General features: G+C 53.2%; 195 protein-coding genes, 2 pseudogenes and 1 riboswitch (2 of these 198 cut by a window edge). Of the genes and pseudogenes, 103 read left to right on the top strand and 94 right to left on the bottom strand.

The features are described 5' to 3' along the window. A protein-coding gene (locus AAGR08_RS22410; protein WP_345830280.1) for a Cof-type HAD-IIB family hydrolase crosses the window boundary here: on the top strand, window positions 1-9 show its final stretch. 813 nt of this gene lie to the left of the window's left edge; the window shows 9 of its 822 coding nt (coding positions 814-822); its start codon lies off the left edge, out of view; its stop codon occupies window positions 7-9. Window positions 10-247: 238 nt separating this feature from the next. Here the strand turns inward: AAGR08_RS22410 and AAGR08_RS22405 are convergent, their stop codons facing one another. Then, on the bottom strand, window positions 248-1135 hold the full coding sequence (locus AAGR08_RS22405) for an SDR family oxidoreductase (protein ID WP_345830278.1): 888 nt from the start codon (window positions 1133-1135) through the stop codon (window positions 248-250). A 103-nt stretch (window positions 1136-1238) separates the two neighbouring features. Between AAGR08_RS22405 and AAGR08_RS22400 the strand changes: the two genes are divergently transcribed. Beyond that, the gene (locus AAGR08_RS22400; protein WP_345830277.1) at window positions 1239-2063 is read left to right on the top strand and encodes a helix-turn-helix transcriptional regulator; all 825 of its coding nucleotides are present in this window, start codon (window positions 1239-1241) and stop codon (window positions 2061-2063) included. Here the strand turns inward: AAGR08_RS22400 and AAGR08_RS22395 are convergent. Further along, window positions 2005-2436, bottom strand: coding sequence for a helix-turn-helix domain-containing protein (locus AAGR08_RS22395; RefSeq protein ID WP_097098246.1), 432 nt, complete (start codon window positions 2434-2436; stop codon window positions 2005-2007). The genes AAGR08_RS22400 and AAGR08_RS22395 overlap by 59 nt on opposite strands. A 111-nt stretch (window positions 2437-2547) precedes the next feature. Between AAGR08_RS22395 and AAGR08_RS22390 the strand changes: the two genes are divergently transcribed. Beyond that, a complete protein-coding gene (locus AAGR08_RS22390) occupies window positions 2548-3597 on the top strand; it encodes an NAD(P)-dependent alcohol dehydrogenase (RefSeq protein WP_345830274.1) in 1050 nt (349 codons plus the stop codon). Between the two features lie 207 nt (window positions 3598-3804). Here the strand turns inward: AAGR08_RS22390 and AAGR08_RS22385 are convergent, their stop codons facing one another. After that, on the bottom strand, window positions 3805-3948 hold the full coding sequence (locus tag AAGR08_RS22385; protein ID WP_345830272.1) for a hypothetical protein: 144 nt from the start codon (window positions 3946-3948) through the stop codon (window positions 3805-3807). Between the two features lie 46 nt (window positions 3949-3994). On the opposite strand from AAGR08_RS22385, the gene AAGR08_RS22380 reads away from it, so the two are divergent. The 4 genes from AAGR08_RS22380 to AAGR08_RS22365 all read left to right on the top strand — a co-directional run bounded on the left by AAGR08_RS22380 (window position 3995) and on the right by AAGR08_RS22365 (window position 8168). Beyond that, window positions 3995-4348, top strand: a complete 354-nt coding sequence (locus AAGR08_RS22380) for a hypothetical protein (RefSeq protein ID WP_345830270.1) — start codon at window positions 3995-3997, stop codon at window positions 4346-4348. 139 nt (window positions 4349-4487) lie between these two features. Then, entirely contained in the window at window positions 4488-6323 is a 1836-nt protein-coding gene (locus AAGR08_RS22375) for a methyl-accepting chemotaxis protein (RefSeq protein ID WP_345830269.1), read from the top strand. Between the two features lie 147 nt (window positions 6324-6470). After that, window positions 6471-7547 (top strand): diguanylate cyclase, encoded by a 1077-nt coding sequence (locus tag AAGR08_RS22370; RefSeq protein WP_345830267.1) that lies wholly within the window; start codon window positions 6471-6473, stop codon window positions 7545-7547. A 153-nt stretch (window positions 7548-7700) separates the two neighbouring features. After that, window positions 7701-8168, top strand: a complete 468-nt coding sequence (locus AAGR08_RS22365) for a GNAT family N-acetyltransferase (RefSeq protein WP_345830265.1) — start codon at window positions 7701-7703, stop codon at window positions 8166-8168. Between the two features lie 124 nt (window positions 8169-8292). Here AAGR08_RS22365 and AAGR08_RS22360 read toward each other — a convergent pair whose 3' ends face one another. Beyond that, window positions 8293-9300: an NAD(P)-dependent alcohol dehydrogenase gene (locus AAGR08_RS22360; protein ID WP_345830263.1), complete on the bottom strand. Its 1008-nt coding sequence runs from the start codon at window positions 9298-9300 to the stop codon at window positions 8293-8295. 95 nt (window positions 9301-9395) lie between these two features. Between AAGR08_RS22360 and AAGR08_RS22355 the strand changes: the two genes are divergently transcribed. Continuing rightward, a complete protein-coding gene (locus AAGR08_RS22355) occupies window positions 9396-10298 on the top strand; it encodes a LysR family transcriptional regulator (RefSeq protein WP_345830261.1) in 903 nt (300 codons plus the stop codon). Between the two features lie 69 nt (window positions 10299-10367). Here the strand turns inward: AAGR08_RS22355 and AAGR08_RS22350 are convergent. Beyond that, window positions 10368-11218 (bottom strand): annotated as a pseudogene (locus AAGR08_RS22350) (DMT family transporter). Window positions 11219-11371: 153 nt separating this feature from the next. On the opposite strand from AAGR08_RS22350, the gene AAGR08_RS22345 reads away from it, so the two are divergent. Beyond that, window positions 11372-12706, top strand: coding sequence for a PLP-dependent aminotransferase family protein (locus tag AAGR08_RS22345; protein ID WP_345830259.1), 1335 nt, complete (start codon window positions 11372-11374; stop codon window positions 12704-12706). Between the two features lie 51 nt (window positions 12707-12757). On the opposite strand, the gene AAGR08_RS22340 is transcribed toward AAGR08_RS22345, so the two are convergent. Continuing rightward, window positions 12758-13945: an MFS transporter gene (locus tag AAGR08_RS22340; RefSeq protein WP_345830257.1), complete on the bottom strand. Its 1188-nt coding sequence runs from the start codon at window positions 13943-13945 to the stop codon at window positions 12758-12760. Between the two features lie 227 nt (window positions 13946-14172). Here AAGR08_RS22340 and AAGR08_RS22335 point away from each other — a divergent pair, with 227 nt between their 5' ends. After that, window positions 14173-15054, top strand: a complete 882-nt coding sequence (locus tag AAGR08_RS22335; protein ID WP_345830255.1) for a LysR family transcriptional regulator — start codon at window positions 14173-14175, stop codon at window positions 15052-15054. Window positions 15055-15172: 118 nt separating this feature from the next. On the opposite strand, the gene cspA is transcribed toward AAGR08_RS22335, so the two are convergent. From cspA to AAGR08_RS22320, 3 genes are all read right to left on the bottom strand, one after another. Then, window positions 15173-15385, bottom strand: a complete 213-nt coding sequence (cspA, locus tag AAGR08_RS22330) for an RNA chaperone/antiterminator CspA (RefSeq protein ID WP_007885867.1) — start codon at window positions 15383-15385, stop codon at window positions 15173-15175. Between the two features lie 421 nt (window positions 15386-15806). Next, complete coding sequence (locus AAGR08_RS22325; protein ID WP_345830252.1) at window positions 15807-16559, bottom strand: SDR family NAD(P)-dependent oxidoreductase; 753 nt, start codon at window positions 16557-16559, stop codon at window positions 15807-15809. A gap of 1233 nt (window positions 16560-17792) precedes the next feature. Next, window positions 17793-18527 (bottom strand): SDR family oxidoreductase, encoded by a 735-nt coding sequence (locus tag AAGR08_RS22320; RefSeq protein WP_345830250.1) that lies wholly within the window; start codon window positions 18525-18527, stop codon window positions 17793-17795. Between the two features lie 108 nt (window positions 18528-18635). Here AAGR08_RS22320 and AAGR08_RS22315 point away from each other — a divergent pair, with 108 nt between their 5' ends. Beyond that, entirely contained in the window at window positions 18636-19454 is an 819-nt protein-coding gene (locus tag AAGR08_RS22315) for a LysR family transcriptional regulator (RefSeq protein ID WP_097098260.1), read from the top strand. 171 nt (window positions 19455-19625) lie between these two features. On the opposite strand, the gene AAGR08_RS22310 is transcribed toward AAGR08_RS22315, so the two are convergent. Continuing rightward, complete coding sequence (locus AAGR08_RS22310) at window positions 19626-20549, bottom strand: LysR family transcriptional regulator (RefSeq protein WP_345830247.1); 924 nt, start codon at window positions 20547-20549, stop codon at window positions 19626-19628. Window positions 20550-20663: 114 nt separating this feature from the next. Here AAGR08_RS22310 and AAGR08_RS22305 point away from each other — a divergent pair, with 114 nt between their 5' ends. From AAGR08_RS22305 to AAGR08_RS22290, 4 genes are all read left to right on the top strand, one after another. Further along, window positions 20664-21815: a M20 family metallopeptidase gene (locus AAGR08_RS22305; protein ID WP_345830245.1), complete on the top strand. Its 1152-nt coding sequence runs from the start codon at window positions 20664-20666 to the stop codon at window positions 21813-21815. Continuing rightward, window positions 21803-23200: a Na+/H+ antiporter NhaC family protein gene (locus AAGR08_RS22300; protein ID WP_345830244.1), complete on the top strand. Its 1398-nt coding sequence runs from the start codon at window positions 21803-21805 to the stop codon at window positions 23198-23200. Before AAGR08_RS22305 ends, AAGR08_RS22300 begins: the two co-directional genes overlap by 13 nt. Before the next feature lie 219 nt (window positions 23201-23419). Further along, the gene (gene pagP, locus AAGR08_RS22295; RefSeq protein ID WP_345830242.1) at window positions 23420-23977 is read left to right on the top strand and encodes a lipid IV(A) palmitoyltransferase PagP; all 558 of its coding nucleotides are present in this window, start codon (window positions 23420-23422) and stop codon (window positions 23975-23977) included. Continuing rightward, complete coding sequence (locus AAGR08_RS22290; RefSeq protein ID WP_345830240.1) at window positions 23967-25484, top strand: alpha/beta hydrolase; 1518 nt, start codon at window positions 23967-23969, stop codon at window positions 25482-25484. The genes pagP and AAGR08_RS22290 overlap by 11 nt, the downstream gene beginning before the upstream one ends. Here AAGR08_RS22290 and AAGR08_RS22285 read toward each other — a convergent pair. From AAGR08_RS22285 to AAGR08_RS22275, 3 genes are read right to left on the bottom strand one after another with little or no spacing between them, the layout of a single operon-like run. Beyond that, a complete protein-coding gene (locus AAGR08_RS22285; protein WP_097098266.1) occupies window positions 25471-26436 on the bottom strand; it encodes an acyltransferase family protein in 966 nt (321 codons plus the stop codon). The genes AAGR08_RS22290 and AAGR08_RS22285 overlap by 14 nt on opposite strands. Then, window positions 26433-29486: an efflux RND transporter permease subunit gene (locus tag AAGR08_RS22280; RefSeq protein WP_345830239.1), complete on the bottom strand. Its 3054-nt coding sequence runs from the start codon at window positions 29484-29486 to the stop codon at window positions 26433-26435. The genes AAGR08_RS22285 and AAGR08_RS22280 overlap by 4 nt, the downstream gene beginning before the upstream one ends. Continuing rightward, window positions 29486-30571 (bottom strand): efflux RND transporter periplasmic adaptor subunit, encoded by a 1086-nt coding sequence (locus AAGR08_RS22275; protein ID WP_345830238.1) that lies wholly within the window; start codon window positions 30569-30571, stop codon window positions 29486-29488. Before AAGR08_RS22275 ends, AAGR08_RS22280 begins: the two co-directional genes overlap by 1 nt. Before the next feature lie 756 nt (window positions 30572-31327). Here AAGR08_RS22275 and AAGR08_RS22270 point away from each other — a divergent pair. The 3 genes from AAGR08_RS22270 to AAGR08_RS22260 all read left to right on the top strand — a co-directional run bounded on the left by AAGR08_RS22270 (window position 31328) and on the right by AAGR08_RS22260 (window position 36572). Then, the gene (locus AAGR08_RS22270; protein WP_345830237.1) at window positions 31328-34015 is read left to right on the top strand and encodes a cation-transporting P-type ATPase; all 2688 of its coding nucleotides are present in this window, start codon (window positions 31328-31330) and stop codon (window positions 34013-34015) included. Window positions 34016-34164: 149 nt separating this feature from the next. Then, window positions 34165-35202, top strand: coding sequence for an AI-2E family transporter (locus tag AAGR08_RS22265; protein ID WP_345830236.1), 1038 nt, complete (start codon window positions 34165-34167; stop codon window positions 35200-35202). A gap of 158 nt (window positions 35203-35360) precedes the next feature. Further along, window positions 35361-36572, top strand: coding sequence for an MFS transporter (locus tag AAGR08_RS22260; protein ID WP_345830234.1), 1212 nt, complete (start codon window positions 35361-35363; stop codon window positions 36570-36572). 19 nt (window positions 36573-36591) lie between these two features. Here the strand turns inward: AAGR08_RS22260 and AAGR08_RS22255 are convergent, their stop codons facing one another. After that, window positions 36592-38094, bottom strand: coding sequence for an MFS transporter (locus AAGR08_RS22255; protein WP_345830233.1), 1503 nt, complete (start codon window positions 38092-38094; stop codon window positions 36592-36594). 117 nt (window positions 38095-38211) lie between these two features. Here AAGR08_RS22255 and AAGR08_RS22250 point away from each other — a divergent pair, with 117 nt between their 5' ends. The 3 genes from AAGR08_RS22250 (at window position 38212) to AAGR08_RS22240 (ending at window position 42261) form a co-directional block, all read left to right on the top strand. Beyond that, complete coding sequence (locus tag AAGR08_RS22250) at window positions 38212-39204, top strand: helix-turn-helix domain-containing protein (RefSeq protein ID WP_345830827.1); 993 nt, start codon at window positions 38212-38214, stop codon at window positions 39202-39204. A 143-nt stretch (window positions 39205-39347) separates the two neighbouring features. After that, the gene (locus AAGR08_RS22245; RefSeq protein WP_345830231.1) at window positions 39348-41141 is read left to right on the top strand and encodes an AAA family ATPase; all 1794 of its coding nucleotides are present in this window, start codon (window positions 39348-39350) and stop codon (window positions 41139-41141) included. Between the two features lies 1 nt (window position 41142). Beyond that, window positions 41143-42261 carry a hypothetical protein gene (locus AAGR08_RS22240; protein ID WP_345830229.1) on the top strand — a complete coding sequence of 373 codons (1119 nt, stop codon included), beginning with the start codon at window positions 41143-41145 and terminating at the stop codon, window positions 42259-42261. A gap of 47 nt (window positions 42262-42308) precedes the next feature. Here the strand turns inward: AAGR08_RS22240 and AAGR08_RS22235 are convergent, their stop codons facing one another. Beyond that, on the bottom strand, window positions 42309-42575 hold the full coding sequence (locus AAGR08_RS22235) for a DksA/TraR family C4-type zinc finger protein (RefSeq protein WP_097098273.1): 267 nt from the start codon (window positions 42573-42575) through the stop codon (window positions 42309-42311). Window positions 42576-42711: 136 nt separating this feature from the next. Next, window positions 42712-42838, top strand: a riboswitch (TPP riboswitch). A 99-nt stretch (window positions 42839-42937) separates the two neighbouring features. Between AAGR08_RS22235 and AAGR08_RS22230 the strand changes: the two genes are divergently transcribed. From AAGR08_RS22230 to AAGR08_RS22195, 8 genes are all read left to right on the top strand, one after another. After that, window positions 42938-44020: a long-chain fatty acid--CoA ligase gene (locus AAGR08_RS22230; protein WP_345830227.1), complete on the top strand. Its 1083-nt coding sequence runs from the start codon at window positions 42938-42940 to the stop codon at window positions 44018-44020. Next, window positions 44017-45465: an acyl-CoA reductase gene (locus AAGR08_RS22225; protein WP_345830226.1), complete on the top strand. Its 1449-nt coding sequence runs from the start codon at window positions 44017-44019 to the stop codon at window positions 45463-45465. Before AAGR08_RS22230 ends, AAGR08_RS22225 begins: the two co-directional genes overlap by 4 nt. Before the next feature lie 86 nt (window positions 45466-45551). Further along, entirely contained in the window at window positions 45552-46319 is a 768-nt protein-coding gene (locus AAGR08_RS22220; protein WP_097098276.1) for a 3-oxoacyl-ACP reductase, read from the top strand. 335 nt (window positions 46320-46654) lie between these two features. Beyond that, the gene (locus AAGR08_RS22215) at window positions 46655-47353 is read left to right on the top strand and encodes a hypothetical protein (protein WP_345830223.1); all 699 of its coding nucleotides are present in this window, start codon (window positions 46655-46657) and stop codon (window positions 47351-47353) included. Continuing rightward, window positions 47350-47541 (top strand): hypothetical protein, encoded by a 192-nt coding sequence (locus AAGR08_RS22210; RefSeq protein WP_345830221.1) that lies wholly within the window; start codon window positions 47350-47352, stop codon window positions 47539-47541. Before AAGR08_RS22215 ends, AAGR08_RS22210 begins: the two co-directional genes overlap by 4 nt. A 10-nt stretch (window positions 47542-47551) precedes the next feature. After that, window positions 47552-48031 carry a type VI secretion system tube protein TssD gene (gene tssD, locus AAGR08_RS22205; RefSeq protein ID WP_345830219.1) on the top strand — a complete coding sequence of 160 codons (480 nt, stop codon included), beginning with the start codon at window positions 47552-47554 and terminating at the stop codon, window positions 48029-48031. Between the two features lie 255 nt (window positions 48032-48286). After that, entirely contained in the window at window positions 48287-49285 is a 999-nt protein-coding gene (locus AAGR08_RS22200; protein WP_345830217.1) for a type IV toxin-antitoxin system AbiEi family antitoxin, read from the top strand. Then, the gene (locus tag AAGR08_RS22195) at window positions 49239-50054 is read left to right on the top strand and encodes a nucleotidyl transferase AbiEii/AbiGii toxin family protein (protein ID WP_345830215.1); all 816 of its coding nucleotides are present in this window, start codon (window positions 49239-49241) and stop codon (window positions 50052-50054) included. The genes AAGR08_RS22200 and AAGR08_RS22195 overlap by 47 nt, the downstream gene beginning before the upstream one ends. 402 nt (window positions 50055-50456) lie before the next feature. On the opposite strand, the gene malG is transcribed toward AAGR08_RS22195, so the two are convergent. Genes malG through malE form a run of 3 tightly spaced genes read right to left on the bottom strand, consistent with a single transcriptional unit; the run spans window position 50457 to window position 54128 of the window. Continuing rightward, window positions 50457-51347, bottom strand: a complete 891-nt coding sequence (malG, locus tag AAGR08_RS22190) for a maltose ABC transporter permease MalG (RefSeq protein WP_097098281.1) — start codon at window positions 51345-51347, stop codon at window positions 50457-50459. A gap of 9 nt (window positions 51348-51356) precedes the next feature. Beyond that, window positions 51357-52877: a maltose ABC transporter permease MalF gene (malF, locus tag AAGR08_RS22185; protein ID WP_345830214.1), complete on the bottom strand. Its 1521-nt coding sequence runs from the start codon at window positions 52875-52877 to the stop codon at window positions 51357-51359. A gap of 60 nt (window positions 52878-52937) precedes the next feature. Continuing rightward, on the bottom strand, window positions 52938-54128 hold the full coding sequence (gene malE / locus AAGR08_RS22180) for a maltose/maltodextrin ABC transporter substrate-binding protein MalE (protein ID WP_141400280.1): 1191 nt from the start codon (window positions 54126-54128) through the stop codon (window positions 52938-52940). Window positions 54129-54487: 359 nt separating this feature from the next. Here malE and malK point away from each other — a divergent pair, with 359 nt between their 5' ends. From malK to malM, 3 genes are all read left to right on the top strand, one after another. Further along, a complete protein-coding gene (malK, locus tag AAGR08_RS22175) occupies window positions 54488-55597 on the top strand; it encodes a maltose/maltodextrin ABC transporter ATP-binding protein MalK (RefSeq protein WP_345830211.1) in 1110 nt (369 codons plus the stop codon). Window positions 55598-55638: 41 nt separating this feature from the next. Next, on the top strand, window positions 55639-56940 hold the full coding sequence (locus AAGR08_RS22170; RefSeq protein WP_097098285.1) for a maltoporin: 1302 nt from the start codon (window positions 55639-55641) through the stop codon (window positions 56938-56940). A 97-nt stretch (window positions 56941-57037) separates the two neighbouring features. Next, on the top strand, window positions 57038-57961 hold the full coding sequence (malM, locus tag AAGR08_RS22165) for a maltose operon protein MalM (RefSeq protein ID WP_345830210.1): 924 nt from the start codon (window positions 57038-57040) through the stop codon (window positions 57959-57961). A 193-nt stretch (window positions 57962-58154) separates the two neighbouring features. Here malM and malQ read toward each other — a convergent pair whose 3' ends face one another. Continuing rightward, complete coding sequence (malQ, locus tag AAGR08_RS22160) at window positions 58155-60212, bottom strand: 4-alpha-glucanotransferase (protein ID WP_345830209.1); 2058 nt, start codon at window positions 60210-60212, stop codon at window positions 58155-58157. After that, window positions 60209-62602, bottom strand: coding sequence for a maltodextrin phosphorylase (gene malP / locus AAGR08_RS22155; protein WP_345830207.1), 2394 nt, complete (start codon window positions 62600-62602; stop codon window positions 60209-60211). Before malP ends, malQ begins: the two co-directional genes overlap by 4 nt. A gap of 274 nt (window positions 62603-62876) precedes the next feature. Here malP and malT point away from each other — a divergent pair, with 274 nt between their 5' ends. Next, window positions 62877-65579 (top strand): HTH-type transcriptional regulator MalT, encoded by a 2703-nt coding sequence (gene malT, locus AAGR08_RS22150; protein WP_345830206.1) that lies wholly within the window; start codon window positions 62877-62879, stop codon window positions 65577-65579. A gap of 103 nt (window positions 65580-65682) precedes the next feature. Here the strand turns inward: malT and AAGR08_RS22145 are convergent, their stop codons facing one another. Then, window positions 65683-65913, bottom strand: coding sequence for a YgdI/YgdR family lipoprotein (locus AAGR08_RS22145; RefSeq protein WP_345830204.1), 231 nt, complete (start codon window positions 65911-65913; stop codon window positions 65683-65685). A gap of 20 nt (window positions 65914-65933) precedes the next feature. Then, the gene (locus AAGR08_RS22140; protein ID WP_097098291.1) at window positions 65934-66167 is read right to left on the bottom strand and encodes a YgdI/YgdR family lipoprotein; all 234 of its coding nucleotides are present in this window, start codon (window positions 66165-66167) and stop codon (window positions 65934-65936) included. A 476-nt stretch (window positions 66168-66643) separates the two neighbouring features. Here AAGR08_RS22140 and AAGR08_RS22135 point away from each other — a divergent pair, with 476 nt between their 5' ends. Beyond that, window positions 66644-67087, top strand: a complete 444-nt coding sequence (locus AAGR08_RS22135) for a VOC family protein (RefSeq protein WP_345830202.1) — start codon at window positions 66644-66646, stop codon at window positions 67085-67087. 519 nt (window positions 67088-67606) lie between these two features. Here AAGR08_RS22135 and AAGR08_RS22130 read toward each other — a convergent pair. The 4 genes from AAGR08_RS22130 to uraH all read right to left on the bottom strand — a co-directional run bounded on the left by AAGR08_RS22130 (window position 67607) and on the right by uraH (window position 71656). Beyond that, entirely contained in the window at window positions 67607-68764 is a 1158-nt protein-coding gene (locus AAGR08_RS22130) for a hypothetical protein (protein ID WP_345830200.1), read from the bottom strand. 39 nt (window positions 68765-68803) lie between these two features. Beyond that, a complete protein-coding gene (locus tag AAGR08_RS22125) occupies window positions 68804-69727 on the bottom strand; it encodes a hypothetical protein (protein WP_345830198.1) in 924 nt (307 codons plus the stop codon). A gap of 524 nt (window positions 69728-70251) precedes the next feature. Continuing rightward, on the bottom strand, window positions 70252-70830 hold the full coding sequence (locus AAGR08_RS22120) for a hypothetical protein (RefSeq protein WP_345830197.1): 579 nt from the start codon (window positions 70828-70830) through the stop codon (window positions 70252-70254). A gap of 445 nt (window positions 70831-71275) precedes the next feature. After that, the gene (gene uraH, locus AAGR08_RS22115; protein WP_345830826.1) at window positions 71276-71656 is read right to left on the bottom strand and encodes a hydroxyisourate hydrolase; all 381 of its coding nucleotides are present in this window, start codon (window positions 71654-71656) and stop codon (window positions 71276-71278) included. Between the two features lie 808 nt (window positions 71657-72464). Here uraH and AAGR08_RS22110 point away from each other — a divergent pair. Genes AAGR08_RS22110 through AAGR08_RS22100 form a run of 3 tightly spaced genes read left to right on the top strand, consistent with a single transcriptional unit; the run spans window position 72465 to window position 85228 of the window. Further along, a complete protein-coding gene (locus AAGR08_RS22110) occupies window positions 72465-74129 on the top strand; it encodes a ShlB/FhaC/HecB family hemolysin secretion/activation protein (RefSeq protein ID WP_097098297.1) in 1665 nt (554 codons plus the stop codon). Window positions 74130-74141: 12 nt separating this feature from the next. After that, window positions 74142-84935, top strand: a complete 10794-nt coding sequence (locus tag AAGR08_RS22105) for a hemagglutinin repeat-containing protein (RefSeq protein WP_345830195.1) — start codon at window positions 74142-74144, stop codon at window positions 84933-84935. Further along, window positions 84932-85228 carry a hypothetical protein gene (locus AAGR08_RS22100; RefSeq protein WP_345830194.1) on the top strand — a complete coding sequence of 99 codons (297 nt, stop codon included), beginning with the start codon at window positions 84932-84934 and terminating at the stop codon, window positions 85226-85228. Before AAGR08_RS22105 ends, AAGR08_RS22100 begins: the two co-directional genes overlap by 4 nt. Before the next feature lie 50 nt (window positions 85229-85278). Here AAGR08_RS22100 and AAGR08_RS22095 read toward each other — a convergent pair. After that, window positions 85279-85457, bottom strand: a pseudogene (locus AAGR08_RS22095) (SymE family type I addiction module toxin). A 592-nt stretch (window positions 85458-86049) separates the two neighbouring features. Between AAGR08_RS22095 and AAGR08_RS22090 the strand changes: the two are divergent. Beyond that, on the top strand, window positions 86050-86391 hold the full coding sequence (locus AAGR08_RS22090; protein WP_345830192.1) for a hypothetical protein: 342 nt from the start codon (window positions 86050-86052) through the stop codon (window positions 86389-86391). A 38-nt stretch (window positions 86392-86429) separates the two neighbouring features. After that, window positions 86430-87002: a pyridoxamine 5'-phosphate oxidase family protein gene (locus AAGR08_RS22085; protein WP_345830190.1), complete on the top strand. Its 573-nt coding sequence runs from the start codon at window positions 86430-86432 to the stop codon at window positions 87000-87002. 127 nt (window positions 87003-87129) lie between these two features. On the opposite strand, the gene AAGR08_RS22080 is transcribed toward AAGR08_RS22085, so the two are convergent. Beyond that, the gene (locus tag AAGR08_RS22080; RefSeq protein ID WP_345830188.1) at window positions 87130-87936 is read right to left on the bottom strand and encodes an OBAP family protein; all 807 of its coding nucleotides are present in this window, start codon (window positions 87934-87936) and stop codon (window positions 87130-87132) included. A 335-nt stretch (window positions 87937-88271) separates the two neighbouring features. Here AAGR08_RS22080 and AAGR08_RS22075 point away from each other — a divergent pair, with 335 nt between their 5' ends. Beyond that, the gene (locus tag AAGR08_RS22075; protein ID WP_345830186.1) at window positions 88272-89357 is read left to right on the top strand and encodes an aldo/keto reductase; all 1086 of its coding nucleotides are present in this window, start codon (window positions 88272-88274) and stop codon (window positions 89355-89357) included. A gap of 317 nt (window positions 89358-89674) precedes the next feature. On the opposite strand, the gene AAGR08_RS22070 is transcribed toward AAGR08_RS22075, so the two are convergent. Next, on the bottom strand, window positions 89675-89878 hold the full coding sequence (locus AAGR08_RS22070) for a general stress protein (protein ID WP_064740224.1): 204 nt from the start codon (window positions 89876-89878) through the stop codon (window positions 89675-89677). A gap of 456 nt (window positions 89879-90334) precedes the next feature. On the opposite strand from AAGR08_RS22070, the gene AAGR08_RS22065 reads away from it, so the two are divergent. Together AAGR08_RS22065 and AAGR08_RS22060 are read left to right on the top strand one after the other, a co-directional pair. Continuing rightward, complete coding sequence (locus AAGR08_RS22065; protein WP_097098303.1) at window positions 90335-90841, top strand: DUF892 family protein; 507 nt, start codon at window positions 90335-90337, stop codon at window positions 90839-90841. 215 nt (window positions 90842-91056) lie between these two features. Beyond that, window positions 91057-91227 carry a hypothetical protein gene (locus tag AAGR08_RS22060; RefSeq protein WP_320204534.1) on the top strand — a complete coding sequence of 57 codons (171 nt, stop codon included), beginning with the start codon at window positions 91057-91059 and terminating at the stop codon, window positions 91225-91227. 6 nt (window positions 91228-91233) lie between these two features. Here the strand turns inward: AAGR08_RS22060 and map are convergent, their stop codons facing one another. Together map and AAGR08_RS22050 are read right to left on the bottom strand one after the other, a co-directional pair. Next, entirely contained in the window at window positions 91234-92016 is a 783-nt protein-coding gene (gene map / locus AAGR08_RS22055) for a type I methionyl aminopeptidase (protein ID WP_345830183.1), read from the bottom strand. After that, a complete protein-coding gene (locus tag AAGR08_RS22050) occupies window positions 92013-92258 on the bottom strand; it encodes a ParD-like family protein (RefSeq protein ID WP_097098305.1) in 246 nt (81 codons plus the stop codon). The genes map and AAGR08_RS22050 overlap by 4 nt, the downstream gene beginning before the upstream one ends. Window positions 92259-92491: 233 nt before the next feature. On the opposite strand from AAGR08_RS22050, the gene AAGR08_RS22045 reads away from it, so the two are divergent. The 4 genes from AAGR08_RS22045 (at window position 92492) to ascB (ending at window position 98212) form a co-directional block, all read left to right on the top strand. Next, window positions 92492-93946 carry a sugar porter family MFS transporter gene (locus AAGR08_RS22045; protein WP_097098306.1) on the top strand — a complete coding sequence of 485 codons (1455 nt, stop codon included), beginning with the start codon at window positions 92492-92494 and terminating at the stop codon, window positions 93944-93946. Between the two features lie 64 nt (window positions 93947-94010). Further along, the gene (locus AAGR08_RS22040) at window positions 94011-94733 is read left to right on the top strand and encodes a YoaK family protein (RefSeq protein WP_097098307.1); all 723 of its coding nucleotides are present in this window, start codon (window positions 94011-94013) and stop codon (window positions 94731-94733) included. A gap of 206 nt (window positions 94734-94939) precedes the next feature. Beyond that, window positions 94940-96802 (top strand): PTS beta-glucoside transporter subunit IIABC, encoded by a 1863-nt coding sequence (bglF, locus tag AAGR08_RS22035; protein WP_345830180.1) that lies wholly within the window; start codon window positions 94940-94942, stop codon window positions 96800-96802. A 15-nt stretch (window positions 96803-96817) separates the two neighbouring features. After that, on the top strand, window positions 96818-98212 hold the full coding sequence (gene ascB / locus AAGR08_RS22030; protein ID WP_345830178.1) for a 6-phospho-beta-glucosidase: 1395 nt from the start codon (window positions 96818-96820) through the stop codon (window positions 98210-98212). A 79-nt stretch (window positions 98213-98291) separates the two neighbouring features. Here the strand turns inward: ascB and AAGR08_RS22025 are convergent, their stop codons facing one another. Continuing rightward, window positions 98292-99155, bottom strand: a complete 864-nt coding sequence (locus AAGR08_RS22025; protein ID WP_345830177.1) for a PRD domain-containing protein — start codon at window positions 99153-99155, stop codon at window positions 98292-98294. A 294-nt stretch (window positions 99156-99449) separates the two neighbouring features. On the opposite strand from AAGR08_RS22025, the gene fliD reads away from it, so the two are divergent. Beyond that, complete coding sequence (fliD, locus tag AAGR08_RS22020) at window positions 99450-100862, top strand: flagellar filament capping protein FliD (protein WP_345830175.1); 1413 nt, start codon at window positions 99450-99452, stop codon at window positions 100860-100862. Between the two features lie 147 nt (window positions 100863-101009). Here the strand turns inward: fliD and AAGR08_RS22015 are convergent, their stop codons facing one another. The 5 genes from AAGR08_RS22015 to AAGR08_RS21995 all read right to left on the bottom strand — a co-directional run bounded on the left by AAGR08_RS22015 (window position 101010) and on the right by AAGR08_RS21995 (window position 105545). Next, window positions 101010-102191, bottom strand: a complete 1182-nt coding sequence (locus tag AAGR08_RS22015) for a hypothetical protein (RefSeq protein WP_141400281.1) — start codon at window positions 102189-102191, stop codon at window positions 101010-101012. Between the two features lie 130 nt (window positions 102192-102321). Next, on the bottom strand, window positions 102322-102597 hold the full coding sequence (locus AAGR08_RS22010; RefSeq protein ID WP_345830173.1) for an antibiotic biosynthesis monooxygenase: 276 nt from the start codon (window positions 102595-102597) through the stop codon (window positions 102322-102324). Between the two features lie 172 nt (window positions 102598-102769). Further along, the gene (locus AAGR08_RS22005) at window positions 102770-103801 is read right to left on the bottom strand and encodes a methionine synthase (protein ID WP_097098313.1); all 1032 of its coding nucleotides are present in this window, start codon (window positions 103799-103801) and stop codon (window positions 102770-102772) included. 25 nt (window positions 103802-103826) lie between these two features. Then, a complete protein-coding gene (locus tag AAGR08_RS22000) occupies window positions 103827-104810 on the bottom strand; it encodes a DUF1852 domain-containing protein (protein ID WP_345830172.1) in 984 nt (327 codons plus the stop codon). A 408-nt stretch (window positions 104811-105218) separates the two neighbouring features. Then, window positions 105219-105545, bottom strand: a complete 327-nt coding sequence (locus AAGR08_RS21995; RefSeq protein ID WP_097098315.1) for a gamma-glutamylcyclotransferase family protein — start codon at window positions 105543-105545, stop codon at window positions 105219-105221. 290 nt (window positions 105546-105835) lie between these two features. Here AAGR08_RS21995 and eptB point away from each other — a divergent pair, with 290 nt between their 5' ends. Beyond that, window positions 105836-107494 (top strand): kdo(2)-lipid A phosphoethanolamine 7''-transferase, encoded by a 1659-nt coding sequence (gene eptB / locus AAGR08_RS21990; RefSeq protein WP_345830171.1) that lies wholly within the window; start codon window positions 105836-105838, stop codon window positions 107492-107494. Between the two features lie 138 nt (window positions 107495-107632). Further along, complete coding sequence (locus AAGR08_RS21985) at window positions 107633-108172, top strand: DUF2058 domain-containing protein (RefSeq protein ID WP_097098317.1); 540 nt, start codon at window positions 107633-107635, stop codon at window positions 108170-108172. A 24-nt stretch (window positions 108173-108196) separates the two neighbouring features. On the opposite strand, the gene AAGR08_RS21980 is transcribed toward AAGR08_RS21985, so the two are convergent. Further along, a complete protein-coding gene (locus tag AAGR08_RS21980) occupies window positions 108197-108895 on the bottom strand; it encodes an RluA family pseudouridine synthase (RefSeq protein WP_345830169.1) in 699 nt (232 codons plus the stop codon). 192 nt (window positions 108896-109087) lie between these two features. Here AAGR08_RS21980 and AAGR08_RS21975 point away from each other — a divergent pair, with 192 nt between their 5' ends. Next, on the top strand, window positions 109088-109564 hold the full coding sequence (locus AAGR08_RS21975) for a cold shock domain-containing protein (protein ID WP_097098319.1): 477 nt from the start codon (window positions 109088-109090) through the stop codon (window positions 109562-109564). 70 nt (window positions 109565-109634) lie between these two features. Here the strand turns inward: AAGR08_RS21975 and AAGR08_RS21970 are convergent, their stop codons facing one another. The 6 genes from AAGR08_RS21970 to proP form a co-directional block, all read right to left on the bottom strand. Next, complete coding sequence (locus AAGR08_RS21970; protein ID WP_345830167.1) at window positions 109635-111278, bottom strand: methyl-accepting chemotaxis protein; 1644 nt, start codon at window positions 111276-111278, stop codon at window positions 109635-109637. A gap of 10 nt (window positions 111279-111288) precedes the next feature. Further along, window positions 111289-111504 carry a hypothetical protein gene (locus AAGR08_RS21965; RefSeq protein ID WP_345830165.1) on the bottom strand — a complete coding sequence of 72 codons (216 nt, stop codon included), beginning with the start codon at window positions 111502-111504 and terminating at the stop codon, window positions 111289-111291. A gap of 19 nt (window positions 111505-111523) precedes the next feature. Then, window positions 111524-113599: a glycogen debranching protein GlgX gene (gene glgX / locus AAGR08_RS21960; RefSeq protein WP_097098321.1), complete on the bottom strand. Its 2076-nt coding sequence runs from the start codon at window positions 113597-113599 to the stop codon at window positions 111524-111526. 35 nt (window positions 113600-113634) lie between these two features. Further along, window positions 113635-116121 carry a malto-oligosyltrehalose synthase gene (gene treY, locus AAGR08_RS21955; RefSeq protein WP_345830164.1) on the bottom strand — a complete coding sequence of 829 codons (2487 nt, stop codon included), beginning with the start codon at window positions 116119-116121 and terminating at the stop codon, window positions 113635-113637. Continuing rightward, window positions 116118-117902 carry a malto-oligosyltrehalose trehalohydrolase gene (treZ, locus tag AAGR08_RS21950; RefSeq protein WP_345830163.1) on the bottom strand — a complete coding sequence of 595 codons (1785 nt, stop codon included), beginning with the start codon at window positions 117900-117902 and terminating at the stop codon, window positions 116118-116120. Before treZ ends, treY begins: the two co-directional genes overlap by 4 nt. Window positions 117903-118161: 259 nt before the next feature. Next, a complete protein-coding gene (gene proP / locus AAGR08_RS21945; protein ID WP_099686960.1) occupies window positions 118162-119601 on the bottom strand; it encodes a glycine betaine/L-proline transporter ProP in 1440 nt (479 codons plus the stop codon). A 325-nt stretch (window positions 119602-119926) separates the two neighbouring features. Here proP and AAGR08_RS21940 point away from each other — a divergent pair, with 325 nt between their 5' ends. The 3 genes from AAGR08_RS21940 to AAGR08_RS21930 all read left to right on the top strand — a co-directional run bounded on the left by AAGR08_RS21940 (window position 119927) and on the right by AAGR08_RS21930 (window position 122761). Beyond that, on the top strand, window positions 119927-120628 hold the full coding sequence (locus tag AAGR08_RS21940) for a response regulator transcription factor (protein WP_345830162.1): 702 nt from the start codon (window positions 119927-119929) through the stop codon (window positions 120626-120628). Continuing rightward, a complete protein-coding gene (locus tag AAGR08_RS21935) occupies window positions 120625-121893 on the top strand; it encodes a HAMP domain-containing sensor histidine kinase (protein ID WP_345830161.1) in 1269 nt (422 codons plus the stop codon). Before AAGR08_RS21940 ends, AAGR08_RS21935 begins: the two co-directional genes overlap by 4 nt. 88 nt (window positions 121894-121981) lie before the next feature. Further along, window positions 121982-122761 carry a MipA/OmpV family protein gene (locus AAGR08_RS21930; RefSeq protein WP_345830159.1) on the top strand — a complete coding sequence of 260 codons (780 nt, stop codon included), beginning with the start codon at window positions 121982-121984 and terminating at the stop codon, window positions 122759-122761. Here the strand turns inward: AAGR08_RS21930 and AAGR08_RS21925 are convergent. The 6 genes from AAGR08_RS21925 to AAGR08_RS21900 form a co-directional block, all read right to left on the bottom strand. Next, window positions 122727-122876: a hypothetical protein gene (locus AAGR08_RS21925; protein WP_176519227.1), complete on the bottom strand. Its 150-nt coding sequence runs from the start codon at window positions 122874-122876 to the stop codon at window positions 122727-122729. The genes AAGR08_RS21930 and AAGR08_RS21925 overlap by 35 nt on opposite strands. 84 nt (window positions 122877-122960) lie before the next feature. Further along, window positions 122961-123851, bottom strand: coding sequence for an oxidoreductase (locus tag AAGR08_RS21920; protein ID WP_097097724.1), 891 nt, complete (start codon window positions 123849-123851; stop codon window positions 122961-122963). 178 nt (window positions 123852-124029) lie between these two features. Then, window positions 124030-124809, bottom strand: coding sequence for an SDR family oxidoreductase (locus tag AAGR08_RS21915; protein ID WP_345830156.1), 780 nt, complete (start codon window positions 124807-124809; stop codon window positions 124030-124032). A gap of 10 nt (window positions 124810-124819) precedes the next feature. After that, window positions 124820-125899, bottom strand: coding sequence for a M24 family metallopeptidase (locus AAGR08_RS21910; RefSeq protein ID WP_345830154.1), 1080 nt, complete (start codon window positions 125897-125899; stop codon window positions 124820-124822). Then, window positions 125892-127535, bottom strand: coding sequence for a GMC family oxidoreductase (locus tag AAGR08_RS21905; RefSeq protein ID WP_345830152.1), 1644 nt, complete (start codon window positions 127533-127535; stop codon window positions 125892-125894). Before AAGR08_RS21905 ends, AAGR08_RS21910 begins: the two co-directional genes overlap by 8 nt. A 10-nt stretch (window positions 127536-127545) precedes the next feature. Further along, on the bottom strand, window positions 127546-128865 hold the full coding sequence (locus AAGR08_RS21900; RefSeq protein ID WP_345830150.1) for an MFS transporter: 1320 nt from the start codon (window positions 128863-128865) through the stop codon (window positions 127546-127548). 153 nt (window positions 128866-129018) lie between these two features. On the opposite strand from AAGR08_RS21900, the gene AAGR08_RS21895 reads away from it, so the two are divergent. Next, entirely contained in the window at window positions 129019-130191 is a 1173-nt protein-coding gene (locus AAGR08_RS21895) for an ROK family protein (protein ID WP_345830149.1), read from the top strand. Between the two features lie 108 nt (window positions 130192-130299). Here the strand turns inward: AAGR08_RS21895 and AAGR08_RS21890 are convergent, their stop codons facing one another. Continuing rightward, window positions 130300-131046, bottom strand: a complete 747-nt coding sequence (locus AAGR08_RS21890) for an SDR family oxidoreductase (protein WP_345830148.1) — start codon at window positions 131044-131046, stop codon at window positions 130300-130302. Between the two features lie 146 nt (window positions 131047-131192). Between AAGR08_RS21890 and AAGR08_RS21885 the strand changes: the two genes are divergently transcribed. After that, complete coding sequence (locus AAGR08_RS21885; RefSeq protein ID WP_345830147.1) at window positions 131193-132113, top strand: LysR family transcriptional regulator; 921 nt, start codon at window positions 131193-131195, stop codon at window positions 132111-132113. Between the two features lie 46 nt (window positions 132114-132159). Here the strand turns inward: AAGR08_RS21885 and AAGR08_RS21880 are convergent, their stop codons facing one another. From AAGR08_RS21880 to AAGR08_RS21865, 4 genes are all read right to left on the bottom strand, one after another. Next, on the bottom strand, window positions 132160-133056 hold the full coding sequence (locus AAGR08_RS21880; RefSeq protein WP_097097732.1) for an SDR family oxidoreductase: 897 nt from the start codon (window positions 133054-133056) through the stop codon (window positions 132160-132162). A 250-nt stretch (window positions 133057-133306) separates the two neighbouring features. Next, window positions 133307-133459, bottom strand: coding sequence for a KGG domain-containing protein (locus AAGR08_RS21875; RefSeq protein ID WP_008110189.1), 153 nt, complete (start codon window positions 133457-133459; stop codon window positions 133307-133309). A gap of 117 nt (window positions 133460-133576) precedes the next feature. After that, window positions 133577-134662 (bottom strand): ABC transporter substrate-binding protein, encoded by a 1086-nt coding sequence (locus tag AAGR08_RS21870; protein WP_345830823.1) that lies wholly within the window; start codon window positions 134660-134662, stop codon window positions 133577-133579. A 58-nt stretch (window positions 134663-134720) separates the two neighbouring features. Next, window positions 134721-136850 carry a TonB-dependent siderophore receptor gene (locus AAGR08_RS21865; protein ID WP_345830145.1) on the bottom strand — a complete coding sequence of 710 codons (2130 nt, stop codon included), beginning with the start codon at window positions 136848-136850 and terminating at the stop codon, window positions 134721-134723. A 369-nt stretch (window positions 136851-137219) separates the two neighbouring features. Between AAGR08_RS21865 and AAGR08_RS21860 the strand changes: the two genes are divergently transcribed. Continuing rightward, window positions 137220-138110, top strand: a complete 891-nt coding sequence (locus AAGR08_RS21860) for a MurR/RpiR family transcriptional regulator (RefSeq protein ID WP_345830144.1) — start codon at window positions 137220-137222, stop codon at window positions 138108-138110. Here the strand turns inward: AAGR08_RS21860 and AAGR08_RS21855 are convergent, their stop codons facing one another. Further along, window positions 138111-139028 carry a DMT family transporter gene (locus AAGR08_RS21855; RefSeq protein ID WP_345830143.1) on the bottom strand — a complete coding sequence of 306 codons (918 nt, stop codon included), beginning with the start codon at window positions 139026-139028 and terminating at the stop codon, window positions 138111-138113. Between the two features lie 216 nt (window positions 139029-139244). On the opposite strand from AAGR08_RS21855, the gene AAGR08_RS21850 reads away from it, so the two are divergent. Next, window positions 139245-140159: an alpha/beta hydrolase gene (locus AAGR08_RS21850; RefSeq protein WP_345830142.1), complete on the top strand. Its 915-nt coding sequence runs from the start codon at window positions 139245-139247 to the stop codon at window positions 140157-140159. Window positions 140160-140296: 137 nt separating this feature from the next. Here the strand turns inward: AAGR08_RS21850 and AAGR08_RS21845 are convergent, their stop codons facing one another. After that, window positions 140297-142468, bottom strand: coding sequence for a TonB-dependent siderophore receptor (locus tag AAGR08_RS21845; RefSeq protein WP_345830822.1), 2172 nt, complete (start codon window positions 142466-142468; stop codon window positions 140297-140299). Window positions 142469-142969: 501 nt separating this feature from the next. Between AAGR08_RS21845 and AAGR08_RS21840 the strand changes: the two genes are divergently transcribed. The 6 genes from AAGR08_RS21840 to AAGR08_RS21815 all read left to right on the top strand — a co-directional run bounded on the left by AAGR08_RS21840 (window position 142970) and on the right by AAGR08_RS21815 (window position 148712). Further along, window positions 142970-143866: an ABC transporter substrate-binding protein gene (locus tag AAGR08_RS21840; protein WP_345830140.1), complete on the top strand. Its 897-nt coding sequence runs from the start codon at window positions 142970-142972 to the stop codon at window positions 143864-143866. Continuing rightward, window positions 143863-144786 (top strand): amino acid ABC transporter permease, encoded by a 924-nt coding sequence (locus tag AAGR08_RS21835; protein WP_097097740.1) that lies wholly within the window; start codon window positions 143863-143865, stop codon window positions 144784-144786. The genes AAGR08_RS21840 and AAGR08_RS21835 overlap by 4 nt, the downstream gene beginning before the upstream one ends. Then, window positions 144779-145540, top strand: a complete 762-nt coding sequence (locus tag AAGR08_RS21830; RefSeq protein WP_345830138.1) for an amino acid ABC transporter ATP-binding protein — start codon at window positions 144779-144781, stop codon at window positions 145538-145540. The genes AAGR08_RS21835 and AAGR08_RS21830 overlap by 8 nt, the downstream gene beginning before the upstream one ends. Before the next feature lie 161 nt (window positions 145541-145701). Further along, a complete protein-coding gene (locus AAGR08_RS21825) occupies window positions 145702-147987 on the top strand; it encodes a molybdopterin-dependent oxidoreductase (protein ID WP_345830136.1) in 2286 nt (761 codons plus the stop codon). A gap of 87 nt (window positions 147988-148074) precedes the next feature. Next, window positions 148075-148347, top strand: coding sequence for an AbrB/MazE/SpoVT family DNA-binding domain-containing protein (locus tag AAGR08_RS21820; RefSeq protein WP_345830134.1), 273 nt, complete (start codon window positions 148075-148077; stop codon window positions 148345-148347). Beyond that, window positions 148347-148712, top strand: coding sequence for a type II toxin-antitoxin system PemK/MazF family toxin (locus AAGR08_RS21815; RefSeq protein WP_345830132.1), 366 nt, complete (start codon window positions 148347-148349; stop codon window positions 148710-148712). Before AAGR08_RS21820 ends, AAGR08_RS21815 begins: the two co-directional genes overlap by 1 nt. Before the next feature lie 198 nt (window positions 148713-148910). Here the strand turns inward: AAGR08_RS21815 and AAGR08_RS21810 are convergent, their stop codons facing one another. Next, window positions 148911-152624: an FAD-dependent oxidoreductase gene (locus AAGR08_RS21810; RefSeq protein ID WP_345830130.1), complete on the bottom strand. Its 3714-nt coding sequence runs from the start codon at window positions 152622-152624 to the stop codon at window positions 148911-148913. Between the two features lie 457 nt (window positions 152625-153081). Between AAGR08_RS21810 and AAGR08_RS21805 the strand changes: the two genes are divergently transcribed. Continuing rightward, entirely contained in the window at window positions 153082-153204 is a 123-nt protein-coding gene (locus tag AAGR08_RS21805) for a hypothetical protein (RefSeq protein WP_255438391.1), read from the top strand. 113 nt (window positions 153205-153317) lie between these two features. Next, window positions 153318-153542 carry a hypothetical protein gene (locus AAGR08_RS21800; protein WP_345830126.1) on the top strand — a complete coding sequence of 75 codons (225 nt, stop codon included), beginning with the start codon at window positions 153318-153320 and terminating at the stop codon, window positions 153540-153542. Here AAGR08_RS21800 and AAGR08_RS21795 read toward each other — a convergent pair. The 3 genes from AAGR08_RS21795 to AAGR08_RS21785 are packed head-to-tail and all read right to left on the bottom strand — an operon-like array spanning window position 153539 to window position 156545. Further along, the gene (locus AAGR08_RS21795; protein ID WP_345830124.1) at window positions 153539-154852 is read right to left on the bottom strand and encodes an MmgE/PrpD family protein; all 1314 of its coding nucleotides are present in this window, start codon (window positions 154850-154852) and stop codon (window positions 153539-153541) included. The genes AAGR08_RS21800 and AAGR08_RS21795 overlap by 4 nt on opposite strands. Continuing rightward, entirely contained in the window at window positions 154852-156003 is a 1152-nt protein-coding gene (locus AAGR08_RS21790; protein WP_345830123.1) for an amidohydrolase, read from the bottom strand. The genes AAGR08_RS21795 and AAGR08_RS21790 overlap by 1 nt, the downstream gene beginning before the upstream one ends. Next, window positions 156000-156545, bottom strand: a complete 546-nt coding sequence (locus AAGR08_RS21785) for a GNAT family N-acetyltransferase (RefSeq protein ID WP_097097749.1) — start codon at window positions 156543-156545, stop codon at window positions 156000-156002. The genes AAGR08_RS21790 and AAGR08_RS21785 overlap by 4 nt, the downstream gene beginning before the upstream one ends. Before the next feature lie 476 nt (window positions 156546-157021). On the opposite strand from AAGR08_RS21785, the gene AAGR08_RS21780 reads away from it, so the two are divergent. The 3 genes from AAGR08_RS21780 to AAGR08_RS21770 are packed head-to-tail and all read left to right on the top strand — an operon-like array spanning window position 157022 to window position 160642. Next, window positions 157022-158092: an iron-containing alcohol dehydrogenase family protein gene (locus AAGR08_RS21780; protein WP_345830120.1), complete on the top strand. Its 1071-nt coding sequence runs from the start codon at window positions 157022-157024 to the stop codon at window positions 158090-158092. Window positions 158093-158123: 31 nt separating this feature from the next. Next, window positions 158124-159425, top strand: coding sequence for an LLM class flavin-dependent oxidoreductase (locus tag AAGR08_RS21775; RefSeq protein ID WP_345830118.1), 1302 nt, complete (start codon window positions 158124-158126; stop codon window positions 159423-159425). 17 nt (window positions 159426-159442) lie between these two features. After that, entirely contained in the window at window positions 159443-160642 is a 1200-nt protein-coding gene (locus AAGR08_RS21770; protein WP_345830116.1) for an aminotransferase class I/II-fold pyridoxal phosphate-dependent enzyme, read from the top strand. Between the two features lie 110 nt (window positions 160643-160752). Here AAGR08_RS21770 and AAGR08_RS21765 read toward each other — a convergent pair whose 3' ends face one another. Continuing rightward, the gene (locus tag AAGR08_RS21765; protein ID WP_097097753.1) at window positions 160753-161154 is read right to left on the bottom strand and encodes an H-NS family nucleoid-associated regulatory protein; all 402 of its coding nucleotides are present in this window, start codon (window positions 161152-161154) and stop codon (window positions 160753-160755) included. 591 nt (window positions 161155-161745) lie between these two features. Here AAGR08_RS21765 and fhuE point away from each other — a divergent pair. Beyond that, complete coding sequence (fhuE, locus tag AAGR08_RS21760) at window positions 161746-163950, top strand: ferric-rhodotorulic acid/ferric-coprogen receptor FhuE (RefSeq protein ID WP_345830114.1); 2205 nt, start codon at window positions 161746-161748, stop codon at window positions 163948-163950. Window positions 163951-164112: 162 nt separating this feature from the next. Here fhuE and AAGR08_RS21755 read toward each other — a convergent pair whose 3' ends face one another. The 6 genes from AAGR08_RS21755 to AAGR08_RS21730 all read right to left on the bottom strand — a co-directional run bounded on the left by AAGR08_RS21755 (window position 164113) and on the right by AAGR08_RS21730 (window position 170248). Beyond that, complete coding sequence (locus AAGR08_RS21755; protein ID WP_345830112.1) at window positions 164113-165231, bottom strand: M20 family metallopeptidase; 1119 nt, start codon at window positions 165229-165231, stop codon at window positions 164113-164115. Beyond that, complete coding sequence (locus AAGR08_RS21750; protein WP_097097756.1) at window positions 165231-165986, bottom strand: glutamine amidotransferase; 756 nt, start codon at window positions 165984-165986, stop codon at window positions 165231-165233. The genes AAGR08_RS21755 and AAGR08_RS21750 overlap by 1 nt, the downstream gene beginning before the upstream one ends. 14 nt (window positions 165987-166000) lie before the next feature. Continuing rightward, on the bottom strand, window positions 166001-167080 hold the full coding sequence (locus tag AAGR08_RS21745) for a phosphotriesterase-related protein (protein ID WP_097097757.1): 1080 nt from the start codon (window positions 167078-167080) through the stop codon (window positions 166001-166003). Between the two features lie 3 nt (window positions 167081-167083). Continuing rightward, complete coding sequence (locus AAGR08_RS21740) at window positions 167084-168085, bottom strand: ABC transporter permease (protein WP_345830110.1); 1002 nt, start codon at window positions 168083-168085, stop codon at window positions 167084-167086. 18 nt (window positions 168086-168103) lie between these two features. Then, window positions 168104-168850: an ATP-binding cassette domain-containing protein gene (locus AAGR08_RS21735; protein ID WP_176519248.1), complete on the bottom strand. Its 747-nt coding sequence runs from the start codon at window positions 168848-168850 to the stop codon at window positions 168104-168106. Window positions 168851-169219: 369 nt separating this feature from the next. Continuing rightward, entirely contained in the window at window positions 169220-170248 is a 1029-nt protein-coding gene (locus AAGR08_RS21730; RefSeq protein ID WP_097097760.1) for a LacI family DNA-binding transcriptional regulator, read from the bottom strand. A 452-nt stretch (window positions 170249-170700) separates the two neighbouring features. On the opposite strand from AAGR08_RS21730, the gene AAGR08_RS21725 reads away from it, so the two are divergent. Beyond that, a complete protein-coding gene (locus tag AAGR08_RS21725; protein WP_097097761.1) occupies window positions 170701-171651 on the top strand; it encodes a substrate-binding domain-containing protein in 951 nt (316 codons plus the stop codon). 4 nt (window positions 171652-171655) lie between these two features. On the opposite strand, the gene AAGR08_RS21720 is transcribed toward AAGR08_RS21725, so the two are convergent. Then, window positions 171656-172525, bottom strand: a complete 870-nt coding sequence (locus tag AAGR08_RS21720) for a PfkB family carbohydrate kinase (RefSeq protein WP_345830107.1) — start codon at window positions 172523-172525, stop codon at window positions 171656-171658. 28 nt (window positions 172526-172553) lie between these two features. On the opposite strand from AAGR08_RS21720, the gene AAGR08_RS21715 reads away from it, so the two are divergent. From AAGR08_RS21715 to AAGR08_RS21685, 7 genes are read left to right on the top strand one after another with little or no spacing between them, the layout of a single operon-like run. Continuing rightward, the gene (locus AAGR08_RS21715) at window positions 172554-173399 is read left to right on the top strand and encodes a BtpA/SgcQ family protein (protein WP_345830106.1); all 846 of its coding nucleotides are present in this window, start codon (window positions 172554-172556) and stop codon (window positions 173397-173399) included. Continuing rightward, complete coding sequence (locus AAGR08_RS21710; protein WP_345830104.1) at window positions 173399-174058, top strand: TenA family protein; 660 nt, start codon at window positions 173399-173401, stop codon at window positions 174056-174058. The genes AAGR08_RS21715 and AAGR08_RS21710 overlap by 1 nt, the downstream gene beginning before the upstream one ends. Continuing rightward, a complete protein-coding gene (locus AAGR08_RS21705) occupies window positions 174055-174822 on the top strand; it encodes an ATP-binding cassette domain-containing protein (RefSeq protein ID WP_097097765.1) in 768 nt (255 codons plus the stop codon). Before AAGR08_RS21710 ends, AAGR08_RS21705 begins: the two co-directional genes overlap by 4 nt. A 29-nt stretch (window positions 174823-174851) precedes the next feature. After that, window positions 174852-175823 carry an autoinducer 2 ABC transporter substrate-binding protein gene (locus AAGR08_RS21700; RefSeq protein WP_345830102.1) on the top strand — a complete coding sequence of 324 codons (972 nt, stop codon included), beginning with the start codon at window positions 174852-174854 and terminating at the stop codon, window positions 175821-175823. Window positions 175824-175834: 11 nt separating this feature from the next. Further along, window positions 175835-176776 (top strand): ABC transporter permease, encoded by a 942-nt coding sequence (locus tag AAGR08_RS21695; protein ID WP_345830101.1) that lies wholly within the window; start codon window positions 175835-175837, stop codon window positions 176774-176776. Continuing rightward, window positions 176773-177717, top strand: coding sequence for an ABC transporter permease (locus tag AAGR08_RS21690; protein WP_345830099.1), 945 nt, complete (start codon window positions 176773-176775; stop codon window positions 177715-177717). Before AAGR08_RS21695 ends, AAGR08_RS21690 begins: the two co-directional genes overlap by 4 nt. Window positions 177718-177720: 3 nt before the next feature. Continuing rightward, a complete protein-coding gene (locus tag AAGR08_RS21685) occupies window positions 177721-179043 on the top strand; it encodes an ArgE/DapE family deacylase (protein ID WP_345830097.1) in 1323 nt (440 codons plus the stop codon). A 147-nt stretch (window positions 179044-179190) separates the two neighbouring features. Here the strand turns inward: AAGR08_RS21685 and AAGR08_RS21680 are convergent, their stop codons facing one another. From AAGR08_RS21680 to AAGR08_RS21670, 3 genes are all read right to left on the bottom strand, one after another. Further along, the gene (locus tag AAGR08_RS21680; protein ID WP_345830095.1) at window positions 179191-180240 is read right to left on the bottom strand and encodes a pyridoxal-phosphate dependent enzyme; all 1050 of its coding nucleotides are present in this window, start codon (window positions 180238-180240) and stop codon (window positions 179191-179193) included. 110 nt (window positions 180241-180350) lie between these two features. After that, the gene (locus AAGR08_RS21675) at window positions 180351-181358 is read right to left on the bottom strand and encodes an ABC transporter permease subunit (RefSeq protein WP_097097771.1); all 1008 of its coding nucleotides are present in this window, start codon (window positions 181356-181358) and stop codon (window positions 180351-180353) included. Window positions 181359-181368: 10 nt separating this feature from the next. Beyond that, window positions 181369-182442: an ABC transporter substrate-binding protein gene (locus tag AAGR08_RS21670; RefSeq protein WP_345830093.1), complete on the bottom strand. Its 1074-nt coding sequence runs from the start codon at window positions 182440-182442 to the stop codon at window positions 181369-181371. 193 nt (window positions 182443-182635) lie between these two features. On the opposite strand from AAGR08_RS21670, the gene AAGR08_RS21665 reads away from it, so the two are divergent. Further along, window positions 182636-183412 carry an ABC transporter ATP-binding protein gene (locus tag AAGR08_RS21665; RefSeq protein WP_097097773.1) on the top strand — a complete coding sequence of 259 codons (777 nt, stop codon included), beginning with the start codon at window positions 182636-182638 and terminating at the stop codon, window positions 183410-183412. Between the two features lie 224 nt (window positions 183413-183636). On the opposite strand, the gene eptA is transcribed toward AAGR08_RS21665, so the two are convergent. Next, a complete protein-coding gene (gene eptA / locus AAGR08_RS21660; RefSeq protein ID WP_345830091.1) occupies window positions 183637-185280 on the bottom strand; it encodes a phosphoethanolamine transferase EptA in 1644 nt (547 codons plus the stop codon). A gap of 321 nt (window positions 185281-185601) precedes the next feature. Between eptA and fetA the strand changes: the two genes are divergently transcribed. Both fetA and fetB read left to right on the top strand, forming a co-directional pair. Next, window positions 185602-186270, top strand: coding sequence for an iron ABC transporter ATP-binding protein FetA (gene fetA, locus AAGR08_RS21655; protein WP_345830089.1), 669 nt, complete (start codon window positions 185602-185604; stop codon window positions 186268-186270). Continuing rightward, window positions 186257-187018 (top strand): iron export ABC transporter permease subunit FetB, encoded by a 762-nt coding sequence (fetB, locus tag AAGR08_RS21650; RefSeq protein ID WP_345830087.1) that lies wholly within the window; start codon window positions 186257-186259, stop codon window positions 187016-187018. Before fetA ends, fetB begins: the two co-directional genes overlap by 14 nt. Window positions 187019-187091: 73 nt before the next feature. Here the strand turns inward: fetB and AAGR08_RS21645 are convergent, their stop codons facing one another. The 10 genes from AAGR08_RS21645 to AAGR08_RS21600 form a co-directional block, all read right to left on the bottom strand. Then, window positions 187092-187625, bottom strand: a complete 534-nt coding sequence (locus AAGR08_RS21645; protein ID WP_345830086.1) for a GNAT family protein — start codon at window positions 187623-187625, stop codon at window positions 187092-187094. Window positions 187626-187798: 173 nt separating this feature from the next. Continuing rightward, entirely contained in the window at window positions 187799-188647 is an 849-nt protein-coding gene (locus tag AAGR08_RS21640) for a VOC family protein (protein WP_345830084.1), read from the bottom strand. Between the two features lie 23 nt (window positions 188648-188670). Beyond that, window positions 188671-189822: an amidohydrolase gene (locus tag AAGR08_RS21635; RefSeq protein WP_345830082.1), complete on the bottom strand. Its 1152-nt coding sequence runs from the start codon at window positions 189820-189822 to the stop codon at window positions 188671-188673. A 2-nt stretch (window positions 189823-189824) separates the two neighbouring features. Continuing rightward, window positions 189825-190928 (bottom strand): alkylhydroperoxidase domain protein, encoded by a 1104-nt coding sequence (locus tag AAGR08_RS21630; RefSeq protein WP_345830080.1) that lies wholly within the window; start codon window positions 190926-190928, stop codon window positions 189825-189827. 93 nt (window positions 190929-191021) lie between these two features. Beyond that, window positions 191022-192011, bottom strand: coding sequence for a putative FMN-dependent luciferase-like monooxygenase (locus tag AAGR08_RS21625; RefSeq protein ID WP_345830078.1), 990 nt, complete (start codon window positions 192009-192011; stop codon window positions 191022-191024). Then, complete coding sequence (locus AAGR08_RS21620) at window positions 192008-193618, bottom strand: ABC transporter ATP-binding protein (protein ID WP_345830076.1); 1611 nt, start codon at window positions 193616-193618, stop codon at window positions 192008-192010. The genes AAGR08_RS21625 and AAGR08_RS21620 overlap by 4 nt, the downstream gene beginning before the upstream one ends. Next, window positions 193615-194472, bottom strand: coding sequence for an ABC transporter permease (locus AAGR08_RS21615; RefSeq protein ID WP_345830074.1), 858 nt, complete (start codon window positions 194470-194472; stop codon window positions 193615-193617). Before AAGR08_RS21615 ends, AAGR08_RS21620 begins: the two co-directional genes overlap by 4 nt. Then, window positions 194469-195413: an ABC transporter permease gene (locus AAGR08_RS21610; protein WP_345830820.1), complete on the bottom strand. Its 945-nt coding sequence runs from the start codon at window positions 195411-195413 to the stop codon at window positions 194469-194471. Before AAGR08_RS21610 ends, AAGR08_RS21615 begins: the two co-directional genes overlap by 4 nt. A gap of 12 nt (window positions 195414-195425) precedes the next feature. Then, window positions 195426-197048, bottom strand: coding sequence for a TIGR04028 family ABC transporter substrate-binding protein (locus tag AAGR08_RS21605; RefSeq protein ID WP_345830072.1), 1623 nt, complete (start codon window positions 197046-197048; stop codon window positions 195426-195428). A 504-nt stretch (window positions 197049-197552) separates the two neighbouring features. After that, complete coding sequence (locus AAGR08_RS21600) at window positions 197553-197867, bottom strand: hypothetical protein (protein WP_345830070.1); 315 nt, start codon at window positions 197865-197867, stop codon at window positions 197553-197555. 652 nt (window positions 197868-198519) lie between these two features. On the opposite strand from AAGR08_RS21600, the gene AAGR08_RS21595 reads away from it, so the two are divergent. Continuing rightward, the gene (locus AAGR08_RS21595; RefSeq protein ID WP_345830068.1) at window positions 198520-199311 is read left to right on the top strand and encodes a DUF4225 domain-containing protein; all 792 of its coding nucleotides are present in this window, start codon (window positions 198520-198522) and stop codon (window positions 199309-199311) included. 83 nt (window positions 199312-199394) lie between these two features. Here AAGR08_RS21595 and AAGR08_RS21590 read toward each other — a convergent pair whose 3' ends face one another. Continuing rightward, a complete protein-coding gene (locus AAGR08_RS21590; protein WP_345830066.1) occupies window positions 199395-199712 on the bottom strand; it encodes a hypothetical protein in 318 nt (105 codons plus the stop codon). A gap of 582 nt (window positions 199713-200294) precedes the next feature. On the opposite strand from AAGR08_RS21590, the gene AAGR08_RS21585 reads away from it, so the two are divergent. The 11 genes from AAGR08_RS21585 (at window position 200295) to AAGR08_RS21535 (ending at window position 210241) form a co-directional block, all read left to right on the top strand. Beyond that, the gene (locus AAGR08_RS21585; RefSeq protein WP_097097788.1) at window positions 200295-201290 is read left to right on the top strand and encodes an MsnO8 family LLM class oxidoreductase; all 996 of its coding nucleotides are present in this window, start codon (window positions 200295-200297) and stop codon (window positions 201288-201290) included. A 22-nt stretch (window positions 201291-201312) separates the two neighbouring features. Next, a complete protein-coding gene (locus AAGR08_RS21580; RefSeq protein WP_345830064.1) occupies window positions 201313-202470 on the top strand; it encodes an amidohydrolase in 1158 nt (385 codons plus the stop codon). Window positions 202471-202552: 82 nt separating this feature from the next. Further along, window positions 202553-203866 (top strand): LLM class flavin-dependent oxidoreductase, encoded by a 1314-nt coding sequence (locus AAGR08_RS21575; protein ID WP_345830062.1) that lies wholly within the window; start codon window positions 202553-202555, stop codon window positions 203864-203866. Between the two features lie 16 nt (window positions 203867-203882). Then, on the top strand, window positions 203883-204815 hold the full coding sequence (locus AAGR08_RS21570; protein ID WP_097097791.1) for an ABC transporter substrate-binding protein: 933 nt from the start codon (window positions 203883-203885) through the stop codon (window positions 204813-204815). Between the two features lie 9 nt (window positions 204816-204824). Next, window positions 204825-205337 (top strand): GNAT family N-acetyltransferase, encoded by a 513-nt coding sequence (locus AAGR08_RS21565; protein WP_345830059.1) that lies wholly within the window; start codon window positions 204825-204827, stop codon window positions 205335-205337. 9 nt (window positions 205338-205346) lie between these two features. Then, window positions 205347-206270, top strand: a complete 924-nt coding sequence (locus tag AAGR08_RS21560) for an amino acid ABC transporter permease (RefSeq protein WP_097097793.1) — start codon at window positions 205347-205349, stop codon at window positions 206268-206270. Further along, window positions 206254-207051, top strand: a complete 798-nt coding sequence (locus AAGR08_RS21555; protein WP_345830057.1) for an amino acid ABC transporter ATP-binding protein — start codon at window positions 206254-206256, stop codon at window positions 207049-207051. Before AAGR08_RS21560 ends, AAGR08_RS21555 begins: the two co-directional genes overlap by 17 nt. Then, window positions 207051-207956 carry an ABC transporter substrate-binding protein gene (locus AAGR08_RS21550; RefSeq protein ID WP_345830055.1) on the top strand — a complete coding sequence of 302 codons (906 nt, stop codon included), beginning with the start codon at window positions 207051-207053 and terminating at the stop codon, window positions 207954-207956. The genes AAGR08_RS21555 and AAGR08_RS21550 overlap by 1 nt, the downstream gene beginning before the upstream one ends. A gap of 497 nt (window positions 207957-208453) precedes the next feature. Next, on the top strand, window positions 208454-209014 hold the full coding sequence (locus AAGR08_RS21545; protein WP_009128449.1) for a non-canonical purine NTP pyrophosphatase: 561 nt from the start codon (window positions 208454-208456) through the stop codon (window positions 209012-209014). After that, window positions 209011-209805 (top strand): SIR2 family protein, encoded by a 795-nt coding sequence (locus AAGR08_RS21540; protein ID WP_008108794.1) that lies wholly within the window; start codon window positions 209011-209013, stop codon window positions 209803-209805. Before AAGR08_RS21545 ends, AAGR08_RS21540 begins: the two co-directional genes overlap by 4 nt. 73 nt (window positions 209806-209878) lie before the next feature. Beyond that, on the top strand, window positions 209879-210241 hold the full coding sequence (locus tag AAGR08_RS21535) for a YebG family protein (protein WP_097097797.1): 363 nt from the start codon (window positions 209879-209881) through the stop codon (window positions 210239-210241). Window positions 210242-210343: 102 nt separating this feature from the next. On the opposite strand, the gene AAGR08_RS21530 is transcribed toward AAGR08_RS21535, so the two are convergent. Continuing rightward, window positions 210344-211453, bottom strand: a complete 1110-nt coding sequence (locus tag AAGR08_RS21530; protein WP_097097798.1) for a Fic family protein — start codon at window positions 211451-211453, stop codon at window positions 210344-210346. A gap of 343 nt (window positions 211454-211796) precedes the next feature. Here AAGR08_RS21530 and AAGR08_RS21525 point away from each other — a divergent pair, with 343 nt between their 5' ends. After that, entirely contained in the window at window positions 211797-214259 is a 2463-nt protein-coding gene (locus AAGR08_RS21525; RefSeq protein ID WP_345830818.1) for a membrane-bound PQQ-dependent dehydrogenase, glucose/quinate/shikimate family, read from the top strand. A 265-nt stretch (window positions 214260-214524) separates the two neighbouring features. After that, on the top strand, window positions 214525-216465 hold the full coding sequence (locus tag AAGR08_RS21520; protein ID WP_097097799.1) for a methyl-accepting chemotaxis protein: 1941 nt from the start codon (window positions 214525-214527) through the stop codon (window positions 216463-216465). 30 nt (window positions 216466-216495) lie between these two features. On the opposite strand, the gene AAGR08_RS21515 is transcribed toward AAGR08_RS21520, so the two are convergent. After that, window positions 216496-217482: a GlxA family transcriptional regulator gene (locus tag AAGR08_RS21515; protein WP_097097800.1), complete on the bottom strand. Its 987-nt coding sequence runs from the start codon at window positions 217480-217482 to the stop codon at window positions 216496-216498. 266 nt (window positions 217483-217748) lie between these two features. Here AAGR08_RS21515 and AAGR08_RS21510 point away from each other — a divergent pair, with 266 nt between their 5' ends. Continuing rightward, window positions 217749-218585, top strand: coding sequence for an alpha/beta hydrolase (locus AAGR08_RS21510; RefSeq protein ID WP_345830043.1), 837 nt, complete (start codon window positions 217749-217751; stop codon window positions 218583-218585). A gap of 34 nt (window positions 218586-218619) precedes the next feature. Here AAGR08_RS21510 and AAGR08_RS21505 read toward each other — a convergent pair whose 3' ends face one another. Next, entirely contained in the window at window positions 218620-219582 is a 963-nt protein-coding gene (locus tag AAGR08_RS21505; protein ID WP_345830041.1) for a helix-turn-helix domain-containing protein, read from the bottom strand. A 116-nt stretch (window positions 219583-219698) separates the two neighbouring features. Between AAGR08_RS21505 and AAGR08_RS21500 the strand changes: the two genes are divergently transcribed. Further along, complete coding sequence (locus tag AAGR08_RS21500) at window positions 219699-220340, top strand: HD domain-containing protein (RefSeq protein ID WP_345830039.1); 642 nt, start codon at window positions 219699-219701, stop codon at window positions 220338-220340. Here the strand turns inward: AAGR08_RS21500 and AAGR08_RS21495 are convergent. Beyond that, window positions 220312-221532, bottom strand: coding sequence for an MFS transporter (locus tag AAGR08_RS21495; RefSeq protein ID WP_345830037.1), 1221 nt, complete (start codon window positions 221530-221532; stop codon window positions 220312-220314). The two genes, AAGR08_RS21500 and AAGR08_RS21495, sit on opposite strands and share 29 nt — an antisense overlap. Before the next feature lie 137 nt (window positions 221533-221669). Between AAGR08_RS21495 and AAGR08_RS21490 the strand changes: the two genes are divergently transcribed. Next, window positions 221670-222281 carry a TetR/AcrR family transcriptional regulator gene (locus tag AAGR08_RS21490; RefSeq protein WP_345830035.1) on the top strand — a complete coding sequence of 204 codons (612 nt, stop codon included), beginning with the start codon at window positions 221670-221672 and terminating at the stop codon, window positions 222279-222281. 35 nt (window positions 222282-222316) lie between these two features. On the opposite strand, the gene AAGR08_RS21485 is transcribed toward AAGR08_RS21490, so the two are convergent. Next, window positions 222317-223432 carry a metallophosphoesterase gene (locus AAGR08_RS21485; RefSeq protein WP_345830816.1) on the bottom strand — a complete coding sequence of 372 codons (1116 nt, stop codon included), beginning with the start codon at window positions 223430-223432 and terminating at the stop codon, window positions 222317-222319. 126 nt (window positions 223433-223558) lie between these two features. Between AAGR08_RS21485 and AAGR08_RS21480 the strand changes: the two genes are divergently transcribed. After that, window positions 223559-223912 carry an MmcQ/YjbR family DNA-binding protein gene (locus tag AAGR08_RS21480; protein WP_345830033.1) on the top strand — a complete coding sequence of 118 codons (354 nt, stop codon included), beginning with the start codon at window positions 223559-223561 and terminating at the stop codon, window positions 223910-223912. Between the two features lie 23 nt (window positions 223913-223935). Here the strand turns inward: AAGR08_RS21480 and cybB are convergent, their stop codons facing one another. Both cybB and AAGR08_RS21470 read right to left on the bottom strand, forming a co-directional pair. Beyond that, the gene (gene cybB, locus AAGR08_RS21475; protein ID WP_345830031.1) at window positions 223936-224475 is read right to left on the bottom strand and encodes a cytochrome b561; all 540 of its coding nucleotides are present in this window, start codon (window positions 224473-224475) and stop codon (window positions 223936-223938) included. A 91-nt stretch (window positions 224476-224566) separates the two neighbouring features. After that, complete coding sequence (locus AAGR08_RS21470) at window positions 224567-225055, bottom strand: MarR family transcriptional regulator (RefSeq protein WP_345830030.1); 489 nt, start codon at window positions 225053-225055, stop codon at window positions 224567-224569. A gap of 247 nt (window positions 225056-225302) precedes the next feature. On the opposite strand from AAGR08_RS21470, the gene AAGR08_RS21465 reads away from it, so the two are divergent. From AAGR08_RS21465 to AAGR08_RS21455, 3 genes are all read left to right on the top strand, one after another. Continuing rightward, window positions 225303-226457, top strand: coding sequence for an MFS transporter (locus tag AAGR08_RS21465; RefSeq protein ID WP_345830029.1), 1155 nt, complete (start codon window positions 225303-225305; stop codon window positions 226455-226457). A gap of 91 nt (window positions 226458-226548) precedes the next feature. After that, window positions 226549-227055, top strand: a complete 507-nt coding sequence (locus tag AAGR08_RS21460; protein WP_345830028.1) for a DUF1543 domain-containing protein — start codon at window positions 226549-226551, stop codon at window positions 227053-227055. Window positions 227056-227099: 44 nt separating this feature from the next. After that, entirely contained in the window at window positions 227100-227528 is a 429-nt protein-coding gene (locus tag AAGR08_RS21455; protein ID WP_345830027.1) for an NUDIX hydrolase, read from the top strand. On the opposite strand, the gene AAGR08_RS21450 is transcribed toward AAGR08_RS21455, so the two are convergent. Together AAGR08_RS21450 and AAGR08_RS21445 are read right to left on the bottom strand one after the other, a co-directional pair. After that, window positions 227515-227886 (bottom strand): RidA family protein, encoded by a 372-nt coding sequence (locus AAGR08_RS21450; protein ID WP_345830026.1) that lies wholly within the window; start codon window positions 227884-227886, stop codon window positions 227515-227517. The genes AAGR08_RS21455 and AAGR08_RS21450 overlap by 14 nt on opposite strands. Window positions 227887-227937: 51 nt before the next feature. Next, the gene (locus AAGR08_RS21445) at window positions 227938-228633 is read right to left on the bottom strand and encodes a B3/4 domain-containing protein (protein ID WP_345830025.1); all 696 of its coding nucleotides are present in this window, start codon (window positions 228631-228633) and stop codon (window positions 227938-227940) included. 43 nt (window positions 228634-228676) lie between these two features. Here AAGR08_RS21445 and AAGR08_RS21440 point away from each other — a divergent pair, with 43 nt between their 5' ends. After that, window positions 228677-229279 carry an XRE family transcriptional regulator gene (locus AAGR08_RS21440; RefSeq protein WP_345830024.1) on the top strand — a complete coding sequence of 201 codons (603 nt, stop codon included), beginning with the start codon at window positions 228677-228679 and terminating at the stop codon, window positions 229277-229279. Here the strand turns inward: AAGR08_RS21440 and AAGR08_RS21435 are convergent. After that, window positions 229276-230022, bottom strand: a complete 747-nt coding sequence (locus AAGR08_RS21435; RefSeq protein ID WP_345830023.1) for an SDR family oxidoreductase — start codon at window positions 230020-230022, stop codon at window positions 229276-229278. The genes AAGR08_RS21440 and AAGR08_RS21435 overlap by 4 nt on opposite strands. Window positions 230023-230121: 99 nt before the next feature. On the opposite strand from AAGR08_RS21435, the gene AAGR08_RS21430 reads away from it, so the two are divergent. Further along, on the top strand, window positions 230122-230686 hold the 5' portion of the coding sequence (locus tag AAGR08_RS21430; RefSeq protein ID WP_345830022.1) for an AraC family transcriptional regulator. 341 nt of this gene lie beyond the right edge of the window; only the first 565 of its 906 coding nucleotides appear in the window; the start codon lies at window positions 230122-230124; its stop codon lies beyond the right edge, outside the window.

Genomic DNA, 230686 nt, shown 5'->3' with positions numbered 1-230686 from the left:
TTTGGTTAAATGAGAGTGCCAGGTGCGCATGAATGCGCACCCTACGAAAATCCCGCTATAAACGTTGGGTCGCCATTCATGATGTAATGGTTATCAATTAAGAGATGAAAAAACCCTTATTACCGAGCGCACACCTTGTAGCGGCGCAATTTATTGCGCGATAAATCGCGCCGCTACGGAAGGTGCGGTGATTTGATACGGCGCCTAACTGACGAACATTACGCCATTTTTGGCAACCAATCTGCCTTTAGCTGAAATAACCCGCCCCACGCATATCCTGTAATAATCCCGGTTCGGTGGGTTGCCAGCCGAACGTTTGGCGCGTCCATGCACTTGACGAAGGATTATCCGTTGAAGCGAAAAAGGCCATCCAACCGAGCCAGGCTTTTGCCTCCTCCAGCGTCAGGCTTTTAACCGGCAGCGCTAATCCTGCTCCGATAGTTTCGGCAATCTGACGGAATGGAATGCCTTCTTCCTGTACGGCATGCAGAATTGCACCTGCTTCGGCCTTTTCGGCCGCAAGGCAAAATAGCTCAGCGGCATCGTTACGATGCACCGCCGGCCAGCGATTTTCGCCCTCGCCAACATACACCGCCGCGCCTTTTTCTTTCGCCATATTGATGATCATCGGAATAAAACCGTGATCGCCAGCGCCATGTACCGTCGGTGGCAAACGTACCAGCGCCACGCGCACCCCGCGATCGGCCATGGCCAGGGCGGCCACATTGGAATTTGAACGAGGATGTGCGCCGGCCACAGGGCGAATGTGTTCCGTAGCGAGTTGTCCTGGCGAGACTAACGCTGTGCCCGTGGTGACTATCAGCGGGCGATTAGAACCGGCCAGTACCTCACCCATTGCCAGAATGGCGCGCTGATCGACCTCGGCGGCATGATCCATGCGGCTGAAGTCGTGAATATAACCGGCATGAATCACGCCATCGCTTTGCTCAACGGCGTTACGTAAACTGGCCACATCTTCCAGTTCGCCGCGGACCACCTGAACACCCTGCTGCTGTAGTTTTTCAGCTGAAGCATCGCTGCGTGCTAAACCTAGCACTTCATAACCGCGTGTCTGCAGTTTTTTCACAATGGCCGAGCCAATAAATCCGCTCGCCCCGGTCACAAAAATTCGCATAATCGTGCTCCACTTCATCAAAGTTGAAGCACTATGATAAAACCTTACGCCACGACGAACAGCCGTGAGCTTATACAGGTATAAGGACTAACAGGATAACGCCATGACCATGCAAGATGACAACGTGCTCGGTAACTATTTGCGCGAGCGCCGCCAGCGACTGGATGCCGCCAAACTGGGTTACCCGCTGCTACGGCGTCGCACGCCGGGCTTGCGTCGCGAAGAGGTGGCCGTGCGCGCCTGCGTCAGCACGACCTGGTACACATGGCTGGAGCAGGGCAGAGGCGGTGCGCCATCGGAAGAGGTGCTTGAACGCTTAGCGAAAGCGTTAGAGTTGAGCGCCGCCGAGCGCGACCATCTGTTTTTGCTGGCGCAAAATCGCTTGCCGGGAGTGACATGGCAAGCGGGCGTGGACGTTTCACCGTCGTTGCAGCGTGTGCTTGATAGCATGGAGAATACGCCCGCGCTGATTAAAACCGCCGAGTGGCAAGTCGTTGCGTGGAATCGTGCCGCGACCAAAGTGTTTGTTGATTACGCCGAACTGCCGCCGGAACAGCGCAATATTTTGCTGATGATGTTCCGCAATGAAGAGATGAAAAAGCGCCTGCCGGATTGGCATCGGGTGACGCGCGGCATGGTGGCAAACTTCCGTGCGGACGTAGCACGAACAGGGGCGACTGAGCACGTGCGTGCGCTGGTGGAGGAACTCAGCGAGATGAGTGAAACCTTCCGCCAGCTGTGGCTGTCGCAAGAGGTCAGCCAGCATGGCGAAGGCCTAAAACAGCTGTGGTTGCCCGATGAAGGCGTGCTGGAGCTGGAATACAGTACTTTCGCGGTAGAAGGTAAACCTGGTTTAAGTCTGGTGGTGTTCAATCCGCGTCAGCAGCACGATCGCGATTGTGTGGCACGTCTGATGGCGCGTCCGTAGCCGTGCGATAACTCGCTTCCATTTCATCCAGCGCTGCCTGATTTTCCAGTCCCCACTGATACATCTGCTCAATCGGCGCGGCAAAGGTCTTGCCCAGCGGCGTGAGCCGGTAATCGACTTTCGGCGGAATGACATCATAAACGTGGCGGGCGATCAGTCCGCGCTGCTCAAGTTCTTTCAGCGTTTGAAAAAGCATCTTTTTCGAAATGCCCTGCAGGCTGCGCTGCAACTCGCCAGTTCGTGCGCGATGATTCGGCCAGTGGTACAACGCATGCAGCACCATGCTGCTCCATTTCACTGAAAACAAATCCATTAAACGTCGCGGCGGGGAATCCGCGTAAAAGAACAGTTTTCCGTCAACAATCGCGGGCATTGCTTGCGCCTCTCTTAAGGTCACCAAACGGTAACTACTATCAATTCTGCACCATGTTCACTATAGTCTGCCGCCTTCAGTTAGCCAAAGCCAGCCCAATTCGGAGGCACGATGAAAATCAATGCATTAGTTGCGCACGACGCGGCAAAACCGCTTTTTTCCAGCGCGATTACGCTGCGCCCCTTGCAGCAGCAGGACGTTAAAATTGAGATCCTTTATTGCGGCGTATGCCACTCAGATTTACATATGGCACGCAATGAGTGGGCGGTGAGCCGCTATCCGTTGGTGCCCGGCCATGAAATCGTGGGTCGCGTAGTGGAAACGGGCGCAGACGTCATGAATTTCAAACCGGGTGATGTGGTGGGCGTGGGCGTGATGGTGGATTCCTGTCGCCAATGCCATTTCTGCCAGCAAAAAGAGGAGCAGTATTGCGAATCCGGTTTTGTTGCCACTTATAACGGCATCGATAAATACACCGGCGACAGTACCTGGGGCGGCTATGCGCAAAATGTTGTGGTCGATCAGCATTTTGTCGTCTCTGTTCCGCAGGCATTACCGTTAGCGGGTGTGGCTCCGCTGCTGTGCGCGGGAGTAACCGTGTGGTCACCGCTGCGTCATTTTGGCGTGAAAGCCGGTGATAAAGTGGGTGTAGTGGGTTTGGGCGGCCTGGGACATATGGCGGTTAAACTGGCGAGTGCGATGGGCGCGGAAGTCACGCTGTTCACTACCTCTCCGGCTAAAGGGGAAGATGCGTTGCGGTTGGGTGCGAAGCGTGTGGTCGTTTCACGTGATGCGCAGCAAATGGCGTCTGCTCAGACCTCGCTGGACTTTATCGTAGACTGCGTGTCAGCGCCGCACGATCTTGATCCCTATCTGGCCACGCTAAAAACCAACGGCCGTTTGGTGCTGGTGGGAATTCCAGAACAGCCGCATCAGTCACCAAACGTAACGCCGCTAGTGAATCGCCGCCTGAGCATCAGCGGATCGTCGATTGGCAGTATTCAGGAAACGCAGGAGATGTTGGATTTCTGCGGTGAACATAACATCACCGCAGATATCGAATTGATTGCGGGTGAAGAGATTGAAACGGCATTTGCAAGAATGTTGAAAGGTGATGTGAAATACCGTTTCGTCATCGACATGCACGCCACGCATTGGTAAAAACGTTCGCCGTTAGGCGGGATACTGTGGGCGATTTCAGGCTGAAATCGCCCGCGACTACGCGCTGCAACCGACTGATGCTATTGAATATCAACAGAATATTAACAATAATTTTCGCCAAAGCGATTCATTAGCGTTTCTAGTTACAACATACAGTAGTTATCGTTGCCTCGGCGCGAAGCCTTGCCTTCACAACTTTTTATTCAGCTAAGCAGGCGGAAAGTGGCCCAGCTGCTGGAACATCGTCATCCAGTCTTCCATATGCCACGTAGTGGTCACACGTTCACCGTCTAGCAGGTGAAATTCATGCAGTCGCACGCTAATACGACGGCCAGTAGCCGCAATACCCATGAACTCACCTTGGTGGGGCTCGATCACCCGGCCGCTCGCGAGGGGGATGGATTTAGTGCAGTTTCTCAGCATGAAGCACATTCTGGTCTCGCCCGAGGGCAACCATTACGGTTTGGTGGATGCACAGCTGCGCGAGCAAGGATTGGCGCGCGACATTGGCCTGACATTACCGAATATGTTTGCCGTTCCCGCACTGCTGCCAGGATCTGCTTATGTCGCCACGGTGCTGAGTCGCGTGATGACGCTAGCCGGAAACCCGCAACAGATCCGCATGTTCACTCCACCGCTGGCGATGCCGACCATGCAATTTCATTTGTTATGGCATCGCCGCACGCAAGAGATTGCAGCCCATCAGTGGCTTCGTGGCGTAATCGAAAAGGTTGCTGAGGACCTCCGCTGATACAAACATGCTGGCGTACTTGCCGTAACGCGTCACATTCTGCAATCACTTTTTGCTCAATCCGCAATAAACATTTCCTCGCGTGCTCCGATAACTGCTTAAGAACTTTATAAAAACAATATACGCAGGAGTAGGGAACATGGGGCTGGTATCCCGATTACGTAACGTGCGCATTACCCGCAAATTGTCGGCAGGATTTGGCATCGTGCTGCTGTTAGTGGCGCTGGCGACCGGCTTGAGCGTGCAGCGCTTTAACGCCATTCATGACATCTATCAGAAAACGAACCTGATTTATGACATCAACATCGACGTGTTCCAGGCCAAAATTAACCGCCTCAAATATCTTTATGGCGATGACAAATCCGGTCAGGTGATGACGAACTACGTTAGCCACGCGCAGCAGCTCACCCGCGAAGCCAAACAGCTTTCATGGACGGAAGGGGCGCGGGAACGGGTTGATGAACTCGCCACGCATCTCGCCAGCTTTCAAAACAGCATCGGCGCAATGACGCAAGCCACGCAGCAGCTCAATAGTCTGCGTTCCCAGCTTGATGCGCTGAGCCAGCAGGACATGACCTCTCGTTACACCCAGCTCATCCGTACCCCCGTCATCAATCCCGAACTGACGCAGCAGATCTACGAGCAACTGTTTGCCATCAGCAACGTACGTGAAGAAGCCTGGGCATTACGTTTTAACGTGAGCGCGACGCTACGTGAAACGCTGGAGAACCATGTTCAGCAGGCCGATCGGGGCATGCAAGCATTACTGTCCCAGTTACCGCCGGAACAGCAGGGCGAATTTAACGCCCTGTGGCAGGACACCGAAAAATTCAAAAACCTCAGCCTGCAAGCGGCGGATGCGTATGGTCAGCTGCGCGCTGCGGAAGATACAGTCAAAGTGGCGGGTGATAAAAGTAGCGCGGCAATCAAACAGATCATCAGCATCGTTAAAGCGCGCAACGATGAGCTCGCCAACGATTCTGCGACGATGTCGTTGCTGATGGGCGGTTTAGCGATCCTGTTTGGCGTGCTGGTGGCGTGGTACATCATCCGCCAAATCACCCAGCCGGTGTTCCACAACCTGCAGCTGGCGGAGCGTATCGCCAGCGGCGATCTTAGTTCGCATTTCGCAACCGATAGGAAAGATGAGCTGGGTAAATTGACGTCGGCGATGGGACGCATGAACGAGCGATTGCGCAGCATGATTGGCGATGTGTTGAGCAGCGTCAGCAGCGTGTCGCAGGCAGCCAGTGCCATCAATCAAGGCAACCTCGATTTATCCTCGCGCACCGAACAACAAGCTGCGGCAGTGGTGCAAACCGCTGCCAGCATGGAGCAACTGACCGCCACGGTGAAGAACAACGCCGCCAATGCGCGTCAGGCCAGCCAGATTGCCGCGGAAGCCTCGCAAAACGCCAGTAAAGGCGGCATTGCGGTACGCGATGTGGTGAACACCATGGGTGAAATTTCTGATAGCTCGAAAAAGATTGCTGATATTACTTCAGTCATTAATAGCATCGCCTTCCAGACCAATATTCTGGCACTGAATGCCGCGGTAGAAGCCGCCCGCGCTGGTGAGCAGGGACGCGGTTTTGCAGTGGTTGCCAGTGAAGTGCGTAATCTGGCGCAGCGTAGCGCCGGCGCGGCAAAGGATATTGAGCAACTGATCAGTGAGTCGGTGGGACGTATTAGCAATGGCCACCAGCAGGTAGCACGCGCGGGTGAAACCATGGATAAGATCCTCGGCAGCATTGCGCGCGTGAATGAGATCATGGAAGAGATCTCAGCCGCATCGGATGAGCAGAGTCGCGGCATTGAGCAGATCGCGCGCGCGGTTGGCGAGCTGGATACCACCACGCAGCAGAATGCTACGCTGGTCAGCGCCTCTTCTCATTCGGCCAACTCGCTGGAAGAGCAGGCGATGATGCTGGAACGGTTGGTCGCACAGTTCCGGCTGCAAGGGGTAGGGCAGTAAAACCCTTAAGGTGGAGATCGATGCAGTTCGATTTCCACCGTTTTACTTGTGCGGTGAAGTGCAAGGTGAATATTCTTAAAATAAAGCGATCCGCTGATAACTTTTCCCGTTAAACTGCTGATCTTGTCGACCTGATACTTCACGTGCATGAGCTACTACTCACCAGACGATAACCACCTTAAGCGGCGCTCTCAACGCTTCGTCCGCCGCATGTTCATCATGCGCCAGCTCGGCACGATTTTATGTTTTTTCCCAATTCTCTCGGTCCTGATGGAGATGCAACGCGATCTGGCGTTTAGCGCGCTGTTATTTGTGAATGCTTTCCTCTGGCCATGGCTGGCTTATCGTCGGGCGTTGGCGGCTGAAGATTCCACCACCACAGAGCGCCATAATTTAACGCTCGATGCCGCATTCGGCGGTATCTGGGTTGCGCTCATGGCGCTGAGCCCGCTGCCTTCATTTATCATCATGGCGGTGTTGGCATCGGATCGTTATGCCGCAGGGGGACCAGCCCAGCTGATTGCGGCGATGCAGGCCTTTCTCTGTGCGTTTGTCATGGTGTGGCTGGTAGATGGCGCGGGGGTAAATCTGACGTTCAGCATGCAAACCGTCTGGCTGACGCTACCCCTGGCAACGAGCTATATGCTGGTGCTCAGCGTGGCGTCGTACAATCTCACCTGGCAGCTGCGCCAGCGTAATCGCGAGCTGGAGCGTATTGCGCTGATGGATCCCGGCCTGGAGATCCCAAATCGGCGTCTGTTCGAGCGTCGCCTCGAAAGCGAATTTCTCAGCACGCGCCGTGGCGACAGCGCCGCCTATTTGCTGCTGATGGATCTCGATTACTTTAAATCGGTCAACGATACGTGGGGCCACGAAGCCGGAGATTTCCTGCTGGCGGAGATCTCCGCACTGCTGCGCAATCAGGTGGGTTTGCTGGATATTCCGGCACGCTTTGGCGGCGATGAATTGGGCGTGATTGTGCATCACGCCACTGACGAATCGATCGTATTACTGGCAGAACGGCTTAAAGAAAAAATCGCCCAGGTGCGTTTACCGGCGTCGGCGGAGTTTCGCTGTTCGGTGAGTATTGGCATCGCCTCGGCGGCTAATGCTGAGACGATGCGCCACTGGCTCAGTCACGCCGATGAAGCGTTGTATGAGGTGAAGCGTGCCGGACGCAACGGCGTGCGTTTATGGCAACCCTCGCTGGCCGGCGCGGCCTGAATCCCGCATGCGTACAACGCGCACGCTACAGCATTGCTCTGTATTACCGTAAGAACGCCATTTTTGGCGTAATGCTGCCATCGCATAGAGGTGGCCCATTTTCCATCAAATGATAAGGTTAGGTTTCCATGAACCTTATAAGCAGGAACGAACGTGAGTATTTCAGAGAAATATGAATGGCATAAGGATAACTACCTGGTAAGTACAGACAGGGAAAAACTTGACGTGCAGGCTATCCATCGCTATCTGACGAGATCCTCGTGGGCTAAAGGCATTAATCTGGCTGTTGTCAGCGCATCAATTGAAAATAGCCTTAACTTTGGTGTTTATCATGATGGAGCCCAGATAGGTTTCGCTCGTTTGATAACCGATTATGCTACATTCGCTTACCTTTGCGATGTCTACGTTCTTGAAGAATATCAGGGTGAGGGGCTTGGAAGATGGGTGATGGAATGCATACATCATCATCCAGTATTTGAGCAACTACGCCGGATCATGCTGTTCACAACAACAGCGCCCTGGCTCTATGAAAAGTTTGGCTACGAGCCTGTTAATCGGGAAAACTATGCATGGACTATCACCCGGCCAGATATTTATGCCAATGAAAATAAGCGTGATTGACTTACACTGATATTCCGTTCACCGCTGGCTTACTCACTCCTGAATAGGCAGCGTCCGCCCTGGTATTAGGGCGGCCACTATTATGCCGCCCAATGTGAAATCCGGCCGGCCACTGCGCTTTGCATCATACATGCAAATCAATCACCACCTTCCCGACATGTGCGGCAGATTGCAGATAACGATAAGCTTCCTGCGCTTCAGCAAAAGCAAAAACACGATCGATTACAGGTTTAATCGCACCGGTTTCAATCGCCCTAACTGCAGCGCGTAGATCCGCCGTCGAACCGGTATTATTGCCCACGATATTCAACATTTTCTGCATAATCGGCAGCACCGGCACCTTTAGCTCTGCTCCGCCCACAAATCCAATCACAAAAATCGTTGCGTTAAAGGCTGCGGCATCGATCGATTTTGCAAATGTTGCAGCACCAACCGATTCCAGTACCAGGTCTGCGCCTTGACCGTTCGTCAGCTTGCGTACCTCAAGTTCCCATTCGGGCTTTTCGTGATAGTTAATGCCTTCATCGGCGCCCAGCGCTTTCACCCTGGCCAGTTTTTCGTTGGAGGAGGAAAGAATAATCACCCGTGCGCCCGCGGCTTTGGCGTATTGCAGCGCAAACAGACTCACGCCACCCGTGCCGAGCAGCAAAACAGTGCTGCCAGGCTGAACTTTGCCACGTACGATGGCGTTCCATGCCGTAGTGGCGGCGATAGGTAACGTTGCGGCCTGCTGCCAGCTGAGTGAATCAGGTATACGCACCAGCGAATCTGCGGGCACCACAGCGAAGTCCGCCAGCCCACCATTGATCGTAACACCGCGCAAGGCGTGAAGATGCTGAGGGTGAATCGCGCCAGCATGCCAGCTGTACATCATGCCGGGCACCACTCGTTCGCCGATGTGCCAGTCACTCACCCCTGCGCCTAACTCAACAATCTCTCCCGCGCTGTCTGCACCCGGAATAATGGGCTGCGCGAGGGTACCAAACTGACCGGTAGCCAAGGCTAAATCAAGGTAGTTAAGACTCACCGCATGTTGACGAATCACCACCTCACCATAGGCCGGTTGTGGGCGTGGCAGTTCACAGAATTTAAGATTGTTAATGGTGGGGGCCGTTAGCTGAATGGCTTGCATAGCGTTCTCCTGTTAAATGAGTGCAACCAGTGTGTGGTATAAAAAGACGCTATAATTGATGCCAAAACCAAATAACTGTTGCACAGGGAGCAATAATGCAGGATGACGATTTCCGTCAGCGCGAAGCTTTTTTAGCGGTGGTACGTGCCGGGAGTTTTAGTGCAGGGGCACGCGCGTTGGGACGTGATGTTTCGGTTATTTCCCGCCGTATCGCTGCGTTAGAGAAACGTCTCGGTATTCGTCTCATCGAACGTACCACGCGTCGCATCCGACCCACAGAAGAAGGCCAGCGCTATCGGCATAAAATAGAGTTAGCCGATGAAATGCTGCGTGAAGCGGAAGAAGAAGCGCGTGCGTTGGCAGCCCGCCCGGCGGGTACTATTCGTCTAACGGTACCCGCATCCTTTGGGCGAAGCTGGGTCGTGCATGCGCTACCGGGCTTTTTACAGGCTTATCCTGATATCCGCATTGTGCTTAATTGCAGCGACCGCTATGTCGATCTACTGGGGGACAATTTTGATATGGCGATCCGTATTGGTGTCCTTACGGATAGCAGACTGGTTGCACGCAAGTTGGCGGACACCCGACGCATACTGTGCGTTGCGCCAGCGTATCTGCAGCAGCATCCCGCGTTAACGCACCCGCAGGATCTTCGTCAGCACGATTGTCTGGGATTCACGCCGATGCACAGTTGGCCAGAATGGCGACTGGAAAAAGAGGGCCAACAGATCGCAGTCCCGGTGCAAACACGTTATGAGAGTGATGAGATGGATGCGCTGATCCTGGCCGCTCAGGCGGGTATGGGCGTATTGCTGGCGGCCAACTGGCTGGTGCAAAAAGAGTTGGCCGAGGGATCGTTAGTGCCGGTAATGTCGGACTGGCAGGCGATTGAGGAAGATGGCGTCTGGTTGATGAAGCCTTCCAGCCAGTTACAGTCAGCGAAGATTGGTGCATTAACTGAGTGGCTGGTCGCGTGGTTTGCTGTCCCACGCTGGTGAAGAGGGCGGGCGCGCATCAGGGCTGCATTTTCAGGGCAATGCAGCCCTGATGCACGAACGGCTTAACACCTAACGTGCGAACTTGCGCGATCCTACCACGCAAAGAATGACTCCCAGCGTGATAGCAATCATCAAAGGGCTGACGGCTTCATTCAGTAACGAAGCAGACAAGCCAAGGCCAAAAAAGGGTTGTAATAGCTGAAGCTGGCCGACTGCAGCGATGCCACCGCTAGCGAGGCCTTTGTACCAGAAGATAAACCCAATCAGCATGCTGAAGAGGGAAACATAGCCAAGCGCTAGCCAGGCAGAAATACTAATTTGGCTAACGGATTCAGGCAAAGTGATAAACGACGCCGCCAGCATGAAAGGGAGCGACACGATCAGTGACCAACTGATGACCTGCCAGCCGCCTAGCTGGCGTGAAAGTTTGGCTCCTTCTGCGTAGCCCAAACCACAGACCACCACGGCTGCAAGCATCAGCACATCGCCGGTTAAAGAGACGGCGACGTTCTGAGAAAGCGCGAAACCAACCACCAGCAGACTACCTATGATGGAAAAAATCCAGAAAGCGAGCCGTGGCCGCTCGCCTCCACGAATCACACCAAACAGGGCGGTGGCAAGCGGCAGCAGGCCTAAAAACACAATCGAGTGGGCCGAGGTAACATGCTGCAAAGCCATTGCGGTCAAGAGCGGAAAACCAACCACCACGCCGAGTGATACCACGATTAACGAGACGATGTGGCGAAGAGAAGGGCGCTTTTCTCTGAAGCCGCAGATAAGCATCAGCGCCAGCGCTCCCGCGATTGACGCGCGGCTGAAGGTCAAAAAAACGGGTCGATATCCTGAACGGCAATGCGCGTTGCCGGAAGTGAGCCGCTGAAAATAATGACGCCCAGTAGCCCGTTCAGCCAGCCAGACATCGCAGCTTTATCATGTTTATGCACTACCGTATTAGCCACGCTAAACCTCTTTTCAATGGATGGATGAAGACGACGCTTCTCTACACGCGTTGACGCTACGAATGGTAAACGCCACAATCCATAACAATCAAAATATTGTCATGGATACATTGGATGAAAGCGCGCTATAAGGAAATTGTTGATGAATACGCGGCGGCCATTCGCATGGGTGAGCTGACTGCCGGTACACGCTTGCCTACGCACCGCGTCTTAGCTGCGACCCGCCGCATTTCACTGGCCACCGCCACACGCGTTTATGCCGAGCTTGAGAAAATGGGGCTGGTTAGCGGCGAAGCCGGACGAGGTACCTTTGTACGGGAGATTTCCCTGCCAGCGGGCCTGGGCATGGATCAACAAGTCGTCGCCACCGACGTGGTGGATCTCAATTTCAACTATCCCTCATTACCTCACCAGGCCGAACTGCTGCGCGATGCGCTACGCAATCTCACAACCTCAGGTGATTTGGAATCGCTGCTGCGCTATCAGCCCCATGCAGGCAGACAGAACGATCGCGAGGCAATTGCAAGCTGGCTTACCGGTTTTGGCCTCAAGCCTGCTGCTGAAAACATTCTCATCGTGAACGGCGCACAGCATGGCTTGACTGTTGCCGCGATGGGGATGCTCCGTCCGGGGGATGTCGTGGCCGTTGATGCGCTGACCTATCCGGGGTTCAAAGCTCTGGCCACGCTGTATCAGCTGGAGCTGGCTCCCGTGCCCGTCACCTCAACCGGACCCGATCTCAATGCACTGAGACAGCTTTGCAAGCGGCGCCGTATCAAGGCCATTTACACGATGCCGACTCTGCATAATCCGCTTGGCTGGGTGCTCGACCATGCGCAGCGGCGCGAGATCACCGGCATCGCTCGCGAACATGATTTAGTGATCATTGAGGACGCTGCCTACGCTTATCTGGCGGAGCGTTCTCCGCCGCCGTTTGCCTTGCTCGCTCCCGAAAGAACCCTTTATGTGACGGGCTTTGCTAAAAATATTGCTGCCGGGCTGCGGGTGGGTGCGGTGGTATGTCCGCCAGCATTTCGCCCAGCGATCGAGCGAGCTATTCGCGCCACGGTGTGGAACACGCCATCGCTGATGACGACGCTGGTGGCCGGTTGGCTGCAGGATGGGACTATCAGGCGGCTGGAATCATTAAAACGGAAAGATGCTCGCCAGCGGCAAGCTCTGGCGCGGGAAAGGTTGGGCTCGCTCGATTACGTTAGCCATGAGAATTCTTATTTTATCTGGCTACCGCTGGCAGAAGAGATCCGCGCGGAACAGGTGGTGCGCCAGCTGTTGAACCAGCATATTTCTGTTTCAACAGCCGAGCCGTTCAGTACTGCCCCAAACGTTCCGCACGCAATACGTCTCGCTCTGGGGTCAGTGAGCCTGGATAAGCTGAAAGTGGCGCTGGATAAAGTGGGCGACGTTATTCAATATCAGCGATATATTTGACTCGCACACCCGACAAAGCGGTTTGCCCATCATCATTGATAACGCGTCTTTCTATGCCTCAGGTTTTTTCAGCCTTAAGACCAGAACCATGCTGCCGATGATGACAACGGCGGCCAGTAATACCATGCCCTGAAGACCGGCTGCAGCTATCACCCGGCCTCCGGCGAGTGCACCGGTTCCGATCGCGGCGTTGAAAATGGCCACGTATATAGCTGACGCCGGTTGTGCCGCCTCTCCAGCGCTACGAAGCAACCACGTCTGCAACCCCACAAACACAATGGAGATCCCTGCGCCCCACACTCCGAGCAGCAGCGCGGTGCACCAGAAAGGAAGAGGAGCCGCGCTTCCCAGACCAAGCAGGCCGAGTGCGCCAGCACTCATGAGAAGTGCAATGAAAATTAGCCCTTTGATATGACGATCAATCAGCTTACCGGCAATGACGTTTCCCACCAGACCGGCAAGCCCTAACGTCAGCAGCAGGGCAGAAATGGAGGCCGCCGGTACCGCCTGAGCCTGGGTCAGCAGGGGTTCAAGGTAGGTGAACGCCGCAAAGTGCGCCGAAATAATGCAGGCAGTTGCAACGTAAAGGCTGAGGAGCAGCGGGTTTTTGATGATCCCGCAATAAACCTGCAGCTTTAGGGGTTGTGATGCCGCCAGCGTCGGAAGCGTCCAGAACAAAACACAGGCCGTGGCAAGTGCCAGCAGAGAAATGGTCATAAATGCATTACGCCATCCGGCGATATCCGCAATAAAACTGGACAGCGGGACACCCAGAACGCTGGCAGCCGAAACGCCGCCAAAGATAATTGAGGTGGCAAGCCCCAACTTTTCGATGGGAACCAACTGTACTGCCACGGTGCCGATGAGTGCCCAGAAAGCCCCGTGTGCCAGTGCGCCTGCCATACGCGCACTCATAAACGCGTTTAATGAGTGGGATTGGGTCGCCGCCATGCATGAAAGCGCAAGGATCAGCATCAGAACCACAAGCAGCGCCTTGCGGGAAATCCGTGCTGGTATGGCCCCGGACAGTAGCGCGGCCAGCGCGCCAACCCAGCCATAGGCTGTTACGACAAGACCTGTGCCAGATTCAGTCTGCTGCAGATCCTTCGCTAACATGCTGAGCATACCAACAGGTGCCAGCTCGCTGGTTACAATGGAAAAAGCACTGATCCCCAGCGCGATCACAGCTATCCAGGCGCGTGCAGGTGACGGCCGTACGTGTAAAACGGTATCGCTCATGTAATCAATATCCTTCAATAAAATCGTGAGAAGTCTGCGAGGGAGCGTTTAGGACCGGCTAGATTCAGGCACCTACGCCTTTCATCCCTTCTGGCGGATACGTTGAGTGATAGCCTCGAATTATGTGTTTGCATGTTTATCTCCTTGTGAAGGTTGCAGTATCATCCCTCTTAAAGTGATAAAATAGAGCCGAAAACGGAGATCCGTTTTCCATAAATGGAAAAAGCATGAAGACAGATTTCAACTGGGACGACACGCGGATTTTCCTGGCCATTGCTCGAGCGGGAACGTTGAGTGGCGCGGCTGAAGCGTTAGATATGGGCATTGCTACGATTTCCAGAAGGCTGGATCGGCTTGAGCAATCGCTGGCAATACCGCTTTTCAGCAGGCACCAAAGTGGATACCGGCTAACGGACGATGGTGAGGCACTGCTTGAGCGGGCGGAGGCGCTGGAATATGCAGGCCTTACATTCGGCGAGACGGCGAAACTGCAGGGTAATGTGGCGGGGCTGGTTCGGCTGGCAACATCGGACAATCTGGCCACGCATGTTATTTTGCCGTCACTGACAAGGCTTCTAAATCGCTATCCCGACCTGCGGCTGGAGTTACACAGCGGCGTGCAGTCCGTCAACCTGCACCGCAGGGACGCAGATTTAGCCATTCGCATGGTCAAGCCTGATGCCGGGAATCTGACGTTAAAACGGTTGGGAACCGTAGGTTTTGGCGTGTACGGTGCCAAAAAGTATCTTGAAGATCTCGGGAGTTTACCGCTGGACGAGGCGCAATATGTGACCTGGACTGACGCACATCAGCACCTGCCTGCTGCGCGTTGGGTCACACGAAAACTTCGAGGCAGGCCATGCAGATTAGAGGCAAACACGCTGGTTGCACAGGTTTCAGCAGTGGCTGCGGGGCTGGGATTAGGCGTGTTACCGCACTTTATGGCGAGGGAAAACGGTCTGCACTGCGTGACCGCTGATATCGGCGCGGATCAGGCATTATGGCTGGTGATGCATTCTGACTTAGCTGGCTCACGCAGAGTCAGAGCAATCGCTGATCATTTAATTGCCGTATTTGATGAGCAGAAAGATAAATTGGCGCTGCCATGAGCAAAATAAAGGTAATAAAAAACCCGCGCTGGGCGGGTTTATTTTATTATCACGAGAGCTTAACTGCTCAGACTATTGTCTTCATCGCTATTGTAAGCGTCACTGATAATAACGCCGATTACAGCGGCGTAACGTTTCCAGCAGCTGGACCTTTAGCACCATTTTCAATGGTGAAAGAGACTTGCTGACCTTCATCGAGGGTTTTGTAATTGTCGCTCTGAATTGCAGAGAAATGGACAAATACATCCTTGCTGCCGTCGTTCGGCGTGATAAAGCCAAAACCTTTATCGGAGTTAAACCATTTTACTAAACCAGTCATTTTATTAGACATAGATACTTCCTTAATTGATGAGCCACTAAGAGCGGCGATGATGGCCTGTAGTTAGAGAGTGACTTATTGGGCACTTAGGAGGAGGCTCACGAAGAAGGGTATCTTGAGATAACACCTGAACTGAGGACTGCTTTACTAAAACTGCTTTCATAAGGTCTGTATTCCAAACCGATGGCGCTATTAAGACATAGAGAAATTAATTTAGCAACATTAAGGTATAATTATTTTAACCGCTTAAATGCCCAGATGGCTATATGCCTGTAAATTTCAGCTGATTGCAGGGTAATTGTTGTTTTTTTACTGAAGCTCTTTGAGAAAGGGGCCAGATAAAAGCCCCAAAATAGTAATGTTAATAATTATTGGCGGAAGCACACCTTAAACGTCGAGTGTGATGTTATGGGCGCTGCACTGGAGCTTAATATTACGGGTTCATGGCTCCAAAGATAGCATCGTAGGTGCCATCTCGCTCAGCCCACCGCCGCGCATGATCGCGCTCCAGCAGAAGCTCTCCTCGGGGGATCTCGTCGCGTTCGAGAAGTTGCATCACCTGTGCGATGTAGTCGCCAGTCGGCATAGCGCGAGGATCGGCGGCCTGCTGTACGCCCGTCAGTTCCGTTTGTACATAGGGTGGTGAAAGCTCCAGCACTTCCACAGGAATCTTGCGGAGTTGATGACGTAGAGACGTAAGCCAGGAATGTAGAAAAGCTTTACTCGCACAATAGGTTGGATAACTGGTAAGAGGGAGGAATGCCAGAGCAGAACTGGTTGCCATGATTGTCGCATTTGGATTCTTTTTCAGCACTGGCAGCAAGGCCGACGTCACGCGGACTACGCCCAGGATGTTAGTTTCGATGATCTCCTCAGCGTCCGATACGTCCCAGCTATCCGCCGTGACGTCCTCTGACCGAGAAATGCCGGCATTTGCAATGAGTACATTAAGATCCGGAAATCTGGCGTGGATGTCTTCAGCGAGGCGGGCCAGTGAAATAGGGTCGCCGAGATCCAGCGGTAAGCCGACGATAGCTGGACGTTTTGCAATAATTTCGTCGAGCAAGTTTTGACGGCGCCCAGTGACAATAACGCGATTTCCGCGGTCATGAAATGCCTCAGCGAGCGCACGGCCTATACCACTTGTGCCGCCAGTAATCAGAATAGTGTTTTCAGTCATCTTCATGGTGGTTACCTTTCCATCAGGGTGCTAAGGGGAAGGCCACGATAATTTTCATGAATTCTGGTGCAGGGGATCTTCGAAAGCCCACATGGCTAATGTAGCCATACTGTGCAGGTTCGGTTCAGGGATCCACCAAAAAGAGAAGAATGAAGGCAATACCGTGGCGCCTGTTCCGAGTTCCCTCTGCTGAGGCCCTCTCGGTATTGGGCGCGTTGGATAACGATAACGCCTGCGGCAAGACCATAAAGATGGCTGCGGAATCAACTGTATCTTTGAGGCCTCTCAATTGTCAACCCGTCCGTCTGCCGCACCTCTTTATCGCTTGATTTGCGTATTACCGCAGCACGCCCGCACGAGTGATACCTTGAATTGATAGACCCAAAATATAGTTATTTGTTGTCAATTCAGTTTTATTTTAACCAAGCGAAATATCAGCAGAGGCTGTGACAATATTAATCAATAAGATGAAATACCTCAATCATCCACATATTTTTATCAAAATGCAGCAGGGCCAGATATAGCCTTTTATTTTTATGGATTAGGATTAAGTATTATTTAGTATCGGTATTAGCGGAACGTACACTTCTGGTAAAACCCTTTTTTCGGCAGGGCTCGCCCGGTACTTACAGAGTCAGGGAAAGAAAGTTCAGATTATTCATTATGATGATTTTCATCACCCTTTCCCTGCCATACAGTGGACAGATGGACGTGACGACGAAATAAATGCTTTTTATAATAAGGCCTTCGATAGCGGGAAACTCATTAATGAAGTCCTCATCCCACTGGAAGAAAAAGGTGTACTCAACAAAGAAATTGACTGTATAGATCTCGGCAGCGGTCAGCACACGAAAAAACTTCACCTGGATATTGATGTAAAAACCATCGTTATTCTGGAGGGGGTTTTGCTGTTCCGAGCGCCCATACTGCCTTTTTTAAACTATAAGATTTTTTTGGATATATCGGACAAGGAAATGCTACGACGGGGAACCGTCCGGGATGTGCCGAAATTTGGTCACAGCATTCTCGATTTATACAGAAGTCGATATATTCCTGTTCACCATCGTTACCTGGAAGAGGATTCTCCCAAAGCGATCTCCGACATCGTACTGGATAATACCCACTATGACACCCCGGTAATGTTAAGCTCAGAAATACAATAATTATTTGATGCGTCTTTCTGGATTGTCACAACACCCTATTAGAACAAGGGGCTCTCAAGCCCCTCAAAAAACCGTTTTAAGCATTCTGCCGCGTCGCGGCTAACACAATTTCCCGAACGCATACGTATTCAGGTTGCGAATAGGCATACTCAATCGCATGAGCCACATCTTCCGCACTCAATACTTTACCGCCCATCTCTTGCTTCCACTGGTTATATCCGGTTTTGATATCATCATTCGTTGTATGGCTTAGCAGCTCGGTTTCAACCGCTCCGGGTGCAATCACAATAACGCGGACGTTATGTGGGGAGAGCTCCTCACGTAAATTTTCTGACATACCATGAACGGCAAATTTGGTTCCAACATAAACAACATGATTTGGGAAAGTCTTACGCCCCGCAACGGAACTGATATTGATAATGGTGCCTGCTTTACGTTCAATCATGCCCTTAGTAACAGCATGGACGCCATTCAATAGGCCTTTCACATTCACATTAAGCATTTGCTCCCACTCATGCGGGGCCTGATGTTCAACAGTGCCCAGCAGCATCACACCCGCGTTGTTAACCAGCGCATCTACCGGCCCAAACTGCTGCTCAGCTTCATTTACTGCTGCAGTAAATGCATCAATATCAGTGATGTCTACCGCACGGCACAGCGTATTGGGCAAGTTTAAGGCGCTCATACGGTCAACACGGCGTGCCAGCAGCAGCAGCGCATGGCCGCGAGCAGACAACAACTTAGCGGTGGCCAACCCGATACCAGAACTCGCTCCAGTAATAACAACTAAAGCTTTGGCTGAATTGCTCATCAACATTCCTCATAAATAAAAATGATAGCTTAATGGTGGGTATCACTTTAAATTGGCGTAATTTTGATGAAAAATCGTTTATTTCTTTTACAGGCATAAAATTTAATTATGGATAAGCGACAGCTGACAGCTTTCCTTTGTGTGTTTGAAGAACGCAATATTACCCGGGCGGCAGCAGAGCTAAGTCTGACCCAACCCGCACTCTCCGCTACCATCAAAGCTCTTGAAGAAGAGTTAGGTACGCAGTTATTCGTGCGTAAACCACGTGGAGTGGAGGTGACCGAAGACGCACGAGTCCTTTATCCTCACGCCCGACGAATGATGGGCGAAATGAGTGCGTTAACCGCTCGATTCCGCAAAAAGCATGATAAGTTTCCGCTCAGTTTAGGTATTGAACAGGATATTGCCTCATCCCAACTGATCACCCTGCTGGAACGAATCAATCATAATTTGCCAGATGTGTTATTAACGCTGACGCCTGGATGTAGCGGCGATATTCGCCTGGGTTGCGAAGGTCAGCTTTGCGAAGACGAACTCTTTATTCCGCTGTTTGATGAGCGCTATGTGCTGGCTTTTCCACTCAATCACCCGATGAGTCAAATCACCGAATTAACCGCTAAGCAGCTCAACGATCAACCTTGGGTGATGTCTCCGGAGCACGAATCCCATCAGCGTTTCCTGCCGCTATATGGCACTTCTGGCAATTTTCCTCGTGCTAACGCGGGAAGTTTCACGTTAGCACTGAACCTGGTTGCCGCGGGTGTTGGCTTAACTATCGCTCCGGTTTCATTAGTTGAAGAGCAGTGTAATGTGGCTTTTCGTTCACTTCCCGGTTATCCACTCATGCGCCGAACCGGAATTTGCTATGCGATGCACACGCAGCTAAATCCAATAATTGAACAATTACTGGCTAACGTCAGTGAATAAAGTGATTGATTAGAGGTAACGACATCATATCCAGTAGATCGTAGATAACTTCGGCGTTATCACCTCTACCGGGACGTGAAATGACGGAAATTTATTGGGTGTCATCAAAATTATGAGCGTAACCTGGAGTTATCGTGTTCCCCATCGCAGTTGGTTAGTGAGGAATTAACCTCAAACTTCATCCTCTAATGAAGCCGTAAAGAACTGGCACAGCAGCTGCCAAAGGTAATGCGCGGCAGGCGTCAAACGGTGATCGGCGCTGCGCAGCAGATGACACTGACTTTCTTTGGCGATGCGATGATCAATGGGAACAGCCACCAGTTCGCCGCGTTGCAGCGGTGCTTTCACCGATTGAGCAGTCATAAATGAGATGCCTAAACCGGCCTGCGTAAGCGCAATGGCGCTGGAAAACAGATTGCAACAGTAGGAAGGCGTAAAAATAATCCCTTCACTTTTGAAGATGGCGTTGATGTAACGCTGCAAACCAAACTTTTCATCCATGGCAATTAAACGATGCTGGGTTAATTGGCTGGCGCTGACGGCGGGAAGCCCTGCCAGCGGATGATCCGGCGGCACGATGGCGCAGATAGGGCCGCGCTGAAAACTCAGGCATTTCACGCCCGGCGGTCCCGCTGGGCCGAAGCTCACCGCCATATCCACTTCTCCTTTTGCTATCAGCATCACCGTGGTTTGCATATCGCCTGACATGATGTTCACAAACACGCCAGGGTAGGCGAGAGAAAATGCCTGCACCACATGCCTGACGACATCGTCCACCATGCCTTGTCCGACGCGCAGATTAATTGAGCCGCCGCGCATATGACGCAAATCCTGCAGCTGCCGCTCCAGCATCTTACGGCGCTGGCTGGTTTGGGCGAAATCCTCCGCCAGCATTTTGCCCGCTTCGGTCAACACCACATTGCGTCCGCGCCGCTCCAGCAGCGGCAGTTGCAGGCTGCGTTCCAAAGATGAAAGCTGCCGGCTAATCACTGAGGGATTGATTCCCAGCGCATCTGCCGCGCGGCGAATACCGCCATGCAATCCAACTTCATACAAATAGCTTATGGATTTCTCAGGATAAGTGGACAACGTCATACTTTTTGCCAATCTGTTGCTCTCAGAGCAACAATATTAACATTTACTCCTCATTTTTTAACGTCAATATTTCTGCGCATACTGGCTGTGACACTAAGACAGATGGGTAATAACATGAAAAATATAAAAGATTATTTGCAGCACCATGCCGATGAAATTCTGGGAGACATCAAACGTCTGGTGGCGGCGGAATCGCCTTCGCACGACAAACTGGCGGTTGACGAGTGTGGTGAAGTGTTGCAAAGCCTGTTTCAGCAACGGTTAGGCATTAGCGCTAGCGTGTCGCGGCAGCAGAAGTACGGCAATCACCTCAAATTCACCTTGGGCGATAGCGGGCCGCAAACGACTATCATCGGCCATTTCGATACCGTCTGGGATCGGGGCGAACTGACGCTACGCGAAGAAGAGGGCAAGTTATTCGGGCCAGGCGTACTGGATATGAAAGCCGGGCTGGTCCAGGCGATTTGGGCAGTGCGCGCCTTGCAGTCGCTGGATCAGCTGGTGGGCAAACGCATTGTTTTCCTGTGTAACAGCGATGAGGAGTTAGGCAGCCCGAGCTCCAGCGACTGGCTGGCGCAACATGCGCCGGGAGCCGATCAGGTTTTAGTGGTTGAGCCTGCCGTGGCGGGCAGCGGGGCGCTGAAAGTGGCGCGCAAAGGCACCGGACGTTATGACATCACCATCGCCGGGCAAGCTGCCCACGCCGGCAATAATCCGGAAGAGGGCGTGAGTGCAATTCAGGAGATGGCCCAGCAAATTCTGGTGCTGCATGCCCTGAATGCGCCAGAGCGCGGCACCACGGTCAATGTCGGCATCGCCAACGGCGGCGGTCGCATCAATGTGGTGGCGGATTACGCGCAACTCGGTATTGATACGCGCGTCACGTGCGAAGAAGAGGCACAGCGCATTGATGCGGCCATCAATCAACTTCAGCCATTTAGCGCGGGGATTGGTTTACGCATCAGCGGTGGACAGAAACGTCCGCCGATGCGCCAGACGCCCGCCTCGCTGCTGCTGTTAACGCGCGCCCAACGGGTGGCACAGGCACTGGGCTTTTCGCTGGAAGGAAAATCGGTCGGCGGCGGCAGCGACGGCAATTTTACGGCGGCTTTGGGATTACCGACGCTGGACGGTCTCGGCGCAACCGGTGCGGGCATCCACGCACGTCATGAGCACATTATTATTGCCGACATCGTCCCGCGCGCAGCGTTAGTGGCAGGCATGATCCTCGCAGACACTGAGGAGGTCACGCCATGTCACAACTAAACATTCAGCAGGCCAGCAGCGCAGCGCCCGTGCAGGAAAGCGGGCAGAGTCCTTATCTTTTGCTGTTTATCATTTTGGTTCTGGCGGCGGTAGCAACATGGCTAATTCCGGCCGGCGTCTTTGATTTCGTCACGCGTGACGGGATCAAATTTGCCGTAAAAGACAGTTTGCATGCGGTACCGCAAAGCGGGGTTTATCCGCTGGAAATCTTTACGGCGATTGCCAAAGGGATGGTGAAGTCCGCACCGATTATCTTTCTGATTCTATTTACCGGTGGCGTGCTGGCGGTGGTTGAGGAAACGGGTGCCATCGCCACGGCGTTGAATTCCCTGTCGCGCAGCACGCGCCTCAGTGACACGCGCATGGTGCTGATTTTCGGCACTATCTTTGCCTTGTTAGGCACTACCGGTGTCGTGGTCAACGCGGTGGTGGCGTTTGTGCCCATTGGCCTGCTGGTGGCGCGCTCAATGGGGTTGCCGCCAATTTTGGGCGCGTCGCTGGTTTACCTCACCTGCGCGGCGGGTTTCAACGTGGCAATCCTCAACCCGGCGACCACCGGTTTAACTCAGCATCTGGCACAGCTGCCGTTGTTCTCAGGCATGCTACTTCGCGGTATTACCTGTTTGCTGTTTGTCGTCAGCGCGATTGCTTACCTGATCTGGTCAATCCGTCGCGCGCGTCAGGATGGGTATCTGCGGCCAAAACAGGCGCAGGGCGCTGAGCAAACGGCGAAGGTTACGGGTCGTCATAAGCTCATTTTAAGTACGGTCGCGCTGTCGCTGCTGCTGTTCATTAGTGGGGCGGTGAAGTTTCACTGGGGCACCAGTGAAATGTCGGCGATGTTTATCTTGCTCTCAATTGCCGTGGGGCTGATGGGGCGCATGTCGGGTTCGGATATCGCCAACACCTTCCTCAGCGGCTGTTCGAAGCTGGTGAAGGGCGGGTTTATCGTCGGCATGGCAGCCTCGATTTCGCTGGTGCTGCAGCAGGGCAACGTGCTGGACCCGATTGTCGGTTTCCTGTCTGATTTGCTGGCGCCTATTCCGCCAACCGCAGCAGCGATTGGTATGTTTATCAGTGCCGCCTTGATGCACTTCGGCATCTCTTCCGGTTCCGGCGAGTCTGCTTTGCTGATTCCCATCTTCTCACCGCTCGGCGATAACCTTGGTTTGACGCGTCAGGTAATGGTGCAGACGGTGCTGCTGGGTGAAGGCATCGTAAACTGCATGAGCCCTACATCAGGCGTACTGATGGCGGTTCTGGCCACGGCGAACGTGTCGTTTGGCAAATGGCTGCGTTTTGTTGCGCCGGTCATCGCCGTGTGGTTTGTTATCTGCGTAGTGATGCTGCTGATTGGCGTGGCGATAAACTGGGGACCGTTCTGATATAAAACCAGGAAGCGCGAAAGGGCTTCCTGGCCGCTTCTGATACGTTTATAAAACGGATTTTATCGCCCCATAGCCATGGGCATTTGGCCCGTCAGAAATTTCCTATAGCAATAACAAGCAACTATAATCTACCCGGTTAAGTGGCTTGATCTGCTCTCTTAGCACGTCAGCTTTTTCACCCCCTTTTCATGTCGATGAATTTCAGAGGCATAAACTATGCGAAGTCTTCAGGTGACCTGGTCTCTTATCTTGATTCTGAGTGTCTTTCCTGCCAGCGCGGCTGGCACGCTGAGTGATGGCTGGGAATGGCTCAAGCAGGACGTTTCTCAAACCTGGCAGGAACCGCAGTATTACGATCTCTATTTGCCCTTTATTAGCTGGCACGCGCGCTTCGCTTACGATAAAGAGAAAACGGACAACTATAATGAAACGCCGTGGGGCGGTGGCTTCGGCGTTTCACGCATCAATGAAGAGGGTAACTGGAGCGCGCTCTATGCGATGGCATTTAAAGATTCGCATAATGAATGGCAGCCGATTGTTGGCTATGGTTGGGAGAAAGGTTGGTATCTGGACCAGCAGCGCGATTTTCGTCTCGGTCTGGGGCTAACCGCTGGCATTACGGCACGGGATGATTTCGCCAATTATGTCCCGCTGCCCATTGTCCTGCCGCTGTTCTCTGCGGGCTATAAACGCCTCAACGTGCAGTTCACTTACATTCCCGGCACCTACAATAACGGCAACGTGCTGTTCGCCTGGTTACGCTATGCGTTCTGATGCCGCTAACGCACTGTACAAAGATAAAATTGGCAAACTCCTTAAGCGAACAGCCGTGGGCGTGTTGGTTTTACTCATCGTGTTTCTGGGGATTCGCGGTTATCAATCCGAGCAGGGGCCGCCATTGCACCGCTGGCATACCTGGGCTGCACATGAAATGGCGAAAGATGAGATTGATCGCGCCAGCTTCGCTGATTATCTGGCGCGAGAAGATGCCATTTTCCATGACATGAAAGTCAATGTAACCGATCAACTCAGTGATGAGGAGAAAACGCCGCTTAACCGCTTTAACCAACACAGTTCAGTTTATCCAGCGCGGTTTGATACCGACTGGAATCGCTCTTTTATCCTTGAACCAGAAGGTGAGGTGAAAGGTGCTGTGGTATTGCTGCATGGGTTAACCGATTCGCCCTACAGCATGCGTTATCTGGCGCAGGCCTATCAGCAAAAGGGCTTTGTAGCGGTGGTGCCGCGCTTGCCCGGTCACGGCACGGCACCCGGCTCGCTCACTAAAGTCGACTGGCAAATGTGGATGGCGGTGACCCGCTTAGCGGTGCGCGAAGCCACGCGCCTGGCGGGAAACAATGTGCCCTTGCATCTGGTTGGCTACTCCAACGGCGGCGCATTAGCCGTGAAGTACAGCCTCGATAGCCTGCAAAATAACGCGCTGCGTAAACCGCAGCAGATCGTGCTGCTGTCGCCGATGATAGGCGTCACCGCCTATGCGCGATTTGCCGGATTAGCAGGCTGGCCAGCTGCCATTCCAGGATTCGCCAAAGCCGCCTGGCTGAGTATCGTTCCGGAATATAATCCCTTTAAATACAACTCATTTCCTGTGCGCGCCGCGCGTCAATCCTGGCTACTAACCCAGGCCATGCAGGATCAAATGCTGCACATCATACGCAGCGGAACAATGCAGGCATTTCCACCGGTGCTGACCTTCCAGTCCGTGCTGGATTCCACCGTCAGCACCCGCGCGGTCGTGAATGCGTTTTATCGCTATTTACCGGATAACGGCAGCGAGCTGGTGATGTTCGACATCAATCAGGCGGCAAACCTACGCGCGCTCTTCAGACCCGCACTGTATTCGGCAGCAAACAGTTTATTGCCCCCGGCACCGCGTCGCTACACATCCACGGTGATCACCAATGCGTCGCCCAATACCTATGACACCGTGGCGCGTATTACCCCGGCTGAAGAAACTCAAGAGAGAGTGCGTTCATTGCATGCGGCGTGGCCGCAGGATACGTATTCTCTATCGCATATTGCGCTGCCATTTCCGCTTAGCGATTCGTTGTATGGCCGCGAACCGAGCGAAAGGAACCGTTATGGCATTAGCTTTGGCACCATTTCACTGCGTGGCGAAACCGCCAGCCTGATCGTTGGGCTTGATACCCTGATGCGCAATACATCCAATCCGTTTTTTGATTTTATGATGCTGCAGATAAAAGGGCGCATCGATTGCAGCAGCCAGGCTGATGTTCAACCCTGCCTTAAAGCGTTATGACTTGTTTCAACCAGCCGCTGGCGAGAATCAGCCGCGACAGCAACACCGAGGCGGCAAAGGTGACCACAATCAGCGTCAGCTTGGTGGCTAACGAGGTAATCGGAATCAGCGCTGTCACCAGGTGGAATACCGAATAATGCAGGATGTAGACTCCGGTCATGGTTTTGCTAATGGTCCCCAGCAGGGCTTCTTTTATGGCCGCATTGCGGCGAAAGCGCACCTCGCTGGCGGCAATGACCAGCGCCACCACCAGCAGATAGATTTGCGATCCGGTCAGGATGAAGGCATTGCGATCGGCTTTAAACAGCGCAAAGAAGAAGTGCTGCTCGTAAAACCAGGTGAAAAGATAAATAACGGGCAGGGCGATAATCGCGCCGCGCGCCACCTTTTTGCGCGCCATCCAGTCGGCAATTAGCGCATCGCCCAGCAGCTGGCCGGTTAAGTAAAACAGCAGCCACGTCCAGAGGCGATACTGCGGTTCCAGACTAAAGAGGTGCTCATCAGGATACAAAACCGAGAGCAGGTCGTAGCCGTAAGAAAAGACCAGCAGGCTAAACACCAGCCCACAGAACAGCAGCCGATGCCGGCTAAGCCAGAGCAGCAGCGGATGAAAACTGTAGATAATAATGAATGAGAAAACGAACCACGGTTGAATCAAATAGCCGCGCTGATAGGGTTCCCACAGGTAATAGATCGTCATCCAGAAGAGAAACACGATCACCACATTTCTGATCTTTCCAATCTGCCAGTGCACATCCTGCTCGGCGCGCGCATCCATAATCCCGGCGACGACAAAAAACAGCGGCGTAGCAATGGTGGAAATAAAGGTAAGAAACGCCAGAATCCAGTGGTAATCATAATCGTAGCGATCCCAGGTGTTGTACAGGGTGAAGAACGTCACTGCCGCCATGCAACCCAGGGTTTTGATGACATTGAGCCCGGTATTATTCATGACGCGGTTTGGCGATGGAAGCAGGCATAGATCACCGGCAGAACCAGCAGCGTCAGCACGGTTGCAAAGCCCAGGCCGAACATAATCACCACCGCCATGCTTTGGAAAAATACATCACGCAGCAGCGGCGCGAGTCCCAGCACGGTAGTGAAAGCCGTGAGCAAAATCGGGCGCAAACGCGAGGTGGCGGCGTAGAGGATCGCTTCTCCCTGCGGCTTCAACAGCTTCTGTTGTTCAATCTCCTCAACCAGCACAATTCCGTTACGGATCAACATGCCACTCAGGCTTAACAGGCCGATAAGGGCCATAAAACCAAACGGAATGCCAGTGATCAAGAAACCGGGCGTGACACCGATTAGCGCCAGCGGCACCGTCAGCCAGATGGCAACGGCATTCTTCAGTGAGCTGAACATCAGCACGGTAATAACGAACATCACCAGATACCCCAGCGGCAGCGAGGTAAACACTCCTTGCTGCGCCTCACTGGAACTTTCGGCATCGCCTCCCCATTCGATGCTGTATCCGTGCGGCAGCGGGATGTGATCAATCTGCGGCTTTACGCGCGCCAGAATATCACCGGACGTATCGTTGCTGAGCGGATTCGGGTCGGTCTGAACCGTCAGCACCCGGCTGCGATCGCGGCGCAGAATCAGCGGATCTTCCCATTGCAAGCTGAAGCCGCTTACGACGTTACTGAGCGGAATATACTGCTGCTGGCTCTGGCTCCACACCAGCACATTATTCAGATGATTGGCGTCCTGCCGCTCGCTGGCCGGCGGCCGCACCATTACCGGCAGCAAATCGGCGCCTTCACGATAAAGCCCCACGCGGCTGCCTGAGAAATTCATCTCCAGCGCGTTATCAACATCCTGTTTATCCACGCCTAACTCACGACCGAGCGCCAGATTGTACTGCGGGCGAATAACTTTGCTGCGGTTTTGCCAATCATTCCGCACGCTATCAGTGGCGGAATCCTGAGTCAGGATGGCATCAACCTGGCTGGCAATTAGCCGCATTCTGTCGGGATCGGGGCCCTTAATACGCACCTCGATCGCGCTGCCGCCGGAAGGGCCAAACATCACCCGTTTGGTGCTGGCGTTCACTTGCGGATACTGGCGTGCAATGTAGCTGTCAATACGCCGGGTAAGGGCGGCAATATTGCGCTGATCGTCCATGCGCACCATGATCTGCGCGTAATTGCTGTACTGGCGCTGCCCGTTATAAGTGAGAATAAAGCGCATGCTGCCCTGACCAATGGTGGTTACCGTCGAGATCACGCCCTGCTGGCCGGTAATTGATTTCTCAATCTCGCTGGCCATGTTTTCAGTAGATTTGATGTCGGTGCCGTAAGGTAACCAGAGATCGACAAAGAAGATCGGCGTATTGGCAGACGGAAAGAAATTTTGCCGTACCGAGCCGAATCCCCAAATTGCTAACGCCAGCAGCACCGCCATCAGAGAAAGCGTGAGGGTTTTCTGCGTGAGCAGCACCTGCAACACCCGCTGATAAAGCCGATAAAATCCACCCTCATAAGGTGAGACACTGACCGCGGCGGCGGCTGACGCCTGCGCGTTAAACAGCCACCATTTGATCAGTACCGGTGTGATAGTGAGGGCGCAAAACCAGCTCAGCAGCAGGGAAATCAGCAACACCTGAAACAGCGATTTGCAGTATTCACCGGTAGAATCCTGCGATAATCCGATGGGGGCAAACGCCAGAATGGCGATGATTGTCGCTCCCAAGAGGGGGAAGGCGGTGCGGCGAATAACGAAGTTGATGGTGGTCATGAGGGGCGAGTTTTGCTGGCGCGCAATCAGCACGCCTTCGACAATCACAATGGCATTATCCACCAGCATACTGAGGGCGATGATGAGCGCGCCCAGCGAGATACGCTGTAGCTCAATACCGCACAGATACATGATCAGCAGCGTGCCCAGCACATTCAGCGCCAGTGAAAGCGCAATAATTATGCCGCTGCGCACACCCATAAAAATCAGCAGCACGCCGACCACAATCGCTAATGCCATGAGGAAATTAGCAATAAAGCCATTCACGGAGTGCGCCACTTCCGCAGCCTGATCGTAAAAAACATTGAGTTGGATGCCCGCTGGCTTTTCTGCCGACATCTGCTGCAGTTTGGCCTCCAGCGCACGACCAACGTCAATCACGTTTACCCCAGGGATAAACGAAATTCCCATGGTCACCGCCGGACGTCCGCTCGCGTGGTAGAAGCTGGAGGGCGAATCGCTCAGCCCACGCGAGAGCGTAGCGATATCGCGTAATCGGGTGGTGGCGTGGTCGCCCGGCGGGCTCACCAGCAGATTGCTTAACTCTTCGATGTTTTGAAACTCACCGGTGGGATGCAGGCGGATAGATTCCGTCCCGGCTTTGATCTCTCCCGCGCTTGAAACCACATTCAGGCGGCTCAGCACGCTGGCAAGTTGCGGCAGGGTGATGCCGCGCGCAGCCATCATCGTCAGCGAAACATCGACGTTAATTTGCTGGGGGATCACTCCGCCGAGCGCCACTTTCCCCACGCCCGGAACCAGCACCAGTTCACGACGCAGCTGCTCCGCGTACTGCACTAACTCCGAATTACTGAAGTTATCGCCTGAAATCGTGAAGAAAAAACCGAAGACATCGCCGAAATCATCATTGACGAACGGTGCAGAAACGCCGGGAGGAAAGAAACGCGCCGCGTCGCCCACTCTGCGCCGCAGTTCATCCCATATTTGCGGCAATTCACGGGAATGGTAGCGTGAGGCAATGTTCACTGTAATCTGTGACAGCCCATTAGATGAGATCGAACTGACGTTGTCTAGGTACGGCAACTGCTGCAGCGCGTTCTCCAGTGGCAAAGTGACTTCCTCTTCCACCTGCTGAGCGGAGGCACCGGGATAATGCGTAACCACCACCGCGGTTTTAATGGTAAACGCGGGATCTTCAAGGCGACCGATATTGAGCAGGGCAAAAATACCGCCGACGCCCAATAACAGAATCGCCAGCCAGACGCGCACCGGATTATCAATAAACTGCCGGGAGATATCCATTACAACCCCCGCTCACGCGTCCAGATGCGCACCGGCTGCTGGGCATGCAGTTCATTCACCCCGGCGGCGACCACGCGTTCCCCTGCCTGAAGTCCGGCGGTAATCACCACGCCGCGATCGGTCACTGCACCGACGCTGACTTTTCGATCCTCCACGTGCAGCCGATCGCCGCTGCCCTGCACAACCCATACGTGGGGTTCGTTACGCTGGCTGTTATCCGGATTGAACACGGCTTCAACAGGTACTACGAGGGATTCACGATCCACATTGGCTGGCAAATTGGCGAGATTAATCGTCACCGTGCCGCTCACTCCGCCTACTGCAGGAAAATCTGCTGGGCGCGGCATAGTCAAAATAATTTGCCATGTCAGGGTGTTACTGCTGCTGCTGCCGGTGTGTTCCTTGTATTCTGCCTGGAATTCACGATCCGGCAGGCTATTAATGCGCACCACGGGTCGATAAGTCATGTTGCGCATATCTAACGCGGTAAACAGGTTCTCCGGCACGCTAAACACCACGTCGAGTAGATCGGTGCGGGTGAGGGTGGCGATGGTTTGACCGGCGGCAACCACCTGATGATTGCGAACATTAACCGTAGCGGCAATACCGCTAAAGGGCGCGGTCAGCGTCATTTGACCTAACTCTTCGCGCGCGATTTGTAGCGCTGCATTGGCGGCATCCCGATTGGCACGCTGCACGTCCATCTCTGCCTGCGAAATTGCCTGCCGGCCTGAAAGCGTTTGAAAACGGGCAAACTGGCGCTGGGCAAGCGTGGCGGCAGTTTGTCGTTCATTAACGCGTTGCTGGGCTTCGCGTGCGATTAATCTGGCGATTTGCTGCCCCTGCACCACGCGGGTTCCCTGACGAATATCCAATGACTCAATCTGCCCTCCACGCTTAAATGACACCTCTGTGGAATCGCCAGACTCAATGCGAGCCGGAAATATGCGCTGTTGCGATGCGCCGGAAGCCATAACGTCAAACACTTTAACCATGCGCGGTGGCGGAGCGACTTCCTGCTTTTTTTGATCGCAAGCGGTTGTTATAAAAATAACAATGGCAAGCAGAGTAAAATAACGCGTCACTGTATTACCCTCAGAAATAATGCGTTAATTATCAACTTTATTATTAGTGGCTTATTAGTTTCCCAACATCGAAACTACCGCGTAGGTAAATAAGCCAACGGCAGAGCAGGTGATAATCGCCAGGACAACATACAGGCTGATACGAAAAAGGCTGTAGACAGGCATAGCTGCCTCCATTAACCAGGGCCGCAGTAAAACGGCGTCATCGCTATAAACGGGAAAGGGTTCAATGAGATATTTTGTTATGGATGAGCATAGACCGATAAGTCAAAAAAAGTAAAGAGAGATGATTTGTAATATTTTTATTGAAATCAATAAAACAAAAATCCACAAAATGCTATTTTTATAGTTATTAAATCCATGTGGCTAGAGTTTTGTATCGCCATAATGTTTTCATAATAGACGTGGGACTTCTGGCATTACAATGAATTTACACTGATTTTTTTATTATCTATTGCGATGTGAAGGGCGCGAATAAGTTTCCCGCTCACATTGCTTATTTCTTTTGCTAAATGAATGCGCTGAATTTACCTGTGCTACGTTTATAGCGTTCATTTTTCAAATTTATAGCGTTGGCCTTACAGCATTTTTAGCTGCTCAGCTTAGGGCTGGCAGCCATTAATTACCTATTTTTCAACCCTGAGCGCGCCTCTTTCCAGCCTGGAATAATGAGTCTGCGCTTTTCGTTTAATGGCAATCTGTGCATAACCGGATATCACCGCCTTGATTTCCGAAACAGGATTTGAGGAGAAAGCGATGAATACAGCTAAACCGGAAAGTACCTATTATCAGCTTTCTGTCGATGAAGCGCTGACGCATACCGGCAGTTCAACCGAGGGGATAAGTGGTTCCGAAGCGGAAGCAAGATTAAAGCAGTATGGAGAAAATGCGCTTCCTCAAAAGCCCGGCAAGCCAGCCTGGCTGCGCTTTTTGGCCCATTTTAACGATGTTTTAATCTATGTATTGCTGGCGGCCGCGGTCCTGACGGCGGTGATGGGCCACTGGGTGGATACGCTGGTGATCCTCGGTGTTGCGGTAGTGAACGCCCTGATTGGTCACATTCAGGAGAGCAACGCGGAAAAATCCCTGCAGAGCATTCGCAATATGCTTTCCAGTGAAACGGTGGTTATCCGCGCTGGTCATCACGAGACGCTGGCAACCACCGCATTGGTACCCGGCGATGTGGTGGTTATCCGCGCGGGCGATCGCATCCCGGCTGATCTGCGCGTTATCGAAGCCCATAATCTGCGGGTTGAAGAAGCGATTCTTACCGGCGAATCCACAGTCGTTGAGAAGGGTACAGAGGCCCTGAGTGGAGAACTGCCGCTGGGCGATCGCACGAATTTGCTGTTCTCCGGCACCACCGTGAGTTCGGGGGGCGGAAAAGGGCTGGTGGTGGCGACCGGCGGCGCCACGGAACTGGGCCACATCAACCAGATGATGTCCGATATCGAGAAGCATCGCACCCCGCTACTCGTGCAAATGGACAAACTGGGTAAAGCCATTTTCCTGATTATTCTGGCGATGATGGCAGCCTTGTTTGTCTTCAGTTTGTTGTTCCGCGATATGCCGGTTTCCGAGCTCATGCTTTCACTGATTAGCCTTGCCGTTGCCTCGGTTCCCGAGGGATTACCCGCCATTATCTCCATCATTCTTTCCCTGGGTGTGCAAACCATGGCCCGGCAGCAGGCGATCATTCGTAAATTGCCCACCGTGGAAACCTTGGGGGCGATGACCGTAATCTGCTCGGATAAAACCGGCACGCTGACTATGAATGAAATGACCGTAAAGGCCATTATCACCGCCGATCAGATTTACCGCGTGGAGGGCGTAAGCTATGAACCGGTGGGGGCCATTCATAAAGCTGACGATGCTGCACCTTTGACGATTATCCAAGGGTCGCTGCTGGAGCGCTATCTGCGCACCATTGATTTGTGTAATGACAGCCAGCTGATTAAAGATGAGAACGGGCTATGGAAGATCACCGGCGGCCCCACCGAAGGCGCGCTGAAGGTGTTGGCGGCAAAAGGGCAGCTACCGTCGGTGATCACGGAGCTGCGCAGTAAGATTCCTTTTGATTCGCAATACAAATATATGTCTACCCACTATCGCATTGGCGAAGAGGAGTGTGTGCTGCTCACCGGAGCACCCGATGTGTTATTCAGGCATTGCCAGCAGCAGCAGACGGAAACCGGTCTGCAGCCACTCGACCTCGCCTGGTGGGAGGCCAAAATTGAAGAGTATGCGCGCGAAGGATTACGCATGGTGGCAGCGGCCTGGAAACCCGCCACGCCAGGACAAAGTGAAATAACCCATCAGGATCTGCATCACGGCATGATTTTGCTGGGGATTGCCGGAATGATGGATCCCCCGCGGCCGGAAGCCATCACCGCAATTGGCGACTGCCTGCAAGCCGGGATTCGCGTCAAAATGATCACCGGTGACCACCCGCAAACGGCCATGAGTATTGGTCAGATGTTGGGTATTGGTAACGCCGCGAGCGCCATTACCGGACGTGAACTGGAAGTGATGGACGATCATCAACTCAGTGAAGCGGCGCAATCTTATGACATCTTTGCCCGTACCAGCCCCGAGGATAAGTTCCGCCTGGTGCAGGCGCTGCAGAGCAAAAAAGAGGTCGTCGGTATGACCGGCGATGGCGTGAATGATGCGCCTGCATTGAAGCAGGCAGATGTCGGCATCGCCATGGGAATCAAAGGTACCGAAGTCACTAAAGAAGCCGCGGACATGGTGCTGACAGACGATAACTTTGCCACCATCGCTAGCGCCGTCAGAGAAGGGCGGCGGGTTTATGATAACCTGAAAAAAACCATTCTCTTTATTATGCCGACGAACCTCGCGCAGGGGTTACTGATCATCATTGCACTGCTGGCAGGGAATTTAATTCCGCTCACACCGGTATTAATTCTGTGGATGAACATGGCTACCTCCGCCACGCTCTCCTTCGGCCTGGCCTTTGAGGCCGGAGAGCAAAATATTATGCGACGCCCGCCGCGTGATCCTAAGCTGCATGTGATGGATGGATTTGCCATCTGGCGAGTCATTTTTGTCGGTTCAATGATTGCCATCAGCGCCTTTGTGCTGGAAGCATGGTTACAACCGCGCGGCTATTCGCCCGAGTTTATTCGCACCGTGTTATTGCAGACGCTGGTGACGGCTCAGTGGTTCTATATGCTGAACTGCCGCGTCTCCGACGGTTTTTCATTAAGCAAAGGTTTGCTGCTGAATAAAGGCATCTGGATTGTGAGTGCGGTACTGCTGGTGCTGCAACTGTTGATTATCTATGCACCCTTTATGCAACTGCTGTTTGGTACTACCGCGCTGCCTTTCCGTTATTGGGTTATTACCCTACTCATCGGCTTCGTGATGTTTTTGATAGTGGAAATTGAGAAACCCCTCACAAGGCGATTCAGAACCCGGTAATTGCGGAGATAGCAGAGGATGACATCCAGACCAGCAATCATCGTGTCTGGATGTCGGGAATATCATCGTTCTCCAGGACGTGTTAAAGAGGGTTCGGCGGATAGATTTTTCTCTATAATATCCGTGGTATTCGCTAAAGGATCTTCAAGATGGGACTGAATGGATTTTCTTTATGGCCGATGTTTTTGCGCGTGCTATTCATTCTTGCCACGCTGACCATTATTCTCACCGGCATTTATCTCGCCTCCCCGCTAATTAGTCAGGTGTTACTCTCTCTTTTCCTGGCGATCATGCTTGATCCCCTCATTAATCAGCTCGAGCGAAAGCGCGTGCCACGCGTGGTCTCATCACTGCTGGTGATTGTTTTACTGCTGCTGGTGATTGTCTTGACCATCATCAAACTCACTGTTTTAACGCCCGATCTTATACAGCTGAGCCGCCAGGCGCCGCAGCTACTGGCCGATCGCTTCGAACCCATTACCCAGGCTTTTGGCCATTTGGGTATTGTCCTGACGCCCAACGATATGCTGGCCTTTATTGATGCCGGTGAAGTGGTGCGTTTTGTTACCGGGTTTCTCACGCAAATACCCAGCATCCTTTCCTGGTGGCTGATGGTATTTCTGATGCTGTTTTTTATGCTCTACGAAATGAAGAACGTAAAACTCGCGCTACATAAACGCGCCGCGGATAAATATCAGCCCTATTACATTGCGCTTGAACAGGGCATTCAAAGCGTGATCGTTTATGCGCAGGTCAAAACCCTCACCAGTATTCTCGGTGGCATTGTTGTCTGGGCTGGCGCGCACTTTCTCGGACTTAAATTCGCTTTCTTCTGGGGCGTACTGATGTTTGTGTTTAACTATATTCCGGTGCTGGGATCGTTTATGGCAGCGATCCCACCAGTTCTGCAAAGTTATATGCTGTTTGATATTCAAACCGCGGTGATAGTGGCGCTGTTCTTTATCGCCCTGAATTTACTACTCAGTTCAGTCATTGAGCCGTTGTTATTAGGCAAGCGTTTGAATATGGCGCTAACTACGCAACTACTGGCATTCCTTATCTGGCAATCGCTGCTCGGCATCATTGGCGCGATTTTGGCCATTCCGCTAACTTTTATGCTGAAAAAAATGTGGCTGGCGAGTTACGCTCAGCAACAGGTGAGTGAAGCCCGCAATAATGCAGAATAAAACCCTGAAGCTGTAGGCAGTTTGCACATTATTGTTGAATGCTAAAAAATTATTGATTACTTTAGCAGAGCCCTAACAAGGTCGTAAGCGTTTACGTTAGCCAACGCACATCCTCCTACTCCGAAATGGAGTATTTCTGGTGTGCAGGTAACGATTACATGTCTAAAATTTCTCTTCCGCTGATTTCATTTCCCCACCCACAAATTGCTGGCTTCATTCTCTTCTTTATTGCGGGCTTCGCTGACGGTCTTATGGTGCCTTTCTTTCCACTTTGGGCTCAGCACTCGGCGGCGATTCCCATTGGTCTAATCGGTTTTTTGTTTGGCTGCTATGCCGGCGGTGAACTGATCGCCGCTCCGTTTATTGGCGGCATTGCCGACCGCATTGGTCGTAGGCCGGTGCTAATTGGGTCGGCCAGCGGCATCGGCCTTGGTTTCATCGCCCTCTTTTTCACCCATGGCGTGGTAGAAACCGCCTGCGTGTTGGTTATCATCGGGATTTTTGAATCCGTACTTCATCCGACGATATACACGCTGATCGCTGATGTAACCCCAGAGGCTGAGCATCGCAACCAATTCAGTAAAGCTCGCGTTTTCGCCTGCGCGGGGGGGATCGCGGGGCCGCTGCTGGGAGCGCTAATCGTGCAAAGCAACCTGGGTTACGTGTTTTTGGCCAGTGGCATTTCTATGCTTTGCGGTGGCGTGATGCTGGTTATTCTCTTGCCCGAAACCCGGCAGCAACTCGCAGACGAAGACGCTGAAGACGAGGAGGGCTTCAGTGCGTTAATGCCCGCTTTTCGCGATCGCCGACTTGCCGCATTATTGATTTGGGCGCTGCTGCTGGGTGTTGCTGGCAGCTGGGTCGAAGCCGTCATGCCGCTTTATGCCCATAATCAACTGGGGATCAGCAGCACCAATGTCGGGTTTCTCTTCACTTTGGGCGCGGTGCTTAACACACTTGGGCAGTTAACATTGACCAGAATGCTGGCTCTGCGTTCGCCGATGTTCATCATTCTCAGTGCTGGCGCGACGTTGATACTGGCTTTTGCCGGGCTTTTGATTTTCTCTCATCTCTTCTCTCTGATCGTGGCCGTCTGTTTCTACTCCCTTTCCCAAATGATGGTCGGACCGTTGATGCCCGCAGCAGTCAATCAACTGGCTCCGGTCCGGCTGCGGGCAACCTATATGGCCGCTCTATCCGTGGTCAGCGATCTGCGTGACTCTGTGGGGCCGGCGACGGGCACGGCGCTGTTTGCTGTGACGTTTACCCTGCCGTGGATGATCGGCATTCCAATCGTTGCAATGGCGGCATTAGGCCTGGGCATCTCTTTGTCATCGAATAATCGTTCCTCCTCACAGACGCCTGAATAGGAAGATTTCGGGCTATGTTCTAGCGGGTGCGCTTAACAGTGCACCCGACAAAGCCCTTATCGGCGATGGTACGCGTGCGCTTCGATTTGCCGTTGAATAACCAATAACTCGCCAGCGCCAGGCCGCACACGCCGGTCGCGCCATACGTCAGCACCGCTGAAAATCCCTTAGTAAGCACCTGCTGCGCCACGTCATGAGCAAGCGCAACCTCGCCACCGCTGGCAATCTGTTCTGCCAGCGCGTGCGCATCGTTGAGGGTTGGTATGATGCGTTTCAAACTTGCCGCCACGCTGGCTACCAGCAAACTCCCCATCAAGGCGATATTGATTGCCAGCGTAATCAGCCGCGCGCTGATATCAATTCCTGATGCCATGCCCGCTCGGTTACCGGGCACTGAACCGGTGGTGGTGTTTGTCACCGGTGTATTGGTGAGCCCCAACGCCATGCCTGCCAGCAGCGCGCCGGGTAATAAACTGGTGTGATATTCAGCGGCGAATTTCATCAATATGAAGCCCACGCCGATGCTCAACAAACCCAGCGGAATCAAGCGCGCCGCGCCAAAACGGACCACCAGTTTTTCACCAATCGGCGGCATCAGCAGCGTAGGCAAGGTATAGGCCAGCAGCGCCAGCCCGGTTGCCATACTGCTGTAGCCCAGACCGCTCTGATAATAAACCGGCAGATAAATCATTAGCGGCCAGAAGCTAAAGTTCATGCCAATCGAGCCCATCAGCGCGCCAGAGAATGGGCGAATGCGAAACACGGTGAAATCAAACATCGGGTGAGGATGGCGCGTTTCAATCCACACAAACAGCAGCGCGCTGACCGCGGTGACCAGCATACAGAGCTGCACGATTGCGCTGCCCCAACCCAGGGAACGCCCTTGGGTGATAAGGTAGGTGATGCCCACTACGCTGAGAGATAGCGTCACCAGCCCAGCAAAATCGAGTTTTTTGGCTTCGCTATCTCGTGACTCCACCACGTTTTTCATCGCCAGAATCAGGGTGAGTAACGCGATAAAACCGTGTACCAAAAATACCCATTGCCAGCTGAACCAGGCCACCAGCATGCCGCCAATGATCGGCCCAAACCCCAGACCAAAGCCAAACGTCATCCCCCATGCCGCAAACGCGCGGCTGCGTGATTTTCCCTGTGGGAACTGGGATGAAAGGATGGCAATCAGGCACGTCAGCATGGCACCACCGCTTAAGCCTTGCAGCGCGCGTCCAATAATCAGCCAGCGCGCACTGTCGACCACGCCACACATCAGTGAGGTGAGGCCAAACGCCAAGATACTGATGAGAAAAACACGCTTGCGTCCATAGGTGTCCGCCAGCGTGCCGGTGGCCATGAGCACTGCGGTGCAGGCGAGCGTATAGGCGTTCATGATCCACTGCAACTCGCGGAAACTGGCGTGCATTTCGCGCTCAAGCACCGGCAAAATTACCGGCACGCTGGATATTTCCAGACCAGACATTAAAGCGGCGAGACAAACCGCCATCAGCGCTAACATGTTCTTCATACGCAATCCCTGTAAAACGGTAAGTGAGTGCCAGCATGAAACAGTGACGTGATGATGGAAATTGCGCGCGATGCCATATATCGTCAAGATCATGCCAATATTGCGGATAGACCTTATATGCACATCACCTCAGCGCGCCGCGCCGATTCTCCTGCACCCATCAATCGCCGCCTGGTGCTTCTTGCGTATGAATGCCTTTGTACCTTTGAATTCGGTACGGCCGTTGAGGCTTTCGGTCGGGTAGACGAGGTTTTTGGCGCACCGTTATATGATTTGAGCGTAGCCTCAGTGGAAGAGGGCACCTTTGGCGCGCAGGGGGGAATTCGCCTCGTGGTGGATGGCGGACTTGAACTGCTGGAAGCCGCGGGCACCATTGTTATTCCTGGTTGGCGCAGCGTGCATGAGCCTGCATCGCCCCGGCTGATTGCGGCGTTACAGCAAGCGCACAGCAAGGGGACGCGCATTGTTTCCATCTGTGCCGGAAGTTTTGTATTGGGAGCGGCCGGATTACTGGATGGAAAGCGTGCCACGGCCCACTGGAATAGCACCGATATTTTGGCGCAAAGGTTCCCGGCGGTTCACGTTGAGCATGGCATGATTTATGTCGATGAGGGCAACATCATCACTTCAGCGGGCGGTGCGGCGGGTGTCGATTTATGTCTGCACCTGATTCGAAGGGATTATGGTATTGAAGTCTCCAATCGTACCGCCCGCAGAATGGTGACGCCGCCGCTGCGTGAAGGCAATCAGGCGCAGTTGCTTCAGCAACCGGTGCCGCAGCGTCAGGCAAAAACGCTCTCTCCGCTGCTGGATGATTTACGCGGCAATCTGAATACGCCGCTGGTTATTGAGCAGCTGGCCAGGCAAGCCGGTATGAGTCGACGCACGTTTTTGCGTCGCTTTCATGATGCCACCGGTACCACACCCGGCGAGTGGATGTTGAGCGTTCGTCTGGAGAAAGCCTGCGCGCTGCTTGAGAGCGGCATGCTGAGTATTGAGCGGGTAGCCGAGCAGGCCGGTTTTGGATCGCCCGAAACGTTGCGCCATCACTTTCGGCAGCGGCTTAACACCTCGCCGACTAAGTGGCGCAAGGCGTTTGGTGCGCGTTAACGAATTAAATGATATTGATCGTCTTAATCAAAGAAGTTTTTTAAAAACGTGACCTGCTTATTGAACTTATTATTGTCGTCAGAAAGACTTATCTTGGTCAAACAATACCACTTTCGAGCTTACAAGCGTAAAAGGACGTTTAAATGGAATTATTGTTTATCTATGTAAAAACAGTCAGAGGTCAAAGTTACGACCTGGAGTTTGCATTTAATGGATCTTATAAGGTCGCATACAATAAAAAAGATAAAAAAATAGATATTGGCCCTAATGATAATAGTGCCTCAGGTTTGTTTGATAAACATATAACCAATATTAACGCAGTGGTAGGGAGGAATGGTGTAGGTAAAAGCACACTTTTGTCACTTTTAGGTCTGCAAAAAATAGACCGTAGGTTTGAGCTTTCTCCCGCTGAATGGTTTGCAGTTTACCATCTTGAAGATGATCTCTTTGCGGTTGAGGGATACAACTCTGAATTGCTACTTTGCAGTCCCATCCAGGTCGAAAAGGATTTTATTTTCTATTTTAACGAAAAAAACCCTGGTGCCATATATCAGTGGGATCTCAATGCTGAGAAGATAAATTCCTTCAAAAATCAATCTGTTGTCTTGCATTTTGCAGAAATGAAAAAAAGGAAGCCTAATTTCCAGGATGATGCCAATATCTCATTTAAAAGAGATTATTTATTAACCGAAAATCAATGGGTGTATAAATACCTTCTTGAAGAATACGCCGAGTTAGATGAGAGAGTTAAACATGATCATGTGAAACTTTTTGTCCCTTCACATTTTTCATCTTCCGAAATTAGTGATTTAGATAATATTCTTCTTTACGAGGAGTTGGATGGATTTTATACAAAGGAAAGGATTTACACAAGAGGTGTTAAAAATTTCGATAAAATAAAAAATGGCAAACACTTGTTTATATTGCATATGCTCGAAATGCTGATTAACGAACATATGTTATTAAGCTCGAAAGACCCTTTTCCTGACAGCATTGATCAATCAATAGATAAAAAAATTGCTGCTAAATTTATGGTTTATAATAATAAGTTGTATAGTGGTAAGCTTGATGATTATCCTGGAATAAAGTACTTTCTATTAAATAGACTTTATGAGTTTGTGAACATCGCCGACGATGTTCATGGGATTCCTACTGAAATGGACTGGCTCGCTATTGTCAATCTTCTGGAAGAATTCCCGGAGAACTATTTCACTTATAATAATAACGAGTGCTGCTTAACCATAACATTAGGTCAGTATGATAGCAGGGTTTTTGATTTGCTAACGTTACGCAGTAAAGGCTGTATAGTTAATCCTTTCAAAATTAAGTTCCCGGAAAAAAGTGATGGAGAGTTTTCAATTATCAGGATTATGTCTTCGATATACAGCAAAATAGAAACTAACCTTGAGTATGGTAGAATAAAATTCCTCATATTAATTGATGAAATAGATCGGCATTTACACCCCGAATGGAACAGAACGTTTCTTAGTCGACTGCTTTCGGTATTACATAAGTATAAAGATACGGCAGAATTTCAAATAATAATGACAACGCATTCACCGTATCTTATTAGCGATTTGCCGAAAGAGAACATCCTGAGAATCTCTCGAGTGAGTGATAGCCTGTCCGTTTCTCACTCTAACTTTGGTTTCGGCAGTAACATCTATGACATCATTAATGATAGCTTTTTTTTAGATTCGCCCATTGGAGAATTTGCTAATACGAAAATAGCAGGGTTAATTGCTTTCATTAGGGGTGAGAACACCGCGGAATATACTGTAAGTAGTGCCAGGAATGTAATTGACTTAATCGGTGATCCATTAATAAAAAACAGACTTTTACAAATGTTTCATTCTAGATTTGGCGAAAATGAAAGCACTTTAGCCGAGATTGAAAAACTTGAAAAACGTATTGCACAATTAAAAAAGGAGCTTTGAAATGATCAATCTCGCTAGTACGCCATTTGATGATGAAAGTTTCGTTAAGAATTACATCGATCTCATTTCAAAAAAAATGACCTTACCTGCCAGCAAGCGGTTAACCATTAAACATAAATTAATTACTCTGCCAAATAATGTGTCGCTAGACAATGATTTTATCGAAGTTATCCTGACTAACCCTTTTGACAACAATAATCTTAAAGGGTTGAAAGGAGAATTATTTATCTCCGGGTATTTATTGTTGAAAGATTTTTTAATCAAAGGGAAAGCGTATTTTGATTATGTTAAACGCCACTCTCTTGTGAATGTAAAGAATCATGAAATGAAGGGCATTTACCGTGACCTCAGAGATAACAGTATTACTCCGCTGATTGGGCTGGTAAACGCAAATCTTATCGACAATGCCAAAAAAAGCAATGAAAAGTACTGGGCGTTTTATGATCTGATTCTTAAAGAATTAAAATTAATTAACGTTAATTTCAAGGAGGTATTTGATTATTCTTTTATTGATAAAGAAACGAGGTATAATATTATTCAAAAAATAAATGTCCCAATCTGTCCTTATTGTAATAGGCAGTACATCGAGACTTACAAAAAAGACAAACAAGGCGAAGCCATCGCGCAATTGGATCATTTTTATAATAAATCAGTATTTTCTTTATTCTCCTTGACGTTAGCTAATTTCATTCCTTCTTGTGCATACTGCAATACGATCTTGAAAAGAGATTTTCTTTTTCCCTATAAGTATCCTTACGTTGATGAAAGTAATGATGATGTCATCTTCCTCATCAACACAGAGAGTGTTAAAACTGTTTATCATCCAAGTGACATATCTATTTCATTAAATAAAGCCAATTCTTATTATCACCAACTTTCATTCTTCAATGCGGCCGAAATATATGAAAACCATAAGCAGGATGTTGCTAACCTGCTCACGAAGTCAAACTTATACAATCAAAATTATAAGAAATCGTTGGAGGGGATTTTAAAGGAAACGATCACCGATAGTCAGTTGAGGGTAATGCTTTTTAACACCACCATTGAAGACGGTGTTATATCGGCCACGCCACTCGCAAAGTTAACAAAGGACATTTTATTTTCAAAGGACATATTTTAGCGCCACTGGCGGTATGTACTTTTCTTGTCGAGGAGATCATCTTTTGATTACCTTAGCTGGCTATCTTTACTGCCTCGACGGTTGTAACCGCCGATCGCCGCCTGTTTTTTATCAATGTTACTCTGACAATTTACACAGTAACGCACGCCCTTTAACGCCGCACGGCGCGCTTCCGGGATGGGAGCGCCGCACTCATCGCAAAACTCGGCACTTTCACCGTGTCCGAGATGACTGCGCGCCCGTGCCACTGCATCATCTACCGTGGCATCAATTTGTTTGTTTACTGCACCATCATCAGACCAACCGCCCGCCATATTTCACCTCTTACGCAAAGCCATAAACAAAGTATAAGGCAACATGCAATAAATGCCGGTCAGGCAAAGATGCCGTGCAACATCAGCCGTCTTTTTACTCCTATTGACACATCATCAGGCGCCATCCTAGACTGCGGCTTGTTCCAAGGGGTGCCCTGTTAGGGGGCTGAGATTCTACCGGCTGGTGTTTTTTACTGGCATCGTAGTGACCCTCCGAACCTGATCCGGCTAATACCGGCGTAGGGATGCGGAACCGCAGGGCTTGCACGCCCTGATTCCATCTTTGTGCTTTGTAGCGGACAGTTCGCGCTCTTCGGGTGATGCCGGGGAGTTTTAATGCAATCGCAAAGGTGGCTACGAACATGACCGAATCGGCAATAATCTCAACGTTGCTGGCTTTCCTCCAGCGCAGCGACAGCTCGGATGACGATTTCAACCAGCTGGCCCTCGAAATCTTCGCCTATCAATTCGCCCACAACCAACCCTATCGCCGCTTCGCCATCCAGCGCGGACGCACGCCGCTGACGGTGCAACACTGGCGCAATATTCCGGCGATTCCGATTACCGCTTTCAAAGACTTTACCCTGAGCTGTGGCCCCATCGAAGCGATGCAGACTGTTTTTATGACCAGCGGCACCACCGGTACAGTCAAAGGTCGCAGCTACCATCCAACGCTGGACGTTTGGCAATGTTCGATGATGCTGAATTTCCGCCAGCGCTTTATGGCAGGCGTCGATCGCATTCGTATGGGGATTCTGTTTCCGGATACCGTCGCGATGCCAAACTCCTCGCTGGCGACATACCTGGCGCTGGCGGTACAGGCCTTTGGTACACCCGCAAGTGAAGTGATGGTGGGTGAACACGGCCTCGACGTGGAACGCGTATTCGCCGCGCTTGAGCAGGCTGAAAACAGCGGTGAACCCTATGCGCTGCTGGGTGCCAGCTACAGCTTTGTACCGCTGCTGGACGAAATGCAGCGCCAGCAGCGTCGTTTCTCCCTTCCCGCCGGCAGCCGTATTCTTGACACCGGCGGATTTAAAGGCCAATCCCGCGAGGTTGCCGCAGAGGCATTTTACACATCGCTTGCCAATGCCTTTGGCATTCCACGCGCGCAGTGCATCAACATGTACGGCATGACGGAAATCAGCACGCAATTTTATGACGAGGGCAATGAAATCTGCCCGCCGGTCAAATCCGGCCCGCACTGGATCCGCACGCGTGTGGTGAACCCATTAACCGGCGACGACATGCCCGATGGCGAAGTTGGCGTGCTGGTACATCACGATCTGGCGCATTTCAATTCCGTTTCCGCTTTGCTGACGGAGGATGCGGGCGTCATCGTGCCTGGTGGTTTTCACCTGCTTGGACGGGTAACCGGCGCGGATGCAAAGGGATGCTCACTGACCATGGAAGATTTTCTGGCTGCCGCGCAGGTGAATCCGTGAAAGAAGTGGCGGGGCATCTGCCGGGCTTATGCGCCAGCGAAGTGCAATGGCACATGCTGCGATTTGGCCAGGGTAGTGAGATCGTGGAAGTGGATGTTCCGGCGCTGGACGAAGCGCAAATTATCGCGCTGACTGCCCGCGTACGCGCCAATGCGCGCGCCTATCTGCATCAGCTGAGCGTGGCGCAGATCATCACCATTATTGATGAAGCGGTGGCGCGACTGCTGGATCGCACGCATCCCTTGCGCATCAAGGCCGAAAAGCTGCTGCCGATCGTGACGGGCTATGACGCAGACATGGTGCGCCTTGGCCTCACCGGTTATCTCAAGACATTTCGCCAGCCGCAGCTTAAGCGCTTTCTGGCGGAGGACTTCGCCCATCCGCAGATGCTGGATGATTTTCAGCCACGGCCCAAAGGCGGTTTTGCCCGTGCGTTTGGCCCGGAACTCCTGCTGCATATCTGGGCTGGCAATGTGCCGGGCTTACCGCTGTGGAGCCTGATTTGTGGTTTGCTGGTGAAGGCCGGCACCATTGGCAAATTACCCGGCAATGAACCGCTGATGGCGAGCTGGTTTGCGCAGCTGCTGGCCGAAATCGATCCTCAACTTGGCGCGTGTCTGGCGGTGGTTTGGTGGCAGGGCGGCAGCGCGGAAACTGAGCCGACCTGGTTACGGCAAGCGGATGTGGTGCTGGCCTATGGTGGCAACAACACGCTCGCCGCCATTCAGCAGCGTTTGCCTGTCACCACGCGTTTCCTGTCGCACGGCCATAAAATCAGCGTTGGCCTGGTAGCCGCCTCGGCGCTCAATACCCGTCAGGGCGCAGAACTGGCACGACGCGTGGCTTATGACGTGATGCGTTACGACCAGGCCGGCTGCTACTCGCCGCAGATGCTGTTTGTCGAGCGCGGAGGAGCGGTGTCATCGGACGAATTCGCCGCCTATATCGCGCATGAACTTGCCGCGTTGGCACGTAAACATCCGCGCCGTCCACTGGCTATTGAAGAGATGAACAGCCTCGCGGCATGGCGTAATGGCGAAGAGATGCGTGCGCTGGCGGATGGCCGAACGCTTTACGGCCATCCCACCGACGGCTGGGCGGTGGTGAGCGTGGCACAAGCGGAAGCGCTGTTACCTTCCGCACTCGGACGCACGCTGAAAGTGGTCGCCGTTGATGCGCTGGAGGAGGCCATACAGGCGTTAGCGCAGCAGCGCCAGGTTCTCCAGACGGCAGGCGTGGCTGCAACGCCTGCCGAACTGTTTCGTCTTTCCGCTTTGCTGGGCCAGGCGGGTGTTACCCGCATTACGGCGTTCGGTGACATGACGTCGCCTGAAGCGGGCTGGCATCACGATGGCCGTTTTAGCCTGCTTGATCTGGTCACTATCACCGAGATCGAGCAGGGCGCAGAGGCGGCGGCTGAACGATTCGCGCCCTATGCAGACTGATATGCATTTTGCAGGGCGCGCATTCATACATACCCAGACACCTTTAAGATTTCGCTGCATCACATCCCATATTTCAGGAGCCTTTAATGAAATTCACTAACCGTACGGTGCTGGTTACCGGTGCAAGCCGGGGCATTGGCGCTGCCCTTGCCAAAGCCTTCGCCGCGGAAGGCGCTTTTGTGGTGGTCAATTATCTGCGCAATGCAGACGCTGCCGCTAGCGTGGTTGAGGCGTGCCGGTCGCTGGGCGGAGAGGCATTAGCCATCGCGGCAGATGTCACCTCTGAGCAGCAGGTCAACGCCATGATGGAGCAGATCGTCAGCGCCACCGGCTGCCTTGATGCCGTAATCAACAACGCCTTTGCTCCCTATGTGTTTGATACCGACCTTCGCCAGCGTTTCTGGGAAACGCCGTGGTCAGCCTATCAGGCACAGTTCGATGGCTCGGTCAAAGCCGCCTATAACCTGTGCCAGGCGGCGCTGCCGCTGATGCGCGCACGGGTGCGCGGCAGCATCGTCAATATCGTCAGTGATCTGGTGGCGCGTCCTTCCGTGCCTTATCACGATTACATCACTGCGAAAGCGGGGCTGATCGGTTTTAGCCGCACGCTGGCCACAGAACTCGGCCCGCTGGGGATTCGCGTCAACTGCGTGGCTCCGGGATTGGTTTATCCCACCGATGCCAGCCAGGCAACGCGCGAAGAGGTGCGCGATTTCCTCACCGCACAAACCCCGCTGCGCCGCATCGCACGACCGGAAGATATCACCGGACCGGTGCTGTTTCTGGCATCAGACTGGAGCGAATTTGTCACCGGGCAGACGTTGTATGTGGATGGTGGATTGGTGATGAGCTGATGCGTGCGCATAAACCTATCTGCACGCGTCGTAGCGGCGCAATTTATTGCGCAATATGTGGATAGGTGCGGTGCTGTCAGCAATACGCGCGATAATCGCGCCGCAACTAATTGTGCTAATCAACGATGAGTTAGCGCATTAAATAATAGATAATACGCTAACTGATCCACCTCAGAAATTTCCTTAGTTGAAAGAGTAAATCGCATTGCTAAGGGCGGTTTTCAGCGATGTTATTTTTATGAATACGGATCACAACTGGCTAAAATTTAGCTTCATTGAATTTTATCATTCCCCTATAGTTTTTGTGGTTAACGGAATTAACGATAGGGATATTTATGTACCACAGTGATGCGGTGATACGGCAGCTTCAGGCACAAAGGATTCTGGCAGAAAAACTCGACAATGCGGTTGCAGGCGTTATTGATGCCGTTTCGGATCAAGTCAGTAAGATCAATAAAGGGGCGACCCGGCTTTCATTTTATGCATCGTGTTTTACTGATGAATATTATGATGTTTGTAAAAAACAGGCGATCGAAGATAATCGATTCCTGATGGGAATGGTTCAGTTAGTAAAAGATCGACGCATTGTTTTCGAACTTCTAAAAATCTACATTGAATATCAGCTTGAGAACCGTTCTACACGGCAGATTGCAGAAATCAAAAGCCAGCTAATGCGGTTAAATATTCACATTGCGGCAAGCACGCTGACATCAAACGCCTTTGTGGTCGGGGCAACCATGGCAGTTATTGCGGGAATGAATATCAGGTTTTCAGTTGCCAAAAGTATTGGGGGGCATTTGGGAGACGCAGTGGGGGTGCTGTCAATATACGGTATCGTCCAGAATGCGGCAGAAAGCGCCAAACGGTTGCAGGTCATGCATCCGGCTTATTATCAGGCGCTATACATACGCAGGCTTGAAATGATGTATTTTCTCATTGAGGATGAATTTATCCGGGCAGGTGCGATCACGAATAAAAGACTTTCAGAATATGAACTCGCTCAGGTGCTCGCGAAACTGATGGGAAGAGCATGAAACGTTTCTTAAAGCAATGGCTGAGTTCGCAATCCAAAATGCTGCTGCGTATCTACGTGCCGGTTATTATTACTGTGCTGTACGGTATGTTCAAATTTTACCTATTCCCCGACAGCGGCATGCTGAGCGTGGCGATCGTTTATCTGTGTGCGTATATTTTTGTCGTTTATAAATGTCGAAAACTTTAAAGGATTAAATATGTCAACTCCAGCACATCTCTGGTTAGAAGATGAAAGTGGTTCTCCGATTGTGGGTTCGTGCATGATGCCGACAAGACTCGGTTCGATAGAGCTCAATTCGGTCATGCACAATATTACGATTCCGGTGGATTCGCATACGGGAAGGCTGACAGCCACACGGATTCATGCACCGATATCCATTCAAAAGGAGTTCGATAGAACAACGCCGGTGCTGTTGCGTGCATTATGTCAGGCCAGAACGCTGAAATCTGCCACCATCAAGATGTACCGAATTAACGAAGCGGGCATTGAAGTTGAATATTTTAATATTTTCCTGGATAACGTCAAAATCTCCAGCATCTCTCCGGCCCTGCTGCCAAACGGCCAGACCAGCACGCATCTGGAAAATATTGAGCTACGATATGAAACGATCACATGGAAATATGTCGACGGCAACATTGTGTTCAAGGATGGATGGAATGAGAGAATGATCGCTTAATTTCGTTTGATGCTGTGCTTCTAAAGCCCAGGAAGCTGGTTGCAGCGCCTTACGTAGTTCTATGTGCTAACGGCGGCGGGTTTCGCATGAAAGATCAGAAGATTAGTGATTGGGCATGTGGTGGTGGCGCCGCCCTATGTGGTGCGCACCCTCAGCGTCAGTGGTGTGGGTGGTAAAGGGGACGTTGTATTTTTTCATCTTTGTTCATATAATTATTTTGTTCATGAATCATGAACGAAACGAAAGCGTGAACAAATGAAGATGGAACAACTGATTTTTGATGCAACCCGCTGCCTGCCGACCGGAATTCGTCTGGAGTACGACCTCGCTCCACACGTCTTGTCTTCAGTTGGCTCGGCCACACTCTTTGCTCCGCATGATGAAAGTATAAACTTCACCCTTGAGGTTAAGCATATCCATCGTATGGATACGCTTAAGCGGGTGCAGGCTCATATCGAAAGCTTGCAGCGAGAACGTCCAGTACTGCTTATCTGCAATCAGCTCACTCAGTCACTTGCTGCGTACTGTATGCAAAATGACATTAATTTCATCGACACCGCCGGCAATGCAAGCATTCAGTTACCAGGATTTTTTATGCTGATTGAAGGCAAACAGGAAAAAAAATCCGTTACCTCAGGCGGAAGATTCCCTGTAGGAGTCATGAAACTGCTGTTTATCTTGCTGTCAGACCCCAGCGTTATCGACCAACCCTACCGTGCACTGGCTGAAATGGCGGGCATCTCTTTGGGTATGGTAAGCAAAGCCTTCGAATATCTTGAGCATCAACGTTATTTTCGCAAGACCAAAAATGGCAGGCGGCTCATCGGCGTAGATGAGCTCTGTGCAATGTGGATAGATGACTATCCTCGCTCGTTAAAGCCCAAACTTGATCAGCTGAAGCTGGCTATGCCGGAGAAACCAGAACACCTTGCTTTGACTGACGATGAAATTGCAGGAGGGGAGTTGGCTGCCGCAAACCTCAGCAACGGCTATTTGGTCCCCGCCTCAGCCATTGTTTACACCCCACATCCGTTGCTGCAGCGTCGAAAAGAACTCGCGCTAAAACCATCTAGTGAAGGGGATTTTCAGCTTATTGCCGGTTTCTGGGGAAATTATCATCTGACTTCACGCGCGCGAGCGATGTTATGCCTGGCTGATCTGCTGGATAGCGGTGATGACAGGAGGAGGGAAGTCGCGAGGATCATAAATGAAAAATATCTTAACCTTAATGAAGCCACTCTTTTCAGTTACTGAAGCATTGCTGCGTAGTATTAATAAAATCTGTGCTGAGCAAAGTGTTGCCTATTTCATTGCGGGTGCCACTGCGCGAGAAATCCTCATCCATAACGTATATGGAAGAAGCATTGGCCGTCGAACACGAGATGTCGATTTTGCCGTATTTGTGGCGGGCTGGGATAGATTTGACGCATTGAAGCAGGCTTTCAACGACGCCGGTGCACAATCGATTAACGGGAATGCCCACCGCATGGTTATGAATGGTATCGAGCTAGATATTATTCCATTTGGTGGTATTTCAGAGGCCAATCAAATTGCCTGGCCACCCGACCGTACGATAATTATGTCTGTCGATGGCTTTGAAGAAGCCTTCGGTGAATCGATATTGGTGGAGCTATCTGATGGAGAGCTTATTCCATTCTGCTCGTTACCCGGCCTTGCTTTGCTCAAGCTGTTTGCGTGGCGCGATCGCGGTGCTGAAAATGGTAAAGACGCAGCGGATCTGTACAAAATCCTCAGCGAATATGGCCTGATAGAAGATGATCGTATTTATGAACTTCCGGTCAGAGGTGAGGAACTGGAGTGGGATGTTATCCGCATGGGAGCGTATTTACTTGGTGCAGATATCGCAGCGATCAGTAGTGCTGAATCACAGTCAGAACTGCAAAGACTGGATAAAGAAAAAATAATCGATGCAATAGTGCGTCAGTCAAATAGCGAATCAGCAGGGAATATTGAGCAAATACTCGATGATTTCTGGGCGGGCGCTGTGATGAAAATAAGTTAATTTTACAATTTATTTTATAGATGATGATTGTGTTAATTTAATCATCGAACAATGATTAAGTTTGGACCAGGTCAAGTCATATGTAATTAAAGCATCCTTTACTAAGTCCTTAAGTTATTAAAGACAGTTTTAATAAGGTGAGGTGTAACTAAAAAACACTTTAACAGCAACTGTGCTAAGTAATAGAAGTTTTAATGAAGCGTGAGTCAGGAAAGTTATTCGTTACTCGAAGCTACGAAGAGCCGGTTAATGCGTTTGTACCAGCGCCACTACCACCTACATCTATGAACGTTATGTAGCTATTTTGCGTAACGATCGATACACCCCAAGAAAAAAAGCGGCCCTAAGGCCGCCAAAAACCTCAACTGCAGTGAACGTTGAGGAAGGAGGATAATAATCGGATTAGCCTTTCACGCCACCGGCCGTCAGGCCGCTGACCAGCCAGCGTTGTGCCAGTAAGAACACCAGCGTAATCGGAATCGCAGACAACACCGCCGCCGCGGCAAAGTCGCCCCACAGATAGTTTTGCGGGTTGAGATATTGCTGCATGCCGACTGCCAGCGTGTAGCTGTTCACATCGCGCAGCAGCAGCGATGCAACCGGCACTTCCGTTACAGCGGCGATAAACGCCAGAATAAACACTACCGCCAGAATCGGTACCGACAGCGGTAGCAGCACCAGCCGGAATGCCTGCCACGGCGTGGCACCATCCAGCGCGGCGGCTTCTTCCAGCGAACCATCGATGGTTTCGAAATAGCCTTTAATAGTCCAGACATGCAGGGCAATGCCGCCAAGGTAGGCAAAGATCACGCCGCCATGGGTGTTGAGGCCGATAAACGGCAGATATTGTCCCAGGCGATCAAACAGCGCATAGAGCGCCACCAGCGACAGTACGGCGGGGAACATCTGGAAAATCAGCATGCCTTTTAACAAGGTGGCTCGCCCGGCAAAGCGCATGCGCGCAAATGCGTAGGCGCAGGTGGTGGAGAGCGCCACAATGCCAATGGCGCTGATGGCGGCGATCTTCACCGAGTTCCACAGCCACAGCAGCACCGGGAACGGCGGTGGCGTCACGCGGCCGTCGGCGTGCTCCACGCTGAAGCCTAGCGCTAGCTGCCAGTGTTCCCAGGAAATCTGATCCGGAATCAGCGAGCCGGTAGCGAAGTTACCGGCGCGCAGTGAGATGGCGAAGACCATCAGCAGCGGAAACAGAATTCCCGCAATAAACATCAGCAGCAGCAGATGCGTCATCAACAGACGCAGCTTTTGCGACTTGGGTTGTACCATAGCCATAACGCCTCCTTAATCGAATTTCATCCGCACGGCTTTCAGATTGATCACCGCCAGCGCGCCCACCAGCAGGAAGATCAGCGTGGCAATCGCTGCCGCCAGGCCAAAGTCCTGCCCGCCGCCGCCTTCAAACGCGATACGCCAGGTGTAATTCACCAGTAAATCGGTATAGCCGGCCGGCGTGGTGGTGCCGATACGATCTGGCCCGCCGTTGGTCAGCAGCTGCACCAGCACAAAGTTATTAAAGTTAAAGGCAAAACTGGCGATCATCAGCGGCATCAGCGGCTTCAATAGCAGCGGCAGGGTAATCAGGAAGAAATTCTGCATCGGCCCGGCGCCGTCCATTGCCGACGCTTCATAGAGATCGTCCGGAATCGCTTTCAGCAATCCCATACACAGAATCATCATGTAGGGATAACCGAGCCAGGTGTTCACAATCACCAGCATGGTGCGCGCCAGCGTCGGATCGCTGAACCAGGCGGGCTGAAAACCAAACAGCGCCTTTAGCATCACGTTGATTTCACCGAAGCTCTGGTTGAACAGCCCTTTAAAGATCAGGATCGAGATAAACGCCGGCACGGCATACGGCAAAATCAACATCACGCGATACACCGCCTTGCCTTTCAGCGCTTCCCACTGCACCAAACAGGCTAATACCATACCGACCGCCACGGTCAGGATCACGGTGATGAATGAGAACAGCAGCGTCCAGCCAAAAATGGCCAGAAACGGCTTCTGAATCCCTTCATCAGTAAACACACGGATGAAGTTTTTCCAGCCGCTGTTCACCGTGAAGCCCGGACTGAGCGCTTCGCCGCTGGCGTTCTGATAGAAGCCGGTGTCACGATTGGCCTGATACAGCGCGCCGCTTTGTTGATTCTTCAGATCCCCGTTCGGCTGCAACGCATAGAGCGGCCGCGTGCCGGAGAACTGGCGCAGCGAGCTCATCACCACGCGACGACCATCCGGCAGTTCAGCCTGAATCTGGTTCAGCGCCTGGCGATTGCTGGTGACGATGCGCAGCGTGGCACGTTCACCGGCAGGCGGCGGGGCGCTGGTGAGTTTCAGCTGTTGCGCGCCGCCAAAGGCAAATGCGGGGGAAACGAAGGTTTGCCCGTTGGAGGCTTCCGTCAGCACCAACTGCCAACGATCGCCCGCCGGAAACAGCGAGAAATTGAGCGCCGAGCCATCCTGATACTGTCGGCTCAGCAACACCTGTTGCGCCCGCTCCAGCGTCAGCTGGTTGGTGCTGCTGTAGTTAGTGAAAGCAATCGCAACGGTGCAGGCGAGGGGAAACAGCACGAACAGCGCCATGCCCGCCAGCCCGGGATAGACATAGCGCCAGGCGTAAGTGCGACGATTTGCATAAATCCAGATGCCGACGGCGCTGATAATCAGCGTCACCAGCGCAAACAGATATTCACCTTTTGCATACATCAGCACGAGCAGATAGCCGACCAGCAGACAGCAGATACCGAGAAAAAGAGCCTTCAGCACGGCGCCGTAGCGTGCTGTTTTCGGTTTTCCTGACATGATGCGGTTTTCCTTAACAGCCAGTAATGAGCCGGAGCGATCCGGCTCTGGTAGAGAGGATTACTTATTGAGACGCGCCTGCGCATCTTTCAGTGCCGCGTCCACGCTTTGACGACCGCTCAGCGCATTTAGCGTGGCGGTGCGCATGGCGTACCAGAAGGCGGCCATCTGCGGAATGTTTGGCATGATGTCGCCGTTACGCGCGTTATTCATAGTGGCGGCAATGCGTTCATCCTTCTCCAGCGTTTGCTGGAAAGATTTCAGCGCCACTGCGCCTAACGGCTTGTCTTTGTTGACGGCGTCGAGGCCAGCATCGGTCAGCAGGTAGTTTTCCAGAAACTCTTTCGCCAGCTCTTTGTTCGGGCTGGCGGCATTGATACCCGCACTCAGCACGCCGACAAAGGTTTTCGAGGGTTTGCCATTGAGCGTAGGCAGCAGCGTGACGCCGTAGTTGATCTTGCTCTTATCGATGTTGCTCCACGCCCACGGCCCGTTAATGGTCATGGCGGTTTGCCCCTTGTTGAAGGCGGCTTCGGCGATGGAGTAATCGGTGTCGGCATTCAGCGTTTTCGCCTTCACCTGATCGACAAGGAAGGTCATGCCCGCTTTAGCGCCGGCATTATCGACACCGGTATCCTTCACGTCGTAGCGGCCATCGTTAAGCTTAAAGGCATAGGCGCCACCGGCTGCCAGCAGTGGCCAGGTGAAGTACGGCTCTTGCAGGTTGAACATCATGGCGCTCTTGCCTTGCGCGCGCATTTTTTTGTCTAGCGCAGCGATCTCTTCCCAGCTTTTTGGCGGCTCAGGCAGCAGATCCTTGTTGTAAATCAGCGATAACGACTCGACTGAAATCGGATAACCGATCAGTTTGCCGTTGAAGCGCACCGCATCCCAGGTGAACGGGAAAATTTTCTGCTGGAAAGTGGCGTCCGGTGAGATCTCCGCTAACAAGCCTGACTGCGCGTAACCGCCGAAACGGTCGTGCGCCCAGAAGATGATATCCGGTCCGTCGCCGGTGGCGGCAACCTGCGGATACTTCTCTTCCATTTTGTCCGGATGCTCAACCGTGACCTTAATGCCGGTCTCCTGCTCAAATTTTTTACCCACTTCAGCCAGGCCGTTATAGCCCTTATCGCCGTTGATCCAGATGACCAGCTTTCCCTCTTCAATTTTGGCAACGGCGGAAGCTGAAAACAGCACGGCCGTCAGGGCGGAAAGGGCAAGAATGCGTGCACCGGTTTTCATTGTCATAACTCCATCCTGTTAGCGGAAACGGAAATCGTTTTACCCACCACATTGTGCGTATCTGTCTCGGCTTCTCATCCTCCCCATCTCTACGCCTGCCGCTCATTCACTGTGATCTGCGTTACAAAACCGCCCCCTTATCACGGGTTGGCGCACAAAATTACCGCGCAGCTCTGCGTTATCGATCACAAAAATCATCGCCTTCCGCGCTTTAACGCCTGACTCCTCGCGTTCTCCTCCTCCCGTCTCCTCCCCCACGCGGATGCGCTGCGGTGGAGGATGTCGGGCGTAACGTCCTTGCCCATAGTGGTCGCCGGGGTCTGTCCGCCAACCTGCGGACAAGAGTGAGCTGAGAGGAAATGATCATGTCGAGCGTTACGTTACGCGGCGTCTCCAAGGTGTGGGGTGATACCGAGGTGTCGAAAAACATCAGCCTGGAAATAGCTGAAGGGGAGTTCGTGGTGTTTGTCGGCCCTTCAGGCTGTGGAAAATCGACGCTGCTGCGCATGATTGCCGGTCTCGAAACCATCACCAGCGGCGATCTGTTTATTGGTGACCAACGCATGAACGAAGTGCCGCCTGCTGAGCGCGGCATCGGCATGGTGTTCCAGTCTTACGCGCTGTACCCGCATCTTTCGGTGGCAGAGAACATGTCATTTGGCCTGAAGTTGGCCGGAACGCGTAAAGCGGAAATCCAGCAGCGGGTCAACCAGGTCGCGGAGGTGCTGCAGCTGGCGCATCTGCTGGATCGCCGTCCTAAAGCGCTCTCCGGCGGGCAGCGCCAGCGCGTGGCGATTGGTCGTACGCTGGTGGCAGAACCCCGCGTGTTTTTACTGGATGAGCCACTCTCTAACCTCGACGCGGCACTGCGCGTGCAGATGCGAATTGAGATCTCTCGTCTACATAAGCGCCTGAATCGCACCATGATTTACGTCACCCACGATCAGACCGAAGCGATGACGCTGGCCGACAAAATCGTGGTGCTGGATGCCGGACGCGTTGCCCAGGTCGGCAAGCCGCTCGAGCTTTATCACTATCCCGCCAATCGTTTCGTCGCCGGCTTTATCGGTTCGCCACGCATGAATTTCTTACCGGTAAAAGTGACCGCCACCGCGATCGATCAGGTTCAGGTGCGCTTACCCAACACGCAGCTGGTGTGGCTGCCGGTCGATAGCGCCGACGTTCAGGTGGGCAGCAACATGTCGTTAGGTATCCGGCCCGAGCATCTGCTCTCCAGCGATATTGCCGACGTCACCCTCGAAGGCGAGGTGATGGTCGTCGAGCAGTTGGGTCACGAAACGCAAATTCACATCCAAATTCCCGCTATTCGTCAAAGCCTGGTTTACCGCCAGGAGGACGTCGTGCTGGTAGAAGAGGGCGCCCTGATGGGCATCGGCCTGCCGCCGGAGCGTTGCCATCTTTTCCGTGAAGATGGCAGCGCCTGTCGCAGGCTTCATCAGGAGCCCGGTGTTTAGCCCTGCAAAACAATAAAAGCAATGACCTCAGGAGATAGAAAATGTTAACTCTGCGCAAACTCCCTCTCGCGGTTGCTATCGCGGCGGGCACGCTCTCTGCCCCGTCAATGGCAGTCGATTTTACCGGCTATGCTCGTTCGGGCATCGGCTGGACCGGCAGCGGCGGGGAACAGCAATGTTTTCAGGCCACCGGTGCTCAAAGTAAATACCGTTTGGGGAACGAATGTGAAACCTACGCTGAACTGAAACTGGGCCAGGAAGTGTGGAAAGAGGGCGATAAGAGCTTCTATTTCGATACCAACGTCGCCTACTCCGTCTCACAACAGAATGACTGGGAAGCGACGTCCCCGGCATTTCGTGAAGCCAACGTGAAAGGTAAAAACCTGATTGACGCCCTGCCGGGATCCACCATCTGGGCCGGTAAGCGTTTCTATCAGCGCCATGACGTCCACATGATCGACTTCTACTACTGGGATATCTCCGGCCCGGGTGCCGGTCTGGAAGATGTTGATCTCGGCTTTGGTAAACTTTCGTTCGCCGCCACGCGCTCCTCAGAAGCCGGCGGTTCTTACACCTTCTCCAGCGATCGGATCCGTGATTACGCCACCAGCACTGCGAACGACGTGTTCGATGTACGTCTGGCGGGCATTGAGACCAACCCGGACGGCGTGCTGGAGCTGGGCGTCGATTACGGCCGCGCCAACGCGCGTGATGGCTATCGTCTGGAAGATAACGCCTCCAAAGATGGTTGGATGTTCACTGCCGAACATACCCAAAGCATGATGAAGGGCTACAACAAATTCGTACTGCAGTACGCCACCGATGCGTTGACCTCGCAGGGCAAAGGGTTGCCGCAGGGCACCAATATCAACAACAGCGGCAGCATGTACCGCGTGCTCGATCACGGCGCGATCAACCTCGCCGAACGCTGGGATCTGATGTATGTGGCCATGTACCAGAACACCGATCTTGATAACAACCGCGGTACCGAGTGGTACACCGTGGGCGTGCGCCCAATGTACAAATGGACGCCAATCATGAGCACCTTGCTGGAAGTGGGCTACGACAACGTGAAGTCGCAGCAGGTGAGCGAGCGCAACGGCCAATACAAAGTGACACTGGCGCAACAGTGGCAGGCGGGCGACAGCATCTGGTCGCGTCCGGCATTGCGTCTGTTCGCCACTTACGCCAAGTGGGATGAGAAGTGGGGTTACAGCAAAGACAGCGCCGGCGACTTGACCTCATTTGCATCTAACGACAGCAGCGGCAACGGCATTTTAACCAACAGCCGTGGCAACAACGATGAGTGGACGTTCGGGGCGCAGATGGAGATTTGGTGGTAATGCTCCCGCTGATGTCCTGACTGAGACCATCTCTTTTCGGCGCGGCGCGCCATTGCCTGGTTCGCGCCGCTGCCTGACAGCTTTTTGAGGTATCACAATGAGAATGAAAAAAACGGTTTTTGCGCTCTGCCTGAGCGCGGCGCTGCTGGCTGGCCAGAGTTTACCGGCCTTCGCCGAAGTGAATCTGGTGCCGCAGGATCTCTCTGCCGCGCCAACGATTCCTGCAGCCAGCCTGCAAACGTTAAGCTGGCTGCCGGTGGATACGTCCCGCACCCAGGCCACCACGCTGACGGAAAAGGGAACGAATTTGAATGCCGCAGGCGTAACGGGAGCGGTGGCTGCCTATAGCCTGCCGGCTAACATCGGTGAACTCACCATCACGCTAAGCAGCGAAGTGCAGCAGAATCGGGTATTTGCGCCGAATGTGTTGGTTCTGGATGAGAATATGCGCCCTGCGGCCTGGTTCCCGGCACGCTTCTTCACCTATCAGCAACCGGGCGTAATGGCCGCGGATCGGCTGGAAGGGGTGATGAAGCTGACCCCTGCGCTCGGGCAGCAAAAGATTTATCTGCTGGTGTTCACCACTGATAAGGATTTGACCGAAACCACTACGTTACTGGATCCGGCTAAGGCGTACGCCAAAGGCACCGGCAATGCGATACCGGATATTCCCGATCCCATTGCGCGCCACAGCCGTGAAGGCACGTTGAAGTTGAAAGTAAAAACCAGTTCAGGTTCATCCATTTTGGTCGGGCCGTTGTTTGGTTCATCTGGTCCCGCGCCGGTAACGGTAGGAAATACCCAGCCGGTTGCGCCTGCGGTGTATCACGCAGCACCCGCACCGGAAGCCAAACGTGAACCGATCATGACCGATACCGAAGGCTATTTTAATCAGAACATTCGTCAGGCGGTCGATCAGGGCAATATCGATAAAGCGTTGAAGCTGCTGGATGAGGCCGAGCGTTTGGGCTCAACTTCGGCGAGGAAAGTTTTTATCAGCAGTGTTAAAGGCAAGGGGTAAAGCGCCCCGACAGTGTTGATTTGTTCCATCTGGTGCGCTTCGGCGCACCTTTTTTTGTTAAAATCCACACATCGCACAATTCGTAGCGGCGCCATTTATGGCGCAAAAATAAGCTCGGTGGCATAACATCGCGCGATAAATCGCGCCGCTACAAGTGAGCGCATTCTGCACTATCGCCATCCATGGCCAACATTCATTTCACTTTCCGCCGCCGCCGATCGATATCCGCCAGCAAGGCGTTAATCTGCGGGTTGGCGAACATCTCCTCCAGCGAGGCGCTCAGCTTGCGTCGCCAGTTCGGATAGTGCGTGGTGGTGCCGGGAATATTCACCGGGGCCGCCATATCCAGCCAGTCCTCGGGTTGCAATCCCAGCAGCGCGCTGCGGCTGTCAGCCAGATAGCGATGCAGCGCCGCGCTTAATGCCTGATTCATTATCGGTGTGTCAACCCGATCTAACAGATAGCCGCTGCGTTGCAAAGTCTTGAACAATGCTTGCGTGGCCGCTAAGCGCGCTTTGTGGAGCCCAGCCAGAATCTGCTTATCCGGATACAACCCAAGCTCACTCCCGAGGCGCAAATCGTCACTTTGCCACCAGCCGCGCAGCGTCGGCATATCGTGCGTGGTTGCCACCGCCATCGCCTGACGTGGCCAGTGAGAAGGGGGACGAAACGCCGTTTTTGACGTCTGTTCAAAGTAGAGCACTTTGTAGGAGTAAACGCCCGCCTGCTGCAGTTTGCCGATAATCTTTTCCGGTACCGTGCCCAAATCCTCGCCGATAACCATGCACCGATGGCGCTGGCTTTCCAGCGCGAGAATGGCGAGCAAATCGTCGATAGGATAATGAACGTAAGCGCCTTCTGCAGCGGTTTCTCCCAGCGGGATCCACCACAGTCGCAGCAGCGCCATCACGTGATCGATACGCAGTGCGCCACAGTCGCGCATATTGGCGCGCAGTAGTGCAATCCACGGCTCGTAAGCGCGGGCCTGCATGATTTGCGGATCCATCGGTGGCAGTCCCCAGTTCTGTCCCAGCGGGCCGAGAATATCCGGTGGCGCGCCGACGCTGGCCTGCAAGCAGTACAGCTCGCGATCGCTCCAGGTTTCTGCGCCACCCTGTGCCACGCCAACCGCCAGATCGCGGTATAAACCAATCGGCATCCGGTGTTTTTGACAAACAGCCCAGCAGGCAGCGAACTGGCTGGCGGCCAGCCATTGCAGCCACAGATAGAAGCGCACCTCGTAGGTATGCTCGATACGAAATGCCCGTACCACCGGGCTATCAGGTGATTGCAAGGCGGCAGGCCAGGTTGTCCAGTCGTAGCGTTGAGGATCCTCGGCGATTTGTGCGGCGTGCAGCGCATCAAAAACGCCCTGATGCAGCAAACTTTCTCCGCCTTCTGCGATAAAAGCAGCAAAAGCGTTCACTTGCTTATCGTCAGCATCGCGCTTTCTGAAGTGCTGCCAGGCAAGGCGCAGCGCTTCCAGCTTAAGGTGGGTAACGGCCGAATAATCGACCCACTCAGCATCACGCGCCGCCTGCAAAGCCTGCTGTGTCGCAGGCGAATGCCACCAGCGCTGCGCCTCTTCACTCTGCTTAAAGTCCTCTACGGCGGCGACGTCGATATACAGCATATTGAGCCAGCGACGCGACGACGGGCTATAAGGGCTGGCACTCTCCGGCAGTGCCGGGAACAGCGCGTGCAAAGGATTAAGGCCAACGCAGGCCGCGCCGCGCTGGGCAACCTCTGCCAGCATCTGCTGGAGATCGCCGAAGTCGCCGATGCCCCAGTTGGTGGCAGAGCGCAGGGTATACAGCTGAATACACGCACCCCACAACGATTGTCCCTGCGTGATGGCCGGCGGCTCATAGCAGCGAACGGGCGCGACAATAATACGGCAGTGCAACGGCTGCGGCTGCGCGTGCACAGTCAGTTGGTGATAGCCCAACGGCAGCGATGGCAAGGCGATCGGCTGGTTGGCTACGCATTGGCCGCTCCAGCTTTCGCCCTGTTCACTCACCAGTTGCCAGGTCGCACTTACGTCAGACGCGGGCAGCACAATTTCAGCCGATTGCGCGTGCACGATCCAGACCGGCGGCAGCGGCGAGGATCTCTGCCGGCGAGGATGCATAGCCGCCAGCAGACGCTGGCGGGTAACGGCGGAGACGGATTGCAAACGACCATGCGCGTCGATGTAATCGCTGGCGATGGCAGACTCGATTTCAAATGCTGGTGTCATGGTGCTGCTCATCGCGCGGCCTGCCAGATGCGTTGCTGATAGTCTCGTATTGCGCGGTCGGAGCTGAACATACCGCAGCGCGCGGTGTTGAGGATGGCGGCGCGCGTCCAGCCATGTTGATCGGCCCACAAAGCCTCTGCCTGCGCTTGGGCGTTCAGGTAGTGACGAAAATCGGCCAGCACCAGATAGGGATCGCCGCCCGCAGTGCTAAGACTTTGCAATAAGGGGGCGAAGGCGCTGGCATCGCCGTCGCTAAAGGTGCCATCTTCTAACGCCTTGAGCACCCTATCGAGCTGCGGATCTTTTTTCCGCCAGGCGTCAGGCGCGTATCCAGCGGCCTTCAGCGCGCGGACCTGATCCACGGTATGCCCGAAGATAAAGATATTTTCACTGCCAACCTGCTCGGCGATCTCGACATTAGCGCCGTCCAGCGTGCCGATGGTTAACGCCCCGTTGAGCGCCAGCTTCATGTTGCCGGTGCCGGAAGCCTCTTTGCCTGCCGTGGAAATCTGCTCGGATAAATCCGCCGCCGGAATCAGTCGTTCCGCCACCGACACATTGTAATCCGGAATAAACACGACTTTAAGGCGGTCGCCAATGCGCGGATCGTTGTTGATAGTGGCCGCCACTTTGTTAATGGCGTAGATGATATTTTTCGCCAGTACATATCCCGGTGCGGCTTTCGCGCCAAACAGCACCACGCGCGGCGCCAGATTGGCCTGCGGGTCGCTTACTAAGGTTTGCCACAGGGCAATGATGTGCAGCAGCGCAAGATGCTGACGTTTATATTCGTGCAGGCGTTTGATTTGCACATCAAACATCGCCTCGGGATTCACTACCACGCCGGTGCGTTCTGCAATCCAGGCCGTGAGTGCCAGCTTATTTTGCTGCTTAATCGCGCGGTATTGCGCCTGGAATGCGGCATGATCGGCGTACACCTCTAGCGCCTCAAGTTTGCTCAGATCGGTTAACCATGGCTGGTCGAGCGTTTGGCTAATCAGCGCGGCAAGCGCGGGATTGCACTGATTGATCCAGCGGCGTGGGGTGATGCCATTGGTGACGTTATGAAATTTCTCTGGCCACAGCGCGTGGTATTCGGGGAAGAGATCGTTGACCACCAGCTGTGAGTGCAGCGCGGCCACGCCGTTCACCGCAAAACCGCTGGTGACGCAGAGATTAGCCATGCGTAGCTGATTATTGTGCACCAGCGCCAGCTTCGTCCAGATCGCGTCCTCACCAGGCCAGCGCGCGTTAACTTGCTTCTTCAACTGTGCGTTTAAGGTGTTGATAATCATCATATGGCGCGGCAGCAGGGCGCGCACCATGCGCACGTCCCAACACTCCAGCGCTTCAGGCATTAAGGTGTGGTTGGTGTAGGCAAAAGTGTGCTGCGTAATCTGCCACGCGTTTTCCCAGCTCAGTTGATGCTCGTCCAGCAGCAGGCGCATCAGCTCCGGAATCGCCAGGGTCGGATGGGTATCGTTAAGCTGAATCACCTCATAATCTGGCAAAGATTCAATAGGGCGTCCGGCGCGATGATGACGGCGCAAGATGTCCGCCAGCGAGCAGGCACACTGGAAATATTGCTGCATCAGGCGCAGCTTTTTGCCGCTGTCGTGGTTGTCGTTGGGGTAGAGCACTTTCGTCAGTTTTTCAGCGTCAATGCCGCGCTGCTCGGCCCGCAGAAAATCGCCGTTATTGAAGCGTTGCAGATCAAACGGTTGCGCCTGTTTCGCCTGCCACAGGCGCAGAGGCTGCGTTACGCCGTTTTGGTAACCCACAACCGGCAGATCCCAGGCTTCCCCCAATATCTGCACCGCGGGTTCCCAATGTGGAACACCGTTCTGCGTGATGACTTTTCCGCCCAGCTTAACCTCTACCGTGAGCGCCGCATTGTGGTTAAACCAAGGATAGCGGTCGCGCTGCCAGTTATCCGGTTGTTCTTGCTGGGCGCCATCAATAAAATGCTGGCGGAACAGTCCGTACTGGTAATTAAGGCCGTAGCCGGTGGCCGACTGTCCCACCGTCGCCATTGAATCCAGAAAACAGGCCGCGAGACGCCCCAGGCCTCCGTTACCCAGCGCCGGATCGATTTCACGCTCTTCCACGTCACTCAGTGAGATACCCCACTCGGCTAACGCTGCATTGACGTCGTCATACCAGCCAAGGTTCAGCAGATTGTTGCCGGTCAGGCGGCCCAGCAAAAATTCCATAGAGATGTAATTCACATGACGCTGTGAAGTGGCCGGCGGCGCAGCGGGCCTGTCGGCCAGCATATCGGCCAGCGCACCGCTGAGCGCCTGCCACCACTGATCCGGCGTCATCTCTTTTGCATCCTGCAGACCAAATCGTTGCCACTGGCGGGTCAGCGCGTGTTTAAAACGGGTGCGATCAAATTTCATAACCAGGTTATCCAATACGAGAGGAAGTGCCTGCCATTCTGCGCGACGGGCTGTTGGCGCTCCTCCTCCTGCGAAAAATTCAGGGGGGAGGATGATCGGGGTGGAGAGGCTGAGGGAAATCTGAAAGCGTGGCAGGAATGTGATAACCCTCGCTTTTGTTAAGATTGCTTTATGGGTTCGCTTGCAATAGGTAAACGAATATCTGAACGTATGTGACTATTAATTACGAAGCGTAAAATAATGATGCGCCACGTTAAGGGAGAAACGTTCGCCGATGTTAATACCCTCAAAACTCAGCCGTCCAGTCCGCCTCGAGAGCACGGTAGCGCGTGAGCGCCTGATTCAGAAACTGAGCGCCGCGGGGAATTATCGTCTGGTGCTGGTAACCAGTCCGGCGGGATATGGCAAAACCACGCTGATATCCCAATGGGCGGCAGGCAAGCCCAATCTTGGCTGGTATTCACTGGATGAGGGCGACAATCAGCCTGAACGTTTCGTTGATTACCTGATTGCGGCCCTGCAGCAGGCAACGCTTGGCGGCTGTGCCCGCAGCGAAGCACTGGCGCAGAAGCGGCAATACATCAACCTCAACGCCTTGTTTGCTCAGCTGCTCAGTGAACTGACGTTGTGGCAGCAACCGGTGTGGTTGATCATTGACGATTATCACCACATCACCAACCCTGCCATCCATGATGCGATGCGCTTCTTCTTACGTAATCAGCCGGAGAATGTGACGCTGATTTTGCTGTCACGTAATCTGCCACAGCTCGGTATTGCCAATCTGCGCGTGCGCGAGCAGCTGATTGAATTAGGCAGCCAGCAGCTGGCATTCACTCATCATGAAGCTAAGCAATTTTTCGATTGCCGCCTGAGCACGCCTTTGGCTTCGGATGAGAGCGGACGCTTGTGTGATGATGTGGCGGGTTGGGCAACGGCCTTGCAGCTGATCGCGCTCTCCACCCGCCAGGGTGCCAGCTCGGCGCAGGATTCCGCGCGTCGTCTTTCTGGTATCAACGCCAGCCATTTAGCTGATTATTTGGTTGAGGAAGTGCTGAATAACGTGGATAGCGCCACGCGTCAGTTTCTGCTGAAAAGTGCGCTGCTGCGCTCCATGAACGACATGCTGATCGCCTGCGTAACCGGGGAAGAACAAGGGCAGATGCGGCTGGAAGAGATTGAGCGGCAAGGGCTGTTTTTACAGCGCATGGATAACTCAGGCGAATGGTTTAGCTATCATCCGCTGTTTGGCAATTTTTTACGTCAGCGCTGTCAGTGGGAGCTAGCGGCAGAACTGCCCGCGCTGCATCGCGCGGCGGCCGAGAGCTGGATGACGCTGGGTTTTCCCGGTGAAGCCATTCATCATGCGCTGGCCGCCGGTGATGCGCTGATGCTACGTGATGTTTTACTTGAGTATGCCTGGGCGCTGTTTAATCAAAGCGAGCTTACGCTGCTGGAGACGTCATTAAAGGCGCTGCCGTGGGCGATCCTGCAGGAAAACCCCAAGCTGCTGCTGCTTCAGGCTTGGCTGCTGCAAAGCCAGCACCGTTTTTCCGAAGTGAACACGCTGCTGATGCGTTTTGAACAATCCTGCAGCAGCGAAATTGACGATGCGCTGCGTGGGGAATTCAATGCGCTACTGGCGCAGGTTTCCATGAATGATGGCAATGCCGAGGAAGCCGAACGTCTGGCATTACTGGCACTCAACGTGCTGCCGCAGAGCCGTCAATACAGCTGCATTGTCGCCACGTCCGTGCTGGGTGAAGTGATGCACTGCAAAGGTGAACTCAGCAGCTCGCTGAAGCTCATGCGCCAAACGGAGCAGATGGCGCGTCGTGAAGAAGCGTGGAATTACGCGCTGTGGAGCCTGATCCAGCAGAGTGAAATCTTATTCGCGCAGGGTTTCTTGCAGTCTGCGTATGAGATGCAGGAACGAGCCTTTGCGCTGGTTAACGAGCAGCATCTGGCGCAGTTCCCAATGCATGAATTTCTGCTGCGCATCCGGGCGCAGCTGCTGTGGGCCTGGGGCCGGCTGGACGAAGCGGAGCATGCCGCGCGCGAAGGGATTAAGGTCCTGAAAGGGTATCAGCCGCAGCAGCAGATTCAGTGTCTGGGTTTGCTGGTGCAGTGTTCGCTGGCGCGCGGCAATCTCGATAACGCGCGCAGCCACCTGAGTCGCCTTGAGAACCTGCTTAACAATGGGTCATTACACAGCGACTGGATCGCCAATGCCGATAAAGTCAGAGTGATTTTTTGGCAGATGACCGGCGACAGCCAGAGCGCCAGCAACTGGATGCGGCAGACGGCGAAACCTGAGTTTGCCAATAACCATTTCTTACAAGGGCAGTGGCGCAACGTGGCGCGCGCACAAATTTTGCTGGGGAATATGAGCCAGGCCGAAGTGGTGCTGGATGAGCTGAATGATAATGCTCGCGCGCTCAACCTGATGAGCGACATGAACCGCAACCTGCTGCTGTTGAACCAGATTTACTGGCAAAGCGAGCGCAAAGCCGAGGCGCAGCAGGCGTTAACAGACGCGCTAAAACTGGCGCGCAGCACCGGTTTCGTCAGCCATTTTGTTATTGAGGGAGAAGCGATGGCGCAGCAGCTGCGACAGCTTATTCAGCTCAATACGTTGGATGAGCTGGATAATCACCGCGCCAGACGCATTCTGAGTGAGATCAATAAATATCATCGTCACAAGTTTGCCCACTTTGATGAAGGTTTTGTGAGTCGATTGCTTAACCATCCTGATGTACCGGAGCTTATCCGCACCAGCCCGCTCACCCAGCGAGAGTGGCAGGTATTAGGGTTGATCTATTCGGGCTACAGTAACGATCAGATTGCCGGCGAACTGGATGTTGCCGCCACCACCATCAAAACGCATATTCGCAATCTTTATCAGAAATTGGGCGTAACGCATCGTGCAGACGCCATGAATCAGGCGCAGGCCATGTTGAGGATGATGGGATATGTATGAGAGCGATGATGAGCGGAGAGCGAACGGACATTTAGCTACGAGGTCTTAATTTCGCTCCGCTGTATGGGATTTTCCCATACAGCGGGCGCTTTACTGCACAAACCTATTTTTTCGGGATCTCGGAAATTTCTTTCACATCACTCTTATTCATCTGCTGCTTGACGCCGTTGGCGTCGGTGTAACCCAGCAGACCGGTTTCCGCATCTTGCGGTTTACCATCAGCCACGATAGTACGACCATCGTTGGTATGGATGGCGTAAGAGGTGCGAGTACAACCCGTCAGGGCGGATAGTGCCACAACTGCAGCAATTGAGATCAATAGGGCTTTTTTCATCACTCTCTCCAGGCGCGTTATTAGTTATCCAGTTCGCTCATGTTGGTAATCTTGTCGCGATTAATCTGCTCAGTTTTACCCGTTTGCGCATCTTTGTAAGAAACCAGGCCGGTGTCACTGTCAATTTGCGGCTTGCCAGAAGTGACGATAGTGCGCCCGTCCGTTGTCTTGATTGCCTGATTAGATGAGCAACCTGCCAAGGTTAAAGCCACAAAAGAGCCCAGAAAAGCGGTTAACAGCACTGTTTTTTTCATCGTAATGAGTTCCTTTCAGAAATAATTTTAACTACTCAACTAGCTTAGAACATATTTTACAAACAGCCAGGCGAGGGAGTAGAACATGGCACGAACTCCTCATTTTCGGCTATAAAAAACGCGCCGATCCTTGTACCGTTTTCGTTTTGAGCAGGACATCTACCAGACAATATTACTTAACAATATAATGATAACCTTACGTAAACAATCCATGCGGCGCTGATTATTCGAGGGCGGATGATGAATATTAATCTGAATATATCACTACAGAATTCATGATTAAAAATTTATATTTTGGTTAGGTAAGATTTTTGGGTTATTTAAAAAAATAAAGCGAGAAATGTCGTGTTTAAATACATGCCGCACCCGATGTGAGAGATGCATATTGTGGAGCCAGAACGTAAAAGCACCTGAGAACAAATGCTATTAATGATTTATGGCATATTCAAATCCTGCTTATTTTAAAGGAATGGAATATGTTGGAACACGATATTGGTTTTAGCCATATAGCGCTGCAAGTGAAAGATATAGAACGTAGCGTCGATTTCTATCAGCGTTACGCCGGAATGCAGGTGATCCATGAGCGCGAACCTGGGATTGCAGAAGCGCAAAAGGTGGCATGGCTTTCCGATTTGACCCGTCCGTTTGCATTGGTACTCGTGCAGTCTCAAACTACTGTAGATACCCCGTTGGGACCTTTTGGTCACATTGGCGTAGCCTGTAAAACCAGGGAAGAAATTGATGCCAAAGTGGCTTTAGCGGAACAAGAGGGCGTTTTACGTCGTCCAGCGCAGCAATCATCAGCACCGGTAGGTTACTGGGCATTTTTTGCCGATCCTGATGGCAACACGCTTGAGCTTTCACTCGGTCAACAGATTGGTTTGGAGATTATCGCTCACCGGCTTTCAAATAGAGATTGATCAGCGTGTTACTCGTAAGAGCGACATTCGACATCGGCTGTTAATTACCGCTGCGCCTGGTTTATCCCACTCTGTGATGACTTAACTACGGGCCAGCTTTTTATATCGTTTTGTCCTGAATGCGTTATACGCTGCTATCAGGGCAAAACAGTAGGCCGTAACCAACACACATAGCCAGAATATTTCCTGCATAATGCGATTTCCACGACGCTGAAAATCACTGGTTCACTTTTACCGCTCAGAGCACAACCTTCCAGGACAGCGTTTACAATGTTGGAGCCCTCGCTTTGTGCTGAGGGTGCCGTTCAGCGTAACAACTGCGCCTGCCGGGTGGCTCAATTAAACGACCGCCCGTATCCGCATTGGGCGTGTAGCCGAGCTTCATTTGAACGGCTCACGTATCTGTCCGCTTTGTGCCAAGAGCGGACTTTGCTGAGTTCATGATGTGTTAATCAACTGGGAGCAGGTCAAAGCACCGTTCAACACAGTGCTTAAAATTTTATAAAAATGACTAATTAATCATAAAACCCAAAAGGATTGAATCCTACGGGAAAACTGAGAGTCATCTATCATTCCTAATAATGTGCCATCAGGGAAGATGCTGATTGTCTCCCCAACTTGCTCGACTATATTAATGTTAACACCCTCATAACTATTTAATAAACGACTATCATCTTCACAATAATCAGCTAATGCCAACATTATTTTTACATCTATTCCAGCGAGCATAGCTTTGCCACTCATGTGATGTAACGAATTGAGAATTGCAAAATCACAACCGCAAATACTTATAACTTCTAAATCGACAAGGTGTAGTTCTGTTTTGACGTCACTAAACAATCCCGATGCCGTTTCATGAAAACCACAGAAGGAAAGCCATGCTGCATAATTTTTAGCCTTCACCCATTCAATTGGAAAATCGAAATCAGGAATATTAACATTTGCAGGAGGGTCAACATATGTAATAGCTGAGTTGTTAGCTTGACCGATTGACCTTAATGCAGAATGCACCACATATCCATTTGTAACATTGGCTATTTTATTATCAACCCATGTATTTACTTGTTTATTTAAAGCTGGCTTTAAAATCTTTTTGACATCTGAGGGAGAAAAGTCTTGAATTGAATATGAGCATTTAGATTCGATTATCGTTCTATCTTTATTATTATTCTCAAAAATAAAATCGGCAACCTTTTCTCTCTTAGTACCATGTTTCCCCGCTGAAGATGCTATAATTGATTTTATTTTAGCATCAGATGCCAAATGGCAAACATAGCTATAGCCTAAGCGATGCGCTATTAATAATGTAATTCCTTGTCCAATCCTACCAGTAAAACTAGTTAAGGTAACATCATTTAAAAATCCGTCAATATCATCAACAAGCCTAAGATTCCCATTCTTTGATATTTTTATAAGCTCATGCGATGACATCAGAAACGCAATACTATAAAAATTTAAATTCCTTTGAATCAAAAAATCCGTTTTAACTACTGCATGAGTCAAACTCAATAATTTAAATTCCAAATTTTCATGTTGGACAGCAACATCATCCCACTGGGTATTATTAGCTAGCCTATTCTTTTTTACATCATCTTCATTCCATTCATACACTTCAAGTGTGGCTACTTTAGCTCCAGAACCAACACTTTTTACTAAATCATAAATGAACTTCAACATAACAAGCCTTATACGTTGCGTATTAAATTGTGTATTGAATTACATTGTTTCGTAATAATTTATCAGTCCCTTACAATACTCTATACCAGATGTTTTAGCCGCATGTTGCCCCAATTTGTTTTTAAGGATTGACACATGATTTCCAAACTGTCTTTTTTTATTAAAATCATTGAAGGTGAGGCTCCCTCTTAGCCTGTGATAAAAACAGAGATCTTGATAGGCGCCAATATTATTAAAAAATAATTGCTTATCTATATCTTTCGCAATTTTATAAATAAGCCGAGTGAAATGTATCAATTTTTCTGTTTTCAATGAAGCCATTTTAGATATTTCTATAATCTCATGATTTCTACTTTCATTTATATCTCGCCCAAATGCATGTCCAATGTTATTTCTTAGTATCCTCAGTGCTTCAAGGTCTGCCACATTATTTGACAGTACTAAAGGTGTGTTTCCAAAAATTCTTTCGAAATACCTTATCCTACTATTCCAATCCCCTTTAGTGCATCCAATTAAATGTTCTTTAAAATCAGTTGGTTGCTTTTTTCCATATTTTAAAATCAATAAGCCATCAATTTTTTTACTTGCTCCATACAAAACGCCGACATCTGATTCCAAAGCTAATGATATTACTGTCGACATATAGGTTTCCAAGTTGGCACTCATTGCCACTACACAATTCAAGTTTGTCCAGTTTTTGAACTTATTGAATGAATCAGACCAGTCTTGTACTTTTTCAAATGGTGTGTACTTGACTTCTTTGATACCTTTGAACCACTTGTGGTAATCATCACTAAAATTAGCGCCAAATGACTTCCCGAGTGTTGAGTAAGTAAAATCTGATGCTGCCAAGTGCGACAGTAAAATATTAGTCAGCTCAGAATTATGCTTTTGGAAAACAAGATAAGCCCATGTTGAATCCTCTCTACAAATCCATCTATTAAATTGATAACTGCTTTTCATTAAGACCTCTGATGTAATTTTTATGTTTTATCAGTGAATTTATCAAGTCCAAGTTCAGGGTGCGAACTCTTAACGACCAGAGAAAACCGTAACAGATTTGGCCCCCCTGGAGGGTGCAACATACAAATTACTAGCCCCCATGTTTCCCACATCAAGTATCAGCGCGTGATCGCATTCCAGCTCTTTTAGAAAAAGAGTCGAGCCTATTGAACGGTGCGATACGCGTCCTGACCTGCTACCGGTTGATTATTACATTCCAATGTTAGTCCTGCATCCCTGTGGTTATGACAAATACGAACTTCCACTCCTCGCTCATAGCAGACGCCATGTTCCTTGGGTCTGGCCCTTTTGCGCCAGAAAAAGAAGGAGTACATGGGGGGATATTTAATGTGGTAGTACTACCTTGTCATCATGTTTTTGACATCCTCACATTGCTCAAAACTGCCCATTTGAATCTCAATTGATTACTCAGTGCCAGGCATCATTCATTTTTCATAAGCTTTTTTCCGTTGCGTAATCTGGACTTAAATTTTTGACTGAACAGCTTTGAGCGTTCTTTTTCGGATCCAGCCACTTCCTGCACGTATCGCCAGCCAGTAAGCGGCCATTTTCATCTGAGTAATTTTATCCGGGCAGTAGATAAACGTTTCAGTACATAGCTCATATTGAGCTTCCTTTAATTCCGCTACCCGATAGCGCAATAGAAGCTTTGCGCTTCCCGGCGAGACCGCCGCCAGGTAAGCGTTGGCATCAGTCACGTTTTCCAGACCAAAATCTGCACGCCAGAATTGTCCGCGTAAGCCGTAACAAAGCTCCGATGCTGACTTTTCCAAAAGAGTAAAGCTGTGTAGTCCGAAGCGATTTACCACCTGACCTTTCTTTCTGAACCCAATATTTTGCGGGAGTTGCCGCACAAACATCATTAGCCGGATAACAGCATCTTGCTTAATGTCGAATTCAATAACTAAGGGCAGGATTTTATCAGGTGAATTCGTCTTAATAACGGCGCAGTGTTTTTCATGAAATTGGAACTGAGGTAGCAAAGCGGGGACATCATGCCATTCAGCAAGCGCTTTGCGACTAACAAACCCAGGATTTAGCATATGACTTCCTTGTTATCTCAAAAATTCATTTACAACAACATTTGCCTGAATATCGTCAATAAGTCCCCGCCCACCGCGACGTGCTGGCGGCGATCATCGTCCAGCAGACCCTGCCGTTTAGGAGCAAGATAATTTCACTACCTGCTTTACGCAGAATGCCCCAATCCTGATATGCCGGCCAGAGCACCGGCAAACTCTATCAGGGGAGCGCCTCCTTATCGCGCTCAACCAGCACTTTGCCATGGTTATGTATGTTCCCAACCTTCTTACTTACAGGATGCTATGTAACATCCTGCTCCGGAAGCGCTGCATCATGTGCGATTTTTTCCGTTTTCTTTCTTCCATTCGAACCAGCCGTTGGCTGGCACTATGGCGCGACCATGTCTGCGCGGAGTAATATTGTCGCCAGCAGTATTACTCCGTCAAAAAAAGGTGGAAGTTGTGCTTAATTACCGCGATAAGTTGAGTAGCCAAACTGGCTAAGCAGTAGTGGAATATGATAGTGCTGATCGGCCTTATCCAGGGTGAATATCACTGGAATTTCCGGGAAGAATGTTGGCTCACCGCTTTTTTTGTAATAGTCGCCGGTTTTGAAAATGACACGATAAATCCCCATTTGAGTTGCCTGACCAGTAGGATAAAGCGCTGAAATGCGCCCTTGTGCGTTGGTGGTTCCTTCGGCCAGTTTTAACCACTCATTTCCTTTTTTTCTATCCAATTCGACCTTAATGCCTGCGGTCGGAACGCCAGTCTGCAAATTCAGTACATGCACGCTTATCGGATTTATCATTTCTGCGGCAAATCCAGAGACGCTGAACATACTCATCACGCTTCCCAGTAAATAATGCTGAAACTTCATATCATCTTCCTTTAGGTCAATTGGTGGCGGAAGGATATAACCAAACGAATATGAATGATCGAATCGGAATGGAATCTCTGAAATTTCCTGGAAGGAGCGGCCGGTGCGGACTCAATCTGACAATGTTGAGCATGTTTAGAATTCATACATTCTTATTTGTTGCGGGCTATCTTCCCGATAAGAGATATCGATGACGGAAAAAATGAGCAAGCACCTTTTTCTATCCCTGTTGATAATATCACGCTGATTTCCTATTTTTTAATGTCAACAGGAATCTCATCAATCTTATTTAAGAAGAACACAATTGGTAAACTGGCAAAAATTTCCTTCTGATTACTTCCTGACAATCCAATGATGTTAAAAAGCTGTTCTTTTATTAGGCCATCTTTTAATGTTCGAAGCTCAAATAATCTGTCTATGTGCGAATTTTACACCGTCTCATGCAGGTTTCGACTGGCACCAGGATGAATTTTTGATCGCCTAAATAGGCTATCGCTACGGTTTACCTAATCATTCAGAGACGATGTGCGATGAGTTCCAGTTCTGGTCCTAACGGAAAGGGGGGTGAATATATCTGGGTAAATTGCAGCTTTTCTCACTGTTCGGAAACAACTCTCTTTTTATTTGAGTTAATCCAAAGTAAAAAGCCGATCTAATTAATATTAAAAAATTATTTTCGTTTTATATCGCCTTCAGGAACTTTCTCATTGTTTAGGTGATATTCTGCACGAGCAAACTTACAAAATATTTACAATTAATTTTACTTAAGTCTTTTATGATGGCAAATACAGGGAAGTTCCTGGCGCTATGCGTCAGCTTATTGACTGCATCAGCAGTTGCGGCACCGTTAAATCCGGGTGATCGTGATTACATTCAGAATCAACAGCAACAGCGTCTGCAGCAGGACCAGCAGCAGCGGGATGCATTGTGGAACACCGCCACGGCGCAGAGTACGCCATCAGCGGGTTCCAACCCGTCAGGACCGTGCTTTCCCGTGCAGAAAATTATTATTCAGCACGCCACGCTTATCTCTTCAGGCCAGCAGCACCATCTTATTGCGCCTTATATTAATCGCTGCCTGAATTTAACGGAAATTAATTCGCTGGTACATGCCGTTTCTGACTGGTATATGCAGCGGGGCTATATTACCAGCCGGGCATTTTTAACCGAGCAGGATTTATCGCAGGGCCAGTTAATTATTCCGGTGCTGGAGGGGAAATTAGACGCCATTCGTTTAGACGGACAGCATCCGCGCGCTCTGCAGATGGCCTTTCCGAGGCTCGAAGGCAGAATCCTCAACCTGCGCGATATTGAACAGGGCATGGAGCAGATTAACCGCGTGCGCAGCAAACCGGTGCAGATTGAAATCCAGCCGTCGCCGAAAACTGGCTATTCGGTGGTGAACCTGACTGCTGAACCAGAGTTCCCGTTGAGCGCGTCGTTCGGATTCGATAACAGCGGCCAGAAGAGCACGGGCGTTGGGCAGCTTAACGGCGCGCTGACCGGCAATAACCTGCTGGGACTGGCCGACCGCTGGTTCATCAGCGGCGGGCGCAGCAGCGCCTTCAGCGACTGGCGTGATGCGCAGAACCTGCAGGCGGGCGTCAGCGTACCATACGGCTACGGCCTGTTCGACTATAGCTACAGCTGGAGCAACTATCACAGCAGCTTCGTCAACAACGGCTTCACGTGGCTGAGCAACGGCGACAACGTCGCGCACCGGATTAACGGTTCGTGGGTACTGTTCCGCAATGGCGATATTAAAACCGGCGTCCAGCTCGGCTTAAATCATTACTCCAGCCACAACTACCTTAACAATACTTTGTTGCAGAGCAGCAGCCGCAAGATCACCAGCACGCAGCTGGGAATCAATCACACCCAGAAAATTCTTGGCGGCGTTGCCACGCTCAACCCGGCTTTCAGCCGCGGTATGCCGTGGTTTGATGCCGAGGATGACGCGGGCAAAACTGGCGACCTGCCCAAAGCACAATTCCGCAAGTGGAGCATCAGCGGCAGCTTCCAGCGCCCGCTGGCTAACAATCTGTGGCTGCTGAGCAGCATTTACGGGCAGTGGTCGCCCGATCGGCTGTACGGCAGCGAGCGTCTGACGCTTGGCGGCGAAAGTTCGGTGCGCGGCTTTAAAGAACAGTATCTCTCCGGCGACGCTGGCGGTTACCTGCGCAACGAGCTGAGCTACAGCCTGTTCACGCTGCCCGTTATAGGCGACGTCAGTGCGCTGGCCGCCATTGACGGCGGCTGGTTAAAAAGCGACGCGCAGAACCGTGAATCCACCGGCACGCTGTGGGGCAGCGCGGTGGGCCTCAGCACGCGCGGGCGCTATTTCTACACCCAGTACACCGTGGGCGTTCCCCTCAGCTATCCCGGCCATCTGCAGCCGGATCACATCAGCATTTACGCCCGCGTCGGGCTGGTTTTCTAAGAGGCAAAGATTATGGACGATCGTCAACCCGTTTCCCTCGCCCGTCGCGCGCTGAGCTACGTCATCTGTTATCTGGTGGCGGTACAGCCGATGCTGCCTGTAATGGCGGCACAAATCACGCCGGTCACGCCTGGCACCCAGCTGGATGCCGCCGGTAACGGCGTGCCGGTGGTGAATATCGCTACGCCTAACGGCGCAGGCATATCCCACAACCAGTATCAGCAGTACAACGTTGGCAAAGAGGGCTTAATCCTTAATAACGCCACCGGCCAGCTTAATCAGACGCAGCTCGGCGGCCTGATTCAGAACAACCCGAATTTGAAAGCGGGTCGAGAAGCGCAGGCGATCATCAACGAAGTGGTTGGCGCTAATCGTTCGCAGCTCCAGGGCTACACCGAAGTAGCGGGCAAAGCCGCTAACGTAATGGTTGCCAACCCTTATGGCATCACCTGTAACGGCTGTGGCTTTATCAACACACCCAACGTTACGCTCACCACCGGCAAGCCGCAGCTGGATGCCAACGGAAATCTGGCCGCGCTGGAGGTGACAAAAGGCTCGGTGATCGTCGAAGGTCAGGGACTGGACGGCAGCAACGCCGATGCGGTGGCGATCGTCGCACGCGCGACGGAGATCAACGCCGGGATCTATGCGAAAGATCTGTCGGTGACAGCGGGGGCTAACCGCGTGGGTGCGGAGGGTTCCGTGACGCCGATTGCTGGCGAAGGTGCCGCGCCATCAGTGGCAGTGGATACCGGTGCGCTCGGCGGCATGTACGCCAACCGTATTCATTTGGTGTCGAGTGAGAAAGGGGTTGGGGTTAACCTCGGTAATTTGGTGGCGAAACAGGGTGATATTCAGCTCGATGCCAGCGGCAAGCTGACGCTGAACAACAGCTTGAGTAGTGGGGCGCTGACAGCCAATGCGGATTCGGTAACGCTCAGCGGCAATAACAAAGCGACCGGGCAGATCGCGGTAAATGCGCAGCAGGATATTGCACTACAAACGGGTGCGCTGGTCAGTGATGTCGGGATAGGTTTAACCGCTAAAGGCACGCTTGAAGCCTCGGGCAGCAATCTGACGGCGGGGCGTGATATTCGTCTTAGCAGTGCAGTCATTTCGGTGGATTCAGCCTCAGGCGGCAAAGCGGGTGGTGATATTCAGCTGCAGGCGCAAACCCGTATCGACAACAGCGGCCAACTTACGGCCAGCAAAAATCTCACTGCAAACGCACAGCAGTTGAACAACACAGGCATGCTGGCCAGCGCAACGACCGCGATTACGGCAGGCAGCCTGCAAAACCGCAAAGGCGCCGCGATTTCCGGTTCAGAATCTGTGTCACTCAGCAGCAAAGGCCTTTTCAACCAAGGCGTATTCTCCGCACCGGTGCTGAGACTTGATAGCACACAGATCGATAATAGCGGTTTGATTCAAGGCTCAAACTCCCTCGGCATTACAGGCAATCTCCTGACGAACCTTGCAGGTGGCACGCTGAGCTCTGATAACAGCTTTGCGTTGAATTTGCCGGAGCTGAATAACAGCGGGCTGATCACCAGCGGTGCCACGCTGTCGCTGGGTGGTGGTAACCTCATCAACCTCGGTGAAATTAATGCGGCGGACATCGCTGCGCGCAATCTGGCTTTCACTAATCAGCAGGGCGCGCTGCTGATTGCCGATCACCGTCTACTACTTCAGAACAATACGCTCATTAACGGCGGTCAGATAACCGCAGATCGACTGGATATCGATACGGTATCAGTGGACAACGCGGGTGCGCTGCAGGGCAATCATTCTCTGCAAACCCAGGGCAAACAGCTGACTAACAGCGGCACGCTGCTGAGTGGCGGCCAGATGAGAGTCAGCGCAGACAAGCTTGATAACCGCGGATTACTGCAGGGAGAACAGCTGGCGCTCACCGCTGTTGACTGGCAAAACAGCGGCAACCTGCTGAGCGCTGGCGATGCAGATTTGACAACCGGCACGCTGGATAACAGCGGAAAAATTCTTGGTCAGCAGGGATTGAATGTAAAAGCTCACTCCATCGATAACAGCGGCTGGCTGATGGCACAGGCGCTTACGCTGCAGAGTGATTTAGTTAACAGCGGGCTGATTCAGGGCAGTGATGCACTGACCATTGCGGGCGATAAGCTCAGTAATAAGATCAGCGGCCAGTTACTGAGTGCCGGCACGCTGGCGGCTCAAGCTGACAGCCTGGATAATCAGGGCAGCATTCAGGCCGACACGCTTGATATGAAGTTGCAAAGCTGGCAGAACGCCGGCCTCGCTCAGGCGACCACGCAATTAATTGGTACGCTGAACGGCGCACTGGAAAACCGTGGCACACTGCTGAGCCAGAATGATTTTGCCCTCATCAGCAACGACATCATTAATAGCGGTACGCTGGCAGCCGACCGACTCAGCATCACCGCACCTCAGCTGACCAACGCCGGACTGCTGCAGGGTAACAGCTCACTCTTGTTAAATAGCGCGAGTATCACCAACGCCGCCAGCGGTCAGCTTATCAGCGGCGGTTCGTTGACGCTTTCCCCGGTACAGCTGACGAATACGGGCCTGCTACAGGTGGCTGGTGACTTCAGCATTAACGGTCACAACCTGACCAACAGCGGGCGCATCACCGCAACCAATCTGAATGCAGACCTGAGCGGCACGCTGAATAACAACGGGCAGGGTGTTTTGCTTGCCCAGCGTCAGGCGGATATTCATGCCAGCGAGCTGAACAACGGCGGTTCGATTGCGGCACAGCAGTTAAATGCGACAGGTGATGTGCTGAAGAACCAAAGTCTGCTCCAGGGTGACAATGGACTTAGCGCGGATTTCAAACAGTTCAGCAACCAGGGCGCGGGGCAGCTACTGAGCAACGGTATTCTTGCACTTAAAGGTGCAACAGCTAACAACGCCGGTGTGTGGCAGGGCAATAGCATCGACTATCAGTTTGGATCGCTGACCAACAGTGGCACCGTTTACGGTATTGACTCACTGAAAGGTCAATCTGACGGGCTGCTGGATAACCGTGGCAGTCTGACCGCGGGCGGCAATGCCAGCCTGACGGTGGGTAATCTGCAGAACAGCGGTAAAGTGCTGGCCGATCGTCTGGTGTTACGCGGGAGCAGCCTTAGCAACAGTGGCCTATGGCAGGGAACATCTTCGCTGGATGCGCAGTCAAGCGGCGCGTTGACACAGACAGCTGGCGGCAAAATGCTGACTGGCGGTGACCTGCTGCTGAACGCTAACGACCTCAACACATCCGGCACAATCCAGGGTGACAAGGCGCAAATCAACGCAGACCGCTGGCAGAATCAGGGCTCGCTGCTGGGCACCACTGATGTGTCAGCTGAGGTTGAGGGTGAGCTGCGCAATAGCGGTGAAATCCTATCGCAAGGCACGGCACAGGTCAGCGCGCAAGATCTGAACAACAACGGCTCGCTGCTGGCGGATAAAGCGATGACGCTGAGTGGCGCTGCGCTGAATAACAGCGGCAGCGTGCAGGGCGAAACGCTCGTAATTACCCCGGCCAGCGTAACCAATCAGGGCAGTCTGATTGGCTTGCAATCTCTGACTATCGGTCCGGCGCAGGCCCGCAGTTTCCGCATGCTGGCGGTACAGACGCCGCCAGCACGGGAATTAATCAACAATGCTGGCGGTCAGCTGCTGACGCAGGGCACGCTGAACATTGCCGGGGATGTCATCACCAACAACGGCAGCTGGCAGGGACAGCAAATCCTGCTGAACGCCACCCGCCTTGCCAACAATGGCGCTATCCAGAGCGCAGGCGATCTGACCCTTAACCTCAGTGAGGCGCTGTCGTCCGTCACCGGCAGCAAAATCACGGCGAACGGCAATGCCGCACTTAACGCACTCAGCCTCACCAATCAGGGACAGTGGATTGCCCGCAACCTGACGTTACAGGGAGCGACGCTTAACAACGGCGGCGAGATATCGGGCGTTGAAGGGCTGACCACCATGTTGTCGGGCGCGCTGACGCAGCAGCAAAACGCGGCGCTGCTGAGCGGTGGCACGCTGGATGTGCATGCAGCAACCGTGGATAACGCGGGCCGAATGCAGGGCAGGAATTTATCACTCAACAGCGGCGTTATTACCAACAGCGGGCGCATGCAGGGCGACAACAGTCTGCAGCTGAACGCCGGCGGACGCCTCACTAACAGCGCCAGCGGTACGTTACTTAGTCAAAACGGCCTGACGCTGATCACACCCGAACTTTATAACTACGGCCTGATTCAAGGCGCCACCAGCCGAATTACCACCAGCGGCCTGGTTAACAACAGCGGCAAAGTACTCTCTTCGGCGGATCTCACGCTCAGCGCGCCACAGCTGACTAACAGCGGCTGGCTGCAGGCTTCGCAGCTGGTCATGAATGCGGCCAGCGCCAGCAACAGCGGCACGTTTATGGCGGATCAGCAGGCGACACTCACCGGCACCAGCCTGCAGAACCAGGGCACCGCGCAGGGCGGAAACCTGACGGTGAACTACGCGCAACTCACCAACAGCGGCACGCTGCTGGGCGCCAATCAGCTGAATGTTAAAGCTACACAGGTGACGCAACAGGCGGCGGGTAAGCTGTTCAGCGGCGGTAACCTGCTGCTGGAAAGCACGGGATTTGATCAGCTTGGACAGCTGGTGGCGCTGGGCGATGCGACGGTCAAACTCATCAATAGTTTTACCGCACGCAACACGCTGGCCGCAGGTAATCGCCTGACTATCAGCAGTAACGGCGCGATTGATAACCAGGGAACATTGCAGGGCCAGGCGCTGACGCTGAGCGCAGGCGGCGATCTGACGAACAATGGCCAGCTCACCACCGGAACCGGCGACAGCAGTCTGAGCGGTAACCGCATCAGCATGAACGACGCAGGCACGCTGCAGGGCGGTGGCAATGTTGCGCTGATCAGCCGCAGTGACGTCACGCTCAACGGCTTTACCGGCACGCGTGGTAACCTCACCGTTTCCTCGCCGGGCAGCATTGTGAATACGGCGCTGCTGTATGCCGGGCAGAATCTCTATCTTTACGCCAACAGCATTAAAAACCAGCGCGGCGATATGCTGGCGGGCAACAGTGTGTGGATGCAGCGCGACGCGGCGGGCAATGCCAATGGCGAGGTGATCAATACCTCGGGAACTATTGAGTCGCAGAATGGCGATATCACGATTAAGACTGGGCATCTGCTGAATACACGTGATGGCCTGAGTACCAGTGAAGAGATAACTGAGCTTGCTATCCCGTCATGGGCGAATGGAACGAATATCAGGATCCCATTCTCGTGGTTTAAACCCGGCGATTACTACCAATACGTCAGTGGGACTCAACAACATCATGGACATGGTGATGACTGGGAAACCCACACCTACAGCTATGCACCTAATGCTGATGTCCAAGTGCAAAAGGTTGCGTATCAGTCCATAAACGTGACCGCAAATGCAAGCGGAGGAGCAGGGCGCATTGCGGCGGGAAAAGACCTGAATGTGCTGGCCGCGCAGCTTGATAATTCCGCTTCTTCTCTGCTTGCCCGTAACAATGTGACGCTGTCAGGCGGGGAACTGAAAAACCAAAGTTGGACTGATGGTACAACCACGGCTTATCAGATTTACCGTTATAACGGTGGCGCTACGTCCAGTTCATTTGGCTACACGCTCGATGGCAGTCCGGTATATGAAACTACTGGTAGCGGTAACGTATATCGCAGCGTCATTCAGGCCGGCGGCAACGTTAACGCCACTTTCAGTGGTGATATCAGCAATACCTCCACCACTCCTAATGCCATCTGGATAGGCACCACGGTCAGTGCGCCTGCATTAACTCACCTCGCCGCAATCAGCCAGGTGGCGGCTCAGCAGCGCCAGCAACTCGCCGCCACAGATAAGGTGGCGATCAATTCACCGGAATGGCGCGATCAGCTGCAAAATGCCCTGCAGCAGGTCAACGGCGGCACGTCGCTGCAAAACGCACAGCCTGAAACTGTTGGGCTCTCAAATCACAATGGCAAACAACAGGACAAGGCGAACCTTGGGAAGGCCGCTGAACTGGCGTCAGGCAGCGCAGTAAAACCCTCGGCTCTGGGCAGCTATGGTGCTTCAGCGGTGGATACCAGCGCCTATCCACTCCCAACCAGTGACAATGGCTACTTCGTCGCGGGCGACAGCAGCAGTCCTTATCTCATCACCGTAAACCCAAAATTAAACGGTCTTGGGCAGCTGGATAGCAGCCTGTTTGGTGACCTCAATCAATTGCTGGGTAAACAGCCCGGCAGTGCACCACAGGAAAGCCGTCAGCAGTATACCGACGTAAATACCTTCCTCGGCTCGTCCTATCTGCTGGACAGGCTGAATCTCAAGCCAGACAACGATTACCGCTTCCTCGGCGATGCGGCGTTTGATACGCGTTACGTCAGCAACGTTGTGCTGAATCAGACGGGCAACCGCTATCTGAATGGCGTGGGTTCCGATCTGGATCAGATGCGTTACCTGATGGATAACGCCGCCGCGTCACAGCAGGCTTTAGGCCTGCAGTTAGGCGTGTCGCTTAGCGCGGATCAGGTTGCTTCACTGGATAAGAGCATCATCTGGTGGGAAGCCACCTCGGTAAATGGCCAGACGGTGATGGTGCCGAAAGTGTACCTGTCCGAGAAAGATGCGGCGATGAACAACGGCAGCGTGATTGCCGGGAACAACGTGACGCTTTCTGGCGGCAACATCATCAACAGCGCCAGCAGCATTGTGGCGCAGAACAGTGTCAGCGCAGACAGCCAGAACAATATCGACAATCTCAATGCCGGGCTGATCAAAGCGGGAGGCGACCTGCAGCTGGGCGCGCTGAATAACATCAATAACGTCAGTTCGACGATCAGCGGCAAAAAAGTGGCGCTGGAGAGCGTTAACGGCGACATCAATAACACCACCGTCAGCTCACAATGGACGATCGGCGGCAAAGGATCGATGCAGGCGAGCAAGACGCTAATGGGCCAGACGGCGGCGATTACGTCACTGGATGCGCTCAGCCTGAAGTCCGGCAACGATATCAACATCACCGGCGCCTCACTGAATGCGGGCGGCGATCTGCTGCTCAATGCCTGGCACGATCTCAGTCTCAACAATATTGAGACCAGCGAAAGCCGCCAAATCGGCAACAAGGAAACCCATAGCTCAGGTACTGAACGCACGACGGTTTCCAGCGGCGGCAACCTGACGCTGATCGCCGGGCAGGATATTACCAGCCAGGCAGCAGCGCTGGCGGCGGAAGGTGATGTCGGACTAAAAGCGGGCCGCGATATTAATTTGAACGCCGCAGCATCCGGTTCCGGTAACAGCGAGCGCGGCAGCAAGAAAACGGTGATTAACGAAACCGTGCGCCAGCAGGGAACTGAAATAGCCAGTGGTGGAAGTACAACGCTAATAGCAGGCCACGACATTACCAGCCGGGCGAGTGACGTAACGGCTCAACAGGACATTACGTTACATGCCGGGAATAACGTGGATCTGGGCACTGCAACAGAGAGCGATTATTACTACAAAGAAGAAACCAAAACCAAAAAAGGTCTGCTCAGCAAAAAGACGACGCACACCATTCAGGAAGACAGCACAACCAATGAAAAAGGCACACTGCTGAGCGGGAATAACGTCTCGGTTTCTGCCGGAAATGATGTGCTGGTTACCGGTTCACAGGTAGTGGGTGATGGCAAAGTTGCGCTGAACGCGGGCAATAATGTCGAAATCACTGCCGCAACCAACACGGATTCAACCTGGCGATTCTCAGAAACCCGTAAAAGCGGGCTGATGGGCACGGGCGGGATCGGCATCAGCATTGGCAGCAGTAAAACGCTGCATGACGTGAAGGATAAAGGCACCACTCAGAGCCAGAGCATTAGCACGGTGGGCAGCACCGCCGGTGATGTTTCAATTACGGCCGGTAAGCAGCTTCAGGTCAACGGGGCCGATCTTATTGCCGGTGGCAACATGGCTTTGCAGGGCGATAGCGTCGCAATCACTCCGGGTCATGATGTGCGGACGCGTGACGAGCGATTTGAGCAACGTACTAGTGGCCTGACGCTGGCGCTATCCGGCGCAGTGGCGGAAGCCGTCAACAGTGCCATTGCCGCAGCGCAGTCTGCAAAGCAGGAGAGTGACGGTCGATTAGCCGCATTACAGGCGACCAAAGCGGTACTTTCCGGCGTACAGGCGAATCAGGCAAGTCAGCTCGCTCAGGCGAATGGTGATCCTAACAACGGCGTTGGCATCAGTCTGTCGCTGACGACACAAAAATCCAAATCACAGCAACACCAGGCATCTGACACGGTCAGCGGCTCAACAATCAACGCTGGTAAAAATCTAAGTATCGATGCTACCGCCAAAGGAAACGGCATCAACAGCGGAGACCTGCTGATTGCAGGCAGTCAGCTGAAAGCCGGCGGCGATACCTCTCTGCATGCTGCAAATGACATCACACTGGCTGCGGCTGCTAACACACAACAGACCACCGGGAAGAACAGCAGCAGCGGTGGCGGCATTGGCATCAGCTTTGGCATGGGGTCGGGCAGTGCTGGCCTCAGTATCTTTGCCAGCGTCAATGGCGCGAAAGGACATGAAAAAGGCAACGGCACCGTCTGGAGTGAAACCACGCTGGACAGTGGAGGAGATGTGTCTATTACCAGCGGCCGCGATACAACACTCAGCGGTGCGCAGGTTAATGGCAACAGCGTCAAAGCGGACATTGGACGTGACCTGACGATAACCAGCCTGCAGGATAGCGACAACTATGACTCGAAGCAGGTGAGCTTTGGTGCGGGAGGTAGTTTCACTTTCGGCTCTATGACGGGCTCAGGTTACATCAATGCCAGCCAGGACAAGATGCACAGCAATTACGACAGTGTTCTTGATCAGAGCGGCATTTATGCCGGTAAAGGTGGCTTTGACATCACGGTTGGCAACCACACGCAGCTCAACGGTGCGGTCATTGCCAGCCAGGCAGATGCCGATAAAAACCGTCTTGATACCGGCACGCTTGGCTTTACTGATATTCATAATGAGGCTGATTACAAAACCCAGCACCAAGGTATTGGCATCAGCTCAGGCGCAAGCATGGGTGGGCAGTTTGCCGGTAATATGGCTAATACTCTCCTTGCCGGAGCCGGCAGTAACGGGCATGCAGATGGCACTACACAATCTGCCGTGGCTGACGGTACGATAGTCATTCGCGACAAGGCTAATCAGCAGCAGAATTTAACAAGCCTAAGCCGCGACACTGAGCATGCTAACGACAGCATCAGTCCGATCTTTAACAAAGAGAAAGAGCAAAAGCGTCTCCAGACCGCGCAGATGATAGGCGAGATTGGCGTGCAGGTAGGGGATATAGCACGGACTCAGGGCGCTATTATCGCCACGCGGGAAGCCAATGAGAAGATGTCCTCTCTGAGCGAATCAGATCTGGCTAAAGCAAAGTCTGACTGGGAAAAAGCCAATCCGGGTAAAACTGCGGGTGACGATGAAATCGCTAAGCAGGCCTGGCAGAACAATTATGATGCCGCGTTCAGTGCAACAAAGCTGGGAACGGGCAGTGCTGTACAGCAAGGCATCCAGGCGGTAACGGCTGCAGTGCAGGGGCTGGCCGGTAATAACATCGGCCATGCAATCAGTGGCGCAGCCACCCCCTATCTGGCAGAGCAGATTCACAAATATACCAGTGGCAACCCTGAAGCGCAGGCGATGGCGCATGCCGTAGTCGGTGCCATTGCCTCTTATGCCTCCGGGCATGACGCGCTGGCAGGTGCAGCGGGTGCCGTCAGCGGTGAGCTGATGGCAAAATTTGTGATGGGTCAGCTATACCCCGGCAAAACTGCCGACAACCTTACAGAAACGGAGAAGCAGACTGTTAGTGCATTAAGCACACTTGCGTCGGGACTTGTCGGTGCCACTGTCGGAGGTAATACAGCTGAAGCGGTTAATGCTGCTCAGTTAGGGAAAAACGCTGTTGAGAATAATCACCTCCATGCGGATCAGGCGCTGACGTTCGATAAAGAGCTGTCGGACTGCCGGAAATCAGGGGGTGACTGTCAGTCGGTTATTGATAAATGGAAACAGGTCAGCGACCAGCAGAGCGCTGAAACCGACCAGAAACTAAAGGATAACCCGCTGGAAGCGGTGGTGGTTGATAAGGAACTGGCTCAGGGTGGCGTCGATATGACAGAGCGCCCCGGCTGGCTGGGCAATCTTCCCGGCGTGGACGTGATGACCAGCGAGGAAGCCAAAGCCTACGTCCAGCAGTGGAACGGTCAGGATCTGGCAAATATCGATGTAAACAGTCCTGAATGGATGAAGTATGCAGCTTTCGTATCTGATCCAGAAAATCAGGCGGCATTGGCATCGCTGGGAACTTTGGGTAAAGATCTTGTCCTGATAGCAAAAAACAGCTTTACGACAAAATCTTTATTTAAAGAAATGACAAATCAAGGCATTAAATTTACACCTGAAAATGTCGTTGGTGTTGCAAAGGATAATAGTGGAAGAATCATCTTCCTTGAGAAAGGTAATTCTAAAGCAGGTTTACAACATATTGTGGAAGGACATGGTAGCCAATTTGCACAAATAGGAGTATCAGAAGCACGTATTCCTGATGTAGTGATGAAGGCCGTAACTGATGGTAAAGTAGTAGGTTATCAAGGGACTGGCACAGGTCGACCAATCTATGAAACCATGATAAATGGCAAGAAATACAATATTGCTGTTACCGTGGGAAATAACGGATATATCGTAGGGGCTAACTTACGAGGCTCAGTAAAATGAAAGAAATAAAATTAATGGCTGATTATCAGTGCCATCCATTATGGGATATATCTCCAGAAAATTATGGGGACATCTCCCCTGAAGAATTACCAATATCTTCGAAATTAAAAGATAGGCTTAGAGAGTGGGCTGAACGATACGATGCCATACTCAATATCAATGATCCGGTATCATCTGGTTTTAAAAGTGAAGAGGAAAAAAAACAGTTTATTGATGATGGTTATAAACTGGCACATCACCTTCAGGAAGAGCTTGGAGATAAATATAATATTATTTACCACTCTGAATATTAATAAATCCCGGCCACCGCGCCGGGATTTTACGTTTTAAACCCGGTTAGTTATCATTCCTCAGCCAGCCGGATGATTAGTTGCCCTGCCTCCGGGATTACTTCGATCTTCTGGCCAGTCTCAAAGCCAAAATCCGCCATCCAGTGCCCTTTCAGGGTGATGGATGGCGATGGCAGATGTGATCACGATTATAGCCCACGGTATAGCGCCGCGCTTTGTAGTTGAGCCGTATAGTGCTAGACGCTTTGAAAATTATGGAATGACGGGGCGTAGGGAAGTTACAACCCAAACACAAGAAAATCGTGCTTAGAAAATGTTTGATGAGTTAGTAACCAAGAATATAGAGGTAAAAGTTGTCAAAGAATAGCAACATTAAACTAAAAAAAATCATAGCTGATCTTGCTATATTCCTTGATTTTACAAGCGAGAAACAGCTGGCTTCGGATATTTCTGTAGAAATGATGGAGCACATGGCAGCAGAATTATAGCTATTAGGCGCGGAGTATAGAAAAGATATTGTCAGGGGCTTCTTAGTCATATCGTCAGAATATACTGAAGATAAAAGCAAATTCGTGAAGGAATTACCTGATTCATTAGGACTAATTTAAATAGAAAGAACCCGGCTAAGCCGCCGGATTTTTAATATGTCACTTGACCGTCAAATCCACTTCCCGCTGTTGCAACCGGATCACACCCGGCGTAGCAACAGTAATACGTGTCCGTCACGTCATGATTTTATTCGTGAAGAATGCTAATATATTTAACCTTCAGCCACGGTAACGCTTTGGAAATACACACTTCTGATTTAGAATCGTGCCGGACCCATGAATAATCAGTTTAAAGATATCAATGAAAAAAGTAACAGTATCTCAGCCTTTCTAAGTGGACTTTATTGTGTAATCTGCTTCTTTGTTTTAGCTGTTGTTTTTCGCTATGTATTAACTTATCTCTATACTAATGAGTTATATGTCAGTTCGGGTGATATTTACAAAAACATTTTTAATGAGTTGCGTGGCAGGCATTGGCGGCAGCATAGCCTCCTGGATTATGAAAAAATAGATGAGCGTAAGAAACAGCCTAAATTACCGCAAATTAATCGCGTGGAAGTTTACAGCGTCATCAACGGTACCGCTTGCTTTAATGAGATGAAAAATGATTTATGTTGAGTAAGCGAAACTACTATTAGTATTAGCAGGAATATGTTATGCCACTGTATCTTGAAGACATCGATAACGACGCCTGGAATAAACTGGAGGTGGGAGCCGCTGCCGCTGACTCAGGATTTCACTTCATTACGCTCGGTTCTATAGATGAACAAGGTCATCCACAGGCGAGAACGCTGGTATTACGTCGTGTTGATCGTATGAAGTGTGTTCTGGAGTTTCATACTGATGTGCGCAGCCCTAAATGGCTGGCGCTTTCGGCTCATCCTAAAGCCACAGCCCTTGGCTACTGTAATGAAACACGAATACAGCTCAGACTTTGCGGAACGGTAGAACTGCATGCACAAGGGAGCGAATGTGCCGAGTTAGCGTGGGAACAATTATCGGACAACACCAGAAAAACCTATGCTGGGCCCGCGCCAGGCAGTGATGTTGTTAGTAATAACTATCATGGCTGTAATATTGACGGCAGTGGCAAAGTTAATTTTGGCGTAATAGTGCTGCACATCAATCTGCTGGACTGGTGTCTGTTAGCGAGGGATAACAATCAAAGAGCGTTATTACATTACAGTGCGGCTGGAAAACTCAAAAACTGTAAATGGGTTAATCCATAATATGCCATGTGCAGGCTATTATTAATTTCTTTTGGAGATAGCTCATTATTTTCAGGTAATCGCTCAATTTAACGCACTAATCGGCATGAGCCGCGATACTTTCATACCGCGACCATGCCGACGAATTTCACTGCTTCCCGGAAGCAATTTTACGTTGATTTTGCTCTGAGGTGCCGAAATGGGTAGTGTCATTGTGCCCGTGTTCAGCGGCCCCTTCCACCAGCTTAAGTTGTACGACATCGCCTTGTTGCCAGGCATCGGCCCCGGCTGCAACGGGACGCGCTACAATATCTTGCCGCTGAGATTTAATCGCTTGGGTATCAGTTTTAAAGCGACGATCGCGATCTTTCAGCAGAGCCGGATCAAGCTGGCCTTCACCGGTAAAGCCCATCATTAGCGCTGGAATACCCAGAGGCAACGTTTTGTTTCTATCGGTGTGCCATGTATGCCAGGTTTTGCCGTAGGTATTTACTATTTTACTCATTAACGCTTTCTCAGCCACCGCAGGCAGGCCAGGCGCAATTAAACTGCCAGACTTAACTTCATATTGATGGCTATGCCAGAGTTTTTTTTCTTCGGGCGGCAACGTTTTAAATAGGCGTTCACTAATAATGTATTCGACACCCATTAGCCTCGCATCTTTGGTATTGCTATCATAAATAACAGCCTGCATCACATCGTCATTAAGTATTGTTACATAATGATGTGCTTCCATCTGACCATTTTTGTCGCCATTGTAAAAATGAAACCCATCAAGATAGGCGCTGATGGCTTCCACCGGCGGTCGAGATTGCATCACCTGGGCACCTGTTTCAAGCGTTTGCATTTTGGCAGAGGTTTGATTGCCCGGCAGCGGGGTGTGTGGTGGAGTATTAGCGCCACCGCAAGCGACTAATAGCGGAACGCTAAGCATCATCAGAGGAAAATATTTCATAGAATGTCCACTTAATAAATTGTATGTATAAGATAGACCAATTATGAAATAGGAACTGAAATAAACGCTTTTAGAACCAAAGTTTATTATAAATGTGTGGCACAAATGATTGTCGCGGATGAAAATGGTGAGCCAGCGTGTTCATAGCTATTATAGGGCGGTAATGGCACCAGAAATGGATTAATTATCATCAATGCTTGTTGTTAAATGATTATTCTCCTGCAGCGATTTGCGTATCGTGCAAACGACTTCTATGCTTTTGGCAAAATGATTTTTAAAGCGTGAAACGATTGCGATTACGATCGCCTTTTTAAAGTTGTAGAGGAGGAAAGTAAATGCAATATAAAAAACTGGGCCATTCGGGTCTACTGGTGTCTCGATGTGTGTTGGGCACAGTTCCATTTGCGGGTAAAGCGGGTTTTGAAAAAACGGGCAACGTGAATGCTGCAGAAGCGCGCAGATTTATCGATATCGCGTTAGATCATGGCGTAAATATGATCGACACGGCCGACCTCTACTCAATGGGGGGCGCTGAAGAGGTTTTAGGTGAGGCGCTGCGAGAAAAACGCGACCAAATCATTCTGGCCAGCAAAGCCAGAAGCCCTCTGGGGCAGGATCCTAATGCCAGTGGAGCAAGTCGTTTTCATTTAATCAAAGCTTGTGAAGCAAGTTTAAAGCGCTTAAAAACCGATCGTATCGATCTGTACCAAATTCATAATTGGGATGGCGTAACCTCGGTAGATGAGACTTTGCGTGCCCTGGAAGATTTGGTTAAAAGCGGCAAGATTCGCTATTTTGGCACATCAAACTACACCGCATGGCAGATGATGAAAACCTTGGGCCATGCGGAAGCACAGCGGCTATTGAAACCCGTCAGCCAGCAAATCTATTACACGCCAGAATCGCGTGAAGCCGAATATGAATTATTGCCGATGGCGCGGGACCAGGATATCGGCACGCTGGTTTGGGGCCCCCTGGGCGAAGGTTTATTAACCGGTGCCGTTGGTCGCAATAAAAAGGCGCCGGCCTCAACTCGCCAGGGCAGCGGATGGCCTGAGCCGTATGTGCATGATATGGAGCATGCGTATCGCGTAATCGAGGTGCTAGAGGAAGTGGGAGCAGAATTGAACGCTTCGATAGCGCAGACTTGCCTGGCATGGTTAGCCAATCGGCCCGGGATTACATCGTTGATCGTTGGCAATAGAACCGAGACGCATCTACGCGAAAATTTACAGGCCTTCGAGTTAAAACTGAGTGAAGCGCAGCGTAAGCGTATAGAGCAGGTAACGCGTCCCGCTCCTAACTATCCCTATTGGCACCGTTTCACCAGCGGCATGGACCGTATTGACCCTGCTGAACAGCCATTTATTGATGAACATCAGCAAACGTTAGATGGCAGAAAAGATCAGGCAATTAAATAACCTGTTAGTTATCTAATATAAGCGAACCCCAAACGTTTATGGTCAAAAGCAGTGCCAGAATATATCTATCAGCCCATGATTTATTATTAGCCTGCAAATGTAATTTTATCGTTAATAAGCGAAGGGTAAAACCAGGATAAGCGAAGCGGTAAATAGAGTTGGATTGATCAAGAAACAAACAATTAGCGGGGTTTATCTTAGAAAATAACTCTCCTGACGTCGTTGATTCTGTATTTAAGCGAAGCGTAAACACAGGGTCAGGAGAGTGTTGTACAGAAGTAAAACGAAGTTAAACGTGTATTGTCGTTAGGCTAATGTTATTTGCGTCGGCTGATCTTTCCTCCTTTTCTTCCCGCTTCAATGGCACGCTCCGGATCGTTTTTGAAGTTGCCGCTGCTAGCCTGGCCGCCCTTGCGCCCAGCCTCAGCTGCGCGTTCCTTATTCTCTGCGAAGTTACCTGCGCCACCACGACGTTGCGGCTTTTTTTCTTCCTCATCGGGTAGCTTCTTAGCGTCCGTCATTGGTTCTCCTCTCTGTATTAATACCAATGTCATGCAAAATAAATGTAGTGCCGTTTTTACCAGATTCAAGTCTGGATTAATCTTAAGCCTTAATTTCGTAAAGCTCGATGACCTAACTATCAGTCAATTTTTTATTCATGTCATCATGAAAGTTCCATGAACTATGATTATTGTTTTTTTAACGGAAAGAGGGAAGCTTTCTCTTGGAAATAATAAGCGAGACGGTAAGGGTTGTTACATTTAACCCGGGATCGCAAATCTTTGGCTCAATACTTGCGCAGCGGCACTTGCTTGCTACGTTTAATTAATCTGCTTATTCAGCCTTAATTGACGCTTCGCTTATTTTAAGTTTATTAGCCTAAATGAGCCGATGTTTAACCCATCAGGTCGCTAACGAGCAGCAATCTTTCCTCAACGCTGTTTTTTAGCCAGACATCTCATTTCTGGAGCAAATTGATGACTAAGGATTTTGTGTATCTGGATTGGCTGCGCGATGCGCATGCGATGGAAAAGCATGCTGAAGCGATGTTACAAGGAGCCGCTCTGCGTCTGGACGATTTTCCCCTGCTCAAGGCGCGTATTGAGCAGTATCGACACCAGACGCAACAGCAGCACCAGCAGGTCAAAGACGTTCTCAAGCGTTACGATACGAACTGGTCGGCACTGAAAGATGCGTTAGGACGCATGTCGGCGGTTGGACAGGCGGCCAGTGATATGTTGCGGGACGAAGAGGGCGTGCGCATTGCGGTGAGCAGCTACGTGTTCTGCAATTATAAAGTGGCAACCTATACTGCGCTGTTGGCCGCTGCGCAGCAGGCGGAAGACAGTAAAGGCGTCAAAACCTTTCAGCGTATCCTGCAACAGGAGACGCAGATGGCCGATTGGCTGCTCACCCAGCTGCCGGATGTGGCGAATGAGGCGATCATGCATCGCACTGAAGCAGACATATCGAGTGCGATTTAGCTCCACAGCCTGGTCAGTGACGGTGCGTCGCTGACCAGGCTGTTTTTAGTTATCTGCATCCCTCGATAAACTCAAATAAAACCTTTAATCACTATCAACTCGCATATCAGTGAAGCGGCAATCGATAACTGCTCAGATATTGCTGATTAACGGTCACAGCATCTTTCATTTTCAAAGGCACCGCTATCTCCTTTGCTCAATGATTGCTGGATGGGGTGACTGAAGTTCAGGAGCAGCAGCTGAGTTTTGTGCCGCTAAAAAATAGCGTGATGCGGCCACTCACCTTAGCGCTTTGTACTGCGCCGTCACGCCAGTTATCGCGTGCGGCGCAGAGAGTGATTCAGCGCATTACGCAGGTGATTGAGGCGATGACGCCGTCAGCCTGATGCAAATTAGATCGCAGGGTATTCACCGGTGCCTTCCGGCCACGGCGTCAGCAGATCAAAGCCGGTTTCGGTGACGGCGATGGTATGTTCCCACTGCGCCGACAGCGAACGGTCTTTGGTGACCACGGTCCAGCCATCCGATAACACACTGGTGCCAGCTTTACCGGCGTTAATCATCGGTTCGATGGTGAAGATCATACCGGCCTGCAGCGCCAGTCCTGCACCCGGCGTGCCGTAATGCAGAATCTGCGGATCGCCGTGGTAAACCTCGCCAACGCCGTGCCCACAATATTCACGCACCACGGAAAAGCCGGCCTTTTCCGCTACCTGCTGAATCGCTGCACCAATATCGCCCAGCGTCGCGCCCGGTTTCACTACCTTGATGCCTGCCACCATTGATTCATAGGTGATATCCACCAAGCGCTTAGCGCGAACCGAAGGCTGTCCCACGTAATACATGCGGCTGGTGTCGCCGTACCAGCCATCCTTAATGATACCGACATCAATATTAACGATATCGCCATCCTTGAGCTTTTTCTCACCGGGAATGCCGTGACAGACCACGTGATTTACCGAGGTACAGGTGGTGCGCGTGTAGCCGTGATAGCCGATATTTGCCGGCACCACTTTCAGCTCATTCACGATGTATTCGTGGCAGATGGCATCCAGTTCATCGGTGGTGACGCCTGGTTTGACAAAAGGCGTGATGATTTCCAGCACTTTAGCGGCAGCATGCCCGGCGGCGCGCGCCAGTTCGATCTCTTCAGCAGTATGCAGTTTGATACTCATTGCGCGATTCCCTGCGGAGTAAATGAAGGTTGCTCGAGCAGCTGCGCTAAATCAGCACCGCTGTCGCGTTCAACGCGCATCAGTAAGCGCGTCAGTTCCTGATGATTGAGTGCCGGATAAATCTCGGCGAGCATGCCGATTTTCATCCAGTGTTCTGCCTGTGCGTTGATAGAACGGCTGAGTGCGGTACTGCCAATGCGCAGATTTTCATGCATTAAATCGGAGATTTTGACGATGCCCATGATGTAGCCTGTATATGAAACGTATGCATTATGTATATAGCTTACGCTGAGTCGCGTCGTTATAGCAAGTCCATTGCTGACCTTATCAATCAGAGGTATTTACTTCCTGTTAGCAATTACCATCTATTTAACAGTGACCTTCGTCACATTTTGAAAATCCTGTCTATACTTCTGCCTTTTGGGGTATTTCGCCTTTGCGCTTATCGGGCGCGTTCAATATGCAGGGATCTGGAATGGAAACATCGCAGCAAAACAATGAAGATGATTCAGCACTAAGCAATCTTACTGTCAAACAACGCTTATTCTTTGTGGTGTTGGTGGCGACCATGGGCGCGCTGGCGTTTGGTTATGACACCGGCATCATCTCCGGTGCCTTGCCGTATATGACCTTGCCACCCGATCAGGGCGGTCTCGATCTCACGCCGTTTACCGAAGGATTAGTGACGTCGTCGCTGATCTTTGGTGCTGCACTCGGCGCTTTTCTCAGCGGCTATTTCTCAGACCGCTTTGGCCGTCGTATCACGTTGCGCAGCCTGGCGTTAATCTTTGTCGCCGGCGCAATCGGCACCGCGCTGGCACCTAATCTGCACGTTATGGTGGCAATGCGTTTCTTGCTTGGGATTGCAGTTGGTGGTGGTTCATCAACGGTACCGGTATTCATTGCAGAAATTGCTGGGCCTAAACGCCGCGCACCGCTGGTGAGCCGTAACGAGCTGATGATCGTTTCCGGCCAGCTGCTGGCCTATGTGGTGAGCGCCTTGATGAGCTATCTGCTTAATGATTCGCATATGTGGCGCTATATGCTGGCGCTGGCGATGATTCCGGGCGCGCTGCTATTTATCGGCACCTTCTTTGTCCCGGCTTCGCCGCACTGGATGGTGGCGGAAGGGCGCATCAAAGAAGCGAGCCGTATCCTGCACAAGCTGCGTGAAACACCGCGGGAAGTGAAAAAGGAGATGGCGGAGATGCGCCAGCACGCTAAAGCGTCACGGCAGGGTCCATCTGCTCGCGAGCTGTTACAGCAGAAGTGGGTGCTGAGGCTGCTGCTGGTGGGCGCTGGACTGGGCATTGTTATCCAGTTCACCGGCGTGAATGCATTCATGTATTACACCCCGGTGATTTTGAAGACCACCGGCATGGGCACCAACGCCTCGATTGCCGCCACCATCGGCAACGGCGTGGTATCGGTGATTGCTACCATCGTCGGTATTAAAGCGGTGGGGCGATTTGGTCGTCGCACCATGCTGATGACTGGTTTGACAGTGGTGATCGCCATGCAGCTGGCACTGGGCTGCGTACTGTTGCTGATGCCACAAGATATGACGCAAAGTATGTTCGCACTAGCGGCAATTCTGGTGTTCCTGTTCTTTATGCAGATGTGCATTTCGCCGGTTTACTGGTTGCTGATGTCGGAACTGTTCCCGATGAAATTGCGCGGAGTATTGACGGGCGCAGCCGTTTCGTTCCAGTGGATCTGTAATGCGGCCGTCGCGTTTGCGTTTCCGCCGCTGCTGGCCGCCACCGGCAATGGCGCGTTCTTCATTTTTGCGGCGATCAATGTGGGTTCACTGATCTTCGTCATCACCATGCTGCCGGAAACCAAAGGCAAATCGCTTGAGCAGATTGAGAAAGAGATGCGTGAGCGTTTTAGCGAGCAGGATCAGGAAGCCGCCGACGGCGTAGCATAGCAGCACTTGAGAATTCCTGGCGCTGGGAGGAAGATACGCATCTTTGCCCGGGCCAGGAACTCCCATGCTGATCACCGCCGAAAACACGCGCACTTTCAATACCGACATTCGCCTGGCCTGCACCTTGGCTGCGGTTGCCGGTGCCCTCAACACCGCAGCGTTTGAAACGGTCGGCTTTTTCTCAGCGAATATGACCGGCAATGTCTCTTCTCTCTCCGATCACCTGGCAAAAGCCAACCTGCACGTTGGCCTGTTTTTTCTGCTTATCGTACTGCTGTTTATCGCCGGCTCTTCCATCTCCACGTTGATTATCAATTCCGGCAGAAGACGCCAGATTCGCGGTATTTACGCCATTAATATCCTGATTGAAGGGCTCGCTTTGCTGCTGCTGGGAACGGTTGAAATCGGGTTCCGGTTCAGCGGCTCTGGGGTGCTGTTGGTGCTGAGCCTGAGCTTCCTGATGGGCTTGCAGAATGCGGTGGTGACGCGCATTTCCAACGCGCGCGTTCGCACCACGCACGTCTCTGGCACCGCCACCGATATCGGCATTGAACTGGCAATGTTGTTCGATGTGCTGCGCCGTAAAGAGTCGCCGAAAGATGCACCACTCTATATCGAGCGTTTAAAACTGCACTTTTACACCGTGCTGGCCTTTCTGGGCGGCGGTGTATTGGGGATCTGGTTGCTACAGCTGATGAGTTATTTACTGCTGATCGTGATTGGCGCGCTGCTCACCGTACTTGCGTTAACGGCGCTCAAACGCTCTGGTTCGATGATTCATCTTTGAGTTAATCGGTGATGTACTTCACACTTCTCCGCTGCCCTTGCTGAATCCGCTTGCCACCGTGGCTGCGCTGTAAGCAAGATAGTCCGCGTTAAGGATTGTTACTGTTCGGCAGGCAAAACCTGAGGCGCGCCCTTTTTCATCTGAAGAGGGCGCGCCTCAGGTTTTTTTTTACGCGAAATTCGGGGCATGGTTCAGGAGAAAGGGTGATGCAATATCAGGAACTGGCGGATGAGATTGTGGCGGGCGTCGGCGGCAAAGACAATATTATCAGCGTAATGCACTGTGCCACGCGTTTGCGTTTCAAACTAAAAAATAGCCAAATCGCGCATACCACCGCGTTAAAAAATAATCCCGGCGTGATTATGGTGGTGGAGAGTGGCGGGCAATATCAGGTGGTGATCGGCAATCAGGTTGCGGAAGTTTATCGGGCGCTGACATCACGCCACGCGCTGGATAATCAAAGCGACCTCGCCGATAACGCTGCGGCACTGGGCCTGTTCGGCCGCTTTATCGATCTGGTTTCCGGGATCTTTACGCCGTTTATCGGCGTAATGATTGCTACCGGTATCATTAAAGGCTTACTGGCGCTGGCATTAGTCGTCGGCGTGATGGATGCCAATAGCGGCAGCTACAAGGTACTGTTTGTCGCCAGCGATGGCTTGTTCTACTTCCTGCCGATTTTGCTGGGCTACAGCGCGGGGAAAAAATTCGGCGGCAATCCGTTTGTCAGCATGGCGATTGCCGCCGCGCTGGTACATCCGGTGATTCTCGAGGTGCTGCAACAGCAGCAGCAAGGTAAATCACTGACGTTTTTAGGCGTGCCTCTCGACGTGCTTAACTACAGCGCATCGGTGATTCCCATCATCTTCGCAGCCTGGGTTTCCAGTTTACTCGAGCGCTGGATCCATCCACGCTCGCCCAGCGCAGTGCGTAACTTCACTACGCCGCTGTGCTGCCTGATCATCACCGTGCCGCTCACCTTTCTTGCCATAGGACCGGCGGCGACCTGGCTCAGCCGGATGCTGGCGGAAGGTTATTTGGCCATCTACAGCCTGAGTCCAATGATTGCCGGTGCGGTGATGGGTGCGATTTGGCAAGTGTGCGTGATTTTCGGTCTGCACTGGGGATTAGTGCCCATCATGCTGAATAATCTCGCTAACTTTGGCCACGATACGCTGCTGCCGCTGTTACTGCCTGCCGTGCTGGGGCAGGCGGGCGCAACGCTGGGGATTTTCCTGCGTACCCGCGAAGCGAAACTCAAAGCGGTGGCGGGCTCGGCATTTACCGCCAGCATTTTTGGTATCACCGAACCGGCGGTATACGGCGTGACGCTGCCGCGCCGTCGCCCCTTTATCTTTGGCTGCATTGGCGGTGCAGTGGGCGCGGCTATTCTCGGTTACTGGCATACCACTATTTACTCCTTTGGCTTCCCAAGTGTGTTCACCTTCATTCAGGTGGTGCCAAACAGCGGCATTGATGCCAGCGTACTGGCGGCGTTTGCTGGAGCGGCGCTGGCACTGCTGTTTGCCTGCGTCATGACCTATCTGTTTGGCCTGAGCGAGCCGCTTCCTGAAGCACCTGCCGAACCGGCTGCAACGCCTAAAACCCTGACGCAACGTGAAAGCGTGGTGAGTCCCATGGCTGGCGATGTAATTCCGTTGGAGCATGTCAACGATGAGACCTTCGCCAGCGGTTTGCTGGGCAAAGGCGCCGCGATTCTTCCACAGCAGGGGCGCGTGGTTTCTCCGGTTAATGGCGTGGTGTCGTCGATGTTCCGTACCGGCCATGCGATAGGGTTAACGTCAGCGCTAGGCGCGGAAGTATTGATTCACGTCGGTCTCGATACCGTGAAGCTTGAGGGGCGCTATTTTCGCCCGCAGGTGCAAAACGATCGGCTGGTAAAAGTGGGGGATGTGCTGCTGGAGTTCGACCTCGAGGCTATCAAAGCCGCAGGTTATGACCTCACGACGCCGGTGCTGGTGAGTAACAGCGATGAGTTTATCGACGTATTAACCCTGAGCCGCGCGGCGGTGAGCGAAGGCGCTCCGCTGCTGGCGGTGTTGAAATAACGAAGGAGCAAGCAGATGACTAAACGTTTTCCGGATGGATTTTTATGGGGTGGCGCCGTTGCCGCCAATCAGGTTGAAGGCGCTTATCGTGAAGATGGCAAAGGCTTATCAACTTCCGATCTGCAGCCTAAAGGCATTTTTGGTGCGCGCGTTGAGCGCAGCGGTGATGACTTTGGCATTAAAGATACCGCCATCGATTTCTACCACCGCTTCCCGGAAGATATCAAATTGTTCGCGGAAATGGGCTTTACCGTATTGCGCACTTCCATTGCCTGGACGCGCATTTTCCCACAGGGCGATGAAGCAGAGCCGAATGAAGCTGGCCTGGCCTATTACGATCGTCTGTTTGATGAGATGGCGAAATATAACATCAGCCCATTAGTGACGTTGTCACATTATGAAATGCCGTACGGCCTGGTGAAGCAGTATGGTGGCTGGGGGAACCGCATTACTATCGATTGTTTTGAGCGCTATGCGCGTGCGGTGTTCACCCGCTTCCAGCACAAGGTGAAACTGTGGCTGACCTTTAATGAGATCAATATGTCGCTACACGCGCCGTTTACCGGCGTGGGTCTGCCTGAAGAGAGCGATCGGCAGGTGATTTATCAGGCCATCCATCATCAGCTGGTGGCGAGTGGTCGCGCGGTGAAAGCTTGTCATGAGATTGTTAAGGACGGCAAAATCGGCAACATGCTGCTTGGCGCGCTGCTTTATCCGCTGAGTTGCCGTCCAGCGGACGTGCTGGAAACCCTGCAGCAAAACCGCGAGTGGCTGTTCTTTGGCGATGTACAGGTGCGCGGCGCGTATCCCGCTTATATGAAGCGTTTCTTTGCCGACCGCGGTATTTCAATCACAATCACTGAAGCAGACAAGCGTGACCTGCAACATACCGTCGATTACATCTCCTTCAGCTATTACATGACCGGCTGCGTCACCACCAATGAAGAGGATAACCAGAAAGCGCGCGGCAATATTCTCTCGATGGTGCCAAACCCGCATTTGCCGAGTTCCGAATGGGGTTGGCAGATCGATCCAGAAGGGCTGCGCATTTTGCTGAATATGCTGTATGACCGTTATCAGAAGCCGTTGTTTATCGTGGAAAACGGGTTGGGCGCCAAAGATGTGGTAGCGGCGGATGGCAGCATTGAGGATGATTACCGCATTCAGTATCTCAACGATCATCTGGTGCAGGTGCGGGAAGCCATTGAAGATGGTGTTGACGTGCTGGGTTATACCTGCTGGGGACCAATTGACCTGGTTAGCGCGTCTAAAGCGGAGTTTTCAAAACGCTACGGCTTTATTTATGTTGATCGTGATGATGCGGGCAACGGTAGCCTGGCGCGCTCGCGCAAGAAAAGCTTCTTCTGGTATCAGGATGTGATTCGTAGCCACGGTGAAGCGCTGAAATAAAGTGGGTGGTCGCCATAAACCCGGTGCGCATGAATGCGCACCCTACGAAGACCTCGCCTCACAATAGTAGGGTCGCCACTTAAGCTTCGTCGGCATCTTCCTGCAACGCCAGCGTCTCTTTACGCACTCGTTCAATATGAATTGTCAGAAACATGCGCTCTTCGCTGGAGAGCGCATACAGATATTTCTGCTGAATATGCTTATCGATCTTCACCGCACATTGATAGGCGAGTGGATATTTGTCGCGCACCACATCATGCAGTGATTCATCTTCACTACACACGCCGCGCTTGCCCAGCATGCGCTGGGCGAAGAATTTCAAATGGTTGACGAAACGGTTATAGCTGAGGCTGTCGGTGCGGTAATCAAGCTGCAGTCGATATTTTACAATATGCAGGATCTCCTGCATAAATTGCGTCACGTGCGACACATCGGTGAAGTCGCTGCCGAGTTGCGCATTCACCAGATGCAGGGCAATAAACCCGGCTTCATCCTCTGGCAATTCCACACCCAGCCGCTGTTGAATCAGCGCCAGCGCCGCTACGCCAAGGGAAAATTCCTTTGGATAAAGGGTTTTAATTTCCCACTTCAGCACGTTGCGAATGGCGATGCCTTGTTGATGACGCTCAATTGCAAAGTGGCAGTGATCGCAGAGTGCGATGGAGAGACTTTCATGCAGCGGCTGGCCAAGCTGTTGACGCGCATTAGCGATGATCAGCTCGCTGGTGGTGATCACCTCAAGCGGGATGTCTGAAAGCAGCTCGCTGAGCCTGCCGGTTAAGGCGTCGCTTTGCAAAGCGAACACTTTCTCAATCTGCTGCGCATCTAACTCATCACCTACGCGTTTCTGAAACGCCAAACCGCGTCCCATCACCACCTGCTCTTTACCGTGGTCGCCCAGCACCACCGCAACGTTGTTATTGAGGATTTTCGCGATTTTCATTGTCATCAGCCCTGAAAAATAAAAAACCCGACCCACCGGGAGGACGGCGTGTCAGGTTTTGCCTGCGCTAAGCGCAGTAACAATCCCGCGAGATCATAATCGGCCTGGGTTTAGCGACAAGCACAGCGACAACTAAATGTGAGTTACATCATGTTTTCTCAGTGATGGCGTTATCCGGGGACCGTATAGATTTTACAACCGTAAGGATATTGTAAGGATTTGATCAGCTTTCTTTAAAGTTTGCGTTAAGGCTGCCGATAGTACCGTAACGTTAAATTAACAGGAGTTGCGTACATGACTGGGATTTCAACTTTAGGCGTCGGTTCAGGATTGGGTTTGAGCACCATCCTCGACAAATTGACTGCGGCAGAAAAACAATCGCTGGCACCGATTTCAAAACAACAATCTGCCGCGACCGCAAAATTATCCGCTTACGGCACGCTGAAAACCGCGATTCAAACTTTCCAGACGGCGAACAGTAAGTTAAACGATGCCGCGCTCTACACCGCTACAACGACCACCTCCAGCTCCACCGCATTCAGTGCTGATACCAACGGCAATGCGCTGCCGGGCAAATACACCATTAGCGTGCAGCATCTGGCGCAATCGCAGACGCTAACCAGCGCCGCGCAAACCGATATTAAAGCGGCGATTGGCAGCGATGCAGCCTCAAGAACCATGAAGTTTGTCACCGCCGATGGCAAAGAGAAGAGCATCACGCTGAGCAAAGATCAGACGTCGCTCTCATCTATTCGTGACACCATTAACAAATCCAACGTAGGCGTCACCGCCAGCCTGATTAAGGTATCGGCGACCGAATACCGTTTGTCTCTGAGCTCAACGGCATCGGGCACGGCGAATGCTGTGAAATCGCTGAGCGTCACCGGTGATGACACTTTGCACGGCTTTATCGGTTTCGATGCAGCTGATACGGCAAACAGCGGAATGACGCAGAGCGTTGCCGCGCAGAATGCCAGCCTGACCGTAAATAATGTGGCGATTGAGAGCAGCAGCAATACCATCACTGATGCGGTAGAAGGGATTACGCTGCGGTTGAATGATGAAACCACGGGTAATCAAACCCTGACGGTGAGCAGCGATACCAATAAAGCCAAAACGGCCATTACCGAGTGGGTGAATGCTTATAACTCGCTGCAGGATACGATGGCAGGCCTGACGAAATATACCGCAGTGGATGCAGGTAAAGATCCAGACAGCAAAAACGGTGCGCTGCTGGGTGATGGCACGCTGCGCAATATTCAGGTGCAGATGAAAAGCATTTTGGCGAATACGTCTGGCTCGAACGTGTACAAGACCTTATCGCAGGCGGGCATCACCACCGATCCAACGGACGGTAAACTGAAACTGGATGCCAATAAACTCACCAGTAGCCTGCAAGTCAAACCGGATGCGGTGCGTGACATGTTCACGGGCGATGGCAAGAAAACCGGCGTTTCAACGGTGCTGAATACCACGTTCACGGCATTCCTCAGCAGTAAAGGCGTACTGCAGGGCGCGACGGATACCATCAGCAAAAAACTCAACACGTTAACCGAGCAATACAACACCGCCAGTAAACGCATTGATGACACGATTGCGCGCTATAAAAAGCAGTTCACCAACCTGGATAAGATGGTTAGCGTGTTGAATAACACCAGCAATTATCTCACCGAGCAGTTCAGCACCACATCGAAGAATAACAAGTGATGTGAGCGGAGTGGGTAAGGTTTACGGAGAGTCGCCATTTATGGCGACTTTTTGTATATGTATAGTTATTAGGTAGTGAAGTGCTCCATAATCTTGAAATTTATGGCGCTATGTCATGTCTCTTCAAACTTGCACATGTTGTTTTTGTTATGGCGTATGAGTTTTTTCAGCTGGAAGTGTCGATTGATTAATAACCCACTGTGAAAGCTCATCCTTTCTAAACACAAGACACTCAGCAGCCTGGCTTTTTAGTGTGTCAAGAAGTGCTGAATCATATTTATCGCTCAACAACCTAGATTTCATACTATTTTTGTATGTTGCAACGACTTGGACAGGGCAAATTAATTTAATTGTTCCTAATGATAAAAATGTTGCACCTTTGAATAAAAGGAAATTAGAGTCATCAGATTTTTTCATATCCCAATTCTGAGCAGACAATCTTTCTGATGGATAGTTTTTGACCGGCACAGAAAAGTGATAAGGCCTATAATCGATTGCACCTGATATTTGCAGTGTCGAATTGAGTATGAGTAATGGAATTCCAGGGATAAACAGCGATGTAGTAACTAATAAAGAAAACGCCACGCCTACAGCCGTGATTATTTTACGGAACATGCTGGTTTTAATGTCATCCGAAAATACTATGCACACTGGAATGATTGTAATAAAAGTAACTAATAATGATAGGGGTATCAATATGATAAGTTCTTTTAGGTTATCTGTTCCTTCAGGAAATTCAATGGCTTTGAATATTAAAGAAAGAGGAAAAACAAGAAGGAAGGAAGAAAATCCTATAAGAGATGGTATGGTGATTTTTATAAAAAGCCTACTAAAGCAATATTTTTTTTCATTGCACTCATTTTCATTCTTTACATTGTTTTTTAATGCAACGAATGATAACAAGTTGCAAATTAAGCAATTTAACAATATAACCCATCCGGGATTTATATTTACCTTGAGTTTTTCATTGATGTAAACATATAGATAAAATATAAAAACAGCTGCGAAAGATGAAATGAAATTAAGCTTAATATAGCCTTTTCTATTTTTCTCTTCAACAGCTTGGTTACTGGTGAAAGCAAAGATTGATGTTATTAAAAATGTCTGGATATAAAAAACAAATCCGAATGAAATTGCGCTAAGTATCGTGAATATACTTAATGCTCCAAAAATATCTTTAAGATTAACAAATTCAAGAAATAAGTCCTGTCTACCTAGTCTCATGAGATATAACCAGATACTTGATAGTGATAAAAATGAAGCGCAGATAGGTGACGATATTAGTGCAAGGCTCCATTTTATCATGGTGTGAATTTCTTTTGTTTTCATGTAAATATTACTTTATCTATGTTTGTTTTTTAAATAGGATATAACGATATTTTTTATTATACAGCTCATGCGGAAATAGTTACTTTATAGAAAAATACGGGGATTTTTTATAGCAGCGTTGCGAGTATAATTATTCGATTTCATAAATTTTATACTCGCGGGCGATGGCGCGGGTTTCTTTTCCCCAGGCAGATGCTTTAGTTCTTTCCTGATGGATAGTAAATGTATTCTTATTTGTGAAGAGCTCTTCAACTTGCCAAATAAGCGGATCTGCAGTCTCTGTTACTTCAAAAGAGAGACATCCCGCTTCCTCTCGGGTGAGTCTTTTGTGTTCTGGGAGAAACTGGCGAACAAGATCCGCCTCCTCAATCTGCTTGCATACTAAACGACCCGTCAGTTTGATCATTTTCATCCCTATTTTATGAGTGCTTTATACGTATTTATGGCGAAAAGTTGAGAAGAGTGGAAAGGCATCTGATTCGGAATGTAGACGTCAGTTTTAATGCTAAGTCTGGGTTGGCGATTGAATAATACACACAACCCAGACTGCTTTACTTTGAATAACTCACTTTTTGCGGTTATTTAGCCAGGAGCTCTTTACGGACGATTTCTGCACCGGCACTTAATGCATCTAACTTACCTTTTGCAACGCCGCGAGGCAATGGAATCATGCCGCAGTTGGTGCAAGGGTAAAGCTTATCGGCGTCAACAAACTGTAGTGCTTTGCGAAGCGTGGCGGCCACTTCTTCGGGGGTCTCAATGGTATTGGTTGCCACGTCAATCGCGCCTACCATTACCTTTTTCCCGCGAATAAGCTCCATAAGCTCCATTGGAACGTGAGAATTATGACATTCCAGTGAAATGATATCGATATTAGACTTTTGCAGTTTTGGGAAAATCTCTTCGTATTGACGCCACTCGTTGCCGAGTGTTTTTTTCCAATCTGTATTAGCTTTAATGCCATAACCGTAGCAAATATGCACAGCCGTTTCGCATTTTAGCCCTTCAATAGCTCTTTCGAGTGTGGCAATGCCCCAATCATTTACTTCGTCAAAGAAGACGTTAAATGCAGGCTCATCAAACTGGATAATATCAACACCCACCGCTTCCAACTCTTTAGCTTCTTCATTAAGAATTTTGGCGAATTCCCAGGCGAGTTTTTCACGGCTTTTATAGTGGTTGTCATAAAGCGTATCGATCATCGTCATCGGCCCCGGCAAGGCCCATTTAATCGGACGGTCAGTTTGCTGACGCAAAAATTTCGCATCTTCAACAAACACAGACTTTTGGCGACTGACTGGGCCCACCACGGTCGGTACGCTTGCATCATAGCGATCGCGAATTTTAACGATTTCACGTTTTTCGAAATCAACGCCGTTGAGGTGTTCGATAAAGGTCGTGACAAAATGTTGGCGCGTCTGCTCGCCATCACTGACAATATCAATACCGGCCTGCTGTTGATCTTCCAGGCATAAACGCAGCGCATCTTGTTTGCCGTCGGTTAATTCCTGATCTTGCAATTTCCATGGTGACCAAAGTACCTCCGGTTGAGCAAGCCAGGAGGGTTTCGGTAAACTGCCGGCAGTAGAAGTCGGTAATAATTTTTTCATCGCAGGTGACCTTATTTTTGGTTAATCAAAGAACGGAATTAGCAGACCATTGCTCAAGAATAGTTTGGAAAGGTTTAATGAATTTCTCTTCAGTAAACTTTCCCTGCTCAATGGCTAATTGGCTACGTTCTTCGCGATCGTAAACAATTCGAGTTAAAGAATAGTCCTGCTGATTCAAGCTAGGTTGATAGCATTTTCCTGCTGCCGAATTCGCATTGTAAATCTCAGGACGGTAAATTTTCTGGAAGGTTTCCATCGTACTGATGGTACTAATCAGTTCAAGATTCGTGTAATCGCTGAGCAAATCACCCGTGAAGTAGAAAGCCAAAGGCGCAACGCTATTGGCAGGCATGAAGTAACGCGCCTCTAATCCCATCTTATTGAAATAGTGATCGGTCAATGAAGCTTCATCTTGCTTATACTCGATACCCAATACTGGATGCTCATTGCCAGTGCGATGATAAACATTTTTACTTGAAACACTGAGGCAGATAACAGGCGATTTCTTGAAGTTGTCTTTATAGATGTCTGAGTTGACAAACTGCTTGAATATGTTGCCGTGTAGATCACCAAAATTATCGGGGATAGTAAACTGGTTTTTATCTTTATTGTGCAGTGACAGTAATACGCTAAAATCATAATCCCGCACGTAAGAGGAGAAGTTATTGCCTACAATACCTTCAATGCGCTCATTGGTTTTTTTATCAATGATATTTGTTTTTAATATTTCGATCACTGGGAAGGCATTGCCACTGCCTTCATTTTCAATGTTCAATTCAACGGAAATAATGTCCAGCTCGACCGCATAACGATCGCTTTTCGGGTTGTCCCAATGTGCCAGAGAATTGAAACGGTTATCAATCATCACTAAGGCGTTGCGCAGGTTCTCCTGGCGTTTTTCACCACGGGCCAAATTGGCAAAATTAGTGGTAATGCGCGTGCTTTGAGAGGGGTTATAGTTCTCGTCAAAGCGTAAGCTTTTAATTTTGAAGGTAAATTTATTATTCATTTTCGTTTGCTTCCTAACTTCTGGCCTAAAAACTGGATTTGGTGCTTGCTTAACAGGAACGTCCAATGTTCTTTACTGGTTTTCCCACTTAGTATTCTTCACATTGATAAAAATCAATGATACGTCACATTTTATGCCTGAGTAGCTGAATGAGGAAAAGTGATTTAATTTCAACGAACATGAACGATTTTCATGATGATGTGTTGGGTGAGGAGAGAAGAGGCAGAATATGCCTCAGTCACAGCTTGCCGATAGAAAAATTCTTTAGATATTTTAAGGGGTTGTTATCAGTTTCCGCTAGCGAAGATGAAGGCTGCCGGTTTGAGCTATGCTCGTTTTCAACACTGCAGAACTTTCATCATCAGGCATAATCGACGCTCACAGATCTGGAAGCTATGGATTCAAAAGCTAGTCTTTGATCATGTAAATATATGATTTGACAGTTAAACCATCGTTAGTCACCACGTCTACTTTAACGCGCGCATATTCATGCCCTTCAAATTCATCAAGTATCTGCCAATGGTTCGCCAGATTTTCAGAGGTGAATAAAAATCCGTCAACACGATTACCTGAATTATCCAGAATGATACCCGGATAGCCCATTTCGGCACCCCATCCTTTCTCCTGAAGAGAACCGCTCACATGTCCTTCCTGCCAGCTGCCACCGATATTTTCCAGGATATGAGCATTCGGTCGGCCCGGTCCTAATGTGCCGTAAACAAACAGACTTTCCATTTTTCCTCCATGCCAAAAGGCTCACAATAGGGTTTGTTAATCTATGATTACTCAGTATTTTTAACATAAATGAAACAAGGTTAACAACCACAGCGGAGCGACTGCTAATATCGAAAGGTAGCTGAAAGGTTTCTGGCCTACACGCCATACCACACTCACAACATATTGTTACATTATAACATGCTCATTCTTCTTGCTAGATTGAACCCATTCTCAACCTCGTCGTCTCAGCAGTGGCACGCTTTTTACAGGGAACGAATTAATCTAGTTACACTAATAATGAGGCAAAGATGTTTAAACGGGGTTGGCTTGAGCAATTTTACGTACCGGGATGGGTATCGTTGTATGTCGGCATTATACTTAATATTCCTATTTTCATTCGTCGATATCATCAACTGCAATTTGATAATATTCTGTCGGTCATCATTGAGATTGTCGCAGCATTTTGTTTAGTGGTATTTTTAACCTTATTAATGTCATTAACCGGCAAGATAATCTCTCGTCTATTAATGACGCTGCTGGTGATATTTTCTAGTGCAGCCAGCTATTACATGATCTTTTTTAATATTGATATTGGCTATGGGATTATTGCTGCAGTGCTGGCGACGGATTCAATTGATCTCTCAAAGGAATCCATTGGCTGGCATGTCATGCTGTGGCTGGTGGTGGTCAATATTATTCCGTTATGGCTGATTTGGCGTGGATTACGCACCAGGTCAGTTAGCAGGATTAATCAAAAACAGTACTGGTCTTATAAAACCGTTGCCATCCTGGTTGCTGCAATGGGTTGTTGGTTACCGCTCAACCTGATGGGCAAAATGCAAAATGAGCAAGACAAACACAACAATCGCATGATGGCCAGCTATGGCGGTATCGTGGCCGGGACCTATTCTCCTTCCAATTGGTTATCAGGCGTGGGATTACTGGCTTACAGTTCATACAGCCAGGCGGAAGATAATCGGAATCTTTACGACCCAACGGATCATTACCGCTATAACCCGCCTAAGGATGCTGACAACCTCTATATCGTATTCGTCATTGGTGAGAGCGCACGCCGCGATCATATGGGCCTTTACGGTTATGAGCGTGACAACACGCCATATCTCGACCATGAAAAAAATCTGGTTCACCTGCAGGGCTATTCCTGTGACACCTCAACTAAACTTTCACTACGCTGCATGTTTGTGCGCGAAGGCGGAGCGTCTGAAGCACCGCAGCGTACACTGAAAGAGATGAACGTATTCACGGTAATGAAGAAACAGGGCTTTTCTGAAGAGCTCTATTCTATGCAGAGTGAAGCCTGGTTCTATAACAAAGTCATGGCAGATAGCTATGCATTACGGGAATCTATTCAGGCGGAAAAACGCCATGTGGGGCAACCAGTTGATGATATGGCTTTAGTCACGGAGCTTCAGGATTCTATTCAGCGCCATCCTCAAGGCAAGCACATCATTATTCTGCATACTAAAGGATCGCACTATCTTTATACGGAACGTTATCCCCGGGCATTTGCGCGTTATCAACCTGAGTGCCAGGGTATCGATGATGCATGCAGTACGCAGGAGATGATTAATTCGTATGACAATAGTCTTTTGTATACCGATTACTTTCTTAAGCAGACGTTTGATAGCCTTAAAGATAAAAATGCCATTGTATTTTATGCCTCCGATCATGGTGAATCGATTTCCGAGAATCTGCATTTCCATGGCACGCCGCGTGACCATGCACCTATGGCGCAGCGAACCATTCCAATTATGGTCTGGGCCTCGGATAAATTCCTAAGTAACAAGGACAACAAAGCCTCATTCGAACAATTAGAGCAGCTGCAAAATAATAAAACGCCGGTGTTTCACGAGAAGCTGTTCGACACTATTTTAGGATGCTCTGGCTTTACTTCTCCCGATGGCGGCATTAACCCGGCGAGGAACTGGTGCACCCATACGGAATAATGGCTATTGGTATATAGCGTGAATGATTAAGGGGGAGAGTGGATCTCATCGCTTCTCCTCCTATCGTCACCAGGCTGGCACAGCCGCGGACAATCCAGCTATAATCCCCCAAATTCTTCAACCGGTTCAGACATAACGATGGCAAAACTCACCTTACAAGAGCAGATGCTCAAAGCTGGATTAGTAACCAGCAAAAAGATGGATAAAGTGCAAAGAACGGCTAAAAAGTCACGCGTTCAGGCGCGTGAGGCAAGAGCCGCGGTGGAAGAGAATAAGAAAGCCCAGCTTGAACGTGACAAGCAGCTCAGTGAGCAGCAGAAACAGGCAACGTTATCGAAAGAGTACAAAGCTCAGGTAAAGCAGCTGATTGAAATGAATAAAATCGATATTTCTAAAGGAAATATTGGCTTTAACTTCACTGATAATAATTTAATTAAAAAAATAGACGTGGATAAGCTGACGCAATCCCAGCTGATCAACGGTCGCCTCGCCATTGCGCGTTTGGCCACCGATAATAATGGTGAGAGTGAATACGCGATTATTCCCGCGAGCGTGGCCGATAAAATAGCCCAGCGCGATGCCAATAGTATTGTCTTAAACAGCGCCCTGAGTCAGGAAGAGCAGGATGAAGACGATCCCTACGCTGATTTTAAAGTGCCTGATGATCTGATGTGGTAATCCACGCTATTGAGCGGTTGGCCTTCAGAACGGACAGGGGCTGCATGCTTTTATCCACTCTTCACTAGCGGGATGAACAAAATGCAGCTCGCTAGCATGCAGCATCAGCCGCGGCGTCCGTTCTGTGCCAGGCAGCAGCAGACCGCCATACAGGTCACAGCCTAAAATAGGATGGCCCAACTGCTGACAGTGAATGCGCAGCTGATGAGTGCGACCTGTTTCGGGCGTTAACGCTACGCGCGATAACGGCATTAACGCGCCATCTTCCAACGCATGCTGAAAACACTCAATCACGCGATAGCGCGAACGAGCGGGCTTACCGTGGATGGGGCAAATCGACATCAGTGGAAACAACGCGGGATCTTTGGCAATCGCCGCGTCTATCACGCCGTCATTTTGTTGCAGATGCCCACACAGCAGCGCGCGGTATACCTTGGTTACGTTGCGCTGGCTAAACTGCTGGCAGAGTGCCGCGTTAATGGCTTTATTGCGGGCAACCACCATTAAGCCGGAAGTACCGAAATCCAGGCGGTGAACCAAGGTGCAGCCAGGGAAAAGCTGTACCAGCCGATGATGCACTGAATCGAGATTTTGCGGATTTTTTCCCGAGAGGCTAAGCAAACCGGCGGGTTTATCGATCAGGACCAGATGCTCATCCTGATAAAGGATCTCAATTTGCTGATGGCACGGCGGGGCAATAAAGCTATCAAAAATCGTCGACATCATGCTGCCCGGAGCGAAAGTGGGAGCGGATGATAACCAATTTTCAGCCGACGCGCGAATCTGGCCGCGCCTCGCACGTGTGAAATTTATCGTCCACACTTAAAGCGAAGAGATAGTTTGTGCAGGCGTTGTGCTTTACACTGCGCGCTGAAAAAATTGCGTAGATAAACGATTAAGTAGGCGGTAACGGCGATGAAAGGAACGATCACAACCTGGTTTCAGGATAAAGGTTTTGGATTTCTCAAAGATGAAAATGGTGATAACCGCTATTTCCATGTGATTAAGGTCGCTAATCCTGATCTGATTAAAAAAGATGCGTCGGTAACCTTCGAACCCACAACCAATAACAAGGGCTTATCGGCTTATGCGGTGAAAGTCGTACCGGATAGCAAATATATCTTTATTGCCGGCGAGCGCCTGAAACTCACGTCGATAAAATCCTTCCTGGTGTATAGCGAAGAAGTGCCCGCTGATACCGGCATTGATAAAGAAAATCCCGTGCTGTCGGTGGGTATTCTGATGAATAGCATCAGGCCGAAAGCAGAGGATAAAAGTGGTGAAATGCGCTCGCTGAAAAAACTGGCGATCACCACTTTCCAGGGAACTACGTTAATTTTCTCAGAAGATGAGATTGACGTAGATGCCACGGTGAAAATGCTTAAGTTCTGATTTAGCCGGTTTTTATGCCAGGTGCGCACAAGTGCGCACCCTACAAAATCCAATGTATTCGCGCGTTTGCTTAAAAACTCTGCCAGTCAGCATCGTTCACTAGCGCCACGCGTGAGGGTTTAACCCGCGATGGCGCGCGCGAGGCCGCCGGCGGTTGACGGACGTCTGCCACTTCCGCGACGTGGAATTTACCCACCAGCTGATTAAGATTGCCCGCTTGTTCCTGCAGTGATTGCGAAGCGGCAGATGCCTCTTCCACCAGCGCGGCGTTCTGCTGCGTCACATCATCCATCTGATTCACCGCTTGCTGCACCTGCAAAATGCCCTGGCTCTGCTCAACGGCGGCTGCGGCAATCTCTCCCACCAGCTGGCTTACCTGATGAATGGCATCATTCATCACGCTCATATTGCGGCCGACGTCGCTGGCCTGCGCGGCACCCGCTTCGGTCAGGCGATGTGACTCTTCAATCAAGCTTTTAATTTCGCGGGCAGCCGTGGTGGATCGCTGCGATAAATTACGCACTTCACCGGCTACAACGGCAAAACCTTTCCCATGTTCACCCGCACGCGCGGCTTCAACCGCCGCGTTCAACGCCAGAATGTTGGTCTGGAAAGCGATGCCTTCAATAATGGAAACGATCTCCGTCACCTTACGTGAGCTGCCGCGAATATTGTCCATGGTTGAAAGCATGGTGGTGAGCGATTCGCTGCTTTTCTCAGACAAACCACTGGCATTAGCGGCAAGCTGGCTGGCCTGATGCGTGTTATCGGCGGTCTGACGCACGGTTTCACTCAGCTCGGTCATGCTGGCGGCAGTTTGCTCCAGTGATGCGGCTTGCTGCTCGGTACGTGAAGAGAGATCTTCATTGCCCGCAGAGATCTGCACCGAAGCACTGCTGACTGACTGCGACGCTTCACGCACCGATGACAGCGCGTTCGCAACGCGATCCATCAGGATGTTGAAGGAGTGCGCCATGTTGCCCACTTCATCGCGGCGGCTTTCGTCGGCTTTCAGGGTGAGATCGAGGTTCTCGCTGGCGGTCATCATCACCTTGCCCGCGGCAGACAAGCTGCGACGGATGCGTAATACGGTAAACAGGGACAGCAAACCAAATATCAATACGGTAGCGGCAACACCCGCAATGGTAGTCCACAGTACGAAGTGGAAGGTGCTGCGGTTGGTAGCACGCAGCTCATCGCCGATGGCGATATTCAACGCCAGCTGCTTTTGGTAATCCGCAATCAGCAGATGGATCGCAGCACCGATGCCGTTTTGCCCCTCAATCAGATCGAGGCTTATTTCATTTTGATGAGCGCGCGAAGCGGCGAGAAATGCCGGCAACGTGGCGGTAACCTGTTGAATATTGCTATAAGCCAGCTCGGTTAAGCGCCGATCTTCGTCGTTGGAAATATCATTTGCCAGATAGTAATCAGTGAGTGATTTCAGTTCTGCCAGCTGTTTTTGGATATCACCCTCAACGGCAGGCATTTTGTTGTCCTCGGTCTGGCTTTTGTGTTTGTAAAGCGTGAGCGCCAGTTGATTACTGCCGTCAATCAGCTTGCCGAGATCTTTAATCGAGGGAATGGCGTTGGTTTGCACATATTCGAAACGGTCCTGGAAGCCAGAAAGCAGGGTGATGGCCAGCACAGCCTGCAGGATAATGGCGCCAAATAGCATGGAAAAGGTCAGAAACAAGCGTTGAGAGATGTTCATCTTATTATCCTTAATCTAAAAGCATCCCTGTGGTTGCCGCGCAGGGAAGAGGGGGCAGATTAATAACCATCGGCAGATTAAGGAATTTAGTTAATTTATTTTTATCAGCGGGTGAATTTTCGTCGAGGGCGCATTTATGCGCTTCTGGAAAGAGGTCACCATAAATGGCGACCTTACGCGATGTTGTAGGGTGCGCATTTATGCGCACCAGGGAAGAGATCGCCATAAATGACGACCCTGCGCGATTATGGTCTGCGGAACAGCGCCATACTGCGTCCTTCCAGTTCGAAATCCTTCTCTTTGGTAATCACCAGGCCCTTTTCAACGTTATCGGACGTGCTGAGTTCCAGCACCCAGCCGCCTTCGCCGAACTGGGGAATGCGGAACGGCACGTTGCCTTCGTAAGGGTTAAACAGCATCAGCACGTCGTGCCAAATGCCTTCTTCCGGTTGCAGATCTGGCCGGCCAAGATAAACCCCGAGCGTGGTGCCATCATCCCATTGGTCGGCCTGCTGGAACCCGCCGCCGGCGTTAAACCATTTGATATCCATCCCGTCGCGCCAGCTTTCGCGACGCAGCAGCGGCTGTTTGGCGCGGAGCGCCAGCACCTGACGCGTGAAATCGCGCAGCGCATCGGCGGAAGGCGGCAGATTCTCCCAATGAAGCCAGGAGATTTCGCTGTCCTGACAATAGCCATTGTTGTTGCCGAGCTGACTGCGGCCAAACTCATCGCCCGCCAGCAGCATGGGCGTACCGTGTGAAAACAGCAGCGTCGCCAGGAAGTTGCGCTTCTGCCGCTCACGCACCGCGTTGATACCTTCATCATCGGTTGGGCCTTCAGCGCCATAATTGTACGAACGGTTCTCGTTGTGACCGTCGTTATTATCTTCGCCGTTGGCTTCGTTGTGCTTCTCGTTGTATGAAACCAGGTCATTCAGCGTGAAGCCATCGTGAGCGGTGAGGAAGTTAATGCTGGCCCACGGACGGCGACCGCGCTGATCGTAGAGATCGCCGGAACCTAGCAGGCGCGCAGCAAAATCATTGGTGACCATGTCACCTTTCCAGTATTCACGCACCGTATCGCGATACTTATCGTTCCACTCAGCCCAACCCGGCGGGAAGCCGCCAACCTGATAACCACCCGGGCCGATATCCCACGGCTCGCCAATCAGTTTCAATTTGGAAAGCACCGGGTCCTGCATAATGGCATCGAAAAAGCCGCCGCGCTGATCAAAACCTTCGGGTTCACGTCCCAGCACGGTACCAAGATCGAAGCGGAAACCGTCAACGTGCATGGATTCGGCCCAGTAGCGCAGCGAATCCAGAATCATTTGCAGCACGCGCGGATGCGAAGTATTGACGGTATTGCCGGTGCCGGTGTCATTGATGTAGTAGCGATGCTGGTCCGGCAGCGTGCGGTAGTAGGAGTAGTTATCGATGCCTTTAAACGACAGGGTTGGCCCCAGTTCATTCCCTTCAGCCGTGTGGTTGTACACCACGTCCAGAATCACTTCGATACCGGCATCGTGGAAGGCGCGTACCATGTCACGGAAGCCCTGAATACCGCGCGGACCAAAATAACGCGTGGCCGGAGCAAAAAAGGCCAGCGTGTTATAGCCCCAGAAGTTTTTCAGGCCGCGATCCAGCAAATGCTGATCGTCCGGGAAACCGTGCACCGGCAGCAGTTCAACCGTGGTGACGCCCAGGCTTTTGATGTAATCCACCGATGCCTGATTGCTTAAGCCGTCGTAGGTACCGCGCATCTCGGCGGGAACCGCAGGATTAAGCTGGCTAAACCCTTTAACGTGCGCTTCGTAGATGACCGTTTTCGACCACGGAATGTTCGGTCGGTTGGCGTCCTGCCAGTCAAATTCGTTGGGATCGATCACGCGACATTTCGGCGTGAACGGCGCGCTATCACGCGTATCAAAACTTAAATCTTTGTCTTCATGCAGCAAATCATAGGCGAAGTGTGATTCATCCCACTGCAGTTCTCCCGCCAGTTCGCGCGCATAGGGATCGAGCAGCAGCTTGTTGGGATTAAAGCGATGGCCATTTTCCGGCTCGTACGGGCCATGCACGCGATAACCGTACAGCGCACCCGGCTGCAAGCCGGGAATATAGCCATGCCACACTTCATGGGTGTATTCAGGGAGATCGAAGCGGGCGATTTCATTCTCGCCGCTTTCATCGTACAAGCAGAGTTCTACGCGCTCTGCGCAGGCCGAAAAGAGGGCAAAATTCACCCCCTCGCCATCAAAGTTAGCGCCAAGCACTTGTCCCGAACCTGCTGTAATTTCTGTAGGCTTACCATTTTCCATCTTTATTCCCTCAAACAGCGTTAACAGGCAATGCATTAGCTGCTAAGCAGCACTAACGGCGCGCTAGAGGCCGCCTCATCCAGCGGAATGTAATCGCCAATCGCCACCGTTTCGCCGGTCCACAGATTGCGGTAGTGACGATGTGCGAGCGATTCGGTCAGGACCACTTCCGTTTGCCCCCACTGCGCGTTGTTGAGACTCAAACGCGGCAGGATCACCAGCAGCGCGTTATTGCTGTCCTGGCGGGCAAACGCGATGACTTTGTTTTGATGTTCACCGCTGGCGTTCAGCGGCTGATAGTCGCCATAGCGGAATAGCTGCGGCACATCACGCCGCAGATGCAATAGCCGTGCAATCACCTGCTGCTTAAGTTTGCCGCTTAGCCAGTGTTGTGCATCGTTAAAGTCGGGAGAGGCCGATTCATCAAACTGTTGTTGCAGCAGATCAAAATCTGGCGTCCGGCGGTTATCGGGATCGACCAGGCTAAAGTCCAGCGCTTCGCTGCCCTGATAAATATCCGGTACGCCCGGCGCGGTGAGCTTAATCACCGTTTGCGTCAGGCTATTGATCAACCCGGCCTGGATAAACGGCTGAAGCGCGTGGCTGAAATCGCTGAGGAACAGCTGATTGGCGGGCGAGAGTAGATGTCGGGCATACTCCAGCACCGCTTTTTCATACGCTGCGTTACTCTCGGCCCAATCGGTACGCAGCTTGGCTTCACGCAGCGCTTTTTCGACAAACGGTAAAAAGCGCGCTTCCAGTTCGCTGGCATCTTGCGGTTGCAGCGTGGTGGGCCAGACGCCAGCCAGGGCTTGATACAGCATCCATTCCACCGCGGGCTCTGGCGCGGGTCCATCCTCCAGCTCAACCACCTGCGCATGATTAATCTGGCGCCAGCGTGTGACATTTTCCGCCCACGGCGAAGGCGCTTCGCTCAGCGTATAAAGGCGCGCGCGTGCATCTTCGCCGCGCTTCGTATCGTGCGTTGAGGTGGAGGAGATACCGTTAGGCTGCTGACGTTGGCGGTTTTGCATCTCGCGGTGAAAATGCGCCAGCGAGAAGGCGTGCGGTAGCGGCTCTGCGCCCACTTCATTGATCGCCAGCGCCACGTGATTACGAAAGAACAGCGTATCCTCCACCGATTTCGCCATCAGCGGGCCGGTCAGCTGCTGGAAGCGTACGCGGAACTCATGTGCTTCCTTTTCACTCTCTTCAGACACCGCGCCCAACAGAATCGCCTGCAGCAAACTCAGCACGGTTGGCGAGGCGCTGTTTTTCACGATCTCCAGCACCTGTTGCAGCAGTTCCTCACCCTCCAGCGGCATGCTGTCCTGCTGACCGTAGGTGCGATACACCGGGAAGGCGATGAGGATTTCGCGCAGCGCAACGTGTAGTTCCGCCTCGCCAAGGTTGCGATGCTCTGAGCCTGCGATGTCGGTCGCCAGCTTAAGCAACCGAGCAAACTCCCCAGCGAAATTGCGATCCACCATCAGTTCACGCGCTACACGTAATCCGGCTGCAACGTCGTTGCGCTCGCCAGTCGTGGACTCATACGCCAAATGCAGCGTATCAATCTGCGTATCGTCGATCAGCGCGTGGGAGAGTGCGGCAATAAATTCGTAACCCGTGGTCCCCGAAATCGGCCAGTCGGCTGGAATGTGCTCGCCTTCTGCAAGGATTTTTTCCACCGTAATGTAGCAATCCGGGCCGGTGGCCTGACGCAGCTGCTGCAAATAGCCCTGCGGATCGGCCAAGCCATCGACGTGATCGACGCGCAAGCCGCTGACCGCGCCAGAGCGTACCAGCTCGAGAATCAGCTGATGAGAATCGGCAAACACCGCATCATCCTCAACGCGGACGCCCACCAGACCGGTGATCTCAAAGAAGCGGCGATAGGAGAGCTCGCTGCGCGCATCGCGCCAGCTCATCAGTCGCCACGGCTGCTGATCATGCAGCTCGGTAATGGCCTTTGCATCGGTGATGGCCAGCACCGCGTCGGCGCGATCCTGCCAGCTGGCTGGCGTGAGCGGATAATAACTGTCGTAATAGGTTAGCGCGGGGTTGCCGGTTTGCGGGTGCGGCTTAATGCTCAGCTCACCGTTTTCCAGCACGTTATCAAAGCTGTCGCCGAGAAACGGCAGCGTCAGGCGGCGCGACCAGTCAATATCGAAATGGCGCGCGTAACGGCTGGCTTCGCCATGCTCAATCACATCTCGCCACCAGCTGTTCTCCAGCGAGGCCGCCATATGATTGGGCACAATATCGAGAATTAACTCCATGCCCGCCTGTTTAAGCGCCTGGACCAGGCGATCAAAACCTTCACGCCCGCCAATCGCCGGTTCGATTTCATTGGCATCGATGACATCGTAGCCGTGAGTCGATTCGGCGGTGGCGCTGAAAATGGGTGAGGCGTAAAGATGGCTGATGCCAAGACGTTGCAGATAGGGCACCAGCGCAGCGGCGCGATCAAAGGTCATGCCATTACGGAACTGAATGCGGTACGTCGCAGTTGGAATACTCATTTTGTTGCTCCCTGATCCAAACGCACCACGATGGCGTGTTGTGGCAATGCTTCAGCCTGTTGCGGCCAGGCGAAAATCGTCCTGCCCGGCATATCCGGCAACGGTTGGTGATGTTTTCCAATATTCAACGCCAGCGAGAGCTCGCCCTGTGGGAAATGCCAGCTGACGGCAATAAAGCCCTCGGCGGTAGCCAGCACTTTGCCGCTATGACCACCGGCATCAGCCAGAAGCGGCACAATATGCTGCTGACGTAGCGCCAACAACTCGCGGGTAAACGCCAGCCACGCCTGGCCCTCTGGCGTTTCCAGCTTGTTCCAGTCGAGCTTCGAACGGGTAAATGTCTGCTCATCGTTTGGGTCGGGTACTTCTTCGTCATGTCCGGCGTGGCCGGTAAACTCTTTCGCACGACCCTCACGCACTGCTTTGGCCAAATCGCCGTGGAAATCGGTGAAGAACAGGAACGGATTGGTTTCGCCATACTCTTCACCCATAAACATCAGAGGGATATGTGGTGAAAGCAGCAGTGTGGCGAGCAGCACTTTGGTGCGATCGCTGCCTGCAAGGTTAATCAAGCGATCGCCCTGCGCGCGGTTCCCCACCTGGTCGTGATTCTGGATAAAATCCACAAACGCCACCGGCGGCTGGCTGGCGCTGGGCACACCGCGCCGCTGACCACTCTGCGGCGAAAGCTCGCCCTGATAGGCAAAACCTTCGGTGAGCACGCGTGCCACCAATTTTTCTGGTACGTCGGCAAAATCCTGGTAATAGGCGTGCGTTTCACCGGTTGCAAACACGTGCACCGCATTGTGGAAGTCATCGTTCCACTCGCCGCTGAACAAGGGCGCCTGACCTTGCCGATCGCGCGGGTGCAGGAAGATGACATTGCGGCTATCTTCGGTCGTGAGGTGGATAGGGCGTTCGGGAATGGCCTGGCGAATGCGCTCGGCAATGTCGATCAGCACATGTTTTTTGGAACTGTCTTCAATTTGATCGATGGCATCGAAACGCAAGCCATCAAGATTGAACTCCTGCAGCCAGTAAAGCGGCGCTTCCACGATATAACGCCGTGCCGCATCCACATCATAAGCAATGCCTGCGCCCCAGGGCGTCATGCGTTCCTGATGGAAAAACGCGGGCGCCAGCAGCGGCAGGTAGTTGCCTTCGGGGCCAAAATGGTTGAGCACGATATCCAGCACCACCGATAAACCGTGCGCGTGCGCGGCATCGATAAACGCTTTGAAATCATCAGGCGATCCGTAAGCCGCGTGGGGCGCATAGAGCAGGACGCCGTCATAACCCCAGCCGCGATTACCGCCAAACTGCGCAACGGGCAGCACTTCCAGCTGGGTGATACCTAGTTCGGCCAGCCACGGTAATTTGGCGATCGCCGCCTGAAACGTTCCTTCAGGCGTAAAAGTGCCAATGTGCAGTTCGTATACCACCGTTTCGTGCCATGGACGCCCTTGCCAGTGGGTGTGTTGCCAGCGGTAGTGTTTGGGATCGATCACCAAAGAGGCGCCGTTAACCTCAGCCTTCTGCGCACGTGCTGCAGGATCCGGCACCACTGTACCGTCGGCCAGCACAAAGTTGTATTCTGCGCCCGGCGCCACGTCGTTGACGTTCAACTCAAACCAACCGTCTCCCACCTGCGTCATGGTGCGGTCATGGTCGGCAACGCTTAAGGTGATCTGCTGCTGGCCCGGTGCCCAAACACGAAAACGAACGCTGCCATCCGCAAGAATTTCAGCGCCCCAGGATTTTTCAAATGATCTGAATTCCATTCAATTGCCTCGTTTAGCCCACGCAGGGGCAATGGACGACATCAAGCGATTCGCTACTGGCTGATAAAGATATAAAAATCGAGATAAAAGTTAGGTCGGACAACAAATCATAGTCGATATTTTGGCCTTTTCTGGCGCGTACCAACGGATTTCAGGCCACTTTGGGAAATTATCGAATCAGAGGGGGATTTTAACGCTTCGTTTAGAATGAGATGAGGCTGCCAGCCGTGGCAACCTCATTGATTTCGCTCGCTGTGGGTCAGGCCGGTTTATGCTTAGCCTTGCGTTTACGCAGCTTATCAATCAATCGGTGCGCTTCGGCCTCAGTGGCGACCGCAGGCGATGATCCTTTCAGTGGCTTACGTGCGGTTTCACTCAGGGTTAACACGGTGATCAATCCAATCACGCCGGCACCCATCATGTAATAAGCGGGCATCATCGTGTTGTGCGTGGTATCCACCAGCCAGGCGGTAATTAATGGCGTGGTGCCGCCAAACAGTGATACCGACAAGTTAAAGCCAATCGCTAACGCACTGTAACGAATATCGGTGACAAATAGCGCAGGTAACGTGGCGGGCATGGTGCCGCTGAAGCAGGTATGCAATAGCCCCAAAACCGCCAATCCGGCAAAGACCAGCAGCATATTGCCGGTACCAATGAGCATAAAACTGGGAATCGCCAGCAAAATTAAGCCTAGCGCTCCTAAACCAATGACCGGACGACGGCCAATGCGGTCGGTGAAATATCCCCACATTAGTGTCAGGGGCATCATGATAAACATAATTACCATCACCAGCATCAGGCCGGATAATTCGCTCATCCCTAACACGCCGGTTAAATAGCTCGGCATGTAGGCGGTCAGCATATAATTTGAGACGTTAAACAACAGCACCAGGCCAATACATTTCAGCAGCGGTTTATGCTGATCGCGCAGCATCTGCCACACGCTGACACGCGGTTTGTTGTGCTCCAGCTCTTCGCGCTTATCCATGTGATCTTTAAACGCGGGGGTTTCTTCCAGTTTGAGACGGATATACAGGCCGAACAGCCCTAACGGCGCCGCGAGGAAGAACGGCACGCGCCAGCCCCAATCCATCATCGTTTGATGAGGCAAGAAGGCGATCATTGCCGTCACTAAGCTCGCGCCTAACAGGTAGCCAGCTAGCGTACCAAACTCGAGGAAGCTGCCCATAAAGCCGCGACGCTTATCGGTGGAATATTCCGCAATAAAGGTCGCAGCACCGCCATATTCGCCACCGGTTGAGAAGCCCTGCAGCAGGCGCGCGGCAAACAGCAGAATTGGCGCGGTAATACCAATGCTGGCGTAGCTGGGAATTAAGCCGATGCAGAAGGTGCCAATCGACATCATGATCATGGTTAACGCCAATACTTTCTGGCGTCCAATGCGATCGCCGAGCGGGCCAAAGACCATGCCGCCAATGGGACGCACTAAAAATGCCGCGGCGAAAGTACCGAATGAGGCAATGAGCTGAGCGGTTGCGCTGGCATCGGCGAAGAAGACCTGGCCGATAATGACGGCGAGATAGCTGTAAACGCCGAAATCAAACCACTCCATGGCGTTACCGAGTGCAGCGGCACCCACGGCGCGCTTCAGCAATTTGTTGTCGATGACGGTGATATCATCAACCGTTAACCCGCTGGAGGTCGCCGGCTTATCTGAAATCGATCCTGTGCTCATAATATCCCCTGAGAAAAAGTGGCGCGATCTTATAGCTTTCGCAGCCGTTATTTCATTGAAGGAAAAGAAAGCTATAAGAGGCTAAAGAAGTGCAAACCCTAGTAAAGATTTTAACGAAGCGCAAGTTAGTGGCATTTTGCTTTGCGGAAAATGTATTTAATACTGTAATTCGCTGAATAAATTATAAAGTGCAACATAATCGCTTATGCTGAAATTTCGCATGTCCGCGCCCGATTACCTTCTCCACGCTATCCCGGAGAAACTTATTTACCTGCACCGCTGTCTGTAATACATCGATAAAGCGATTCCGCCAGGAAAATAAGACATGACCTCCGTTTTGTTAATTGAGGACGATCATCGGCTGGCAGGGATGATTGTGCCTTACCTTGCGCAGCACGAATTTAATGTGATGCACAGCGCCAGCGCACCTGACGCTCAGCTGCGCTTGCGGCAGTGTGAATTCGACGTTGTGCTACTGGATCTGATGCTTGGTGATGCCGACGGTTTGGCGCTCTGCCGGCAGATTCGCAGCCAGTGTCATAATGAACCCGCCATTATTATGGTGACAGGACGCGGCGATCCGGCGGATCGCATTATCGGCTTGGAAGTGGGGGCGGATGATTATCTGCCAAAGCCTTATGAACCGCGCGAACTTCTGGCTCGGATGCGGGCGGTGCTACGACGAATCAAGCCTGGGCGCTTGCTTAACGCAGAGCACGTTATTCGCTCCGGAGCGCTAGAGATCGATACCGCCGCGCGCAGCGTGCTGCTGCATCAACAACCTTGTGCGCTCACCTCGTTGCAGTTCGATCTGCTGGTGGCGCTGGCGCGTCATGCCGGGCGGGTGCTTAATCGGGAACAAATCTGGCAATCGGTGCGCGGTGAAAGTTACGACAGCTTTGATCGCGCAATTGATGTGCATATCGGTCGCATTCGCCAGCTGATTGAAGATGATCCGCGCACGCCGAAACGTATCATCACCGTGCGCGGTGTCGGCTATGTTTTCTCGGCAATGCCGCACGCATGAAGCGCCTCACGGATTTTCCGCTGCATCTGCAAATCTTTTTCGCCTTCAGCTGCGCTCTGTTGATAGTGGTGATCTGTACTATCGTGTTGTGGCTTTGGAACGATGATGACAATCGCCATCTCAACGCCTTCGCCACCTTTTCCGAGCTGGTGGAGCAGAATCTACCGCCGGCGGACGCGCCACAGCCGGTGCAAGCGGCAGCCATCGATCGCTGGATGGCGCGCGCCCACACGCGTTTTACCCTGTTTGCCGCCAATGGCGAACGGCTCAGTCGTCCACTCGATCCGCCCATTGCATTTCCTTCGCGCGCGGTTTACGGCCAATTAGATGATGATTGGTACGGCATGCGTTTTGTCTGGCCGCTAAAAGATAAGCGCGTGTTGGTTACGCAGTTCAGTAGCGACCGCCAGAAACGGCCGTGGCTGTTTATTTTGCTGCTGCTGGGATTAGCCAGCTGCGTAGCGCTGATCTCCTTCCCGGTGATACGGCGTTTAACGGCGCGGCTGGAATCACTGCAGCAGAGCGTGGAATCACTCGGTCAGGGAAATCTGACGGCGCGAGTAGCGGTTTCGGGTCGCGACGAGGTGGGACGGCTGGCGGCCAGTTTTAACCGCTCGGCCATGCAAATAGAGCAATTGATCCAGGCGCAAAAATCGATATTGGCGAACGCCTCACACGAACTGCGATCGCCATTGATGCGTATTCAGATGGCGGCCGCACTGCTGGCGCCAGAGGATTCACCCACGCGCCGCGAACTGCAACGCAGCGTGGGCGAACTGGACGCGCTGGTGGAGGAGATCTTGACCCTCAGCCGTTTAGAGATGGCAACCCGCGCGATTAACGGGGACTTTCAGCCCGCCGATATCACGGCGATTGCCGCGGAAGAGTGTGCCGCCGCGCAAGTTGAACTTCAGGCGGAGCATGTGGTGGCCGAAGTCGATGCGCGTTTAATTCGCCGTCTTCTACGTAACCTCATCGAAAATGCGCAGCGCTATGCCGGCAGCGGAATTTGCGTGGTGCTTAAACATACAGAAGAGCGCTGTTTTTTACTTGAGGTGCTTGACCGCGGGCCCGGCATACCGTGCGCTGAGCGCGAGAGTATTTTTCAGCCGTTTTATCGCCTTGCCCACAGCAGCAGCGGTTATGGCCTTGGCTTAGCGTTAGTGCGTTCGATCACCGAATATCACGCTGGCAGCATTAGCGTACACAATCGCGCAGGGGGCGGAGCCCGTTTTTGCGTGTGTCTGCCGCTAGCTGTTACATAACTTTACCGAAGGTAAAAACGGGCGTTACAAGAGGCTGCTGCAATAGGTTTCCTCATGATTAACTTCTGTAACGGTAAGGATAATGTTGATGCGTTTCACCCTGGCTCAACCTTTCACGCTATTTTGCCTGCTAACGGTTGCCACCTCTGCGGCCTGCGCTGAATCCAGCCAAAATGAATTTTCGGGCTTTATCGGCGGCGGCGTCGGTGTGAAACCGAACTATTCTGGCGCCAAAGAGCATAAAACCGACTTCGTGCCGGCGCTGAAGCTGAAATATGGCCCCTTCTTTGTCGGTGGCGTGGACGATCTGATTGCTCTCGGATGGAACGTTGCCAACACCGATCGATGGACGTTCTCGCTGGGGGTAGGCACGAATATTTCACCGCGTCAGGAGTCTGATGATGCGCATCTTAAAGGGCTGGGGGATATTGATATTACGCCACGCGCTTTCACCTCGGCGGTGTATGAGAATGAATATTTTAAAGGCGGCGTGATCTTAACCCAGGATGTAGGCGGCAATCAGCAGGGATTCAAACTCGCGTCCTATGCGCATTTGCAGTGGCGACCAACGGCGAGCCTGCGTTTTTACACCGGCCCGAGCCTGAGCTGGGCGGATAGCGATTACATGCAGACCCAATATGGCGTGACGGCGGTGCAAGCGGCACGCAGCGGACTGAATCGTTACGATGCCGGTTCAGGTCTGGAGAAGGTGGGCTGGGAAATGGGCATGGAGTATGCGTTAACGCCTGCCTGGCTGATCGGTGCCCGCGTTACGGCGCAGCATCTGGAAAACCAGGCAGCCGACAGCCCGATCGTCGAGAAATCAGGCCAGGTCAGCGGTGCACTATTTGCGGCGTGGCGATTTTAATCGCCAACACCGTAAGGCCGCCATTCATGGCGTAATGCTCGTCAGTTAAGCGTGAATCGGTCACCATGAATGGCGACCCTACGCGGATATCGCCGGGTTTTCGTAGGGTGCGCATTTATGCGCACCTGCATAAACAGGCATTTTTTTGCTTAAGTGAGCGGCATTACGCCATTCATGGCGACCAGGTAACCTTAGATCTTCAGCCTGGGCCTTCGCTTCCTGCTGCCAGCAGGGGCACGATCACATCGCTTATCGGGGTGGCGATGCCATAGGTTCGGCCATAGCGCTGCACCACGCCGTTGCGGATATCCCACTCCAGCGGGCGATTGGCCTGGCGGTCGGCGAGAATGGACGTGCCCAGGTCAGCAGGTGCCTGGTGGAAACGGTCAACAATTTCCTGCGGCACACTGTCGCTCAGCGCTGCCCCGGCAGCGCGCGCCACCGTTAAACACTCCTGTAAATAGGCCAATGCCAGCGCGGTAACATCCTCCCGCTGGAACATCCCGGCGCGACGATTCGAAAGCACCATCAGGCCAGCAACGGCGTTTTGCAGCAGTTTGCGCCAGGCGATGGTGAGAAAATCGGCCGAGAGATCGACGCTACAGCGCGTGTCACGCAGCGCCGCAACGACCCGTTCAGCCTGTGGCGTTTCAGGCAGCGTCAGGCGCGGTTTTTCTCGTAGCCACACCGAAGCGTCCGGTTCTCGCTGGGCAGGGAACCACACCACCGAAGGCAGTACCGCTGCGCCGTTGACATAGGGTGCAAGTTGCGTTTTCTGCTCTACGCCGTTCTGCAGGGCGCACACCACCGTATTTTCATCACACAGCGCCGCCAGCCATGCGACGATGTCTGCCACCTGCGTGGTTTTTACGGCCACAAACACCAGATCAAACGGCTGCGCAATGTCAGCCGGATGGGTGAGCACCGGGCCAGGGACAATAATTTTGCCACTGTCGTGACGCAGTTCGAGCTGCGGATGCGCGGTGCGGCCACAGAGGGTCGGCGTGCGGCCAACTTCATGCAGAGCGGCGGCGATGGTGGTGCCAATTGCACCCGGTCCAATGAGGGCAATGCTGGGATTCTCAGACATCTTTTCCAGGCTCCTGATTATCAAATGACAGAGGGTCGCTTCAGCACCGAAGAATAGCGGGTTATGGCGCGCTAATGTTATTTTTTGCGCGGTTGCTGCGACCTGTTTTAACACATCAATGCGGAGGATTTAGTCAGGTGCGCAGTGATGCGCAACAGGCAGACAGCAAACGGAATGATTAATCGTGATAAACCTGGCTGCGGCCGCCATCCACCAGAATATCGGTTGCGTTGATAAAGCGCGCCTCATCTGAAGCGAGAAACAGCGCGGTGTAAGCGACTTCATCTGGTTCACCGATGCGCTTGCAGGGCAGTAATGCCGCCTGGCGTTCACGTTCTGCCTGAGGATCAGGGCAGCTTGCCAGCCAGGCTTCTGCGGCAGGCGTCATGATCAAACCCGGCGACACGCTGTTAACACGTATGCCCCGGCTGGCGTATTCCACCCCCAGCGACCGCGTCATGCCAATCAATCCGTGCTTTGCCACCGGATAGGGGAAAGCGCCTGGAATGATTTTATGTCCGTGTACCGAGGCGACGTTGACAATGTTGCCATAATGCCGCGCCAGCATCCCCGGCAACACGCTGCGGATCAGGTTGTAAGGCCCTTTCAGATTGACCTCCATGCAGCGCTGCCAGTCGTCGTCTTCCAGCCCCAGCGGATCGCGAAATACATTCACGCCTGCGCAGTTGATCAGAATATCGATAGGCCCGAGCGCGTCCTGTGACTGCACCACCGCACGTTGTACCTGCTGCGGTTGCGTCACGTCCGCCACGCAGGCCACGCATTGTTGTCCATATTCTTCCTGCAGCTGGGCGGCCAGCGCTGCGGTGGTCTCAGTGTTGAGATCAAACAGGGCTATGCGGGCACCTTCACGCGCAAACAGCCTGGCAATCGCGCTGCCAATTCCGCTGCCCGCGCCAGTGATAATCGCGGTTTTGTTGGTTAAACGTTGTGACATGGTCGCTTCCTTATGAAGATGCCGGTAACACCAGCCAGTCGGCGAAGTGCAGTAGGCTGGCGCCACGTCGCACGCTAATAAGCGGCCAGTTTGCGGTACGCGTCAGTGCCTCGCAGCCCTCGGAGGTCAATAAAAAGGTGTCTTCACTTTTTACGCCGCTGAGCGTGGGATTCCACGCGAGCGCTGTATTGAGCCGTACTTCGCCTTGCGACTCGGACGTTACGATCTCGTCGCGACAGCCATAACCGGCCGGGCCGCCCTGATGATGATCGCGCCAGGCACCGCCCTGACCCTGCTGCTGATAAGCATTTTGTATGGCGTTGAACACCGCAGACCAACTGCGGCCAGGCTGGGTTGCACAGAGAATATCGGCATGGATCTGGCTCAAGGTTTGAAGGCGCTGGCGCAGCGCGGGCGCTGGTTCACCGATATGCACCAGGCGCGTCAGGCTAACGTGCAGGCCATGGCGCTCAGCGCCCAGCGTAATCAGCAGCTGGTGCCGCACTATTTTCGCAGTGGGCACCGGATGTTTAAATGCGGCGATACGCTCATCGGCCGCCACTAAGGTGCACATCGGGCGAATGCCACGCGCCAGGCAAGCCGCAACGATCTGCGCTTCCACCTGCCATTCCGTTACGCCGGCACGCAGCTGGCGCGCCACATCCTCAACAATCTGCGCGGCTTCGCGTCCGAGCGTGCGAAATCTTTGCTGTTCGCTGCTGTTCAGCCCCTGACGCAGCACGACCATCTGCTGCTGAATATCGATTGTCTCGGCAAGCGGCGTATCGCTGCCAAGTTTACCGGGCGGCAGCACGCTATTTAGCGACTGAAACCAGGGATAGCTTTGCGTTTCGCAGGCAAACGGCAGCGGCTCTTCGGCGAGAATGCGCGGCATCTCATTTTCGGGTGCGAGCAGCAGCACCTTATGCGGGGTTACCAGCAGGCTGGCGACGCCGGTTTCGGCGCGTTCAACAACGTAATAGCTGGCACCTTCCGTCAGCCAGGCGATGTTATCGCGCCGGGTGAGCAGCACCGCATCCAGCTGCCAATCGGCCAGCGCCCGCTGCAGCCGCGTCAACTTTTCACTCATCGGCTGTCTCCTTCTGTACGAAATCCTGTGTTTGCATCAGCAGTTCTGCGGCGCGGTGCGCGACAGCCATCACGATGGCATTGGTATTGCCGCTAACGATGTTAGGCATCATTGAGGCATCCACCACGCGCAGGCGATTGACCCCGCGCACCCGCAGATCGTCGCTTAGCACCGCTAGCGGATCGTTCGCGTGCCCCATGCGGCAGGTGCCCACCGGGTGATAGCCGGTTTTCACCATGCGTTTACAGTGCTCGACGATAGTTGCATCGGAGGTGATTTCTGCACCGGGGAAAATTTCCTGCTGCACCATCTCGCTGATAGGCGTTGCGGCAATCACCTGCCGCGCGAAGCGGAAGCCGGCAATGGTGCGAGCCAAATCATCCGGGTGACCAAATATTTGCGTATCAATGATCGGCAAGCTGCTGGCGCTACCGTCGCGCAGCGTGACTTCGCCGGTGGCTTTGGGGCGCAGCAGCAGCGAATTAACGGTGACGCCGTGGCCAGGGTCGGCGCCCATCACATCGCGATCGAGATATACCGTGGGCACGCAGAACATTTGGATGGTGGGCGTGGCGCTAAAATCGAGCGGATCAAAGAAGGCACAGGTTTCGACGCCGGTGGTGGTGACCGGGCCGGTTTTAAACAGCATGTACTGCAAACCCGCTTTGATCATTGGCCAGCCGCGATCCTGACCGTAATAGCCAAACGCACCTTTGGTGCTGGCGACCACCGGCACTTCATAGTGATCCTGCAAGTTCTTACCAACGCCGGGCAGATGATGACGTAGCGTGATGCCGTGCTTTTTCAGCTGATCCTGTGGGCCAATCCCGGAGAGCATCAGGAGTTTCGGCGTTTGGTAGGCGCCAGCGGCGAGTATGACCTCTTTGCAGGCGCTGGCACGCTGCGGATGCCCCTCCATCGTGTAGCGGACGCCGGTGGCATTCGCGCCCTCAAACAGGATCTCCTCCACCTGCGCGCCGGTGGCAATCGTTAAGCGTGTGTCCTGGCGCAGCGGGTTGATAAAGGCATCTACCACGCTGCAACGCTGTCGCGTTTGTCCATTGATGGTGTGCTGCATGAACCCGACGCCAAACGGATTGCCGGTGTTGAAATCCGGCGTGTAAGGGATGCCCAGGCCCTGCATGGTTTTGACGTACGCGCGACTGAGCGGGCTGAAGTGACCCAGATGTGACACTTTCATTGGGCCGCCAACGCCATGATCGGGGGCGCCAAGATGATCGTTATCTTCGATAGCGGTGAAGTGGGGCAGCAGCGCCTCCCACGACCAGTCAATCCCCTGATTGCCCAGCGCGTGATTCCAGTCGGCATAATCCTGACGATGGCCGCGCATATACACCATGGCATTCACCGTCGATCCTCCGCCCAGCACCTTCGCCTGCGGCACAATCACACCGCGTCCGTTCAGCTGGGCTTGCGGCTCGGTTTGATGCATCGTCAGGAACTTGTCGCTGGCGAGGAACTTCATGTAACCCGCCGGCATTTTTAATACCGGATGATATTCATCGCGCCCGGCTTCCAGCAGCAGCACGCGCGCGTTGCCCTCCCTGACCAATCTGGCGGCGACGATACAGCCAGCGCTGCCGCCGCCCACCACAATGTAATCAAACTCTTTCATGTTTTTCTCTTTACTCTGAAGCGACAGAATCAAAACGACGCAGGCGCTGCGCCTCGGGATTGTGCTGCTCGCCGGGATCGAGCGGGCTAAGCAGGAAGCACCACGAAACCATCGCGCTCACCAGGTACAGCGCGGCATATCCCCAAACCACGCCCGAGGTGCCGAAGAGTGCGTTGAAGGCGCCATAGAGTGCCGGGCCAAAGAAGGTCGAAAGTCCGGCGGCGAAGCAGTAGATCGCCATCGCATTGCCTTTATCTTTTGGCTGACACAGTGAAGAAAACAGTGCTGCGGCAGGGACATAGCCACACAAGGTGATGCCATATAAACAGGCGCAAATCACGCTGAGCACAAAGCTACCGTGGCTCCATTGCGGCACGAAGTACATGAGCAGCATTGAAATACCGGAGCCGAGTCCGCCAAATACCGTCAATACCTTACGCCAGCCGATGCGATCGCTGATTTTGCCGACGATCGGGTTAAAACTCATGCCAACCAGGCCCATGATCGTGATCAGGCTGAGGTATTCGGTTTGTGTAAAACCGATTTGCTCGGTGAAAAAGCCCGGCAGGAAAATAAAGAAACCAAAGTAGGGCGTGGTGTTAATGATGCGGACCACGGCGGCGGCGGCAATGCGTGGTTCACGCCACAGAATATCAATGCCGCCCATCAGCGTTCGGGCGGTGCCCTGCTGACGATGCTTTTCATCCAGCAGCGATTGATATCCGCTGCGCTCTTTTAGCGCGACGAGCATCACCAACATACCCAGCGCCACCAGCCCCAGCGACAGCCAGAAGGTGGCATATTCGCCAACCCATCTGATCGAGAAGATTGCCACCAGCGAACCCAGCGTCGGCAAGCCGCCGGTAAACGCCAGCCAGAACCAACCGGTTGCTGAGCCGCGCATCTCCGCGGGGGCGGCGGCCTGAATCCACACCAGAAAAGCATAGGCAAACATCGGATAAGCCACGCCGCGCAGGCCGTAAGTTAGCGCCAGCAGCAGTACGCTGTGTGAAGGGAGCGCAATGGCCAGAAACAGGACTTCGAACACAATCCAAATCAAACCGCCCGCCAGCATCACTTTGCGCGGACCAATTAAGGTGGAGAGTGAACCGGCCAGCCATGAACCCAGGGTAACGGTCACGCCGTAGAAAGCGATCACCGCCGCCGCGATGTTGAGCGAAAAGCCATTTTCATGCAGGTAAGGAGCCAGATAGTTCGATTCGACGCCGTCGCCAATCATAAACAGCAGCACAGCGACGTAGCCCCATGCCAGCGCGGGTGGAATGCCGAGGCGGAGCAGCCACGGATGGTTTGCAGGTGATGTTGTCATTTTAATTTTTCTCTTGAGAGGTCATGATGATTTTTTGTTATTGGGATGAGCACGAACTCTAGAGCAATGGGTGCAAGCAGGATGGTGAGACCATCACAAAAGATAGTAAACGCTGTTTAGTAAACGCGTCTGCTGTGGATGCAGGGAGAGAAAATGAAGCCGGTTGGACTGAACAATTTTCACGTACGCAAACACAATAAGGCCGTGTTTATTGACCTGATGTGGCGCCATAAACAGCTCAGCAAATCGCAGCTGGCCCAGCTCAGTGGATTGACGATCCCCGCTGCCAGTAAAATTTTGCAGGCGCTGCTGGATGAGGGAAAACTTCAGCATTCCCATGCTGTGATGAGCACCCGTGGCAACAGCAACGGCAGTTTTCAACTGCCTTCCGAAGGGCCGTGGACGCTGTGTTTGTGCGTGAAGCCAACCAGTATTGAACGGCAGCTGGCTGATGCGCAGCTCGTGCCGCAAGGCGACTATCAGCAAACCACGATCAACGCTGAGACGCCGGAAGCACTACTCAATGAGATTGAAGCGGTATGGCGGCAAACCTGTAAACAGTGGCCGAAGCGGCGCATTAATCTGGCGTTGGCGGTACATGGCCAGGTCGATCCGGTGACTGGCGTATCACAGCATATGCCGCAGGCCGCGTGGAAGACGCCGCTGCAGATGAAATTTCTGCTGGAGGAGAAGCTTGGCGTTGAAGTCCGCGTCGATAACGACTGCGTGATGCTGGCGCTGGCTGAAAAGTGGCTCAATCGCAACGCGTTGAGTGAGTTCTGCGTCATCAACGTCGATTACGGTATTGGATCGTCCTTCGTGATTAACGGTGAAATCTTTCGCGGCAATCTTTATGGCAGTGGCCAGATCGGCCACACCATTATTGCGCCCAACGGCTTACGCTGCAGCTGCGGACGCCAGGGTTGTCTGGAAACGGTAGCGTCCCTTAGCGCGTTAAAACAGGCTGCTCATCAGCGAGCACCGCAGGCAGCGCAGCCCTCGAGCAAGCAGTTGCTGGCCGCGTGGCAAGCGGGCGAGCCGTGGATCGTGGCGTGGGCGCAGCGTGCAGCAGAGGCGATCGGCATGAGCTTGTATAATTTTCTCAATACGCTGAATATTAACCAGATTTGGTTATATGGACGTAGCTGTACTTTCGGTGAAAATTGGCTGCACAGCATCGTGCAGCAGATTGATTTCAATCCTTTCGATCCGCGCGATGCGCTGAAAAGCAAAGGCACAAATGTGCATTTTGGCCAGTTAGATCGCGCGCGTCAGGTGCTGGGTATCGGTTATTTGTATGTGGAAGCCGATCCCTGCGCGGCCTGAAGGCTGCAAAGCAAGGCCAGTTTATGCAGGTGCGCATGAATGCGCACCCTACGAAAAACGGGCGATATCAACGATCGGCACTAGCCCAGTCATACCTACCTTGCGCTATCACACCTGCGCCATACCGCCATCGACAAACAGTTCGGCGGCATTGATAAAGCTGGATGCATCAGACGCCAAAAACGCCACCACTTTGCCGATCTCTTCCGCTTCCCCCAGGCGACCCAACGGCACCTGCGCCGCTAGCGCATCAAACAATCCCTGACGCTGCTCTTCGCTTACCAAGCCACCTAAGCCTGGCGTGCGCACCGGTCCTGGGCTGACAACGTTAACGCGAATGCCGCGGTCTTTCACGTCCAGCGCCCATGAGCGGGCAAAGTTGCGCACTGCCGCTTTACTGGCGCTGTAGACGCTGAAACCGGCAGTGCCCTGAACCGAAGTGGTGGAGGAGGTGAGGATCACCGAGGCGTGGTCGCTGAGCAGCGGCAGCGCCTTTTGCACCGTGAACAGTACGCCGCGAACGTTGGTGCCAAAAATGCGGTCAAAATGCTCTTCGGTGATGGCACCGAGCGGCAACATATCGCCGCCGCCCGCGTTGGCAAAAAGTATATCCAGCCGCCCCGCCTGTTGGGCGATTTCTGCATACACATTATCGAGGTCGCTCAGCAGTGAAGCATCAGCGCGAATGCCGGTGGCGCTGGCACCGATGCGGGCCACCGCCGCATCAAGCTCCGCCTGACGACGTCCGGTGATAAATACGCGGGCGCCTTGTGCCGCTAACTCTTGCGCTGATGCTAAACCGATACCCGTGGTGCCGCCGGTTACCAGTGCGATTTTACCGTTAAGCGTATTCATGTGTACTTCTCCAAATGTAATGGGGTTGAGATGACTGCGTTGCAGTGCATGAGAAGCACTCTATTCCTGCTGGGTTTGGTGATAAATGGTGTAAAATCGAAAGGACTATTTCTGTAGGTGGATAATGCGGGCTTGAGGAAAACGGCGTGGATCAGTTAATGGCAATACGCGCGTTTGCACGCGTAGTAGAAGCAGGCAATTTTACCCGTGCGGCAGATTCACTGGATATGCCCAACGCCACGCTCAGCAAGCTGGTGCAGGAGCTGGAAGCGCATCTTGGCATTCGTCTGCTGCAGCGCACCACGCGACGCGTTACGGTGACGCCCGAAGGGCGCGACTATTACGAAAAGGCGCTGCGCATCGTGCGTGATTTGGAAGATATCGACCACTCTTTCAACGCGGAAAGCGTTAAACCCAGCGGCTATTTGCGTATCGATATTGGCGGATCCACCGCGCGCGATGTATTAATTCCTTTGTTGCCGGATTTTATCGCACGCTATCCGGAAATCCGCCTGGATCTTGGCGTCTCAGACCGTGCAGTAGATTTAATCAGTGGCAATGTCGATTGCGTCATTCGTGGCGGTCCGCTGAGTGATTCTTCGCTGGTGGCGCGACATTTGGGCGATGCTGAGCTCATCACCTGCGCCGCGCCCGCGTATCTGAAAACGTATGGCGTGCCGGCTTATCCGCAGGAGTTACGCAACGGTCATCGGCTGGTCAGCTATTTATCGCCACAAAGTGGCCGGGCGTTTCCGTTTCGCTTTGCGCGTGATGAGGACGTGTTGGAAATCAAGGCTGCACATCGCATTGGTGTGAATGAAAGCAATGCACATCTGGCAACGGCGGTGGCGGGATTGGGGATTATTCAGACCTTCCGCTATGCGGCAGCAGCCGATCTGGAAGCGGGACGCTTAGTCGAGATACTTGCCGCATGGCAACCGGCAAGATACCCATTTCACGTCGTTTATCCGCAAAATCGGCATCTTACGCAGCGCCTGCGGGTGTTTATCGAATGGTTACGCGACGTGTTTCCCGCACGGCTATTAGCAACAAAACGGTCGCCATAAAGGCGACCGTCATTGATGTCGTAGGGCGTATCAAACGCTGCAGACGTTATAACGTACCGGTACCACCATCCGAGCACCACACTTGTCCGGAGGTGAAGCTGTTATTCACCTGCGCAAAGGTCACATACAGCGGGGCGATTTCAGCCGGTTGTCCAGGACGACCCAGCGGTGCCGACTCACCAAATTTCTCAACTTTCTCTTGCGGCTGGCCGCCGCAAACCTGCAGCGCAGTCCAGTATGGACCCGGGGCGACCGCGTTGACGCGGATTTTATCTTTGCCCAGCTGTTGCGCCAGCGCTTTAGTAAAGGCAACGATTGAGGCTTTGGTCTGGGCATAATCCAGCAAAATCGCGCTCGGTTGGTAAGCCTGAACCGAGGAGGTATTGATGATGGAAGATCCTGCAGGCAAATATTCCAGCGCCGCTTTGGTGATCCAGAACATCGCGTAGACGTTGGTTTTGAACGTCGCATCAAAATCTTCGGTGGAAAGGGTACGGATTGACTCATTAAACTGTTGGCGACCCGCGTTGTTAACCAGAATATCCAGCCCGCCAAGCTGTTCAGCAGCCTGTTTTACCAGCTCCTGACAAAATTTTTCAGAACGAATATCACCCGGAATCGCCACCGCCTTACGGCCTTCTGCTTCAATCAGCTGTACAACTTCAGCGGCATCGGATTCCTCTTCGGGCAGATAGTTGATCGCCACATCAGCCCCTTCTCGGGCATAAGCGATAGCGACGGCACGGCCAATACCGGAATCACCGCCGGTGATCAGCGCCTTACGTCCGGTAAGTTTACCGCTGCCGCGATAACTGGTTTCACCATGATCTGGACGGGGATCCATTTTGCTTGCTAAACCAGGCATCGGTTGCTGCTGTTTTTTAAATGGCGGAACCGGATACTCTTCAGTAATTAAGGTCTTATTAGTGGTTTGCACAGTCATATATATCTCCATGTCGCATGATGTGAATAAATTAAGCCTGGCATAAATGTGATATTTGTCACGTTAAAAAATGAACAATCAAATTTATTAAGACAAATCGGCATTAGGGCGCGCTGCAAATTGTTAGCAGTTAAGTCAGGTTATTAACAATATTTGTCGGGGGAAGTTTAATGCTTGAGAGGGGACGACAACGGGCGTCCATGCCCGGGCGAGGTTCCAGCAAGCTGCATACTACTTGCAGCTGTAATAGCTACTTCTTACCGCCTTTCTTACCAGCTTCGGAGGCTTTTGCAGGGTCGTCTTTGAAACTACCGCCGCTTTTCTCTCCGCCTTTTTTACCGGCATCAGACGCTTTCTTTTTATCGTCAGCGAAATTACCGGAACCGCCTCTATGCTCAGCCATAAAACATCCTCTCATGAGTTGTTGTTGCATGGCGGAAATAACTTCTTCGACGCCATGCCCGTGCTGCAAATTTAAGATTAGCGATGTTCCGATTAATCACAAGCGCAGCGACAGCGATTATTTAGTCTCCGTGGCACTGATGACCTTAAAATAGGTGCCGCTATAAGGGATGGGCAGAAAATCATGAAATATCTGCTGCAGCGTTTTCTCCGGATCAACGTCAGTAAATAACTGGGGATAGAGGGTTTTTGCCATAAACTCCGTGGCGGCAATGTGCCAGGGACTTAGATAGAAGTTCATCCAGATCGCTGCGGCGTGTCCATTGCGCAGCGCATGCAACTCGCGTAAACCGTTTTGCTGCGCGGTGAGCTGTTTAAAACTGGTGAGCACCGCGGCTGGCGCTACTTCAGGACCGAGCTTGAGCAAACCCTGCGATGCGTTATCGCCGAAGCCCGTGGCGAAGTAGAAATCAGGCTGAGCGGCAATCACGCTTTCTTCACTAAGACGTCCGAAAACGCCATGCTGGGTTTTGCTGGCAATGTTAGCGCCGCCCGCCGCATTCAGTAATTCGCCCAGGCTGCCGTTAATGGCGGTTACGCAGCATTCGTTGCGTCGGCCGAGATGCAGTTGCAATAGTACCGAGGGTTTTGCGCCCTGATAGCGGGCTAAGCGCTGGCGGATAACCTGCATATGTGCGTCGTAGAAGCGGTTAAATGCCTGCGCTCGCGCTTGTTGATTCAGTACTTCACCGAAGATCTCCACGCTGCGGCGCGTATTTTTCAGCAGATGCACGCGCAGATCGATTTTCACCACCGGAATATGCGCTGCTTTTAGCATGCTCACCAAACGCAGATCGGCATCATCGTAGCGCGCCAGGCTTGGCAAGATCACCACGTCGGGCTTCAGCGCCAGAATTTGCTCGGGATTCATTGCATTCGGGCCGCCAGAACCCAGCGACGGGATCTTCAACATCTGTGGAAACTGGCGCGCAAAACTGTTCCAGGTCTGGCTGTCGTATTTCTTCAGATCCTGCGGCCACGCCACGATATGCTGAAAAGGATCGCCCGGCTCCAGCAGCGCTAGCGTATACAGCATGCGGCTTTCGCCTAACACAATGCGTTGTGGATGATCGGGAATTTCAACGCGATTACCGTCAATGTCGGTGATGCTTTTCGCCCATGCAGCGCTGCTAAGCGCTAGCATCAACAGGATCGCGCCGAGGAGGGAAGGCGCACGCAATGCGCCTGATAGACGTACGGAATCAGAATTCAACGCTGGCCTCGAGCATCAGGTTGCGGGTTTCGCCCTCACGCACGCGTAAGTTACCGCCGCTGGAGGTGTAATAGTGCTTGTTAAACAGATTATTCAGATTCAGTTTCAACTGCGTTTTTTCGCCAAATAGTGAGTTATTCCAGGCGATAAAGCTGTCCGCGACGACGTAATCCGGCATGGTGAAACTATTTTCCGGATCGCCTGCACGGCTGCCAACATAACGCGCGCCGCCGCCAACGCGGAAGTCGCCCGGAATGCCGGAGATGGCCAAATTATGGCTCAGATAGAGCGCGCCAGAATGGCGGGGTGCATTCTGCAGCCGATTACCGTTGTTGGCTGCGTTTACGCCGTCATCAACGATTTCTGCTTTGTCGTAACTGTAATTGGCGCTGAGATCCCAGCCCGGTAATACTTCGCCATTTAACTCAAATTCCGCCCCGCTGGAGCGGGCTTTATTAATGGCGCGTGTGGTGCCATTTATGGAGAGCGACATGTCTCGCTCGTTGATGCGATACAGCGCTACGCTGGCAAAAAGCTTCGGTGAAATCTGCCATTTGCTGCCCACTTCCCAGGTTGTGCCCTGTTCCGGTTTGCCCACATTGCCATCATCATCCACATCGGTGGAGGGCGTAAAGGATTTGCTGACGCTGGAGTAGAGTGAAACGTCTGGTGTTATTTTGTATATCAAACCGACCTGCGGCAGGAATTTATTGCCTTCGCTATCCAGGGTTTGCACCACCGGATCGAAGCCTTTCGAGGCGCGTTGTTCATAATGCTGGTAGCGTCCGCCAAGCACCGCAATCCAGTTCTCCGTCAGGCTGATACTGTCTTTGGCATACAGCGAGCGGCTATGCGTGCGGTTCAGGTTATTGGCATTGGCGCTGTTTTCCGTCGTGCTATTGGTGATGGGTGATAAAATATCGTACTGCGGATCGTTCAGGTTAAATGCGCTGTTGGCTTTGCCCTGGAACTGATGTGCGCGGTAGGTTTGGATCATCTCGTAATCGGTGCCCAGCACGATATCGTGCGTCATGCCGAACACGTGTTGTGACCCGATCAGATCCCACGATACGTATTTGGTTTTATGGTTAAAGCCGCGGTTAGCATCGGCGCGACGCGTCACCACGCCGGTGGTGGGATTGATTGCGGTAACGCGCACTTCGTTGTTGTCGTACTGGCGCTGGTTCCAACCGAGCGTAACGCGGGTACTCCACTCATCATTAAATTGCCAGTCGTAATGGGCGTTGAGCGTTTTGTTGTGGCCCCACGCGTGGTTGGCTTTGTCATCAAGACGATCCTTGTAACCGATATCAACAGGTTTGCCGTTAATAAACGCCGTGCCACGGTCGTAGGGGATGTCATATTGATAATCCTCATAGCTGATGAGGAAACTGGCTTGTTCGCCAAACCATTGAAGTGAGGGCGCAATGAGCGTGTGCTTGTCACTGCCAAAATTACGCCAGTAATCCTGATTTTGTTTTTCCGCAATTAGACGGAAGGCGAAGCCGTTGCCAAGCGGTCCGGTGACATCAACGGTGCCTGCGCCGCCGCCTTCACTGGAGGTCTTACCGCTCACTTTGGTGTGCCACTCATATTGCGGCTTCTTGCTGATAACATTGATGACGCCGCCCGGATTCTGAATGCCATACAGCAGCGAGGCTGAGCCTTTCAATACTTCTACGCGCTCGGTCGTGGCATCAAAATTCAGGCCCTGGCTGCTGCGAACGCCGTCGCGGTAGATCGAGCCATCTGAATTACTGCCAAAACCACGCCGTACAAAACCATCTTCGGTACCCGCCAGCGTGTTGCCTTCGGTCACGCCGCTGACGAAGCGCATCGCATCGGCAAGGCTGGATGCTTGATAATCTTCAAGCTGTTGCTGCGTCACCACGCTCACCGACTGCGCTTGGTTTATGCGAGGCGTTGGCGTTTTACTCCCTACCGAGCTGCTAGTGGCGTTATAGCCTTGCGCAGCGGTTTCATCGGCCGATACCGTCAGCGTAGTGTTTTCCTCGGCCGCAAAACTGCTGGCCGAACCCCAAAGGGTGGCACCATAAATCGCCGCAAGGATCGCGGGATGGCGTTTTGATTTAAAAGCGCAGGGCAGATTATTATTCATGTAATTAAACCTGGTGTTATTACGGGATTAATATTCATCCGTGAATCGAAGCGAGTGGTTAATTTTGCGTAATGTCGTGCGGCGTTAAACAGCCAATGTAATGCAATTGAGAATCATTCAAACATGAAAAAATGTAGTAGTAAATGGAAATAAAAGTGCAGATACTACAGCAGGTCGAGGCCGGCTTTCCTGGCTGTTAATAGCACCATTTTCATAATAAAAGTGTTATTTTACAGAGTGTTGTTTTTTTAAAATCAGGCGTTGTTGCTGAGGTTGTGGCAGACCGATAAGGTCAAAATGGCCAGTTTAAAACCACTTATTTACTACAGGCGTACAACAAATGAATCGCAGGATGGTGAGTTTAAACAGATGAGTACGAATAAAATTAAAAACCGTGTGGATGTATTAGGGGAACGTTATCGCCTGCGGTCGCCAACCTTATCATTAAGTCTGCAAACCGTGGCGCAATATATCCACGATAATCGTGAGGCAATAGTAGATGCTACAGCGATGGAAATTGCCGATGCGACGCAAACTTCTGATGCAACGGTGGTGCGTGCCGTTCAGGCGCTGGGCTTTGCCGGATTGCGCGATCTCAAAACCACCCTCAAAGCTTGGTTTGGTCCAGCAATGAACTCCGAAGAGAAGATGAGCGCGACCGTGAACGAATTGTCGTGTGATATCAACTCCGGCATCGATTTTGTGTTGGGTGGCCATAAGCGTGCGTGTGATGCACTTTCCGAACCGCACAATCGCCAGGCGGTGGCACAAGCGGTGACGCTGCTGATTGAAGCACGTCAGGTGGCGCTCTTTGGTATTAATGCATCGGGGATTCTGGCGGATTACAGCGCGCGCTTATTCACCCGCATTGGCATTCCTGCCGTTACCCTCAACCGATCCGGAATTGCATTAGCAGAACAGTTAATTACGCTGCAACGCGGCGATGTGCTGATCATGATGGCGCAGAAATCGGCGCACCGGGAAGGCATCACCGCGCTTAAAGAGGCAAAGCGGCTCGGCATGCCGGTCATTTTGCTCACCAACGCAATTGATTCGGCGTTTGCCAAAGAGGCGGATGTGATGATTAACGTGCCGCGCGGCGGTGAGAATGGCCGCATGCCGCTGCACGGCACGGTGTTGGTATGTCTGGAAATGCTGATTCTTTCGGTGGCTTCAGCGACCTCAGCGCGCACGGTCAAAACCATGAAACGCATTCAGGATCTCAATCGATCGCTGAAGCCCGGCGGAAAAAAGGCGTGATTACTTATTTACCACGGTGTTAACCGCAGGGCGCTTGCTGAATCCGTTGCTCGTCACCAACCACACCGCGCAGATAATCAGCAACGAGCCGCCGATAAAGCCCTGATTAATCTGCTCGCCCAGCACCAGCCAACCCCACAATATGCCAAAAGGCGGAATCATGAAGGTGACCGTCAGCGTGCGCAGAGGGCCGATATCGGCTAACAGACGGAAATAGATAATGTAAGCGAGGGCGGTGCAGAGGAAACCGATAGCCAGCACGCAGGCCCATACCTCAGGGAGCTGCCAGCTCGCGGCAGGTGTCTGCGGGGCGCTAAAGGCAAAGAAAGGCAGCAAGAAAAGCGATGCGCCCAGCTGGCTGCCAAATGCCACTTTGGTGGCATCAAGCCCGCCGCGAGCGCCAATCCAGCGTTTGGTCAGAAAACCAGCAAACCCATAGCACGCGGTTGCCACCAGACAGGCCACTATCCCCAGCACGAGTGCACTCGTGAGATGAGATTCCCCGGTAGTACTGATAAGGATAATGCCGGCAAACCCAGCAATCATGCCGAGAATTTTGCTCAGGGTGAATTTTTCGTCAAAGAAGGCGGCGCCGATCACCACGCCCATTAACGGCGTGGTGGCGTTGAGTATTGCTGAGTAACCGGCAGGTAAGACGTGCGCCGCCATGCAATACATCAGAAAAGGAATGGCAGAGTTGATAACGCCCAGCAGCATCGCCCATCCCAATTTTCCTTCAAAGCGTTTTGGAATACGCATAATGGCCATGATGATTAACAACCCCAACATGCCGCAAAATACCCGCAAAAAGGCCGTATTTACCGCGCCGAGTGCCGGTACGGCAATGCGCATAAAAAGGAAACTGGCACCCCAAATTGCCGCCAGCAGCAACAGTCGCAACAAATCCGATGTTCGCATAGGTTTCACAATTGTTATGAAATAGTCGCGCACAGAGTAGCAAATAACCTGTGATGAAGCGGTACCCATTATGTCGACCCGCTGACAATTAGGTAAAAAAGCGCGGATTATTTTAGGATTACCCATCGCGGCGTTCGTCAGGTAGTATTTAGAAATCGATCATTTCCTAATTTCGTTTAAATCGGAAATGAATGCTTCCTAAACTTGGAGAAGAACATGTCAGCATCCATCATGAAACCAGCGCCAGGTTGGGCGCAGCCCTTTGCGCAACTCGACGGATTTTCCCATCATTACGCCACCGTTGACGGCGTGCGGCTGCACTATGTGAGTGGCGGTAATGTCGAGGGTGATACGTTATTGCTGCTGGCAGGTTTCCCACAAAGCTGGTTCGCCTGGCGTCACGTGATGGCGCTACTGGGCGATCGCTACTTTATTGTCGCTCCCGATCTCCCCGGTCAGGGTGATTCCGATAAGCCAATCAACGGCTACGATACCACTTCGCTGGCGGAGAAAGTCCAGGGCTTAATGCAGCAGCTGAATCATGAGCGTTATTATCTTGCCGCGCATGATGTGGGTGCCTGGGTTGCCTGGCCCTACGCCTCGCTATTTGGCGCGCAGGTGATCAAAATGGCGCTGCTGGATGCCGGCATTCCAGGTGTGACCTTGCCAGAGGCGCTACCTGCCACACCGGACAAAGCATGGAAAACCTGGCACTTCGCTTTTCATCTGCTGCCCGATCTCCCTGAAGCCCTTATCGAAGGACGAGAAGAGATTTATCTTGAATGGTTCCTCAAGCGCAAAGCGGCCAGTCCAATGGTGTTTGGTGAGGAAGATATGGCGGAATATAAGCGGCTGTTACAACAAACTGGGGCAATTCGGGCAGGTATGGCGGCGTATCGTGAAGTGACAGTATCGGCGACGCAAAATCGCCATCTGCTGCGGGATAAGGGCAAATTAGCACTGCCGTTGCTGGCGGTCAGTGCCGATCAGGGATCGATTCCCGATATGGCGTTGCCGTTAGGGGAATTCGCGGCAAACGTTTCGGGAATCAAGATTGAGCACTGTGGTCACTTCATCCCGGATGAGCAACCGCAGGCGCTGGCGGAGGCGTTGCGGGATTTCTTTCGCTGATGTGAATCGTCCCGGTGCGCATCAATGCGCACCCTACGAAAACCTGGCTATATCCACGTAGGGCCACCATTCATGGTGACCGATTCACGCTTAACTGACCAGCATTACGCCATTGATGGCGACCTAAACCCGCTGAATCAAAACGACAGGGTCACGCCTGCATAATACGCCCGGCCCGGTTCGTTGTAAGTCGAAGCTCCTGAGTTCTCACGGTAAATGCGCTTATCAAACAGGTTATTGATACCGGCATTTGCCCGCAGGTTTTTCGTGACGTCGTAATTGAGATTGAGACCCACCACCGAATAAGGGCTGATCTCTTTCGACGTCATATTGCTGACATCAATCACTGTCTCAGCATGTTGACGCGGTTTCTGACGCCCATACTGCGTCCAGTTAATATTGGCGCTGAGATCGTCGGTCGCCTGCCACTCCAGCTGCGAGTTAATGGTGAACTCAGGGATCACCGATAGCGGATTGCCGGTTTTCTTACTTTCCGAACGGAACATATAAGTCGCGTTCGAGCGCCATTCTAACGTGTCGGCAATTAAAGGAATGGTCAGATTACCTTCCAGTCCTTCCACAATCGCTTTGCCACCATTCTCCCAGCGCAGCACGTTATAGGTCGGGTTAGAACTGGAGTAGATCGGCTCGGTGCCGGAGATAATCTTGTTCTTGTAGTCGTTGCGGAACCAGGTGATGCCCGCTACATAGCCTTCATGACTGAACTCGAGGCCAATCTCTTTATTGACGCTGGTTTCCGCATCAAGGTCTTTATTGCCCATCAGATAACATTGGCTAAGCCCAATTGGGCAGCCGTTGCCACGGGTCGAGAGCAAGTATCCGGGGGTAGATTGATAAAGATTTGGCGCTTTAAACACGCGCGCAATACCGGCTTTCAACGTGAAGTAATCACCCAGTCCTTGCGAGACGTTCAGGCTCGGACTCCAGTTGGCACCAAACTGATCGTGATAATCAAAGCGCAGCCCTGGGATCACCTCGGTGGTATCGGTTGCGGCAATGTTGTCCTCGAAATAGAGCGAACTAATGGTGGCGCTGTTTTTACTGCTGCGCTGCGACGGATCGCCTGAACTGCCCGGCAGGTTCACGCCCGGTGCGCTGGCCGATAACATCGAAGCCGGATCGTTGAGCTCATCGCGGTTCCACTCTGCGCCTAAGGTCACGGTTTGATCCACCAACAGCTGCATCGGGAAGTTGATTTCACCGCCAGCGCGATAGCTTTCCAAACGACTGGTGGCGTAAGTGTTGCTATTGATCATCCCTTCAGTACGGCCAGCGGTGCCTTCCTGCAGACGCGTGTTATTGGTCTTCTCGTAGTTAAAATTGAGTTTTGAGGTTCCCCAATCCCAGATTCCGTTATGCGCTATGCCGTAACTCTGACGATACATGCGGTTGGTTTCATCACCGTACAGGGATTCAACCAGGCCATCGGTGCTGGCGTTACTATTACTGTTTTGCGTATCGCCGGCGTAAATATTGCCCTGACGGCTGTAGCCGTAAGTGAAATCGATGATTTGCAGCGGCGTCATTTTCCAGGAGAGCACGGTATTGATGTCTTTATTGCGCACGCCTTCACGTCCCGCCGCGTAAGAACCATTTTCAGCGGTATTGATATCAAACGCGTCGGCGTCGGTGCGGTTGATATTGCCGTACAGCCGCATCGTCAACGCATCACCCGCCAGCGGGCCGCTAAGATTGAAGTTGGCGCGGCGCGTGTCGCCTTCTTTGCTGTTTTCAGGCTGGTTGGTATACAGCGACAGTGAGCCATGCCAGTCGTTGGTGGGGCGCTTGGTGATGATATTCACCACGCCGCCCGCTGCGCCCGAACCGTAGCGCGCAGCGGCAGGGCCGCGGATAACTTCAATACGCTCCACCATATCTGCGGGCACCCAGTTGGTGTCACCGCGTGAATCACGCTCACCGCGCCAGCTATAACGCACAGAGTTGCGTGAAGAGACGGGCACGCCATCGATGAGAATCAAGGTGTTTTCCGGGCCCATGCCGCGAATATCGATCTGGCGGTTATTACCGCGGCTGCCGCTGGCACCGTTACCGGTGAGATTCACACCTGGCATTTTGCGAATGATGTCGGATAGATCGTTAACCGGGGGATTTTTCTTGATGTCTTCTGCCGTGATGGTGGAGACGCCTGGCTGTTGTTTAAGCTCCTGTTCAGCAGTGACAATCATCGATTCGTCGTCTGCAAGCTTTTCCGTGGATTCTGCTGCAATTGCAGGCGACGTTAGCACTCCCGCTAAAAAAAGCGCCACCGGACGCTTTTTGCCACGCATGGTTACATTCACTTAGATCTTCTCCCTGTTTCATTAACAATTGTAAGCAAATGCGCATGATAATGATAATGGTTCGCATTGTAATCCAGCATGACAAACATTTACATAAGACTGACAACGCGGCGAGTGGCGGGCAGGCGAGCTATCCGTTAGATAAATCCGTTATGTCTAAGACGAAAATGGTCAAACGATGCGGCATTAGCAGGCCTTTGATTCGGTGGCAGAATCTGAATTTTGCATGTTAAGCCGCGCCGTTAAGGGCACGGAAATAGTCTTGTAAAAACGCGCACCCTGCTATTGCCACAATTCGGCAATAGATATGTTTTTTTCGCATTTGTGATCGTTGCATATCTTCAATGAGAATGTCCTTGGGACGTAATGAGGATGAAAATTCGAACCACTGTGCGCCTTGACGCAAGGTGAATCAGAAGAAAAAACCATCGCTACCTCAACGCCTTTTCCCTGTGGGGAAACATTTTATAAATCAGGAGAAAGGTTCCAGTGAAACTCGCAAAAGGCATGACTCTTTTTGCGCTCGCTCTGAGTGCACACACCGCGTTCGCCGCCGATCAATCCGTCCCAACCGATAGCTCAATCCATGTGCAGGCCGATCCTGCGCTGAAAAGCCTGCTACCGGCGGATGTGGTTAAGCGCGGCTATATTGTGGCAGGAACCAACCCCAATACCCCGCCAACCACCTTCTATAAAGAAGACAACAAAACGCTGGCCGGGCGTGAAATTGATATCATGAATGCCGTGGGCGAGCGTCTGGGAATCCAGGTTCAGTGGCGCGACACCGGCGGTTTCGACAACATTATCCCAGGTTTGAAAACCGGTCGTTATGATGTGGCTCTTTCCAACATCAACGCCACGCCGGCGCGCGCCAAAATTATCGACTTTGTCGGTTATTACGATGCCAGCCGCCTGGGCATTATCTCGCGTAAAGATGCCAACGTTGCGCCGTTCAAAGACCTTTCCGATGTTTGCGGTAAAGAAGTCGGTGCGGGTTCCGGCACCACCCAGGTCACGCGCCTTGAAGACGCCAGCAAAGCCTGTGAAGCCGCGGGTAAAAAACCCATTAAAGTTTCGGTGTTCCCGGATCGTCCTGCGGGCGTACAAGCGGTGGTGAGTGGTCGTGTACCGATGTTCCTCGGTCCGTACGAAGGTCTGCTGTGGCAGGTTAAAGTCATTAAACCATTGACCATGAGCGGTGAAATCACCGTCCACGATGCGCCAGTTTCTGTCGCCTTCCAGAAAGATTCTCCGCTGGAGCCTGCCGTACAGGCGGCACTGAACTCGCTGATCAAAGATGGCAGCTACAACAAGATCCTCGATACCTGGGGCATTGGATTTGGTGCGGTTAAACAAGCCAAACGTAATCAGGAAATCTTTCAATGAGTGATATTCACCACCACACCGACGATCTGAAAATCGTCGGCAAACGTTACTACGGACGCTGGCTGAGTGCGCTGGTGGTGCTGTTGTGCGTGGTGGCGATGGCGCACTCGATGATCAACAATCCACGCTTCGAGTGGAGCGTGATTGCGGAGAACTTTACCGGCGAATCGATCCTGCAAGGCGTCCTGATGACGCTGCAGCTCACCGCGATTTCCGTGGTGCTGGGTTTTGCCTTTGGTACGGTGCTGGCGCTGATGCGCCTCTCCTCTAATCCGGTGCTGGTGGGCGTGAGCTGGTTTTATACCTGGTTCTTCCGCGGCGTGCCGATGCTGGTGCAGCTGTTCCTGTGGTACAACATCGCCGCGCTCTATCCCACCATCGCACTATCCATTCCCGGCCTTGGTGAAATCTGGAGTACCCAATCGAACGCGCTGGTAAGCCCGTTTAGCGCTGCGGTGATCGCGCTGGTGATGCACCAATCCGCTTATGCCGCAGAGATTGTGCGTGCTGGTATTCAGAGTGTCGGCAACGGCCAGCTGGAAGCCGCGCGTGCGCTGGGTTATCGCCCGTCGCAAATTTTCCGTCACACGATTCTGCCGCAGGCGATGCGCGCCATCATGCCGCCTGCCGGTAACGAAATTATTGGCCAGCTGAAAACCACCGCGGTGGTCTCGGTGATCTCACTGCAGGACGTGCTATTTTCGGCGCAGATCATCTATCAGCGTACGTATGAAGTGATCCCGCTACTGCTGGTGGCAACGCTGTGGTATTTGCTGATGACCTCGGTGTTGTCAGTGGGGCAGTTCTATGTAGAGCGCTATTTTGGACGTGGCGTCACGCGTCGGGAAAAACGCAGTCTGTTGAAATCGCTGCCGGGTTTCTCGGCGGCGAAAGCAGAAAGGAGCGTCAGCAATGGGTGAAGCGATCGCCTTACGGAAAGTCACTAAGCGCTTCTCTGGCGTCACCATTCTTGATGCCGTGAACCTGGATATTCCTGCCGGTTCGGTAACGGTGATCCTCGGGCCTTCCGGGTCGGGGAAATCTACGCTATTACGCTGCATCAACCATCTGGAAAAACTCGATGGTGGCACCATTCGCATTGGTGGCGAGATCATTGGCTATAAGCAGAAAGGCCAGGCGCTGCACGAGTTAAGTAGCGGTGAGGTTGCGCGTCAGCGTGCCGAAATCGGCATGGTGTTCCAGCAGTTCAACCTGTTTCCGCACCGCACCGTGTTGCAAAACATCATCGACGCGCCGATGCGAGTGAAAAAGCAGAGCCGTCAGCAGGCAACCAACAAAGCGCTAGCGCTGTTGAAGCAGGTGGGGCTGTCTGGACGCGAAGATGAGTGGCCGCAGAATCTTTCTGGTGGCCAGCAGCAACGCGTAGCGATTGCGCGTGCGCTGGCGATGGACCCTGGCGTCATGCTGTTTGATGAGCCCACTTCGGCACTCGATCCGGAATTGGTTGGCGAAGTCTTGCAGGTGATTAAACAGCTGGCACACTCGGGCATCACCATGGTGGTCGTCACGCATGAAATAGGCTTTGCCCGCGAGGTCGCCGACAACATTGTCTTTATGGAAAGCGGCAACATTGTGGCGGCAGGGCCAACCCAGCAAGTGCTCGATGACCCGGAAAACGGGCGCGTAAGAAACTTTATTGCAACGGTGCTTTAGGCACCGTTTTTCTTTTTTAATGCCAGGACGAGATTTAATGCCGCTCAGCCACGCCCAGGTGCGCATTAATGCGCACCCTACAACATCCGCACCGGTTTGTGGTAGGGGCGCCATTTATGGCGACCAGTATGCATTGAGCTGAAGAGCATTAAGGAAAAAAAATGACGCAAAAACCGGTAATGCACAGCGCCCACTGGGGCGCTTTTCATGCCCAGCAGCAGGGCGACCAGCTCACAATTGAACCTTTTAAGGGCGATCCCGATCCCAGCCCGCTACTGCAAAATTTCCGTACGGCCTTAAACCACCCGGCGCGCGTTTCCCGGCCAATGATACGGCGCGGCTGGCTGGAGAACGGCCCCGGCCCGGACGATCGGCGCGGTAACGACGACTATGTGGCGGTGAGCTGGGACGAGGCTTATGCATTAGTGGCGCGTGAACTGCAACGCGTCGGCGACAATTACGGTCCTGAAGGCATATTCGGCGGCTCGTACGGCTGGTCGAGCGCCGGGCGTTTTCACCATGCGCAAAGCCAGGTGCACCGCTTCCTGAACACCACGCTTGGCGGTTACGTGCGTTCGGTGAACAGCTACAGCTCCGGTTCCGCGTCAGTATTGTTGCCGCATATCGTCGGCGACATGAATGAAATTGCACGTCGCGGCGTCAGTTGGGAAGAGATTGCTCAGCATAGCGAAATCGTGCTGGCGTTTGGCGGCCTGGCGCTGAAGAACTCGCAGGTTGCCAGCGGCGGCTTAAGCGAACATACCGAACGTGGTTTTATACAACAGGCGGCGCGGCGCGGCACGCGTTTCATTTCGATAAGCCCGCTGAAAAGCGATCTACCGGATGAGGCGAAGGGCGAATGGCTGGCGCTGCGACCGGGCACCGACGCCGCCTTTATCCTCGGCGTGTTATCGGTATTGATCGCCGAACAGCTGACGGATGAAGCTTTCCTCGCTCGTTATACCGTGGGTTGGCCAGAAATGGCGGCCTATATTCGCGGTGAAGAAGATGGCACGCCGCGTGACGCCGCATGGGCAGCAGAGATTTGCGGTGTCAGCGCCGCATTCATAGGTGATTTTGCGCGCCAGCTTTACGGCAAACGCGTGTTGGTGACGGTGGCGCACGCGTTACAGCGCGCCGAACATGGCGAACAGCCGGTGTGGCTGGGATTAGTATTAGCGGCAGCACTCGGTCAGCCGGGCCTGCCAGGCGGCGGTTATACCTATGCGCTTGGCGCGCTAGGACATTATGGTAAGCATCATAATCTGGTGAGTTTTCCCGCGCTGCCGCAGGGTAAAAATGGCATCGATCGCCTGATTCCGGTGGCGCGTATCGCTGATATGCTGCTCAATCCCGGCAAAAAGTTTGATTACAACGGCCGTCGCTTAACCTATCCGCATATTCGTCTGGCGTATTGGGCGGGCGGCAATCCGTTCCATCATCATCAGGATTTGGCACGGCTGCGTCAGGCCTTTTGCCAGCTGGATACGCTAATCGTGCATGAAATTGCCTGGACTGCTAGCGCTCGTCATGCAGACATCGTGCTGCCGGCCACCATGACGCTTGAGCGCGAAGATATTGGCGGCGCGCCTACCGATCGTCATCTGTTTGCGATGCAGCCGGTGGCAGAACCCTTTGGCGAAGCGAAAGACGATTATGCGATTTTCACCGAACTGGCACGCCGTTTAGGCCGTGAAGAGGTCTTTACCGAAGGACGTGATACGCGCGGCTGGCTTAAGCATCATTATGCCCAGCTGCAGCAAAAACTGGCGGCGCATCAGGTCGAGATTCCTGGCTTTGATCAGTTCTGGCAGCAAGGCGTGCTGGAATTACCGCAGCTGAAAGACGGTGGCCGCATGATCAATGCGTTCCGCGCCGATCCTGATGCCGCGCCGCTGCCTACCCCGAGCGGTAAAATTGAGATCTTCTCAGCCACTATCGCCAGCTTTAACTATGAAAACTGCCCTGGTCATCCGGTGTGGCGCGAACCGCAGCAACAACCGAATCCCGATCATCCGTTCTGGCTTATCGCCAATCAGCCGGCGACGCGTTTGCACAGCCAGTTGGATTTTGGGGATTACAGCTTGAGTAGTAAGCGCGATGGACGTGAGGTGTGCAGTTTGCATCCGGCCGATGCGGCGTCATTAGGTATTCGCGATGGCGAGATTATTGAGCTCTACAACGAGCGAGGTCACGTGCTGGCGAGCGCGCGCCTGACTGAAACCATCCTGCGCGGCGTAGTACAATTGCCTACCGGCGCCTGGTACGATCCGGTTGATCCTACCGCGCTGCGTCCGCTGTGCCGCCATGGTAATCCCAATGTGCTCACGCTGGATATCGGCACATCGTCTCTGACACAAGGCTGCAGCGGACAAATCACCGTGGTGCAGGTGCGGAAATACCGTGGCGAATTGACGCCGGTGCAGGCGTTTATTCCGCCGCGGTAAAAAGGGAACTAATCTCAAAAAACAAAGTGTGACTTTATCTCACTCAATGATAAGCTCTGTGTGACAAAGTTACACTTTGGAGGATATATGGCGTTAACCAAATTGCGTCAGCAAGGCGGAGCCGTCGTGCTGACAATTCCCAGTGATATTGCGGCTAAAGCAGGATGGCATGTGGGAATGGAGCTGGATGTCACTGCAACGGATGAGTCGATCAATATTAAACCTGTAAACCGAGTCGCGCGCGGCAGAAAAACCTTGGATCAACTGTTAGCTGGTATTGATCAGGATGAGATTCGCCAGTTTAACGAAGCAGTAAGTGATGATTTGCAGGATAAACCACAAGGCAAGGAGGCTATTTGATGATATCGCGTAGAGTTCCGCAGTTGGGTGAAATCTGGCACGTCAACGGCGATCCCGTTGAAGGCAGGGAGTTTAAAGGGCCGCATTATTATCTGGTGATTTCCCGGCGGGAACTCGTCGCCGCGCTAGGGACAGCCGTTTGCGTTCCGGTAACCAGTGGCGGAGCCGCCTCACGCTCGCAGGCAGTTACGGTCTATCTGGATGGCAATAGCACGGACAGCGGTAATATTACCGGTGTTGCGTTGTGCTACCAGCTTCGCTCTCTGGATCTCATGGCGCGTAAAGCGAATTTTGCCGCTAATGTTGAACCGCACATCATGGACGAAATCTTGTCAATGGTGGTGGACTTGATTGATCCGCGATAAAATATAAACGCGCCTTTGCGGCGTAATGCTCGTCAGTTAAGCGTGAATCGGTCACCATGAATGGTGACCCTATCTGGATATCGCCGGGTTTTCGTAGGGTGCGCATTCATGCGCACCTGCATAAACAGGCATTTTTTTGCTTAAGTGAGCGGCATTACGCCTTTGCGGCGCGGTTATCATCATTACTGCGTTTTTTAATTAAGCCGTGGTTTTACGGTTGTGCGTAATATCTTTAACTGTTTCCGCTGCGCGTTTTCCCGCAAGAAAGGCGTGATCGGAATTATAATATTCCCATTCGCTGTACCGCCCTGAGAGCTGTATTCCCTGCGTTGCTAGCCAGCTACGAATCAGCATAACGTTTGCCGTGCGCTGATGGTCGTACACTACATAGGCATAGGGCATATCCACAACGCTAGCGGTGAGAATCTCATCATCGGCGTTAATAATGCCGACACGAATACAATCCGCAATGCAGCGTTCTATCAGTGCGTCGCCTGCGTAAGGTAATGGCTGGTCGTCACGATAGGTCATTTCGCAGGTCAGACCAAAACCGCCCGGCGGATTACAGTGCGGGCTGGCGTTACCCTGTAAAAAGATGCGATGGAATAGGGTATCGCCGGGATAATAAATCCAGTGTTTATCACTTAGCGCGCTGCGGCCAATGCCGAGATTGACGCAGCGCACGGAGATATGACGCAGCTGCCTGGCGGCTTTCTGCACCGCTTCTGGTGCCAGACTCCCCATTAATCGTACCAGCTCCGGCAGCGGCAACGTACTGACCATCTGATCGTAATGGAACTGTCGGCCATCGCTCAATAGCACGCGTCTCAGCTGTGGCTGAATTTCGGCAACCTGCGCCCCCAGCTCCAGCGTGCAGGTCAGATGGGGCACGAAACCTTCCATCAACGCCTGGAATCCACCGCGCAGCGGATAGCCAAAACGTGCGTTGGGGCCGACGGGTTTCTCAAGCGGTGCCAGCGCACCGGTAATAATTTGCTGCAAATCGGGCAGCGGCACGCGTCCGCCGAGCCAGGAGGTTTCCATATTGGCCAGCGGCGTTTTCCACAGCTTCTGGTTATAGGGCAAGGCAAAATGACGCGCGATCCCTTTACCCCAGGTACGGAAGATAAAGCTTTCGAAATCTTCGCTCTCCTCTTTTGCCGCAAAGCTCTCCCCATCGGGGATGGCTCCGTCCGCGCAACAGTCGCGCCGCGGCGCGGTCGTAACCGCCTGCAGTGCGGCTGGCGGCGCACCGTAGCGTGCCTCAATGGCACCCAGCACGCATTCGCTAATCACGTCGGCGGGTAAACCATGTAATGCCGACTGGAACGGGTAGCGGGTATAAACATCATGGCTGTAAACCCAGGCCTCGCGGGTTTGCCAATGCTGATTCTCGCCGAGCAAAATGTCGTATAAACGCAACACATAGGGATCGTTGGAGAACATGATGTGCCCGGCATGATCGAAAGTGAAACCCTGATCTTCGATAGAGCGACACCACCCGCCCACCGTGGCGTTTTTCTCCAGTACCACTGCACCTGCGCCATAGTGATAACCGGCACTCAGTCCAGTTGGCCCAGCGCCGAGAATCAGGCATTCAATGGCATGTGGCGCCAGCGGTTGCGAACGTTCGCTGTTGGCATCGGGCTGCGTAATCTCTCGCTTGGGCAGCGCGGCAATATGCGCCTGCATCTCTTCGGCGGTGCGGTCCCACGAGGTTTCCGCCACTAACGCCGCCATTTTTTTCGCCAGCAGATAACGTGTCTCAACGGGCAACGTCAACGCAACTTCACAAGCCTGAATGAAGGTTTGATGTGAATCGGCAATAGCCACGACATCAGCGTAATGACGCGCGACATCGGCAATCGCGGTGCTGACGATGGGCAACTGCGCCGCCATATACTCCAGCACTTTGGTGGGACTGATGAAGCGAGTTGAGGGATTCAATGCGAACGGCATCAGGCAGATATCCCAACCGGCGAGGAAGTGCGGTAATGCCGCGTAAGGCTGCTGACCGAACCAGTGCAGATTATTACGCTGCGGCAACGTAGCAGGGTCAATTTTTACGACCGGGCCGACCATCACAATTTGCCAGTCGCGATGCGCATCGGCTAACGCGGCGATAAGCGCTAAATCCAGACGTTCATCAATCACGCCATAATAGCCAAGACGCGGCTTGGGCATATTATCCTGTAATGGATGGCTGTTACTGCGGTCCAGCGCCTGCTCGAAATGCGCCGCATCGACGCTGCTAGGACAGCAATACACGTGCGCGTGGCGATTTCTTTTCGCTTCGAACAGGCTGGTGCCGCCGGTAAACACCAGATCGGCACGGCTCAACAGGGCAGATTCACGCTGTCGTAACTGACGCGGTGCCTGATTAAAAGCCGAAAGTTCGTCCATGCAGTCGTAAATAATGGCGCTGGGTTTAAAGCAGGCCAACAGCGGCAGCGCCATCGGGGTGTAAAACCATACCAGTGGTGTTTCATCTTCATCGAGCAGATCGGCCAGCAGCGGCTGCAATACGGCGATTTGGCTATCATGAAAGCCAGGCGCCGCGACGCTAGTGTGCGGTTCAATGACCGTGACATTCGGGGCCGGTTGATACTGTCGTAACGTCGCCTCAGCGGGGTGGAAAATCGGCTCTTCAATAAATACGATGCGGTGAAACTGAGCAAGACGTGACAACAAATGCTGGGGACGCTGAAACACAAAGCCCCAGCGAAGATGACTGAATACCACTAATACCGACTGTTTCATAAAGCATTCCTCCGACCGATTGGCCGCGGTGACGAAACCCTGAAAGCGGGCGACTAAACGCTGTGATTGCCGTAGTGAGGCGGCATAAACCGAACTAAGAACGCGCTGGTGATGCGGATCGACATCCCATAGCCCGCTGCGAGGCCAGTGTGTGGGATCTTCCCAAAGTGGACGGTCGATAATGGGATAGAGACAGATGCCGTGGATATCGCATCCCGCCAGCTGTGCCTGAGCTACGTCGGCACTAACCTGTGATAACCATGCGGCACGTCCGCTGCCTACATGGCTGGTTTCTGCCAGCAAAATCGGACGCTGATAGCGCTGTGAAAGCTGCTGCAAAATCTGATGCAGCGGGATACGTCGTGCGTCACCTAAATGCCAGTCCAGCAGGCCGCCGGAATAGGTGAGCCACTGATTACTGTGGTAATAGTTAGCGCCTACCACATCGAGATATTGCGGTTTGCCGCCCAACTCCGGTTCACGCAGACCGGCGATCATGTCCCACGCCTGATACTGCGATGCATTAATCTCGGCTGTTCGCCGATGACAGGCTTCGTTCTCCTCATCGGACACCACGTGAATCAGCGGATCGCAGTGCAGAAAGCGGGCGCGAGGATCGGAAATAAGGATGGCGGCACAGCCCGCCAGCGTGGCGCGGATCAGTTGCCGCTTAATCGCGTCAGGATCGGCCTGCGTATCATGACCAAACAACCCGACGGAAATACCCCAGGACATAAATGAGATTTCATTCATCGGCGAGTAAATAGGGGCGTCGTCGTAATACTCCGCCAGCCAGGCCGCCATGCGCTGACAATAGGCGGCAAAGCGCGGCACAAATTCGGGGGAAAAAAGGGTGAGATCGTCGGGCCAGCCGTAATGGCACAGCGTCCAGTTAACTTGCACGCCAAAAGAGCGCGCCGAATTCATTCTTTTTTTTAAGCTCGCCAGCGTAGCTTCGGGCGCCGTTTCGGCCAGCCGCCAGCCAATACTTTCACGTACCGACGTAATGCCGAACTGCTGCAAAGCGGCATAATCATTATGGTATTGAGATAAATGATCATTAATCGCATTCATGGAAAGTTTTTCGCCGAAAGGATTGATATGATCTGCTCCCTCATAGCCGGCTTGCCAAAAGCTGGAAAATGGCGGCATGGTGTTCCCCCGGAATAATATTCAGGAAATAGAGATAAATAATAATGAGTTAATTATTAACAGCGTGATGAGTATTAATACTTAACAGTAAGATATAAATGCCGATTTGAACGAACACACATTCGGTAGCGGCGCAATTTATTGCACGATGAATCGCGCCGCTACCGTATGTGCGGTAATTGTTTGGACCACTCTTTTATTAGTGAAACGTTAGGGGTTTAATTATGAAACTTATTTTAAATTATAACCACGGTTTAGCTTAACGCAAATTACTGAGCTAAAAATAAAATAAGCACAGCGCTAATTAAATTTATTTAAGTGAAGCGGTAGTCGAAATTAAGAATAGTGTTATTTAAATATTTCTTACGCTTAGCTCACATATTGAAAAGAACGCCTTCGGCCTATTTGGCGGCATTACTACACTTAACTCACCCAATTCGGGTTTATGGAGGTACTTATGTCAGAGCGTCCAGATGATGATGTCATTCCTTTACCCGGTGATGATGAACCCTTACCCGATGAAGATGATGATCTACCTCGCGACACAGAATTTCCCGAAGATCAGCAGCCTAAAATCTGAAACAGAGTGAGCCGCCGCTGGCGGCTCACTATTTCGATAGCACTCTGCGGCAATTACCTCATAATACCTCTCCAGGATTTCATTTTATTTTTAACAGGTAAGGGAGAGGTATTATGGTCAACGACTATTTCACACAGCCAGCGCTGGGCGTCACGGTAGAACAGCATAAGCGCACCGTGGCAGTTGCGGCAGCGTTAGCCGTGGCTAAAGAGTCGGTGAGCGCGTCTACTGCGGCCAGTGGTTCAAAGGCATCATGGGATTTGCAAGCCGTAGCGAACGAAATCGCTAATCTTGCTGATGCCATTCAGGATGCGTTAGAGCCTGTTGAAACGCTCTAAAGTAGTAGCTGTGTTAAGGCGGTGAGTTCCGCCGTGCTGCGCAAGTTGCTGCTCTCTAACAACCGCTGCTGGCGCTGCGGCGTTTCCTTCAGCAGCGCCGCACGCAGCTTCCCGGCGACATCTACCGTATCAGCTAGCGATTGCTGGCGTGTGCGGCGATGCTGCAACTGCGTGCCATCGCGCAACGTCAACGTCACCACATGAAAACGCAGCGCCGGATTAATCGCATCCGGCGGCGCGCTTTCATCCGGCGTACGCCGCACTTTGGACGCCAGTGGCATCACGGCGTGATTCAGATCGCCTTCGGCGAAATCCTCCAAACGCAAATCGTTGTACATCAGCATCGCCGCAATCACATATTCCAGGCTGAACCGTGCTTCAATGCCGTTGGTTGGCACACGTACCGAGGCGGCGATATCACCACCCGGCGGAAAAGCGACGCTGATATCGCTGATATTTTCCAGCAGTGAATCCAGTGATTTGCCGCTTGCCAGCCACGCCTGGCGTAGGATGCGCGTGGCTTCGGCGGCGCTGTGCGTACCGGCGCAGGTAGGAAAAGGCTTGAACTCCAGCCCCGGCGTCACGATGCGCCACGGTTGCGCCCAGTTTTCAATCAATTTTTCTGGCCGCGCCTGACCATTGCTGGTGGCGGTAATAAAGGCTTCGATTACGCCGCCTTGTCTGCCATCAAACCCAGCCAGCGTCAGCTGTGCGGCAGTCACTGCGCGTTCAGCGGCGAAACCTGCATGCAATGGTTTTACCGCCGATCCAAACTGCGCACGTAAGCCGCTGGCCTGCGTAGCCGCAATGCCAAGCAGCGTTGCGGTTGCCGACGTATCCAAATGCAGTAGCCGGGCGAGCGCGGCGGCGGCGGCAAGGGTGCCCAGCGTCGCAGTGTTGTGATGGCCCAATGCATAATGCTGTTGGCTTACGGCAACGCCTAGACGACCCGCAACTTCCACGCCTATCGCGTAGGCATCAAGAAAATCGTTCAGTTCAGCAGGCTGTTGCTGTTGCCAGGCGAAGAGCGCGGGCAGAATTACCACGCTGGGATGCCCACGAAAATCGGCATGGAAATCATCGTAATCCAGCGCATGGCTGGCATAACCGAGTAGCAGCGCGTGGGAGCGCGTGCCGCCGTCGCCGTAAACGCGGCGCAGCGCCGGTAAACCGCTATCAGGTACCTGACCTTGCAATACCGGCCAGCTGACGGCGAGAAAATCACGCACGCCGTTGCGCGCCGCATCGCGTGCAGCGTCATCCGGTTGGCTGTTAACAATGCGCTCAGCCAGCGCGGCAGTCAGATTCATCAGCTGGCACGCTCCAGGCTACGCAATGCCGCGACGGCAAGGTTAGCGAGATAGCGTGCTGTGGGCAGTAGCACATCATCATTAATACGAAACGCCGGGTGATGCAGGGCATAGGGCTCACCGGTGCCAATCATCATGAAGGCGCCGGGCAGCTGCTGCTGGTAAAAAGCAAAGTCTTCGCCGATCGGGCTGGCTTCCACCACGCGCGCCTCAAATCCGCTTGCGCTGGCTTGCTGCAGGGCGAAGTCGGCCCAATGTGCATCATTCACCACCGATGGCGGACCCGCATGCCAGTTGAAGGTCACATCAGCAGCAAAGGCCGCGCCGATACCCAGCACAATTTCCCGGAAGCGCTGCTCCAGCCGTTCGCGTGTCTCCTGTGAGAAGGAGCGCACCGTACCTTCCAGCCAGGCGCTATCAGGAATAACATTCCAGGTGCTGCCGCTGTGAATCTGCGTTATCGACACCACTGCGTTATCACCCGATGGCGCATTGCGGCTGATAAGCGTTTGCGCCGCTGAAACGATTTGTGCTGCGATAACAATCGGATCGTTACCTTGATGGGGTTTAGCCGCGTGGCTACCGATGCCGGTAATGCTGATATCAAAACGGTCGACTGCTGCGGTCAACGGACCGGCTTTACTGCCGATCACGCCCGGTGGCAGTGAAGGATCGTTATGGATGCCGAAAATAGCCACCGCGTCGTTCAGCGCACCGGTGGCAATCACATCGGGCGCGCCCTGGCCGGTCTCTTCGGCGGCCTGGAATAAAATGCGCACGCGGCCCGGCAAGGTATCTTCCTGTTGTTTCAGTAAGATAGCCGCCCCAAGCGCCGCCGAGCTATGGAAATCGTGGCCACAGGCGTGCATCACGCCGGGACGCTCAGAGCGAAATGTCACATCAGATTGCTCCTCAATCGGCAACGCATCGATATCGGAACGTAACACCATCAGCGGGCCTTGTTCGGGGCCAATTTCGGCCACTAAGCCGGTTTTGAGCGGCAGATCCAGTACGCGAATACGGTGCTTTTCCAGCTGCTGCCGAATGCGTGCGGTGGTTTCAAACTCTTCATTAGAAAGTTCAGGAAAACGGTGCAGTTCATGGCGGAAAGCGATCAGCTGTTCGCCTAATGTGTCGAGTTGTTGGCTCATGGTTTCATTCCTTGTTGAGCGGCCAGACGCGTTAACCACGCATCATGGGCGGCTTCATCCAGTACTTTTTTCATATATTGAGTAATGTGACCTTTGCCGAGATCGGTGGTGTGCATCAGCTGAAAACCGCGCTTTTGGTACATGTCGATCAGCCACGGATGGCTGGTTGCGGTGCCGAGCGAAACGGCAGGGGCGCGTAATTTGCCCCGCAGGATCTCTTGCTCGAGACGATCTTGTACCTGTCGCCCATATTGCAGGCCGGGATAATCGGGATGCGCGCCAAACCAGCCAATGTGCGGCAGGCCAAACGGGCCGGGAAGCGGGCCCCACGGATAGCGCACGGTGACCGACGAGACCATGACATCATCAGCATACAGCGCATAAACGCCGTGGCTTTGCAAGTGACGCAGCGTTTTAGCGCGATCGGCGGTGGCGGCATCAAATTTGATGCCCAGCGCCAGCGTCGGCGCATAAGCGGCATGCATCAGGGCCTGATAAGTTTCCACCTCGTCTTCTCTAACCTGACGAAATATAAGTGACATAGATATCCCCGGATAAACCGCCAGCTGGCGGAGAAAAGCAAAGAATGCGCGTTTTTATTGGGTCGCCATGAATGGCGTAATGCCGCTCACTTAAGCAAAAAAATGCCTGTTTATGCAGGTGCGCATGAATGCGCACCCTACGAAAACCCGGCGATATCCACGTAGGGTCACCATTCATGGTGACCGATCCACGCTTAACTGACGAGCATTACGCCATGAATGGCGACCTTGCAGGCGGCTATTTTGCAAACCAATGGAAAGAGATCAGATTACCAGCAAAGCCAAGCTGCGCTATATGTGAAAACTAACTAAGCTAATGCGAATTTGTGAAAATGAAATCGCCCGTTTTGCATTGCTTAAATCGTTATTTACCGTAGTATGCAGAAAATACATAGCGCTATAACTATTCTGTATTAACCCTCTGAATTATCTTAATTTTAATTCGTTATAGCCTTATTCTTAATCAGGGTGAAGCCGTGTTAGCAATCAAATCTCCGCGTGCTTATGCACATGAATCCGGTTTGCGCGCGCGCGCCGGAGAATTAATAAAACCTTACGCCTCACATATCCGTATTTTTACTTCTCCCCGCGCCTGGCAGGCGGTCAATCCCGCATTAACACAAAGTCTCGCAGCCGAAGGTATTCGCTGGGAAATAGAGTATCTGCCGGGTGAATGCACCGATGCCGCCATTGAAACGCTGAAGCATAATGTGGAAAGCCAGGGCGCTGAGCTGCTGTTGGCAGTCGGCGGCGGGCGTGTACTGGATGCGGCCAAGGCCGTTGGTAGCCAACTGCCCGACCTAAAATTGATCAATTTCGCTACCGTGGCCGCCACCTGCGCCGCGTGGTCGCCGGTAGCGATTATTTACAATGAGCAGGGCGGGCATGTGCGCAGCCAGCCGCTGGGCAAAATGCCGGATCTGGTGCTGGTGGATAGCGAAGTGATTGCCCGTAGCGATGTGCGTTATCTGAAAGCGGGTATCGTTGATGCGCTGGCGAAGTACTATGAGTTCTACCCTTATCAGCGTAACAATCCCCACGATCTGGCACTGGATCTCAAAGTGATGACCGCGCGGCGCGCACTGGATCGCTACCGTGAGCTGGGTGCCGCAGCGGTGGCAGCAAATGCGCAGCAGCAGGTGACGCCTGAGCTGGTGCAAATCATCGACGCCAATATCGTTCTGGCGGGGCTGGCGAACAGCGTGCGTGACGTGTTGCCAACGCCGGGATTCGCTCACGCAATCCATAATCGTCTGACCCATCAACCGGACCTACACGCGTGGCTGCACGGGGAGAAAGTGGGCTTCAGCCTGCTGGTGCAATCGTTAATTGAGCATGACGGCGTGCCGGACAACGAACTGCTGACGCTGCTGCGTCAATACGATATGCCTTTAACGCTTGCGCCATTAACCGGCGATCGCGCGGCCATCATCCGCACTATCGCTGAACAGATCAAATTCCCGTCGGCCAGCGCCGAACGCCTGCCGTTCCGCATCACTGCCGATGCGCTGGAGCAGGCGCTGCTGGCGACCGAGAACGCCTTTTAAACGCCTCACTTTTATTTACCAGGACAAATTCATGGCTACTTCACAACAACAACGCCACATCCGCTTAGGTCTTTTTGTTCAACCGGTCGGACAACACGTCAGCGGCTGGCGTTTGACGGAAAAGCTCGGCGATCCTACCGACATTGACTGGCTCATCACCCTCGCGAAAAAGGCCGAAGCCGGTAAATTCGATCTGTTCTTCGTCGGCGATGCGCTGGCAACCAGCATGTATCGTTTGCCTTCAACCATGGCGCGTCTGGAACCGCTGACCATGCTTTCGGCGCTGGCAGTAAATACCAAGCGCATTGGCCTGGCGGCAACGGCGTCCACCACCTTCAGCGATCCGTTCACCATGGCGCGCAGCTTCTCTTCGCTGGACCATATCAGCCGCGGGCGCGCAGCCTGGAACGTGGTCACCTCGTTCTCTACCGATGTGGCGCGTAACTTTAGCCGCAGCGATATGCCGAACCACGCTGAGCGCTATGCGCGCGCACGTGAATTCCTTGAAGTGGCGGAAAAACTGTGGGCCGGCTGGGAAGAGGGTGCAGTGCAGCCCAATAAAGAGACGGGCAGCTACTTTGTAGATGAGAAAATTCAGCCGATTAATCACCAGGGAGAACATTTCCAGGTGCAAGGGCCGCTGAATATCACCCGTTCACCGCAAGGTCGTCCGGTGATCATTGAAGCGGGTTCGTCTGCGGATGGTCAGAAACTGGCTGCTGAAACGGCAGAAGTGATCTTCACCGCGTCGGCCAGTCTGGAAGAGGCACAAACCTTCTATCGCTCGCAGAAGGATCAGGTGATTGCAGCCGGTCGTAATCCCGACCACGTAGTGATCATGCCGGGTGTCATGCCGATTGTTGGCCGCACGCGAGAAGAAGCTAAAGCGCTGTGGAAAGAACTCAATACGCTGGTGGATATCGAAAATGGTCTGCGTCAGCTGTCGCTGCGTTTCAGCATGGATCTCAGCCAGTTCCCGCTGGATGGTCCGGTGCCGGAAGTGCCGCTGGGTGAAGGTAATCAAAGTCGCGTCAAATTGATGACGGATATGGCGAAGCGTGAAAATCTGACCCTGCGCGAGCTGGCAGCGGTGGCAGCAGGATCACGCGGACATCGTGTAATTGTCGGTACCGCAGAAGACATCGCCGATGATTTCGAGCTGTGGCTGAAAGAGGGCGGTGCCGATGGCTTCAATATCATGCCGGCCATTATGTCCGAGCAGCTCGACCTGTTCGTCGAATTGGTGATCCCGGAACTGCGCCGTCGCGGTCTGTTCCGCGAGGATTACGCGTTCGCCACGCTGCGCGAAAACCTCGGTTTGCCGGCGGCTTAACCCATCAGGAGCATCACATGGTCACCTTATCGAAGCGTGTGCAGTCCGTGTCGCTCTCGGCTAATGCGGCGGCGCGGCAGCTGACGCGCCAGCTGAAAGAGCAGGGCGTGGATATTCTCGATCTCACCACCGGTGAGCCCGATTTCGATACGCCGTCGCACATTCGTCAGGCGGCGGTGGCGGCGATGGAAGCGGGTGAAACCCGCTACACGCCCACCAACGGCACTGCACCGCTGCGCAAGGCGGTGCAGGCCAAATTACACAATGAAAATCGGCTCGATTATGAACTGGGACAGATTTGCATCGCCAACGGCGCCAAGCAGATCATCTTCAACGCTTTTGCCGCCACGCTGAATGAAGGCGATGAGGTAATTGTGCCGGTGCCCTATTGGCCGACCTTTCCAGATAGCGTGCGGTTCAACGGCGGCGAAGCGGTTCTCTTAACCTGCCCGCTCGAGCAGCATTACAAACTGCAGCCGCAGCAGCTGGCACAGGCGATCACGACGAAAACTCGCTGGCTGGTACTTAACAATCCGGGCAATCCATCAGGCATGGCCTACAGCGCCGAAGAATTGACCGCGTTGGCGACGGTACTGCGCGATCATCCCGATGTGTTGATCATGCTGGATGAGCTTTACGAGCATATTCTGTTCGATGGTCGGGAACATGTTAGTTTGCTGCACGTGGCGCCCGATTTAGTTGATCGCATTCTGCTGGTAGGCGGTGCGTCCAAAACCTACGCCATGACCGGCTGGCGCATTGGCTTCGGCGCGGGCCCTAAAGCGTTGATTGATGCCATGGTGGTCGTTCAGTCGCAAAACAGTTCTGGCGCGTGCGCCATCAGCCAGGCCGCTGCGGCGGCGGCATTCAATGGCGGGCTAGATTTCCTTACGCCGCAACGTGAAGCTTATCAGGATCGTCGCGATGCGATAATGGCGTTACTCAAACCGCTGGCAGAGATTGAAGTATTAAATCCGGACGGTGCGTTCTTTATCTTCTGTCGCTGCGCCGGTTTGCTCGGCAAAACACGTCCAGATGGTCAGAAGATTGAGAGCGAGCAGGATGTGCTGAATTATCTGCTGGAAAGCGGCGTGTCCGGCGTAGCGGGCAGCGCTTACGGTTTATCACCGTATTTCCGTTTGTCGATTGCCACCGATATTGACACGGTGCGTGAAGCGGGGCGGAGAATTGCGCACGCTTGCGCCGTTCTGAAATAGGTCCATGTTCATCGCGCGGGTGTTAAATAGCAGCGCTCTATTATAAGAGCGCAAAAAATCGCACCGCTCCGGAGAAACAATAGGTGGACAATGACGTCCACCTAATTAATTCAGATTAGAAAATCATCCAGCGAACCGCCCGCATCAAGGGCTGCTTTAATCGGTGATGGCGTGCGGCCCTGGCCGGTCCACAGCTTTTCCTTACCCTGTTCGTCGATAAATTTATACTTCGCGGGACGCGGCGCACGTTTAGCTTTCGCTTTCGTTGCCTGCGGGGTTAATTGCGCAAGGTCATTAATATCGATGCCATCCTTCAGCAGCATCTCTTTATACTGCGCCAGTTTCTGTTCTTTTTCGCGCTGTGCGGCATTCTCTGCGGCGACTTCTTCGCGGCGCTCTGCCACTACCACGGAAAGTTTTTCCAGTACTTCATCTAATACGGCAATATCAATATCACGCGCCTGGGCACGTAGCGTACGAATATTGTTCAACGCAATAAGTGCATCGCTCATGAATAAATCCTTATTATTGGTCTAAGAGGTATGAAGCAGGTATTCTACGAGACTTTAAACCAAATTAAAATAATTTCATGCAGGCAGAATTGTCCGGAAAATAAGATAGCATCAGAAATGTCTTTATATTTTTCATTATTTAGCAAGGTTATTGTATTTATTATCGCCGAAATGTATCAGCCTAAGAATAATAGAGGGGCGTTTACTTCGCATTTTACGGCGCTCTTCGAACAGCACGTTGCTTGTCAGCCTAGGCGGCTGTGTTTATTGCTACGCCACTGAGCGTTCTGGTACGGCCATTCATTCCTGTGCTTCCTGCCGGTTGGGCATCCAGAAACTGTTCTTTTTCACGGAGTTGCTGATAACGCTAACGGAATGATTCCGGAAAGTAACCTACCTCAATTATTACTCGTTGACGCATAAGGCTTTTATCTAAGTGTAAAAGTGTCAGTTAACCGGTAACAATTTCTTGCATTGCAAACCTTAATGCGTATATTTCTCATTTGCTTTCTTAACGGCATCCTTACTGTTCTTCGTTCCGCAGACGCTGCGATGCCGAAAAAAATAACGATAAGTTGATTGAGGAATCGTATGTCTTTCGAAGATTTGCGCGTCAGGAAACCCGGCAGTGTGCCTCAGCGTGCGCTGCGTCTCTCTTTACTGGCTATGTTGATTGCGTCGGGTATCGCGCAAGCAGCGGAATCCACCCCTCCCGAACAGACTCTGAACGTTGATGCCAGCGCCAGCGCGGATCAGCAAGAGCAGGCCGCCAAAGATTACAGCGTTCCCGTGACGCGTGCCGGTACCAAAATGGCGCTGACCGCGCGCGATATTCCGCAATCGGTTTCGATTGTTAGCAAGCAGCGGATGGAAGATCAGCAGCTGCAATCGCTGAATGATGTGTTGTCGAATACCACCGGCATTCACGGCGTCTCGGGTGATATGGATCGCACCAACTACTATTCGCGCGGTTTTATGATCGACAACTACATGGTCGATGGCATCCCTACCGCCTTCGCTTCGCGCTGGAATCTGGGCGATGCGCAGAGCGATATGGCGCTGTATGAACGCGTTGAAGTGGTTCGCGGCGCCACAGGTTTGCTGACCGGACCGGGCAATCCCTCCGCTTCAATCAACATGGTGCGCAAGCACGCCGATAGCAAAGCGTTCACCGGCAGTGTTTCTGCCAGCTACGGCAGCTGGAATAAGCAGCGTTACGTTGCGGACCTCTCTGCGCCGCTGTCGCCAGAAGGTAACGTGCGTGGACGCCTGGTGACGGGCTATGAAGACAAAAACAGCTTTATCGAACGCTACGGCGCAGACAAGAAGTTCGTCTATGGCGTAGTCGATGCCGATCTGACCGATGCCACGAAATTGTCGATAGGCTATGAGTTCAGCCAGGTGAATACCGATTCGCCAATGTGGGGTGGTTCACCCCGCTGGTATACCGACGGCTCGCAGGTGAAACTGCGCCGTGGTTATAACACCGCGCCGGATTGGGCTTATAACAATAAAGAAAACAATAAAGTCTTTATTAACCTGCAGCAAAACTTTGATAACGGCTGGAACATCACGCTTAACGGCACGCATAACCAGATGACTCTGGATAGTAAGCAACTGTATATCGATAGCTATATCAATAAAGACACCGGCGTTGCCGTCAATCAGTATCCTGCCTCTTATGCTTATGACGCCGTCGGCGGTACTGGCTACAACACCGGTAAACGTAAAGTAGATGCGGTGGATGCCTTTGCCAGCGGCCCGTATGAGATGTTTGGCCGTCAGCATGAGTTAATGCTGGGCATCAATTACAGCCGTCAGGATAATAAGTACTACAGTGCCTGGACCAATATTTCACCGGCGCAACTGGGTAATTTCTACGATTACAACGGTAACTTCCCGGAGTCTGACTGGAATCCACGCGAACCCGCTTCGGATACCCAGCTGGTGCGTCAGAAGTCTGCTTATCTGGCAACCCGCATTTCGCTGGCCGATCCGCTACATGTGATCCTGGGCGCGCGTTATACCAACTGGAATCGTCAGACGCTGACGGAAGAGATGGAGAAGAACAACATCACGCCATATGGCGGCGTGATTTGGGACTTCTACGATAATTGGTCAGCGTATGCCAGCTACACTTCGGTGTTCCAGCCGCAGGATTACCAGGATTCTTCAGGCGGATTCCTGGCGCCAGTGATTGGTAAAAACTACGAAGCGGGGGTGAAGTCGGATTGGTTTAACAGTCGCCTGACCACCTCAATTTCGGTATTCCGCACCGAACTGGATAACGTCGGTGAAGCCACAGGACAAACCAACCCTGAAACCGGTAATGCGATCTATGTAGGTAAAAGCGGCGTTGTGAGCCGTGGTGTTGAGTTCGAGGTGAACGGCGCGGTGACGGATAACTGGCAGATGACCTTCGGCGGAACCAGCTATGTGGCGGAAGATCGTGAGGGCGAAAATTACAATTCGCAGCTGCCGCGCACGTCATTCAATCTCTTCACCAGCTATCGCTTGCCGATGCTAGAGGCGCTGACTGTCGGTGGTGGTGTGACCTGGCAATCGAAGACTTACAGCGATCTTGCCGGTCCGGAAGGCAACGGCACCTGGCGTGCACGCCAGGGCAGCTATTCGCTGGTGGATCTGTTCGCGCGCTACGACGTGACCAAAAACGTTTCGCTGCAAGCGAACATCAACAACCTGTTCGACAAAGAGTACGACAACAACGTCGGCAACGGCGGGATTGTTTACGGTGAGCCGCGTAACGTCTCGGTATCCGCGACCTATCGTTTCTGAGGAAAATGCTGGGTGGGCAGGATTGTGCACCCAGCAATCCCGCAGGTCGCCATCAATGGCGACCCTACGTTAATAGTGCGGGGCTTTCGTAGGGTGCGCATTGATGCGCACCTGTATAAATAGGTTAAGTGAGCGACATTCCGCCATTCATGGCGACCGCTTCTATACCTTCATCCAATCCGCAATAATCTGCCCATATAACTGCTCGGCTTCCCCCAGCTTACTCAACAAACAATACTCATCGGTCTGGTGCGCCATCGTCGGTTCGCCCGGGCCTAATATAATACATGGCGGATTACCCAGCGCGGGCAGCAGCAGCGAAGCATCGGTAAAGTAGGGCACCACGCGCGCGGCTAACGGCTGCGTGAAAAGCGCCTGGCAACGGCGATAGACCGATTGGATCCACTGATTCTCTTCGGAACTCAATACGGCAGGCAAATCGACCAGGGTGGTGATCTGCACTTCTTCTCCGAGCATAGCCGCTAACCGCTGGCGAATTGTTGCGTGTTGCAAATTCGGCGCGCTGCGAATATCAACATCAAATGCCGTGCGATCCGGCACCGAGTTAATGTTTAAACCACCCTGAATCCGTCCGACATTCAGCGTGGGCTGCTTCATCAACGGATGCTGTGCGCCGGGAGAAAAGTGGCGGATTTTGCCTAACGCATCAGCCGCGAGGTAAATAGCGTTAATTCCCAGTTCCGGCATCGCGCCATGGGCGGTTTTTCCGCGCGTCTCGCAGCGAAGCCACAGTGCACCTTTATGCCCAATCACCGGATAATTGGCTGTCGGTTCGCCGACGATTAGGGCCCCAATTTCCGGCAACGTGCCGGCATCAATTAGCGACCGCGCGCCTTCACAGCCCGTTTCTTCACCGCCGGTGATCAGCAGAACCACGCCGCGCCCGGCACGAATCGCCGTTTGCTGCTGGAGGCAGGCGAAAGCAAAAGCCGCTATCGCCGCTTTCATATCACTCGAACCGCGTCCATAAAGCCGATCGGCCACGATATCCGAGCCAAAAGGATCGTGTTGCCAGGGCTGATTGCCGAGCGGCACGGTATCCAGATGGCCGGTAAACGCCAGCGGTTTTCCGGGCGATGCGCCGTGAAGATGCGCAATCAGATTGCTGCGGCCAGCACCAAAAGACGACAGGTTAACCGTAAAACCTCGCTCGCTCAGCCAATCGGCCAAAAACTGCATGCACGCCGCTTCATTACCGGGCGGATTGATCGTATCGAAACCGAGCAAATGTTGGGTAAGGGCGAGCGAAGCGGGAGGCATCAGGCGCGCTCCGTTAGCCAGTCGAAGCAGTTAATCCACAGCTGGCGATAGCCGGGCCATTGCGTAAACTCTTGCGGTAGCCAGTGTGCCGACATATCGCTGGTCCACACCAGCGATCGGCCTTTTTCATATTCACGCACCGCTAATAATGGATGCGCGGTGCCAGCAACGGTCGCCAGCAGCGTACCTTCAGGTTGCATCTCCACTTCGTTGTATCCCAGCATCCACGGCCATTCGCCGGAAATATTGTTGAATACCGCATGCGGCTGCGTCATCTCCAGGGTCGATCCTTCGGGCGTTTCAACACGATCATCCCAGGCGAGGCAGCGCACCGGCAGGACTTTTTCCACCAGCGTATGGCGGAAGCGCGCACCGCCATTGATACCCTGAAAACTGAAGTAACCACCAATCATCATCAGGCTGCCGCCCGCCGCCACGTAATCGTGGATCAGCGATAAGCGGTTGGCGGTGCGACGGCTTTTTAGCCAGGTATCGGGATGCAGCAGCAGCGTATTGGCACCAATATCCGAAAGAATAATCACATCCCACTGCTGCAATCCTTCCAGCGTGAGTGGGAAATCGGTGGCCGCAGCGTGTGCCGGCATGTGCGTGACGGCGTAATCGCTCTCCTTTAACGCCGCGATAAAATCGCTGGCGCCGGTATGCCAGGTGGCGGTGGAGAATTGGTCAAAGCCTTTGATGTGGTTCGAGGTGCTGGTCCAGGATTCGCCCACCAGCAAGACTTGTTTCTGCATGATAATTTTCCCTTTCACCCGCCAAATACGCGCTGCGGGTTAGCAATCAATAAGGTTTCGAGTTGTTCGCCGCTGACGCCGTGACGTTTCAGGCGCGGGACAAAATGTTTGAGGATGTAGCCATAACCGTGGCCGCCAAAGCGCGTCAGCATGGTTTTCAGGAACACATCCTGCGACAGCAGAATTTGCTGGAGGTAGCCGTCATCGATCAATTCGCAGATGGCGCGCGCGTTCTCTTCATCGGAAGGTGATTGCGCCGATTCATCGGCGTAGTAATAACTCATGCCGATCATGTCGTATTCAAGGAACACCCCGCGATCGGCCAGTTCACGCTGATAGCGTTTATCGGCAAAGCTAGGATTCATATGGCACAGCACGGTGTGACGCAGATCGGCGCCTTCCTGCTGCAAGATATCCAGCACCTTATGGCCTAAACGTTCCCAACCCGGCAGATGCACCTGAATCGGCACGCCGGTTGCCGCACTGGCGCGTCCCGCCGCGCGCAACGATTTCTCTTCATCGGCGGTAAAGTGGCTGGAGATACCGATTTCACCGATCAGTCCGGCAATCACCTCCGGTTTTTCCGCTGCGCCACCGAGATCAAAGATCAATTTTTCGCTAAGCTGCTCCACGCTGATACTTTTCACCCATGCGGGATGCGAGGGCTCGAGGTAAAGTCCAGTGCCCATCACGATGTTGAGACCGGTTAAGCGGGCGATACGCTGTAAGCCCTTCGGGTCGCGGCCAATGCCGATATTGGTTGGATCAATAATGGTTTCCCCCCCCAACGCGCGGTACTTCATCAACTCTTCAATCGCCAGGTCGACGTCAAACAGTTGGCAGTTATCGCGGCTCATCAGCGGGTTCATGGCCAGTTCGCCGAGGTTCTCGATCTTGACTGGCATCTCGGCAATATGACGATCGCTGCAACAGCAGGGCGGCACCCATTTACCGGACGCATCGAGCAGAATGTGTTCGTGCATCAAGGTCACGCCCATCTCAGCCAGCGGTAGCGGTCCTAAAACCGTCATCACGTAGCCACTTGTAACGCCAAGCGGTAACGGATCGGCATGACGGAAAATCGATCCTTTCATGGGCTATCCTTTTGCCGGCGCGCGGGCGGGGTTGAGAATGCGGGTATTCAGCCAGATGGCGAGCAGAATGATGGTGCCGGTGGCGATTTGCGTATAGAACGGCGAGATGTGCGACAGGATCAGTCCGTTCTGGATGATGGCAATCGACAGCGCGCCCAGCAGCGTGCCGATAATGGTGCCAAAGCCGCCAAACAGGCTGGTGCTGCCCAGCACTACGGCAGCAATCACCTGCAGTTCAAAGCCTTCACCCTGATTGGATGAGCCGCTGCCGAGACGCGCGGTAATGATCATCCCCGCCAGCGCTGCTGCCATGCCGCTAATGATATAGACCTTCATGGTCACCGCTTTGGTGTTGATACCGCTGCGACGTGCACCTTCCGCATTGGCGCCAATCGCCGTAACGTAGCGGCCAAAACGCATATGGTTCAGCACAATATGCCCGGCAAACAGGACTACGATGCCAATCAGCGCGGGCATCGGAACGCCAAGCACCCAGGCGCGCCCCATAAAGGTAAACAAGCTGTCGGCCGGCACCGGAATGGAATAACCTTGCGTGACCAGCAATGCCACTCCGCGCACTACCGCCAGCGTGGCCAGGGTGACGATAAACGCCGGAATTCCCTCAAAGGCGATAAAGAAGCCATTGATGGCGCCAACTAATCCGCCCAGCAGCAATCCACCGATCAGCACCACTGGCCAGGATAAGCCCCAGTTGTTAAGCGCGATAGCGGAAAGCGCGCCAACCAGCGCCAGCGTCGAACCCACCGACAAATCAATGCCGCCGGTAGTGATCACCAACGTCATTGCGGTTGCAACGATCAGCAGCGGAGCACTTTGCCGAATGATATTCAGCCAGTTAGTGCTGGTGAGAAAGTTGCTGGTGATCAGCGAAAACACCACGCAGCAAAAGATGAAAAACAGCGCAATGCTCACCACGCCCGAATGGTTATGCAGCAGGCGACGCGGTAGCGAATGCTGAATCATGCGCGAACTGCTTAAATTCATGATGCTCATCCCATTACCTCAGTGTGCAGCCGCCGAATGAGCGGTAAATTTCTCACCCACAATCAAATTAACGATATCGCTCAGGCTGGTATCCGCTACGCGGCGATCCGCTACGTTGGTGCCTTCGTACATCACCATAATGCGGTCGCACACCAGGAACAGATCCTGCAAACGATGGGTGATGAGGATGACGCTAACCCCGCGCGCAGAGACGCGCCGTATCAGCTCCAGCACCGCTTCCACTTCCGCTACGGCTAACGCAGCGGTCGGCTCATCCATGATCAGCACTTTCGGATCGAAGGCGGCGGCGCGGGCAATAGCAATCGCCTGCCGTTGGCCGCCGGATAAATTGCGCACCAGCAAACGCGTATCGGGAATCGAAATACCCAAACCTTTCAGCATATCGCGTGCTTCGGCATGCATTTTGGCCTGATCGAGAAAAGGGATGCCGAGCACCGATTTCATTGGCTCGCGGCCCATAAACAGATTACCGGCGACATCCACCGTGTCGCACAGCGATAAATCCTGGTAGACCATCTCAATGTGACAACGGCGCGAATCCGCCGGATTGGTGAAGTGCTGCTGCTCACCGTCGATGCGAATGGCACCGCTGGTGGGCACCACCGCACCGGAGAGCACTTTGGTCAGGGTTGATTTGCCCGCACCGTTATCGCCCACCAATCCCAGCACTTCCCCTGGCGCCAGCTGCAAATTCACGCCGCGCAGGGATCGTATCGAACCGTAAGTTTTGGTGATGTTAATCATTTCTACCCGTGCCGGGGTAGCGTGTGGCTGCTGCATCTGATCACTCCCATTGCGGTTACCGGGACAATTGTTAGTCAGCGGGAAAGGTCGGATCTGGCGCGGTTTACATGCTAGTAAACCGGTTTACCTGCCGGATACAACATAACCTGATACGTGCTGGCTCTGGATACAACGATATTTGTTTGCCGGGAGGAATATTGCAGTTTCTGTGCCAGGTTATAATTTAGCCAGTATTGTTAAGATAAAAAAATCGTTAATTCAATAGGTTAATTTTGCGCAGCGAGGTAAACCGGTTTACTAGAAGGTAATGCACTGGTGATTTTTGATCATCTTTTGCGCCAAAGCTGTGCAATTTTGCGCCATTATGGTTCAGGGGCAGCAGAGTTGGATCGAATCGCGTCCAACCCATTCGACCGGCAAGCGAGTTTCCAATGGAATATTGGCTTCGTTGTTGAGCAGGCGCAGCATGATATCTACTGCGGTATAACCCAGTTCCCGGGCGGGTTGGCGAATGGTGGAGATGCGCGGCTGCGTCAGGTCGGTGTAGTTGGCGTCATCAAAGCCAACCAGTGAAAGTGCAGCGGGGGCCTGAAGGCCGCTGGCACGTAAGCCATCCAGCAAGCCCAGCACCAGATAATCACTGGCGGCAAACACGGCGGAGGGGCGTTGAGACTGGCTGAACAGCTGCTGCAAAGCCTGCTGACCAAACTCACGCTCGTAATTACCGTACATGACCCATTCGTCGGGTACCGACAAACCGGCCTGCTTCATCGCGGTGCAGAAGCCGAGATAACGTTCGCGCACGCTCATCAGCTGTTCCGGACCGCCAATAAAGGCGATATGACGATGTCCCGCAGCGATCAGCTGTTCAGTCGCGATACGCCCGCCTTGCACGTTGTCAGCAAATACTTTTGGTACGCTGCTGCCGGGAATATCTTCATCGAGTAATACTATATGCTGATGACGCTGCATCTCTTTACGCAGCAAGCCGTTATCTGGACGGTTGGTGGTAAACAGCAGGCCATCGACCTGGCGTGTGTCCAGCCAGCGAATGAACTGCGCCTCTTTGTCGGGATTGTTGCGGGTGATGCAGAGTACCAAACTGTAACCGCGCGCTGATGCCGCCTCTTCTGCCGCGTCGGCCAGTTCAGCGAAGAAGGAGTTGGTGATATCGGGCAGCACTAAACCCAGGGTTTCGCTGCCGCCTTTGCTCAGGCGTCGCGCCAGGCTGTTGCCGCGATAATCGAGCTGGTGGATGGCAGCTTCAATGCGGTCAATCGTCTCCTGCGGCAACACAATGCTGTGATTCAGATAGCGAGAGACCGTGGCCTTGGAGAGCCCTGCTAATTTCGCCACGTCAGATAACAACACGCGTTTTGTGCTCATGTTCCTCGCCATAGTGATTTATCGGTCGCCATGAATGGCGACCCTACAAAAACGTGCCGATCAATCGTAGGGTCGCCATTTATGGCGACCTCACAATAACGCGCGGAGTCGCAAGAGGATGCGTTTTTATCCACACCAATATCTGTAACACACTTAAGCGCGGCTGATACAGCGCTTTCCTTTGCCCACTGGCGCATAAATAAACACTTGACAAAAAAAGTCACTCAGCGAATTGTATGCACAGTTTACCGCAGTACCGGGAATCCATTCCCAAACTGACTTTCGTTATTTCACCAGGTATTCCTAGCGGATGGGTTGCCGAAAAAACGTAAGCAGAGCGTTTTAAAAACACTGCACCTGCGCAGTGTGAACAGCATATCCATCGATATTTGCCCGCCAAAAATAATCTCAGTGTCTTAACGCTGGGAAACGCTGATTATTATTTATTCCCGACGAGGAACACCATGATGTTATCTTTCACCGGAAAACTGCGTTCATTGGTTTTGGCTACAGGCTTAATTTCTGCGGGTTCCCTTTTTTCCCTGGCGCAAGCCGCACCAACTTATGCCTTAGTGCAAATTAATCAGCAGGCATTATTCTTTAATCTGATGAATCAGGGCGCGCAAGAAGCCGCTAAAGCCAGTGGTAAAGATCTGGTTATTTTCAATGCCACCGATAATCCGGTTGCGCAGAACGATGCAATTGAAAACTATATTCAGCAAGGTGTGAAAGGCATTCTGGTTGATGCTATTGACGTCAACGGAATTATGCCGGCGATTAAAGAAGCCGCTGCCGCGAACATTCCCGTAATTGCCATCGATGCAGTATTACCAGCGGGTCCACAAGCGTCACAGGTTGGTGTGGATAATCTGGAAGGCGGAAAAATTCTCGGAAAATATTTTGTCGATTACGTGGCGAAAGAGATGGGCGGCAAGGCACGCCTGGGCATTGTCGGTGCCCTTAATTCGGCGATCCAGAACCAGCGTCAGAAAGGCTTTGAAGAGACCATCAAGAGCAATAGCAACATCACCGTTGCCGATGTGGTGGATGGTCAGAATATCCAGGACAACGCCATGACGGCAGCGGAAAACCTTATCACCGGCAATCCTGATTTAACGGCAATTTATGCCACCGGAGAACCGGCACTGCTGGGCGCGATTGCCGCCGTGGAAAACCAGGGACGGCAGAAAGCGATCAAAGTCTTCGGTTGGGATCTGACGGCCAAAGCCATCAGCGGTATTGATGGCGGTTACGTTACTGCTGTGCTGCAGCAGGATCCGAAAAAGATGGGCGAAGAGGCGCTGAAAGCCCTCAACACGCTGTCGGCAGGGAAAACGGTGAGTAAAACCATTCTGGTTCCAGCCACCGTGGTGACCAAAGCGAACGTCGATACTTATCGTCCGCTGTTCAAGTAACCGGTTACTCGCTGCGCGTAGCCAGCAGCGCGGCGAGTTCCTGTTGCGTAGGGAAAGCCGTCACGGTGCCGGTACGGCTCACGGTGATGGCGGCTGCCTGGCTGGCATGTTGTAAAGCAAGCCGATCGGGTTCTACGCCGCGCAGGAGCGCAGACGCCAGCAGCACGGCGAGGAAGGTATCGCCTGCACCGGTGCTGTCCACCGCCTGCGTCGGTGAGGCGGGACAAAAGCTGCGTTGCGTGGCGGTGAAAAGCAGCGCACCGGCAGCGCCCTGAGTAACGATGAGGGTGCTGACGCCAGCCGGTTGCAATAAATCGGCTTCCAGCTGGTTCACAACGGCAATATCGACCAGCGGCCAAAGTTGCGCGAAGTCAGGATTGACCGGTGAGGGATTAAACACGGTTTTCATCCCTCTGGTTTTTGCCCAGCTGAACAGCGCGCGGGTTTTCTCTACGGAGAAATTGCCTTGCTGCAGCAAGATATCACCAGGAGCGGCATCGGCTAAATAGGGCAGAATCATCTCCACCGTTAAGGCATCGGCCGCTGCGGTGGTGGTAATAATGGCATTGTCACCATCGCTGCTGTTTAAAATAATTGAGGCGTCACTGTGAGGGGATGAATATTCAGTGGGAAAAAGTGTCACCGGTTCATGAGCGATATTCTCACGAATCCAGCGTCCATTGCTGTCGTCGCCTATTGCGGCAATTAAACGTGTATCGATACCGCAGCGTGAAATAACAATCGCCTGATTAGCGCCTTTGCCGCCAATATCCTGCGATGTTTTTACGCCGTGAATAGACGCGCCCTTTTGTGGCAAATCGTTAATGGACCAGGTTTCATCAACAACAATATTACCTGCAACATAAATTCGCATAATGGTTCTCATTAATAAGGTGAAGAAGATGGTTTCTATATCAGCAGGAAAAAGTAGCGCAATACAAGATATTTTTTCCAGGAAGAAAGCGGTGATAGGTGTTATTCATTGCGAGGCTTTTCCGGGGGCGCCTAAATATCAAGGTAAGCCGCTCCCCGCTATTATTGAGCGTGCGCTGCGTGATGCCGAAAATTATATATCGGGTGGTGTACATGGTTTGATCGTAGAAAATCACGGTGATATTCCTTTTGCCAAACCAGAGGATATTGGTCCGGAAACCGCTGCCTTTATGGCGGTCATTACGGAAAAGATTCGCGAACGTTTTGGCGTACCACTCGGTATTAATGTGCTGGCCAACGCCGCCATTCCTGCTTTTGCTACCGCTCTGGCGGGCGGCGCTGATTTTGTCCGTGTGAATCAGTGGGCTAATGCCTATATCGCCAATGAAGGATTTATTGAAGGCGCGGCGGCAAAAGCGCTGCGTTACCGCAGTCAGCTGCGGGCCGAACATATCCGCGTGTTTGCCGATAGCCATGTCAAACACGGCAGCCATGCGATTGTTGCCGACCGCTCCATTCAGGAGCTCACGCGGGACGTGGATTTCTTTGACGCGGATGCGGTGATCGCCACCGGGCAACGCACTGGCGACAGCGCCACGCTGGATGAAATCGACGAAATCCGTGCGGCTACCGAGCTGCCGCTGCTGGTTGGTTCCGGCGTAACACCCGCCAACATCTGCCAGATCCTTGAACGCACGCAGGGCGTAATCGTCGCCAGCGCGCTGAAAGTGGATGGCGTGTGGTGGAATGAGGTTGAGCTTGCACGCGTTAAACACTTCATGTCCGTGGCGCAAGCGGCGCTGGAGGAGGCGTGATGAAAGGCTTCTCTGATGCGCTTTTGCAGCAGCATCAAACACTATGGCTGGCGATGCAACAGCATCAGTTTGTGCAGGATATCGAGCGCAATCAGCTGCCTGACGCCGTGTTTAATCGCTATCTGGTGTTTGAAGGCAACTTTGTCGCCACTGCCATCAATATCTTTGCGCTGGCAGTGAGTAAAGCGCCGGATATTCGCCAGCAGCGCTGGTTAATTGGCGTGTTAAATGCGCTGGTGGATACGCAAATTGCCTGGTTTGAAGCGGTGCTGGCGCGGCGCAACATCAATACGGCGGATTATCCGGATGATTTGCCGGGCGTGACGGCGTTTCGCGATGGCATGTTAAACGTCGCAAAGCAGGGCAGTTTTGCCGAGATCATCACGCTGATGTTTGGTGCCGAGTGGATGTATTACCACTGGTGCGCACGCGTCAGTGCCCAACCGCTGCTGGATGACGACATCCGTCGCTGGGTCGATATGCATGCTGAAGAGGAGTTTCATCAGCAGGCGCTGTGGCTGAAAGCCGAGCTGGATCGCTGTGCACAGGATCTTAGTGAGGCAGAAAAAAACCGCTTATCCATTCTCTACGGCCAGGTGCTGCAGTGGGAAATCGATTTCCACAGCGCCGCCTATCTCAGCGCTGGGGAGAGAAGATGACGACGTGTTTTATTGAGGCGCGCAACATCTGCAAACGCTTCGGTGCCTTAACGGCACTTAACCAGGTCAATCTCACCATTCATCGCGGCGAAGTGCTGGCGTTGCTCGGCGATAACGGCGCAGGGAAATCCACCTTTACCAAAGTACTGTCGGGTGCTTACAGCGCCAGCGACGGCGAACTGTGGATTGACGGCCAGTCGGTGAAATTCACCTCGCCGCGCCAGGCTGCAGAACACGGCATCGCCACCATTTATCAGGAGCTGGCGCTGGCGGAGAACCTTAGCATTGCCGAGAACGTTTTCCTTGGCCGTGAGCTCAAGCGCCGCGTGCTGGGCATTCCTTTTCTACGCCGACGCGAGATGCGTGAGCAGGTCGATCAGCTGTTAAAGGATCTTGACGCGCATATCTCCGATGCCGAAGCGTCGGTCGGCAGTCTCTCCGGCGGACAGCGCCAGGCGGTGGCGATCTGCCGCGCGCTCAACCTCAACGCGCAGCTGGTGATTATGGATGAGCCAACTGCCGCGTTGGCCGTTGCAGAAACGCAAAAAGTATTACAGCTGACGCGGCGACTCGCGGCGCGCGGCTGCGCCGTGGTGCTGATCAGCCACAACATCAGTGATGTGTTCGCGGTGGCCGATCGCATGGTGGTGTTCCGCCGTGGACGAAAAATTGCCGAGCGGCGTCACGCCGAAACCTCACCCGATGAAATCGTTTCACTCATTACCGGCGCGCATCCCGATGCACGCGTGTTTGAGAATCAGTAATTGCTCTGCCATTAACCAGGGGAAATAAAATGCGTCGAATTGCTACTGCAGTCTGTTCTCTCTCATTACTGTTTTCAGGTTATTCCCTCGCCGCAGAAAAAGTGGCCTTTGTGCCACAGATTATCGGCATTCCCTATTTCCAGGCGATGGAAGCGGGCGGTAAACGCGCGGCCAGCGATCTGGGCGTCGAGTTTGTCTATAGCGGTCCGGTAGACACCAATCCAATGGATCAACTGCAGATCGTGCAGAACCTGATTGCGCAGAAGGTTAACGCGATCGGCATCAGCGTGCTGGATGCATCCAGCATTGCGCCGGTACTGGCGCAGGCGAAAGCGAATAATGTGCATTTGTTTACCAGCGACAGCGATGCCCCTGACAGCGGCCGTCCGGTATATGTCGCGCAGGCTACCGATCAGGGATTGGGCGAAACCATCATTGACGAGATGGTCAAACGCGTTGGCGAACGCGGCAAAATCGGCATCGTTTCCGGTGAAGCCACCGCATCTAATCTCAATAGCTGGATCGGCTTCATGCAGCAGCGGGTGAAAAGCAAATATCCCCACATTACCTTGCTCAAACCGCAATATGCCGGTGGCTCCGCCAGCCGCGCGGCACAGATCGCCACCGATTTAATGTCCGCCAATCCGGATCTTAAAGGCTTGATCGCCATGGCGTCGACCACTTGCCCTGGCGTCGCGCAGGCCATTGAAACCGCCGGTAAGAATGGCAAGGTGATCGGCAGCGGTTTTTGCAGCCCGAACACCGCGCGCGCCTATCTGAAAAGCGGTGCTTTTGGTTACACGGTGCTGTGGGATCCCGAGAAGCTTGGCTATCTGACGGTGTGGGCCGGTAAGCAGCTGATTGATGGCAAAGCCTTGAGCGCCGAAAACCGCGTGCCAGGTTTCGCCGAGCCGGTGAAGTTTGATAGCAAAACCGGCGTACTGCTGCTCGGTGCGCCGGCAGTATTTACCAAAGAGAATGTCGACCAGTTCAACTTCTAATGGGGATGCGCATGCACATGACTTCACGGGAGATCGCTTTACTGGCGATCGCCTTGCTCGCCATTGCCGGTTTCTCCTGGTTTTCTCCCTGGTTCGCGACGGTGGATAACCTGCTCACCATTCTGCGCAATAGCAGTGAACTGCTGTTGATCGCGCTAGGGATGACGCTAGTGATCGCCATGGGCGGCGTGGATGTGTCCGTTGGCGTGGTGATGGGCGTAGCGGCCTGGGGGGTTGGCCAGCTGCTGCTGACGAATTCGCCGTGGCTGGCGGCGCTGGCGGGGCCGTTGCTCGGATTACTGCTGGGCTTGATGACCGCGCTGGTGGTAGTGATTGGTCGTATTCCAGCGATTGTTGGCACCCTCGGTTTGTTCGGCGTGTGGCGCACCGGGCTGTTTGCGCTGCTCGGCGGACAGTGGCTTTCCGGTTTGCCAGGCACGTTAACCGGCGGGTTAATGCATTCCCTGTTGGGCGTGCCGGTGATGGCCTGGATCATTGGGCTGGTGTGGGCCAGCGTGTGGCTGGTATTGCGTCACACACCGTACGGTTTGTGGCTGCTGGCGGCGGGCAACTCGGAGGAGAAAGCGCGGCTGGCGGGCATTCCGGTCACTCAGGTACGCATCGCCACCTTTATGATCAGCGGTTTGCTGTGCGGTATTGCCGCCACCTGCTATATCGCGACTTATCGCAACGTCGAGATGACGGTGGGCGGTAGCCTGGCGCTGGAAGCCATCGCCGCCGTGGTGCTAGGCGGCACGCGGATTACCGGGGGATCGTGCAGCTTGCTGGGGACGCTGCTTGGGGTGTTACTGCTGCGTATTCTGCAAAATGGCTTACTGCTGGTGGGCATTCCATCGCTGTGGCAAACGGTGGTGACCGGCGCGGTATTGCTCATCGTATTGAGTAGCGAAGCGGCCAGCAGTCGCGTATTTACCTTCAGGAGGCTTGCATGACGTTATGGCGTAAATCTCCTGACTTAACGCTGCTGATCGCGTTATGGCTGCTGCTGGCCATCGGTATTGTATTGCTGTTGCCACAGATGCTGGCGTCCTGGTCAATCACCTCGATCCTGCAATTCGCTACCTTGCTGTCGCTGGTCGCGCTGGGACAATCGTTAGTGGTGATGACCGGAGGCGGCGGCATCGATCTCTCGGTGGGCGGCAACGTTTCGCTTTCGGCGGTGATCGGCATGCTGGCGCTCGATCAGGGCATCAATCCGGCATGGCTACCGCTGATCTGTCTGCTCACCGGCACGCTGGCGGGCGCCATCAACGGTTGGCTGATTGCGCGGCTGCGGCTCTGGCCGCTCATCGTCACGCTGGGCAGCTTCTACCTGTTTTCTGGATTGGCACTGGCGCTGACCGGCGGTGCCGCTATCGCCGGGGTTCCCACGGCGTTAACCCAGTGGGGACGCGGCGCACAATTCTTCATTCCATTACCGTTTCTCACCTGCGTGATACCGGCTTTCCTCATCGCCTGGCTGATTCTGAGCAAAAGCGCGTGGGGGAAATGGATTTACGCCTGTGGCTTCAATGAACACGCCACGCGGCTGGTGGGCATTCCGGTTGATCGCCTGCGTTTGCTCGCCTATTGCCTGAGCGGCCTGCTGGCGGGTTGCGCGGGGTTCGTCTCGCTCACCTGGTTAGGTAGCGCGCGCCCGGAAATTGGCGTCAATCTTGAACTCGAATCCCTTACCGCAGCACTGCTCGGCGGCGTGGCCATTTTTGGCGGACGCGGCAGCGTGGTCGGCGTATTGGCCGCCGCGCTGATGCTGGTAACTATTAAAACCTGCATGTTGCAGCTGGGTTTAAATAGCGTCTGGCAGCTGGGCGTGGTGGGTATGTTGTTGATTATCGTCTTGATGGCACAACGACTTTTTATTTATCGGAGATAACTCATGAATCTGACTGAACTCATCAGCGCACACGTCGACGCTAGCGCAGAACGCATCGCGCAGACGCTGTGCGATCTGCTGGCGTTTCCCTCCATCGTCAAAGTCGATCCGCGTGAAGCCGGTCCTGGCGAGCGCGATTGCCAGCTTTATCTGCAGCAGCGCCTTGCGTCGCTAGGCATGGAGACCGATTTATGGGATCCCGATGGTCCTGCACTCTACGCGAAATATCAGGGCCGTCCGGGCGCCAATAAAGGCCGCACCTTTGAAGGGCGTCCAAATCTTGGGGGAACCTTAAGTGGGGCGGGCGGCGGTAAATCGCTGATGCTCACCGGCCATATTGACGTTGTTCCGCCGGGCCCGCCGGAACATTGGCTGAGCGATCCCTTTGTACCGGAAATCAAAAACGCGGCCGTTTACGGTCGAGGCGCGGTCGATATGAAAGGCGGCGTTGCCTGCATGTTGATGGCGGTAGAGCTGTTGCAGGACCTCAATATTCGCCTGGCGGGAGATGTGGTATTTACCACCGTGGTCGATGAGGAGATTGGCGGCATGGGATCGCTGGCGATGGTCGACCGTGGATTTAAAGCGGATGCGGGCATTATGACCGAACCCACCGCCAATCGCATTTCACCCATCTGCCACGGTATTTTGTGGGGACGGATTATTCTCGACGGCATCGGCGGGCATGCGGAGCTGACGCCAAACAGCTGGGACAGCAGCGGTCCGGTGGATGCGGTGATGCTGTGTCGGCAGATGCTGGATGGCCTCGATGTGCTCAATCGTCGCTGGCAGACGCAGCCGAGCAAAAATCATCCGCTGATGGAACTGCCCAACCAGATTATCGTGACGCAGCTGAAAGTGGGTGAACACCCGGCCTCAATTGCCGGTCGCGCGGAGATTGTGATTGATGTGCAGTATCTGCCATCGGAGAAGGATGAGAGGGGGCTGGGTGGCAATGTTAAAAAAGAGATTGAGGCACACGTCGCGAAGGTTTGCGCGCTGGATCCTTATCTGGCCAGGCATCCGGCCAGGGTCGAGTGGATTCTGGATGCCGATTGCGCAGAAATCGAAGCGGATCATCCGTTTGTCACCACCTTCCAGCAGGGTGTTACCGATGCCGCACTGAATCCGCAGCTGGCTGGATTTGGTGCGCATAGTGATATTGGCCTGCCGAGTACGCTAGGGCAAACGCCGACGGTGAACTTTGGTCCGGGCGATCCGGCGATGTCGCACCAGCCCAACGAGCATGTGCCGATTGCGGATCTGGTGGCCTGCACCAAAGCGATTGCGCTGACGTTAGTGCGCTGGTGCGGTACCGCCTCGTAGATGCCCAGGCGCGGATAAATGCGCTCCCCACGTTGCTATAGCCGGGTTTTCGTAGGGTGCGCATTCATGCGCACCTGCAAAAACAGGCATTTTGAGCGGCATTACGCCATGTATGGCGACCAGGGGTTGTAAGGTCGTATTGGGACGTCATGCGATTTTTCTCGATGTCTGCACCGCGCTTGCCAGCTTCAGTGATTCGGCGGGGACCTGATGCGCGAACAGCTGCGTGGTTAAATAACTGCTGCCGCCATCGGCCAGTAACACCACAATACGCTTGCCGTGATTTTCCGGTCGTGCCGCCACCTGCTGCGCCGCCCACAACACCGCACCGGATGAATCACCCACCAGCACGCCTTCACTCAGCGCCAACTGGCGTGCGGCAGCATAGGCTTGCCAGGTTTCCACCGCGATCACCTCATCGTATACGCGATGATCGAGATTGGCGGGGATGCGTTCTGGCGTCTGATTGCTAAACGCATGCACACCGGTGATCTCCAGCGGCTCCGGTCGCAGTTCGCTCGGTTGCGATCCGATGCCCGGTTCCACCGCGATCACCTGCAATCCCGGATGCTGCTGTTTGAGATAGCGCCCGGTACCTGACAGCGTGCCGCCGGTGCCTACCGCGGCGATAAAGATATCCAACTCGCCGCCGCTGTCGCGCCAGATTTCCGGTCCGGTGGTGCGCTCATGTATCGCCGGATTGGCGGGATTATCCAGCTGCAGCAGGAAATGCACCTCCGGCTCCGCAGCCGTGACTTGCTCGGCCAGCCACTTAGTGGCGGCAACGAAATCGCCGTTGCTGGCGTCATAAAACGCTTTAAAACCATCGATAGTGCTGAACGGCACCACTTCAGCGCCGTAGGCCTGAATAATCTGGCTACGCTCAATGCTGACAAAATCATTGATATAAACGCGGAATTTGTAGCCCTTAGCCGCCGCAATCGCCGCTAAACCAATGCCGGTATTGCCGCTGGTGGTTTCAACCAGCGTATCGCCAGGCTTAATAGTGCCGTTGCGTTCAGCGGCCTCAATCATGCTGAGGGCGATGCGATCTTTCACGCTGTGATTAGGGTTAAACAGCTCGAGCTTGGCGATTAAATCAGCCTGAATCTCCTGCTGCTGCGCATAACGTGACAGACGCAATAGCGGCGTGTTGCCGATCAGTTCGGTGATAGAAGCAGAAATTTTTGCAGCCATAATTGACCTCGGCAATGGATGATGTGAACCGAATATCTGCGCGATAAATCGCGCCGCTACGAATGCATGCACATACCGTAGCGGCGCAATTTATTGCGCAATGTGTGTTGTTACCATTTCACCGCGCTGCGCTGCCACGACAGCAGACGGTCGCGAACCAGGAATAGCAGGGAAATCAGCGAGGAGAACAGCAGCGCCATCACAATCAGCGCGGCATACATGTTGGCGTAGGCCGCCCAGCCTTGCGCCCACTGCAGATACCAGCCGAGCCCGGATTTCACCCCCATCATTTCCGCTGCCACCAGCACCGAAAACGACGCGCCCAGCCCCATAAATAGCCCAACAAACAGGTGCGGCAGCGCCGCAGGCACCGCCACTCGCAGTACCAGAAACAGCGAATTGGCACCCAGCGTGCGCGCCACATCGTAATAACGCGTATCGACGCTGGAGACGCCGGACCAGGTCAGCACCGTCACGGGGAACCAGGTGGCGAGCGCAATCAGGAATACCGCCGCTGAGAAGCTCGACGGGAAGAAGTAGAGGGACAGCGGCAGCAGCGCGGTGGAGGGCACCGGGCCGAGAAAACGCAGAATCGGATGCACCCAGTATCCCAACCCGCGTGACCAGCCAATCGCTACGCCGGTAATAAAACCGACCACGCTGCCGTAGATAAAGCCGAACGCCAGCAGGCGCAGTGAATTCAACACGCTATCCAGCAAACGCGGCCAGTCGGTGGCATAGGCTTCTACCAGCGCGCGCGGTGGGGCAAAAAACGGCGCCGGCAACAGCGCCAGCTTGCCAGTGACGATTTCCCACAGGCCAATCAGCAGCGCCAGCACAATCAGCCACGGACCGCTGCGCTTAAGCGGCGCGAGTAGCGTCAGTCGTGGGAACAGGCTTGATGCAACCGCCAGCCCGCTGAGAATAAGCGCAATGGCGGCAAACAGCTCATGCGTTTCATTAACAAAACGCGGGGCGGCAAAACCTTGCGGCTTATCCGGCACCGCGACCATGAGCGCGACCAGCGCCCACCACAGCAGCAGCGCGACCCACACCGTAGGTTGAATACGACGCGGTCTGTCACGGTTGCGGGCAATTGTCAGAGTATCACTGGCCATCCTCGACTCCTTAGCTCGACATGTTGCTCATGTGCGCCATGTTGCTGGCGTGCTGATGGGCTGATTCAGCTGGCAGCAGCTCAGGCACGTAGTGCTCAGCAAAACGCTGTGCATCGGTATCTGGACGGATCACGTTGATTTTCTTCAGCTCGTCGACATAGACCGCCACTTCTTTGCGCAGCTGCACGCCAGTTGAATGATGGCTATGCGTATGCTCTTTCAGCATCGCGGCAATGTCCTCAACCGCTACCGAGCCCGGTACAAACGGCTGGAAGATTTTCGCCGTCTCCTCCGGATGTTCGGCGGTCCACTGCTGTGCATCGACAATCGCTTGCGTAATGGCGCGCGCGGTGGCCGGATCGTCACGCACCAGCGAGCCGCGCAGGCCCAGCACGCAGCAGGTGAGGTTGGCGTATTCGCCTTTCAGGTTGTTATCAACTTCCACTAAATTGTGCTGCTTTTTCAGCAGCCAGCCCTGCGGATCGTCGGTGGCCAGCGCCTGCACTTCGCCTTTGCGCAGCGCTTCGCCAAACAGGTCAGGCGGATACTGCAACCAGTTCACCTGCTTATCGGGATCGATACCCTGTTTCGCCAGCTGAATGGCAAAGAAGTTGCGAATTGGGCTAGCCTGATCGCTGACCGCCACCGATTTACCCACCAAATCTTTCACATCACGGATACCGCTGTTTTGCGGTGCGAGTAAACGCATGCAGCCGCCGTGCGTGCCCACCGTGAGGTCAACATCAAAGCCCTGCTCCAGGGGTTTAAGCCAGCGCAGCGCCATACCAATGCCGCCATCGGCCTGGCCGGTAGCAATTGCCTGTAACAGCGCATCGGTGGGACCGCTAAAGTTCACCGGCTCAACATTGAGGCCGTACTTTTTAAAGAAGCCTTGCTTCAGCGCCACCGAAATCGGTGATTGGCACACCGCCGTTTGTCCCCATGCCAGCTTAATGGTTTTAAGTGATTTATCGTCGGCAAATACCGCGCTACTCAGCAACGGATTCACCGCCACACCAGCACTCAGGAAACCCAACCCGCGTAATAACGCGCGTCTGCTCAGAGAGAATTGTTGAAATGCCATCTTGTCTTCCTTGTAGATAAAGTTCACCGCACTATGGCAAAGGCGATAACCGCGACAAAATAACAATCCCGCATGTCGTCATGCAGTTTTTCATTATGAGAATTTGCGTATTAGTTTGCCGAAATGGCTATTTCGGTGGGTTGAAAGAGAGGCCTATGCTTTATTTATTTGCACAGGAAGCAGGAGCGACAATATGACCGATACCACGGCAGGCGTTAATATTACGATTGAGAAGGTAAATCACCACTTTACGTTAGAAGGTGAAGATTTACCGGTGCTGGAGAATATTAATTTGCAGGTGCAGGCGGGCGAATTTGTCGCGCTGCTGGGTCCTTCCGGCTGTGGTAAATCGACGCTGCTGCGCCTGCTAGCCGGACTGGAACCGCCGGCCAGCGGTGTACTGGCGGAGGAGGGCAAGGCGATCACCGCGCCCGATCCGTCGCGCGTGGTGGTGTTTCAGGATCCGACGCTCTATCCGTGGCGCACGGTATATGACAATGTCGGTCTCGGGTTGCAAATTCGCGGTGAAAGCCGCCCGGTGCGCGAACAACGCATCAACGCTATGTTAGATCGCGTAGGACTGAAGCAGTTCGCCCGCGCCTGGCCGCATCAACTCTCTGGCGGCATGGCGCAGCGTGCGGCGCTGGCGCGTGCGCTGGTTAACATCCCGCGTTTGCTAATTCTTGATGAACCGCTAGGTAAGCTCGATTCGCTGACGCGCTTGCGCATGCAGCAAGAGATCGTTGATTTGTGGCAGGAGCAGCAGTTCACCACGCTGATGGTAACGCACGATGTGGAAGAGGCGCTGGTGATGGCCAATCGCGTCGTGGTGTTCAGCCCGCGTCCAGCAAAAGTGGTGGATGTGATTGAGGTTGATCTGCCGTGGCCGCGCCGGCGTGACGATCCGCAACTGGTGGCGCTGCGCAGCCGGATTCTGGATTTATTGGGAGCGGATCGCGTGGCAGCGTGACATGGGTCGCCATAAATGGCGCCCCTACAACAGCCAGCGGTTTAACCTTGTGTGGTCCGTAGTGTCGCCATTTATGGCGACCGTCCAGCAGCAGCCAGCGGTTTAAACTTGTGTGGTTCGTAGGGTCGCCATTCATGGCGACCGTCCAGCAGCAGCTAGCGGCTTAACCTTACGTGATTCGTAGGGTCGCCATTCATGGTGACCGTCCAGCAGCAGCCAGCGGTTTAACTTTGCTTAGCCCGGCAAGCGGCAAGAATATCGTCCTTAGCCTGATATTCACTGGTCTGAACCCCGGTTAATCCCAGCATGGTTGAGAACAGATTATCCTGTGAATAACCGTTATGTGCCGCTTGCCGATCAACACAGGCTTTGCTCACGCCATAGCGCTGTTGGTAGTCCGGCGATAGCCAGATCAGCATCGGTACATGTTTCTGCACATCTGGCGCAATCGCATAGGGCATGCCGTGCAAATAGGCACCGTTTTCGCCCAATGATTCACCGTGATCGGAGAGGTAGACTAGGCTGGTGGTATAGTCATCCTGATGTGCTTTGAGCACATTGATCGCTTTATCAACAATGTAATCGATATACAGAATGGTGTTGTCGTAGGTATTAACCAGCTGTTCTTGCGTACAATCCTGAATCTGGCTGGTATCACAGGTGGGCGTAAATTTTCTAAACTGTGGCGGATAACGGTTAAAGTATGTCGGTCCGTGGCTGCCAATGGTGTGCAGCACAATGACGCCATTGCCCTTCAGATTTTTAATGTAATCCTCAATACCGTGGAATAACACCTCGTCATAACATTCACCGTCGTGACACATATCCGGCAAATTCAGGCTGGTCATATCCTGATGCGGTACGCGATCGCAAGCGCCTTTACAGCCGCCATCATTATCGTTCCATAGCACTTGTACACCGGCGCGCTGAATAATATCCAGCAATCCTTCCTGATGCTCAACCAGCTGATCGTCATAATGTGCTCGCGGCATATTGGAGAACATGCAGGGCAGAGAGACGGCGGTGGCGGTACCGCACGATTGTGTATTCGGGAAATAGGAGACGTCATCTTTTGCCAGGCGTGGCGTGGTTTCCCGCTGATAACCATTCAACTGGAAATTAACGGCACGCGTGGTTTCACCAACCACTAAAATAGTCAGGTTTCTCTTTGGTCCGGCCAGCATCGCTGGTTTCTGTTTGGCATCCAGACCAATTTTTACCAGCGGTAAGTTGGCGGTGCGGCTGTGGTTATACCAGGAAAGCGTCGCCACAATTGAGTTAGAAGGACTGAGCGATTTAATCAGCTCTTTTTGGTTACGAAACAGTGAGGCGTAATCTTTGTAGAAGAACATCGCTACTAATGCGATGCAAATAATCGATACCACAATTGAAGCCATGCGTTTGGCGACACTTTTCCAGAAAGGCTTGCCATTATTAACGCGCAGCCAAAAGACCAGCAGAGCGGCAAGCAATCCGCTACATCCCAGCGTAATAATCAGTTTGGGTGATAACAAGGCAAAAGATTCGGAAGGCGTGGTATCGATAATATTCACGATCATCGAACGGTCGATCACCACCCCAAAGCTCCAGATAAAATATTGTGCCGCAGCCGCAACCAGCACGAAGAGAGCCAGGATGAGCTTGTCGAGCCATAAAAACGAAGCGAGTGTAGCGATTATATTGATAACGCTGAATGCCACTACTGGCATGGAAGCAAATACCAGAATAGTGCGTAAGCTATCAAGCGGCATGGCGGCAATCACCTGCCGATAAAAAGCAATGTTCAGGAAAACCGCAATATAAATTGAAAATAGTGTAATAAACGTAAGCCGACTTAACGTCGGTCTTTTCGCGAGCGAGAACGTCATTGATCCATCCATCGGTGTAAAGATGGAGAGAGCTTAAAAAATGAAGGTTAAGTGAACCTTAGGTTACAACCAGATGATAAGAAAACTCACCATGGCGAACACGCTTACAGCAACAGCCAAATATTCACTGAATGGTCGAAATTTCATCGCTTTCATTAAAAATATCCTCTTAAGTTGAGGCTATTTTCACTGTTGAAGATTAAGCGATCCTTAGCTCTGCCAGAATGGAGGGCATTACAGCGTGATAGCGGTTAATCGCGAGGATGCATCGCGTCTACTTAGACTATAATCCCCCGGTTTATTTTTCCGGGAACCTATGTCATGACCACCCATTCTCCTTTGCTGGATGTGCAAGGGGTAAGTTTTGCCATGCAGGGCCAGACGCTGCTGGCGCCGATTTCACTACAACTCCATCCCGGCGAGCTGCTGTTGCTGACTGGACCTTCCGGGAGCGGCAAAAGCACGTTATTGAAGATAATGGCGTCATTAGTTGCACCGACAGCAGGACAGATTTTTTTCGGAAATCGTGACATTGTCACGTTGAAGCCCGAGCGTTATCGGCAACAGGTTTCCTATTGTTTCCAGACGCCCGTGCTGTTTGGCGACACGGTTTACGATAACCTGGCGTTGCCATGGCAGATTCGTCAGCAAAAGCCGCAACGCGAGCAGCTGGTGGCTTCGCTCGCCAGCGTGCATCTAACTGCCGATATGTTGGACAAGAAAATTGAGCAACTATCGGGCGGTGAAAAACAACGGGTTGGACTGCTGCGCAACCTACAGTTTATGCCGCAGGTGCTCTTGCTGGACGAAGTGACCAGCGCACTGGACGAAGAGAACAAAATCGCGATCAATCACCTTATCGATGGGTTAATACGTGAGAATAATCTCGCCGTGATGTGGATCAGTCACGATGTGCAGGAGATAAGTCAGGCAAAAAAGGTGCTGAAACTCGATATGCCCCAACAGGGAGAAGCCCATGAGCCAGCATAATATTACCGACAGCTCGCTGTTGCTCTCACTGATGCTGGTGCTGATTGCGCTGCTGATCAGCCAGAAAGAGAAGCTCGGCATGAGCAAAGACATCATCTGGAGCGTATGTCGCGCCATTATCCAGCTGGTGATCGTTGGCTATGTGCTCAAGTCGATCTTTGACCTGAACAATGACTGGCTCACCGTGCTGATGGTGCTGTTTATCTGCGTCAATGCGGCGCTCAATGCGCGTAAACGCAGCCGCAATATTGATAAAGGATTTACCATCTCCTTTATCGCGATTACCACGGGCACCACGCTCACTCTGACCATTCTGGTGCTAAGCGGTGCGATTGAATTTATCCCTATGCAGGTGATCCCGATCTCCGGAATGATTGCCGGTAACGCGATGGTGGCGGTTGGCTTGTGCTTCAGCAATCTCAATCAGCGAGTTAGCGATAATCGTCAGAAGATTCAAGAGATGCTGAGCCTGGGCGCGTCAGTGAAAATGGCATCAGGGCAGTTTATCCGTGACAGCATTCGTGCCGCGATGATCCCCACCGTTGATGGTGCCAAAACGGTCGGGTTGGTGAGTTTACCTGGCATGATGTCTGGGCTCATTTTCGCCGGTATTGATCCGGTAAAAGCGATTAAGTATCAGATTATGGTGACATTTATGCTGATCGGCACCGCCAGTTTATCGACCATCATCGCCGCCTACTTGTCTTATCGGCGGCTGTATAACAGGCGCGCACAGCTAAAGATGTAAAACCGGTCGCCATGAATGGCGACCCTACAAAATCGTAGGGTGCGCATTCATGCGCACCTGGGAATGACTGCGGTTAATAATCCTTTTGCAGCAGCCCAAACAACCAGTCGTTATGCCACGCATTTCTCAGCCAGTAGCTTTCCCGCAGTTCACCCTCTAATTCGAAGCCGACTTTTTCCAGCAGTCGGCGTGAGGATGTATTGCCTGCGGTAACGGTCGCGATAAGCCGCCGGATGCCGCCGTCCTTAAACGCATAGTCACAAAGTGCGTTGAGTGACTCATACGCATATCCCTTACCCTGAGCTTCCGACGCGAACAGGAAGCCGACTTCGGCGCAGTCGCTATCGCGGTGAATATAGCCGCTGACCCCGAGGCGTTTGCCCGACTGTTTGTCCCGCACCACCAAACACAACCAATGCGCGCTGCGTGGCGACCAGAGCGGCAATCTTGAATTGAAATCAGCGTGAATTTTCTCTTCAGATTTTTGGTCCGCGATGTAGTGCATGACTTGTGGCGAGAGCTGTAGCTGGCGGTAGAAAGCCCAGTCGGCTTCCTCGAGCTGCGCGCAGGTGAGTCTGGGGGTTTCAAGCTGCAATCGGCTGGTCAATGTTCACCTTCGGTAACAGGAGAAGAAGATGAAGATAGTTTAACCTGGTCGCCATGAATGACGACCCTACGATCATTTAGCGCAGCCAGGTGAGTTGGGCATTTATGCACAGCGGGTCGCCATGAATGGCGACCCTACAAACCGTAGGGTGCGCATTCATGCGCACCAATTACTCACTGCTGGAACCTTAACGCCACGCCAAACGCCTGCTCGGCACCGACAATGACCGCGGACTCTTCTTCGCGGAACGGTACGTCGCCGAGCAGCAGGCTGGCTTTCAACTTGCGCAAATCCGTGGTGCGCAAACTTAACCCGGCCATGCGGGCGCTGCCGTCGTAATCGAGTGGTAAACCGGCAAAACGCTGGGTGACGTATTCTGCGGCGGCAAAGCGCACCGTTGCCACGCCCGCTTTCAACACAAACGCACCTTCCTGGCAGGCGGTGAGCTTATCGGCGCCAAACAAACGGCTGTAAGGCTGTGCGGCGGCGGCAGGATCCTGTGCCACCACCACAAACTCAACGATATCGCTCACGCCATTGGGATGGATGCGCCATGCGTCCTGCCACACCGAATCTGGCGTGTCGTGCTGACAAAAGAAGCTGCGGCCATTGGCAACCAGCGACGGACGTAGTCGCACGGTGCGAAAGCGCGCTTCCTGCTCGCTACCATCCGGCAAGGTCACCGGACGGAAAAAGCTCGCAGGCTGATCGCCGTCGATATCCTGACTCTCCAGATAGCGCCACACTGCATCGGCATCCTCGGTTTTCCACACTAAGCCGCTCAGGCCAATCGGCGATTGCCATAAATCCTGGCGCAGATTGCCGCGTCCGGCCTCAAAACCTAATAACTCCAGATAGTTATCACCGAAGATTGCCAGGTGATTGCTGGAACCGAGCGAATGATGGCCGCGCTCGGTAAGCTGAAAACCCAAGCGACGAAACAGCGCGCTGGCGTCGTCTAACTGATCGGCAACATTGATCACCACATGGTCGAGACGCGGAACCGGTAGCGAAATCGCCATCGCTTTTCTCCTTACTCTTAGGGTCACGATGCCAGCGCCTGTTGTTGGCGCAGCGTCAGCAGCGCGCGTTGGGCCAGCTCAGTGAAGTATTGCACCGCAGGTTCCAGCATCGCTTCGTCCGGATCGAAACCGGCATGATGCAAACCATAATCACTGGCGCTGCCGATACTGACAAACGCACCTGGCAGTTGCTGTAGGTAGAAGGCGAAATCTTCGCCACCCATCTGCGGCGTACCGATTTGCGTCTGATAGCCTTGTTCTTTCGCCAGACTCAGCGCGAAATCAGCCCACTCTGGCGTATTCACCAGCGATGGCGGACCTTCCTGCCACACCAGCTCAACCTGCGCGCCAAATCCGGCGGCGATACCCTTTATCAATGCTTCAATTTTATGCGGAATCTGCGCCCGAATTTCCGCGTTGTGGGTGCGCACCGTGCCTTCCAGCTCCACCGTCTGCGGCAACACATTCCAGCTATTGCCCGCCGTGAAGCGCGTTACGCTAACCACCACCGATTCCAGCGAGCTGAACACGCGGCTCGGTAGCGTTTGCAGCGCGGTGACGATGTGGCTGCCAATCACAATGCTATCAATACCTTCATGCGGTCGGGCCGCATGTGCACCTTTGCCGGTGATATTGATTTGGAAACGATCGACGTTGGCATAATAAGCGCCACCGCGCGTGCGCAGCGTCCCGGTGGGCAGATCCGGCGCATTATGCAGGCCAAAAATCGCCTGCACATCGTTCAGCGCACCTGCCGCCAGCAGCTGTTTCGCACCGGTGAAAATCTCTTCGGCGGGCTGGAACAGAATGCGCACGCGACCGGGTAGCTGGGCTTCGATACGTTGCAACTGCTGCGCCACGCCGAGCATTACGCTGCTGTGCAGGTCGTGGCCGCAGGCGTGCATCACGCCCGGCTGCTGAGATCGCCACGGGTTGTCGGTTTGTTCATCGATTGGCAAAGCATCAATATCGGCCCGCAGCGCGATCAGCGGTTCGCCATGGCCGATTTCAGCGACCACACCGGTTTTCAGCGCCAGCGGCAGCAGCTTGACGTTGAGTTGTTGCAGCCAGCGCGTTAGCCGTTCGGTGGTGGCGAATTCCTGGTCCGACAGTTCGGGATGCTGATGCAGCTCGCGTCGCCAGCGCACCAGCTGTTGAGGGGAAAGCGCAGTCATGGTCATCCTTGGGTTTGTGCCGGTAAGAAGGGTTCGCCGAGCGTCAGCATCAGGCGGTTAGCCCAGGCGAAAAAGGCCGCGGATTGAATCAGATCCAGCAGTTCCAGCGTGCTGAATCCCTGATCGCGCAGCGTGTGCAGCTGCTTCAGGCTGGTGGCGGCCGGGGTGATCGATAATGTCGCAACCAGATCGATCTGCGCCGCCCAGCGCGCCGATTGTCCGTGCGACAGCTCGGCACCCGGCGCGACATTCAGCAGCTTCTGTACTGCCGGTTCATCTTTCGAGAGTTGGCTGGCTTTGCGCGCGTGGACCGAGGCGCAATAAATGCAGCCGTTGACCTTGCTTACCACCGTGGCGGCGAGTTCGCGTTCGGCACGCGAAAGTCCACCAGCGGTGTAGAAGATGCCTTTATCGGTGAGCGTACGCTGCTCGAGTAGCGGCTGGTTGCGTCCCAGCAGGCGGAAGTAATCGGAATCGCTGTGGCCGAACTTCGCCAGCGTGGCCTGCTCGTCAGCGCTAAATTCATTCAGCGGTTTCGCGGCCAGCCACGGCTCCCAGCCGAGTTCCTGCTGGGTAAAGGCGGTGAGGGCGGTTTTGCCGCTCAGGGTTAACGGCGCTTCGTGCCACTTTCCGGCTACCGCATGCGGCTGCGCAGCCGTCTCTTCGCCATTCAGTAAACGCAAACCGAGCAGCAAACGGCTCTGGAAGCTGACAAACGCAATCAGCTGCGCCAGGGTGACGATACCGCGCGGCGACCAGCCGGCATGTTGCAGCGTGTCGATGTGCTGCGGCGCGGCCTCCACCGGATGCCGACTGAGCAGTTCAGCAAACGCTAAACCGGCGTCAAAGCGTGCGTTTTGCGCTGGCGGTTGCGCCTGCTGCTGGTAATGCGCCTGCAGCGCGGTTACACCGTGCCAGGCCGCGGCCTGTGCGGCGAGCGCAAAGCGTTCGGCTAACGGGAAATCCTCATCATCTTGCGTAAACAAGACATCGTAGCTGCCTTGCGTATGCTGCGTGGCGGCGGCGCGTTCGGCACGGGCTTGCGCCAGTTCGGAAGCGGGATCGATATCGGCCAGCGCATTAAGTAAATCAAACGGTTGGGACATACAATTCTCCAGTTAAAGCATCAGTAGGTCGCGATAAATGGCGACCCTACAAACCCTGCCGTAGGGTCGCCATTCATGGCGACCGCTACTGATTTAACCCCGCAGCGCGGGCGCGATGTGGTCGGCAATCAACTCTATGGAACGCAAAATGTCGGCGTGCGGCGGATCAATGGAGTGCACCTGGAAACTGATGTCGGTGACGCGTTGCAACACGGTATCGGCCAGCAGCGATTGACGCACCCGATTGGCATCACCAAAATGCGCATCCAGCTGGCGCGCCTGTTCGTCCAGCGTGTGGCCAACCACATGTCCTGATGCGCGGAAATGGTCGGCCTGGCGCTGCAGGCCCGGCTCGGCGAGACGGCGTGCATAATCGTTAGAATCAGCTACAAAGGCGGTGCGCGATGCCAGAATGCGCGGCGCGATGCCTGGCGGCAACGCCGCCAGATAGGCATCGATCATCGGGTTCTGCATCTGATCGAGCGTTAAATCAGGTTGATCCGCCGGACGCGGCTGGGTGCGCGACAGCATCAAACCGTGGCCCGCCTGGCCGGCGCGTGCCGCACCTTCCACTGAGAAGGTGGCGATCCACACGCGTTGGGCCAACGTTGGCGCGGCGGGATAAAGATGATTATCTGGGTGCCCCAGCGTATCGCCGCGCCATGCGCTGAGTAGCTGATGCAGATGATCGGCAAACACGTTGGCGCGTTGGTCGATAGTGATGCCGAACGGCAGAAACGAGGTGGCGGTGCCGCCTGAACCAAGCCCCACTTCCAGCCGCCCGTTACTCAGCAAATCCAACACCGCGGTATCCTCGGCGACGCGCAGCGCGTTCTCCATCGCTAGCGTGATGATGCCGGTACCGAGGCGAATGGTGCGGGTGTGCGCGGCAACGTGCGCCAGAAACAGCAGCGGCGACGGCAGGCCGCCTTCCTTCTCGTGAAAGTGGTGCTGGGCAATCCACGCGCTGTCAAAACCGGTGCGCTCGGCATGTTGAATCTGTTCGGTGGCGAGGCGATAGCGCTGCTGTGCCGTGGTGTCATCCAACAGGCGGGTGAAAAAGCCAATACGTTTACGCGTCATGCAGACTCCTTAATCAGCGGACGGAAAGCGGGGATTGCGTCAATCAGCGCTTGCGTATACGCATGCTGAGGCGCAGTAAAGAGCGTGACGGTGTCACCTTGTTCCACCACTTCACCAGCACGCAGCACGGTAACGCTGTGCGCAATACGCCGCACGGTGGCGAGATCGTGAGTGATGAATAAGTAAGTGAGGCCGAGTTCACGCTGCAGCTGCTGCAGCAGCTGCAGAATTTGCGCCTGCACCGTGACATCCAGCGCCGAGGTGGCTTCATCCAACACCAAAATCGCCGGCTGCAGGATCAGGGCGCGGGCAATCGCTACACGCTGACGCTGGCCGCCAGATAACTCACGTGGTTTACGTGTCAAAAACTCCAGCGGCAGGGCAACACGTTGCGCCACCGCTTCAACGCGCTGACGACGCGCTTCGCGACTGAGTTTTTCGAAGTTAAGCAGTGGCTCTTCAATAATGGCGAACAGCGTCTGGCGCGGATCGAGCGAAGCAAACGGGTTCTGATACACAAACTGAATCTTGCGGCGCAGTTGGCGCTGGGCTTCACCGCGCAACGCGGTGGCATCGATGCCGTCAATGACTACGCGTCCGCTATCGGCTTGCTCAAATCCCAGCAGAATGCGCGCCAGCGTGGTTTTACCCGAACCGGATTCGCCGACCAGCGCGTGCGTGGTGCCGCGCGCGACGGTAACGCTCACCGCTTTTGCCACCTGCAACTGATGATTGCGACCGAGGGAAAACAGTTTATTGATGCCGGAGAGCTGAATCGCCGGTGATGAGAAGTTGGCCCGGACAGGAACGGCCAGCGCGGTTTCACCGGGATCGGCATCCTGCAGCAGCTGACGCGTATACGGATGCTGCGGCGCGTTGATCACCTGCTGCGCCGGTCCTTGCTCCTGCACCTCGCCGTGACGGAACACCAGCAAACGATCGGCGCGTTCTGCTGCCAGCGCTAAATCGTGCGTAACGAACAGCACCGCGGTGCCCGATTCGCGGCGCAGCACGTCCAGCAGATCGACGATGCGCTTTTGCACCGTCACATCCAGCGCGCTGGTCGGTTCATCGGCGATGATGATTTGTGGACGCAGGGCGAGGGCGATGGCAATCAGCACCCGCTGTTTCATGCCGCCGGAGAGTTGATGCGGATACTGCTTCAGGCGCTGCTCCGGATGGCTCAAACCCACTTTTTGCAGCAGCTCCAGCACGCGCTGCTGGCGCTCGGCTTGGCTGATTTTCAGGTGCAGCTGCAGCATTTCACCCACCTGATCGCCGATGGTTTTTACCGGATTGAGCGAGTTGCCCGGATCCTGCGGCACTAAGCTGATGTTAACGCCACGTAGGCTATCGAGCCGTTTTGACGACCAACCGGCGATATCGGTGCCGTTCAGCACAATCTTGCCGCTGTCACGGCGACCATTCTCCGCCATCAGGCCAATAATGGCCTGCGCGGTGGTGGTTTTGCCGGAACCGGATTCCCCGACCAGCGCCACCATTTCACCAGGCTGCAATTCAAAGCTGACGTTGTGTACCACCGCGCGCCATTCGCCGCGCTGGCGATAGCTCAGGGTTAAATTCTCAATGGCTAATAACGCGCTCATGCGTCACCTCCTGCCAGCTGGCGGCTGATGCGATTGGCGGCCAGCACCACCGCAACCACCACGATGCCGGGGAAGGTGGTGAGCCACCAGGCGGTTGCCAGATAGTTACGCCCTTCGGCGATCAGCAACCCCCATTCCGGCGTTGGCGGCGGGGTGCCATAGCCGAGGAAGCTCAGCGTGGAGAGTGCCAAAATTGCCTGGCCAAACTGCAGGGCGGCAAAGGCGATCACCGCCGTGAGCGAGTTGGGCAAAATGTGGCGCCACAGCACGCGCCAGAAACTGCCGCCGCTGCCGTAAGCTGCCTCAACAAACTCACTGCGGCGCACGCGTACGACTTCACCACGCGCCAGGCGGGCGAAGCTGGCAATTGACGCAATGCCCACCGCCAGCGCGGCATGCACGGTACCGAAGCCGAGCAGAATCAGAATACTGAGCGACAGCAGTAGCGACGGAATTGACAGCAGCACATCCACCAGACGCATTAAGGCGTTTTCGGTGCGACCGCCAATCGCTCCCGCCAGCACGCCAAGTGAGGTGCCGCCAATCAGGCCCATCGCCACTGCCGCAACGGCTGCAGCCAATGATTGTGAGGCCCCATAGATGATGCGCGTATAGAGATCGCGACCCAGCTGATCGGTGCCGAGCCAGTACGCGGCCTGCGGCGGCAGACGTTGCGCGCCGGGCACGCCTTCGGTTGGGCTGAAATGGGTAAACAAACTGGGCGCAAAGGCCGCCAGCAGCGCCAGTAGCATCACGCCCCACGCCAGCCACAAACCTGGCTGGATATGTAGCGCGCGCGACGCCCGTGCGTTGCCGTTGCTGTGACGCGCAGTTGAGTAATCGACCAGGCTCATCGGTGGCCTCCGGCAATGGATTGCAGGCGCGGGTCGAACAGCGGCATCAGTGCATCGACCAGCAGGTTAATCAGCACAAAGGCCAGCGCGGAGATCATCACCACTGCTTGTAACACCGCGACGTCCTGATTATTTACCGCCTGCTGCGTCAGCTGGCCAATGCCGCTCAGGCCAAATACGGTTTCGGTGATCAGCGCACCGGCAATAAGTTCGCCGAGCAGTAAACCGGCGACGTTAAGTACCGGCAGCAGCGCATTGCGCATCACGTGATGCCACAATACGTGGCTTTCGCTGGCTCCTTTGGCACGCGCCACCGCCACAAACGGCTGGGTGGAAACCTGATCAATGCTGCGCAACAGAATCTGCGCCAGCGGCGCGGAGATTGGAATCGCCACGGTAATGACCGGCAGGATCAGGCCTTGTAGCGCTGAAGGGTTGATCACCGGAATCCAGCGCAGCTGGAAGGAGAACAGCTGAATCAGCGCGATGCCGAGCCAAAAGGTGGGCAGCGAGATAAACAGCGCGGGCACCGATTGCAGCACTGAACGCAGGAAGCGCAGCCTGGGCAAACGCGACAGCGCCGCCAATGCAAACGCAATCAGCGTGGCGAGCGCAAAACCGAGCAGCGCCAGTTGCAGCGTGGCAGGCAGGTTGCTAATCAGCTGTTCGCTGACCGGCACGCCTGCCTGCACCGAGTAACCGAAATCGCCGCGCAACATCGCCAGCAGCGTGTGCACGTACTGCTGCCAGAGCGGATTATCCGCGCCGTAAGCCAGGCGCATTTCGGCGATTTGATCCGGGCTGAGGCCCAGATCCGGGTTCTGAAACTTGATCAGCACCGCATCGCCGGGCAGCACCTGCAGCAGAAAGAACGACAGGGTAAACGCGGCCCACAGCACCAAAACGCGTTGACCCACTCTTCGCAGCAGTGAACGTTGCATCATTAACCTGCCTTAGTGTTTTTCCAGCCACGCGCCGTAGAACGACGGTCGACCTACGGCCTCAAAATCGATGCCTTTTAGCCATGGCGCACCGGCAAAGACCTGTGGCTCTTCAAAGATCGGAATGACGTAGGCCTGTTCGAGCAGATAACGCTGCGCATCGCCGGTCACCGCCAGACGCTTGGCCGGATCGACCTCAGAGGAGATGTTCAGCAATAGCGTATTGAGCTTGTCGTCGCGGAAGTTCTGCACCTTGTCGCTGGAGCCGCCTTTCTGCAGCAGCGCATCGCGGTTAGTCGGGTAGAACTGGCTTTTCACCACGTCAGGATCGGCGCGACCCACTTCTGATACCACCAGTGGGGTTTTCAGCGGATCGAGGTTATCCAGCACGCGGCTACCGGCATCACCGGCTTTAACCGCCAGCGCTACGCCCACCTGACGCCACTGCTGTGCCACCAGCTGCAGCACTTCTTTGTTCTGCGGCTGCGGCAAGGATTCATAAACCGCTAGCGCCAGCTTCTTGCCATCCTTCTCGCGAATGCCGTCGCTGCCCGGTTTCCAACCCGCTTCATCCAGCAGCTTTTTCGCCAGCGTAGGATCGTATTTCAGTTTGTCGGACAGATTGACGTAACCGGCCGCCGAGGTGGCGATCACCGAGGTGGCCTGCGGGTAGTTCGGCGAGAACAGGGTTTGCACCACCTGCTGCGCGTTGGTGGCGTGCAATAGCGCCTGACGCACTTTCACATCGCTGACCAGCGGGTTATCCGGGCGGAAGCTGATGCTGTCGTTGACGCCGCGCGTAGGCGCGGCATAAATCGGGAAGTTTTGCTGCTGCGCCTGCTTCTCGTCATAGGCTTGTACCTGACGGATAAAGTCGGCCTGACCGGCCAGCAATGCGCCAATGCGCACGCTGTCTTCTGGGGTGACGATGAACTTGATGCCGTCGAGATTGGCAGGACCTTGCTGGGCGCTATTTTTCGGGCCCCACTGATAATCTTTGCGCGCGGTTAAATCGACTTCGCGCCCAAGTTTTTCATCGCTGACCACAAACGGCCCGGAGCCAATAATATGGCGCGCATCGCCTAACTGATCGAAGCTACGCTGCAGAGTGCTGAGGGAAACAAGACCGGATCCAATGGTTGCCGTGCCCTGCAAAAACCCGGGGGACGGCTTTTTGAAATAGAATTTCACCGTTAGCGGATCAATAACCTCACTACGATCGTAATTATTAATCACTTCAGAAACCGGCAAGCGCTGGGCTTTATTTCCCAGCCCGTAGGTATCAAAGTTTTTCGCTACCGCGTTCGCATCTAATGGCGTGCCATCAGAAAACGTCACGCCGGGACGAATTTTAAAGGTGTATTCGGTTTTATCAGCGTTGCTACTCCAGCTTTCGGCAATCCACGGCTCAACCTGCAAGGTTTTGGGATTTTGCCACGTCAGCTTATCGGTGATTTGATTCAGAATACCGCCGTTAGGATAAAAACCACCGGCAGGCGGATAGAGGTTGGTATGCGCCTGCTGTTCAAGATAAATCAGTGTGCCGCCTTTGACCGGCGTATCCGCCGCGTGGGCGCTAAAAATCCCTGATAGCAGGGCTAAACTTAGCGCCTGCAAGTGAAATTGCTTAGTCATGGTGTTTCCCTTTTTTATCAATAGCCCGACGGGCGGTTTTCATCATCAAATGCCGCACCCGCGAGTTGAACCAATGAATTGCACTAAGCTTTGCCGAAAATGATAAATAGCGCGGAGCGTGCGCTCCGTCGAAGCGAAGCGATGTATCGCGCTTAGTCAGGATCAGGCCTATTATCTTTTTAGTATGTCGTCCAAGTGATTTGCACTAACTTACTTATTACATGTTGAAATCTGCAGTAATGCGAAGGTGAGGTTGATGCTGTATTAACTATCTGGCGAGGAGAGCTTAAGGGTTTATTTCGCAGTTCATCCAAAACTATTTATAAAGCGTTTTTTTTTGAGTTTGCATATGTAATTAGTCAGACTTCGTATGAGAATTTCAGCTAAAGCGTTTTAGTTTGGAGTAACTATCTGGATGAACGCTTCATAAAAATGAGTAAAATTCGCTGATTTCAAAAGGCGTTGAAGATGTGCTTATGACAAGATTTTGCACGATGATTCACGTCAGGCTATTATTTTGTTGAACCTCAAAAAAACTCTTACTCCTAATTTAAAAGGGGCAATAAATTCAGCAATAAAGAGTGAAGCAGTTAATGTGAAAATGATTCCTCCTAAATCATAATTAAACACAAAGCTTAACACACAAAAAATAAGTGCAACGAATCGGAAGAGCATTCCTCCTAAAAAATAAAGCCTTAAGTCAATTACAATATCAATCCATAACTTTTTTTCTTTTTCTGCACAGAAAGAAATGAAAGTTATTTCTTTTTTACTGAAGCCAGCATTAATTAACCGCCTTTTAATTACTATGTTATCCATTTCCATCATGTTCCTATCTATTGATCTCATATCATAACCATTCCCATTCTGCTAAAACAGCATAAAGAAATGATTCTTTGAAAAATATCACCGAATAAATTTTTGCTATTATTTAAACTCATCTCCACGACAACAATAAGTATTATATCGTTGCCGAATAAGCACATTCCTCTTGCTTTATGATTTTAATTGCTTACTTGGTATGGCAATCTGCTGCGAATTTCATCAGAGTCTTTAACTTGAAAGAATTCGCTATCAAATACGCTCATTGCGACAGTTTACTTAATATGGCGGAAGTAGCAGCGTTCCACTCGTGTGTACAATGTCGCGAAGCAACCGTTATGACATCGTACCAGGCACGAAATACTGAAATCATGCACCGCACATTTTAAACGATGCATTATATCGCGCGTAATTATGCCGTGAGAGCCACTTGCCACACGTTCGCATATCTGTGAAGTTTGTAAGAATAGGCTTATTGCATCTTAAATTATTTCAGGAATGAGAGGTGAGAGGCGCTTGAAGATTAACGATTAAAGCTGAAGCAAGTAAGGTTTTACTGTGCCATTGCTCCTCCGGCGTTGAGGCATGATTTGATGAAATAAATAAAAGTCTTTTATTAGCCATGCTATTCAGCGAGGGAGTTTCGGTTATGGATAACTATCTGGATAAAAAACGTTTCAACAGTTATTACCTTACTTTAGCGTTAGATGAAGCTGAAAATTTGCGGATAACTGCACAACGCGCCTCTTCACGCCATTTGCAGGATCTGTTTACGCGAATGAATTTCAATAATGAGATTGAAAAATTTATCTCTTCACAGTTGCAGGGTGTCAAAGAGGCTGAAAATGAACATGAATGTGAGTCATGTTTATTCAATCTGAAAGAAGAGAGAAACTTTATTTATGAGCAGGATAATGATCTTGGAATGCGTCGAGCTCAGGTTGTAGTTTCTGCCGAACTTGTGAATAAACTCGATACGTGGGGTTATATTATTAATGGTGTTAGTGTGGTTTTGAGTGGGTTTCAGATTGCAGCAGGTATGGGAATGATTGCCGCATCAATGACACATGGCAATTTCATTGGTATATCAACTGGGGCGCTTTTGATATTACACGGTATTAATGGTGGCATTGAAGGGTTGTTTAATATTGTTGAAAATCGCTCGGATACAATCGGTCCTGTTAAAAAAGCATATGTGCAAGTCGCAAATTTTATGGGCTATAGTGATTCTGTTGGCTTGATAGCTTATAGCACAATGGACATTGCTTTATCTTTTTATGGTTTGGCAAGGCATGTTATCAAACCCGACTCATTCCGAATTTATCGATATTTACCCTCTGATTTTGTAAGGAATTACAAAACTATGAGCAATAATGCGTTAATGCTTGAGGCTGTTGGAGATGGCTTTGCCATAAAATCAATGATCGATAGCAGAAATTAATCCCTCAGTGCTTTAAATTTTATAAGTGGCTTAGCTCCTTGCTTAAAGGAGCCATAAATTTTAGTGGAAGAAAGTATTTAAGTCTATTGTTTGATGTACTTGTATTTTGAAAACGCTTTACTTCCTAAATTTAAAGGAAAAAACACTTCAGCCATTATAAATGAAAAAATCAATGGGATGCCGATTACAACCATGTTGTAGTCTCCCTTGAAAAAGCACCATGCACAAAAAGTAGTGACTAGTAATCTTATAAAAATTCCTCCAATGAATCTTGCTCTCAAATCCTTAATAATTTCAATTATTGTTAGTTGCTCTTTTTCCGCCCAGTAAGCAATGAAGTTTATTTCTTTTTTTGTGAATCCAGCATTAATTAATCGCTTTTTAATTAATAAGTCATCCATTTCCATCATGCTCCTGCCAAGTGACCTCACATCATAACCATTTTCATTTTACAACAACATAATTATGAAAGGGTTTTGTGAAAAATATCACCGATTAAAATTTGACTCTGTTCTTAAAGCTACCTCTCCGACAATAATAAGTATTATATCATCATCAAATAAGTACATTCCTCTTGCTTTATGATTTTAATTGCTTCCTTACTGTCGCAATCTGCTGCGGCTTTTATCAGAGCTCTTCATTGGCGTAATGTTCGCTTTCAGCCATGCGCTGCGCGGGAGTTTGCTGGAAATTCACTTAGCTATGCCGAAAAAGAGCAAAGCCCTGCGCAGGTACACGATATAGCAGGAAAGCCGTTATGTTCTCGTGCTAAACGAGGACGTGCAGGGATCACGCAACCCACATGCTGTAGCGATTCTATTTATCGCGCAATAAAATACGCCGCCATAAATGTTAGGTAGTTATTATTTGTCATTAACGCTATTTCTATTTTTCATATTCTCTATCTCGGATTTGTTGTTTTACGAAATAGCGATTACCACACCAAACTACTCGTCATATTCACTACAAAAAGGATAAGGCGCATGTCATACCGACTGAGTTTGCTGGATAAATCGCCGATTGCCGATGGAGAGACGGCCAGTCACGCGCTACATCGCACTTTACAGTTAGCGCAGCAGGCGGAAGCCTGGGGCTATCACCGCTTTTGGTTAGCGGAACATCATAATACCGATCGCCTGGCGAGCCCTTCGCCGGAACTGCTGATCGCCTGGATTATCGGCCAGACCCAGCATATTCGCGTCGGCTCCGGCGGCGTGATGCTGCAGCATTACAGTCCCTACAAAGTGGCGGAAAACTTCAACTTATTAGCCTCGCTGGCTCCGGGTCGTATTGATATCGGCGTCGGTAAAGCGCCGGGTGGCTTGCCGCTCTCCACGCGGGCGCTGCAGCTCGGTGTCCATCTGCAGGAGAAAGGCAGCTTCGCGGAGCAGCTGACGCTGCTGGATAGCTGGCTGCAGGTGCCGCCGGTGGGAGATGAAGAGATTCTGCGCGCTACGCCGCAGCCGCCGCGTCCGGCGAATCGTTTCCTGTTGGGTGCAAGCGAAGAGAGCGCCAAACTGGCAGCTGAACTCGGCTGGCAGCTGGTGTTTGCTGCGCATCACAACGGCGATCCACAGCTGATGGAGAAAGTCCTCAATAGCTATCGTCAGCACAGCAACGGCCAGCGTGCATTGGTGGCGGTGCAGGTGGTGGTGGCGGATTCGCCGGCGGAAGCCGATCTGCTGGTGGACAACCTGCGCGTCTATCACGTCAGCGTGAAAGATGGCCCCAGCGTTAACGTCGGCAGCGTCGAGCAGGCGGAGCGTTATGTGCGTCAGGGCGGCTACAGCGATTACGTGATTGAACCACGCACGCCTTCGCTGCTGAAAGGTACCGCCGCGCAGGTACATGCCAAGCTGGATGCGCTCCATCAGAACTTTGGCATTGAAGAGTTCGTGATTGATACGCCGGTGGCTGAAGAGCGCGCGCGCGTGAAATCACTCGAACTGTTAGCCACGCACCGTTTAGTGACGGCATGATTCGCCGATTCCGGAGGCAGGTATGACGCAATTTAGCGAACATCAGCTGATCGACTGGCGGCGCGAGCTGCACAGCTGGCCGGAATTATCCGGTCGCGAAGTCGAAACCACTGCACGCCTGCGCCGCTGGTTACAGGACGCCGGTTTGCGTCTGCTGGACTATCCGCTTGAAACCGGCGTAGTGGTAGAAGTGGGACGCGGCGACACGCTGATTGCGCTGCGTGCCGATATTGATGCATTACCTATCCATGAAGCCACCGGACTTACTTACCGTTCGCGCAACAGCGGCGTGATGCATGCCTGCGGCCACGACGTGCACAGCGCCGTCATGCTGGGTGCGGCATTACAACTGAAAGCGATTGAAGATCAGTTGCCAGGCCGCATCCGTATTCTGTTCCAACCGGCGGAAGAGAACGCTACCGGTGCACGCCAATTAATTAACGCGGGCGTTTTGGATGGCGTACAGGCGATTTTCGGTATGCATAACGAACCCGGTTTACCGACCGGCACCTTCGCCACGCGCGGCGGCGCGTTTTATGCCAATGCGGATAAATTTATCGTGCGCGTGTCCGGGAAAGGCGCGCATGCGGCGCACCCGGAAGAGGGCGTTGATAGCATTGTGGTCGCCAGCCAGATCATTCAGGCGCTGCAATCGTTGACCAGCCGTAGCTTCAATACGCTGGACAGCTTAGTGCTGAGCGTTACGCGCATCGACGCTGGTAAAACCTGGAATGTGTTGCCCGGTGAGGCCGAATTTGGCGGCACGGTGCGCACCCATGATAAACAGGTGCGCGCCGAGCTCGAGCAGCGCGCCCGCACGCTGGTGGAGAACATCGCGGCAGCCAACGGCGCCAGCGCCACCTTTAGCTGGCATCCTGGTCCACCGGTGCTGGAGAACGATGCGCGCTGGGCGCAGTTTGCCAGCCACGTGGCGCAGCAAGTCGGTTACCGCGTGCAAACCGCCGAGCTGCATCTTGGCGGTGAAGATTTTGCCTACTACTTACAGCAGATCCCCGGCGCGTTTGTCAGCATTGGCAGCGCCAGCGAGTTTGGTCTGCATCATGGCGGCTTCAACCCTGATGAAGCGCTGATCGCCCCCGCTGCACACTACTTTACGCAACTGGCTCAGCAAGCGTTGCAGCACCTCAATGCGCGATGTCGCGACGCCATTCTGAACTAGATCGCTTCACTGATTTAATCCCGGTTCTGCACGGCGACACGATGTCGCCGTCAGGCTGCGCCTTGGTACAAGAGAGAACATTATGACTGCAAGACAACTGCGATTGGGCACTATTCTGCATGGCGCATCTGGCAATATGTCCGCGTGGCGTCATCCGGCGGCGCTGGCAGATGCCAGTATCAATTTTGACTATGCCAAACACATCGCGCGCAAGGCGGAGGCGGGCAAACTGGACTTCCTGTTTGTCGCCGATGGCCTGTTCATTAACGAAAAGTCGATCCCGCATTTTCTTAATCGCTTTGAGCCGCTGACGCTGCTGTCGGCGCTGGCGGGCGTCACGGAGCATCTCGGGTTGGTTGGCACCGTTTCCACTTCGTACAGCGAACCTTTCACCGTGGCGCGTCAGTTTGCCAGCCTCGATCATCTGAGCGGCGGTCGCGCTGGCTGGAACGTGGTGACTTCACCGCTGGAAGGGTCGGCGAAAAACTTTTCACGTCAGCAGCATCCGGAACATGCGCTGCGCTATCGCATTGCCGATGAGTATCTGCAAGTGGTGAAAGGGCTATGGGATTCGTGGGAAAGCGATGCCTTCGTGCGTAATAAGGAGAGCGGCCAGTTCTTTGATGCCAGCAAACTGCACACCTTGAATCACCACGGCGATTTCTTCCAGGTACAGGGGCCGCTGAACATCGAACGCACGCCGCAAGGTCGTCCGGTGGTGTTTCAGGCGGGCGCGTCTGAAGATGGCAGAAAGCTGGCGGCGCGTCATGCCGATGCCATTTTTACTCATCAGCCGACACGCGAAGAAGCGCAGGCATTCTATCGCGATGTGAAAAAGCAGCTGGTGGCGAATGGTCGCGAGCCGGGCGATTTGCACATCTTCCAGGGCGTGGGCGTGATTGTGGGCGACAGCGCGGAAGATGTGGAGCAGCAGTATCAAACCACCGCGGCGCTGGTTTCCATCAAGGATGCGCTCAACTATCTTGGCCGCTTCTTCGATCACCACGACTTCTCGCAATATCCGCTTGATGAACCGTTCCCGGAACTCGGCGATATCGGTCAGAACAGCTTCCGCAGCACCACCGACGAAATCAAACGCAAAGCGCGCGAGCACGGTCATACGCTGCGCCAGGCCGCGTTAGAGGCCGCGACGCCGCGTCCACTGTTCCACGGTACGCCGGAGCAGGTTGCCGACGGTTTGCAGCTGTGGTTTGAGAGTGAGGCCACCGATGGCTTCATCATTCAGGGCGGCACGCCCGACACCTTCGAACGCTTTGTCGATCGCGTGGTACCAATTCTGCAAGCGCGCGGCTTAACCCGCACGGAATATCCCGGCACCACGCTGCGCGCCAGCTTTGGCCTGAAAGATCCGCTTAACCAGTTCACACAACAATAAGAGTCGAGAAAACGCTATGCAGAAGAAATCCCTTATCGCGCTGCTGCTGCTGGGCATGAGCAGCGCCGTGTTTGCCGAGGATGTGGCGGTTAACGGTCAGAATGTCAGTGTGGAAGCCAACAAAACGCCGATCAATACCGCGAAGAATGACGCCGCTGTGGCGCAGATTCCGGCCGGACATCGCTTCGCGGTGCCGGGTTCATTCACTGTGGCCGTCGCCGCGCTCAACTCGCCGCCGCTAACGGTATTCAGCGATGACAACAAAACTCTGCTCGGCAGCGAAGTGGATATCGCCCGCTTAGTCGCCGATAGCTTGGGGTTAAAACTCAACGTGGTGCCTACCTCGTGGGAAGACTGGCCGCTGGGTGTGGCATCGGGCAAATACGATGCGGCGATCAGTAACGTGACCGTCACCAAAGCGCGTAAAGAGCGCTTCGATTTCGCCACCTACCGCAAAGATTCGCTCGGCTTTTACGTCAAATCCACCAGCCCAATCAAGGCGATTACCAAAGCAGAAGATATCGCCGGACTGCGCATTATCGTCGGCTCGGGCACCAATCAGGAGTCAATCCTGTTGGCCTGGGATAAAGAGAATCAAGCCAAAGGGCTGAAGCCGTTTACGCCGGTGTATACCAAAGATGATGCAGCACAAACGCTGGCGCTGCAGTCGGGTCGTGCGGATGCCTTTTTCGGCCCGAACGTGATCGGTGCGTGGAAAGCGGCGCTGACTAAGCAGACGCGTTTGGTGGGTAGCGTTGATGGCGGTTGGCCAAAAGCGGCGCATATCGCGGTGACGGTGAAGAAAGATGGCGGGCTGGTACAGCCGATCAACACCGCATTGAACGGCGTGATCAAGAACGGTGATTACGACAAGGTGCTGAAACGCTGGGGTGAAGGCGTGGAACGCATCGACAGTTCTGAGATCAATCCGGCTGGTTTAGGTGATTAAGGAGGCCGCATGAGCGAGCAATTTTTCCGCGAAGTATCACCGGAAGCGCCCGAACTGCAGCCGATTTTGACCGGACTGTTTGGCGAATACGCCGCGCGCTATGGCGATTTCTTTACCAGCCAAAAAGAGGTTGAGTTAACCGAATGGTATCTGCCGCCGCGCGGGCTGTTTATCGTGCTGGAACGCGACGGCGAAATTATCGCCATGGGCGCGTATAAACCTTACGACGCGGTCACCGCCGAGTTTAAGCGCATCTGGACACGCGGCGATCTGCGTCGTCAGGGATTGGCGCTGCTGATCCTGCAGGAGCTTGAGCGGCGCGCGCTGCGCGCCGGTTATCAGCGCGTGTTTCTCACTACCGGCTTCCGTCAGCCGGAGGCGGTGAAACTGTATATCGGTCACGGTTACCAGCCGCAGTTTGTGCTGCTGGAGGATATGGAAGTCTACAGCCGTCCGCCGCACGATGGACGCCTGCGCTTCCTGAAAGTCATTGATGTGCAGAGCGTGGCGCAGGCCAGCTAAGGAGTAACAATGAGCGATCAACAACGATTAACCGTGGTGCCGGCGCGATATCCGGCACGTACCGTCGGCGCGATTGTCGCGCTGTTTATTCTGGCAAGCGTGATCGATTCCGTTGCCTTTAACCCGCGCTGGGAATGGGGCGTGTTCGCCAAATGGTTTTTTGATCCGGTGATTCTCAGCGGATTGGGGCAAACACTGCTGCTGACGCTGTTCGGCACCCTTCTCAGTCTGATCTTTGGCGGCCTGCTGGCGCTGGCGCGGCTTTCGTCATCGTGGCTGCTGAGCACGCTGGCGTTCGGCTATATCTGGCTGTTTCGCTCGCTGCCGCTGATTGTGGTGCTGATCATCCTGTACAACTTCTCCTATCTGTACGACACGCTGTCGCTCGGGATTCCGTTCACCGCGCTGTCGTGGGGCCATTTCCAGACCATCAACGTGCTCGGCCAGTTTCCGGCGGCGGTGATTGGGTTGACGCTGGTGCAGAGCGCCTACAGCGCCGAGATCATTCGCGGCGGCTTTTTGGGCGTCGACCACGGTCAGTTTGAAGCGGCTTCGGCGCTGGGCTTATCATCCTCTCGTCGTACGTTTCGCATCATTCTGCCGCAGGCGCTGCGCGCGATTATTCCCACCACGTTTAACGAAATTATCAGCCTCGCCAAAGGCACCTCAATGGTGTACGTGCTGGCGATGCCCGAGCTGTTTTACACCATCCAGATGATCTACAACCGCACGCAGCAGGTGATTCCGCTGCTGATGGTGGGCGCTGCCTGGTATCTGATTATCACCACCGTGCTGTCACTGCTGCAGCACAGCGTTGAGCGCTGGCTGGCGCGCAGCGTCACGCGTGAACCGCAGCCGTCGCGCTGGCGTCAATGGCGTAACCGCAGCGCCAAACCCGCAACCGAGGAGCTCTCCCATGTCCGAAGCCATTGATTACCGCAAGAATCTGCATGCCGCAGGCGCGATTAGCATTACCGGCGTGAGCAAGTCGTTCGGCAAGCTAAAAGCGCTGGATGATGTGTCATTAGAGCTGGAACCGGGATCGGTCACGGTGATCCTCGGGCCATCTGGGTCGGGTAAATCGACGCTGCTGCGCACCATTAACCATCTGGAGCGCGTTGATGAAGGCTATATCCAGATCGATGGCGACTATATTGGCTATCGGCGACGCGGTGACAAGCTGTATGAGCTGAAGGAAAAGGCGATTCTGCGTCAGCGCATCAACGTCGGCTACGTGTTCCAGAACTTCAACTTGTTCCCGCATTTGACGGTGCTGGAAAACCTGATTGAAGCGCCAATTGCGCATCGTCAGCTGTCGCGGCGTGAAGCTATCGACCGGGCGGGCGATCTGCTGGATGTGGTGGGACTGCGCCACAAAGCCGATGCCTGGCCGCGCCATTTGTCGGGCGGGCAGCAGCAGCGTATCGCCATTGCGCGGGCGCTGATGCTCAACCCGCGCGTGATGCTATTTGATGAACCGACATCGGCGCTCGACCCCGAGCTGGTGGGCGAAGTGCTGGACGTGATCAAGAAGCTGGCGCGTTCCGGCACCACGCTGGTGATTGTGACGCATGAAGTTGGCTTTGCGCGTGAAGTGGCCGATAACGTGGTGTTTATGGTCGACGGCCGCATTGTTGAGCAGGGCAGCAGCCATCAGGTACTGAATCAGCCGCGTCATGAGCGCACTAAACGTTTTCTGGCGCGGGTACTTTAATGGAACGAGTCATTATTACAGCGTTACTGACACTGATGTTGGCAACGCCGGTTATTGCCGCTGAGACATTGGATGCAAAGAATAACGAAGCGCCAATTAATATTGCTGCCAATCCGCAGGCAATTGCCAGAATTCCGGCGGGATTTCATTTCGTCAATCCCGGTTATTTAACCGTCGCGACGTCGGCCAATAATTCACCGCCGATCGGTTTGTGGGCTACGGATAATAAGACGCTGATTGGCAGCGACCCGGATATTGCGCGTCTGCTGGCGGATAGCCTAGGTCTGAAGCTAAAACTGGTGCCGGCGGCGTGGGAAGATTGGCCGCTGGGCATTACCGCTGGTCGTTATGATGTGGCGATGTTCAATATTGCGGTGACCGAGGAGCGTAAGAAGAAGTTCGATTTCGCTACCTATCGCGCAGATAACCACGCTTTCGCAGTTAAAACGGATAGCCCAATCAGCGCCATTAAAGGACGGGAAGATGTGGCAGGTAAACGCATCATCGTCGGTTCCGGTACCAATCAGGAGCGTATTTTACTTAGTTGGGATGAGAAGAACCGTGCACAAGGTTTAGCGCCGGTGCAGCCGATTTATCTCAACGATGATGCTGCTGCTACGCTGGCGCTGCTTTCGGGGCGGGCCGATATGTCATTTGGTCCGCAGGCTATGGCGGCATGGAAAGTGGCTTCTCATGGGCAAACTAAAATCGTCGGCCACGGCCCGTTCCGCGCGTGGGTGGCGGTCACCACCAAGAAAGGCAATGGCTTAGATGAGGCGTTGCAGCAAGCCATTAACGGCGCGATTGCCAGCGGCCAGTACAAACAGGTGCTGGCGCGCTGGGGTGAACAGGAGGAAGCGGTAGAAACATCTCAAATCAATCCACCGGGCATTGTTTATCAGTAATTGTTTTAATCACCCTCATTTTGCGAGAAAGCTCACGATGTAAAAGTCGTGGGCTTTTTTGTTTTATTTAAGTGGCTGCGAATTTAATGGCGGCATTTAATAAGTGATTGCGCTTGGTCGTATTTTTTAATTTCCACTTCTTATGGCAAACGCTAATTTTTTTTAAGAATCGCTGTGCCACGATACTGATGGTTTTGGCCGATCGGTATAAGGTCGTAGGGTGCGCATTAATGCGCACCTGGGAAATAAATCCTTCAGCAGACTGCTTCCAGCGCAATAGGACTTCAAAACCGATCGGCTTTTTATCGCTGTCGACCTGAGATCTTGCTTAAACAGGATGATTGCTGACGTAACATCAACGCCGATCCCACGGTTTACGTAATGAGATATTTGTATTAGAGATTGTTTCTACCCAGTTAACCCTGCACGCGTTAGAATGAAAGCATAACCAATAGGCTGTCTCAGAACGTAAATTCACTCTTAACTTACTGATTGCAATGAAAATACGATTCCTGTCCGCAAATGAGCTAAAGCTGGCCGAGGTACGTACCATCCTTGAGCCGGTAGGCGTTGAGGTTCTTCCTATCGCACGCCGTATTGAAGAGATCCAGACGGAAAATGAAGTCGAATTGGTGCGCGATAAGCTCACTAAGGCGTTCTCGATTATTGGTCGCCCGCTATTTGTTGAGCATACCGGACTGTATCTGGACGGCTTAAATGGCTTACCGGCCGGGCTGACACGCATCTTCTGGAGCCGCCTCAATGCCGAGCGGTTTACCAAACTGGTGAATGGGTTGGACAGTCCCTGCGTCACGGCAAAAACCGTACTGGGCTACTGTGACGGACAAAAAATGTATCAGTTTGAAGGTGAGCTGCGCGGCACTATTGCCACCAAGCCTGCCGGTCCGCAAGAGTTTCAGTGGGACTGCGTGTTTATCCCGGAAGGCCACACGCAAACCTTTGCCGAAATGGGCGAATTGAAAAATGAGATCTCCATGCGCCGCCTGGCGCTGGATCGCTTCGCTACCTTCTTGAAAACATCGCGGGGACTGGCATGAAACCGGAGCTCAAACGCGCCTACGACGCCGGTAAACTGATCCTGTTTGCGGGTGCAGGTATCTCGCGCAATCTTGGCCTGCCGGAGTGGCATGAGTTGATTGCCCATCTGGCTAAAGAGCTGGGTTACGATCCGAAGATCTTCAATACTTACGGCACGCATCTGTCGCTAGCGGAATATTATAAGCAGCGTAAAGGTTCGCTTGGGCCGCTGCGCAGCTGGATGGATCGCGAATGGCATCGTCCGGATATCGACGTACGCAGTTCTGAAATTCACACCATGATCACTCAGGGCAATTTCTCACGCATCTATACCACCAATTATGACCGCTGGCTGGAGATGGCGCATGAAGCGCATAACGTGCCCTATAGCAAGGTAGCCAATGCCGCAGACCTGGTGTCATTGACCGAAGATAAACGCCATATCATTAAGCTGCATGGCGATTTCGATGACGATACGTCGATAGTTTTAGATGAGAGCAGCTACTTTGAGCGCCTCTATTTCGACTCTCCGCTCGATATCAAATTGACGCACGACGTGATGGGTAACTCGGTATTGTTTGTGGGCTACAGCATCAGTGATTTTAACATCCGTCTGTTATTCTACCGCCTGACCAAAATGTGGGGCCGCACCGGCCTGGCCACTGCACGTCCAAAGTCTTATCTTTTTACCAACCGTAATAATCCGGTAGCGAAAGAGGTGCTGGGGCAGTGGGGCATTGAAATGATCGTTTCTGAAGAGGACGATCCGCGCAAAGCGCTGGCGCTGTTTCTGGAAGAATTACTGGCTTAAGGGCAGAAAGTCATTGCCTTGCAAAGTTTTATGAGAATATACTGTATATAAATACAGTCAATCGAGGTGCATCATGGCAGTCGAAACCAAATATGTTGTAGTCAGAAAGGGTGAAGAGAAGATGACGTTTGCCAATAAAAAAGACGCGGATGCCTGGGACAAAATGCTGGATATGGCAGACGCTTTCACCGATTGGCTGCAGCAGCATCAGCCAGCGCTGGATGAAGCGCAGGCAGAAGCATTAGGCCTGCTGTTGGCTGAACAGAAAGATGCTGTGCAGCATATCCTGCGTACCAGCAAGCTCCCGGACGTGGTGAAGCGTGATGCGGCGGAAGCGGTGGACCCGGCTGAAGTTACTGACGCGTCTGCGGAACCGGATGCTGAAACAGCAGCTGCAGCGGCGGAAAAGAAAGTCCGCGCGGTTAAAGCAGCCTGATAACGACGCTGCCGGCTGGTCGCCATGAATGGCGACCCTACGACATCACACGGTTCTTCGTAGGGTGCGCATTCATGCGCACCCTGTTGCAACCGGCACGCGTTAACGTTTGATCTGGTAGCGGGTGCTGCGCCCGCCGCCGGGTAATTTCTCCAGACAGCCTTTCATCACTAATTCCGCTAAATGGCGCGTCGCTGTGGCTTTACTCACTTTCGCCACCTTCTGATACTGACCGGCGCTGATGCCGTCGCTAAAGCCCTGTTCACCGCCATCCAGCAAACGATTCAATACGCGGGTTTGTTCCGCACTTAGCTCGGCCGCATTGTGCATCAACCAGAAGCGTGCTTTATTTTGTGTGCGCGTAACGGCCTCCAGCGCTTGCTCCAGGCTGTCATTCAGCACATCGAAAAACCACAGCAGCCAGGCCGTAACGTCCAGTTCACCACGCTGCGTCTCCTGCAGGATGCGGTAATAATCTGCACGTCGCGCCAGAATCGATGCCGACATGGCATACAAACGGATGCTTTGGCTATCGGCCTGTGCCAGTGCCAGGTCGGTCAAGGCGCGGGTGATACGTCCATTGCCATCATCAAACGGGTGCAGCGTGACAAACCACAGGTGGCAAAGCGCGGCGCGTAGCAGCGGATCAAGTAGGGGATCTTCGCGGCTATGATTAAACCAGCGGACAAATTCGTTGAGCTGCGCTTCCAGCCCGGCGCGCGGTGGCGCTTCGAAATGCACTGTTGGTCGATCGATACGGCCCGAAACCACCTGCATCGGCTCTTCACCGCGCAGCGTTCCGACATTCAATCGCTTGAACGTCCATTCACTTGCGGGGAACAACCAGCGATGCCACTGGCACAAACGTGGCAGCGTCAGCGCTTCATCGCGCTGGCTGATGGCGTCCATCATCATGGTTGCCAATCCTTCTGAACGTTCGGAAACCGGATAAGGTTGGTTAAGCGAAACGCCTAAACGGCGCGCAAGAGACGATCTTACCGACTGCGCATTGACGCGTTCATCTTCAATCGCTGAGGATGCCAGGATGTTACTCAGCAGCGTATCCAGCGTCTGTTGATCGCTATTATCTTGCACGCTGGCACGCCCCAGTAATACGCCACGCTGCTGCTGCAGCTGGCGCAAACGTGGCAATAATTTTTCATCCTGCCAGCGGAACTGCGGCCAGTCAGGCTGCTGCCAAATCCACATCATGAAGTTGCTCCGGAGTCGCATGAGTCGAATAGCGATGCTATTCGGCTCAGTTAGTGAGCTGAATAATAGCCTGTAATCGGCTCATTAACCAGAAGGAAAGGAGCGGGTTGGTGATGAGAGAGAATCAGTGATTACAAAATTTCGGCAAAAGTAATATCGGTGACGCGCTATTCAAATTTATCCCGGAAACTATAGGGAAATTAAGCGGATAAAAAGTGCCGAATCTCACGCGTATTTACCAATAAATCCGGCGAAATGGCGAATGAATTCTAGAATTTACAGCGGAGTTTAAAAAAAATTTATACCGGTAATTATTAATGGCAAAGGGAAACTTATTTTGAACATCGCAAATCGAATAGCCAGGCTTTCGCTCTGGAATAGAATATTCGCCGTGGTTTTGCTGCTGTTGGGCATTGCACTGGCGGGAGGCGGCGGTTGGTTGGTCGCCTTGGGTGGCAGTTGGTATTACCTGTTGGCAGGGATAGGATTGATTATCTCTGCGGTGCTGATTTTTATGAAGCGAAGCAGCGGCGCAGGCTGGTTTGCGCTGGTGTTTGTCGGCACCTTGATCTGGACCATCTATGAGTCCGGGCTTGACTATTGGCGCTGGGTACCGCGCTTTGCATTAATGCTGATACTTGGCATCTGGTTCGCCTTCCAGTTACCCAACCTGGCGCCGCGCGTAAGCCGTGGCGCATCGCGTGTACTGGCCAGTGTATTAATTCTTGCCTTTATCGTGGCGGCAGCGCTGCCGTTTGCGCCGTTAAACGAAACGCCTGCAACTGACGTTCCGGCGGCGGGATCGGCCAACTTTATGGCGGATACCGGCAGCGGCAAAGCCTCTACGCCGGACACTGGGGATTGGTATACCTACGGCGGTTCGCTGGCGTCACAGCGCTTCGTCAATGCCAGCCAGATAACGCCAGATAACGTCAAAGATCTTAAGCTGGCATGGCAGTTCCGTACCGGCGATCTGCCCAAAGCACGTTGGGGCGGTGAAAACACACCTATCAAAGTGGGCGATACGCTGTATACCTGTACCGCGCGCAATATGGTGTTTGCGTTGGATGCCAGCACCGGTAAAGAGAAGTGGCACTTTGATCCGAAAGTCAGCGACAAATCCATTCCTTACACTGCGGCCTGTCGTGGTTTGACGTGGTATGACAGCCAAACCAATAGCCATATCACCACGGGACAAGACAGCGCAGTGGCCGCTTCGCCTGCGGGTGATAACAGCGACTGCCAGCAGCGCATTATTCTCGGTACGCTGGATGCGCGCATTATCGAACTCAATGCAAAAACCGGTGAGATTTGCCGTAGCTTCGGTAATCAGGGCACGGTGAACCTCGCCGAAGATATGGGCGAGACCTACGATGGCTATGTGGCGATTAACTCCGCGCCGGTGGTCATTCGTGACACCTTAGTTGTGGCGCACCAGACCATTGATGGGCAACGCGCATTTGGTCCTCCGGGTGTCATCAAAGCGTACGACGTGCGCACCGGTCAGCTGAAATGGGCGTGGGATCCTGCCGCACCGGATACCGCCACACCGAAAAAAGGTCCTAACGCCTATAAGCGCGGTTCGCCTGATGTCTGGACCTCATTCACCGGTGACGACAAGCTTGGCTTGGTGTATTTGCCGGTGGGTAATGCCTCGGGTGACTACTGGAGCGGCACGCGTACGCCTGCCGAGAATAAGTACTCCGTTTCACTCACCGCGTTGAATATTGACACCGGTTTACCCGCGTGGTCATTCCAGACCGCACACAAAGACGTGTGGGATTACGATCCTGGCTCGCAGCCAACGCTGGTGGATTATCCGGATAAGAACGGCGGTAAAACCCCGGCGATCATTATGCCGACCAAGCAGGGTGAAATTTATGTTCTGGACCGCCGCACCGGTAAATCACTGTTTGGCGTTGAAGAGCGCAAAGTCACTGGCGGTGGTATTGAGCCGGATCAGCGCTCGCCGACGCAGCCTTACTCACTGTTCCATCATCTGAGCAAGCCGGATCTGACGCCGCAGGATATGTGGGGATTAACGCCGATCGATCAGCTGGTATGCCGCATTCAGTTCCAGAAGGCGAGCTACCGGGGACAATATACGCCGCCGGAAGCCGATCGCCATTCGATTGAATATCCGGGCTACAACGGCGGTTCCGACTGGGGCAGCGTGGCCGTTGATCCCACGCGCGGCATTATCATTGCTAACTACAACGATATGCCGAACTACAACATTCTGGTGCCGCGTGCCAAAGCGGATGCGCTTGGCTGGAAACCGCGCGATGAAGTTCCTTATAATCCACACGATGAAGGCCATGCGGAAGGCGCGGGCGATCCTCAAATCGGCGTGCCTTACGCCGTTAACGTGAATGCGGGCTGGCGTTTACCGTTCACCGGCATGCTGTGTAAAGAGCCACCTTACGGCGGCATTCGCGCAATCGATATGCGTGATGGTCGCACGATTTGGGACCGTCCACTCGGCACCGCACGTCGCAATGGCCCGTTCGGATTACCCACCGGCTTGCCGATTAATATTGGTACGCCAAACAATGGTGGTTCAGTTGTGACATCAAGTGGTTTGATCTTTGTTGCGGCTGCCACCGACGATTTGATTCGCGCTATCGATATGCAAACCGGCAAGCAGGTGTGGAGCACCGAACTGCCGGCAGGCGGCCAGGCGAATCCGATGATCTATACCCAGAACGGGCGGGAATATCTGGTGATTGTCGCGGCAGGGCACCACTTTATGGAAACGCCGGTCGGCGATTACGTGCTGGCCTACGCGTTGCCAGAGAAGAAATAGCGCTTAAGTAAAAAACCGGCATTGGGCGCTGACCTGATGCCGGTCGCCATAAATGGCGACCCTACGGTTATTTATCCTGATTTTGTAGGGTGCGCATTTATGCGCACCGGGTTTTCCCGGTAATTAGTCACCTCGCAGCACGCTGATCCGACCTCCTTCGCCATCAAGTTCCCGCGCTCTCCGCCGATAGACTCTTCAAAGGGATGTACGCGCACAGGGAGTGGTTCTTTTTCTACCGAAAAGTGTCAACTCCAGGAGCGCCATAATGGCCAAACACGCATCACATAAGAAAACCATGAGCACCCGCACGCAGATGCTGCTGACGGGCGCCTTAACGATCACGCTCGGCTTCGCCGTCACCATCGGCGTCCTGAGCTGGCAATCCAGCAATGAGCAACAGTCGCTGGCGGAAAATTACCTGCAGCAGATCGCGCAGAGCCAGGCGCTGCAAATTCAGCAACAGCTCAGCTATGCCCGTGACGTCGCCCACAATCTCGGTCATAGCCTGATTGCTTTACCCGGTGCGGGGATCCAGGACCGCAAGGTGGCCGATAAAGTGATGGAATCGGCGCTACGTGATAATCCCGATTATTTGTCGATCTCGGTGATTTTCGAAGAAAACGCCTTTGATGGGCGCGACGCTGAGTTCGCCACGCAGCCGGGTGCAGCACCAAAGGGGCGCTACGCCTTCTTTGTTGACCGCGATCAGTCCGGCAATTTCAACATGCATCCGCTGACCTCGATCTTTACGCCCGGCCAGGGCGACTACTATTTGCTGCCGCAAAAAAGCCAGAAGGACATGCTGATTGAGCCCTACAGCTACGCTTATAACGGCGTACCCACGTTGCTGACCTCGGTGGCTGCGCCCATCGTCAGCCAGGGCAAATTATGGGGGGTGGTGACTTCCGATATTTCGCTGGCCTCGCTGCAGGAGAAGGTCAATAAAATCAAACCGTGGGAAGGCAGCGGCTATGCGATGCTGCTCTCCAGCGCGGGCAACGTGGTTTCATATCCCGATAAAAGCCAGACCAGCAAGGCGTGGAAAGGCGTAACCAACAACTTCAGCAACAGCGTAATGCAACAGCACGATGCGCTGCTGGGAGAAGATGCGCTGGTGACCTGGCAACCGGTGGTGATTGGTAACAGCGATCAGAAATGGTATCTCGGCGTGGTTGCGCCTGTGAGCAAAGTGATGGCGGCCGCCCATCATCAGCTGGTCAACGCGGTAATTCTGATGGTGATCAGCATTCTGGTGGTGTGCTCGCTGCTTGGCGTGCTGTTCAGTCGCAAAGTGCTGAAACCGATTGGTGGCGAACCGCTGGAAGCCGCAACCATCGCGCTGGCCGTGGCAGATGGCAAGCTGGATAACGTGATTACGCTGAAAGCACGTGATAACAGCAGCTTGTTCTATGCACTGCATACTATGCAAAACCAGCTGCGTGAGATTGTTGGTCAGATTCAGGATGCCAGTTCGTCGGTGCGTCAGGGCGCAGGTGAAATCGCCAGCGGCAACCTCAATCTGGCATCACGCACTGAACAGCAAGCGGCCGCGCTGGAACAAACCGCCGCCAGCATGGAGCAGATCACTGCCACGGTGAAACACAACGCCACCAATGCGCATCAGGCTACCACGCTCACCGACAATGCAACGCATATTGCCAGCCGTGGTGAAACGCTGGTAGGTCAGGTGGTGCAAACCATGGCGCAGATTGACGACAGCGCGAAAAAAATTGGCGACATCACCGCCATCATCAACAGCATCGCGTTCCAAACCAATATCCTGGCGCTTAACGCCGCGGTAGAAGCCGCACGCGCCGGTGAACAAGGGCGCGGTTTTGCCGTGGTAGCGTCGGAAGTGCGTAATCTGGCACAGCGCAGTGCCAATGCGGTGAAGGATATTGCGGTACTGATTGAAGAATCCACCCAGCGCGTTGGCAGCGGCGTACAGCAGGTGCAGGACGCCGGCAGAACCATGCAGGAGATGACCCAGGCGGTGAACTCGGTGCGCACCATTATCGGCGAAATCGTGATTGCCTCCGATGAGCAGGCGCGCGGTATCAGTCAGGTAACGATTGCGGTGAACGAGATGGACAGCACCACGCAGCAGAACGCCGCGCTAGTGCAGGAGATGTCAGCCGCTGCCAGTTCGCTGGAAGATCAGGCATCGCAGCTGGCGCATACCGTCGGACGTTTCCAGCTCAGTTAGTTATCCGTGACCAACACTATTTGGCACCCGCTATTGGGTGCCAAATCTTTGCCGATACTGGCCAGGCGTTACGCCGGTGAGTTTGCGAAAAATTTTGCGGAAAGCGGAAGGATCGGTGTAGCCGACCTCCCATGCAATTTGATCGACCGAGCGATTGGAGAGTTCTAGCGCATCGCGCGCTTTCATAATACGTACCTGCTGCACGTAATCCGTTGGGCGTAGGCCGGTCGCCTTTTGGAAATGACGCAGAAAAGTGCGCGGTGTCATGTTGGCCAGAACGGAAAGCGTATCAATGCTGTGCTGATCGGCAAAATGGGCATGGAGGTGATGCTGAGCGCGCAATATTGGGCTATCGCCGTGATCAAAATTGGGAATGAACGCGGAGTAAGTGCTTTGTTCACGGCGCGGTGGATCGACTAACAGAAACCGCGAGGTGGCCAGCATGGTACCGGTGCCCAATATTTTTTCAATTAGCGTCAGCCCCAAGTCGGTCCAGGCCAGGATCCCGCCGGCGGTAATAATATCACCATCGTCAATCACCATATTTTCTGCAGCGACATCAACCGCCGGAAATCGCTCCGACAGCGTTTGAGCAAACGCCCAGTGCGTAGTCGCGCGGCGATGGTCAATAAGCCCGGTTTCTGCGAGCACAAACGCCCCGGCGCACACAGAGCAAAGCGTTACCCCCTCGTTGTATCTCTCGCTCATCCAGTCGGCTGGCACCTTCATCGGCACCATTTTTTCAGGGACCACCAGGCTTGGCGGCGCAATCACATGGCTCAATCGATGTGGCAGATCGGGATGGCTATCCCACACGCATAACATGTTGCTAGCTGCCGTATCGTTCTGCCAATGCGATACCCGAATAGCGCGTTTACGCTCTTCACCAGAAATATTCACCGCCCAATCTGCGGCGATCCTGAACATATCCGTCAGACCATAGACAGCGGCGAGCTGGCTATCGGGATAAATCACTAAGCCCACTTCCGCCACAACGTTGTTTTCAGGTGTGTTCATGTTTTGTCACTTAAGGCCCTTAATGTGTCATATATGACAATGTTAGCGAATCGTCTTGTGCCTGACAATACGCTCATCGAACAGCAACAGTGACTAACGAAAACCGTAAAGGAACATTTATGTCAGGCGCAGCGATTGAACAGTTAGCTATTTCCCGGCGAGGGTTACTGATTCTGAGCGGTACGCTCTCAGCCAGTATCGGGCTTTCTCATTCGGCCCTTGCCAACGGTTTAACCCTTTTATCATCACAGTCTGGAGATTCTAAAATGAGCAACGGCATCATCACTACCCAAGACGGCACCCGGATTTTTTATAAAGATTGGGGTCCAAAAAATGCGCAACCGGTGGTGTTCCATCACGGCTGGCCCTTAAGCGCCGATGACTGGGATAACCAAATGTTATTCTTCTTAGCCGAAGGGTATCGCGTTATTGCCCACGATCGCCGCGGACACGGGCGTTCCGATCAAACGGATAACGGCAATGATATGACCACCTACGCTGCCGACGTAGCTGAACTGGTCAAAGCATTGGATTTACGCAACGCCATTCATATTGGCCACTCAACCGGTGGCGGTGAGGTGGCGCGATATGTGGCGCATGCCGAAAAAGGTCGGGTGGCGAAGGCCGTACTGATGGGCGCGGTGCCACCGATCATGCTGCAAACGGCGGCAAATCCAGCAGGATTACCAAAATCTGTTTTTGACGGTTTCCGCTCGGCGCTGGCATCCAACCGTGCGCAATTCTTTATCGATGTGCCAGCGGGACCGTTCTACGGTTTTAATCGTCCGGGAGCAAAAATCAGCCAGGGATTGATTGATAACTGGTGGCGTCAGGGCATGGCAGGAGGGGCAAAAGCACAGTATGACTGTATTGCCGCATTCTCAGAAACCGACTTTACCGAGGATTTAAAGGCGATAAGCGTTCCGGTGTTAGTGCTGCATGGTGAGGACGATCAGGTTGTGCCAATTGATGATTCTGCCAATAAGGCTATCAAGCTGCTGAAACAGGGCACACTGAAAACCTATCCGGGCTTGTCCCACGGTATGTTTGCCACTAACCCCGAGCAGATTAACCCTGATTTGCTGGCATTTGCCAAAGCCTAACGTAACTTGATAAGCCGGGCATCGCGTCCGGCTTTTAGCTTTTCGCATTCATCTTGCTGTACGCCGAGGGTGTCATGCCGGTTACCCGGCTGAACACGCGGCGCATCACATCGGCACCTGAAAAGCCGCATTCGGTTGCCAACGTTTTGGCCGGCAGCGATTTTTGCTCCAGCAGCTGTTTCGCTTTAGCGACGCGCTCCCGTTCAAGCCATTGCCCCGGCGTGATACCCAGTTCATTGCGAAACAGACGCGTGAGATGTCGCTCACTGATAGCCATGTGTTCCGCCATCATTGCCACCGATTTTACTGCATGCAGATGCGTGATAACCCAGCGTTGTAGCTCCTGTAGTGCCGAGCGACCGACCAGCGACATGCTGCTGCCGCGCATGAAATGCGTCTGATTAACCGGGCGACGGAAAAACATCACCAGATGCGCAGCAATTTCAATCGCCGCCTCTCGGCCAAGATCCTCTTCAACCAGCCGCAAGGCGAGATCCAGGCCGGAGGTGACACCGGCCGCGGTGCGCACCCGCCCATCGGTTACGCACAACGCATCGGCATCCACGATAATCCCCGGATGAAGAGCCGCCAGCAAACCGGCACATTCCCAGTGGGTGGTAACGTGCTTGCCCTCCAGCAGTCCGGTGCGGGCCAGCAGCAGCGCTCCGCTGCATACCGATCCAAAACGCTCACTGCGTTGGCATAAACGCGTTATTGCCAATAGCGCTTCATCATCCGGGGAAAAATTTTCAATTCCCGGCGCGCCAGCGATAAGAAAAGTGTGCGGGGCATAGCTCACGCTATCCGCCAACATCATATCGGCGGTTAACCGCACCCCCGATGAGGCGTGAATAGGTGATCCGTCAATGGCGATAATTTTTGGCGTATAAATCTGCCGCTTTAGAATACGGTTGGCTTCAGCAAAGACATCCAGCGGCCCACAAACGTCAAGCAGCTGTACGCCGGGTACCGCCAGAATCGCGATGTCGTGTCGCATTCATCTTTTCTCCATGTCTCAAACGATCATAATGTCCTTAATCATCTGAATTGGACACTTTGAGACTAGCACTTTGCCCCCTATGCTGGAAAAACACAACCAACAGGAGAGAAAAAATGAGCTTGAATGTCACCGGTATCCGCATTCCAGACAGCAAAATGGCGCACGAAGCCACCGAATTTATCCGCGATACAGAATCAGACTTGTTGTTTAATCACTCCAGCCGCGTGTACTACTGGGGCGCGCTGGCGGGTCAACAGCGTGGGCTCAAGGTCGACAACGAGCTGCTCTATATTGGCTGCATGTTTCATGACATAGGTCTGACGCACGAACACTGCAGCTGCGATAAACGATTTGAAGTGGATGGCGCCAATGCCGCGCGCGACTTTCTGCAGGGCTACGGCATTTCCACCCATGATATTGATAAGGTATGGACTGCCATTGCGTTGCACACCACGCCGGGAATTCCCGAGTTTATGGCACCGGAGATCGCGCTGGTGACGGCTGGGGTAGAGATGGATGTGTTAGGCATCGGCTATGAACATTTTGCTGATGAGCAGATAGACGCGGTGACAAGCCGCTACCCGCGTCCAGCGGCATTTAAAGAGGAGATCATTCAGGCCTTTTACGATGGCATCCGGCATAAACCGGACACCACATTTGGCAATGTGAAAGCCGATGTGATCAAGGATAAACAGCCTGAATTCTCTCCGCTCAATCTTTGCAGCGTTATACGTCAGTCTCGCTGGCAGGGCTGAGTGACGCTTTAGCTCTGCTGCCGATCGCTGGGAAACCTCGCTGTGCACGCAGAGCAATCGCCAAAGCGACCAATAGCAATACGAGGATCGCCCACGGAAAAGCGTGTGAACCGGCATGCTTGAGCAGCAATCCGCCGGTTAAACCGCCGAGAGCGATGGCGCTGTTCCACGTCACGACATTCATTGAGAGCGCGACGTCGGCATAGTCACCGGCGGCATCGGCTAATGCCGTCTGGAGCAGGGTCGCCGCACCGCCGAACGTCAATCCCCAGACGGCGACTCCCGCATATATCACGCCAGCGGTTAACGTAGCCACACCAAACACCAGCGACACCGTCGCAAAAATCGACAGGGATAACAGCACCGCTTTACGCAGATGGGTATCAATGATTCTGCCGGTGATGAAAATCCCGCCCAGCGCGGCAATGCCAAAGATCAGCAGTACCAAATCCACCCGCGCCGCCAAACCCGCCGAGGCGATAAATGGGGCGATGTAGGTATAGAGAATGTTATGCGCCAACATCCACGCCAGCACCACACCGAGCACGGAGCGAACGCCTGGCAGACGTAATACCGCAGCGAGCGGCATTTTTTGCTTCGCGGAATGACCGGGATAGTTCGGCACGGCCAGCAGTATCCAGCCAATCAGGACGAGCGAGAGTCCAGACATGACGGCAAAAGTAAGACGCCATCCGAGTAATGATCCCATCCAGGTTCCTGCAGGAACACCCAATGAAAGCGCGATTGGCGTGCCCACCATGGCGAGTGCTAACGCACGTCCCTGCAGCGACGGAATCACCATTCTGCGTGCATAGCCCGCAATCAAACTCCATGCCAGACCGGCAGACGCGCCCGCTAAAAATCTCGCGCTTAAAATGAGGGTGATGTTAGAAGATACGGCGGTGAGCGTGTTAAAAACCAGAAATCCGCACACGGTGCTCAGCAGAACCCTGCGGCGTGACCAGCTTCGCGTTAGCAGCGTCAGGGGAATCGCCGCGATCAGCGAACCGGCGGCATAGGCGGTAACCAGCTGACCCGCCAGCGCAGGCGAAATAGCAAGTCCCTGACTGATTTGTGGCAGCAAACCGGCGGGAATGGTTTCCGTTAGAATACAGATAAAGCCTGCCATCGCCAGCGCCAGCAGCGCCAACACCGGCAGTTGCTGTGCCTCGCCATGTTTATGTAATTTCATCATTAAGCCTTTAGGTGATTAAGAACAACGTCATTGCATGGAAATGATATATGTATCGATCGGTATTTATATTGCGTAAAGGCGTTGTACGTTGTCAATGAATTCTGTATCGATTAGTATATATGGCGGAGGTGTTGATGATGAGAACAGGCAGACCAAGACAATTTGACCGGGATGACGCGGTAGTGAAAGCCATGCACCTTTTTTGGGAGCATGGCTACGATTCCACCTCGCTCGCGCAGCTGAAAGCGTCGATAGGCAAGGGGATCACCGCGCCAAGCTTCTATGCTGCGTTTGGATCGAAAGAAGCACTTTTCGCTGAAGCCGTGAGCTGTTATTTGCAAACGCATGCTCAGGTAACGGAAGCGTTGTGGGATCCCGACTTACCCGCCCGTCAGGCATTGGAGACGGCGCTGCGGAACTCCGCCAGAATGCAGTACGATCCTTCGCATCCGCGTGGATGCATGGTTGCGCTCAGCGTGATGTCATCCTGCAGCGAAGAAAATCGCCACGTGCTGAAACCCCTTGAAGCGTCGCGCAAGCGCACCCGCGCAGGGATTAGACACTGCATTGAGAGAGGCATCCACAGCGGAGAACTGAAAGATAATGAGGAAACGCTATCACTGGCGGTCAGCTTTAGCAGTTTCATGCTGGGGATCTCAACGTTGGCGCGGGATAATGTTCCCCTCGTCGAGGTTGAGCGGGGCATCGCACAGATGATGCGATTGTGGGATGCTGCCAGGGCATAAAAAAGGTCCGTGAACCACGGACCTGTCTTATCGGGTTAACGTCGCCGCTGCAGCGTAATGCGGGTTAACTCCGATGGACGCCCTAATCTCACTGCCATGCCCGGCCAAAGCGCGGTGCCGTTATTCACATAAAGCTGCATGCCTTCTACCTGATATAAGCCGGATACAAAGCCCGCATTAGGTTTAGCAAACAACCGATCAAAGCCCAGAATCAGACCGCCGTGCGTATGGCCGGAAAGCTGCAGATCAATTTTTTTCACCGCGTTTTGTCGCGCATTGCGCGGTTGGTGATCGAGCAGAATCACGGGCGCATTTTCCGGCGCACCTGCCAGCGCCACATCCAAATCCGGGCCAACGGCGCCTCGGCGTGAGGCGGAAGTATCGGGCATACCGGCAATCACCAGCTCTGCACCATTGCGGTTAATCACGGTGTGGCGGTTAAGCAAGGGTTCCAATCCGAGTGAGGCCAGATGGGCCGTCCAGCGCTCCTGTTCAAAGAAATATTCGTGGTTGCCGGTGATGGCGAAAACCCCATCGGGTGCGTGTAAATCGCGCAGCGGCTCCACGTCCGCGCGGCGATTATTCAGTGTGCCATCAATGACATCGCCGGTGACCAGAATAATATCCACTTTCAACGACATGGCTTTTATCACCAGCGCACGGGTCCATTTCTCATTGAACAGTTTGGTGATGTGCATATCGGTCAGCTGCAGCAGTTGATAGCCCTCAAACTCCTGGGGCAGGTTATCAATCTCGATGGTCACATCTTTAAGCGGGGGAACGCGAATGGCCTGATAGACGCCCACCGTGGCAAGAATCAGCGCAAACGCCGCCGCCACATAGCGAATGGCGGGAACTATCTCCAGCGGATGAGGGAACAGCAGCGAGATCAAGGCCACCACATCAATCACAAACTGGGTGATAGCGAGAAACAAAACGGCGCTAAAGCTCCAGTTGAACAGGATGACGATCGCGCGGGGCATTTCCGGCGAGAACATGCTGCCGGAGGTAAATCGGCTGACCAGCAGATACTGTGAAGCCAGTAACACCAGCAGAGAGAGAACAATTTTTAATAGCAGTGGCATCGCTAGCGGGAATAAAAACCGCGCGATGACATACCAGCTCGGTATGCTGAAAATCAGATGAAACATCATTCACTTCCCTGGTTTAAGGCGCAGCGGACGCGCAAAAAAATCAATTCGCAGTGTAGTCTTTACTGATTAATATTATGGCTTCGCGCGTGCTTTTTTTTGCACGTCATTCATCAGGGAGCATGCATGCAACGTCAACAGCTGTTCGACTACATCAGCCAGCATTATCAGGTGGAACCTGATTATCCCTGGAAAAAGCACAGCGAATACGCAGTGCTGCGTCACCCGCGTCATCGCAAATGGTTTGCGCTGGTATTCCCGCTGGAGAGCCACAAACTTGGGCTACCGGATGGACCGATGATTGACGTGATGAACATCAAAACCCGCCCCGAACTCAATGGATCGCTGCGCCAGCAGCACGGCGTCTATCCGGCTTACCACATGAATAAAGAGCATTGGATCAGCATCACGCTGGAAAATGGTCTGCCGGACAGTGAGATCCTTGCTCTGCTTGATGACAGCTTTAGCTTGACGTTTTAGCCTGCGTGACGCTGTCACTTAAATCAGCGCGAGCGTCGGGACGGCATCATGCGCACCAGCGTATTATCTTTAAACAGATAATGGTGCGCCAGCGCGGCCAGGGCGTGTATACCAATCAGCCAGTAACCATAGGGCGCGAGGGTTTCATGCCAGCCCGCCAGCGTATCGGCAAAATCCGGGTCCGGATCGCCACTTACCGGCATTGGGATGCCAAAAATCCACCAGGTGCGGCCCATATAGAAGCGCGACAGAATGCCCAGCGTGGGCAGCACGATGAAAAACAGATAAATCGCCAGATGCATCAAATGTGCTAAGCCGGTTTGCCAGTGCGGTGGCTTAGGCACAATCGCTGGGCTGCGATGACGAAAACGCAGCATAATGCGCGACAGCATTAGCACCAGCACACAGCTTCCGGCGCTGAAATGACCAATGATCATCGCAAAACCTTGCCACGAACCGCGCGTCGCTAACCCACGAAATTCCATGGTGCAATAGGCGGTGGCCACTAACAGGAAGGTCAACCAATGCAGAAATATCTGCGACGGGGCGTATTTGTTGCTCATGTTTGATCCGTAAGAATGCCAGGCAAGACGCTTACTTTAACGGAAAACGTGCTGAATTAATTCGTAATTTGACACATCTGCAACCTCAATTTTACCTTTCGCTTGCCACCAATAATTGGCTCAATAGCCCTTCAAGTTGCTGCTGCTGTGAAGCATCCAATGCGGCCAGCAGGCTATTTTGCGTCTGCGTATGCACTTTCAGCGCCTGCTCAATCTTCTCCTGCCCGGCGGGAGTTAGCGCAACCAGCATGCTGCGCTTATCCTCCGGATCGGCGATGCGGATGATCGAGCCCACTTCCTCAAGTCGATTAAGCCGATTGGTCATAGCACCCGACGTCACCAGCAATGATGTATAGAGCTGCGTCGGTGACAAGCGATAGGGCGCGCCCGCACGGCGCAGCGTGGCCAGCACATCAAACTCACCCTCGCGAAAGCCAAACGGTGCCAGCGCGTCGGCCCGCGTTTTCGCCAGATGTTTCATGATACGTAGCATGCGACCAAACACCGCCATCGATGACGCATCCAGCTCCGGCATAGCGCTGGCCCACTGTTCCATTACAAAATCAACGTGATCCGCCAATCTGCTTCTCCATTCATTACTTTTCATACGTTTTGGCATCATCCTTAGCGGCGCGATTTATCGCGCATCTCAATGACGGCCGAATGCCCATCCAGGCACTGCGCAATAAATCGCGCCGCTACGCGTGGTAGGTGTTTTTCACCGTTGCCCTGCCAACGTGCAATTTGTTGCTTTGTGCGCAGGGGCTGTTTCTCCTGAGTAAAGTATCTTAACGTTAAGATACTTTTAACGTGCAAGGAGATGCAAAGTGAATCGTACTTTACCTGCGGTTGGGCTGTTTGCCGTACTGGTTTTTATTATCGCGCTGAATTTGCGGCCAGTGATGGCGGCGATGGGGCCGCTTTTCCCGCTGCTGCAGCATGACGCCCAGTTAAGCGCTACGCAACTCAGTTTGTTAACCACGTTGCCGGTGATCATGATGGGGTTGGCGGCGCTGACGGGGCCGCTGCTCCTGCGTACGCTGGGCGAAGTGCGTGGTATCGCCTGTGGATTAGTGCTAATAGCACTGGCCAGCCTCGCGCGCGGCGTGAATCATTCAGCCATAATGTTAATAACCAGTGCATTGGTGGCGGGCTGCGGTATTGGTTTGATTCAGGCACTCATGCCCGCGCAGATTAAGCGTCGTTTTGGTGCGAAAGCGGGAACCTTAATGGCGCTGTTCACCACTGGCATTATGGCGGGTGCGGCAATCGCTGCTGCCAGTGCAGCACCGCTGGCGACTGCACAAGGTTTAGGCTTAACGTTGGCAATCCCTGCACTGCCGGCTGTGATTGCCCTTTTACTGTGGCGGGTGATGTCACACCACACGACGCCCGTGCCAGACACAGACACCCCTCGTTCAGGCGCGTTAGGTCAGCAACGCCCCTGGCTGTTGATGATTTTCTTCGGTATTGGCACCGGCGCCTACACGTTAGTGCTCGCGTGGCTGCCGCCTTTCTATATTCAGCACGGCTGGCAGCCAGAGCAGAGCGGTTACGTGCTGGGCGCATTGACGTTGACGGAAGTTGTCGCAGGGTTTGTCCTGGCGGCTGTGATTCATCGCTTTCGCGATCGTCGCCGACCATTGCTGGTGGTATTGGGGATGATTTTGCCAGGCTTGCTCAGTTTGCTGATGCTGGGTGGTGAGCAGGCGTGGCTGCCGACCTTGCTGCTGGGATTGGGCATCGGCGCACTGTTCCCGCTTTCATTAATCGTCACGCTGGATTATGCGCGCACGCCTGAAGAAGCGGGTGCCTTGTTATCGTTTGTGCAGGGTGGTGGCTATCTGCTGGCGGCATTAATGCCGTTGATTGCCGGAATGGTACGCGATCGTGCAGCCTCACTTGACAGTGCGTGGGTGATAATGAGCGCCGGCATTGTGCTGCTAATGGTGATGGCACTGCGTTTTAAACCGCAGCATTAGGCAGTATGGTTGCAGCATGAATGCGTTGTTTCGCTATGTATTATGTTTTATAACGCCTGCAACGCTTTGAGATTGCAAAGGAAATGACCACGTGAACCTATTTATCTTTTACGTTGGCGGTAATGCCGGAAAATCCAACATTGAAGTGCACGATATCCAATTCGTGGCTGCAGATAAACCCGAAGATGCCTGGCCAGCGCTGCGTGAAGCCTGGTTTGGTGATGCCGATAAAATCCACGTCGACGGTTATGCGCGCATAACATGGGCTGACGGTTATCGGGTGTCGCTGTCGTCAGAACCGGCTAGCAGCCGTCAAAAACTTTTCTTTGTTAATGCCGGAGCCTATCATCCTTCGACGCTGGCGGAACTGCACGCGTTCGATCTATTTGTGGCGGAGAATGTGAAAGAGGCTAAGGCGAAGGGTTTGGCTAATCTATTGCCCGGGGCAGATCATCAGCACAAAGACAATCTGAAAGACGTTGATGATTGCCTGCTGCTGGAAAAAGTGGGCGATCTCTATATCCACCTCACGCCGGAGGCTAACGGTGAACCTTTCCGCCCAGAATGGCAGGGTTATCAGCCGATTGGTGTAGTGTAATCATAGGTTCGTCATATATGACGACCTGAAAACAAGGAGCATATATGTCGCCACAGGTAGGTATTGGCGTTTTAATTTTCCGCGATGGCAAATTGTTGTTGGGCCAGCGTAAAGGCAGCCACGGCGCCGGAGACTGGTCTGCGCCGGGCGGGCATCTGGAGTTTGGAGAATCACCCGAAGACTGTGCACGTCGTGAGGTACTGGAGGAAACCGGCTTGCAACTGCGGATGTTGCAAAACGGGGCTTTCGTTAGCGATGTCTTTCCCGAGGTCAACAAGCACTACATCACGCTGTTGATGGTGGCGCAGGATGCTAGCGGTGAACCGCAGTTGATGGAGCCTGAAAAGTGCCGCGGCTGGCAGTGGTTTGCCCCCGAGGAATTACCTGAACCGCTATTTGCACCGCTGCGCAGCTGGCTTGAACGTGATGGATTGCTTGCGTTGCAGAGATTGGCGCAGGTTACAGCGCGATAATCGCCTCAATTTCAATCTTCAACTCGGGCGAAAACAGTTGGCTAATTTGCACCAGCGAACTGGCAGGCAGATGGTCGCCATAATACCTAAACAGCACGCTGCGTAATGCGTTGATCTCATCAAATGAAGTGATAAAAATGGTCACTTTGATGAGGTTCTCTAGCGAACTCTGTTCTTCTGCTGCAATGCAATGCAGCTGCTGGAAAATGGCTTCTGCTTGCGCGGCGATATCAGCCTGCTGCGCTGGCGTGCCAAAGGCCGTCAAGCCAGATACATACAAAGTATCGGCATGCTTTACCGCGTGTACATACGGCGCTTTGACTTCACCTAACTGCGGGTAGTTTTTACGCGTTATCATCTGTTTCTCCTTAAACGATTTTTAAAACCATTACTTTGACAAACATATCTTTTAGCTTTGGCTTGCGCTAAGCACATTGCGCACCACGCTGGCACCCGGCATCATTTGTTGAATACCGTGCTCCAGCATATCGCCCGCTTGCTGCAAGGCGTCCAGAGGCATGGCCGGCAAGCGCTCTAGCACAAACCACATCTGCTTTTGTTCAATGCTCAGACGCGTGCGGACACCTTGTCGCCAGTTCCAACGTCGGCAAGTCACGCCAGTATCATCGCGCCATATCACTTCGCCTGGCTCTGGCGATTCATGACTTAACACGCCTTCTTTATAGACATCGAAGAGTTCGTTGCCAGTAGCGCGCGTTAAAAGTGGATTACCCGCGTAAGCCGCCACGTTCTCACCACCAACCGGAATGGCAAAACGAAGGCTCACCGCATTATAAAGATCAACAATGGGATCGATGGCGGCCATAGTACCGTCACGCTGTACGCGTTTACGTAGTGCATCCGCCGAACAGGGCGTACGCTTGGGTTTGGTACCAAAGCGTTTAAACATTTCCGCCCACTGTGCCAGATGTTGCTCGGTCCAGGGGAAATCCTGCTTCAGCATATCGCGACAGGCGCGCGTCAGCGTTTCTTCTCCCACCTGCGGATGCAATACCGGCGCCGCCTGTACCAGAATGCTGAGCGCGGTGAACTCGGGAGCCAGTGCAGAGACGGAAGGATCGATTGACGGGTTAAAGGCGAACATAACATAATCCTGTAATGACTAATTTATCCCATAATAGTGACCGATGAAGAATAAAGTCAATAAAATGACCGAAGTGGGTGCTGATATCGACTTTGTCAGTGCTGCAGTGTCCACTAGCGTTAAAACTTACCGCCAACAGCAAAAATTATCCCTCGATGAGCTGTCGCGCCGCGCAGGAGTGAGTAAAGGGATGCTCGTGGAAATTGAGAAAGGTAGTGCTAATCCTAGCATTGCTATTCTGTGCAAAATAGCCGCGGCGCTGGGTTTATCAGTGGCGGATATTGTCAACGTCAGCGCCGATCCATTGGCGCATCTGGTTGCAGAAGCGGACATTCCAGTGTTATGGCAGGGCGAGAAAGGCGGCACGGCACGTTTGCTAGCGGGCACGCAGGGGCCGGACATGATTGAGCTGTGGCATTGGCAGATGTTTCCCGGCGAAGCGTTTGAGTCGCCGGGCCATCCATCGCGAACCTACGAATTACTGCATGTCGAACAAGGGGAATTGACACTGAAGGTTGATGAGCAGGTATTGGCAGTGCCGTGTGGCAGTTCTGCGGTAGCAAAAACCGCTGCGCCACACAGCTACGCTAACCTCGGCGCGCAGCCGCTGGTTTTCACCATGGCCGTCGCCGAGATTCACAGTTAACCGACTTGATTAGCTAAGGCTACCGCATCTTCACCCGCTGGAATGCGCATCGGCGCATTAGGATCGGTTGCCGCACGCCATACCGCTTCAGCAACATCGTCGGCTTTCGTGGTTGGCTGCGGTTGTTGCATTGCGTTAAATACGCCATCAAGCAGCGGCTGATAGGCCTCGAGCTGAGTGTTTTCCATGCGCGGCCTCGCATTCTTGCCAAAGTCGGTGGTTGGCGCCAGACCGGGCAGCACCAACCGCACCTTGATATTGAACGGCTCAAGCTCGTGTGCCAGTGATTCTGTAAAGGCATTCACCGCAGCTTTACTGCCGGTGTAAACCGCCAGCAGCGGCAGGGATTTCAGCGTAACAGTCGATGTCACATTGATTACCGTACCGCTCTTCTTCGCACGAAACTGTGGCAGCACAGCCTGCGTCAGTGCGATGGTGCCGAGCGTGTTAGTCTCAAACACGTCGCGCACCGTCGACATCGGCGTGCCCTCCAATGAGGTCAATACCCCGATCCCGGCGTTATTGACCAGCACATCAATTTCGCCAGCGTCGGCGATGGCTTGTTTGATACTGGCAGCGTCGCTGACATCCAATGGCAGCAGGCGCAGATTTTCTGAGGCGGGAAACAGATCGGCGCGCGGATTGCGCATAGTGGCAATTACTTTCCAGCCGCGCTCAAGGAAATAGAGTGCGGTGGCATGACCAAAGCCAGAAGAACAACCGGTGATTAGAATCGTTTTCATCTTTTACTCCTGCATTGCATTGGGGTAGGCAACCACTATAGAGTTAACGCTCTGGACTCACTACAACACAACGTCCGGTTTTCATTCGCAGGAGTCCAAATGATCGATCCGCTGGCAGAGATGGTTTCGCTGTTGCAACCCCAAGCCGCGTTTTCTAAACGTGCATGTGCCAATGGCCACTGGCGCGTACATCGCAGCGAAACCGGCCAGCCATTTTATTGTGTGGTGCTGGAAGGCCGCTCCCAGTTGAAGATGAAAGGCTTTCCAGCGATTACCCTTGAGCAGGGCGACTTTGTGTTAATCCCTGCCGCATGGGAATTCTGCATGACCAGCGCCGAACCACCCGCAGACGATGTGCCGGCAACGCTGCCGCAAATGCTTGCACCGGGCGAATACTTTATTGGCGATCCGCATCAACCGGTCGAGGTAAAGACGTTAATTGGCTATTGTCAGTTCGACGCACCGGATGCCGGTTTGATCGTCTCACTGCTGCCGCAATTTATTCATGTGCGCGGCGAATCGCGCTTGACCACGCTGGTACAACTGGTGATGGATGAATGTCGTGCGCAGCGTCCGGCGCGCCATGTGGTGCTGGAGCGATTGCTGGAGTTGCTGCTCATTGAAGCGCTGCGATCGATGCCACTATGCAACGCTTGTCCGGGCG

This window comes from Pantoea sp. BRR-3P (genome assembly GCF_039621635.1).
GTDB lineage: Bacteria > Pseudomonadota > Gammaproteobacteria > Enterobacterales > Enterobacteriaceae > Pantoea > Pantoea floridensis.
This window is presented reverse-complemented; position numbering and strand designations above follow the sequence as displayed.

What these genes read in the sequence shown, in the direction of transcription:
- AAGR08_RS22405 (WP_345830278.1), bottom strand. Translation starts at nt 1,135, where the DNA reads ATGCGAATTTTTGTGACCGGGGCGAGCGGATTTATTGGCTCGGCCATT.
- AAGR08_RS22400 (WP_345830277.1), top strand. Translation starts at nt 1,239, where the DNA reads ATGACCATGCAAGATGACAACGTGCTCGGTAACTATTTGCGCGAGCGC.
- AAGR08_RS22395 (WP_097098246.1), bottom strand. Translation starts at nt 2,436, where the DNA reads ATGCCCGCGATTGTTGACGGAAAACTGTTCTTTTACGCGGATTCCCCG.
- AAGR08_RS22390 (WP_345830274.1), top strand. Translation starts at nt 2,548, where the DNA reads ATGAAAATCAATGCATTAGTTGCGCACGACGCGGCAAAACCGCTTTTT.
- AAGR08_RS22385 (WP_345830272.1), bottom strand. Translation starts at nt 3,948, where the DNA reads ATGGGTATTGCGGCTACTGGCCGTCGTATTAGCGTGCGACTGCATGAA.
- AAGR08_RS22380 (WP_345830270.1), top strand. Translation starts at nt 3,995, where the DNA reads ATGGATTTAGTGCAGTTTCTCAGCATGAAGCACATTCTGGTCTCGCCC.
- AAGR08_RS22375 (WP_345830269.1), top strand. Translation starts at nt 4,488, where the DNA reads ATGGGGCTGGTATCCCGATTACGTAACGTGCGCATTACCCGCAAATTG.
- AAGR08_RS22370 (WP_345830267.1), top strand. Translation starts at nt 6,471, where the DNA reads ATGAGCTACTACTCACCAGACGATAACCACCTTAAGCGGCGCTCTCAA.
- AAGR08_RS22360 (WP_345830263.1), bottom strand. Translation starts at nt 9,300, where the DNA reads ATGCAAGCCATTCAGCTAACGGCCCCCACCATTAACAATCTTAAATTC.
- AAGR08_RS22355 (WP_345830261.1), top strand. Translation starts at nt 9,396, where the DNA reads ATGCAGGATGACGATTTCCGTCAGCGCGAAGCTTTTTTAGCGGTGGTA.
- AAGR08_RS22345 (WP_345830259.1), top strand. Translation starts at nt 11,372, where the DNA reads ATGAAAGCGCGCTATAAGGAAATTGTTGATGAATACGCGGCGGCCATT.
- AAGR08_RS22340 (WP_345830257.1), bottom strand. Translation starts at nt 13,945, where the DNA reads ATGAGCGATACCGTTTTACACGTACGGCCGTCACCTGCACGCGCCTGG.
- AAGR08_RS22335 (WP_345830255.1), top strand. Translation starts at nt 14,173, where the DNA reads ATGAAGACAGATTTCAACTGGGACGACACGCGGATTTTCCTGGCCATT.
- cspA (WP_007885867.1), bottom strand. Translation starts at nt 15,385, where the DNA reads ATGTCTAATAAAATGACTGGTTTAGTAAAATGGTTTAACTCCGATAAA.
- AAGR08_RS22325 (WP_345830252.1), bottom strand. Translation starts at nt 16,559, where the DNA reads ATGAAGATGACTGAAAACACTATTCTGATTACTGGCGGCACAAGTGGT.
- AAGR08_RS22320 (WP_345830250.1), bottom strand. Translation starts at nt 18,527, where the DNA reads ATGAGCAATTCAGCCAAAGCTTTAGTTGTTATTACTGGAGCGAGTTCT.
- AAGR08_RS22315 (WP_097098260.1), top strand. Translation starts at nt 18,636, where the DNA reads ATGGATAAGCGACAGCTGACAGCTTTCCTTTGTGTGTTTGAAGAACGC.
- AAGR08_RS22310 (WP_345830247.1), bottom strand. Translation starts at nt 20,549, where the DNA reads ATGACGTTGTCCACTTATCCTGAGAAATCCATAAGCTATTTGTATGAA.
- AAGR08_RS22305 (WP_345830245.1), top strand. Translation starts at nt 20,664, where the DNA reads ATGAAAAATATAAAAGATTATTTGCAGCACCATGCCGATGAAATTCTG.
- AAGR08_RS22300 (WP_345830244.1), top strand. Translation starts at nt 21,803, where the DNA reads ATGTCACAACTAAACATTCAGCAGGCCAGCAGCGCAGCGCCCGTGCAG.
- pagP (WP_345830242.1), top strand. Translation starts at nt 23,420, where the DNA reads ATGCGAAGTCTTCAGGTGACCTGGTCTCTTATCTTGATTCTGAGTGTC.
- AAGR08_RS22290 (WP_345830240.1), top strand. Translation starts at nt 23,967, where the DNA reads ATGCGTTCTGATGCCGCTAACGCACTGTACAAAGATAAAATTGGCAAA.
- AAGR08_RS22285 (WP_097098266.1), bottom strand. Translation starts at nt 26,436, where the DNA reads ATGAATAATACCGGGCTCAATGTCATCAAAACCCTGGGTTGCATGGCG.
- AAGR08_RS22280 (WP_345830239.1), bottom strand. Translation starts at nt 29,486, where the DNA reads ATGGATATCTCCCGGCAGTTTATTGATAATCCGGTGCGCGTCTGGCTG.
- AAGR08_RS22270 (WP_345830237.1), top strand. Translation starts at nt 31,328, where the DNA reads ATGAATACAGCTAAACCGGAAAGTACCTATTATCAGCTTTCTGTCGAT.
- AAGR08_RS22265 (WP_345830236.1), top strand. Translation starts at nt 34,165, where the DNA reads ATGGGACTGAATGGATTTTCTTTATGGCCGATGTTTTTGCGCGTGCTA.
- AAGR08_RS22260 (WP_345830234.1), top strand. Translation starts at nt 35,361, where the DNA reads ATGTCTAAAATTTCTCTTCCGCTGATTTCATTTCCCCACCCACAAATT.
- AAGR08_RS22255 (WP_345830233.1), bottom strand. Translation starts at nt 38,094, where the DNA reads ATGAAGAACATGTTAGCGCTGATGGCGGTTTGTCTCGCCGCTTTAATG.
- AAGR08_RS22250 (WP_345830827.1), top strand. Translation starts at nt 38,212, where the DNA reads ATGCACATCACCTCAGCGCGCCGCGCCGATTCTCCTGCACCCATCAAT.
- AAGR08_RS22245 (WP_345830231.1), top strand. Translation starts at nt 39,348, where the DNA reads ATGGAATTATTGTTTATCTATGTAAAAACAGTCAGAGGTCAAAGTTAC.
- AAGR08_RS22240 (WP_345830229.1), top strand. Translation starts at nt 41,143, where the DNA reads ATGATCAATCTCGCTAGTACGCCATTTGATGATGAAAGTTTCGTTAAG.
- AAGR08_RS22235 (WP_097098273.1), bottom strand. Translation starts at nt 42,575, where the DNA reads ATGGCGGGCGGTTGGTCTGATGATGGTGCAGTAAACAAACAAATTGAT.
- AAGR08_RS22230 (WP_345830227.1), top strand. Translation starts at nt 42,938, where the DNA reads ATGACCGAATCGGCAATAATCTCAACGTTGCTGGCTTTCCTCCAGCGC.
- AAGR08_RS22220 (WP_097098276.1), top strand. Translation starts at nt 45,552, where the DNA reads ATGAAATTCACTAACCGTACGGTGCTGGTTACCGGTGCAAGCCGGGGC.
- AAGR08_RS22215 (WP_345830223.1), top strand. Translation starts at nt 46,655, where the DNA reads ATGTACCACAGTGATGCGGTGATACGGCAGCTTCAGGCACAAAGGATT.
- AAGR08_RS22210 (WP_345830221.1), top strand. Translation starts at nt 47,350, where the DNA reads ATGAAACGTTTCTTAAAGCAATGGCTGAGTTCGCAATCCAAAATGCTG.
- tssD (WP_345830219.1), top strand. Translation starts at nt 47,552, where the DNA reads ATGTCAACTCCAGCACATCTCTGGTTAGAAGATGAAAGTGGTTCTCCG.
- AAGR08_RS22200 (WP_345830217.1), top strand. Translation starts at nt 48,287, where the DNA reads ATGAAGATGGAACAACTGATTTTTGATGCAACCCGCTGCCTGCCGACC.
- AAGR08_RS22195 (WP_345830215.1), top strand. Translation starts at nt 49,239, where the DNA reads ATGAAAAATATCTTAACCTTAATGAAGCCACTCTTTTCAGTTACTGAA.
- malG (WP_097098281.1), bottom strand. Translation starts at nt 51,347, where the DNA reads ATGGCTATGGTACAACCCAAGTCGCAAAAGCTGCGTCTGTTGATGACG.
- malF (WP_345830214.1), bottom strand. Translation starts at nt 52,877, where the DNA reads ATGTCAGGAAAACCGAAAACAGCACGCTACGGCGCCGTGCTGAAGGCT.
- malE (WP_141400280.1), bottom strand. Translation starts at nt 54,128, where the DNA reads ATGACAATGAAAACCGGTGCACGCATTCTTGCCCTTTCCGCCCTGACG.
- malK (WP_345830211.1), top strand. Translation starts at nt 54,488, where the DNA reads ATGTCGAGCGTTACGTTACGCGGCGTCTCCAAGGTGTGGGGTGATACC.
- AAGR08_RS22170 (WP_097098285.1), top strand. Translation starts at nt 55,639, where the DNA reads ATGTTAACTCTGCGCAAACTCCCTCTCGCGGTTGCTATCGCGGCGGGC.
- malM (WP_345830210.1), top strand. Translation starts at nt 57,038, where the DNA reads ATGAGAATGAAAAAAACGGTTTTTGCGCTCTGCCTGAGCGCGGCGCTG.
- malQ (WP_345830209.1), bottom strand. Translation starts at nt 60,212, where the DNA reads ATGAGCAGCACCATGACACCAGCATTTGAAATCGAGTCTGCCATCGCC.
- malP (WP_345830207.1), bottom strand. Translation starts at nt 62,602, where the DNA reads ATGAAATTTGATCGCACCCGTTTTAAACACGCGCTGACCCGCCAGTGG.
- malT (WP_345830206.1), top strand. Translation starts at nt 62,877, where the DNA reads ATGTTAATACCCTCAAAACTCAGCCGTCCAGTCCGCCTCGAGAGCACG.
- AAGR08_RS22145 (WP_345830204.1), bottom strand. Translation starts at nt 65,913, where the DNA reads ATGAAAAAAGCCCTATTGATCTCAATTGCTGCAGTTGTGGCACTATCC.
- AAGR08_RS22140 (WP_097098291.1), bottom strand. Translation starts at nt 66,167, where the DNA reads ATGAAAAAAACAGTGCTGTTAACCGCTTTTCTGGGCTCTTTTGTGGCT.
- AAGR08_RS22135 (WP_345830202.1), top strand. Translation starts at nt 66,644, where the DNA reads ATGTTGGAACACGATATTGGTTTTAGCCATATAGCGCTGCAAGTGAAA.
- AAGR08_RS22130 (WP_345830200.1), bottom strand. Translation starts at nt 68,764, where the DNA reads ATGTTGAAGTTCATTTATGATTTAGTAAAAAGTGTTGGTTCTGGAGCT.
- AAGR08_RS22125 (WP_345830198.1), bottom strand. Translation starts at nt 69,727, where the DNA reads ATGAAAAGCAGTTATCAATTTAATAGATGGATTTGTAGAGAGGATTCA.
- AAGR08_RS22120 (WP_345830197.1), bottom strand. Translation starts at nt 70,830, where the DNA reads ATGCTAAATCCTGGGTTTGTTAGTCGCAAAGCGCTTGCTGAATGGCAT.
- uraH (WP_345830826.1), bottom strand. Translation starts at nt 71,656, where the DNA reads ATGAGTATGTTCAGCGTCTCTGGATTTGCCGCAGAAATGATAAATCCG.
- AAGR08_RS22110 (WP_097098297.1), top strand. Translation starts at nt 72,465, where the DNA reads ATGATGGCAAATACAGGGAAGTTCCTGGCGCTATGCGTCAGCTTATTG.
- AAGR08_RS22105 (WP_345830195.1), top strand. Translation starts at nt 74,142, where the DNA reads ATGGACGATCGTCAACCCGTTTCCCTCGCCCGTCGCGCGCTGAGCTAC.
- AAGR08_RS22100 (WP_345830194.1), top strand. Translation starts at nt 84,932, where the DNA reads ATGAAAGAAATAAAATTAATGGCTGATTATCAGTGCCATCCATTATGG.
- AAGR08_RS22090 (WP_345830192.1), top strand. Translation starts at nt 86,050, where the DNA reads ATGAATAATCAGTTTAAAGATATCAATGAAAAAAGTAACAGTATCTCA.
- AAGR08_RS22085 (WP_345830190.1), top strand. Translation starts at nt 86,430, where the DNA reads ATGCCACTGTATCTTGAAGACATCGATAACGACGCCTGGAATAAACTG.
- AAGR08_RS22080 (WP_345830188.1), bottom strand. Translation starts at nt 87,936, where the DNA reads ATGAAATATTTTCCTCTGATGATGCTTAGCGTTCCGCTATTAGTCGCT.
- AAGR08_RS22075 (WP_345830186.1), top strand. Translation starts at nt 88,272, where the DNA reads ATGCAATATAAAAAACTGGGCCATTCGGGTCTACTGGTGTCTCGATGT.
- AAGR08_RS22070 (WP_064740224.1), bottom strand. Translation starts at nt 89,878, where the DNA reads ATGACGGACGCTAAGAAGCTACCCGATGAGGAAGAAAAAAAGCCGCAA.
- AAGR08_RS22065 (WP_097098303.1), top strand. Translation starts at nt 90,335, where the DNA reads ATGACTAAGGATTTTGTGTATCTGGATTGGCTGCGCGATGCGCATGCG.
- map (WP_345830183.1), bottom strand. Translation starts at nt 92,016, where the DNA reads ATGAGTATCAAACTGCATACTGCTGAAGAGATCGAACTGGCGCGCGCC.
- AAGR08_RS22050 (WP_097098305.1), bottom strand. Translation starts at nt 92,258, where the DNA reads ATGGGCATCGTCAAAATCTCCGATTTAATGCATGAAAATCTGCGCATT.
- AAGR08_RS22045 (WP_097098306.1), top strand. Translation starts at nt 92,492, where the DNA reads ATGGAAACATCGCAGCAAAACAATGAAGATGATTCAGCACTAAGCAAT.
- AAGR08_RS22040 (WP_097098307.1), top strand. Translation starts at nt 94,011, where the DNA reads ATGCTGATCACCGCCGAAAACACGCGCACTTTCAATACCGACATTCGC.
- bglF (WP_345830180.1), top strand. Translation starts at nt 94,940, where the DNA reads ATGCAATATCAGGAACTGGCGGATGAGATTGTGGCGGGCGTCGGCGGC.
- ascB (WP_345830178.1), top strand. Translation starts at nt 96,818, where the DNA reads ATGACTAAACGTTTTCCGGATGGATTTTTATGGGGTGGCGCCGTTGCC.
- AAGR08_RS22025 (WP_345830177.1), bottom strand. Translation starts at nt 99,155, where the DNA reads ATGAAAATCGCGAAAATCCTCAATAACAACGTTGCGGTGGTGCTGGGC.
- fliD (WP_345830175.1), top strand. Translation starts at nt 99,450, where the DNA reads ATGACTGGGATTTCAACTTTAGGCGTCGGTTCAGGATTGGGTTTGAGC.
- AAGR08_RS22015 (WP_141400281.1), bottom strand. Translation starts at nt 102,191, where the DNA reads ATGAAAACAAAAGAAATTCACACCATGATAAAATGGAGCCTTGCACTA.
- AAGR08_RS22010 (WP_345830173.1), bottom strand. Translation starts at nt 102,597, where the DNA reads ATGATCAAACTGACGGGTCGTTTAGTATGCAAGCAGATTGAGGAGGCG.
- AAGR08_RS22005 (WP_097098313.1), bottom strand. Translation starts at nt 103,801, where the DNA reads ATGAAAAAATTATTACCGACTTCTACTGCCGGCAGTTTACCGAAACCC.
- AAGR08_RS22000 (WP_345830172.1), bottom strand. Translation starts at nt 104,810, where the DNA reads ATGAATAATAAATTTACCTTCAAAATTAAAAGCTTACGCTTTGACGAG.
- AAGR08_RS21995 (WP_097098315.1), bottom strand. Translation starts at nt 105,545, where the DNA reads ATGGAAAGTCTGTTTGTTTACGGCACATTAGGACCGGGCCGACCGAAT.
- eptB (WP_345830171.1), top strand. Translation starts at nt 105,836, where the DNA reads ATGTTTAAACGGGGTTGGCTTGAGCAATTTTACGTACCGGGATGGGTA.
- AAGR08_RS21985 (WP_097098317.1), top strand. Translation starts at nt 107,633, where the DNA reads ATGGCAAAACTCACCTTACAAGAGCAGATGCTCAAAGCTGGATTAGTA.
- AAGR08_RS21980 (WP_345830169.1), bottom strand. Translation starts at nt 108,895, where the DNA reads ATGTCGACGATTTTTGATAGCTTTATTGCCCCGCCGTGCCATCAGCAA.
- AAGR08_RS21975 (WP_097098319.1), top strand. Translation starts at nt 109,088, where the DNA reads ATGAAAGGAACGATCACAACCTGGTTTCAGGATAAAGGTTTTGGATTT.
- AAGR08_RS21970 (WP_345830167.1), bottom strand. Translation starts at nt 111,278, where the DNA reads ATGAACATCTCTCAACGCTTGTTTCTGACCTTTTCCATGCTATTTGGC.
- AAGR08_RS21965 (WP_345830165.1), bottom strand. Translation starts at nt 111,504, where the DNA reads ATGGCGATCTCTTCCCTGGTGCGCATAAATGCGCACCCTACAACATCG.
- glgX (WP_097098321.1), bottom strand. Translation starts at nt 113,599, where the DNA reads ATGGAAAATGGTAAGCCTACAGAAATTACAGCAGGTTCGGGACAAGTG.
- treY (WP_345830164.1), bottom strand. Translation starts at nt 116,121, where the DNA reads ATGAGTATTCCAACTGCGACGTACCGCATTCAGTTCCGTAATGGCATG.
- treZ (WP_345830163.1), bottom strand. Translation starts at nt 117,902, where the DNA reads ATGGAATTCAGATCATTTGAAAAATCCTGGGGCGCTGAAATTCTTGCG.
- proP (WP_099686960.1), bottom strand. Translation starts at nt 119,601, where the DNA reads ATGAGCACAGGATCGATTTCAGATAAGCCGGCGACCTCCAGCGGGTTA.
- AAGR08_RS21940 (WP_345830162.1), top strand. Translation starts at nt 119,927, where the DNA reads ATGACCTCCGTTTTGTTAATTGAGGACGATCATCGGCTGGCAGGGATG.
- AAGR08_RS21935 (WP_345830161.1), top strand. Translation starts at nt 120,625, where the DNA reads ATGAAGCGCCTCACGGATTTTCCGCTGCATCTGCAAATCTTTTTCGCC.
- AAGR08_RS21930 (WP_345830159.1), top strand. Translation starts at nt 121,982, where the DNA reads ATGCGTTTCACCCTGGCTCAACCTTTCACGCTATTTTGCCTGCTAACG.
- AAGR08_RS21925 (WP_176519227.1), bottom strand. Translation starts at nt 122,876, where the DNA reads ATGCGCACCCTACGAAAACCCGGCGATATCCGCGTAGGGTCGCCATTC.
- AAGR08_RS21920 (WP_097097724.1), bottom strand. Translation starts at nt 123,851, where the DNA reads ATGTCTGAGAATCCCAGCATTGCCCTCATTGGACCGGGTGCAATTGGC.
- AAGR08_RS21915 (WP_345830156.1), bottom strand. Translation starts at nt 124,809, where the DNA reads ATGTCACAACGTTTAACCAACAAAACCGCGATTATCACTGGCGCGGGC.
- AAGR08_RS21910 (WP_345830154.1), bottom strand. Translation starts at nt 125,899, where the DNA reads ATGAGTGAAAAGTTGACGCGGCTGCAGCGGGCGCTGGCCGATTGGCAG.
- AAGR08_RS21905 (WP_345830152.1), bottom strand. Translation starts at nt 127,535, where the DNA reads ATGAAAGAGTTTGATTACATTGTGGTGGGCGGCGGCAGCGCTGGCTGT.
- AAGR08_RS21900 (WP_345830150.1), bottom strand. Translation starts at nt 128,865, where the DNA reads ATGACAACATCACCTGCAAACCATCCGTGGCTGCTCCGCCTCGGCATT.
- AAGR08_RS21895 (WP_345830149.1), top strand. Translation starts at nt 129,019, where the DNA reads ATGAAGCCGGTTGGACTGAACAATTTTCACGTACGCAAACACAATAAG.
- AAGR08_RS21890 (WP_345830148.1), bottom strand. Translation starts at nt 131,046, where the DNA reads ATGAATACGCTTAACGGTAAAATCGCACTGGTAACCGGCGGCACCACG.
- AAGR08_RS21880 (WP_097097732.1), bottom strand. Translation starts at nt 133,056, where the DNA reads ATGACTGTGCAAACCACTAATAAGACCTTAATTACTGAAGAGTATCCG.
- AAGR08_RS21875 (WP_008110189.1), bottom strand. Translation starts at nt 133,459, where the DNA reads ATGGCTGAGCATAGAGGCGGTTCCGGTAATTTCGCTGACGATAAAAAG.
- AAGR08_RS21870 (WP_345830823.1), bottom strand. Translation starts at nt 134,662, where the DNA reads ATGCTAGCGCTTAGCAGCGCTGCATGGGCGAAAAGCATCACCGACATT.
- AAGR08_RS21865 (WP_345830145.1), bottom strand. Translation starts at nt 136,850, where the DNA reads ATGAATAATAATCTGCCCTGCGCTTTTAAATCAAAACGCCATCCCGCG.
- AAGR08_RS21860 (WP_345830144.1), top strand. Translation starts at nt 137,220, where the DNA reads ATGAGTACGAATAAAATTAAAAACCGTGTGGATGTATTAGGGGAACGT.
- AAGR08_RS21855 (WP_345830143.1), bottom strand. Translation starts at nt 139,028, where the DNA reads ATGCGAACATCGGATTTGTTGCGACTGTTGCTGCTGGCGGCAATTTGG.
- AAGR08_RS21850 (WP_345830142.1), top strand. Translation starts at nt 139,245, where the DNA reads ATGTCAGCATCCATCATGAAACCAGCGCCAGGTTGGGCGCAGCCCTTT.
- AAGR08_RS21845 (WP_345830822.1), bottom strand. Translation starts at nt 142,468, where the DNA reads ATGCGTGGCAAAAAGCGTCCGGTGGCGCTTTTTTTAGCGGGAGTGCTA.
- AAGR08_RS21835 (WP_097097740.1), top strand. Translation starts at nt 143,863, where the DNA reads ATGAGTGATATTCACCACCACACCGACGATCTGAAAATCGTCGGCAAA.
- AAGR08_RS21830 (WP_345830138.1), top strand. Translation starts at nt 144,779, where the DNA reads ATGGGTGAAGCGATCGCCTTACGGAAAGTCACTAAGCGCTTCTCTGGC.
- AAGR08_RS21825 (WP_345830136.1), top strand. Translation starts at nt 145,702, where the DNA reads ATGACGCAAAAACCGGTAATGCACAGCGCCCACTGGGGCGCTTTTCAT.
- AAGR08_RS21820 (WP_345830134.1), top strand. Translation starts at nt 148,075, where the DNA reads ATGGCGTTAACCAAATTGCGTCAGCAAGGCGGAGCCGTCGTGCTGACA.
- AAGR08_RS21815 (WP_345830132.1), top strand. Translation starts at nt 148,347, where the DNA reads ATGATATCGCGTAGAGTTCCGCAGTTGGGTGAAATCTGGCACGTCAAC.
- AAGR08_RS21810 (WP_345830130.1), bottom strand. Translation starts at nt 152,624, where the DNA reads ATGCCGCCATTTTCCAGCTTTTGGCAAGCCGGCTATGAGGGAGCAGAT.
- AAGR08_RS21805 (WP_255438391.1), top strand. Translation starts at nt 153,082, where the DNA reads ATGTCAGAGCGTCCAGATGATGATGTCATTCCTTTACCCGGTGATGAT.
- AAGR08_RS21800 (WP_345830126.1), top strand. Translation starts at nt 153,318, where the DNA reads ATGGTCAACGACTATTTCACACAGCCAGCGCTGGGCGTCACGGTAGAA.
- AAGR08_RS21795 (WP_345830124.1), bottom strand. Translation starts at nt 154,852, where the DNA reads ATGAATCTGACTGCCGCGCTGGCTGAGCGCATTGTTAACAGCCAACCG.
- AAGR08_RS21790 (WP_345830123.1), bottom strand. Translation starts at nt 156,003, where the DNA reads ATGAGCCAACAACTCGACACATTAGGCGAACAGCTGATCGCTTTCCGC.
- AAGR08_RS21785 (WP_097097749.1), bottom strand. Translation starts at nt 156,545, where the DNA reads ATGTCACTTATATTTCGTCAGGTTAGAGAAGACGAGGTGGAAACTTAT.
- AAGR08_RS21775 (WP_345830118.1), top strand. Translation starts at nt 158,124, where the DNA reads ATGGCTACTTCACAACAACAACGCCACATCCGCTTAGGTCTTTTTGTT.
- AAGR08_RS21770 (WP_345830116.1), top strand. Translation starts at nt 159,443, where the DNA reads ATGGTCACCTTATCGAAGCGTGTGCAGTCCGTGTCGCTCTCGGCTAAT.
- AAGR08_RS21765 (WP_097097753.1), bottom strand. Translation starts at nt 161,154, where the DNA reads ATGAGCGATGCACTTATTGCGTTGAACAATATTCGTACGCTACGTGCC.
- fhuE (WP_345830114.1), top strand. Translation starts at nt 161,746, where the DNA reads ATGTCTTTCGAAGATTTGCGCGTCAGGAAACCCGGCAGTGTGCCTCAG.
- AAGR08_RS21755 (WP_345830112.1), bottom strand. Translation starts at nt 165,231, where the DNA reads ATGCCTCCCGCTTCGCTCGCCCTTACCCAACATTTGCTCGGTTTCGAT.
- AAGR08_RS21750 (WP_097097756.1), bottom strand. Translation starts at nt 165,986, where the DNA reads ATGCAGAAACAAGTCTTGCTGGTGGGCGAATCCTGGACCAGCACCTCG.
- AAGR08_RS21745 (WP_097097757.1), bottom strand. Translation starts at nt 167,080, where the DNA reads ATGAAAGGATCGATTTTCCGTCATGCCGATCCGTTACCGCTTGGCGTT.
- AAGR08_RS21740 (WP_345830110.1), bottom strand. Translation starts at nt 168,085, where the DNA reads ATGAATTTAAGCAGTTCGCGCATGATTCAGCATTCGCTACCGCGTCGC.
- AAGR08_RS21735 (WP_176519248.1), bottom strand. Translation starts at nt 168,850, where the DNA reads ATGATTAACATCACCAAAACTTACGGTTCGATACGATCCCTGCGCGGC.
- AAGR08_RS21730 (WP_097097760.1), bottom strand. Translation starts at nt 170,248, where the DNA reads ATGGCGAGGAACATGAGCACAAAACGCGTGTTGTTATCTGACGTGGCG.
- AAGR08_RS21725 (WP_097097761.1), top strand. Translation starts at nt 170,701, where the DNA reads ATGATGTTATCTTTCACCGGAAAACTGCGTTCATTGGTTTTGGCTACA.
- AAGR08_RS21720 (WP_345830107.1), bottom strand. Translation starts at nt 172,525, where the DNA reads ATGCGAATTTATGTTGCAGGTAATATTGTTGTTGATGAAACCTGGTCC.
- AAGR08_RS21715 (WP_345830106.1), top strand. Translation starts at nt 172,554, where the DNA reads ATGGTTTCTATATCAGCAGGAAAAAGTAGCGCAATACAAGATATTTTT.
- AAGR08_RS21710 (WP_345830104.1), top strand. Translation starts at nt 173,399, where the DNA reads ATGAAAGGCTTCTCTGATGCGCTTTTGCAGCAGCATCAAACACTATGG.
- AAGR08_RS21705 (WP_097097765.1), top strand. Translation starts at nt 174,055, where the DNA reads ATGACGACGTGTTTTATTGAGGCGCGCAACATCTGCAAACGCTTCGGT.
- AAGR08_RS21700 (WP_345830102.1), top strand. Translation starts at nt 174,852, where the DNA reads ATGCGTCGAATTGCTACTGCAGTCTGTTCTCTCTCATTACTGTTTTCA.
- AAGR08_RS21695 (WP_345830101.1), top strand. Translation starts at nt 175,835, where the DNA reads ATGCACATGACTTCACGGGAGATCGCTTTACTGGCGATCGCCTTGCTC.
- AAGR08_RS21690 (WP_345830099.1), top strand. Translation starts at nt 176,773, where the DNA reads ATGACGTTATGGCGTAAATCTCCTGACTTAACGCTGCTGATCGCGTTA.
- AAGR08_RS21685 (WP_345830097.1), top strand. Translation starts at nt 177,721, where the DNA reads ATGAATCTGACTGAACTCATCAGCGCACACGTCGACGCTAGCGCAGAA.
- AAGR08_RS21680 (WP_345830095.1), bottom strand. Translation starts at nt 180,240, where the DNA reads ATGGCTGCAAAAATTTCTGCTTCTATCACCGAACTGATCGGCAACACG.
- AAGR08_RS21675 (WP_097097771.1), bottom strand. Translation starts at nt 181,358, where the DNA reads ATGGCCAGTGATACTCTGACAATTGCCCGCAACCGTGACAGACCGCGT.
- AAGR08_RS21670 (WP_345830093.1), bottom strand. Translation starts at nt 182,442, where the DNA reads ATGGCATTTCAACAATTCTCTCTGAGCAGACGCGCGTTATTACGCGGG.
- AAGR08_RS21665 (WP_097097773.1), top strand. Translation starts at nt 182,636, where the DNA reads ATGACCGATACCACGGCAGGCGTTAATATTACGATTGAGAAGGTAAAT.
- eptA (WP_345830091.1), bottom strand. Translation starts at nt 185,280, where the DNA reads ATGACGTTCTCGCTCGCGAAAAGACCGACGTTAAGTCGGCTTACGTTT.
- fetA (WP_345830089.1), top strand. Translation starts at nt 185,602, where the DNA reads ATGACCACCCATTCTCCTTTGCTGGATGTGCAAGGGGTAAGTTTTGCC.
- fetB (WP_345830087.1), top strand. Translation starts at nt 186,257, where the DNA reads ATGAGCCAGCATAATATTACCGACAGCTCGCTGTTGCTCTCACTGATG.
- AAGR08_RS21640 (WP_345830084.1), bottom strand. Translation starts at nt 188,647, where the DNA reads ATGGCGATTTCGCTACCGGTTCCGCGTCTCGACCATGTGGTGATCAAT.
- AAGR08_RS21635 (WP_345830082.1), bottom strand. Translation starts at nt 189,822, where the DNA reads ATGACTGCGCTTTCCCCTCAACAGCTGGTGCGCTGGCGACGCGAGCTG.
- AAGR08_RS21630 (WP_345830080.1), bottom strand. Translation starts at nt 190,928, where the DNA reads ATGTCCCAACCGTTTGATTTACTTAATGCGCTGGCCGATATCGATCCC.
- AAGR08_RS21625 (WP_345830078.1), bottom strand. Translation starts at nt 192,011, where the DNA reads ATGACGCGTAAACGTATTGGCTTTTTCACCCGCCTGTTGGATGACACC.
- AAGR08_RS21620 (WP_345830076.1), bottom strand. Translation starts at nt 193,618, where the DNA reads ATGAGCGCGTTATTAGCCATTGAGAATTTAACCCTGAGCTATCGCCAG.
- AAGR08_RS21615 (WP_345830074.1), bottom strand. Translation starts at nt 194,472, where the DNA reads ATGAGCCTGGTCGATTACTCAACTGCGCGTCACAGCAACGGCAACGCA.
- AAGR08_RS21610 (WP_345830820.1), bottom strand. Translation starts at nt 195,413, where the DNA reads ATGCAACGTTCACTGCTGCGAAGAGTGGGTCAACGCGTTTTGGTGCTG.
- AAGR08_RS21605 (WP_345830072.1), bottom strand. Translation starts at nt 197,048, where the DNA reads ATGACTAAGCAATTTCACTTGCAGGCGCTAAGTTTAGCCCTGCTATCA.
- AAGR08_RS21600 (WP_345830070.1), bottom strand. Translation starts at nt 197,867, where the DNA reads ATGGATAACATAGTAATTAAAAGGCGGTTAATTAATGCTGGCTTCAGT.
- AAGR08_RS21595 (WP_345830068.1), top strand. Translation starts at nt 198,520, where the DNA reads ATGGATAACTATCTGGATAAAAAACGTTTCAACAGTTATTACCTTACT.
- AAGR08_RS21590 (WP_345830066.1), bottom strand. Translation starts at nt 199,712, where the DNA reads ATGGATGACTTATTAATTAAAAAGCGATTAATTAATGCTGGATTCACA.
- AAGR08_RS21585 (WP_097097788.1), top strand. Translation starts at nt 200,295, where the DNA reads ATGTCATACCGACTGAGTTTGCTGGATAAATCGCCGATTGCCGATGGA.
- AAGR08_RS21580 (WP_345830064.1), top strand. Translation starts at nt 201,313, where the DNA reads ATGACGCAATTTAGCGAACATCAGCTGATCGACTGGCGGCGCGAGCTG.
- AAGR08_RS21575 (WP_345830062.1), top strand. Translation starts at nt 202,553, where the DNA reads ATGACTGCAAGACAACTGCGATTGGGCACTATTCTGCATGGCGCATCT.
- AAGR08_RS21570 (WP_097097791.1), top strand. Translation starts at nt 203,883, where the DNA reads ATGCAGAAGAAATCCCTTATCGCGCTGCTGCTGCTGGGCATGAGCAGC.
- AAGR08_RS21565 (WP_345830059.1), top strand. Translation starts at nt 204,825, where the DNA reads ATGAGCGAGCAATTTTTCCGCGAAGTATCACCGGAAGCGCCCGAACTG.
- AAGR08_RS21560 (WP_097097793.1), top strand. Translation starts at nt 205,347, where the DNA reads ATGAGCGATCAACAACGATTAACCGTGGTGCCGGCGCGATATCCGGCA.
- AAGR08_RS21555 (WP_345830057.1), top strand. Translation starts at nt 206,254, where the DNA reads ATGTCCGAAGCCATTGATTACCGCAAGAATCTGCATGCCGCAGGCGCG.
- AAGR08_RS21550 (WP_345830055.1), top strand. Translation starts at nt 207,051, where the DNA reads ATGGAACGAGTCATTATTACAGCGTTACTGACACTGATGTTGGCAACG.
- AAGR08_RS21545 (WP_009128449.1), top strand. Translation starts at nt 208,454, where the DNA reads ATGAAAATACGATTCCTGTCCGCAAATGAGCTAAAGCTGGCCGAGGTA.
- AAGR08_RS21540 (WP_008108794.1), top strand. Translation starts at nt 209,011, where the DNA reads ATGAAACCGGAGCTCAAACGCGCCTACGACGCCGGTAAACTGATCCTG.
- AAGR08_RS21535 (WP_097097797.1), top strand. Translation starts at nt 209,879, where the DNA reads ATGGCAGTCGAAACCAAATATGTTGTAGTCAGAAAGGGTGAAGAGAAG.
- AAGR08_RS21530 (WP_097097798.1), bottom strand. Translation starts at nt 211,453, where the DNA reads ATGATGTGGATTTGGCAGCAGCCTGACTGGCCGCAGTTCCGCTGGCAG.
- AAGR08_RS21520 (WP_097097799.1), top strand. Translation starts at nt 214,525, where the DNA reads ATGGCCAAACACGCATCACATAAGAAAACCATGAGCACCCGCACGCAG.
- AAGR08_RS21515 (WP_097097800.1), bottom strand. Translation starts at nt 217,482, where the DNA reads ATGAACACACCTGAAAACAACGTTGTGGCGGAAGTGGGCTTAGTGATT.
- AAGR08_RS21510 (WP_345830043.1), top strand. Translation starts at nt 217,749, where the DNA reads ATGAGCAACGGCATCATCACTACCCAAGACGGCACCCGGATTTTTTAT.
- AAGR08_RS21505 (WP_345830041.1), bottom strand. Translation starts at nt 219,582, where the DNA reads ATGCGACACGACATCGCGATTCTGGCGGTACCCGGCGTACAGCTGCTT.
- AAGR08_RS21500 (WP_345830039.1), top strand. Translation starts at nt 219,699, where the DNA reads ATGAGCTTGAATGTCACCGGTATCCGCATTCCAGACAGCAAAATGGCG.
- AAGR08_RS21495 (WP_345830037.1), bottom strand. Translation starts at nt 221,532, where the DNA reads ATGAAATTACATAAACATGGCGAGGCACAGCAACTGCCGGTGTTGGCG.
- AAGR08_RS21490 (WP_345830035.1), top strand. Translation starts at nt 221,670, where the DNA reads ATGATGAGAACAGGCAGACCAAGACAATTTGACCGGGATGACGCGGTA.
- AAGR08_RS21485 (WP_345830816.1), bottom strand. Translation starts at nt 223,432, where the DNA reads ATGTTTCATCTGATTTTCAGCATACCGAGCTGGTATGTCATCGCGCGG.
- AAGR08_RS21480 (WP_345830033.1), top strand. Translation starts at nt 223,559, where the DNA reads ATGCAACGTCAACAGCTGTTCGACTACATCAGCCAGCATTATCAGGTG.
- cybB (WP_345830031.1), bottom strand. Translation starts at nt 224,475, where the DNA reads ATGAGCAACAAATACGCCCCGTCGCAGATATTTCTGCATTGGTTGACC.
- AAGR08_RS21455 (WP_345830027.1), top strand. Translation starts at nt 227,100, where the DNA reads ATGTCGCCACAGGTAGGTATTGGCGTTTTAATTTTCCGCGATGGCAAA.
- AAGR08_RS21450 (WP_345830026.1), bottom strand. Translation starts at nt 227,886, where the DNA reads ATGATAACGCGTAAAAACTACCCGCAGTTAGGTGAAGTCAAAGCGCCG.
- AAGR08_RS21445 (WP_345830025.1), bottom strand. Translation starts at nt 228,633, where the DNA reads ATGTTCGCCTTTAACCCGTCAATCGATCCTTCCGTCTCTGCACTGGCT.
- AAGR08_RS21440 (WP_345830024.1), top strand. Translation starts at nt 228,677, where the DNA reads ATGAAGAATAAAGTCAATAAAATGACCGAAGTGGGTGCTGATATCGAC.
- AAGR08_RS21435 (WP_345830023.1), bottom strand. Translation starts at nt 230,022, where the DNA reads ATGAAAACGATTCTAATCACCGGTTGTTCTTCTGGCTTTGGTCATGCC.